Origin of the sequence: Pseudoflavonifractor phocaeensis, assembly GCF_038439875.1 — a bacterium.
Taxonomy (GTDB): domain Bacteria; phylum Bacillota; class Clostridia; order Oscillospirales; family Oscillospiraceae; genus Vermiculatibacterium.
In genome coordinates this window covers 275,703-506,388 of the sequence record NZ_JBCDMT010000003.1, presented here as the reverse complement: position 1 = coordinate 506,388, position 230,686 = coordinate 275,703, and the positions used below count along the sequence as shown (strand labels likewise).

Below are 230,686 nucleotides of genomic sequence, written 5' to 3'. Positions count from 1 at the left end.
CTGTCCCTCTATCTGCCCACCGTCACCGCCGACAACGCCGGGGTCTCCCTGGTGGCGTCGGTCATCATGCTCGTCCCCGCCCTCCTCATTTTCCTCTTCGGGCAGAAATATTTGGAGGCGGGCATCAGCGCCGCGGGCATGAAGGATTAGTCCGCCTAATTTTCAGAGCCAGCCGGCAAGGAGGTCCCCCCTATGGAAGAGAGCGTCAGCCTGAGCGTGGAAAAGGCCAATAAGTGGTACCCCGGCGGCGTCCACGCCGTGGTGGACATGGACCTGGAGGTGGACCGGGGGGAATTCATGGTGTTCGTGGGCTCCTCGGGCTGCGGCAAGTCCACCCTCCTGCGGATGATCGCCGGGCTGGAACGGGTGGACGGCGGGACCATCCGCATGGGGGAGCGGGTGGTGAACAAGGTCCCCCCAAAGGAGCGGGACATCGCCATGGTATTCCAGAACTACGCCCTCTACCCCACTATGAAGGTCTACGACAACATGGCCTTCCCCCTGAAAATGCGCCGCTGGAAGAAGGCGGACATCCGGGCCCGGGTCACGGAGGTGGCCGCCTCCCTGGGCCTGACGGAATACCTGGACCGCTACCCCGGCGCCCTCTCCGGGGGCCAGCGCCAGCGGGTGGCCCTGGGCCGGGCCATGGTCCGCAGCCCCCGGCTCTTCCTCATGGACGAGCCCCTCTCCAACCTGGACGCCAAGCTCCGGGTGGATATGCGCCGGGAGATCGTCTCCCTCCAGCGCTCCCTGGGCACCACCACCGTCTACGTCACCCACGACCAGACCGAGGCCATGACCATGGGCACCCGTATCGCCGTCATGAAGGACGGCGTCCTCCAGCAGGCCGACACCCCCCAGAAGGTCTATAACGAGCCCGCCAACCTCTTCGTGGCCCGGTTCATCGGCTCCCCGCCCATGAACGTGTGGGAGGAGACGGTGCTGGACGCCCCCTGCGTGGCGGGCATCCGGCCCGAACACGTCCACCCCGGCGGGGAGGGGTACCGGGCAAGGGTGGAAAACGTGGAGCGCACCGGCCGGGAGGCACTGGTGTTCCTGGAGGCCGAGGGGATCGGCCCCCTCACCATGGCCGCCGGGGCGGATTTCTCCGCCCGGCCGGGGGAGGGCATCTCCATCACCCTGGACCGGAGCAGGATGCACTATTTCCATCGGGAAACCGGCCTGCGCATCCGCTGAGAAAAGCAAAAAAGACGCGCCGGAGGATTTTCCCCCGGCGCGTCTTTTCTTTGTTCCTACTTCATGGACAGCAGTTCTTCCGTGATACGGCCGGCCTCCTGGTAGACACCCTCAAAGTCCACGTGGGGGTTATAGAGGGCCTCCAGCTGATCGTGGACCGCCTTGGCGTGGGCCAGGGCGTCCACACCCTCCTCCATGAGGGCGGCGGTGACCTTCCGGGAGAATTTGAGCCGGGCCTTGTACTTGTGCAGGAGCTCGGCGTCCGCCATGGCGTCCAGCCGGATGCGGCGGTAGGGCCGCTGGGGATAGGGCAGGGCGGGGGTGCTGGTGACGAAGGCCAGGGAGAGCTCGGGGACCAGCAGATGCTCCGCCCGCTCCGGGAACAGGGGGGAGGGGCAGAGGATCACGTCGTATCCCGCCGACATGCACCCCGCCGCCAGGGCGGTGAGCATCCCCGAGGCCAGGCCGTAGCTGTCGGACAGCTCGTAGACCCGGCGGCACAGGGCGTCCACCGTCTCAAAATTGCAGGAGACCCCCTGGCAGGAGACGGCCCCCAGGAAACGCTGGACTGCCCGCCCCGGCTGGCGGCCCGTCTTTTTCACCTCCCGGGAGAGGATGCCCCTGGCCCGCTTCAGGGCCTTGGCCTCCAGGGCGGGGGTGGACAGCAGGGCCCGGTTGTCCTCCATGAGCTGGGCGGCGGCGGTGAGGCAGTGGTAGGCCCGCTTGTAGTGGCTCTTGTAGCCGCTGGTGGCGCTGGCGATCTCCCCCCGCAGGGGAAGGAGCTCCTCCCGGCGGTAGAAACGGCTCAGATCCACGTAGCAGTCCACCACCCCGGCCAGTTTGGGCTCCATGACGTGGGGTGCGGTAGCGTCTACGATGGCGGCGCCCAGGCGGGGAAAGACCACGGCGTCCAGGGAGCCCGGGTCCCCCGAGCACTGTATGTATTCCGCCGCCTCCCCCGCCTCCTCCAGGGCCGCCGCAACCCGGCGCATGAGGGAGGACTTGCCGCAGCCCGGCCCGCCCTTGAGCAGGTAGACCCGGCGGGCTTCGTCGGGGTCGATGAGTTGATCGTACAGGGAATAAAAACCCGAGGGCGTGTTGGCTCCCAGGAAAAATGAGACCTTTGGTTCCATAAAAATGACCCTCCGTTCAGAAAGTTGACCCAATTCAGAGTATGCCCGGCGGAGAAAAGGGGTGCCAGCCGTTGCGAAAGCCGCCAAAAAAGGATACAATAGGGTCAGCTGAAGGGAAGGGAGGTGGCGGCCATGTCGGCGCTGGAACGGGTGAAACTGACCCAGATGACCTCGGCCGGTGGGTGAGGGGCCAAGCTGGGGCCGGGTGCCCTGGAAAACTTGCTCAAAGACCTGCCCGCGGGGTCCGATGACCGTCTGCTGGTAGGCCACAGCGGCAGTGACGACGCCGCCGTGTACGCCCTTGACGGGGGCCAGGCCCTCATCCAGACGGTGGATTTCTTCCCTCCCGTGGTGGACGCCCCCTACGATTTCGGCCGGGTGGCCGCCGCCAACGCCCTGTCCGATGTGTGGGCCATGGGGGGCGCGCCCCGGCTTGCCATGAACCTGCTGGCGGTGCCCGCCTGCCTCCCCGCCGAGGCCGTCCGGGCCATTCTGGCCGGAGGGGCGGACAAGGTGGCCGAGGCCGGAGCCGTGCTGGCGGGGGGCCACTCCATCCAGGATGACGAGCCCAAGTACGGCCTGTGCGTCACCGGCTTCGCCCCGGTGGAGGCCGTCCTGCGCAACAGCACGGCCCGGGAGGGGGACCTGCTGGTCCTCACCAAGCCCCTGGGCACGGGGGTCCTCACCACCGCCGCCAAGGCGGAGCTGTTGAGTGAGGCCGCCGCCGGAGAACTGGTGGAGACCATGGCGCTGCTCAACCGTTGGGCCTGGGAGGCCATGATGCCCCTCCGGCCCAACGCCTGCACCGACATCACCGGCTTCGGCCTGGTAGGGCACACCCTGGAAATGGCCCGTGGGAGCGGCCTGACCGCCCAGCTGTGGTCGGGGGAGGTCCCCCTGCTGCCGGGGGCGCTGGACTTGGCCCGGGAGGGGCTGCTCCCCGCCGGGTGCCACCGCAACCGGGCGGACACCGGGGACGAGGTGGCCCTTGCCGGCGGTATTTCCCGGGAAAGGGCGGACCTCCTCTTCGATCCCCAGACCTCCGGCGGGCTGCTGGTGGCGCTGCCGGAAGGGGGGGCGGAGGAGCTGATCCGCCGCCTCCGGGACCGGGGGCTCACCGCTGCGGTCATCGGTCGAATGGCGGCGAAAGGGGAAACATCCGTCGTGATCCAGTCATAAAAAGAGGAGGGCGTAAGCCCTCCTCTTTTTGCCGGTTTAGAAGTTTTGAACCACACGCACCCGCACGTTGTGGGAGCGGTTCCAGTTGCCCATGAGGTAGATGGTCACCATGGCGCCCGGCCGGGCGTCCAGGAAGAAGGAGGCCAGCGGCTCCACCGCCCCGTAGCCGGGGAGGAAGTAGTCGGGGATCACCACGGGCATATCCTCCACCGTCTCGATGTCGGTATAGTCCAGGGGGAGGACGTAGGGGGTCTGGGCGATGTACATGTCGTACTGCCCGGCCCTGGCCCTGCGGAAGGTGGTGACCTCCTTGAAGCGCACGTCGCTGAAGACCACCCGGCCGTCGGTGAGGATCACGTCCAGCCCGGGGCTGTTGTACATCAGGTTCGCCGTCCGCACGCAGGCCCGGTTGGTGCCCCGGCTGAAGCAGGGCCGGTCGTCCACCCGCACCAGATCCACCCCGGCCCCGGAGCGGACCACCGCCAGGGTGACGATCTCCCGGTTGGAGAAGGGCACGGCGGAGCGGAAGAGGACAGTCCAGGGGAAGCGGGCGTCGGCCAGAACCAGATTGCGGAACCCGGCGGAGACGGTGTAGTAGCCGGTGAGGCTGCCGGGGGCCAGATTGGTGGCCAGCAGCCGGTTGCCCAGGCTGACCCGCAGGGGGACGCCGTCGGTGACCGCGTTGAGGAAGCGGACGTAGGCAAAGGAGGGGCTGGGGCTGGGGTTGGCCACGGGGCCGCCCTCGCCGAAGTCGGGGAGCATGTTGCCGGGGGTCTGGCTGCCGTCGGCCACGGGCCCGCCCTCGCCGAAATCGGGGAGCATGCCGCCGGGAGTCTGGCTGCCGCCGCCCACGGGGCCGCCCTCACCGAAGTCGGGGAGCATGCCGCCGGGGGTCTGGCTGCCGCCGCCCACGGGGCCGCCCTCGCCGAAATCGGGGAGCATGCCGCCGGGGGTCTGGCCGCCGCCCACAGGGCCGCCCTCGCCCACGTCGGGCAGGGGGACGACGGGGGTGGCGCCGCTGTCGACGGCCCCGCCCTCACCGGGCATGGGCAGGGGAGCAACGGGCACGTCCCGTCCGGCCACCCGGCCGAGAGGGGCGCTGAAGTTGGTTTCCATGTTGAAAACTCCTTTCATTGGAGAAGGATGGTGTGCCCCCAACCAAGGCAGGGGGTCACACCATCCTATGCGGGAAAGGAAAAAAGGGGCCGGGAGGGATCACCCTCCCGGCCCTTTCTGGCGAAAGCGGATGGGAATCGAACCCACCGGGGCGGGTCTGCCGCCCCCAACGGTTTTGAAGACCGCGCGGCCCACCAGGACCGCTCCGCTTCCATATCAATGCCGGCATTTTCCCGGCACGGCCATGCGGGAAAAATCTTTGCACCGTACCCCGAAAGCCCTCCCTGGCGCGGGCTTTCGGGGCCTTGGATCTCTCACAAAGCATCTGCCCTCCTCTCCTGAGAGGGGGGCGGCATTTTTTTAATGCTCTAGCAGGACCCGGCCGTCCCCCAACCGGCGGGTGAGGCCCAGCCCATCCCAGTATTCCAGCAGCAGGAGGGCGGCGTCCCGGTTTACTCCGGCGGCGTCCCGGAACTGGGCCAGGGTGACCCGTTCGCACTGGGAGAAGAGCCTTCGCAAAATGGCCAGGGCCCTGTCATAAGAGGATTTTCCCATGCGCCGCCGGTGGGCGTAGGGGATGAGGAGCCCCTCCTCCTCCAGCCTGCGGCCCGCCTGCCGGGCCAGGGCGGCGTCCCGGCCGAAGAGGGCCTCCACACGGGCATTTTCCGGCGGGGCCAGACCGAAGGCCTCATAGCGCGCCAGCAGGGCGTCCCGCACGGGAAGGAGCTGGGGGGGCCAGGCGGGGACAAAGCCGGGCAGGGACGCCGTGGGACCCTCCAGCCGGATGGATCCTTCCTGGGCCAGGGCCTCCGCCGCGGCGTCGGGGAGGAGGGCGCGCAGCTCCTCCCGGCCCATGCCGGGGGAGAGGGGGTGGGCGGCGTGGTATTCCCACAGCCCCTTCTCCGCTTTTTGGCGAAACAGGGAGAGGGCCTCCCGGCTGATCCATTCTCCCCCCAGGGGCAGGGCGTCGTCCAGCCCCGCCAGCAGCTCCGCCGCCTCCCCCTCCGACAGGCCCAGCTGCCGGGCCAAAGTGCCGGTGGACAGGGGGGCCCCCGCCCGCCGGAGAAGCAGGCGGGCCAGAGCGGGGCGGCCCTGGGCCCGGATCGCCTCCAGGCCGGGCAGGACGGCCTCCCGCCGCCTGTGCCTGGGGGCCAGGGGATCAAGCACCCTCCCGCCTCCCAGGGTGGCGGCGGGGGAGAGGGCGCGCAGGACGAACCGGTCCAGGGGCCGGAGGGCGGCGGGAGCATCCAGCCGGAGCTGGACGAAGCCGGCCCCGCCGGGGGCCAAAGCCTGCCCCCCCAGGGGGAAGGCCCGCCCCGTCACCCAGCCGGAGCCATGGTAAAACCGAAGGGGGGTCCCAGAGGAGAGGGGGAGGGGACTTTTTTCCCACACCGTGACGAAGGCATCCAGCTGGTCGGTTAGGAGAAGGGAGCCGGGGGCGGCGGCGGTCATGCCCCGGGACAGCGCCCCCGCCTCCACCCCCGCCAGGTTGAGGGCGGCCCGGCTCCCGGCGGAGAGGGCGTCTTTCGCCTCTCCGTGGCGCTGGAGCCCCCGGACCCGGACCAGGGTGTCACCGGGGAAAAGCTGAAGGGTGTCCCCCGTTTGAACCCTCCCGTCCCAGATGGTGCCGGTGATGACGGCCCCGAAGCCGTCCACGGAAAAGGCCCGGTCCACCGGCAGGCGGAAGGGCCGCCCCTCCTCCCGGGGAGGACAGGCGGCGGCCAGAGCCGACAGGGCGGCTTTCAGCTCCCCCAGCCCCTCCCCCGTCCGGGCGGAGACGGGCAGGATGGGAGCCCCCTCCAGAATGGTGCCTCGGAGGGCCAGGGCCAGGGCGTCCCGCCGCGCCTCCCGCTCCGCCGGGGAGAGGAGGTCGGCCTTGGTGAGGGCCGCTGCGCCCCGCTCCACCCCCAGCAGGGTGAGCAGCTCCAGATGTTCCCAGGTCTGGGGCATGGGTCCCTCCCGGCCGTCCACCGCCAGGAGGAGGGCGTCCACCCCCCCGCTGGCGGAGAGCAGGTTGTGGATGAATTTTTCGTGTCCGGGGCCATCCACCAGGCTGATGAGAGCCCCCTCCAGCCGGAGGGGGGCAAAGCCCGGCTCGATGGTGAGGCCCCGGCGCTTTTCCTCGGCCAGGGCGTCGGTGTCCACCCCGGTGAGGGCGCGGGTCAGGGCGGTCTTGCCGTGGTCCACGTGTCCGGCCACGGCGAAGGTGAGGGCCCTCACAGGGCCGCCGCCACCGCCCGGCAGACGGCCTCCTCGTCTCCGGGGCGCAGGGTGCGCACGTCCAGGGCCACCTTTCCCCGGCGGAGAAGCCCCACCACCGGCGTGGGCCCGGCCCGGAGGGCGGCCTCCAGCTTCTCCGGGGTGAGGGCGGCGGGGGCCAGGGTCACCAGGGCGGTGGGCAGGCTGACGCCGGGCAGGGCTCCGCCCCCGGCCTCGCTCTCGCCGGGCTCCACCGCCAGGGCGCACCCGGCCCCGCAGACCGGCTCCAGGGCTTGGGCCAGGGCTTTGGCCCGGCCCTCCAATTCCTCCAGGGGGGCGGAGAGCATGGCCAGGGTGGGGATGTCCCGTCTGGCCTGGGCCGGGTCCTGGTAGAGCTGAAGGGTGGCCTCCAGGGCGGCCAGGGTCTCCTTTCCCGGCCGGAGGGCCCGGACCATGGGGTGGGCCTTGAGGAGGTCCACGGCCCACTTCCGCCCCACCAGGATGCCGGCCTGGGGCCCACCCAGCAGCTTGTCCCCGGAAAAGCACACCAGGTCGGCCCCCGCCCGGACGGCCTCGGCCACCGAGGGGGTGCCCTCGGAGAGCCCCAGGAGCCTGGGGGGCAGGAGAAGCCCGCCGCCCAGGTCGTAAAGGACGCTCAGCCCGTAGGCCCGGCCCAGCCCCACCAGCTCGGAGAGGGAGGTCTCCTGGGTGTAGCCCACCAGCTTGTAATTGGAGGTGTGGACCTTGAGCAGGTATTGAACCTTCCCGGCCTCCACGGCGGCCCGGTAGTCGGCCTGCCGGGTGCGGTTGGTGGTGCCCACCTCCACCAGCTCCGCCCCGCTCTGGGCCATGATGTCGGGCATGCGGAAGCTGCCGCCGATCTCCACCAGCTCCCCCCGGGACAGGGCCACCCCCTTGCCCTGGGCCAGGGCGGTGAGGGCCAGGAGGACGGCGGCGGCGTTGTTGCCCACCACCAGGGCCCCCTCGGCCCCGGTCAGGTCCCGGAGGAGGGCCTCGATCCGGCCGCCCCGGTCCCCCCGGCGGCCGGTGTCAAGGTCGTATTCCAGGGCGCAGTACCCCCCGGCCCCGGCCATGGCCTCCAGGGCGGCGTTAGCCAGGGGGGCCCGGCCCAGGTTGGTGTGGAGCACCACCCCGGTGGCGTTCACCACCCGGCCCAGGCCGGGGGTCATGGCGCGGAGGGCCCGGCGCAGGACGGCGGCGGAGAGGGCGTCCGGGTCCGGCAGGGGCCCCTCCCCGGCCCGCAGGGCCTCCAGCTCGGCCCGGGCGGCCTGGAGCAGGACGGCGTGGGGCAGGCCGGAGTCCGCCAGGGCGGGCAGGGCCAGCAGGGCGTCCATCTTGGGCAGGTTCCGAAGCTGGGAAGGGTCCATGTCGAGCGCCTCCTTCGTATTCCGTCGGGAAAGGTGTTTTGGGATGCCGCGGGCGGTACGGGCCGCCGTGGTACCGGCGTGAGACCGGCTCCCGCAAATCTCTTACGGCTATTATACCCCGGAGGGGCGGCGGAGGGCAAGCCCCGCCCGCGGGGACTTGGTCAACCTTCACAAAAGCGGCCCTTCGAAGTAGAAAATATTGTCGTTGACAGTCCGCCGCGGGAGAGAGTAAAATGAATTGCATTGTGAAAAAGACGACAAGATCCTCTCAAAAAGGAGAACATTTTATGCGTGAATTTGAGACATCGGTACAAGAGCTGAAGGATCAGGTGCTCAAGGCTGTGGCCGAGTTGGCCTGGGAGGACCGCCTGGCCACCGGCGTCCTGGACGTGCCCGAGCAGATCGTGCCCGGCCCCGAGGCCAAGATGCGCTGCTGTATCTATAAAGAGCGGGCGGTGGTCTCCAACCGCATCAAAATGGCCATCGGGGGGGACAGCTCCAACCCGGCCATGGTGGAGGTCATGGAGGTGGCCTGCGACGAGTGCCCCGTGACCCAGATCGAAGTGGGCCCCGCCTGCCGGGGCTGTATCGCCACCCGGTGCATGCACTCCTGCCCCAAGGACGCCATCACCATCATCAACCACAAGGCCGTCATTGACCACTCCAAGTGCATCACCTGCGGCAAGTGCGTCTCCGCCTGCCCCTACGGCGCCATTGAAAAGCACCAGCGCCCCTGCGAGCGGGGCTGTGCCCCCGGCGCCATCACCATGGGCGAGGACAAGAAGGCGGCCATCGACGTCAATAAGTGCATCGCCTGCGGCAGCTGTGTCTACCAGTGCCCCTTCGGCGCCATCATGGACAAATCTTACATCGTGGACGTGATCCAGATGCTCCGGGGCGCCGCCCGGTGGGACTTCCGGGTCTACGCCGTGCTGGCCCCCTCCATCGCCGGGCAGTTCGCCCCCGCCAAGCTGGGCCAGGTGGTCACGGGATTGAAGATGCTGGGCTTCTACGACGTGGCCGAGGTGGCCCTGGGTGCCGATATGACCGCCAAGGCCGAGAGCGAGGAGCTGGTGGAGAAGGGCAAGCTCCTCTCCTCCTGCTGCCCCGCCTTCGTGGACTACGTGGAGAAGAACTTCCCCGACCTGGCCCCCCTGATCTCCCACACCCCCTCTCCCATGGTGATGATCGGCAAGCGCATCAAGGAGAAGGACCCCCGGGCCCGGGTGGTCTTTGTGGGCCCCTGCGTGGCCAAGAAGCGGGAGTTCCAGCTGGGCAAGACCATGGGCACCATCGACTGCGCCATCACCTTTGAGGAGCTCTACCCCCTCTTCGAGTCCAAGGGTATCGACATCGAGAGCCTGGAGGAGACCCCTCTGGACGAGGCCAGCGGCTTCGGCCGCTCCTTCGCCCACTCCGGCGGCGTGGCCGCCGCCGTGGCCGAGGGGTTGAAGGAGCACGAGGTCACCGAGGAGCAGTTCAAGCTCAACGCCGTTTCCTGCAGCGGTATCGCCGCCTGTAAGGCCGAGCTGATGAAGATGGCCAAGGGCATCGGCGACGTGAACTTCATCGAGGGCATGGCCTGCGAGGGCGGCTGCGTCCAGGGGGCGGGCATCCTCATCCGCAGCCCCCGCAACCAGGTGGACGTGCAAAAGCACGCCAAGGAGGCCCAGGACCGCACCATCCTGGGTGCCCTGGAGGCCGACGGGCTGGAGGCAGCGAAGCAATAACAAAAAGGAACGGGCCGGGAGCAAACGCTCCCGGCCCGATTTTTTTGATTTGCCGTCAATCCAAACGGAAATCTTCGTCCTTCAACCGGCTGGTGTCCAGGGTGGCCGGCTTGGGCGGGGTCCGCTTCAGGGGATCGTAGCGAAAGCCGGAACAGCTCCCGCCGGCGGCCACCACGCCCCTCCGGGCGCAGAGGATCTGTCCGTCCGTCAGAGGGGCGCCCTTGGCGCAGTAGGTGCAGCGGGGCTCGATCTTCTTCTGGAACAGCATGGGCTCTCCTCCTCGGCGGGGTTCTCTCGTCAATTTTGACCGCTGTGAAATTTGGCATAACTGCCGTAATTATAATTATTATATCATGTTCCGACGGCCTTTACCACAGGTTTTTCGACCCTTTTTGAGGCCCATGGCCGCCGCCAGGAAAAACAGAAGAAAAACCACCCAGGCCGCCGCGGTGGAGATGGTAAGGGCGGTGTAAAAATCCGTCCCTGCGATCCCCGCCACCTGCTGAACCAGGTAGGCCGACACCGGCTCCTCCAGGGGGAAAAGGCGGAACAGCAGGGCGGTGAGACCGGCGGAGAGGACCCCGTGGAGCAGCTTGCCGCCGATGTAGGTGCGGATATTCAGCCCGCTGGAGCCCAGGAAGGAGAGGACCTGGCAGTGGACCGACACCCCGGCCCAGCCCAGCATGAAGGCCGCCATGGACAGCTTGCCCGCCAGAGAGCCGTCCCCGCTGAGGGTGGAGACCCCGGAGGAGAGCTCCAGCGCTCCGGTGAGGAGCCGCTCGGCCCAGGCCTGGGTGAAGCCCAGGGGGGCCAGGAGCCGCCCCAGCAGCTCCGCCAGGGCGGGGAGGATGCCGGAGCGGAAGCAAAGCTGGATGATGACGGTGAAGCACACCACGAAGGCGCAGATGTTGAGCACCGAGGCGAGGGAGTCCTTTACGGCCCCAGTGAAGGCGGAGGTGAAGCGCTGGGCGGCGATGGGGGGACTGGGCCGGGGCTCCCGGCTGTCCCGGTCCCGCCAGTGGTAGAATCGGAAGAGAAGGCCCACGCAGACCGAGGCGGCGGCGTGGGTGACGCACAGGAGGATGCCCACCCGGCTGTCGGCGAAGATGCCCGCCCCCACTACCCCCAGGATGAAGGCGGGGCCGGAATTGTTGCAGAAGGCCAGCAGCCGCTCGGCCTCGGTCTTGGTGCACTGGCCGCTCTCATAGAGGGTGAGGGCCGACCGGGCCCCCACGGGATAGCCCCCGATGAACCCCAGGGCCAGGGCGGCGGCGCAGGAGCCGCTGACGTGGAAAAGGGGGCGCATGACGGGCTCCAGGAGCCGCCCCAAATAACCCGCCAGCCCCAGGGAGATGACCAGGGAGGAGAGGATAAAGAAGGGGAAGAGGGAGGGGATGATCACGTTGTAGCAAAGCCCCAGGCCGCTGCGGACGGCGGCGCTGATCTCCTTGGGCCAGCAGATGAGGGCCAGGGCGCAGCACAGAAGGGCCACCCCCGCGCAGATCTCCCGAAACCCCTCCCTGGACAGCAGCCGTCCCATTCCCATCACCTCCGCCAAAGCTCAGATATACCCTAAACCCTATGCGGCGGAGGAGAGGGCTATGCCTGGAATGCCCCCTCAAAAAGCTGATAATCCTGGGCCAGTTTGGGCCATAATGGATAGGAGCCCCGGTGGAGGACCCAGTCCACCACCACCCCCCGGAAGTGGCGGAAGAAAAACTCCGCCGTCCACTCCGGCGTGAAGGAGGGGGAGAGGACCCCCTCCCGGTCCAGGGCGGTGAGGCAGTCCAGCATGGCCCGGAGGGTGAAGCGCTGGGGGGACATGGAGGCGGCGGCGGGGTCGGCCAGCCGTCGGCCGTAGTAGAGGGCCACCGTCTCCCACCCCTGGTCCTCCATGTACTGGGCGTAGAGCCGCAGCAGGGCCTCCAGCCGCTCCATGGGGGGGCGGTCCAGATAGGGGGCCAGGGCCTCCTCCATGTAGGCGTCCAGGGAGGAAAAGCCCTGGTTCAAAAGATCCTCCTTGCAGGAGAAGTGGTGGTAAAAGGCCCCGGTGGTCACCCCGGCGGCGGAACAGACGTCCCGGATGGTCACCTTGTCGAAGCCCCGCTCCCGGGTGAGGCGGACCGCCGAGTCCAGGATGGCCCGGCGGGTTTCCTGGGCCCGGGCCTGCCTGCGTGCCTGATAATCCATGCCGTGCCCTCCTTGACAGAAGTTTTAGAAACCCTTATAATACTCACATAACACTGTTATCCCAATTATACGGTGACGGCGGCGGGCTGTCAACCGATGGAGGAATATTGCTTTGAATCCTGAAAAGATCGCCTTCCTGGTGGATTCCTGCGCCGACCTTTTGGAGCGGCACCGGCAGGATAAGCCCATCTACACGGTGCCTCTGCGCATCTCCTGCACCGACGGGGAGTTCAGCGATGGGGAGGACATCTCCGCCGAGGAGGTGTACCGCCGTCTGGAGATGGGCCAGCTGCCCCGCACCTCCCTGCCCGACATGCTGCGGGTGGCCGAGACCCTGGACCGGATCAAGGCCGACGGCTACGAGCGGGTCATCGCCCTGCCCCTGTCCTCCGGCCTCTCCGGGACCTACAATATGGTGCGGCTCCAGTGCATGGCCCGCAGGGACCTGGAGGCGGTGGCCTTCGATACCCTCAGCGGGTCCCTGGGCATCGGCATCGTGGTCCTCCAGCTGTGGGAGGACATCCAGGCGGGCATGGGCTGGGACGCCCTGATCGGCCGGCGGGTGCCCTATCTGCTGAAAAACACCTTCCCCTACTTCTCGGTGGACACCCTGGAATACCTCCAGAAGGGCGGGCGCATCGGGAAGGTCACCGCCCTGGCGGGGACCCTGCTGAGCATCAAGCCCCTCATCACCTTCGCCTCCGACGGACAGCTCCAGTCCATCGCCAAGGTCCGGGGCCGCAGGCAGGTCCAGGGCAAGCTCATCGAGCTGGTGAAGGCCCATCTGGGGGACCACAAGCAGTTCAACCTGGCGGTGGCCAACGGCGGCGCGGCGGAGGAGATGGAGGAGCTGAAGGCCGGCCTTCTGGCCGCCCTGCCCGGCTGCCGGCACATCTGGGACTCCCAGCTGGACGCCACCCTCAGCGTCTACATCGGCAAGGGCGTTCTGGGGGCGGGCATCCAGCTCTTGGACGAGACAGTATAAAAAAACGGGGGCCTCTCCTATGGAGAGGCCCCCGTTTTTTCAATGGTTCAGCCACTCCTCGGCCTGCTTGGCGGCCATGGCCCCGTCGGCGGCGGCGGTGACCAGCTGCCGCAGGTCCCGGGTGCGGCAGTCCCCGGCGGCAAACAGGCCAGGGACGTTGGTGCGGCAATCCTCCCCCGCCTTGATATAACCCCACTGGTCCAGCTCCACGGGGGGCGAGAAGGGCAGGTTGTCCGGCTCCAGCCCCACGGCCACAAAGACCCCCTGGACGGGCAGGTCCAGCTCCCCCTCGGGGCCGTCGATCCGCAGGCCTTGGACCTGGTGGTCCCCCAGGATGGCCCGGACGGTGCTGTTCATGCGGCGCTGGATGCTGCCCGTCTTCTCCACCTGCCGGATGAGCCGGGCCTCTCCCCGGAAGGCCTCCCTCCGGTGGACCAGCCACACCCGGGGGCACAGCCGGGCCAGGAAGAGGGCGTCCTCCAGGGCGGTGCTGCCGCCCCCCACCACGGCCACGTCCTTCCCCTGAAAAAAGGCCCCGTCGCAGACGGCGCACCAGCTGACGCCCTTGCCCGCGAGGCTCTCCTCCCCGGGCACGCCCAGCTTCCGCCGTTTGGCCCCGGGGGCCAGGATGACGGTGCGGGCCTCCAGGAGCCCGTTGGCCGCCTTGATTTGAAAGCCGCCCTCCTGGACCGACAGGGCCTCGGCCCGGCTGAACAGGAGCCCGGCCCCCAGGGTCTCGGCCTGCTTCCACAGGGCCTGGGCGAAGTCGGCCCCCGCCATCCGCAGGCTCCCCGGCCAGTTCTCAATGTCCGCCGTCACGGCGGCCTGGCCGCCGATGAGGGTGCCCTCCAGGATCAGCGTGGACAGCCCCGCCCGCCGGGCGTAGACGGCGGCGGTAAGCCCCGCCGGGCCCGCACCGATGATAATGACGTCATAAACCATAAAAACATCCCCTCCTACCGGGCAGTTTGCCGGAGGAGGGGATGTTTTATACGGGGGGATTTCCTTTAGACGGGCGTTTTGGGAAGAATGAGGTTCCCCTCATCCACCCCTTCGGGGCGCCTGGAGGTGAATTGCCCCGGAGGGGCAAGACAAGGTGAGACGCCAAAGGCGGCGAGAGGGGCCCCTGGGGGCGAGGCCACCCTGGGGTGTCCCTCAGGGGGAAGGCTAAGAGGCGCTATTTGATCTCGGGGAAGCTGACCACGGCCTTGAAGAGGTCCCCGTCCACGTCCAGCCGGAACAGCCCGCCCTGGAGCTCGGTGAGGCTCCGGGCGATGGAGAGGCCCAGGCCGGAGCCCTCGGTGGTGCGGCTCTCGTCCCCCCGGACGAAGCGCTCCATGAGCTGCTCGGCGGGGACGTTCAGCTGGCTGGCGGAGATGTTTTTCAGGGAGAGGGTCACGTAGCCGTCCCAGGATACCAGGTCCAGATAGACCCGGGTGCCGGGCATGGCGTACTTGACGCAGTTGCCCATGAGATTGTCCAGGATGCGCCAGAAGTGGCGGCCGTCGGCGCTGACGTAGACCTCCTCCTCGGTGAGGCTCACCACGGGGGTGAGCCCGGCGTCGGCGAACTTCTCGGCGTACTCCCCAAGGGCCTGGGTCACCAGCTGGGTCACCCCCAGCCGCTCGGGGCTCACCGTCAGGGCCCCCGTGGAGGCCTTGGAGGCCTCCACCAGGTCCTCCGTCAGCTTTTTCAGCCGCTGGCTCTTCCGGTCCAGCACCTCGATATACTCCTTGGCCTTCTCGTCCTGGATGTCCTCCTTCTTCAGCAGGTCCACGTAGTTGATGATGGAGGTGAGGGGGGTCTTCAGGTCGTGGGAGACGTTGGTGATGAGCTCGGCCTTCATCCGCTCCGACTTCATCCGCTCCTCCACCGCAGAGTTGATGGCGGAGCCCAGGTCGTTGAGTTGCCCGGCGTGCTCCAGCAGGTCGGGGAAGCGCCGCATGCCGGAGACGTCGATGACGGTGTCGGGGGCGCCGCCCACGATGGCCTGGGTGCCCGTGCGGATGTTCTTCCACTCCTTGACCCACCGGCACAGCAGCCACAGCACGAAGCCCTGGTAGAAGGGGATGAGGATGATGGTGGCCGTGGTGATAAGGGTGCCCAGCAGATAGAGGGCGAAGAGGATGACGGCCCGCTTGGTGACGTCCCAATTCCCGAAGGTGGCCCGCCACCAGCTCCCGATATAGCCGCAGCCCCGGCCGATCCAGGCGCAGAGGCGCCAAATGAGGGTGTTGCGGAGAAGCGTGTGGGTCTTGCACCGGGTGGCGGTGGTCATGAGGAGGGCGGCGTAGAGGCCGAACCCGGCGGCCAGGGCAGTCCCGGACACCCCGTAGAGGGCGTCGGCGTAGGGTTCGCCCCCATAGTAGAAAATGACGCTCTCAAGGCCCTGGATGGCGATGGCCGTACAGCCGGCGATGGCGGTAATGGACAGGCAGAGATAGAGATCGTAGGGGATCTTGTCCTGCCAGTTGCGGACGAAGGTGCCGTATCCCTTCCGCCGCCCGGCGCAGCACAGGAGGAACACCGAGAAGGCGAGGAAGGACAGGGTGGAGATGCAGGTGAGGTAGAGGTAATCCATGTCCCCCTTGGTAAAGGAGTCCCGGGCCTCGGTGAAGGCGTCCTGTACCGGCAGGGTGCTGTCCACGCCGTACTCGATGGCCAGCTCCAAGCGGTCCTCCGAATTGCCGCTGTCGGGCGGGTAGGGGGTGGTGTACTCGCGGCCGATGTCGTCATAGTAGGTGTACATCCCCGTGTCGTCGTCATAGTCCGTGCTGTAGTAGGAGGGAGACCAGTTTCGCACGGAGGTCCTCACGTCGCTCACGCCCGCCAGGCTGTCCTCTCCCTTGGAGCTGAACAGGATCTCGCCGGTGGCGTTGTCCCGAACGATGTAGCGGAAGTTGGTGGAAGAGGGGCTCAGGACTTCTTCCCAGTACGCGTAGTCCCTCTGCTCCGTGTAGGTCAAGGTGCCGCCGTAGGTCAATTTTTTTTCGTAGTCCAGTAGGGCCATGAGCTGGGAATACCTGTCGTTCATGGCCTGGCCGTAGGCGGCGGAGGAGGTGTAGTCCCCAATGTCGAACAGGGTGTCCCAGTGGACGCCGCAGTAGACCCAGCCGAAGAAGGAGGCCACGCCCAGCGAGATGGTGATGAGGATGGCGAGGGCTTTCACCCAGGCGTTGGAACGCAGATCGTGTTTCATCATGATTTCTCCATTTTATACCCCAGGCCCCACACCACCTTGATGTAGCGGGGGTTGGCGGGGTCAATCTCAATTTTTTCCCGCAGGTGGCGGATGTGCACGGCCACGGTGTTTTCCGAGCCGTAAGCCGGGTCGTTCCACACCTGCTCATAGATCTGGGCGGTGGAAAAGACCTGGCCGGGGCGCTGGAGGAGGAGGCGCAGGATGTTGAACTCCAGGGGGGTGAGGTTCACCTGCTCCCCGTCCACCGTGACGGTCTTGGCGGCGTCGTCCAGGGCGATGCCGCCGTTCTTCAGGAGGTTGGCCTCCTCCTCGGGGAGGGCGCCGCCCCGGCCGCCCAGGGTGGTGTACCGCCGCAGCTGGCTCTTCACCCGGGCCATCACCTCCATGGGATTGAAGGGCTTGGTGACGTAGTCGTCCGCCCCGATGTTCAGCCCCAGCACCTTGTCGGCGTCCTCGCTCTTGGCGGTGAGGAGGATGATGGGCACGTTGCACTTCTCCCGCAGCTTGGCGGTGGCCCGGATGCCGTCCAGGTTGGGCATCATCACATCCATGAGGATGAGATGGATGTCCTGCTCCTCCACCACTTTCAAGGCCTGCCGGCCGTCGTAGGCGGAAAAGGTCTGGTAGCCCTCGGCCGTGAGATAGATGTCCAGGGCGGAGACGATGTCCTTGTCGTCGTCGCAGATCAGGATGTTATACATGCGATCACCTCATGCTCCCCAGTATAGGGAGAATATTTTAAAACGAAAGGGGGGAAAGTTTTAAGAACCATTTAAAATAGAGTATAACACAAAAAAGGGCGGATTTCTCTTCTGTAAAAGGAATCTTGCGGTACGGACCGGTTTGCCGCCGTCAAAAAAGAGGCGATACGCCGACGGGCGTATCGCCTCTTCCTTACTTGGAGAGATATTCGACTGTACCATACTGCGCTTTCAGCAAGTCAAACTTCTGATCTATAAATTGTTTTGCGTTTCCCGACAACCTGATATGCGCCTTTTGATAGTGCTTTCTGGCAACTGCTGGAATATCCTCCTGCCTGCCGAAGGAAGCCACATAGGTGTCGGAGCCCAGAGCGTCCCAAACCACATCCATAGGGACACCGTTTTTTACAGCGGTATCGAGCACTTCACAATCTTTTATGATGCAGAACCAAGGAAACCGATCCATCCAATCATATTTTTGAAGCATGGGCTCCGTGGCATAGTGCTCGGAGGAAAATTCCGCCAGATGCCCTCTGCCTATAATGACTGGCTGTTTTTTACCGCGCCGGTCGGAGGTCAAAGCGGCGATGTAAATTTCATCATTTTCCTTGACGGACCCGGCCCTGAAAGGATAATTGGAGAGATAGGCCGTATTGCCGTTTAACGGGAAGGAGGTCAAGGTATACGTCTCATCGGGAAGAAATCGGTCGTCGCCCTCCCCGACAAATTTCAGCCAGATGGTGTATGGATACCGGATTTGTTCCGTGTGCTCCATTTCCTGAAACAATTCGCATACCAGGTCATGGTCCGCCTGACAGGCGTCCAATTCCTTCAGTTTTTCATCAACGGTCAATTCCTTTTTGCGCTTATCCAGGGAGGCACCATACATTTGAATGCTGCGAACCGTGCTCTTCCCCTCATTCTTTTTTGATTGGTAGAGCGCCGCGTACTTTTCCCTCGCGTCTTTGAGCATTCCGGGTGTAACGATTCCGCCCTCGGAGGAGCTCAGCTCCCGCGCCATATTGTCAAAATACGCCCCAAGCTCTTCCAAAACCTGTGCCTCGTCAGAAAGCAGCAGCGACAATTCCACGTTGCTTTTAAACCCGCCGCTGGTGAAGTTCGCGGAGCCCAGGATGGCATTCCTGCCATCGAAGAGATACAGCTTTGTGTGCAGCTTCTGGACGGCGTAAACGGTGATGCCATTATGCAGCATCAGTTCCAAAGCGTCCAGGCTGTTTGCTTTTGCAATCAAATCCTCCAAATATAAACGAGTGATGAAGGTACAGGAAATGTGCCGCCTGGCCGCAGCCGCGCATAAGAGCTCTGCCATGGATACCGTTAAGAAAGGACTGATTATTTTGATTTCCGCTTGGGACTCTTCAAAGAGGTCTAAAATCGTCTCCAAATGATTGGTCGTCAACAATTCAATCACAGGGCCGCCTCCTGACGTCTGCCGCGTCCATATCCATTTTTTTGTTCAGACTTTTCTGCTCAAGCAACCCTTTGGCCGATTCCTGCTCAGTGTCCGATGAGGAAATCCAGGATGTCCCAGCCGTCGCTGCCCTGCTGTTTGTAGAGCTCGGTATACCCGCAGCGGGTGCAGGAGATGGTGAGGAATTTCTTGTTCTGCACGTCGAAGACCTTGGCGAAGTTGCCGCCGGTGGCCTGGAACTGGTCGTGTTCATAGGTGGTGCACCCGCACTTGGGACAGACGTACTGCTGCTGCTCCATGGAAAAGCCTCCTTTTATTTCAATAATCGTATTTTAACGCAAAACCCTTGCCTTGGGAAGGGAACAAATGCTAAAATCTTTTCAGGGTGTATCTGAGAATTGGCGGAATGGGCAGGAGCGAGGGATTTTTTCGCTCGGCGAGCCATTTTGCCGCGGGAATCCTGACGGATTTCAAGGAAAAATGGCGATGTCCGAGCGGGAAAAGACCCGCCACTGGGCATTTCGCCGGTTTTCAGATGCACCCTAAAGAAGGGGGTGGGGGCATGGTCTGGACGGTGGAGATGGGGGATGCCCACGCCCTTTTGGCCCGGCTGGCGGAGGAGGTCTGGGGGCTGGACCCCCTGCCGGAACCGGCCCGCCTGCCGGGGGGGAAGCCCTGGTTCCCCGGCCGGCCGGAGCGGTGCTTCAGCCTCAGCCACTCCGGGCCGCTGTCCCTGTGCGTTTTGTCGGACCGGCCGGTGGGGGGGGACGTGGAGCGCCTCCGCCCCAGGCGGGAGGGCCTGCCCCGGTACGTGTTCAGCGACGGGGAACTGGAGTGGTTCCGCGCCCGTGGGGCGCGCTGGGAGGACTTCTACACCCTGTGGACCATGAAGGAGGCCCGGGTGAAATGCACCGGTGAGGGCCTGCGCCGTCCGGCCCGGGAGATCGCCGTGCCCCTGCTGGACCCCGGGGGGACAGAGGAGCGGGACGGCTTCCGGTTCACCGCCCTGGCCGGGGAGGGCTGGCGGGGGGCGGTGTGCGAGGCGCTGGAGTGACCGCGGGAAAGGGACTTCTCCGCCGCCCTCCCGGTACAAAATCCATCCAATTATTGCGAAACCATTAAAAATCCGCCCCCTGACTGTTCAGGCGGGCGGATTTGGATTATAATAACGCTGTTATCTTTTCAGGCCGTCCGGCCGCTTTCAACGGAGGGAACACTATGTATTACATCGGAATCGACCTGGGCGGCACCAACGTGGCCGCCGGCATCGTGGACGGCGGCGGCCGTCTGCTGGGCCAGTTCAGCCACCCCACGCCCAAGGGAGCCCAGGCGGTGGCGGAGGCTGTGGCCCACGCCGCCCAAGAGGCGGCCCGCCGCGCCGGGGTGGACCCCGCCGGGGCCCAGTCTGTGGGATTGGCCTCCCCCGGCTCCATCGACCCCGCCGGGGGCATCGTGGAGCACGCCTTCAACCTGGGCCTGGACCACGTGCCCCTGGCCGGCATGGTGTCCGATCTGCTGGGTCTGCCCGCCGTGCTGGAAAACGACGCCAACGCCGCCGCCCTGGGAGAGTTCGTGGCGGGGGCGGGGAAGGAAGCCCGCTCCCTGGTGGCGGTGACTCTGGGCACCGGCGTGGGGGCCGGGGCGGTGCTGGACGGAAAGCTCTATACCGGCTTCAATTACGCCGGAATGGAGGCCGGGCACATGGTCATCCACCGGGGCGGGCGCCCCTGTACCTGCGGCCGCCTGGGCTGCTGGGAGGCCTACGCCTCGGCCACCGGCCTCATTTCCTCTACCCGGGCCGCCATGGCCGCCCACCCGGACAGCGCCCTGTGGACCTTCGCCCCCACCCCGGAGGCGGTAGACGGCAAGACCGCCTTCGACGCCGCCCGGACGGGGGACCCCGCGGCCCGGGCCGTGGTGGAGGACTACGTGGGGGACCTGGCCTGCGGCATCGTCAACCTGGTGAATCTCTTCCAGCCCGAGGTGCTGTGCGTGGGGGGCGGCGTCTCCAAGCAGGGGGAGGCCCTGCTCGCCCCCATCCGGGCCATCCTGGACCGGGAGGAATTCACCCGGGACGGGGCGCGCCGGACCCGGCTGTGCCCGGCCCGGCTGGGCAATGACGCCGGCATCATCGGCGCGGCCCTGGTCCCGGTGTACCGCTGAGGCTCAGCAGGGGGAAAAGCCGTCCTCCTCCTCCGGCGGCGGGGCAAAAGGCTGCCCCCCCTCGGGGAAGAAGGCCAGAGAGGCGCCGTAGAGCACCGCCGCGGCCACGGCGATGGCCTGGACCTTGTTGTCCATGAGCCAGGGGCCGTATTTTTCCCACAGGGGGTATCCCTTCCCGGCACAGAGTTTTTCCGCGGCGTATACCACCGCGATGGCGATCACCACGCACACCGCCAGCCGGGTCATCAGTTCGCCTTTGTTTGGTTCCAGTTTCAAAGCCACCGCCTCCTTATCCCTATGTATGCGGGGGACGAGGCATGATAGAAGGATGATTTGCCGCAATGAAAGAAAGAAAAGCGCCGCAATCGAAGATCCCCGTCCAGCGGGCGGCCATCCCGGTGGAGGACCCGGCCCCGGAGTCGGGCCTGAGCCGGGAGCAGGTGACCCTCCGCCAGAAGGGCGGCTGGTCCAACGTGGCGGTGGAGAGCCCCACCAAGACGGAAAAAGAGATCGTGAAGGAGAATGTATTCACCTTTTTCAACCTCATCTTTCTGGTGCTGGCCGTGGCCCTGCTGGCGGTGGGGTCCTATAAGGACGCCACCTTCATCTTCATCGCCGTGGCCAACACCGCCATCGGCATCTTCCAGGAGATCCGCTCCAAGCGGACCATCGACAAGCTGAAGCTGCTGGCCGCCCCCCGGGGCACCGTGGTGCGGGAGGGGGCGGAGATGAGCGTACCCACCGACCACATGGTCCGGGACGACATCGCCGTCTTTTCCGCCGGGGACCAGATCACCGCCGACGCCGTGGTCCGCTCCGGCGTGGTCCAGGTCAACGAGGCCATGATCACCGGCGAGGCCGACCCCCTGGAGAAGGGTCCGGGGGGCAAGCTGCGCTCCGGCTCCTTCGTGGTCTCCGGCTCCTGCCGGGCCCAGCTCACCCAGGTGGGGGCGGACTCCTACGCCGCCCGGCTGACCCTGGAGGCCAAGAAGGACGTGAACGCGGGCCGGTCGGAGATGATGGCCTCCCTGGACAAGCTCATCCGGGTCATCGGCGTGGCTCTGGTCCCCATGGGGGCCATCCTCTTCTGGAAGCAGTATTTCGTGCTGGAACTGGGGCTGAAGCAGGCGGTCACCGCCACGGTGGCCGCCCTCATCGGCATGATCCCCGAGGGGCTCTACCTCCTCACCAGCGTGGCCCTGGCGGTGAGCATGATCCGCCTGGCCCAGAAAAAGACCCTGGCCCAGGACATGAACTGCATCGAGACCCTGGCCCGGGTGGACGTCCTCTGCGTGGACAAGACCGGCACCATCACCGAGCAGAAGATGACCGTGCGGGAGGTGGTGCCCCTGGACGAGGAGCGCTATCCCATGGAGCGGGTGGAGGAGGCGGTGAGCGCCCTCTACCAGGCCTTGGGGGCGGACAACGACACGGGGCGGGCCATGGCCGAGCGCTTCCAAAAGAAGGTGGGATGGAAGCCCTCCGCCACGGTCCCCTTCACCTCCGCCAACAAGTATTCCGCCGCCGTCTTTCCCGGCCAGGGGGCCTTCGTGGCCGGAGCCCCGGAATTCGTGATGGGAGAGCGCTACGAGGACTTGAAGGAGATGGTGGAGCCATACTCCGCCAAGGGCTACCGGGTCCTCCTCCTGGCCGAGTACGACGGCGTCCCCGACGGCAAAGGTCCTCTGGACGGCCGCCGGGTGCGCCCCATGGCCCTGGCCCTCATCTCCAACCGCATCCGCCCCGAAGCCCCCGAGACCTTTGCCTACTTCGCCCAGCAGGGGGTGGCGGTGAAGGTCATCTCCGGGGACAACCCCCTCACCGTGGCCGAGGTGGCTCGGAAGGCGGGGGTGGAGAACGCCGAGAAGTGGGTGGACGCCGCCACCCTCCAGACCGACGAGGCCATCTTTAAGGCGGCGGAGGAGTACACCGTCTTCGGCCGGGTGACCCCCGGCCAGAAGCGCAAGCTGGTGAAGGCCCTCCAGAAGCAGGGCCACACCGTGGCCATGACCGGCGACGGCGTCAACGACGTGCTGGCCCTCAAAGACGCCGACTGCGGCATCGCCATGGCCTCGGGGAGCGACGCGGCCTGCCACGCCGCCCAGCTGGTGCTGCTGGAGTCCAATTTCGCCTGTCTGCCCCAGGTGGTGGCTGAGGGGCGGCGGGTCATCAACAATATCCAGCGCTCTGCCTCCCTGTTCCTGGTGAAGAACATCTTCTCCTTCTGCCTGTCCCTCCTGACCATTTTGGTGGACATGCCCTATCCCCTGGTGCCCATCCAGCTCTCTCTGGTCAGCGCCCTCACCATCGGCTTCCCCTCCTTCGTCCTGGCCCTGGAGCCCAACAAGAGCCGGGTCAGCGGGAAATTCATGGTCAACGTCCTGCGGGAGGCCTTTCCCGGCGGCCTTACCGATCTCATCATCATCCTGGGCATCCAGGCCTTCGCCTTTGCCTTCCACTTTTCCACCCAGTCCCTCTCCACCCTGGCCGCCCTGTGTATGGCCTTCATCGGCCTGCTCATCCTTTTCCAGGTCTGCAAGCCCTTCGACGGCAAGCGCCGGGCCCTCTGGGGCGGCGTGGCGGCGGCCATGGTCTTTTGCGTGCTCTTCCTTCAGGATTTCTTCTCCCTCAGCCCCCTGGGCCTCCAGGAGGGGCTGGTGCTGGCGGTGTTCCTGGCCCTGTCCTATCCGGTGATGCGGGCCATCCTGTGGTGTTTCCGCCGGCTGGGCCGCCTGGTGTGGTCGGTTTGGAACAAAACCGGTATCAAAAAAAGGAAGAAAAGCTGAAATTTTCTTGCAGACAGCGGACTGAAATGTTACAATGTGCGTATGATGAAACAAAGAGAGGTGTTCTGAATGGAAGAAAACTTTTATGCGCAGGAAAAAATGCAGGAGCAGGGCGTGACGGGGGAGAGCATCGGCAGATACACCGCCAAGACCTTTCTGACCATGTTCCTGGGTCTGCTGGTGACCTTCGGCGTGGCCTTCTTCGGCTACGCCACCGGAGCGATCATCTACGTCTTTTATATCCCCATGTTCCACGTGGTGCTGCTGGTGGCCGAGCTGGCGGTGGTGCTGGGCATGACGGCCTTCCTCCACAAGATCTCCACCGGGACGGCCACCGTGTTCTTTTTCCTCTACTCCATCCTCAACGGCATCGTCTTTTCCGCCTACTTCCTGATTTTTGAGATCCCCAGCCTCATTCTGGTCTTTGCCGCCACCTCCCTCTATTTCGGCGGCATGGCGGTGTTCGGCTACGTCACCCACATCGACCTGTCCCGGATCCGCACCGTCCTGCTGGGCGGGCTCATCTTCCTCATCGTGATGAACCTGCTGATGATGTTCATTCCCGGCCTGCAGGTCATGGATCAGGTGATCTGCACCGTGGGCCTCATCCTCTTCCTGGCCTATACCGCCTATGACACCCAGAAGATCAAGGCCTTCTACCAGGCGTACAGCGGCGACCCGGTGATGCTGAAAAAGGCCTCCATCTACTCCGCTTTGCAGCTCTATCTGGACTTTGTGAACATGTTCCTCTACGTGCTGCGCATCTTCGGCAAGCGGAAGAACTGAGCGGTCAAACAAAAGAGAGCCCGCGCCCAACGGCGCGGACTCTCTTTTTGCTTTCACGGCCCCCCAAGCCTCCGGAGGAAAACCGGCCCCCACGGCCGTTTTTCCTATTCGGGAAGGTTCCAGTTCAGATCGGTGAAATAGGGGGCCTGCTTACGCATACGGAATTCCGCCACGTCCTTTTTCGACCAGTCGTAGAGCCCCTGCCCGGCGGCCACGCCGGTCTTTCCGCTCTCCAGCCCGGCCGTCACGATGCCCTGGATGTCCTTGGTGTCACACAGGGAGGGGTAGACGTTGGCGGCGATGTCTCGCTCCAGCTGGAAGCCCACCTCGTCGAAGTACTCCAGCAGGCCGATGGAGGCGTACCGCTTGCCCACCGCCCATTTCACCGCCTTGTCGATGTCCTCCGCCGTGGCCACCCCCTGCTCGATAAGGTAGAGGGACTCCCGGAACATGGCCTGGGCCAGCCGGTTCACCAGCAGGCCGGGCACGTCCCGCCGCAGCAGCACCACCTGCCGGTCCAGGCGGCCCTCCAGCAGGGTCTTAGCCCGGTCCAGGACCGCCGGTTCGGTCCGCTCGCTGGGCACCAGCTCCACCAGGGGGAGCATATGGGCGGGCTGGAAGGGGTGGGCGATGACCAGCCGCTCCGGCCGCTCCACCAGCGCCGCCAGGGCGGCGGCGGTGAGGGAGGAGGTGCAGGAGGCGAGAATGGTGTCCGCCCCGCACACGGCCTCCACGGCGGCGTAGACCGACTGCTTCACCGTCAGATCCTCGGCCACCGCCTCAAAAATAAAGGTGCGCCCGGCCAGGGCCGCCGGGTCGTCCGTCAGGGTGAGGAGCTCCATGGCGGCCTCTTTGTTCCGCTGGGTGGCCAGGCCTTGGGCGATGAGATCGTCCCAGTTTTTCCCGATGGCCGCCCGGCACCGCTCCAGCCCGGGGGCGGAGTGCCCCACCACCACGGTCTCGAAGCCGTTGCCGATGCACAGGGTGGCCTCGCAGGCGCCGATGACGCCGCTTCCGTAAACGCCGATCTTTTCCATCCTTGTCCCTCCTGTATGCTTTTCATTTATGAAAAGCATACAGGAGGGGAAGGGTAAAGTCAAGCTCAGCAGGGGAGGGTGACCCAGCTCCAGACGCCGGAGAGGTCAAAAAAGAGGATGTTGTCCGGCGGGAAAAAGGTAAAGACGATCAGCGCGGCGCCCAGCAGGGCCGTCAAAAGGGCCAGCGGGAAAAAGCGGCCGGAGCCCAGGGGCGTATTTCCATAACAGGGGAGAAAAAAGCACACCGCCGCCAGCACCACGTAGAGGGCGATGTCAAAAAACAGGGATTCCCCCCGCAGCAGGACGTGATAGGCCCAGCCCACGGCCAGCATGGCGGCGCAGGAGAGGAGCAGGGCGGCCATCCGGGGGGCCAACTCCTCCCGGCGGCCCCGGGCCAAGAGGGCCCCGGCAATCAGGCAGGGCCAGTACAGGATCTTCAAATGCTCCCACAGGCTCTCGTTCACCGGGCTCAAAAGGGCGGTGAGGAGGGCGGGGCGCAGGTCGTACAGGAAATGGAGGCAGGCCCCGGCCACCGTGGTGGCCGCGAAGGCCAGCCAGATTTTTTTCGAACAATTTTTCATGGTCGCCGCCTCCCTTTTTTTCCGTATAATCTATGGACAAGGGAGAAAAAATATGCGGGGAGGTTCCGCCCTCTTTCAGCGATGTTAAAAAATGGATAACTGGCCCCATTTGCCGGGATAGAATCCGTCCGCCCTGCCGCCCCGCGCCCGGCAAAAACCACCAAGCCAAAGCCGCTGTTCATTTCCAGTGTGCCCGTTCCCCCATCGGCTCATATTAAAACCGGGTCCCAAAATACCGGCGGCAGTTTTGCGGCAGCGGCCGCTTGCCCTGCCGCCCCTGTTTTCGGACCCGGCGGGAGACGGCGCCCTTGGGCGCTGTTTTCAAATTTTGATGGGGGTGGTCGATTGAAAGAGGAACATCGGGAGCGGCCCGGGGCGGGATACGCCCTGCCTCTGCTCCGGGCGGCTGCGGTGGCCCTGGTGCTGCTGGGGCTCATGGGGCAGGGCGGAGCCTTTGCCCGGGCGGCGGAGGTCCGGCCGGTGAGCGGGGCGGCATCGGTGCGGACCGTGGTCCCGGTAGGACGGGCGGTAGGCATCAAGTTATTTTCTGACGGCGTGATGGTGGTGGGCTTTTCACAGATCCCGGCGGCGGGGGGAAACGCCACCCCGGCCAAGTCCTGCGGCTTAAAAGAGGGTGACATCATCACCCATATCAACGCCGCCGAGGTGGACACCATCGAGGAGGTCCAGGAGCAGCTGGCCCAGGTGGGCGGGCAGGCCATGAGCATCCGGGCCCTGCGGAACGGGCACGCGCTCCAGGTCACCGCCCAGGCGGTCCAGTGCTCCACCGACGGCAGCTATAAGCTGGGGGCCTGGCTGCGGGATTCCATGGCGGGCATCGGCACCGTCACCTATTACGACCCCGCCACCGGGGACTTCGGCGCCCTGGGCCACGGGATCAACGACGTGGATACCGCCCAGCTCATGCCCATGGAGAGCGGCAACGTGTTGGGGGCAACCGTCTCCGACGTGAAAAAAGGCCGCCGGGGCGAGCCGGGGGAACTCCACGGGGCCTTTGACCTGACCGAGGACCTGGGGGAACTGAGGGCCAACACGGCCCACGGCATCTTCGGCACCCTCTCCAACGACAGCCTGGCCTCGGGCCTGGAGCCGGTGGAGGTGGCCGCCCGGAACCAGGTGGAGACCGGAAAGGCCGTCATCTATTCCAATATCTCTGGGGACGAGGTAAAGGCCTATGAGGTGGAGATCACCAAGCTCTTCCCCAACGCCTCCGACGGCCGGGACATGATGGTGAAGGTCACCGACCCCGCCCTCCTGGCCGCCACCGGGGGCATCGTCCAGGGGATGTCCGGCTCTCCCATCCTGCAAAACGGGCGGCTGGTGGGGGCCGTGACCCACGTGCTGGTGGGCGATCCCACCCAGGGCTACGGCATCCAGGCGGAAAACATGCTCCAGGCGGGAGCGGAAGCGGTCTGACAAACCAAATAGGGGAAGGGCCCGCCATCCGGCGGGCCCTTCCCCTGCGAAAATGGAAATAGAACATGCGGGAACTGGGAGAAATGGGGATAACAGGAAAATGGAGGCCTTAAATATTCCGTTTTCTTCCAGAAATAGGACAAAAATAAGGCACAAAGAACCACAATTTTTCATTTTTCGAGGTTCTTTCTCCAACATCCAGTCGAATCAAGTCGATTTATTCTTATCCAAAAATTGGCAAAACCCCATTGCGTTCGCTGTCTATTTATGGTAAATTATTGAAGACCGGTAATCAGCCATGGCCAGGCGAACATAGAAGCGGAAAGGGAGTCCGATTGAATGGATAAGAAGAAAGTTTTGGTGGCGGACGCGGGAGAGGAATTCCGCCGCCTTTTGGTGGAGACCATTGACGCGGAGAACGACCTCACTGTGGTGGGGGACACCGGAGACGGTGAAGAGGCCCTGTCCCTGTGCGACAAGCGCCAGCCCGACGTGGTCGTCATGGATATGATCCTGGCCAAGGTAGACGGCGTGGAGCTCCTCTCCGCGCTGGAAAGCAGGAACCCCAGGCCCAAGGTGCTGGTCATCTCCAGCTTTGCCAGCGGCAGTGTGGCCGACCTGGCCGCCGCCAAGGGGGCCGACTATTTCATGATGAAGCCCTGCAAGACGGGCTCCGTGGTGGAGCGGATCCGCCAGGTGACCAGCATGGCCCGGGCGGACACCGCCGAGACCGAGCGCCGGGGCCAGAGCCTTGAGGGCACCGTCACCGGCATCATCCACGAGATCGGCGTGCCCGCCCACATCAAGGGCTACCAGTACCTCCGGGAGGCCATCATGATCGCCGTGGAGGACATGGACGTCATCAACGCCGTCACCAAGGTCCTCTATCCAGAGGTGGCCAAACGCTTCGGTACCACCGCCAGCCGGGTGGAGCGGGCCATCCGCCACGCCATCGAGGTGGCCTGGGACCGGGGCGACCTGGAAACGCTGCAAAAGTACTTCGGCTACACAGTCTCCAACGCCAAGGGCAAGCCCACCAATTCCGAATTCATCGCCATGATCGCAGACCGGCTCCAGCTCCAGCGGAAGGAAAAGTAAAGGGGGCAAAATTTCTAGTGTCCTGACAGGCTGCGCTTTCTTCAAAAATAGGCAGCGGCGATCATTATCGTGTCAATCGCCGATTGATTGTTTGCGGCAACAAACACGCTCGCTCGATTTCTTGGTTCCCGGAACCGGCGGACTTGGGGTCTTTCACATTCAAAGGAAAAAAGACTTTTCTGTCCCGGCCGGAGGCTGCGATATTGGCGGTAAGGGTCCAACAACTGTGGGGACCCGCGGCGGAGGGTTTGTTTGCTGAAATTCCAATGAGAGATTCCATCAGCGGCGGGATACCCCCGAGGCGCGGCCTCGGGAAGGTCCCGAATAGAAAGAAGGGGCCCATGCCGCCGGCATGGGCCTCTTTCTTTTATTTCCTGGGCTTCTTCTCCTGAAGCGTATCGTGGTCGTCCAGCAGCATTTGAGAGGCCAGGTCGAAGTCCTGCCGGTCCTCGTAGCGGTTGACCAGCTCGCTCTCCTCCAGATCGGAGTAGTCCTTCTCCTTGCTCTTGTAGACCAGCTTCAAAAGGATGGGGGTGATGACAGTGGTGACGATGACCACCAGCACCACCGGGCCGAAGAAGGCGTCGTTCATCAGCCCGGAGGCGATGCCCTTGTTGGCCACGATGAGGGCCACCTCGCCCCGGGAGATCATGCCTACACCGATCCGGAGGGCGTCCTTGCCGGTGTAGCCGCAAAACCTGGCCCCCAGCCCGCAGCCCACCACCTTGCTGGCCACCGCCGCCAGGATGAGGAGCACCGAGAAGAGCACCACGGCGCCGGACATCTGGGGCAGCACCACCTTCAGGCCGATGCTGGCAAAAAAGACGGGGGAGAGGAGCATGCAGGAGAGGGTGTCGAACCGGTTCTCCAGATAGGCCACCTTGGGCGTCCCGGCGAAGATGACCCCCATGATATAGGCCCCCGTGATGTCGGCCACCCCGAAGATGTCCTCGGCCACGTAGGCGTAGAGGAGGCACAGGGCGAAGGCCACCACCAGAAACCGCCGCTTATCGTTGGCGGTGGTCTCAAACCACTTCTGCACCAGCTTGTGGAGCACCACGCCCACCACCAGGCTGAGGGCGAAGAAGAGGACAATTTTTAAAAGCACGATGCCGATGCCGGCCCCCTGGCCCGCCATGGAGGTGACGATGGTCAGGGCCACGATGCCCAGCACGTCGTCGATGAGGGCGGCCCCCAAAATGGCGTTGCCCGACCGGGTGGAGAGCTTGCCCAGCTCTTTGAGGGTCTCCACCGTGATGCTCACCGAGGTGGCGGTGAGGATCACGCCGATAAAGACGTTTTGCAGAAATTCCCCCCGGTTGAAGAAGCAGGCCACGGCGAAGCCCGCCGCGAGAGGGACGATGACGCCGATCAGGGCGATGACGAAGGCCGCCTTGCCCGAGCGCTTGAGCCCGTCCAGGTCGGTCTCCAGCCCCGCGGTGAACATGAGGACGATGACCCCCAGCTCGGCGATCTGATCCAGAAAGGTGGTCTCGCCGATAAGGCCGAAGCAGGCCGGACCCAGCAGGACCCCCGCGATGAGGGCGCCCACCACCTGGGGCAGGGAGACCCGCTTGGTGAGGATGCCCAGCAGCTTGGTGCACAGCAGGATCACCGCCAGCCGCAGCAGAAATTGATAGTCCATGGTTTGCCTCCTTTGCAGGATATTTATTCTAGGCGTATCGGCGGTCCGGCGCAAGGGTGAAAACGACCAAAAAGCGGCGGGTCCGGCCCCCACACTTTGGAGGGGGGCCAAAATTCTCCGGCATTGCCTTTTTTTCTCGCCTATGATATCATGTAGTAGCTTAATCAAAGATAAAGGGGAGATTCCAATGACCATCGATTTTAAACCCAGGGGAGTCTGTTCCCAGCGGATGATCATCGAGGTGGAGGACGGCGTGGTCCAGTCCCTTCAGGTGCGGGGCGGCTGCAACGGAAACCTCCAGGGCATCAGCAAGCTGGTGGAGGGCATGCCGGTGGCCGAGGTGATCGGCCGCCTGGAGGGGATCCGGTGCGGCTTCAAGCCCACCTCCTGCCCCGATCAGCTGGCCCAGGCCCTCAAACAGGCCATGTGACAGCCAAAAGGCGGCGCCGTGAAAACGGCGCCGCCTCTTTTTTCAAAAAGGGCTTGTAGTATAAAACCCCTCTGCTATACTGGCCTCAACGGCGCCGTAAAAATCAAAAAGCGAAGGAGATTTTTATGGAACAACAGTATATCGTCAGGCCCATCGGCGTGATCCGTGCCGGCAGTGAGGGCTTCCGCCTTGAGCTGGAGCCGGAGTACTGCCCTGCCCTGGAGGGCCTGGAGGGGTACAGCCACCTCCAGGTTTTGTGGTGGTTCGACCGCTGTGACAACGCCCCTTCCCGGGCCAAGCGGTGGGAGAGTAAGCCCTATACCAACGCCCCCGACCGGCTGGGGACCTTCGCCACCCGGGCCCCGGAGCGGCCCAATCCCTTGGCCTTGTCCTGCGCGGGCATCCTGGGACTGGATCGGAAGCGGGGCGTGGTCGCGCTGGATTACCTGGATGCCGGGGACGGTAGTCCCGTGCTGGATTTGAAGCCTTACGTTCCCAGCCTGGACCGGGTGGAGCGGCCCGCCGTGCCGGATTGGTGCGCCCACTGGCCCGAATGTGTGGAGAAGAGCGGGGACTTCGATTGGGCGCGGGAATTTCTCTTCTAATAGGGAAAGGCTTTTGGTGCCCCCCTCCCCGCTTCACGACACGTTACCCCAACGCCTTTCCCAATAAGGCTGAAAAAACCCCGCGGCCGCTGTCAGGCGGCCGCGGGGTTCGTTATTACCGTCTCTTCCCCCGGTAGCTGGAGCGGTACACCTTCGGCGCGCTCCCGCCCCGGCGGTTGCGGCGGGAGGAGCCGAACACCAGGTGCCTTACCACCAGGATGAGGATGAGGACCACCAGCGCCAGCAGGGCGATCTTCACCCACAGGTGGCCGAAGAACCGCTGGACTTGGTCCAGCACGTAGAGGAACTGGGAGCGCTCCAGGGCGGTGGTGGCCACCAGGTCCACGGTGCCGTAGTCCTTCCCCTCGTAGGATAGGGCGATAGAGCCAAGCACCTGCCCCTTGGCGATGGGGGCCTCCAGGGTCTCGGGCAGGGTCACCTGCCGGTCAAAGACGGCGGGGTCCAGGTCGTTGGGGAGGGTGGCCTCCAGCCCCAGGGCGGGCTGGACGGTCACGTAGTCCTGCTCGGCGCACAGGGAGACGGGGATGGTGCCCACGGGGTCGATGGGGGAGAGGACCTCCTTCCGGGAGAAGGAGTTGAAGCCGTATTCCAGCAGGCGCTTGCTTTCGGTGAAGTAGTTGTTTTCCACGTCCACGCCCTTGACCCGCCAGTTTTCGCCCCCCAGGACCACGGCGATCATGGTGCGGCCGTTTTTCTCGGCGGCGGAGGCCAGGCAGTAGCCCGCCTCGGGGGTGGAGCCGGTCTTGATGCCGATGGCGTACCGGTAGAGCAGGCCGGTGGAGCCGGTCCGGAAGTTGGACACCAGGGCGTTGGTGTCGTGGAGCTCCCGCTGGGCGTGGAGGTTGGTGGCGGGGACGGTGTAGCTCACCGAGGAGACGATCTCCCGGAAGTCCGGGTGCTTCATGGCCTCCAGGCACATGCGGGAGATGTCCCGGGCGGTGGTGTAGTGGCTGTCGTCGTGGTAGCCGTGGGTGTTGACGAAGTGGGTGTTGTCCATCCCCAGCTCCGCCGCCCGCTGGTTCATGAGATCCACAAAGGCGGGGATGCTCCCGGCCACCACCACGGCCAGGGCGTTGCAGGCCTCGTTGGCCGAGGGGATGAGGGCGCAGTTGAGCAGGTCCCGCACGGTGAGGATCTCCCCGGGCTTCAAGTCCTGGGTGGAGCCCCCCTCCCCGATGCCGGTGTAGAGGGTGTCCCCCAGGGTCACCTGGGCGTCCAGGGACAGCTCTCCCCGGTCCACCGCCTCCACGGTCAAAAGGCCGGTCATCACCTTGGTGATGCTGGCGGGGTAGCGCAGCTCGTCGGCCGCCTGCTCGTAGAGGACCTCGTCGTAATCGGCGTCGATGAGGATGGCGGAGGCGGCGTTGACCGGGGAGAACGCCTCTCCCGGGGAGGAGACCGCCAGGGCGGGGGTGAAGAGGCTCAAAGCCAGAACCAGGGCCAGGAAAAACGGTGGGAGGGAACGATATTTTTTCATAGGAAACTCCTGCTTCGTGTGATATAATCAATTCGTACGTCATTATAGCAGACCGGGCCGCCGGGCGCAACGGGGAAGGGGGAGAAAGGGTGAAACTTTCCAAGCTGGAGGGCGGGGTCATTCTGGCCGCCGCCGTGTTCCTGGCCTTCACCGCCGGCTGGTTCCTCCGGGGGAACACCTCCGCCCAGCCCCTCCGGGTGGAGACCGAGCGGCGGCTGGAGGCGGCGGTGACCGCCCTGCCCGCCCCCACCCAGACGGCTCAGCCCGGGCCGGTCAATATCAATACCGCCGACGCCGCGGCCCTCATGACCCTGCCCGGCATCGGGGAGAAGCGGGCCGCCGACATCATCGCCGACCGGGAGGCCAACGGCCCTTACCGCTACCCGGAAGATCTGACCAGGGTCAGCGGCATCGGGGAAGAGACGCTGGCGGGGCTGATCGACGAGATCACAACAGGGGAGGAGACCCAATGAAAATACTGGTCGTGGACGACGAAAAAGTGCTGGTGAAGGGTATCAAGTTCAACCTGGAGAGCGAGGGCTACCAGGTGGAGGTGGGCTACGACGGCCAGGCCGCCGTGGACCTGGCCCGGGGCGGGGCCTTCGACCTCATCATCCTGGATTTGATGATGCCCAAGATCGACGGGCTCCAGGCCTGCATGCGCATCCGGGAGTTTTCCAACGTGCCCGTCATCATCCTCACCGCCAAGGGGGAGGACGCCGACAAGCTCATGGGCTTCGAGTGCGGGGCGGACGACTATATCACCAAGCCCTTCAACATCCTGGAGCTGAAGGCCCGCATCCGGGCTCTCCTGCGCCGGGCAGGCATGGCCCAGCAGAAGGAGGGGGGCGGACGGCTGGCCGCCGGCCACATCCTTCTGGACGCCGACGAGCGGGCCGCCTGGAAGGAGGGCAAGAGCGTGGAGCTCACCGCCAAGGAGTTCGACCTCATGGAGCTGCTCATGCGCAACCCCGGCCGGGTGTACAGCCGGGAGAACCTGCTGAACGTGGTCTGGGGCTACGAGTACGCCGGGGACTACCGGACGGTGGACGTCCACGTGCGGCGGCTGCGGGAAAAGCTGGAGCTGGACCCGGCCAACCCCGAGTATATCCTCACCAAGTGGGGCGTGGGCTACTATCTGAAAAGCGGGGGCTGACCGCCCCTGTGATCCCCTGCGGGAGATAGGTGTACGAAAAGCCGATGTTTCATGTGAAACATTTGTTCTATAAAACATGGGAAGGGAGGGGCCGCCGTGGCCGAGGAACAATCGAAAAAGATCCCCCTGTGGCGCTCCCTCCAGACCAAGTACGCCATGACCTACATCGTGGTCATCGCCGCCGTGCTGATCCTCCTCAACACCTACCCCATCCTGGTCTCCCAGGACTTGGTGTTCAAGTCCAAGCAGAACTCCCTGCAAAGCCAGGCCGCCGTCATCGCCTCCACCCTGGCCGGCCCCGAGGGGCTGAGCCAGGAGGGGGTGGGCCGGGTCATGGAGGTGCTGGGGGACACGGGGCTGAGCCGGGTCCTGGTCACCGACCCCGCCGGGGTGGTGCTCTACGACAGCTCTCCCGCCTCGGGGGCGGTGGGCCGCTACGCTCTTTTGGGGGAGATCACCTCCTCCCTCCGGGGGAACGACACCTTCCGCTCCGACTATACCGGGGGGGCCTTCCACAGCCGGGCGGCCACCCCCGTGGTCTACCGGGGCATGACGGTGGGGGCGGTCTACGTGGACGAATATGACGCCGACCAGGGCAAGCTGCTGGTGGGCATCCAGCAGACCCTGCGCACCATCTCCCTGGTCATCGCCGCCGTCACCCTGGCCCTGTCCTTCGTCTTTTCCAAGGCCCTCACCCGGCGGATCGCCGAGCTTCTCCGGGCCATCCGCATCGTCCGGGCGGGGGAGTACAGCCATCGGGTCCAGATGGGGGGCGGGGACGAGCTGAGCCAGATGGCGGAGGAGTTCAACGAGCTCACCGGCCGCCTCCAGACCACGGAGGAGGTCCGCCGCCGCTTCGTGTCCGACGCCTCCCACGAGCTCAAGACCCCCCTGGCCTCCATCCGGCTCCTCACCGACTCCATCCTCCAGAACGGGGACATCGACCCCGGCACCGTCCGGGAGTTCGTGGGGGACATCGGGGAGGAGTCCGAGCGGCTCCAGCGCATCACGGAAAAGCTCCTCACCCTCACCCGGCTGGACGCCGCCGCCCCCGTGAACACCGAGCCGGTGGACGTGGAGGAGGTGGCCCGGCGGGTGGAGCACATGCTGGAGCCCCTGGCCCGGGCGGTGGACGTGTCCATCACCCTGGACCTGGCCCCCGGGCTCTATATCCGGTGCACCCGGGACGACCTCTATCAGATCATTTTCAACCTGGTGGAAAACGCGGTGAAATACAACCTCCCCGGCGGCCGGGTCCTCATCACGGCCCGGCCCGAGCTGGACCGGGCCGTCCTCACGGTGGAGGACACCGGCGTGGGCATCCCCCAGGAGGATCTGGCCAAGATCTTCGACCGCTTCTACCGGGTGGACAAGGCCCGCTCCCGGGCCGCGGGCGGCACGGGCCTGGGTCTGTCCATCGTTCAGGACACCGCCCGCCGCCACGGCGGCACGGTGAAGGCCCAGCGGCGGGAGCCGGAGGGCACCTGCTTCACCGTCACGTTCCCGCTGTGCCGGGGGGAGGGGAGCGTATGAAAAAACGGATTTCCGCCCTGCTGCTGGCCCTCCTGCTCCTCTGCGCCGGATGTGCCCAGGGGGACGGGGGGAGCAGGGAGGGGGAGTACAGCGTCTATTTCCCCACCCACCAGGGCCGGGAGGACGGCGCCGCCCTGGACAGCGAGACACGGGCCCTCCCCGCCGGGCGGGGGGCGGTGGACGGCCTGCTGCGCCTGCTGCTCTCCGGCCCGGAGAGCCCGGAGCTGGCCTCCCCCTTCCCCAGAGGCACCACCCTCCGGGGCTGGCGGGTGGAGGAGGGGGTGGCCTTCGTGGACCTGTCCGAGGCCTACGGGGGGCTTTCCGGGGTGGACCTGTCCCTGGCGGACGGGTGCATCGTGCTGACCCTGTGCCAGCTGGAGAGCGTGGAGGCCGTCTACCTGACGGTGGAGGGCTGCCCCCGGCCCTTCCGGGACCAGATGCTCCGCGCCTCCGACCTGGTGCTGGACAACGGCGAGGGAGGACCCTCGGAGCTGGAGGCGGAGCTGTGGTTCCCCAGCGGACAAGTCCTGTCCCGGGAGAGCCGCACCCTCCGGCTGGAGGTGGGGGACGACCGCCTGGTGGCCGCTCTCCAGGCCCTCCTGGCCGGGCCGGAGACCGCCGGGCTCTCCCCCGTGTGCCCCGAGGGGACCCGCCTGCTCTCCCTGGAGCGGGAAAAGGGCCGCCTGGTGGTGGACCTCAGCGAGGAGTGGATGAAGGGGGAGCAGACCGCCCAGCGGCTCTACGCCGTGGTGGATACTCTGGCCGCCCTGGAGCCGGGAGTCCAGGTGTCCTTCCGGGTGGAGGGGCAGGATTTGGAGCAGTTTGGGGAGACCGACCTCTCCCTGCCCCTGACGGCTGACCCCGTGCCCGATCCGTCCCAAAGTCCTTGACAACCGCCCTCCCGCCGACTAAAATAAACCAAACGTTCCAAGAGAAAGGAAGAGCGCCCATGTCCGACCATCAGCGCGGCACAGACTGCATCCACGCCGGGTATACCCCCGCCAACGGGGAGCCCCGGAACATCCCCATCGTCCAGTCCACCACCTTCCGCTACGCCACCGGGGAGGCCATGGGGGCCCTCTTCGACCTGGAGGCGGAGGGGTATTTCTACACCCGGCTGCAAAACCCCACCAACGACCGGGTGGCCGCCAAGATCGCCGCCCTGGAGGGCGGCACCGCCGCCATGCTCACCTCCTCGGGCCAGGCGGCCAACTTCTACGCCATCTTCAACATCGCCTCCTGCGGCGACCACGTGGTGGCCTCCACCGCCATCTACGGCGGAACCTTCAACCTCTTCCACGTGACCATGAAGCGCATGGGCATCGAGTTCACCTTCGTGGACCCGGACTGCACCGAGGAGGAGCTGAACGCCGCCTTCCGGCCGAGCACCAAGGCGGTGTTCGGAGAGACCATCGCCAACCCGGCCCTGACGGTGCTGGACATTGAGAAGTTCGCCAGGGCCGCCCACGCCCACGGGGTGCCCCTCATCGTGGACAACACCTTCCCCACCCCGGTGAACTGCCGGCCCTTCGAGTGGGGGGCGGACATCGTGACCCACTCCACCACCAAGTACATGGACGGCCACGCCAACGCCGTGGGGGGCGCCATCGTGGACAGCGGGAAGTTTGACTGGACGAAGTACCCCGACAAGTTCCCCGGCCTGTGCACCCCCGACGAGAGCTACCACGGGGTGACCTACACCGAGCGGTTCGGGCTGGCGGGGGCCTTCATCACCAAGTGCACCGCCCAGCTCATGCGGGACTTCGGCTCCATCCCCTCCCCCCAGAACGCCTACTATCTGAACATCGGGCTGGAGACCCTGGCCCTGCGGATGCCCCGCCACTGCGAAAACGCCCTGGCGGTGGCCAAGTTCCTGAAAAACCACCCCAAGGTGAGCTGGGTCAAGTACCCCGGATTGGAGGGGGACGCCCACTACGACCTGGCCCGGAAGTATATGCCCCAGGGCACCTGCGGCGTGGTCTCCTTCGGGGTGAAGGGGGGACGGGAGGCGGCCTCCAGGTTCATGGCGGGACTCAAGCTGGCCTCCATCGCCACCCACGTGGCCGACGCCAAGACCTGCGTGCTCCACCCGGCCTCCACCACCCACCGGCAGATGACCGACGAGGAGCTGGCGGCGGCGGGGGTCTCCCCCGACCTGGTGCGGTTCTCCGTGGGCATCGAGGATATCCGGGACATCTTGGCCGACGTGGAGAAGGCGCTGGAACAGGCGTAAAACAGAATAAAAGAGCCGCGGGGAAAGTTTCCCCGCGGCTCTTTTTTTGGTTATCGAGTGGGCATCTGGAAGTCCCGAAGGGCCTCGTTGAGGAAGTCGTTGAGGGGCTTCATGGCCAGGAAGCGCTCCACGGCGTAGGGGACGAAGTCCCCCTCCAGGAGGAGGGCGTCGGGGACGGGGTCCTCGATGTACCAGCTTTTATACTTGAGGTACTCCGCCTGGGGGTGGGCCGGGTCGAAGCCCTTGGGCACGTTTTTGAGGGCGGAGCCGCCGACGGGGAAGGGCTGGGCGGTCAAAATGTCCCCCCACGCCGCCCCGTGGGCGGCGATGTGGTCCCGGACCAGGGCGGTGGCGTTGGAGAACATGTCGGCGAAGAGCCCGCCCCCCAGGAAGGAGCGGTCCCCGGGGCGGAATAGCCCACGGGGATGGGCAGCTTGCCCTGGGGACCGATGTGGGCCCGGAAGGAGGGGTTATAGGGGGATTTGCCCTTGCTGAACCGGGTGTCCCGGTTCAGCTTGAAGGTGAGGGCGGCGGGCTCCGTCAGGGGGATGGCGCCGTCCCGGGCGCTCAGCTCCAGGTTGAGCCGGCGCACCAGATCCTCGAAGTCCCCCTTGGCCCGCTGGTATTCGGCCTTGTGGCTGTGGAACCATTCGGGGTCGTTGTGCTGTTCCAGCTGGGAGAGGAAATCCAGCATAGCGCTCAGGCTCATACCGTCCCCTCCCCTCTCACTGCGGCGGAGAAGCTCTGGGAGGCCACCAGCTGCCTCAGCCAGGCGGAGACCCGCTCCGGGGAGCGGTAGGCGGGGAAGGCGGCAAAGATCTGGGACATCTGGTCCAGCTCCTCCATGGCGTCGGCGCACTGGACGATCTCCTCGTACCGGCACGGGGGGAGGGCCTGGAAGGACAGGCGGGCCGGGTCCAGCCGGTGGGTGGCGATGGCGTAGTTGGTCCGCCGGGCGCAGGAACATTTGCCGGTGCCGCTCAGGCCGCAGTACTCGGCCAGGAAGGCGGACATCTTGGCCCGGGCCCGGGAGAGCCGCTGGCGGTATGCCTCGGGGGTCAGGTCCAGCACTTGGGCGGCCGTCCGGCTGTCCAGGCGGAACATGGTGCCCAGGATATAGGCGCACCGGCTGTCCGGGTCCAGGCATTGGAGCATGACGTTGGCACAGGAGAGCTTCAGCTCCCGCTCCAGCAGAGATTGGTCCACCCCGCCGCTCAGGTCGGGGACGTCCCTTTCCCGGCCTGAGGCGATGTCCTCGCCGTAGGCCTCGAAGCTGAGGGGATGCTGGGCGAACATGCCCTTGCGGTAGTCCTTCAGGTGGTTGGCCGCCACCCGGAACACCCAGGTGGAGAAGGCGCTCTCCCCCCGGAAGGAGGACAGGCGGGTCATCACCTTGATGAGGATCTCCTGGGCGGCGTCCTCCGCGTCGGGGACGGTGCCCAGCATCCGCAGGGACAGGTTGAAAACCATGTCCTGCACGCCGGACAAAAGGGATTCCAGGGCGTTCTGGTCGCCGGAGACCGCCGCCTGGAGCAGGGCCGTTTCTTCGGTTCGATTCATATGTTTGCACCTCCTGTTTGATTGGACGGCCCGGGCGGCCCCTTTGTGACAGAAAAAGAGGAAAAATTCTTTTTTCATTATAAGGCATGGGGGAGAAAAGGGAAAGGGGCTCCGGCGGGGGAAGGGGGGCGGAGCGCTGGCCTCGATCCGGTGGGCCGGGGATAGGAAAACGGCATGGCTTTGAAAAGCCATGCCGTTTTCCGCGTGGGCCGGGGTGGGAGCGTTACCGCTTCCGCCAGGTGGGGCAGCCGTAGATGATGCAGCGCCGTCTCCAGCCCATTACGATGCAGAAGAGGGCCAGAAGGAGCAGGAAGGCCATGGCCAGCAGGACGAAGCGGTAGCTGCCCGTCAGGTCGTAGACGAAGCCGTAGGCGGGGATGAGAAGGATGGAGGCCAGGGGCGCGCCCATGGAGACCTTGGCGTAGATCTTCTCATAGTCCTGCTGCCCGTAAAATTTCAGGGTGAGGATGGGGGCGAGGACCATGATGCCGGAGCTGGTGAGGCCGTGGAGGAAGGTGGAGAGGGCGAAGAGGGGGAAGCGGCCGCCGCTGAGGAGAAAGCCCGCCACGGCGGCGAGCCCGGCGGCGAGGACGCCATAGCAGGTCTTTAAAACGCCGATCCGGTCGCTGATCATCCCGATGGCGATGGAGCCCACGGCGCTGCCCACGGAGGCGAAGGCCAGGGCGGCGCCGGTGCGCTGGAGGGAGTAGCCCAAAATGCCGCTGTAGGTGGGGATGTGCTGGGCAAACACCCCCACCCCCGTGAAGGAGATCATAAAGAGGAGAAGCAGGTAAAAGGAGGAGGAGCGCAGGGCGGTCTGCTCATCTACGTTTACCTGGTCCTCGGGGCAGCTGCGCCTGTCCGCCCCAGCGGGGGGCTGATCCGCCCCGTAGGGGGAGAGCCCCCGATCCTGGGGGCGGTTGCGGAGGAAGAGCAGGATGGACAGCGCTATGGCGGCCAGGGCGGCGCAGCCCAAGGTGAGGTAGGCCCTCCGCCACCCGCTTTGGGCGATGAGGCGGGAGGCGAGGGGCTGGAACACCGCGCCGAACACTCCCACGAAGGCCATCTGGAGCCCCAGCATCAGCCCCGTGTTCCTGGCGAACCAGCGGTTGATGAGGATGGGGCCCAGCAGGGTGGCCAGGATGGTGGCCCCCATGGCGTAGGGGATGCCCAGCAGGTACCAGCCGAACACGCTGTCCATCCATCCGAAACCGGCGAAGGAGAGGCATTGCAGCAGGGCGCCCGCCAGGGCCACGGCCCGGATGTCGTACCGGTTGATGAGCCTGCCCGCCGCGGGGAGCCAGACCACCGTGACGACGGAGGTGATGCTGAGGTAGATGGACAGGCTGCCGATCCCCACCTCCAGCTCGGCGGCCACGGGGGAGAGGAACAGGGCGGAGACGGTGTTGAGCCCGCCTCCGGCAAAGCCCCGGATGAGGATGACCCCCAGCAGAATGATCCACGCGCCATGCGGCTTTCTCTTTTTCATCCCGTGCCCCTTTCCTGGGTTTTCGCTTATTATGGGCCCCGCCGGGCCTGTTTATGTGCGGCCGCGGGGGGCACGGACGAATAGAACGCCCGGCGGAGTAGATACTGAAAGGAAAGGGAGGGATCAGCATGGCGAAAAAATTGGAGGGAAAGACGGCTCTGGTGACCTCGGCCACCCGTGGCATCGGCCTGGCCTGCGCCCTGGCGCTGGCGCGGGAGGGGGCGAAGGTGGCCATGGGGGTCCGGCGGCTGGAGGCGGCCCAGGAGATCTGCGACAGCCACCGGGCGGAGGGCTGGGAGCTCTTTCCCGTGTATTTCGACGCGCTCCGGAAGGAGAGCTATGCCGCCATGGTGGACGCCGCCGCGGAGCGGACAGGGGGGATCGACATCCTGGTGAACAACTTCGGCATGGGCCTGCCAGCCGAGGATCTGGACGTGGTCAGAGGTTCGGAGGAGGCCTTTTTCCGCATCCTGGAGCTGAACCTGGGGAGCGTCTACCGGGTCAGCAGGCTGGTGATCCCCCACATGCGGAAGCGCGGGGGCGGCAGCATCGTCAATATATCCTCCATCGGCGGGCTCATCCCCGATGTGACCCGGACCGGCTACGGGGTGTCCAAGGCCGCCATCAACAACCTGACCTGTCAGATCGCCCTGCAGTTCGCCCGGGACGGCATCCGCTGCAACGCCGTCCTGCCGGGCCTCACCGCCACCGACGCGGCCTTGGACAACATGCCGGAGGAGTTCATCCGCTCCTTTTTGTCCCACGTGCCGCTGAACCGGATGGGGAGGCCGGAGGACATCGCCGGCGCGGTGCTCTTTCTCGCCGGAGACGACGCCTCCTATATCACCGGCCACATCCTGGACGTGGCGGGGGGCTACGGCCTGGGCACGCCCCAATATGCCGACGTGATCCGGCGGCAGGGGAGCGGGACCTGACGGGACGGACCGGGCGAACCGCCGGGGAGGCGGCCCCGCTGTGGGGCCGCTTTTCTTTTGCCTTTTACGGCCTTTGCGGCGCCTGCGCCGGGCGACGGATTTCGACAATTCCTTGAGGCGGTAGGGGCGGTGGTCCTGGCGGAGCGTTCGCTTTCTTTCACTGGGGCTCTGAAATGAACGCAGATTCAGTAAAACTGAATCTGCGTTCATTTCATCGAAATTGCTTTTTTGGAATTCTGTCCTATAATGAGTAAATGTAAGGGGAAACAGGATAATAATTGGCTAAGTTTTACAATAAATAAAAATTAATTAGTTGGACTTAAAGGTTTTATTTCAGAAAAACTGATTATAGATGGGGGAACTGGAAATGCAGGATGTGTATATTGTAGCGGCCAACCGCACGGCTTTCGGCAAGATGGGGGGCGTCCTGCGGGAGGTCCGGCCCGACGCGCTGGCCTGCGCCGTGCTCCAGGATATCCTGCCCCGGGGCGGCGTTGCCGCGGAGCAGGTGGACGAGGTGATCCTGGGACAGACCCGCCAGAGCGCGGAGGCGGCCAATATCGCCCGGTACGCCGCCCTGCTGGCCGGCTATCCCGAGCGCGTCCCCGCCTATACGGTGATGCAGCAATGCTCCTCCGCCATGCAGGCCATCCAGAACGCCGCCAACGAGATCGCCCTGGGCCAGGCCGGCGTCATCGCAGCCGGCGGGGTGGAGAGCATGAGCATGGCCCCCTTCTATCTGAAGGGCGGCCGGTATGGGCTGGGGGTAGGTAACCGGATCTTCGCCGACCCGGTGACGGAGGGCTCGGTGAACTCCCAGCCGGTGCCAATCTACGGAGCCTTCGGCACGGGAGACACGGCGGAGAATGTGGCGGAGCAATACGGCATCTCCCGGGAGGATCAGGACGCCTTCGCCTTCCAGAGCCAGAGCCGGTATCAGGCGGCGCTGGAGGCGGGGAAGTTCCAGGCGGAGATCGTGGCCGTCCCGGTCCCCCAGAAAAAGGGGGAGCCCGTCCTTTTTGACAGGGACGAGTCCCCACGGCTGACCCCGCTGGAAAAGCTGGCCCAGCTGAAGCCGGTTTTCCGGGAGGGCGGGACGGTGACGGCCGCCAATTCCTGCCCCCGGAGCGACGGGGCGGCGGCGGTGCTGCTGGCGGGAGAGAAGGCCGTCAAAGAGCTGGGCCTCACGCCGATGGGCCGTATCGTGGGCCAGGCCTCGGCGGGGGTGGATCCCCGGATCATGGGGATCGGGCCGATCCCGGCCGCCGGGCTGGCCCTGAAGCGGACGGGGCTGTCCATGGAGGACATGGGCCTTGTGGAGCTCAACGAGGCCTTCGCCGCCCAAAGCCTGGCCTGCATCCGGGAGCTGGGGATGGACCCCCGGCGGGTGAACGTCAACGGCGGAGCCATCGCCATCGGCCACCCCAACGGGGCCACCGGGGCCCGGCTGGTGGGGACCCTGCTTTACGAGATGGCCCGGCGGGGCGTGCGCTACGGCCTGGCCACCCTGTGCGTGGGGGGCGGCATGGGCAGCGCGGTGATCGTGGAACGGGTATGAGAGAGAGGAAAGGGCGGAGCGGAGATGGGAATGACGAAACCGCTGGAAGGGATCAAGGTCGTTGAGCTGAGTACATACGTGGCGGTGCCCGCCTGCGGCAGGATGCTGGCGGACATGGGCGCGCGGGTGGTCAAGGTGGAGAGCCCCAAGGGGGACGTGTGGCGCATCCACGGAGCCAACAACGGCATCCGGTCCGACGAGGGGGAGAACCCCCTGTTCGACCTCTTCAACTCGGGCAAGGAGTGCATCGCCCTGGATCTGAAGAACCCATCCGGGATGGAGGCGTTCCACCGCCTGCTGGGGGAGGCCGACGTGTTCCTGAGCAACACCCGCATGAAGTCCCTGGTAAAGCTGGGGCTGGGGTGGGAGGAGATGCACAGGCGCTATCCCGGTCTTGTATACGCCACCCTCAGCGGCTTTGGGGAAAAGGGGCCGGAGGCCCAGTCCCCCGGCTTCGACAGCGTGGCCTTTTGGGCCAAGACCGGCTTCCTGGCGGATATGACGGTGCGGGGGGAGAACAGCGTCCCGGTGCAGCACCCCACCAGCGTGGGGGATACCGCCACGGGGGCCTTGCTCCTGGGCGGGATCCTGGCGGCCCTGCTCCAGCGGGAAAAGACGGGGCGGGGAGAGCGGATCAGCACTTCCCTGTACAGCGCGGCCATCTGGTATATGGGCTGCATGGTCATCATGGCCCAGGACAAGTACGGGCTGACCTACCCCAAGAGCCGGGAGGAGGGGGGCGCGTTCCGGGCCCAGTTCCGCTGCGCCGACGGGGAGTGGATCATGGTCATGATCCTGGACGAGGCCAAGTACGCACAGGCCTATTTCGAGGCGCTGGGCCGCGGCGACCTGCTGTCCGACCCCCGGTTTGCCACGGTGCAGGCCCGCAGAAGCTCCAAGCGGGAGCTGTTCCAGGTGGTGGAGCCCATCTTTGCCCGGCGGACCAGCGGAGAGTGGCTGGCGGAGCTGGAAAAGCGGGACATCCCCTGCACCCGGCTCAACCACTTCCGGGATATCGCCGGCAGTGAGCAGGCCTGGGTCAACCAATATATCGAATACGAGGATTTTCCCGACGGCGGCAGGGCCGTGGTCCCCTGCCCGCCCATCCGGTTCGGGGAGGAGGTCTGCCACACCGCCCCCGCCGGGCTGCTGGGGGAGGACACGGTGCGGGTGCTGGAGCGCCTCCACTATTCCGAGGCCGAGATCCGGGGCTTTTTGGACCAGGGGGCGGCCCTGGGGCATCTGAGAGGGGGCGGAGCATGAAAAACGCGGTGGGGAGAGAGCTCCCCTCATACATAGAGGGCTACGGCCCGGTGCGGCCCTTCGCGGGGGCCCATGCCCCGGCGGGGCGGCCGGAACGGGCGGCCAGGCCGGCGGGCGGGCGGCGGAGCGGCGGCAAGCTGCTGCCGTCCATCGAGGAGGCCATCAAGCGGACGGGCCTGCGGGACGGCATGACGGTCTCCTTCCACCACCATCTGCGCAACGGGGACCGGGTGACGGTCCTGGTGATGGAGGCCATCGCCCGGCTGGGGCTCAAGGATATCCGGGTGGCGGCCTCCGGCCTCTTTGCCTGCCACGATCCCCTGGCGGAGCTGATCGACCGGGGCGTGATCACCGGCATGACCTTCAGCACCATCTCCCGGGGAAAGGTGGCCCAGGCCATCAGCGGGGGGCGGCTGAAACAGCCGGCCGTCCTCATGACCCACGGGGGCCGGGCCCGGTCCATCGCGGCGGGGGAGCTCCACATCGACGTGGCCTTTATCGCGGCGCCCTCCTGCGACGAGGAGGGGAACGCCAGCGGCCGGACGGGGCCGTCGGCCTGCGGCATGCTCTCTTACGCCTGCGCGGACGCCCGGTATGCCGACCAGGTTGTGGTGGTGACCGACACCCTGGAGCCCTACCCCCTGCATCCCGCCCAGATCTGCCAGACGGACGTGGACTGGGTGGTGCGGGTGGACGCCATCGGGGACCCCGGCGGCATCGCCTACGGGCCCACCCGGGTCTCCGCGGACCCCGAAAGCCTGTCCGTGGCCCGGTCCGCGGCGGAGCTGCTGCGGGCGGCGGGGTACATCAAGCCGGGGATGTCCCTTCAGACCGGAGCGGGCGGCATCTCCCTGGCGGTGGCCGGGGAGGTGGGGCGGATCATGGAGGCGGAGGGGGTCACAGGCAGCTTTGCCCTGGGCGGGATCACGGCGCCGCTGGTGGACATGCTCCACCGGGGGCTGTTCCGGGCCCTGCTGGACACCCAGTGCTTTGACGCCGCCGCCATCCGCTCCGTGGCGGAGGACGGAGACCACGTGGTCATCAGCGCCGAACAATACGCCGACCCCGCCGCCAAGAGCTGCGCGGTGGAGCGGCTGGACATCATGATCCTGGGGGCCACGGAGCTGGATCTGGATTTCAACCTGAACGTCATCACGGGCTCGGACGGGGCCATCATGAGCGCCGCCGGGGGCAACAGCGATTGCGCCGCCGGGGCCAAGGTCGCCGTGGTGGTGTCCAAGCTGGTGAAGGGGGGCTACTGCCTGGTGCGGGACCGGGTCACTACGGTGACCACGCCGGGGGAGACCGTGGACGTGCTGGTGACGGATTTGGGCATCGCCGTCAACCCCAGACGGGGAGACCTATTGGAGAAGCTGCGCCGGGCGGACATCGAGACGGTGGATATCGCCCGGCTGAAGGAGCTGGGGGAGGAGCGGGCGGACCGGAAAGCCCGCCCCCGGCTGGGAGACCGGATCGTGGGCGTGGTAGAGTATAGGGATGGATCCGTGATCGATGTGGTCCGGCAGAAGCTGGACGGCACGGAAGCATAAGAGAGGAGGAACGCTGTGGAAATCGCTGTTTTGGGCGCGGGGTTCATGGGCGGCGGCATCGCCCAGGTCTGCGCGGGGGCGGGACACCGGGTCCGGCTCTGGGACCAGACCCAGGCCTTGGCGGAGCGCGGCCTGGAGGCCATAGCCAAGAGCCTGGACAAACGGGTGGCCAAGGGGAAGGAGACCCGGGCGCGCGCGGAGGAGGTCCTGGGCCGCGTCACGCCGGTGGACGACCTGGAGAGGGCGGCCCGGGGGACGGACTGGATCGTGGAGGTCATCCTGGAGGACCGGGACATCAAGAAAGGGCTCCTGAGTGAGGCGGAGCGCTGCTGCGGGGAGGGGACCCTGATCTCCAGCAACACCTCCTCCATCCCCATCACCCAGCTGGCCGAGGCCCTCCAAAGACCGGAACGGTTCCTGGGGACCCACTTTTTCAGCCCCGTGCCGGCCATGAGGCTGGTGGAGATCATCCGCGGGGAGCGCACCGCCCCCGAAGCGGCGGAGCGGGCCAGGGAGATCATCTCCGGCATCGGCAAGACCGGCGTGCTGGTGAAGGACAGCCCCGGGTTTCTGGTCAACCGGATCAACTACGCCCTGCGCATGGAGGCCTACCGCTGCCTGGAGGAGGGCATCGCCAGCGTGGAGGATATCGACACCGCTTTGAAGCTGGGGCTGAACCACCCCATGGGCCCCTTCGAGCTCAACGATATGACCGGCCTGGACGTGGGCCTGGCCGGCCTGGAGACCCTGTACCGGGCCACGGGGGAGGAGCGCTGGCGGCCCACCGGCCGGGTGCGGCGCCTGGTGGAGGCCGGGGAGCTGGGCCGCAAGAGCGGCAAGGGCTGGTACGACTACACGGACGGGGAGAAAAAAGCCCGGCGGGACCTGGCGTGAACAGGGTCCCTGCCGGGAGAGAAAGGGAGGATGGACGCCATGGATTACGCGATGGAATCCCTGCGGCTCCACGAGCGGTGGGGCGGAAAGATCGAGGTGGCCGTCAAGGCGCCGCTTCGGACCGAGGAGGACCTGTCCCTGGCCTACACGCCGGGGGTGGCCCAGCCCTGTCTGGAGATCCGGCGGGACCCGGACCGAAGCTATGACCTGACCCTGCGCCACAATCTCTGCGCGGTGATCACCGACGGCTCCGCCGTGCTGGGGCTGGGGAACATCGGCCCGGAGGCCGGCATGCCGGTCATGGAGGGGAAATGCGCCCTCTTCAAGACCTTCGGAGGGGTGGACGCCATCCCGCTGTGCGTCAGGACCCAGGACGTGGACGAGTTCGTGCGCACGGTGGAGCTCCTGGCCGGCAGCTTCGGGGGGATCAATCTGGAGGACATCTCCGCCCCCCGCTGTTTCGAGATCGAGCGGAAGCTGAAAGCGGTGTGCGACATCCCCATTTTCCACGACGATCAGCACGGCACGGCGGTGGTCACCCTGGCGGGGCTGCTGAACGCCCTGAAGGTGACGGGGAAGGACAAGAGCGTGCGCATCGTCACCTCGGGGGCGGGGGCCGCCGGCGTGGCCATCGTGAAGCTGCTCCTCTCCGCGGGCTTTTCCAATATCGTCATGTGCGACCGGGAAGGGGCCATCTGCAAGGGCTGCGGGGACATGAGCTGGATCAAAAAAGAGATGGCCGAGGTGACGAACCTCGACCATCGAAAGGGCTCCCTGGCGGACATGCTGGCGGGCGCCGACGTGTTCATCGGCATCTCCGCCCCCAATCTGGTGACGGCCGATATGGTGAGGACCATGAACAAAGACGCCATCCTGTTCGCCTGCGCCAACCCCACGCCGGAGATCTACCCGGAGGAGGCCAGGGCGGGCGGGGCCGCCGTGATCGCCACGGGGCGCAGCGACTTCCCCAACCAAATCAACAACGTGCTGGCCTTTCCTGGCATCTTCCGGGGGGCCTTCGACGTGAGGGCCGGAGATATCAACGAGGAGATGAAGATGGCGGCCGCCCTGGCTCTGGCGGACCTGGTCTCCGAAGAGGAGCTGGGGCCGGAGCATATCATCCCCAAGGCCTTCGACCCCCGGGTGGCCCCGGCGGTGGCGAAAGCGGTGGCCGAGGCGGCCCGGAGGAGCGGCGCCGCCCGGCTGTGACCGGCCGGGGGGTCACTCGGGGGTATACGGGGTGGTCTTATAATAGTCCCTGGCGATGGAGATGAGGAATTCCTCGGGAGTCGTCAGGCGGGCTTTGGGCCGGTAGACCGCCAGCAGGTCCCAGGAGACGGGCGGGTCCAGCTTGAAGTAGACGGCCTGGTCGGTGTAGGTGGCGTAAAACTGGGGGACGAAGGAGATGCCGAACCCCTGCCGGGACAGGCTGTTGATGGTCTGCATGCTGGAGGTCTCAAAGGAGACCTTGGGGGTAAAGCCCGCGTCGGCGAACATCTTGTCCTCGATGGTCCGCAGGGTGGAGCCGTGGCCCATGAGCATGAACTCATCGTCCTTGAATTGGGAGAGGCTGACAGTGGCATAGTCACCGTAAGGGTAGCTGTCGGCCAGGCCGGCCATGGGGTGGGAGCGGGGGATGACGATCAGGAACCGCTCGGTGACCATATGCCGGACCGCCACGGCGCTGTCGTCGAAGCCGGAGGTCAGGAAGCCCAGGTCCACCTTGCCCTGGACGATCTGGTCCACGATGGCACGGACGGAGTCCTCCACCAGGGAGATCTTGATGTTGGGGTATTTTGCGTTGAAGACCGGGAAGATCTGGGCAAACATGATGGTCCCCCGGCCGGGGGTGATGCCCACGGTAAGGGTGCTGCTGACCTGGTTGGCGATCATGCTGATCTCGGTGTAGGCCTTCCGGCGCAGGTCGATGACCTCTTTGGCCATGTCGAGGTAGATGTTGCCCGCCGGGGTGGGGTTCCAGCCGTTTTTCCCCCGGGTGAAGAGCTTGGTGCGCAAACTCTGCTCCAGCTTGGCGATGGACTGGCTCAGGGCGCTGGGGGAGACAAAGAGCCGCTCGGCGGCCCGGAACAGGCTGCGCTCCTCCGCCAGGGTCAAAACGTACTCCAGCTGACGTGTATCCACCGGACATCCCACCCATCCGATTTAGATTATGTGATACCATGATAGCAGAAACTTCAGGGAGAATCAACCGGCCGCCCGCCGGAGCGCGGGCGGGGCAATGACAGGAATGGACGGATCGAAAAAAGGAAAGGAAGTTATCACATGTTAAAGAAATGGACGTCTCTCCTTCTCGTGTCGGCAATGGCTCTGTCCCTCACCGCCTGCGGCGGCCCGAAGGAGCCGGAGGGGCCGGACGCCTCCGGCGCCGGGTCCGGCCAGGTCACGGCGGACCCCAAGTACCCCGCCAGCGGGGTGCTGACCTCGGTCATCGCCTACACCGCGGGCGGCACCTCCGACAACATCGTGCGCAAGCTCTCCGCCCTCATGGCGGAAGAGCTGAAATGCAGCTCCAACTGCGTCAACGTCACCGGCGGCTCGGCCTCCGTGGCGGGGATGAAGGTGCTGGAGGAGGGGAAGCAGGGGGACATGGCCCTGGGGTACCTTCTGCCCGCCGCAAGCTCCTGGGATGTTCTGGGCTATCTGGAGGGCAGCACATGGTCGGACTGGTACTCTTTCGCGGCGGTCCAGTCCCCCTTCTGCTTCAGCGTATCCAAGAATTCCGGCTATACCACCATCGAGGAGGTCTTTGACGCGGCCAAGGCGGCGCCGGGGCAGATGAAATGGGGGAACGCCGGCATCGGCAGCGCCATCCACCTCTCCGGGCAAATGCTGCTGGACGCCGTGGACGTGGACGCCATCGCCGTGCCTTACAGCGGCGGCAGAGAGGCGGCCACCAACGTGATGGCGGGGGAGATCGACTGGGTCTGGGCCAGCGTGGGAGACGTGAAGGACCTGCTGGAGAGCGGCGACCTGGTGTGCCTGGGCACGGTGAACACCCAGGAGATGGAGATCGACCGGGTGGACGGCACGTCCTACCAGGTGCCCTCCCTGTTTGACGCCTACCCCGAGGCCGCCGCAAACGCCGCCGCCCTGGGCTACTACGGCATGGCCCTGCCCAGGACCACGGAGGCCAGCCAGCTTCTGGCGTTCCAGGCGGCCTTTGACAAGGCGGTCAACTCCGACGAGTTCAAGGAGTACGCCGAGAGCCTGGGGATGATCCCCGTGTGCATCCACGGCGAGGAGATGGACAAAATGATGGCCCAGGCGGAATCCCTGTACGCCTGGACGCTGTATGACCAAAACCTGGCCGCCAAGGGGAAGAATCCGGCGGATATGGGGATCCCCTCCATTGCGGATTTCGATTACAGCAAGCTGGATCTGAGCAAGGTGAACCCCTGGCCCCAGGGCTGAGGAGACCGCCCGCGGAGCGCCGGAGCCTCCGGCGCTCTGCGGGCCCCTTGAACGAAAAACGCTGATCCACCTTGTGGGGAAGGGATGGCTGACGTGTCAAAATTAAATTGGAAAAACAGCATAGAGGGGCTGGTCATCACGGCCCTGGGCCTCATGATGCTCGCCCTGGCCCTGAGCATCGAGAACAACCCGGTGAGCCTGGACATCGGATGGGTCAATCTGTTCGCCCAGGCAAAGTTCACCCCCACCATCGCGGCGGCGGCGGTCCTCATCCTGGGGATCCTGCTCACCGTCAAACAGCTGAAGGGGACCCACGCCAGCGCCCATATCTCCAAGGAGGAGCTGAAACGGCTGGCGGTGATCCTGCCGCTGATCGCGGGATACCTGCTGGCGGTCTACTTCAGCAATTTCACGGTGCCCACCATCGTCTATACGGTGGCGATCCTGTTTTATCTGAACGTGAAAAAGAAGAGCCCCTGGAAGCTGGCCCTGATCTGCGGGATCTATGTGTTTGTGGCCCTTATCGTCCTGCCGAAGCTGATCGGGCTGCGTCTGCCCTGATGGAGGTGTTGAAATGTCTGGTTTGATGGCGGAGTGGTCCTACCTCGGCACCACGATTGGCAATATCCTGACCTCCGCGCCCACGCTCCTCTACCTGTGCGGAGGGGTGATTTTGGGCTATATCATCGGCGTCATCCCCGGCCTGGGGGCCACCATGGGCATGGCCCTGGTGCTGGGCGTGATCTTCCGCCTGCCCCAGGTGGAAGGGCTGGCGCTGCTGATCGGGATCCTGGTCTCCTCCATGAGCTCGGGGGGCATCACCGCCTCCCTGGCCAATATCCCTGGCACCTCCGCCGCGGCCGCCACGGTCATGGACGGATATCCCATGACCAAGAAGGGGCGGGGGCGGGAGGCCTGCGGCTACGCCTATGTCTCCTCCTGCATCGGCTCCATCCTGGCCATGATCCTGGTGTTCTTCATCCAGCCCTTCATCGCGGCGGTGGCGCTGAAATTCGGCAACTGGGAGACCTTCCTCTTCTGCCTGTTCGGGGTGATGCTCTGCGGCTCCCTGGTGGGGGGAGACCCCATCCGGGGCTGGGTCTCCGCCTTCGTGGGGATCTTTGTCTCCATGTGCGGGGCCGAGGCGGTCCAGTCGGTGGTCCGGTACAATTTCGGCACCACCAAGCTCCTGGGGGGCGTGAGCTCCGTGGTGGCCATCCTGGCCCTTTTCGGACTGGGGGAGGTCATCTACACGCTGAGCAGGCCCACGGAGATCCGGGTAAAGGCGGAGTCGGGCTTTCCCATTGTCCGCATCCCGGTTTTCCTGAAAAACATCCCCAATATCATCCGTTCCCTGCTGGCGGGGCTCTGGGTGGGCTTCATTCCCGGCATCGGGGAGTCGGCGGCCTGCTGGTTCTCCTATGATCTGGCCAGAAAGCAGGAGAAGAACGGCAAGGACTTCGGCACCGGCGTCCCCGAGGGCATCATCGCGGCGGAGGTGGCCAACAACGCCTCCAGCGTGGGGGCCCTCATCCCCAGCCTGGCCCTGGGCATCCCGGGAAGCGGCTCCACGGCGGTGTTCATCGCGGCCCTCTTCCTCATTGGCTACCGCCCCGGACCCACCCTGATGACGGACTCTCCCGGCGTGCTGTGCGCCATCACGGTGCTCTTCATCCTGGCGGCGCTGGTGATGATGGTGGCGGGGTACTTCCTCAGCCGCTTCGCCATCCGGTTCCTGACCCTGGAGGAATCCCTGCTGATGCCGCTGATCGCCATCTTCTGCGCCATCGGCGCCTTTGCCACCACCTACACCAAGTTCAGCCTGATCCTTTTGCTGGTATTCGGCGTCCTGGGCTATCTCATGAAGGTGTTCGGCTACCCCATTCCCCCGATGCTGCTGGGGCTGCTGGTGGGCAATACCATGGACACCGCCCTGCGCCGGGCCATGATCCAGTACAGCAACGACCCCCTGGCCATGGTCACCCGCCCCTTCGGCATCGCCATCTTCGTGTTCCTGCTCATCATGCTCTACTTCAGTGTGCGCACCACCAAATCCACGAAGTCTTCGTCCAAAATGGCGGAGAAAATGGAGGAGGAGCGTAAGGCGGAATTCACCTCAGAGGAGGACGGCGGAAAGCCCTGAGCGGAGCGGTCCGGCAATTCCATAAAAATGATAAAGAGGCCGGGAAATCTATGATTTCCCGGCCTCTTTATTGTGAAAAAACGGCTCAAAGCGCTCCCTGTTTTTCCCGGGCCTTGATGGCCTTCTTGTTCTGATACATGGCGTCGTCCGCCCGCTTGAACACGTTGGCAAAGACCAGGTCCACGCTGGGGTCGTAGACGGCGATGCCCCGGGCAATGGAGAGGCGGCTGTCCGGGCGGGCAGTCTCGTTGTGCTCCGCCATGTCCCGCTCGAAATGCTCCAGCAGCGCCGGATAGCTCTCCAGATCGCCGTTTTCCAGGATCACGGCGAACTCATCCCCGCCGATGCGGTAGACGGGGCTGCGCTTGAAGGTCTTGCAGATCAGGCGGCAGGCGTCCACGATCAGCATGTCGCCGAAGTCGTGGCCGTAGGTGTCGTTGACGTGCTTGAGGCCGTTGATGTCCAGCACCACCACTGCGAATTCCGGAAGGCCCGTGCGCATCCGGTCCTCCATCTGGCGCTCCGCCTCCTGGTAGGCGGTCTTGTTTTTGACCCCGGTCATGGGGTCCCGGTAGGCCAGGCCGTTGATGTAGCTGATGTACTGCTGCAAATGCTCCACCGTCTTCTGGAAGCTGTCCGCCAGGGCCCCCACCTCGTCCTTGGTCTGGGTGCTGATGGATACGGACAGGTCACCGTCGGCGATTTTTTTCGCCGCCTGGTTGAGCTCTTTCAGCGGGCGCACCAGTCGCCGGGTGAAAACCAGGGTCAGGGCCACGGAGAGGGCGCTGACCAGCAGGAGGGCCACGCAGCTTTGCAGGATCAGGCCGTTGCGTCCGGCGTCGATCTCCTTGACCGGGGCGGTGACGGCCAGGCGCATCCCGTTGCGCAGGGTGCGGAAGGCCAGCTCCCGCTTTTCCCCGTTCCGCTCATAGGCGAACAGGGCGCTGCCGGAGGTCCCGTTCTCCAGCTCGGCCACCACGGGCAGGAGGCTTTTGTCCGCGGCGGCCATGGGCGTGCCCAGGGAGATGTCCTTGTGGTACATCACGGTCCCCTGACCGTCGGCCAGGAAGGCGTATCCGCTGTCGTAGAGCCGGATGCTCCCTACCATATCCTCGATGACGCCGAAATCAATGTCCATGCCCACCACGCCCACGGTCTGGTTGTCCCGGTAGAGGGGGATCACGTAGGAGATCATCTGTACGTTCAGATTTTGGTTGAAATAGGGGGACATCCAGATGGCCTGCCCGTTTTTCACGGGGATGTAATACCAGCCCACGTGCTCCACGTCCGAGGGGCTGTACCCGGAAAAATCGGTGGGGGTAAGCTGCTGAAAGGTGCCGCTGCGCTCCGTTTTGCTCCACAGCAGGCCGGAGGTGGGCGGGGTGAGCTCCGGGTTGAAGCGGACATAGACCGCCAGGGCGCCCTCGGTGTTACCGGCGGCGTTTACCGCCACCGATTCCAGCTTCCGGGTGTATTCCTCCAGATAGTCGGGATCTGTTTTCAGCCGCTCCACGCTCTCCAGCCGGTCCAGCGTGTAGATGGACAGGGTCTTGACCGACTGCTCGATGCGGGTGAGAAGGCCGTTCAGCTCTGCGGATTTTTCCTCACACAGCAGGTTCATGATCTTGGCGGAATCCCCATCCACCACCTGCTGGGCGTTCAGGATGCCCGCCCCGCCGATGACCACCGAGGAGAGCAGGACGCAGCCCAGAATCAGCGCGATGAATTTGGTTTGGATCGACTTCATAAAGTGTACCTCACAATCGAGCGGCCGTGATGTGGGCCGCAGCCGGTACTTTTCCGGCAGCGGGGCTGTGTTCCGCGCTTCCCGCTCCAAACCCGCCTTCCGGGGAAGACGGGCTTGGAGCGGAAGGGGGCTTTTGCCCCCTCCGCGCGCTGTGGATTGAGGGTCAGGGCTCGCCGGTCAGCTCTGTCCAGGTCTCGTGGATCCCGTCTTTTTTGCGGTCGAAGCCGTGCCCATTGGTGGCCTCCTGGATGGGGAGGTAATACCACTTATCCGCCTCGGCGTTGTCCGGCCAGGTCTTCATGCCGGGCAGCAGGTCCTCCGCCGTCTCGGGCAGGCGGCCCAGGACACGGTTGATGATGGCGATGGCCTCGGCCCGGGTGATGGCCCGGTCGGGGGCGAAGGTCCCGTCCCCGACGCCGTTCACCCAGCCGTAGGAGGCCGCCCGGTTGATCTCCTCCCTGGCCCAGTGGCCGGCGGTGTCGGAGAACAGGTCGGTGCCCGTGTAGGGGAGGCTGGCGAACCGGGAGGCGATGGCGGCGAACTCCGCCCGGGTGATGGGCAGATCCGGCCCAAAGGTGCCGTCCCACCGGCCGGTGATGATGTCCGCACCGGCCAGGGTGGAGACGGCCCCGCTGTACCAGGCGGACGCCTCCACGTCGGGGAAGGGGCTGTCGGAAGTCTCATACCTGGCGCGGACGTCTTCCCGGAGCAGCCGGTAGAAGATCATGGCCACCTCCGCCCGGGTGATGTCGGCCTCCGGGTGGACCAGGCCGTCGGAGCGGCCGATGATGTAGGCCGTGTGGTCCTGGGTGTTGAGCCACTCGCTCACGCCCATCTTGTCCGGGGCGGGAACGGGCTTGGCGGCCTCCGGGGGCTTTTGATTCGTGCCGCCGCTGCTGGAGCTTCCGCCCGACGCCTTGTCGTAGTAGAGGGCGTAGGTGGAGAATTTGCTGGCGAAGACGTAGGCGTATGGCCCGCTGACATAGAAGCTCTCCTCCGTGGGCGCGGCGCCGGCGGCGATGGGCGTCAGACTGTTCACCTGTCCGTTGTGGAAACGAAGGAGCTGGTAGCCTGTTTGTCCCTGGGCCTCGCTGGGAAGGGGGATGGCGACGGTCAGCCGTTCCTTCGTGTCCCGGATGGACTTGACCGTTCCCTCTCCCGCCAGGGGCATGATGAGCATCTCCACGCTGAGGTCCACGAAGAGGCCGTTGATCTTGCCGTCCGCATGGGCTTCGATCTGTTCCTTCTCATACATGTTTTTCGCCGTGCCGGCGGTGAGGCGGATCTCCACCGTGCCGCCGTCGGCGACTGTCTGCGTCGCGCTGGTGTCCGCCAGGTAAAGATCCGTTTCAAAGAGGCCGGGCAGCCCGTCCACAGCCACCTCGGGCGCGTCCGGCTCCACCTTCACCACGCTCTGCGTGCTGCCCACGATGGTCACGGTGAGGGGATCGCTCCTGCCGTCCTTTATGGTCACCATCTGGGTGACCTTGTAGCCGCGGCTGTCCATGGCGACCAGGTTGTACTCGCCGTCGGCCAGGCCCTCGAAGTGGAATCTGTCTCCGGGGCTCAGGCTGTCCTGGCTGGCTACGAAGGTGCTGCCCTTTTCGATGGTGACCGTGATGGTGGTCCCGCCCGGCGCGCCTGGATCTTCGACCTTACCATCGATGACGCCGCTGGGCGGCGTCTCGGACTGGGTGCGGAAGCGCAGCGTGTCGACGGCCGTATTGCCCTGGCTATCGGTGGCCGTGAGCCGCACCTCATATTCCGTGTCCGGCGCCAGGCCCTCCGCAGCTACCGTGTAGGTTGTCGTGGCAGAGACGGGAGCGTCGTCACGGGCCAGTTCGACCCACTCTGCCTCCCCGTCCCCCGCTTTGTGGTATTCGCGGTATTCCAAGGCCTGGGCAGCGATGGGATAGCTCTTCTTGGTCACGGTTCCGCCCAGCGTCACCTTGCCCACATCGTCCCGGTCGAATATGGGCGGAGCCAGCTGGACGGCGGGGGCGGCTTTGACCTTCGCGATGACGGTATCCAGGGTCAGGTCTTCCCAGCCGTCCCGGGTGACTTTGACCCTGATCGGGGTTTCCCCTTCCGGGCCTACCTGGGGGATGTCTTGCGCGAATTCGGTCCAGGTGGTTCCGCCATCCGTGCTGTACTGGTAATAGATCTTGTCCCCGGGCCAGGTCCCGGTCACCGTCACGCCGTCGTGTTTCAGCCTGTCGTAGTTGCCCACGTAAGGCGTGGCCGTGACCCCCTCGATCTCGTAGCCCTTGACGGTGAGATGCCCGGTTTCATATTGGAAGGTATAGTTGTCGGCGCGGCCGCCCGCCACTAGGATGGGAACCGGGACGGACTGCTTTGTGGTGGGGATCTCGGTGACGATGGCGGGGGGCATGTAGCCCGCGGCGGTCTCGGCGGTCTCACTGTTGACAAAGCCTTCGACCTCGATCTCCAGCTTGGGCGGCACATCCTTTTCCGGATTTCCGACCCGGATGGTCTCGTCCTTGAATTTCGCCGTCAGATCCTTCGGGGTGATGGCGTAAGGATGGGTCGCGCTGCTGGGCAGGGCGTAGTTGGGATTGTCCACCCCGGCGGCCGAGGCGGTGTAGCTGCCCACGTTCTTCGCGCCGCCGCCGGCCACGGTGACCTCGCAGATGTCGCCGGGCACCAGACCGGTGGCATTGGCGGTGACGTTTTTCTCGGTTCCGCTGTAAACCAGGTCGCCGTCCATCCAGGTCAGGCCGATTTCCAGGGGCGTGACGGCGGCGCTGGTGGGAACGGAGGTCAGCGTATCGGTGGACAATTTATAATTGTCCTTCGCATCGCCGCCAAGGGTGATGCCGGTGATCTCGACCGTCTTGTTCAGGGCCACATCCTTGCCATTTACCGGGGGCTGTCCCTCTCCCCCGGTAAAGGTGAAGGTCCCCTCGGCGCTGACCTTGGTTTCGTCGCCCTCCACCAAGCCGGAGAGCAGAATGGTCCCTTGGGTGCCGGCATCACCGTCATAGGTTTTACTCTCCGCCGAGCCCAGGGACGGGAAGACCTCTTTCGGGGTGATGGTGATGGTGTTGCTGCCCGTCACGTCTATGTAATTGGGCAGGGTCACCTTATACCAGACGGTCTTGCCGGTGACCACGTTTGTGCTCATTTCATCTCCGGACGCCAGCTTGTGCTCGTCTGTACACGCGGCGTCCCTATAATAGGTGATCACCGCGCCCTGGGGGGCGCTGACCAGGATGCCGTGGGGCCTGCCGTCGTACACGCGGTTATACCCGACAGCGCTGACCCCCATGATGGCGGGATTGATGGTGAGTGTGACACCTTCCAGCTTGAAGGTGTAGTTGTCGGCCTTTCCGCCGGTCAGGGTAATCGGGTGTGTGCCGACATTTTCGGGGATGGTCCCGCTGACGGTGGGCGCCTCGTAACCCGCCGCGGTGACGGGGCTCTCGCCGTTTTCAAAGCCCTCGACAACGAGCTCCAGGTCCGGCTTATTGCCGTAGGTGATCGCCTGGGTTTTGAATTTGACCGTCAGTTCCTTTGGCGCGATGGTGTAGGTTTGGGTCACATCGGTGGGCAGCACATAGTTTTCGTCGGAGAGGGAGACGGCGGTGGCGGTATACTGTGTGCCGGGGGAGTTCACGTTGGCCTCGCCGCCGCCGGTGACGGTGATGGTGCAGGTGTCGTCCAGCGCCAGATCGGACGCCGGTACGACGGCGTATACATTGTGGGACCGGCCGGTGTAGGTCAGCCCCTCATGGTTTTTCCAGTCCAGCCCAACTACTTTTGGCGTGATGCCCACGCCCAGAGAGGCCCCTCCTTTGACGGTGGTGGTGGAGAGCACATAGTTTCCCTCGTCGGGTCCGGTGAGGAAAAGGCCGCTGGCGGTGACGGATTTGTTTTCCCCCGCGTTTTTGTCTGTAAAGGTGATGGAAGCCGCCGCAATATTGATGCTGTCGCCATTCACCACGCCGGCAAGTCCCAGCTTCGTCTGACCAATGGCGTTATTGGTGCCGTCATATTCCCGGGTGGGGGAGTTGCTGGCGGCGATGGTGGGCGTGACTGTTTTCGGAGTGATTTGAATGGTGACGGTGCCGGGTTTAGTTTCATATCCAGGGGCGGTTACTTCATAGTAAAGCGTCGTATTCGTTACGTCCCTAAAATTCAGGTTCGTAACTTCCTGTGTTTTGTCGATGTCCGTATAATATTTGATGCTGAGGCCCCCCGGTGTGGGGTCGCCGGGTCCGACGATGGTTGGTGTGTGAATTTCACCGTCATACTCACCGATGTAGTCCTGGATCAGCGCGGTGCCAAACGTTCGGTACAGCACCTTCAAAGTTCCGCTGACAGGAGCGGCGAATTCATAGTTTTTCGCGCTGCCGCCGCCGGGGGTAAGGGAGTAGTCTCCGGGCGTCAGGGTGTCCGTGTCAAAGTCGGGATCCAGCAGGTCGAAGGAAGTACCGTTCAGCGTTCCCGTCAGGGAGGTGGGCGCGGTATAGTCTAGCCCTAAGCCCGTCGGCGTCTCACCGCTGACAAAGCCCTGAACGGTAATGCTTTTTGCGGCGTCTGGGAATGTATCCATGTAGATAACCGCCCCACCCTCGTATTTCGCCGTCAGGGTGGCTTTTTGAATGGTATAGGCCTGGGAAACTGTGCCGTCTTCGGGCAGCTTGTAATTGGGGTTGGACAGGTTCGTGGCGGTGGCGGTGTGGATATCCGCGTTTTTTTCACCGCCGCCGGTGACGGTGACGGAGCACACGTCGCCCGGAACCAGGTCGGAAGGTTTGACAACGGCGTACACGTCGGAGGGCTGGCCGTCGTAAGTCCGGGAATCGGCCCCTTCCCACTTCAGCGTGACTGCCCTTGGGGTGATCTTCGCAGTGGTCTCCTGATCAAGCAGGGTCGTGTTGGTCAGGACGTAGTTCACCGCGCTCGCATCGTCCAGCTTGATCCCGGTGGCGCTGACATACTTGCCGTCCCCCGCGTTTTTGTCGGTAAACTGGATGGTTCCTGTGGCCGTGGCCAAGACCGTGCTGCCCGACGCGTCCTTCAGCGTGATGATGGGGGTGACGCCGCTGGGGAGAGCGGTGCTGCCGTCATATATCTTTTCCGTGCCGTCAAGGCCGGTGACGCCCGTGGCCGTGACCGGCTTTTTCGCGATCACGACCTGGGCGGAGCCCAGCACGTCGGTATAACCGTTCTTGGACACCTTGTAGTAAACGGTGTAGCTTTCCGCGTTCGTATAGACAAAAGGCGTTTCACCGTATGGGCCGTTCAAATCCGTGGAGTAGGTGACCGCTGCGCCCTCCGCCGCGCCCGTCCGGGTTACCGTGATGCTGTATCCATTGCCGTCGTAAATGACCGCGACGCCCCCGGCGGTCACGCCGGCCGCCATGCTGGCCGGGTTGATGATCAGATTGCCGGGCACATAGTTTGCAAATTGGTAGTTTGCCGTCGCGTTGGCGTCGGGATCGGCGTTGGAGGGCTTCAGCTCGTATGTGCCGACCGCCGTGAGCGTGGAGGGGTCGGCCAGAATGGCGGGCGCCTGATAACCGGACAAGCCCTCCGGCGTCTCCCCGTAGACAAAGCCTGTCACCGTTACCTTGAGCTGGGGGGTGTCCCCAAAGCTGATGGTCTCCCCCGCGTAGGTGACGGTGAGGGGGGCGGGCTTCACCGTGACGGTGGAGACCGCGCTGGCGGTGATGGCCGACACGCCGCCCCGGGTGGAGGTGACCTGGCAGTAATAGTAGTGCTCGCCCACTCCGAGCCCCTTGGGGACGTAATAGCTGGCGCCGGTGGCGCCGCCGATGAGCGTGCCGCCCTGGTTTGTCTTGCTGTCGCTCTGATACCACTGATAGCTCAGGGTTTCTCCCGCGCCGGCGGAAGCCCCCACCGCCAGCATACAGTCAAAGGCGCCGTAGCCGTAGACCAGGTTGGCCGTCTCCTCGGGGCCCGTGACCTCGGAGCCCTTGAGCCATTGGGCGGTCAGGGTCAGGGAGGCGGGGACGCCGAGCTCCTGTGCCGTGCCGCCGGCGGTGACCACCAGGTGGGGCGTTCCGCCATTGTCGACGGAATAGGAGATGATGTCGTCCGCGTGGAGGAAGAGGTCCGAATAGGGCGCGGACACCTGCCAGCCGACAAACTGATACCCGTGCCGGAAGGGCGCTCTCAGTACCAGCGCTCCGCCGGGGTCACCGCCCTCGCCCAGGGCGTAGGAGGCGTCGATCTCGTAGACCGTCTGCCATACCTCGGACACGGTCTCCGTATGTTCGACATTACCTTCGTCCGTCCATTTGAATTCCGTATCCTGGCCGTATGTGCCGCCGTTGGGTTCCAGGACCAGCGTGGTGGTGGGGAGGGGGATTTTCGTCTCCGTCCACTGGGCGATCAGGACCATGCCCTCCTCGGTGGGGAGGCTTACCTTGCCGCCGCTGTCCCGCAGGAAGGTGTCGCCGGTGGCGGGATCCGTCACGTAGCGGATCACGGCGCCGGTGGAGAGGACCGTCTCGGTCCCCGCCGCCAGCCAGCCCATGAAGGTATAGCCGTCCCGGAAGGGCGCCGCCAGAGAATAGGAGGTTTGGCTGCTCCCCACCGCCACTGCCGCCAGAGCGACCTCTTCCTTCTCGTATTCTCCGCCCTGGGGGTCGAAAACAAGGGTGCTGTCCTTGGCGAAGAGGATGGAGACGTCCCGGGGGCTGGCGGGGACGACGCTCTCGCCGTCACCGATGCGGAAGCTGAGGTTCGTGAAGGCCTCCAGAAGCCTGTCCTTGGTGTAATATACACCGTCCACGTAGCCGCCGTTGAAGGAGTACCCGGCTTTGGGGATAACGGTCAGCTTCACGCTGTCGCCCAGCGCCAGGCTTTTCTCGTAGGGATTGCCGGAGGTCACCTCGGGGAGCTTTCCGTCGACAAGCCCGTCCGGGTCGCTGACCTGGACCGTGCCGCCCACCGTGGCGGAGACGGCCAGGGGCCGCCGCTCCTTGGGCTTCACCATGGAGAAAAACACGTTGTCCAGCAGGTTGCCGCAGGAGTTGCTGGCCGGGCTGGAGATGCTGACGAAGGCGAACATGGTTTTGTCCTGTCCCGCCGGGACGGTATATTCGCCGTCCACGGGGTACCACGCGTTAAAATCGCACCTCAGGTATTGGCAGTTCATGTCGGGCGTCAGATAGGTGTAGCGCTGGAGCTTTCCCGCGTACCTCGCGAACACCGCCTGCGTATTTGTGCCCACCTTGTTTCCGTCCTTTTTATAGGCGGTGATGGCCTCGTTGACCTGGGTGATGGAGCCGATCCACACCTCCATGGTCTCCGTGCCGGTCTTGGCTCGGGCGCGGTGGTCCAGGCCCCAGTACAGCGTGTTGCCGGGGTCGGTGGCCACCTCCTGGTAGAGCGCCGCCACCATGTTGGCGTTCAGCTCCGCGAACTGCTTGCCCTCGGAGGCGGTCCGGGTGCCATAGGCGTTGTAGGAGTTGTTCAGGTTTTTGGAGGGGCGGCCCAGCTCAATCTTGTGGTCGCTGGCCGTGGTTTTCCACTCGATTTTCTTGTTTTTGCCGTCCGGTGTGGTGGCGTCGTTCCAGAACTGGCTGAAGCTGCTGCCATTGACCGGAGTCTCGAAGCTGCCGTTTTGCAGGGAGGTGTTCAGGCTGTTCGTCGCCTTCCACACCGCGTACAGGGTGATCTGGGCGGTGTCGATGGCGCTCAGCCCCGAGATGCTCCGGCCATTCTCAAAACCGCTGTCCGGCACGGTGGCGGTGGGGCTTTTCGACCAGCCCGTGAACAGGAACTGGGTCCCAGCCCCTCTTGTGGCCTCCGGGAGCGCGTAGAGTTCCGTATAGGCCAGATCCACCGAAAGCTCCGGCGATCCGCCCTCCACATGGCCGCCGTTGGGGTTGAGGATCAGCGTATACTGGATGTCGTCCCCTTCGGCGGAGATGGCGATATCCCCCGTGGGCCAGGGGACCCGGACCTCTCCTGTGACCGGGTTGTAGGTGAAGTCCTCTCCGGCCTGGGCGGCCGCGCTGCCGATGGTGACGGACACACTTTCCGGCAGCTTATAGCCCGCCACGGGCAGCAGGATGCCGGACCACACCTTGCCGTAGGCGGCGTTCCCGGGGCCAAAGTGCTGGCCGTCCGCCTGGATATGCTCGCCTGAGAGGGAGACATCCAGCGGGCCGGAAATGCGGACCTCGCCCGCCGCCGGATTCGTCACCAGCTCGCTTCCCGGGAGGGAGAATTTCACCGCGTTGACAAATTGTGTGCTCACGCCGGGCGCGGTCCCGATCACGACGGTTCCCGTGTCGGTGGAGAGTGGGTTTTGCAGCCGGATGCCGCCGGGGGCGCACTTTACCGCGTCCTTCACCAGGGCCCTGCCCCCGGTGAGGGAGCTCAGGTCGATGCCGTCGAGGATGACGGGCCTGCCCTTCACCTGGACGATTTTGTCCCCGGTGACGGCGGCGGAAGGCTCCTGCCCGCCGCCGTGGACCGACTTGACCCTGCCGCCCGCCAGGGTGACGAGGGTGCCGGAGACCGGGTAGACCTTGAAGCCGCCGTAGACCGTATAGGCGGAGAGGTCCGCGCCGTCCTGAGGGGCGCCGAGTGCGTCAGCTTCCGCCAGGGACAGCTCGCCGGGGTCCAGCGTGCCGTTTCTGTTTTCGTCGATGTAGATGGTGGTGCCGCCGTTGAGACCGTCTGTCACCAGCAGGGCGGAGCCGTTGGCGTAGATGATATGGTTCACCGTGTCCACCGTGGGGAGCATGACGGACGCCTTCCAGGCGGCGTAGAGCGTCAGCGTCCCGGAGCCCTCCGCCCCGGCCTTGTCCCACACCCGGGCGCCGGTCCCGTCCGCCTTGTAATACTGGTCTCCGCCGCCGTCGATCTCGGTGAAGTAGCCCTGGAAAACGTACTGTTCCGCCGGGGACATGACCGGGGGCGTGGGCATAGCGACGGCGGGCATGTCCTCGCCCAGAACCACGTCCACGGTCCCCGTGGGGCTGCCGTCCGGGCCCGTGCCGCCCCGGTAGTCCAGGGTGAGGGTGTATTTGACGCCTTCGGGGGTGGTGGGCGATTGGGAGGTATAGGAGGTGGCGGCACCGCCGCCGGCATTGCCGCCGCCGCCCGCGCCGCCGTACACATGGCGGCCGTTCCTATCACCTACTCTAGCTCCGCCTTCGCCGCCGCTGATCCCGCGGTTTCCGGAGTAATTGACTTCATTTGTGTCATTGCTGGCACTGCCGCCATAGCCGCCCGCGCCGTTTTGGTAACCGAGACCGCCGCCGCCGCCGCTGCCGCAAAAATAGGCGCGGCCCGGTTCCTCATATGAGGAATGATGGCCGGAGCCGCCGCCGCCACCGCCGCCGCCGCCACCGCCGCCGGTGCCGTAGCCCGCGCCCGGCCAGCCGCCGCCACCGCCGCCGCCACCGCCGCCGCTGGAAGAACAGCGGTCTCTTTTAGAGACATAGCGTCTTTCTCCCCGCGTACCGCCGCTGCCCGCGCCGCCGCCGTAACCACCGGCACCGCCCGTGTATGTAAGGGAGGCGGAGCCTTGGTACAGGGTTCCGGCGCTGCTGGCGCTGCTGCCTATGTTGCCATTATTACCACTTACGCCGTCTGTCTCATCGCCGGGCTTGGCATTGCTCAGACCACCGGTGCCACCGGAGGCACCAATGCCGCCGCCGGTTCCGATGCCGGCTCCCGCGCCGCCGCCGCCACCGCCGCCGCCACCGCCGTCGCCGGGATTATCCGCGTCAGAACTGGGATTGCCGCCGCTGCCGCCGCTGCCGCCGCTTCCAGCTGCACCTCCATAAGCGTTCACTGTGCCGCCCAAGGCGTACAGCGCAGCCCGGTCGGGTAGGTAGATACCCGCACCGCCGCCGCCGCCGTAACTGCCGCCTGAACCTGCATAGGCATAAGACGCCCCATCACCATTGCCGCCGTTTCCACCCGAGCCGCCGTAAGCGTTCAGCGTGCCGCCGCCGGTGACGATCAGGGTGGAGGTGCTGGGGATGGAGATACCCGCGCCGCCGGCGGTGGTGCCGCTGCCGTCGCCGCCCCTCACCGTCAGAATTACATCCGCGGGAATGTAGATCACTACGGTGGAGTTGCTGTTGACATTGAGGCCGTTGCTGCCCCTGCTGCTGTTCGTGATCGTTGTGCTGCTTGATACGGTGTATACGGTGTTGTCGGACAGCGCGGCGCCCGCGTTGGTGGGCAGTGCGGCGCTGTTGGGCAGACCGTAAGGCTCCATTCCGGTCTGGGCCAGGAAGATCTGGTAGAGGATGAAAAAGCTGCCGTAGGTCTGCAGATCCTCCTGCCCGCCCTCGTCCAGCTCCCCCGCGTCGGTCAGCAGGGCGTACAGGGCCTCGGAAAACTCGGCCTTATCCACCGTATCGGTGTCCGCCGCCCCTGCGTCCGCCCCCACCTGCCACCGGGCCAGCAGGGTGTCGGCCCGGGCCTGGAGGGCCTCCAGAGTGACCTCTGCCTGAGCCGGGGCTTCGCTGGGAAGCGCGTTGGCGTCCTCCGGCTCCACTGTCACGGTGATGGCGGGCAGGGTGACCCCCTCCGCCAGGGTATAACCCTCCTCCAGCGCGGCCGTAAAGACGTAGGTCCCGGCGGTTTCGGGGTCATAGGCGGGCTCCGCCGTCCAGCGCACCGCGACCTCCGCCGTCCGGGACGCCTGCTCCGGGGCCTCCTCCGATTCCGTGCCGGGCTCCGGGGCGGCTTCCGCCTCCGGTTCCGGCTCCGCCGCGGGAACCGGCTCCGAAAGGACCTGCGCCGTCAGGGTCTCAGGCAGGGCGAGAGCCTCCCGCGGCGTGCCCAGGGGCGCGCTTTGTGCCGCCTCCGCCTCCGCCAGCGGCTCAAACGACCGGATCTCTCCCCGGCGCTCCGCCGCCATGGCCGGAAGGGGCAGGCAGGTGATCAGCATCGTCAGGGCGACGCAAAAGGATGCCGCCCGTCTTGTCATGGAATTATTTGTCCTTTTTTTCATGTCCGTCCTCCAACTTCTCATTCCGCTTTTGCTCCCTCTTCCGGCCCTGCTTCCTCCGCTGTTCCGACCGCCCTTCGGATGGCGTCGGCCGTGACGGGGCAGGGCAGGAACCCGCTGATCTCCCTCTGCCTGAAAACGCTCTTGGGCGTTTTTTCATCGGTCACCAGAAAGACTTTCGCCTGGGGACAGTAAAACCGCACCCCCTGGGCCACCTGCAGCCCGCCCAGCCGCTTCATATCCACCCGCGTAAACACCAGGTTCACTTCGGCGCGGAAGCTGTGCTGTACGGCCAGGGCGGGAACGTTGAAATCCACGATCTCCTCTTCGGGAAACACCTCCCGCAGGTTGCCGACCAGTTCACTGAGTCCTTCGGGGTGTGTGTCCACCGCCAGGATCGTCATAACCCCTCAACATCTCCTCTCCGCGGCCGGTGCCGGAACAGATTTTCGTGATGGGATATCCCATCACGAAAGAATCCCCATGGGGATTCTTACAGCCTTTATTGATCCTGAGATTTTATCAAGAAAAGAATCCATTTTGGGGGTTTTGTGATGAGTGGTTTGATTTCTGTGACGAATGGATGGGGCGTCCAGAAAAAGCATTTTTTTGCCCCCGCGGCAAGTTGACAACCGCCGCGGCGCTATGCTTAAATAGGAACAAAGCGAGAGATGAGTGAGGTGGGCCGGAAATGAGCGTCAGGATCGCGGTGTGTGAGGATTGCGCAAGGGACGCGGAGGTCCTGCGGGGGCAGATGGAACGGTACTGCCGGGAATATGGCCTGCCCCCCTTCGCGGTGGACGTGTTTTCCACCGGGTCCGCCTTTTCCGAGCGGTGCGTGCCGGGGGTCTACGACCTGGTTTTTATGGATATCTATCTGGAACACGAGGATGGGATGCGGGTGGTCCGGGAGCTGCGGCGGCTGGACCAGGACTGCCCCATCGTCTTTTTTACCCGCAGCGCCGACCACATGCTGGAGGCATTCGAGGTAAACGCGGCCCACTACCTGACAAAGCCCCTGGCCTACCCCAAGCTGGCGCAGGCGTTGGACCGCTGCCTGCGGCTGTGCGAGAAGCGGTCCAAGTTCATTCTGCTGCGCACGGAGAGGGCCCTGCGGAGGGTGCTTTTGAGCGAGATCGTCTTCGCGGAGGTCTTTGGGAATATCAGCGTGGTCCATCTGAAGCGGGAGGACATCCATGTCAGGATGACCCTGAAGGACCTGGAGCGGGAGATCGAACAGGCGGGCGGCGGCGCCGGGTTTCTCCGCTGTCACCGGAGCGTTCTGGTGAATATGGACCATATCACCGCGCTGCGTGACTCCGTCTTTCTGATGGATACGGGGTTGCCTGTCCCCATCTCGAAGTACAGCCGCAAGCAGGTGATCCGGGCGTATGAGGCATTCGCGCTTCAAACGATGCGGGACACCCACGCCGTCGGAGCCGGGATATGAAGGCCCGGCGGTGGGCGGCGGCCCTGGCGCTGCTGCTGGTATGCGGCCTCCCGGCCCGGGCCGGGGAGGAGCCTCCCGCCGGTGGGGAGACCCCGCCCGGGGAGGAGACGTTTTTCCCCGGCGGCGGCCTCTGGCCCGGCGGCGGAGAAGCCGGGGATGGCGAGGAGGGCCCCGGTGGGTGGGAAGAGCTGCCTGGGGGTGGAATCATCTGGCCCGGGGAGTGGCCGCCTGAGCTGGGGGAGGGGGAGAACCCCGACCCCGATCCGGAAGGGCCGGTGGATCCGTCCGCCTGGGCCGACGGTACGGTGGAGACCGCCGGGGAGCTGTGCGCCTGGATGCGGAGCCTGGGCCCCGAGGGAGGCGAGATCACCTTGGGGGCCACCGTCACCCTCGACTGGGAGGACAGCCCCTTCTTTGGCGCGAACCTGGAAAAACCCGCCGTCATCCACACCGGGCCCCACAGCCTGGTCTATGACGGCAAGGGCATCCGCGTCGTTGGCCAGGAGATCGGAATATTCCAGATAGAGGGCGAGGGGGTGGACGCCCCCGTGCTGGAGCTGCGGGGGGACCAGTTCTTCGGCAGCGATTGGAACGAGGTATTGGCCTACCAGGAGGTCACCGCCACCGGCCGGGACGGTCGGGGGGGCGTGGCCGTCCAGGTCACGTCTGACAGCGTGGTCCGCAACAACCTGGAGTATTACGAGACCCGGGGGCGCATCCACGCCTACGGGGCGGGGGCCGTGGGCCTGAAGCTGGACGTGCCCGCCCGGGTGAACTGCCTGGACATCGACGTGGGCGGGGAGGGCGCTGTGGCCATCGACGGTCCCGAGGGGACGGAGGCCTTCCTCTGCGCCCTCACCGCCGAAGCGGGGGGCCGTCCGGCGGGGGACGGAGTGGACACCGACGGCTCCATCCTGGACCAGGAGGGGGAGGGACCCCGGATCGAATGCCGGGTGGGCATCGACCCCCAGATCCCCCTGGGGACACGCCGCCGGGACATCGAGCCCATTGTGAGGCTCGACGATGTTCAGCGTTACCGCCTGACGAACGGGAACTACATAGATGTGTATCTGATTTATGACGATAACTACGACAGACGGCTGGACACCAAGCTTCCCGGCCCCGTGGACATCCCCGTGGCCCTGCCGAAGGCGCTGCAAGGGCTGGGGCTGGAGGGGGAGGGGGGACTGACCTTCCGGGCGTGGATCCGGGACCCGGCCCTGCCCATTCTGACCGACGTGGAGCGGGCGGGGGACACCCTGACCTTTTCCACCTCCGACTACTTTGTGAAGGCGGGGGCTGTCTGGGACCCGGAGACCAAGCTCTGGCGCTCCAACGACGGCGGGGAGACCTGGTCCGACGCCACGGACGCCGTGACCTGGCTGATCCGCCCCGCCGCCGTGGAGCGGTTCGCCCTGGACACGGCGGGGCTGGACCACTCCATCTCCCTGGTTCTGGAAAACGGGGCGGGCTGGGGGAATGTGGTGACCCTCACCCCCGGCGAGGAGGGCGTGCTCACTCCCGGCACCGGCGGGGACCGGGACGGCGGCGACCGGGAGGAACAGCCCGGCGGGGACGGCGGCACCCACGGCGGCGGAACGGGGAGCGGCGGAAGCTCTGATGACAGAGAGCCCAAGCCCACCCCTACCCCCAAGCCTACACCTGCCCCCCGGCCCACCCCCGGCCCAGAGCACACCCCCGGCCCCACGGCGGCCCCGACGCCCCAGGCCGCTCCGGCGGCCACGGCGGAAGCGGTTCCCACCCATGCGCCGGGGACTGTTTCCACCCCGGAGGTGACGCCGATCCCGGAGGCTTCCCCCATTTCGGAGGAGACCCCGGCGGCGGAGCCCTCTCTGAGCGGCGCGCCGGAAGAGCCCCCGGCCTTGGAGCCTGGAACGGAAGACGCCCCGGCGGGAGCGCCGGAGGTTTCCCAGCCTCCGAAGGCTTCTCAAAATGCCGTTCCTTCTGACGGGACGGACAGCTCCGCCGTCCCCGTCATCGCCGGGGCGGCGTCCCCGGAGCCCCCGGCGGAGGACACACAGACGCCCGCCCCCGCACCCAGCGCCGCCGGGGAGCCCTCTCCTGATCCAGCCGGGGAAGGGGAGGGGCGGCCCCGCTCCGGGCGGGGACTGGTTCTGCCCGCCGCTCTTTTGGTCTCCGCGGGCGGCGTGACTTCGCTGGTCACCCTCCGAAAGAAACGGGGTGGCCGCTGATGCAGAAATTAGAGGCCCAGCCCGCCAAGGCTCGGCGGGGCCGGGAAAAGCTGGGACTTCCCCTGCTGCTGCTGGCCCTGTGCCTGCTGACGGCGGTGTTTTGCGGGCTGTTATACCGGTATGACAACAAATACACCGCGCCCGGACCGGGCGCGGCGTATGGCAATATGGACCTGCGGGGAGACGTGCTTGAGACCCGGGGCCTTGTCTGGCTGGTGGACGGCTGGGCATTTTATGGCGGTGAGCCCCTCACCCCCGGAGATTTTCAAAACGGCGCCCCCGTGCCCGACCGCTATGTGTTCGCGGGGCAGCTGGGCGGCTTCGAAAGCGTGGACGGCGCGCCCCACGGCAGCGCCAGCTACCGGCTCACCCTCGCCCTGCCGGAGGAGGCGCGGACCTACGCCCTCTACCTGCCGGAGGTTTTTTCCGCCTACCGGCTGTACGTGGACGGCGTGGAGCTGCTGGCTCTGGGACGGACCGGCCCGGAGGGCTATCGGGCGGAGACGGCGGAGAAGGTGGTTTATTTCCAGGGGGCGGGACAGGCGGAGCTGCTCCTTGCCGTGTCCGACTATTCCAATACATACAGCGGGCTGGTGTACCCTCCGGCCTTTGGGCTGCCCGACGCCGTGGACGGTATGGCGGCCCTCCGGCTCAATCTGCGGACCGGGCTTCTGACCCTTACGACACTGGTCGGCGTGATCGCCCTGCTGCTCTTCGCGGCGGACCGGAAAAACCCTTTGCCCGGCCTCTACGCCCTGGTGTGCCTGTCCTTTCTGGGCTACACCTGCCACCCGGTGGTAAAGACCCTGTTCCCCGGCCTGCCCGGGCTCCACTTTGTGGAGAACCTGTCCTTCTGCGCCATGATCCTGCTGGTGTTTCTCCTGCAGCGGAAGCTCTTCGACCTGGACCACCCGGTCAATCTCTTCGGCGTCTGCTTCGGGGCGTTGGTCTGTCTGGCGTGCGTGATCTACCACCTGCTCCTGCCCGGGGCGGGGCTGGGGCTGATCCTCGCCTACTCCAAGCTCATGGGCCTTTACAAGTGGTTGGCCGCCGTCCTGCTGACGGCGGGGGCCTGCTTGAGCCTTCGGCAGGGGGACGAGGCGGCGCCCCGGGCCAGGGTCCTCCTGTGCGGGATGGCAATCTTTGACGCCGCGCTGGTGATGGACCGGCTGCTGCCCCTCTACGAGCCCATCTGCTCGGGGTGGTTTCTGGAGCTGGGCAGCCTGTGCCTTGTCCTGCTGATCGGCGGAGTCCTCCTGGGGGAGATTTACAGCCGGACCGTCACGAGCCTGGCGCTGGAGGAGAACGTCCGGCTGACCCGGCAAAACGTGGCCATGCAGAAGGAGCAGCACCGGGCCATGATGGAGGCCCTTTCCTGTGAGCGGGCCTTCCGCCATGATCTGCGGCAGCATCTCTCCGTCCTGCGGGAATTTGTGGGAGCGGAGGACACGGACGCCCTCAGGCGGTATTTCGACCAGCTGGAGGGGGAGCTGCCACCCCGGTATGAGGGCGTGTTTTGTGAGAACACGGCGGTGGACGCCGTGATCCGCCACTACGCGGCCCGGGCCAAGTCGGCGGGCGTGGCGTTCACCGCGGCGGTGCAGGCGGCGGAGGAGCTGCCCTTCGGCGACGTGGACCTGTGCGTCATGTTCGGAAATCTGTTGGAAAACGCCGTGGAGGCCTGCGGGCGCCAGTCCTCGGGCGAAAGGTACATCCGCCTGTGGGCGGGCCCTTCCCTGGGGACCTATTCCATCACCGTTGAGAACAGTTTCGAAGGCGACCCCCGGCGGGAGGGGAGTGGGTTCCTCTCCAGCAAGGGGCCGCGGATGGGCGTGGGGGTGTCCTCCGTGCGGGCCACCGCCAAAAAGTATGGCGGCAGGGCCGTCTTTGAGGCGGAGGCCGGCCTTTTCCGGGCCAGTGTGATCCTGCATGGGTAGATAGGCGCAGTCAGCCGCTATCACGATATCAGAGGTGTATGGGATGTCTTTTTTCACCTTTTTAAAAAACAGCCTTTCAGACGAGCGGCAGATTCTGCGTCAAAGCGAGGCCGATCAGCTCCAGCTCCCCGCGGAGATGCTGGAGCGGCTGGACACCGAAAACGCCGTGGTCAATGTGCGGAGGCTGGTGCCCTTTTCCGCGCTGATCTTCCTGATCGAGATATTGAACCAGGCCGTCATCTTCACGGCGGATATCTCCCCCGCCGCCCACGGGGCGTATCTGGCGGCGGGCGCTTCCATGCTGGCGCTGATGGTTACCGCCGCCGCTCTGGCCTACCGGTTCCTCACGGCCCCCGTGGTGGAGCGCCGGCGCTGCAAGTCCCTCTACCGGGCCTTCTGGTGGCTCTTCAGCATCAATATGCTGGTATTCGTCGCTTTGGAGATCATCACCCGGAGACTGACCAACAACTATTTCTATCTGCTTATTCTCACCGCCGCGTTTCCCCTGCTGTCCCGGAAGGAGGCGTTTTGGCTCTTCGGACTGGATGCGGCGGTCGCCATCCACGTGGCGGTGGTGTTCGGCTTTACCGCGCAGCAGCTGCTTCAGCTGCCGCTGATCGCCGTATTTGCCCTGATCCTCTCCCGGGTGCTCTACAACGCGCACCGGAGCAACGACATCACCCTGGCGCGGCTGGAGGTCTCCAACCAAAAGCTGGCGGCGCTGGCCCGTACCGATCCGCTCACCGGTCTTTTGAACCGGCGCGGCGTCCAGGAGACGCTGGACGAGACGCTCTCCCAGAATGGCGGGGGCCTTGGCGTGGTTTTCCTGATGGTGGACATCGACCTGTTCAAGTCCTATAATGACCGCTTTGGCCACAATCAGGGCGACGTGTGCCTGCAAAAGGTGGCCGATACGCTCCGGCGCTGTGTCCGCGGCCCCGCCGACCTTGCCGCCCGGATCGGCGGGGAGGAGTTTTTGGTGGTGCTCATTGACTGTCCGGCCATGGAGGTGCTCCCCGCGGCCCAGCGGCTTCGCCAGAAAGTGCTGGATCTCGGCCTGGAGGCCGCAACCGACGCGGTGAACCGCTGTGTCACGGTGAGTGTGGGCACGGCCTCCGCCAGGGCTCCCATTGACTTTACCACCCTCTACAACCAGGCCGACAAGGCGCTGTACCAGGCCAAGAACGCGGGCCGGAACTGTGTTGTGCTGGGCAGCAGGATCGACTGCGGGACAAAATAGGTCGGGATGGTTCCAAACGGTCTTTATCTACCGAAGCCGCCGTTTTTTGGCCCGCCGCGCTCGGATGTTCACATTCATAATAGGTGTGGAGGATACGAAAAGGCCGGGAAATCACAGATTTCCCGGCCTTTTTGCCTCCACATGGAAAAACTAATCGGAAAAGGATGATCCTGCTCAGCGGGGCAGCGCAAAAAAGAAGGGATTTTGCCATCTGACAAAATCCCTTCTTTTTTGGAGCTACTGGCCGGACTTGAACCGGCGACCTGCTGATTACGAATCAGCTGCTCTACCAACTGAGCCACAGTAGCGGGGATGAGAAAGCGGGGCCGCCGCTTCCTGTTTTGGGTGTGGGCCCGCAGTGGCGCTGAGGGCTTTCACAAGTAAAAAGTTTATCATATTTTCCCTGTGCAGTCAATCCCAAAAATCGCCTCAGCCCTCCAGGCGGGGGAAGGCCAGAGCCAGCCCCGGCAGGGCCAGGCCGATGACGCAGGTGAGGGGGACGGTGACGGGGAAGAAGAGGACCTGGGGGAGGAGAAAGGCCAGGGCGGCCAGGATGGAGAGGGCGGTCCGGCGGAAGGTGGACAGAGCGGCCAGGGCGGCCGCCTTGAGGGGATGGGGCGGCGGGACGGCGTCGGAGAGGGAGGGGAAGAGGTGGAGAGCCACCCCCCACAGGCAGAGAAGCCCCGCCAGGGACAGTCCCGCCAGGGGCAGGAACATCCCGCCCAGGCTGCCGTAAAACCAAAGGGCGGAGCCCAAGACCCCCGCCGCGGCCAGCAGGGCCAGGCCCCAGCCCAGCTTGAGGAGAAAGCGGGAGCGGAAAGCGTCCCAGAATTCCCGCACGGGCTCGGTGGGCTGGTCGTCGGCCATCCGGCCCAGCACGCGGCCGAAGGCCGACAGGGCGGGCCCCAGGGTGACCACGGGCAGGCAGGCGAGGACGAAGATCAGGTTGAGCCCCGCCAGACGGCTGAACTCCCGGGACAGGACGCTGAAATACCATTTGTGGCCCCGCTTCACCGGCGGGGCGGGGGCGGGCTCAAAGGCCATGGGACGTCACCGCGATTCATGAAAAACTTCCCCCTGGGGAATTGGGACCGGAATAGAAAGGGGGCGCAGCTTTATTGTAACGTTTCCAATCAAAAATGGCAAGACTGAATGAAAAGAGGCTTCTGGTGAAATGCTACAATTTGCAAGGGATAGCTTTTGCGACTTTCCACAAAATTGTGCACTTTGCGCAAAAACTGCTTGCTTTCGCGACCGAGAAAGGCTATGATGAAACCATAGAAGTCTGGAAACGTTTCCAGACCCGGCGCGCCGCCGATCCGGCGCGAATCGAAAAGGAGGAACAATGATGAAAAAAAGATGGCTTGCCTTGGGGCTGTCCGCCGCCATGACCGTCGGCCTGCTCAGCGGATGCGGGGGAGACAGCAAAGAGAGCGCCGCCCCCGGCAACAGCACCGCCCCCGTGGAGAGCGCGGCCGCCGCGGGCGGATCCGTCTACTTCCTGAACTTTAAGCCCGAGCAGGATGAGCAGTGGAAGGAGATCGCCAAGACCTACACCCAGGCCACCGGCGTGCCCGTCACCGTGGTTACCGCCGCCTCCGGCCAGTATGAGACCCAGCTCATGGCCGAGATGGGCAAAACCGAGGCGCCCACGCTGTTCCAGGTCAACGGCCCCGTGGGCCTGAACAACTGGAAGGACTACTGCTACGACCTGTCCGGCTCCGATATTTACAAGAACCTGACCAGTGAGGACTTCGCCCTGAAGAACGGGGACGAGGTGGCCGCCGTGGCCTACGTCATCGAGACCTACGGCATCATCTACAACAAGGCCCTGCTGGAGAAGGCCGGGTACACCCAGGACGACATCCAGAGCTTTGACGACCTCAAGCGGGTGGCCGACGACATCCAGGCCCGCAAGGACGAGCTGGGGGTCAAGGGAGCCTTCACCTCCGCCGGTATGGACGGCTCCTCCGACTGGCGGTTCAAGACCCATCTGGCCAACCTGCCCATCTACTATGAGTACAAGGCCGACGGCATCTCCTCCACCGACGCCATCAAGGGCACCTTCCTGGACGACTACCGCCAGATCTGGGACCTCTATATCACCGACGCCACCTGCCCGGGGAGCGAGCTCTCCGCCAAGACCGGAGACGACGCCGTGGCCGAGTTCGCGGGCGGCGAGGCCGTTTTCTACCAGAACGGCACCTGGGCCTATGACGACGTGAAGGGTCTGGGCGACGACAACCTGGGCATGCTGCCCATCTATATCGGCGCCGACGGCGAGGCCAATCAAGGCCTTTGCACCGGCTCCGAGAACTACTGGTGCGTCAACAAGAACGCCTCTCCCGAGGACATCCAGGCCACCCTGGACTTCATCAACTGGTGCGTGACCTCCGAGGAGGGGACCACCGCCATGGCCGAGTCCCTGGGCTTCGTCATCCCCTTCCAGAGCGCCAAGGAGACCACCAACCATCTGGTGGCCATCTCCAACGAGTACGTGGCCAGCGGCAAAACCTCTGTGGACTGGTGCTTCTCCACCATGCCCTCCGAGGAGTGGAAGAACGGCCTGGGCACCGCCCTGACCATCTACGCCGCCGACCCCACCGACGCCAACTGGCAGGGCGTGGTCACCGCCTTTGTGGACGGCTGGGCCGCCGAGTACAAGCTGGCCAACGGCTGAGGGACACATCCATCGTAAGCGGAAAGGGGCGGGCCCAGCCCGCCCCTTTTTTCAACACAAACCGAGATCACGAAACGGAGGTGGATCCATGTCATGGAACGGGCCTTGAAACGCTACGCCCCCCTGTTCGTCCTTCCCACGGTGCTGGCCTTTGCCATCGGTTTTTTATTCCCCTTTCTCCAGGGGATCTATCTGTCCTTCTGCCAGTTCACCACGGTGAGCGACGCCACCTGGACGGGGATCGGCAACTACCAGCGGGCCTTTGCCGACGCCCAATTTTTGAAATCCTTCTGGTTCACCGTGGCCTTTGCCGTGGTGTCCATCGTCCTCATCAACGTCATCGCCTTCGCCCTGGCCCTGCTGCTGACCCGGAAGCTGAAGGGCACCAACCTGTTCCGCACGGTGTTTTTCATGCCCAACCTCATCGGGGGCATCGTCCTGGGCTATATCTGGCAGATCCTCATCAACTGCCTGCTCTCCCTGGCGGGCCGGCCCCTGCTGGCGCTGAACTCCGCGGCGGGGTACTGGGGGCTGATCGTCCTCATGTGCTGGCAGCAGGTGGGGTATATGATGATCATCTATATTGCCGGGCTCCAGGCGGTGCCCGACGATTTGACGGAGGCCGCCCAGATCGACGGGGCCACCTCCTGGCAGACCCTCTGGCGGGTGAAGCTGCCCATGGTGATGCCCTCCATCACCATCTGCATGTTCCTCACCCTCACCAACTCCTTCAAGCTCTTTGACCAGAACCTGGCCCTCACCGCCGGGGAGCCCGCCCACGCCACCGAGATGCTGGCCCTCAACATCTACAACACCTTCTACGCCCGGGCTGGGGCCCAGTGGAAGGGGCTGGGACAGGCCAAGGCCGTCCTCTTCTGTATCCTGGTGGTGGCCATCTCCATGTTCCAGCTCCGGGCCACCCGGTCCAGGGAGGTGCAGCAGTGATGAAAAAACAGCGCAAGGCCTCCAACGTGGTCATCACCGTCTTTCTCTCCCTGCTGAGCCTGGTGTATCTCTACCCCATCTTCATGATACTGATGAACTCCCTGAAGACCGAGCGGGCCATCACCACCTCGGCGGCCTTCCAGCTCCCCACGGCCGAGACCTTCGCGGGGCTGGAGAACTATGTCAGCGCCATCATCTCCCAGGGCTTCCTCCAGTCCTTGGGCTACTCCCTGTTCATCACCATCTCCTCGGTGGCCCTGATCCTGGTGTGCTGCTCCATGTGCGCGTGGTATATCACCCGGGTGAAGGGGCGGCTGAGCCGGGGGCTCTATTTCCTCTTCGTGCTGTCCATGGTGGTGCCCTTCCAGATGGTGATGTTCACCCTGTCCCAGACGGCGGACCGGTTCCGCATCAGCTTCTTCGGCCTCTTTGACCTGCGGCTCAACACCCCCTGGACCATCTGCATCATCTATCTGGGCTTCGGCGCGGGGCTGGCCGTGTTCATGTTCTGCGGCTTTGTCCGCTCCGTGCCGGTGGAGGTGGAGGAGGCCTCCATGATCGACGGCTGTAACCCCTTGCAGACCTTCTTCCTCATCGTCATGCCCATGCTCAAGCCCACCCTGGTGTCCGTCGGCATCCTGGAGGCCATGTGGGTCTGGAACGACTACCTGCTGCCCACCCTGGTACTGGACATCAAGAAATATATGACCATCCCCATGCTGATCCAGCATTTCCGTGGCAGCTTCGGCCGGGTGGAGATGGGACCCATGATGGCCTGCATCATGCTCACCATCATCCCCATCATCATCGTCTACCTGGCGGGGCAGAAGTATATCATCAAGGGCGTGGCCGCCGGCGCGGTGAAGGGGTGAGGGCCATGACCATCAAAGACATCGCCCAGCGGGCGGGGTACGCCGTGGGCACGGTGTCCCGGGTCCTCAACGGCCACCCCGACGTCAGCGACGAGGCCAGGGCCAAGATCCTGGCGGTGGTGGCCGAGACCGGCTTCCAGCCCAACGACAACGCCCGCCACCTCAAGCAGCGGGAGAGCAGCAGCATCGCCGTCATCGTCAAGGGCGCCCGCAACCTGCTCTTCGCCGGCATCCTGGAGGAGGTCCAGAGCCGGGTGCGCGCCGCGGGCCGGGCCGCCGCCGTCTACTATCTGGACGAGGACGACGACGAGGTGGAGCAGGCGGTCCGGGTCTGCCGGGAGCTCAAGCCCCTGGGCATCCTCTTCCTGGGCGGCAACCAAAACAACTTCGCCGACCGCTTCGAGCGGGTCACCTGCCCCTGCGTCCTGGTGACCACCCGGGCGGACACCATGGGCTTTCAAAATCTCTCCAGCGTCTCCACCGACGACGCCGAGGGGGCGGCCCAGGCCATCCGCCGCCTGATCGAGGCGGGGCACCGGCGCATCGGCGTCATCGGGGGCCACTTCTGCGCCGGCTGCGGCCGGGGGGGCGCCAACACCAGCCAGACCCGGTTCTTCGGTTGCCGGAGGGGCTTTCTGGAGGCGGGGGTCCCCTTTGACGAGGAGCTCCAGTTTCAGGCCGCCCGCTTTTCCATGCCGGGGGGCTACGAGGCGGCCAACGCTCTGCTGGAGCGGTGCCCCGACCTGACGGCCCTCTTTGCCATGTCCGACGTCATGGCCATCGGCGCCCTCCGGGCTATCCGGGACCGGGGCCTGCGGGTGCCCGAGGACATCTCCCTCATCGGCTACGACGGCATCGAGCAGGCGGGCTACTGCGTCCCCCGGCTGGCCACGGTGCGCCAGCGGTCGGGGCGGCTGGCCCGGCGGAGCGTGGAGATCCTGCTCCGGCAGGCCGCGGGGGGCGGCGGCGCCGTCCACGAGATCGTGCCCTTTCAACTGCTGCCCGGCGAGAGCATCCGGGATCTGAACGAATAGGAGGTGATGCCCTGTGGCGGGGATCACACTGAAAAACATCGTCAAGACCTATGACAACAACGTCACCGTCATCCCCGGGATGGACCTGGAGATCCGGGACAAGGAGTTCATCATCCTGGTGGGGCCCTCGGGCTGCGGCAAATCCACCACCCTGCGGATGATCGCGGGGCTGGAGGAGGTGACCTCAGGGGACCTGTTCATCGGGGACAGGCGGGTCAACGACGTGCCCCCCAAGGACCGGAACATCGCCATGGTGTTCCAGTCCTACGCCCTCTATCCCCACATGACGGTCTACAAGAATATGGCCTTCGCCCTCCAGCTCAAGAAGGCGCCCAAGGAGGAGATCGACCGGAAGGTGCGCCAGGTGGCCAAGGTGCTGGAGCTGGAGCCCTACCTGAACCGCAAGCCCAAGGCCCTCTCAGGCGGCCAGCGGCAGCGGGTGGCCCTGGGCCGGGCCATGGTCCGGGACCCGGCGGTCTTTCTGCTGGATGAGCCGCTGTCCAACCTGGACGCCAAGCTGCGCACCGAGATGCGCAGCCAGATCTCCCAGCTCCACCAAAAGCTCCAGACCACCTTCGTCTACGTCACCCACGACCAGACCGAGGCCATGACCATGGCCGACCGCATCGTGGTGCTGAAGGACGGCGTCATCCAGCAGGTGGACAGCCCCCAGGAGCTCTACGACCATCCGGTGAACCGCTTCGTGGCCGGCTTCATCGGCACCCCGCCCATGAACTTTTTCCAGGCCGGGGTGGAGCGGGCCCAGGGGGGCCACGTCCTGGTCTTTGGGGACTGCCGCGTCCCCACCCCGGCGGCGGGGCTGGAGCCCTACGAGGGGCGGGAGGTCACCGTGGGGGTCCGGCCCGAGGACATCCACGGGGAGGAGGCATTCCTGGCCCTGTCCACCTCGGGCCAGCTGGAGGCCCACGTGGACCTGGCGGAGATGATGGGGGCGGAGATCTACCTCTACATCACCGTGAACGGACAAAAGCTGATCTCCCGGGTGCCCTCCCGCATGGCCATCCGGGGGGGCGATACCGTCCGGCTGGCGGTGGACGGCAACAAGGTACACCTCTTTGACCCCGAGACGGAACAACGCATTTGAGAGGAGAGAGCGTATGACGCTGACGATCACCCTGGACACCATTGATAAGGTGAAGAATTTTGTGAACATCATTTTCCGCTTTTCCGGCGAGGCCGACCTGCGCTCCGGCCGGTACACGGTGGACGCCAAGTCCATCATGGGCATTTTCAGCCTGGACCTGTCCAAGCCCCTGGACCTGGAGCTCCACGGCAAGCCCGAGGAGGGGCTTTTGGAAGAACTGAAACGATTTTGCGTGTGATGGGATGGATGTAACGTGAGGACAAGCGGCGTGCTCATGCACCTGACGAGCCTGCCCTCCCCCTGGGGCATCGGCACCATGGGGCAGGCGGCTCGGGACTTCGCCGATTTTCTGGCCGCGGCGGGGCAGAGCTACTGGCAGATTCTGCCCATCGGCCCCACCAGCTATGGGGATTCCCCCTACCAGAGCTTCTCTACCTTCGCGGGCAACCCCTACCTCATCGACCTGGACGACCTGGCGGCGGAGAGATTGCTGGAACGGGGGGAGTACGAGGAGATCGGCTGGGGGGAGGACCCTGAGGGGGTGGACTACGGCCTGCTCTATGAAAAGCGCTGGCCGGTGCTGGCCCGGGCGGTGGAGCGGCTGCTGGCCCACCCCCCGGAGGACTACCCCCTCTTCCTGGCGGAGAACGCCACCTGGCTACCCGACTACGCCCTCTTTATGGCCCTCAAGGACGCCAACGGCGGCCGGCCCTGGCAGGAGTGGGCGGAGCCCCTCCGCCGCCGGGAGGGCCCGGCCCTGGCCCAGGCCAGGGAGGATCACAGGGAGGCCGTGGCCTTCTGGCGGGGGGTGCAGTACCTCTTTTTCCGCCAGTGGAACGCCCTGAAGGCCTACGCCAAAGGGAAGGGGGTCTCCTTCATCGGGGATCTGCCCATCTACGTGGCGGGGGACAGCGCCGACGTCTGGGCCCGGCCTGACCAATTCCAGCTGGACGGGGACTTAAACCCGGTGGAGGTGGCGGGATGCCCCCCCGACGGCTTTTCCGCCGACGGACAGCTCTGGGGCAACCCTCTCTTCGACTGGGACCGGATGGAGGCCGACGGCTTCTCCTGGTGGGTGGAGCGGATCCGCCGCCAGCGGGGGTTCTACGACGTGCTGCGCATCGACCACTTCCGGGGGCTGGAGGCGTACTACGCCATCCCCTACGGGGAGCCCACGGCCCGGAACGGCCGCTGGCGCCCCGGTCCGGGCATGAAGCTCCTCCGGGCGGTGGAGGCCGCCCTGGGGAAGCAGGATATCATCGCCGAGGACCTGGGCTTCCTCACCGACGGGGTGCGGGAGCTGCTGCGGGAGTCCGGCTTCCCCGGCATGAAGGTGCTCCAGTTTGCCTTCGACAGCCGAGAGGAGAGCGACTATCTGCCCCACAACTATGAAAAGCACTGCGTGTGCTACGTGGGCACCCACGACAACGACACCGCCCTGGGCTGGCTGGCCTCCGCCGCCCCGGAGGACCGGGCCTTCGCCGTGGACTACCTGAAGCTGACCGAAGCGGAGGGGGCCCACTGGGGCCTCATGCGGGGGGCTCTGGCCTCGGTGGCCGACCTGGCGGTGGTCACCGCCCAGGACTTGCTGGGGCTGGGAGCGGGGGCGCGGATGAATGTCCCCGCCACCCTGGGGGGCAACTGGAAATGGCGGGCCCTCCCCGGTACGTTTACCCCCGAGCTGGCCCGGCGGCTCTGTCACGAGACGGCCACCTACCGCAGGACCCGGATCAGGTAGGGACAAAAAGAGGCTCCATCCCAAGGGATGGAGCCTCTTTTTTTGCGCGGGGGAGGACCTCACCGGCCCAGGGTGGACAGAAAGCCGCATCCGCTGCCTGTGCAGCCGCCCGTGGCCCCCTGGCTTGGGAGGAGGGAGCCGTCCTGGCCGGGCAGGCCCATGCCGGACTGCCCGGGGAACGCGCCCATCCCCAGGCCGCCCTGGCCGGTAAAATAGGGGTTGTTCATCTGCCAGGGCCGGCGGCCGGGGAGGTAGAAGGTGACGAATTTCACCGAGAAAATGTCACAGGTGACGAAGGTCTGGTTGACCTCGTCATAGAGAGTCAGCACGCTGGTGCCCACGGCGTAGAGGATGCCCGCCTTCTGCACCATGGTCTGGGTGCCGATGAGAAATTCCACCACCACGAACTCGCCCAGGTTATCGGACAAAAACTGCTGCACGGACCCCCGCATGGCGGGGGTGTTGAAGTCTTGGGGGGGCGGGGTGTTGATGGAGCCGCTTTCGTTAGCGGAGTTGAGCGCGATGTCCTGCATCGCGTCGGGATAGAGTCTGGCCATAATGTCGTTTGCCTCCGTTTCAAGTCAGAGCGTAAGCATCGGTGGGGTTGTAGAAGCAGTGGTCACCGATGCGGATCACAAACTCCCCCACCTGAGTGGGGAAGTTGGGGCGGCAGTTGGGGCTGTATGGATTGAAAAACCAGAGGGCGGTGCCCAGGTTGGTCAGCCGGTTCCCGGCCATCGCCCACTCCGCGATGTCCCAGTGCACCTGCTCCAGGGCCATGTTGTAGATGTTCTGGGCGTTATACTCGCCGCCCACGGTCTCCATGGCGCAGACGAACTGCCGGGGCTGGAACACTACCTGGCGGACGGTCTTGTACCGGGAATATTCCCCGTAGGTCACGTTCACCCGGTTCATCACCACGCTGGCCACCGCCTGCATCCCGTTGTCGCCCTCGCCGCCTGCCTCGCAGGCCACGATGCGGGCCAGCAGTTCCAGGTCGGAATAAGCCATTTCCTCACTCCTTTTCGCCCGCGGGTCAGTCCGGCAGGGTGTCCTCTTCCAGCAGCGCGCTCTGACGGGACCGCTCCACGAAGGTCAGATCGTCCAGCCGCAGCAGGGCGGCGGCCAGCACCAGGATGGAGGCCAACAGGTTGACCCGGGCGGACCGGCAGGCCGCCGGATCGCTCCCGGCCTGGGCCTGGCGGTCGGCGGACAGGGCCAGACAGAGGAAAAAGGACAGCGACCCTACCACGATGGCCGCCGCGGCGTGTTTGATGGGATAGACGGAGGGGAAGCCCGACACGTCCTTCCCCTGGATGGTCCGGCACAGCTGGTCGCGCTGGATGCCCACCGACCAGTAGGACAGCAGGACTGAGAAAAGGATCAGCACCAGGAAAACAAGAGAGGTGTCCACCTGCCTGAGGGACCGGCAGAGGGTGTCTTTTTCCTCCATAGATATCCGCCTCCCTTCCGTTTCGGGTCATTCTATGCGCCGGAGGTGGCGCGGGTGCGAAAAGGAAGGAGGACGCCGGCCTCTTAAAAGAGACCGGCGTCCTCCTTGGTGGGGTCAGACCTGATAGCCGTTGAACCAGGCCCGGTCCTCAAAGGGGGCCTTGGGCGCCGCCTTGAAGGGCTTGGCGGGGATGCCGATGGGCAGGCATACCACCACCTCAACCTCCCGGGGCACGCCCAGGATGGCCGCCATCCGTGCGGCGGGCTCCCCCCGGATGACCCCCTGGAGCCACACCGAGGCGTAGCCCTTGTCGTGGATGGCCAGGAGCATGTTCTCCGTGGCGGCGGCAAAGTCCTCCACGTGGTAGAAGGCCCCATCTACACACTGGATCTTCTTGGCCAGCACCACCACCATGGCCCCGGCGGTGGTCATCCCCGAGTGGGGGAAGCAATCGGCCAGCCGCTTCAAAAGCTCCGGGTCGTCCACCCCGATGAGCTGGGTGGTCTGGAGGTTGTGGCCCGAGGGGGCGGCCAGTCCGGCCTCCATGATCTCTCTCAGGTCCTCCCGGGGCACGGGGGCGCCGGTGAACCCGCCGCGGTAGCTTTTTCGTCCAAAAACAGCCTGCATGGTCTCCATTGGGAAGCACTTCCTTTGATTTGGGATTGGGATGATGATACCACTCCCGCCCAGGGAGCGCAAGGGGCAAAAAACATTCCGGGGATCAAAAAACAGCCGGGGATTTGCCCTTGTCCGGGGGCGGGAAAGGTGATATAATATTTCGACATTTAAACACTGGAACACAAATTTCAGGGGAGGGCTACTCAATGTCCTATCAGGAGGAATTCATCACCTTCATGGTGCGCTCCGGCGTACTCACCTTCGGGGACTTCACCACCAAATCCGGGCGAAAGACCCCCTACTTCATCAACACCGGCAACTACAAGACCGGCGCCCAGGCCTCCAAGCTGGGGGACTACTACGCTGCCTGCATCCAGCAAAACCTGCCCCAGGGGGTGGACTGCCTCTTCGGCCCCGCCTATAAGGGGATCCCCATCACCGTGGCCGCCGCCTCCAGCCTCTACCGGGACTACGGCCGGGACCTGCCCTACTGCTTCAACCGCAAGGAGGCCAAGGACCACGGCGAGGGCGGCACCATGGTGGGCTACCAGCCCAAGGCCGGGGACCGGGTGGTCATCGTGGAGGACGTGGTCACCGCCGGCACCGCCGTGCGGGAGACCATCGAGCTCTTCCAGCACGTGGCCGACGTGGAGCTTACCGCCCTCATCGTCTCGGTGGACCGGATGGAGCGGGGCACAGGGGAGAAGACCACCATCAACGAGCTGCGGGAGCAGTACGGCATCCAGGTGTTCCCCATCGTCACCGTCCGGGAGGTCATCGCCTTCCTCCACAACCGGGAGATCGACGGGAAGGTGTACATCGACGACGCCATGAAGGACAGGATGGAAGGATACCTGGCCCAGTACGGCGGGAAATAAGGAATCCAAACGCCCCCTCTGAGAGAGGAGAGGGGCGGTTTCCTAGACAAGCGCATCCAACTGCTGGAGAGGGGGAAGACTATGGCGATGCACGACGGCCACCGGATCCGGATGAAGAGGGAGTTCCTGGCCCGCCCCGACTCCTTCCCCAACCACAAACTGCTGGAGCTGCTGCTCTTTTACGCCAATCCCAGAGGGGACACAAACCCCACCGCCCACCTCCTCATGGAGCGCTTCGGCTCCCTGGCCGGGGTGCTGGACGCCCTGCCCGAGGATCTTATGAAGGTGCCGGGCGTGGGGGAGCACGCCGTCGCCCTGCTGAAGGCGGTCAAGGAGACAGGGGGCCGGTATCTCACCGCCCGGACCGATACGGAGGAGACGGTGAACGCCACCGCCGACGCCTACCGGATCCTCCGGCCCTATTTCTTCGGTGCCCGCACCGAGCGGGTGTATCTGCTCTGCATGGACGGGAAAGGGAAGAGCCTGGGCGTCCGCCAAATCGCCGAGGGGAGCGTCAACGCCGCCGAGGTCACCACCCGGGGTGTGGTGGAGGCCGCCCTCTCCCTCAACGCCACCCAGGTCATCCTGGGGCACAACCATGTCTCCGGCCTGGCCTTCCCCTCCCCCGAGGACAAGGCCACAACCCGCTATCTCACCGGCGTTTTGTCCTCTGTGGGCGTGACGCTGGCCGACCACATGATTTTTGTGGACGACGACATGGTGTCCCTGCGGGACAGCGGCTTCCAGTTCCAGGAGTAGCGCGGGGGCTTCCCGCGGGGAGCCGGGCCGCGAAGGCCGGGCGGACGATCTTCCTCAGAAGAGAGAGCTCCCACAATTTCCTGTTGCAATAGAACAAATGTTTTGATACAATGGTCCTATCTGATTTGGAGGAGAGGAGGTCCGTCCATGCCGGAACTGAAAGTGGTCAGTCCCTTTGAGCCCAGCGGCGACCAGCCCCAGGCCATTGAGGCCCTGGCGGCAGGGGTGGAAAACGGCCTGAGCGAGCAGACCCTCCTGGGCGTCACCGGCTCGGGCAAGACCTTCACCATGGCCAAGGTCATCGAGAAGGTCCAGAAGCCCACCCTGGTGCTGGCCCACAACAAGACCCTGGCCGCCCAGCTCTGCGCCGAGTTCAAGGAGTTCTTTCCCAACAACGCCGTGGAGTACTTCGTCAGCTACTACGACTACTACCAGCCCGAGGCCTATATCCCCCACACCGACACCTTCATCGAGAAGGACTCGGCGGTGAACGACGAGATCGACCGCCTGCGCCTGTCCGCCACCGCCTCCCTCATCGAGCGGCGGGACGTCATCGTGGTCTCCTCGGTCTCCTGCATCTACGGCCTGGGCGAGCCGGACGACTACGCCCACATGATGATCACCCTCCGGGTGGGGGAGACCATGAAGCGGGAGGAGCTGATGCGCCGTCTGGTGGAGGACCGGTACGAGCGCAACGACATCGCTTTCGAGCGCAACATGTTCCGGGTCCGGGGGGACACCATTGAGGTCTTCCCGGCCTACTGGCGGGACACCGCCATCCGGGTGGAGTTCTTCGGGGACGAGATTGACCGCCTGAGCGAAATCAACGTGGTCACCGGCAGCCCCATACGCCGCCTGGAGCACATCCCCATCTACCCGGCCAGCCACTATATCACCCCCAAGGAGAAAATGGCGGGTGCCATCCAGGAAATTTATAAGGAGCTGGAGGAGCGGGTGGCCTTCTTTGAGGCCAACAACATGCTGGTGGAGGCCCAGCGCATCAAGCAGCGCACCATGTACGACATCGAGATGCTCCAGGAGCTTGGCCACTGCTCCGGCATCGAGAACTACTCCCGGGTCATCGCGGGCCGGCCCGTGGGCTCCGCCCCCATGACCCTGCTGGACTATTTCCCCGACGACTTCCTCATGTTCATCGACGAGTCCCACGTGACCCTTCCCCAGGTCCGGGCCATGTACAACGGGGACAAGGCCCGAAAGACCACCCTGGTGGACTACGGCTTCCGCCTGCCCTGCGCCTTCGACAACCGCCCCCTCAAGTTCGAGGAGTTCGAGCAGCGGGTGAACCAGGTGGTCTACGTCTCCGCCACCCCGGGAGAGTACGAGCGCACCCGCTCCGGCCAGATCGTGGAGCAGGTCATCCGCCCCACGGGCCTCTTGGACCCCAAAATCGACGTGCGGCCCGTGGAGGGCCAGATCGACGACCTCATCGGGGAGGTCAACGCCCGGGTGGAGCGGGGGGAGCGGGTGCTGGTCACCACCCTGACCAAAAAGATGGCGGAGGATTTGACCGCCTACCTGAAAAACGTGGGCATCAAGGTCCAGTATATGCACCACGACATCGACACCATCGAGCGCCAGGAGATCATCCGGGACCTGCGCCTCGGCACCTACGACGTGCTGGTGGGCATCAACCTCCTGCGGGAGGGCCTCGATTTGCCCGAGGTGTCCCTGGTGGCCATCCTGGACGCGGACAAGGAGGGCTTCCTCCGCAGCGAGACCTCCCTCATCCAGACCATCGGCCGGGCCGCCCGGAACGCCGACGGCCTCGTCATCATGTACGCCGACAAGATGACCCCCTCCATGATGGCGGCCATCGGGGAGACCGAGCGCCGCCGGAAGAAGCAGGACGAGTTCAACCAGGCCCACGGCATCACGCCAAAGACCATCATCAAATCGGTCCGGGACGTGGTGAACCTGGCCGAGGGGGAGGAGGAGGCCGACCGGGCCGTCCGGGAAAAGACCAAGATGACCCGCACCGAGATCGAAAAGGCGGTGGCCAAGCTGGAGAAGGAGATGAAGGAGGCGTCCAAGCGCCTGGAGTTCGAGTACGCCGCCGTCCTTCGGGACCGCATCATCGAACTCAGGGGCAAGTGAGGGCCGCCGTGGAAAAATGGAAGAGCCTGGGCCTGCTGCAAAAGGCCCTCCTGGTGCTCCTGGCCTTGTCCACCCTTGTGTTCAGCGTTCTCTACGCCCTGATCGGGCGGCAGACCGGCATCCAGTATGGGGACGGCTTTCTGCGTTTTTCCCAGACGGAGAATGGGAAGACCTACTCCGGCCGGGCGAAGGGCCAGGACCTCGTCTTTACCGTGGCCCCGGACCAAAGCGTGACCTGCCGGTGGGGAGACGTGACTCACGGCCCCTATACCGTGATCTATGACGACACGGCGGTCCCCCGGGACAGCCAGCTGGCCGGCGTCCTCACCGGCGTGGAGGTGTGGGAGGGGAACACCCGCCTCTTCCGGGGCGGCTGGGCCGGGGAGCGGTTTTCCGCCCTGGTCGCCGAGGACGGCGGCCCGGTGCACGATTCTTCTCACGCGTCCGCCGGGGCGGCCCCCTCGGTGGGAATCATCCTCCGCCTGTCCGCGGGCCCGGCGCTGGTCAGCCGTGGAGCAGTGGAGTTTTATCTCGTGGGCCTCTTCGTGACGGCCGCGGCTGTGGTGAGCATCCTGTTTGCAGACGCTCTGTTCCGATGGGACCTGCGCTTTCGGATCCGGGACCCGGAGGGGGCGGAGCCCTCGGAATGGGAGCTGCTGGGCCGCTCCTTCGGCCAGATCGCTTTGACCGTTCTCGCCATCGTCTGCTACGCCTTGAGTCTGTCCGGGCTGTCTTGACGGGGCGCATGAAGAAGAATAAGGAGGAACACCCATGGAAACACCCCGCTGGCACGAGTGCTACCCGTCCGACCATCAGCCCGCACTGGAGGAGGTCTCCGCCTGGATCGCTGCCCCGCTTTTTGATGAGATCCTTGGCTGGGGGACGGAAAACGGTCTGACGGCATCGCTGGAGTATAGCCGCTGCGGCATGGACCCCGGCTGGAACGTGAAATTGAAGAAAAAGAGCAAGGCCGTCTGCGCGCTCTATCCCCGGCGGGGCTTTTACGCCGCTATGGTGGTACTGGGCCCCAAGCTGGTCCCCCTGGCGGAGGGCCTGATGGAACAGTGTTCCCCGGAGACCCGGGACCGCTTCGCCCAGGCCGGAGGCATAAACGGAAGCCGCTGGCTGGTGCTGGACGTAAGGTCCCGCCCCGTTTTGGAGGACGTGGAACGGCTGTCCGAACTGAAAATGCTCGCGAAATAAATATACTGAAATACATAATAAAGAGGGAATTGAAACATGAAGTACGCGGAACTTGGTAAAACTGGTCTTAAATGCGCGGTCGTCTCCTTTGGGGGTATCCCCATTCAGCGTTCCGACGCCGCCAACACCATGGCGGTGGTGGACGCCCTGGAAAAGCACGGCATGAATTTCATCGACACCGCCCGGGGCTACACCGTCTCCGAGGAATATCTGGGCGCCGCCCTGAAGGGCCGCCGGGAAAAGTTCCTCCTGGCCACCAAGTCCATGTCCCGGAATTATGAGAACATGAAGAAGGACATCGAGACCAGCCTCCATAACCTCCAGACCGACTATATCGACCTCTACCAGCTCCACAACCTGCCCGTGAAGGATTTCGAGCTGGTATTCGGTCCCGACGGCGCCTACAAGGCCCTGGAGGAGGCCAGAGCGGCGGGGAAGATCGGCCACATCGGCGCCACCGCCCACAGCCTGGACGCCCTGAGAATGATGATCGAGGACTACTCCGACAAGATCGAGACCGTCATGTTCCCGTACAACATCGTGGAGGCCCAGGGTGAGGAGCTTCTCCGGGCCGCCCGGGCCAAGGGCGTGGGCACCATCGCCATGAAGCCCATGGCCGGCGGCAACCTGGACGACTGGAAGCTGGCCCTGCGGTATATCGACGCCTCCGGCGTCATCGACGTGTCGATCCCCGGCATGGGCAGCGTGGAGGAGGTGGAGCGCAACGCCGCCGCGGCGGAGGAACTCTCCCCCCTGACGGCGGAGGAGCTGGCGGAGTGCGAGAAGATCCGCCGGGACCTGGGCACCCACTTCTGCCGCCGGTGCGGCTACTGCGCCCCCTGCACCGTGGGCATCGACATCCCCTCCAACTTCCTCATGGTGAACTACCTGCGCAAGTACGACCTGGCCGACTGGGCCAAGGCCCGCTACGGCTCCTTTGCCGTCCACGCCGGCGACTGCATCGAGTGCGGCGTCTGCGAGACCCGCTGCCCCTATGATCTGCCCATCCGTGAGATGCTCAAGGACGTGGCGAAGGAGTTCGGGCAGTAAAATGGGGGAGGATATCCCCCGGCGGAAGTCCCTGCGCTTGAAAGGGTATGATTACGGGGCGTCAGGGTATTATTTTGTTACGCTCTGCACCAAAGGCAGGGAGTGTCTGTTCTGGCAGACCCCCGTAGGGGCGGATAGCATCCGCCCGTCCCCGCCCCTATTGACCCCCCTGGGCCAAATCGTGGACACAGCCATCCAAGAGATTTCGAACCACTACCCAGGTGTCAAAGTGGACAAATATGTTATCATGCCCAACCACATCCACGTGATCCTGGCACTGGGGCCAGGCGGCGGGCGGATGCTATCCGCCCCTACAAAGCCCCTGTCCACGGTGGTTGGACAGATGAAGCGGGCAAGCAGCCGCGCGGCGGGTGCGCCCCTCTGGCAAAGAAGCTTCCACGACCACGTCATCCGAAGCCAGGCGGATTATCTGCTCATCTGGAAGTATGTGGACGACAACCCCGCCAGGTGGCGGGAGGACCGCTATTTTCCCCAAAGTCCGTCCCAGTAAAAAAGGAGAACCAAGCCTATGCATGACCATATCACCGTCAAGGGCGCCCGTGCCAACAACCTGAAAAACGTGGACGTGTCCATCCCCCGGGACAAGCTGGTGGTCCTCACCGGCGTGTCCGGCTCGGGCAAGTCCTCCCTGGCCTTCGACACCATCTACGCCGAGGGCCAGCGCCGGTACGTGGAGAGCCTCTCCTCCTACGCCCGGATGTTTCTGGGCCAGATGGAAAAGCCCGACGTGGACTCCATCGACGGGCTGTCCCCCGCCATCTCCATCGACCAGAAGACCACCTCCAAAAATCCCCGCTCCACCGTGGGCACCGTGACGGAGATCTATGACTACCTGCGCCTTCTCTGGGCCCGGGTGGGCACCCCCCACTGCCCCATCTGCGGCAAGGAGATCATGCAGCAGACCATCGACCAGATCATCGACCAGGTCATGCGCCTGCCCGAGGCCACCCGCATCCAGGTCATGGCCCCCGTCATCCGGGGGAAGAAGGGCGAGCACGCCAAGATTTTCGAGGACGCCCGGAAATCGGGCTACGTCCGGGTGAGGGCCGACGGCTCCCTCTACGACCTCAGCGAGGAAATCAAGCTGGACAAAAACAAGAAGCACAACATCGAGGTGGTGGTGGACCGCCTGGTCATCCAGGAGGACATCGCCCAGCGCCTCACCGACTCCGTGGAGATCGCCTCCGGCCTGGCCGGGGGGTTGGTGGTCATCAACATCGTGGGGGAGGACCGGGACATCACCTTCTCCCAGAACTACGCCTGCGAGGACTGCGGCATCTCCATCGAAGAGCTGACCCCCCGGATGTTCTCCTTTAACAACCCCTTTGGCGCCTGCCCCACCTGCACCGGCCTGGGGGTCCAGCTCAAGGTGGACCCGGAGCTCATCATCCCCAATAAAGGTCTCTCCATCCTGGACGGGGCCATCACCGCCTCGGGCTGGAACAATATCAAGGGGGACTCCATCTCCCGGATGTACTTCGAGGCCCTCTCCAAAAAGTACAAGTTCAAGCTCACCACCCCCGTGGCAGAGCTGCCCGAGGAGGTCATCGACGTCATCCTCTACGGCACCAAGGGGGAGAAGCTGAAGCTCACCTACGACCGGGCCAACGGTCAGGGCACTCTCATGCAGCCCTTCGAGGGCATCTGCAACAACCTGGAGCGCCGCTACCGGGAGACCCAGTCCGACTCGGTGCGCCGGGAGCTGGAGGAGTGTATGTCGGAGAAGCCCTGCCCCGACTGCCACGGCAAGCGGCTGCGCCGGGAGTCCCTGGCGGTCACCGTGGGGGATCTGGACATCGACGCCTACTGCCACAAACCGGTGAACGACGCCCTCTCCTTCATGGAGGAGCTGGAGCTAACTCCCCAAAAGCAGCTTATTGCCGGGCAGATCGTGAAAGAGATCAAGTCCCGCCTGGGCTTCCTCCAGTCAGTGGGTCTGGAGTATCTCACCCTCTCCCGCTCCGCCGGCACCCTCTCCGGCGGCGAGAGCCAGCGCATCCGCCTGGCCACCCAGATCGGCTCGTCGCTGATGGGGGTCCTCTATATCCTGGACGAGCCCTCCATCGGCCTCCACCAGCGGGACAACGACAAGCTGCTGGAGACCTTAAAGCACCTCCGGGACCTGGGCAACACCCTCCTGGTGGTGGAGCACGACGAGGACACTATGCGGGCGGCGGACTATATCGTGGACGTGGGCCCCGGCGCCGGAGTCCACGGGGGCAGGGTGGTGGCCGAGGGCACGGCGGAGGAGATCATGGCCAACCCCGAGTCCATCACCGGCGCCTACCTCTCCGGGGCCCGCAAGATCCCCGTCCCCGCCAAGCGGCGGAAGGGGAACGGCCAGTTCCTCACTGTCCGGGGGGCGGCGGAAAACAACCTCCGGGGGGTGGACGTGTCCATCCCCCTGGGCACCTTCACCTGCGTCACCGGCGTGTCCGGCTCGGGCAAGTCGTCTCTGGTCAACGAGGTGCTCTACAAAAAGCTGGCCGCGGACCTCAACCGGGCCAAGACCCGCCCCGGGAAGCACAAGGCCATCGAGGGGGAGGAGTTCCTGGACAAGGTCATCGACATCGACCAGTCCCCCATCGGCCGCACGCCCCGAAGCAATCCGGCCACCTACACCGGATTGTTCAACGACATCCGGGACCTCTTCGCCTCCACCCCCGACGCCAAGGCCCGGGGCTACGGCCCCGGCCGGTTCTCCTTCAACGTCCGGGGGGGGCGGTGCGAGGCCTGCTCCGGCGACGGCCTTCTGAAGATCGAGATGCACTTTCTGCCCGACATCTATGTCCCCTGCGAGGTCTGTAAGGGCAAGCGCTACAACCGGGAGACCCTGGAGGTGCGCTACAAGGGCAAGAACATCTACGAGGTCCTGGAGATGACGGTGGATGAGGCCCTGCCCTTCTTCGAGAACCTTCCGAAAATCTACAACAAGCTCCTCACCCTCAGCGAGGTGGGCCTGTCCTACGTGAAGCTGGGCCAGCCCTCCACCGAGCTGTCCGGCGGCGAGGCCCAGCGGGTGAAGCTGGCCACCGAGCTGGCCCGCCACGCTACGGGCCGCACCATCTATATCCTGGATGAGCCCACCACCGGACTGCACTCCTACGACGTCCACAAGCTCATCGAGGTCCTGCAAAAGCTGGTGGAGCTGGGCAACACGGTGGTGGTCATCGAGCACAACCTGGACGTGGTCAAAACAGCGGACTATCTCATCGACCTGGGTCCCGAGGGGGGCAACGGCGGCGGCGGTATCGTCTGCACCGGCACCCCCGAGGAGGTGGCCAAGTGCGAAAAGAGCTACACCGGCCAATACCTCAAGCGGATGCTTTAATGAAGCCTTCCCCTGAGGTTGGCTGTCCGTTAGCGGCTTCGCCGCTTACGGGCAGCTCATGCCCTGCGGGTAGAAGGTGGCCCGCAGGGCCGGATGAGTGGAACCTTTCCCCACCCCCCGCCCTTCATAAATTCTTCATTTGCCTGCCCCCCCGACCTATGCTACAATGAGTATCATCACAAAAGTACCGGGAGGAAGCGCTTTGGACCTTCTTCAATGGCTCAACGAAACCATGGCGGGGGAGTTCGTCTTTACCGTGCTGGTCTCCATGATCCCCGTCATCGAGCTGCGGGGCGGCCTGCCCTTTGGGGTGGCCCTGGGGCTCCACCCCATCGTGGCTCTGGTGGCCAGCATCCTGGGCAACCTGATCCCGCTGCCCTTCATTGTGGTCTATATCCGCCGGGTCTTTCAGTGGATGCGCCGCCGGATGCCCCGGCTGGACGGCATGGTGGACGCCCTGGAGCGCAAGGCTCACCTGAAGGGCCGGAAGGTGAACAAGTATAAATACCTGGGCCTGATGATCTTCGTGGCCATCCCCCTGCCGGGCACCGGCGGGTGGACGGGAGCTCTGGCGGCGGCCTTCCTGGACATGCCCCTTCGGAAGGCCCTGCCCTCCATCTTCGCCGGCGTCTGCATCGCCGGGGTCATCGTCTCCTGCATCACCTACGGCGTCACCGCCATGTTTTGACCAAAGGCCGCCCTCCGGCATAGAATGGCCCGAGGTGAGGCATCATGCGGGCAATTTTGGAGATCGTGCTGTCCCTGCTGGCGGTGATGGGGCTGCTGAGTCTGGGCTGGATCCTGTTCGGCCATATCCTGACCCCCGCGGGGGGCGGCCGGGCCTGCTGTGTGGTCCCCGGCACCGGGGACGGCGGCGATCTGGAGCAGGCGGTGACCGGGGTCCTCTGGCTCCGGGGCGGCGGGCTCATCAAGGGTACGGTGGTCATCGCCGACTGCGGGCTCAACGCCGCGGGGAAGGCCGTGGCCGCGGCCCTGACCCTGCGGGAGCCGGGCATCGACGTGTGTCCGGCGGCCGACCTGCCGGACTACATACGGGAAAAAGCGAGAGGCGGGCATTGACACAATGCCCGTCTCTTTTTGGAGGGCGGGGCCGCCGGGCCGGCCCTCCCTCATCTGAACGGGAGGTGACCCCCATGGACGAAATCATGAACTGCATCGAAGGCACCGTGGAGACGGTCATCTATCAAAATGAGGAGAACGGCTACACTGTCCTCAAACTGGACACGGGGGAGGAGGAGGCCGTCACCGTGGTGGGCTGCATCCCCGGCGCGGCCCCCGGCGAGAGCCTCTGGGTCCAGGGGGCCTGGACCCGCCACGCCTCCTATGGGGAGCAGTTCAAGGCCGAGGTGGCCCGCCGGGGGATGCCCACGGGGGAGAAGGCCATCTTTGACTATCTGGCCTCCGGCGCCGTCAAGGGCATCGGCATGGCCACCGCCCGCCGGATGGTGGAGGAGTTCGGAGAGAACGCCCTGGAGGTGCTGGAGAACGAGCCGGAACGGCTCACCGCCATCAAGGGGGTCACCCGGAAGCGGGCCTTGTCCATGGGGGAGGCCTTCCGCCTCCAGATGGGAATGCGCCGCCTGCTGGATTTCCTCACCGGCCACGGCCTGCCCCCCCAGCTTGGGATGCCCCTCTACCGCCGCTTCGGCGACCGGGCCCTGGAGGCGGTGCGGGCCGACCCCTACCTTCTCACCGAGGGGGAGTTGGCGGTGGCCTTCGGCGTGGCCGACGACCTGGCCCTGGAGCTGGGCTTCGGCTCCGACCATCCCCGGCGGCTGGAGGCGGGGCTCACCTTTGAGCTCCAGCACAATCTGGACAACGGCCACACCTTTCTGCCCCGGGGGAAGCTGCTCTACGCCACCCAGGCCCTCATCGGCGTGGCCGACGCCGAGGCCCTGGATTCCGCCCTGGATGCCCTGACGGCCCGGGGGGCGGTCACCGAGGAGGCGGTGGCGGGGGAGGAGGCCTGTTATCTCGCCCCGCTCTATGACGCCGAGGTGGAGGTGGCCCGGCGGATCACCGCCATGAGCCGGAACGAGCTGTATCCTCCCGACGGGCTGGAGGGGCTGATTTCCTGCATCGAGAAGGCCCAGGGCATCACCTATGCCCCCCAGCAGCGGTTGGCGGTGGAGCTGGCCGCCCAGCGGCAGGTCATGCTCCTTACCGGCGGCCCCGGCACCGGCAAGACCACCTCCCTCCGGGGAGTCCTGGCCCTCTTCGAGGCTCTGGGGCTGGAGACCGCCCTGGCCGCCCCCACGGGCCGGGCGGCCAAGCGGCTGGGGGAACTGTGCTCCGCCGAGGCCGCCACCATCCACCGGCTGCTGGAGACCCGCTTCGACCCCAGGACCGGCCAGCTCACCTTCGCCCACAACGAAAGCGACCCGCTGAAGGCCGACGCCGTCATCGTGGACGAGACCTCCATGGTGGACATCTCCCTCATGTCCGCCCTCCTCTCCGCCCTGCGGGAGGACTGCCGCCTGGTGCTGGTGGGGGACCCGGACCAGCTCCCCTCCGTGGGGGCGGGGAACCTCCTGTCCGACCTCATCCGCTCGGGCCGGGTGCCCACGGTGCGCCTCACCGAGGTGTTCCGCCAGGCCGCAGAGAGCGCCATCATCCGCTCTGCCCACCAGGTGAACCGGGGGGAGGTCCCCGAGCTGAAAAACGACAGCCGCCGGGACTTCTTCTTCCTCCGCCGCCCCGATCCGGTCCACGCCGAGGAGACCATCGTGGAGCTCATCCAGAAGCGGCTGCCGGAGAATATGGGTATCCCCTCCCACCAGATCCAGGTCCTCTCCCCCACCCGGAAGTACGCCGGGGGCACCGCCAGCCTGAACCGGGCTATCCAGGCCGCCGTGAACCCGCCCGGGGAGGACAAGGGGGAGCGGAAGTTCGGCCCGTATATCTTCCGCCAGGGGGACCGGGTCATGCAGGTGAAAAACAACTACGACATCCTCTGGAAAACCCAGGACGGGCTGGAGATGGGCATGGGGGTATTCAACGGCGACATCGGCCATATCCTGGAGGTGGACAACCGCCGGGAGCTCATCACCGTGGACTTCGACGGACACCTGGTGGAGTACGCCCCCGACATGCTGGGGGAGCTGGAGCCCGCCTACGCCGTCACCGTTCATAAGTCCCAGGGCAGCGAGTACCGGGCGGTGATCCTGACGGCCCTGGACACTGCCCCCCGGCTCCTGACCCGGGGGGTGCTCTACACCGCCATCACCCGGGCCAGGGAGCTGCTGGTCATCGTGGGGGACGAGGGGGTGGTGGCCCGGATGACCGCCAACAACCGACAATCCAAACGCTATTCCGGGCTCCGGGCCCGTTTGGCGGAGGAAGAAAATTCCTCTTTTTGACAAAAACCGGCCCAAGGTGTAGAATGACCCTAATAAAAGATAAAGGAGCCTGACGATGAATAAACGACTGCTGGCCCTGCTGATGGCCCTAGGCCTGACCCTCTCCCTGCCCGCCCTCGCGGCGGAGGACGTGCCCGCCACCCCCGGCGAACCCATGGAACAGCCCGCCCAGGGCGACGTGATGCCTATCAGCGAGACGCCCGCCCCCCAGGAGATCGCCCCCTGGGCCTGGGACGCCATGAGCGAGGTGAACGCCCTGGGGATGTGGGACGACAGCTTCTACTACTGCATCCTGGACGAGGTCACCGACGAGCAGATGGACCGCCTCACCGCGGCGGCGGCGGACAAGCTGGCCCTGCTGGGCCTGCCCGCCTACGTCCCCGCCGGGGAGCCCGCGCCCCTGGTGGTGGACCACACCCGGGGCGGCGTTTTGAACGCCCTCTATCAGCAGGTCTCCGCCTGGGAGGTCCCCGCCGTGGCGGAGGGGCCCGTGGCCTGCATGGAGGCGCTTGGCGTGGTGAAGGGCCGGGAGGGCGGCGACCTGGCCCTGGACGGCGTGTGCACCCTCCAGGAGGCCCTGGTGATGGCCCAGCGGTTGGTGCTGAATGTCTACGACCTTCAGGACGCCGGCTCCAAGGGCCTTTTGTGGAAGGCCGAGGGCAACGGCAACACCCTGTACTTACTGGGCACCATCCACGTGGACCGGGACAACGTCTACCCCCTCCACAAGTCTGTGCGGGACGCCATCACCTCCAGCTCCCTGGCCGCCTTTGAGGTGGACTTCACCCAGGAGGCGGACATGGAGGCCTTCGTCCAGCTCCAGATGTATGACGACGGCACCACCCTGGCCGACCATATCTCCCCGGAGCTCTACGAGGCGGTCTCCGATATTTTCCTGAGCCTGGGCCTGACCCAGGAGGAGATCGACGCCTACCGGCCCTGGGTGTTGGCCGGGTCCCTGACCCAGCTGGGCATCAGCGACGATAGCACCGGCGACGCGGCCTGGGCGGTGGACCTGTACGTCCAGAGCAAGGCCCTCAACAACAGCATCACGGTGAACGGGGTGGAGAGCGCCGTCTACCAGTCCGAAATTTTCAACAGCCTGTCCGACGCCTACCAGGAGGAATATCTGGCCGCCGGCCTCGCTACCTACGAGGCGGGCTCGGCCGGGGCGGAGGCCGGGGACGGGGCCGATGAATCCCTGGACGTGATCTCCGCCATGCTGACGGCCTGGAAGGACCGGGACCTGGAGGCCTTCGAGGGCGTCTTCGACAAGGAGGCTGTTTTGGCCAGCGGCGACGAGCTCAACGTGAAGCTGTTCACCGAGCGGGACCCCAACATGATCCGCTACGCCGCGGACTATCTGAGCCAGGGCACCGGGAACACCGGCATCCTGGTGGTGGGCGCGGGCCACATGATCGGCGAGACCGGCGTGGTACAGGGCTTGATTGACCTGGGCTACACCGTGGAGCTGGTTAGCGCGGACTGAGCATACCGAAAAGAGGACCGCGCGCCAATGGCGCGCGGTCCTCTTCATAAAATTTTTATATACTTAAAACAAGTACAAATAAAGTATATAAGTACAAAATCGCCTTAAAATGGACTTGAGGTGATTTTGTGGAAAAGAAAGAGGCCCATCTGGGACTGCGGATGGAGCGATCCGCCCATGACAAGCTGAAGTATATCGCGGCCTATGAGGGCCGGTCCATCAATAAACAGGTCTTGCATCTTATCACGACCTGTATCCGGGAGTTTGAGCGCGCCAACGGTCCCATCGACCCGGACGAGAACGGCCATGGGCAGGCTTGATCCTCTGTGGGACCTGCTGTTCCCGCCCAAGTGCCCCTTCTGCGGCGGGCTGCTGGAGAAGGGGGCTTTGCTGTGCCCGGACTGTCAGAAAGACCTGCCGTGGCTCACCGGGGCGTCGGGGGAGAAGGCGGTGGAGCTCACCGGCGGGTGCGTGGCGCCCCTGCGGTACGAGGGGAGGGTGGCGGAGGCGATCCACGCCTATAAGTTCGGCGGGAAGAGCGCCCGGAGCCGCGCCTTTGGGGTGCTCATCGCCCAGTGCCTTGCCGACCGGGGGACGGCGTTCGACCTCGTCTCCTGGCCACCGCTGTCCCCAAAGCGCCGCAGAAGCCGGGGCTATGACCAGGCGGAGCTGCTGGCCCGGGAGGTGGGGAAGGCCCTGGACAGGCCCGTAGTCCCGACCCTGGCAAAGCGGGAAGTGCCCGCCCAGTCGGGCCTGACCGGGGAGGCCGCCCGCCGGGCCAACGTGCTGGGGGCCTATGCTGTTTTGGACCCGGAGGCCGTCCGTGGGAAAACCGTCTTACTGGTGGACGACGTGGTGACTACCGGCGCGACCCTCTCCGAGTGCGCGCGGGTACTGCGCTTGGCGGGGGCGGAGGGGGTGGTGTGCGCCGCCCTGGCCCGGGCCAGATAAGGCTGGGCGCGCGCTCGGAGCCCGGCGGGAGCCGGGCCGCGCCGTTTGGCGCGTACAAGCCGAAGGCTTGCCGGAGAGGCAATTCATTTGCCTCGAGGATTGAAATCAAAGGGGCCCCCGCGGAATGGGACATTCCGTGGGGTGTGCGCGAAGGTACTGCGCTTGGCGGGGGCGGAGGGGGTGGTTTGTGCCGCCCTGGCCCGGGCCAGGTGAAGGAAATTTCCTCTTTTTTGCCGTTTGACGTTGAAAAGTGCGGAAAAAGCGGATATAATAATACACTGAATCATACCCCGGACTAAAAGAAACGGCTCCGGGCTACAATAGCCTGGAAGAAGATATATGAGGTGCAGCTATGTTCAGTAAAGATATTGGAATCGACCTCGGCACCGCCTCCATCCTGGTCTACGTCAAGGGCAAGGGCGTCGTCCTGCGGGAGCCCTCCGTGGTGGCCATCGACAAAAACACCGGCAAGCTGTTGAAGGTGGGCACCGACGCCCAGCAGATGTTGGGCCGTACCCCCGGCAACATCGTGGCCATCCGCCCGTTGCGGGAGGGCGTCATCTCCGACTACGACATGACCGAGCGGATGCTCAAGGAGTTCATCCGCAAGGTGACCTCCTTCCGCCTCTTTAAGCCCCGCATCATCATCTGCGTCCCCTCCGGCATCACCGAGGTGGAGGAGCGGGCCGTCATCGACGCGGGCATCCAGGCCGGCGCCCGGCGGGTCTACCTCATCGAGGAACCGGTGGCCGCCGCCATCGGCGCGGGCATCGACATCGCCAAGCCCGACGGCCACATGGTGGTGGATATTGGCGGCGGCACCTCCGATATCGCCGTCATCTCCCTCAGCGGCATCGTGGAGTCCACCTCCATCAAAATCGCCGGCGACCAGTTCGACGAGGCCATCATCAAGTACATCCGCCGCAAGCACAACGTGCTCATCGGCGAGCGGACGGCCGAGGAATTGAAGATGAAAATCGGCTGCGTGTTCCCCCCGGAGGAGGAGCAGAGCGTGGAAATCAAGGGCCGGTGCCTGATGACCGGCCTGCCGCGGGTGTTCACCGTCACCTCCGGCGAGATGATCGAGGCCTTCGAGGAGCCCTCCGCCCGCATCCTGGAGGCCATCCACGGCGTGCTGGAGCGCACGCCCCCCGAGCTGGTGGCCGACATTTCCAACAACGGCATTGTCATGACCGGCGGCGGCTCCCTGGTCCAGGGCTTTGACAAGCTTATCGAGTCCCACACCGGCATCGAGACCCACATCGCCGACGACGCCATCTCCTGCGTGGCCTACGGCACGGGCAAGAGCCTGGAGTCCCTGGACGGGATGCAGGACGGCACCATCAACCTGTCCCGGCGCAAGCAGCTCAACGGCTGAGAAATGACATGAAAGCCCCGCCCGCGCAGTGCGGGCGGGGCTTTTTGGAGGGTTTTTCATGAAAGAGAAGGAAGAAAAGCGGCCCCTGTTTACCGCCGCCAACCTGGTCTCCGCCATCGTCAGCTTCGCGGCCTTCCTGGCTATCGGGTTGACGGGGTACTACCTGTCGGCGGGGGAGTTCGTCTCCGCCCAGCTGGCGGTGGTGTACGCCGCCCTGGCCCTGGCCGGGGCTTTGGCCGTGTTCCTGCGGCTGTACCGGTTCACCCTGCTCTACTACGCGGGCTGTGCTCTGGGGTGGGGCGCGGGGTGGTTCATCGCCGGGCTGAAGGGGGACTTTGCCCCCACGGCGGGGACCATCTGCACCTTTTTTATCATTGCCGTGTTCGCCGTCTTTGGGATGCTGGCCCAGTTCAAGAGCCTGAAAAAGCGGCGGGCGCGCCGGAAGGAGGCCGAGGCCCAGGCGGCGGCCCGGGCCGAGGAGGAGCGCAGGCAGGCCGAGCTGGAGGCCGCCCGCCGGGAGCGGGAGGAAGCCGAGGCGGCGCTGACGGCCGCGGTCCAGGGGGAGACGGCGGAGGAAGAGAAAGCGCCCGCCCCGGTGGGGGCGGACGCCGAAGAGTAGGACGTTCTGGATTGGGTGGGGCGGATGGGGGGAGGCTCCCCTCATCCGCCCCTTCGGGGCACCTTCCCCCGGGGGGAAGGCTTTTTTGGGGGCGTCTTGTCGTGGGGGAGGGGGTTAGGGCTCCGAGACCAGGGCCTCGCCTACGGTGTAGATGTCCCCGGCCCCTACCGTGAGGATGAGGTCGCCGGGCTGGGCCAGCGCCCGGAGCCGGGTGGTGAGGGCCTTCAGGGTGGGGTAATACTCACTGCCGGGGACCCGGTCGGCCAGGTCCTTGGAGGAGATGCCCAGGTCGTTGTCCTCCCGGGCGGCGAAAATCTCCGCCAGGAGGGTCACGTCCGGCTCGGAGAGGACCTGCACGAACTCGTCGAAGAGGGCGTGGGTCCGGGAGTAGGTGTGGGGCTGGAAGGCACAGATGACCCTTTTGTAGCCAAGGCCCATGGCCATGGTGAGAAGGGCCTGGACCTCGCTGGGGTGGTGGGCGTAGTCGTCGTAGACGTCGGCCCCGTGGAAGACCCCCTTCTTCTCAAAGCGGCGCCCCGCACCTTTGAAGCCGGCAAGCCCCTGGGCGACAGCCTCCGGCGGCACCGCCAGAGTGATGCAGGCGGCGGCGGCGGCCAGGGCGTCCCGGACGTTGTGCTCGCCGGGGACCTGGAGCTCCACGTGGGTGTAGGTTTCGCCCCGGTACACCACGTCGAAGGCGGGCAGGCCGTTTTTCCAGGTGAGGCGCTCGGCGTGGACGTCGCCGGCGTTCAGCCCGAAGGTGAGGATGGGGCGCTTCTCCCCGGCCAGGGTGGCCATGGTGTTGGCGTCGTCGGCGTTGGCCACGATGATCCCGGTATCCTCGGGCACCAGATCTGCGAAGGCCCGGAAGGACTTCTCCACGTCCGCTAAATCCTTGAAAAAGTCCAGGTGGTCGGCGTCCACGTTCAAAATGACGGCGATGGTGGGGAAGAAGGAGAGGAAGGAGTTGCAGTACTCGCAGCTCTCCAGCACGATGGTGTCCCCCTGGCCCACCCGGTGGCCAGCCCCCAGCAGGGGCAGGGTACCGCCGATCATCACCGTGGGGTCCAGCCCCGCGGCCATGATGATGTGGGTGCACATGCTGGTGGTGGTGGTCTTGCCGTGGGTGCCCGAGACGCACAGGGCGTTCTTGTACCGCTTCATGATGGCCCCCCAGGCCTGGGCCCGCTCAAAGACGGGGATGCCCCGGGCCCGGGCCCCGGAAATCTCCGGGTTGTCGTCGTGGGCGGCGGCGGTGCGGATCACGAGCTCCGCGTCCCCCAGATGCTCGGCGCTCTGGCCGATGGCAATCTCGATGCCCAGGCCCCGCAGGTGCTCCACCGTGGCGCTCTCCCGCATATCGGAGCCGGTGATGACCATGCCCATGCCGTGGAGGACCTCCGCCAGGGGGGCCATGGACACCCCGCCGATGCCCACCAGGTGGGCCCGCCGTCCGGGGAGCAAATATTCCGTAATATCCGTGTTAGTCATGAGGACACAACCTTTTTTCTACATTTGACATATTATTATATGACAGGGCGGAAAAATTGGCAAGGTAATTCTATACAAAAGAAACCGGGGTTATACCGGAAGGGAGGTGGGGACATGACCTGGAAGGACCTGCCCGCGGGGGCGCGGGACTGCCTGGAGCGGCTGACGGCGGCGGGCTTCGCCGCCTACCCGGTGGGGGGCTGCGTCCGGGACCTGCTGCTGGGGCGGGCGCCGGGGGACGTGGACGTATGCACCGCCGCACGGCCCGAGCGGGTGATGGAACTCTTTCCAAACGCTGTCCCCACCGGCATCCAATACGGCACCGTCACCGTGCCCACCCCCGACGGGCCGGTGGAGGTCACCACCTTCCGCCGGGAGGGGGGGTACGCCGACGGGCGGCACCCCGACGCCGTGACCTTCGACGCGGGGCTTACCGAGGACCTCTCCCGGCGGGACTTTACCGTCAACGCCATGGCCCTGGCCCCCGACGGGGCCGTGGTGGACCCCTTCGGGGGGCAGAGGGATTTGGAAGGGCAGGTTATCCGCTGCGTGGGGGACCCGGACAGGCGGTTTTCCGAGGACGCCCTGCGGATGCTCCGGGGGGTGCGCTTCGCCGCCCAACTGGGCTTCTCCATCGAGCCGGAGACCTGGGCGGCTATGGGGCGGAACGCCCCGCTGACGGCGAAGGTGTCCCGGGAGCGGATCAAGGCCGAGATGGAAAAGACCCTCCTCTCCCCCCGGCCCCAGCGCATCGCCGCCATGGTCCAAGCGGGGCTGCTGGACCACCTCCACCCCATGCCCAAGGGCCCGGAGCTGGACGCTCTGGCGGAACTGGCGGGGCTTCCCCCCACCAAGGAGGCCCGGTGGCGGGGGTTCTGCGCCCTGACGGGCTTCCCCATCACCGCCCTGCCGGTGGAGCGGGCCCTCCGCCGGGGGGTGGAGCGCCCGGAACTGGCGGTCATCCCCGCCCTGGCCCTCTCGGGCCGGGACCTGATGGCCCTGGGGCTCCGGGGCCCCGCCATCAGCGCCGCCCAGAAACGGCTGGCCCTCCACGTACTGGAGCATCCGGAGGACAACACGGCCCCCCGCCTGCGGGAATTGCTGGGAAAGTCCTCCGAGGGCTGACCGCCGCCCGGCAGGAAAAAGCAAGCCCCTCCGCCGGCGCCGGAACTCATGCCGCCCTCCCCGCCCGCATATACATAGCGGGACGGGGAGGGCGTTTTCCGAGTATGGGGAAAGACCGTCAGGTCGCCCACAGCGGCCCGAAGCTCCCCGGAGCTGACTTCATATTCTGACGGGGCGCCAAAGGGCGCATGGAGGGTGCCTATGGAGCGGAAAGGGAAAAAAGAGGGCCTGCTGGAAAAGACCGCCGAGGTCTTTGACCTGCCCGGCGACCTGGTGGGCCTGCCCCGGGTGGAGATCACCGGGCGGCAGGAGCTGCGGATGGAAAACCACAAGGGGATTCTGGCCTACGGGCCGGAGGAAATTTTGGTCAGCGGGGGCAAGCTGATCGTCAAGGTCCGGGGCGTGGGCCTGGAGCTGAAGGCCATGAACGCCAGCGAGCTTTTGATCACCGGCACGCTCCTGGCCGTAGAGCTGGAATAGGGGGGCGGCATGGCGGCGCGGAAAATCGTGAACCTGCTGCGGGGGAGTGTGCGGCTGGAGGTATCCGGCGCCTTTCCCGAGCGCTTTTTGAACCTGTGCGCCCAGAAGGCGGTGGCCTTTTGGGCCGTGGAGTGGCCCGAGGACCATGTCCTGCGGCTCACGGTGGCCTGGCAGGACCGGAAGGGCCTGGATGAGCTGGCCCAGCGGGCGGGCTGCACCGTGGCCGAGGCGGAGCGGAAGGGGGTGCCCCCCTTCCTGATCCGCTTTCGAAAGCGGTACGCCCTCCTGGCCGGGCTGGCCCTGGCCCTGGCGGCGGTGTGCTTCCTCTCCCGGTTCGTGCTGGTGGTGGAGGTGGAGGGCAACGAGACGGTGCCCACCCAGGTCATCCTCACCGAGCTGAGGCGGGCGGGGCTGCGGCCGGGGGCCTACGGCCCGGGGCTGGCCACCCGGGAGATCTCCAACGAGGCCCTCCTCCGCCTGGAGGACTTGTCCTGGATGGCCGTGAACCTCCACGGCATCCGGGCCCAGGTGGTGGTGCGGGAGAAGGTGGCCAAGCCGGAGATCGTGGACAGGAGCCAGCTGGGGGACATCGTGGCCGAGGCCCCCGGCATCGTCACCCAGATGGAGGTCTGGTCCGGGGACCCGGCGGTGGCCGAGGGGGCCACCGTGCTCCCCGGGGACGTCCTCATCCGGGGCTCCATCCGGATGGACCCGCCCCAGTACAGCGAAAATCCCACCCTGTGGATGCCCGTGCGGGCTATGGGGCGGGTGGAGGGCCGCACCTGGCGGACCCTCACCGCCGTCATCCCACTGGAGGCGGGGGTGAAGGAATACACCGGCGACGAAAAAAGCCGTCTGTCCCTGTCGGTTTTGGGGCAAAGGGTGAATTTTGCTCAAAATAGTGGAATTCCCTTTGACAGATATGATAAAATAAGCGAGACATGGAATCTGACCCTCCCCGGCGGCCTGGTCCTCCCCTTCACCCTGCGGCGGGAGGTGTACCGGGCCTATGAGGTGGTCTCCCTCCCCGTGGACGGGAAGGCCGCCCAGGCCATGCTGGAGGAGCGGCTGGACAGGGAGCTGCGGGAACTGCTGGGGGAGACCGGCCAGGTGGTGAGCCAGACCTACTCTGCCGTCCAGCGCTCCGGCGCGCTGCGGGTCACCCTTACCGCCGAGTGCCGGGAGGAGCTGGGCCGGTTCGTGCCCGCGGGATAGGAACGACGAATACGAAGGAGAGACCCTGATTTGACTGAACAGACCATCAGTGTGGAGCGCATGGAGGAGGCCGTCAGCCTCTTCGGCTCTTTGGACGAGAATATCAAGCTCATCGAGAAGGACCTGGACGTGACCGTGGTCAGCCGGGACGGGGAACTGAAGGTGGCGGGAGAGGACGCCGAGAGGGTCATCTACGCCGTGAAGGCGGTGGAGGGGCTTTTGAAGCTCATCAGCCGGGGGGAGGCCATCAGCGAGCAGAACGTGCGGTATATCCTCAACCTGGTGAAGGCGGGCCACGAGGACAAGATCGGACAGCTCTCCGCCGACGTGCTGTGCGTCACGGCCAAGGGCAAGCCCATCAAGGCCAAGACACTGGGCCAGAAGCGGTATGTGGACGCCATCAAGAAAAACCTGGTGACGCTGGGCATCGGCCCGGCGGGCACCGGCAAGACCTACCTGGCGGTGGCCGCCGCCGTGGCCGCCTTCCGGGCGGGGGAGGTCAACCGCATCATCCTCACCCGGCCCGCCGTGGAGGCGGGGGAGCGGCTGGGCTTCCTGCCCGGCGACCTGCAGTCCAAGGTGGACCCCTACCTGCGGCCGCTGTACGACGCCCTCTTCGAGATGCTGGGGCCGGAGACCTACCAGAAGTACCTGGAGCGGGGGAATATCGAGGTGGCCCCCCTGGCCTATATGCGGGGGCGGACCCTGGACGACAGCTTCATCATCCTGGACGAGGCCCAGAACACCTCCCGGGAGCAGATGAAGATGTTCCTGACCCGGATGGGATTCGGCTCCAAGATCGTCATCACCGGCGACGTGACCCAGATCGACCTGCCCACCGACAAGGTCAGCGGGCTGAAGGAGGCCACAAGGGTTTTGAAGGGCGTGGAGGACATCGCCATCTGCCAGCTCACCGGGGCCGACGTGGTGCGGCATGTCATCGTCCAGCGCATCATCAAGGCGTATGAGGAGGACGAGAACCGGAGGAGCCGGAAGAAGTGAGGACGGCGCTTGCGAAAGAGGAGGGAGCCTGAGATGCGGAAGGTCTTTATCGGCCTGCTGTTCGTGTTTATCAATTTCAGCATCAATGATCTGAACCTGACGCCTGCCTTTGTGGGGTATATCCTGATTTACCTGGGCCTGGGGGAGGTGGAGGAGTGCCCCTCCACCCAGACCAGCCGTATGATCGCCGCGGTGGGCGCGGTGGTGGACGGCGTATTATGGGTGCTGGGGGCCTTTGGCGCCGGCCTGCCCATCCCCCTGGGGGCGGTATTCCAGCTTTTGGTCACCTACCGGCTGGTGGTGTGGGCGGAGGAGCTGGCCTCCCTGCGCAGCTGGGAGACCGGGCGGGTGAAAAAATTCCGCACCACCTGGTATGTGCTGGCCATCAGCGTTGTCCTCTCCCTGGTACTGGCGCTGCTGGGGACCGACCTGGCCTTTGCGGCGCTGCTGGCCTTTGCCGTCAGCGCGGTCTATTACACCTATACCTATTACCACATCTGGAAGGATGCCGCGCTGGTCGGGGGGATGATGGAGTGAACCACAATATTATCATCAGCTCCGACCTGGAGGAGGACACCCGGGAGGTGGAGGCCCTTCTCCAAACCGTTATCCCGGCGGCCCTGGAGGCCGAGGGAGTGGCCGTCCCCTGTGAGGTGGATGTGCTGCTGACCGACGACGCCGGCATCCACGCCATCAACCTGGATCAGCGGGAGGTGGACGCCCCCACCGACGTCCTCAGCTTCCCCATGTTCCAGTATGCGCCTGGGCGCCCCCCTGTGGACGCCTCCGACGCCGACCCCGCCACCGGCCTGACTCCCCTGGGGGATATGGTCATCTCCCTGGAGCGGGCACGTGCCCAGGGGGAGGAGTACGGCCACGGGACCCGCCGGGAGGCGGCCTATCTGGCCGTCCACTCGGTGCTGCACCTGCTGGGCTATGACCACATGGACGAGGGCCCGGAGAAGGCCCGGATGCGGGCGCGGGAAGAGGCCATCCTGGGAGAGCTGGGTATTACCCGGGAGGACCCGGTATGATTTGGGCCGTTGTTGGGATGGCGCTTCTCTCCCTTTTGGCATTTTACCTGCTGTCCGCCCTGCTGGGCGAGGCGGTGGTGCTCCTGATCCTCTTTACCCTGCCCGGCCTGATCGTGGGCTGTACCTGGGCCGTCTGCGAAAAGCTGGGCGAGACACGGGACGGGCCGGACAAGCCCGGGGATAAAGAGGCATAGGGGAGCGAAGCGGAAAAGAAAGTGGGTGAGGCGCGTGTTCCGGCGGGAGAGCAAAAAAATGATTCTGGCTCTGCTGATTTTGGAGGCTGTCGCCTGCGGGCTTTTGTGCATCGGCCCTTTTCTGGTGGTGGGTGGGATGGTCACCTTGCTTTTGAGCCTGTTTACCGCCGGACTGTCCCCCTTCTATCTGGGCACCGGGTTCGTCATTGCCGGGGCCTGCTTCGCGCCGCTGTCCGTGTTCAGCCTGATTTTCGCCATCGGCCAACAGCGGAAATTCAAGACCCCGCTGGGTATCCCCACCGCCATCACGGCAGGGGCCCACCTGATTTTGGCCGCCCTCACGCTGTGCTACATTTGGAGCCTGTGACCCGGGAAGCCGGGGGCACAGGCCCCGATCCAGATAAAACGCTCAAAGAAAGTTGAGGATCACCTATGAAGAAAAGCAAAGCCGGCATGATCGCCATTGTGGGACGGCCCAACGTGGGCAAGTCCACCCTCACCAACGCCCTGGTGGGCGAGAAGATCGCCATTGTCTCCAACAAGCCCCAGACCACCCGCAACCGCATCTGCGCCGTGGTGGACCGGGGGGAGAGCCAGTTTGTGTTCCTGGACACCCCTGGCCTCCACAAGGCCAGGACCCGGCTGGGGGACTACATGGTGGGGGTGGTGCGCCAGAGCGTGGCCGACGTAGACGCCGCCTTACTGCTGGTGGAGCCCATCCCCCACGTGGGGGAGCCGGAAAAGGAGCTGATGGCGCGGCTGGCGGCGGTAAAGGCCCCCACGGTGCTGGTCATCAATAAGATCGACACGGTGAGGAAGGAGGACCTGCTGGCCGTCATCGCCGCCTATTCCCAGGACCACCAGTTTGCCGCGGTGATGCCCATTTCCGCCCGGCAGGGAGACGGGGTGGGGGACCTTCTGGACCTGCTGGAGGGCTATCTGCCCGAGGGGCCCCACCTCTTTCCCGAGGGGATGGTCACCGACCAGCCCGAGCGGCAGGTCTGCGGGGAGATCCTGCGGGAAAAGCTGCTGCTGTGCCTGGATAAGGAGGTCCCCCACGGCACCGCCGTGGAGCTGACCAAATTCTCCGAGCGGGACGACGAGGTCATCGAGGCCGACGCCACCATCTACTGTGAGAAGGAGAGCCACAAGGGCATCATCATCGGCAAGAAGGGGGCCATGCTGAAAAAGATCTCCACCATGGCCCGGGAGGATATGGAGGCTTTTATGGGGACTAAGGTTTTCCTTCAGACCTGGGTCAAGGTGAAGGAGAACTGGCGGGACAACCTGAACCTGGTCCACAACTTCGGCTACCGGGACGACTGAGGAAGCGCTGGAATGGCAGGCGCGGAACCAAAGGGCGGCGGACGGCTGGAAAAACGTATCCCGGCTTTGTTTTTGGCGCTCAAGGACAAGGAGACGCCGCTGGCGGCAAAGGTGATGGCCGGCATTACGGTGGGGTACGCGCTTTCTCCCATTGATTTGATCCCTGATTTTATCCCGGTCCTGGGGTATTTGGACGACTTGATTCTCCTTCCAGCATTTGCCGCTCTGGCGATAAAGTTGATCCCCGCCGGCGTATGGGAGCGCAGCTGTGAGCGGGCGGAGCATCTGTGGGAAAATGGAAGGCCGAAGAAATGGTACTACGCGCTCCCCATTGTTCTTATTTGGCTGCTGGCGGCCTGGCTGATCGTCAAAAAAATCTGGTTTTAAGCCGCGGACGGGCCGCGGGACGGCGTCGGCGTGGGATAAATTTAACGCTGATAATTCCCCGCGAATACGGCAAGCTAACCCCAGAGAGAAAATCGAAGGGGGCGCCGTCATGACCGTCGCACTTGCCTGGGAGCTTTTTGTTCAGACCGGACTTCCGGAGGCGTACAGCCTCTATTGCTGCTTGAGGGAGGAGGAGCGTCAGGCCGCGGAGCGATCCGCCTGACGCCCGTACATAGGATATGCACGTGGTGACGAGGGGCCTGGTGCTCCGGGAGGTCAACTACAAAGAGACCGACAAGATCCTGACCGTCCTGGCCGAGGGCCAGGGGAAGCGGACGGTGAAGGCCCGGGGCTGCCGGCGGAAAAACAGCCCCCTGGCCGCCCCCGCCCAGCTTTTGGTGTGGTCGGACATGACGTTGTTCGACTATCAGGACCTCTGGTCGCTGAATGAGGCCAGCACCCTGGAGGAGTTCCGGGGGGTGCGCTCCGACCTGGAGAAGCTGGCCCTGGGTTCTTACTTCGCCGAGACGGCGGAGGCGGTGGCCGAGGAGGGGGTGGAGACGCCGGGACTGCTGTCCCTGGTCCTCAACTCCCTCTACGCTCTGGACAAATTGGGCAAACCCCCCGCCCTGGTGAAGGGGGCCTTTGAGATGAAGCTGGCCTGCCTGGTGGGGTACGAACCCCTGCTGGACGCCTGCGCCGTCTGCGGCCTGCCCCAGCCCGAGGCGCCCCGGCTGAACCTCTCCGCCGGGGTGCTCCACTGCCAGCGGTGCCGGGGCGAGGTGGGGGAGGAGGGCATTTCCATGCCCCTGGACGGCCCCTCGCTGGCGGCCCTCCGGCATGTGGTGTACGGCCCGCCCAAGCGGCTGTTCTCCTTCCAGCTGGAGGCCGGGAGCCTGGAGCGGTTCGCGGGGGCCTGCGAGAGCTTTTTGCTCACCCAGCTGGAGCGGGGCTTCCGCACCCTGGATTTTTACAAGAGCTTACAGATATCGCCATAGGCTTCCCTGAGGGGGAAGCTGGCTGGCCATGGGCCGGACCGGCGGGGGGACGCCGGAAGGGCACCTCTCATCCGCCCTGTTGGGGCACCCTTCCCACAGAGGGGAGGGCTTTAAGGAGGCAGGTACATATGACGTTAGATTCCGGCGAAGTGGGACAGAGTTATACGGTGTCCCGCATGGAGCTGCCCGAGCAGGTGGAGCACCGGCTGGAGGCCCTGGGCATGACCCTGGGGACCCGGGTGTCCATCCTGGGCAGCAAAGGCGGCGGGACCCTGATTTTAAAGGTGCGGGGCACCCGGTTCGCCATTGGGCGGGGCATCACCCGAAGGATTGAGGTGGCTTGACATGGCCAGAGAATTGACGGTGGCCTTCATCGGCAACCCCAACTGCGGCAAGACCACCCTCTTCAACGCCTACACCGGGGCCAACCTGAAGGTGGCCAACTGGCCCGGCGTCACCGTGGAGCGGGTGGAGGGGACCGTGAAGGATCACGACCTGAACATCAAGCTGGTGGACCTGCCGGGGACCTACTCCCTCACCTCCTATACCATGGAGGAGCAGGTGTCCCGCCGGTTCATCCTCTCCGACGAGGTGGACGTCATCATCGACGTGGTGGACGCCTCCTCCCTGGAGCGCAACCTCTACCTGACCCTTCAGCTCTTAGAGCTGGGAAAGCCGGTGGTGGTGGCCCTCAACATGATGGACATCATCGCCAAGCGGGGCATGGAGATCGACCTCCACCGCCTGCCCGAGATGCTGGGGGTGCCCGTCATCCCCGTGTCCGCCCGGAAGCGGACGGGGCTGGAGGTGCTGATCCACGCCGCCGCCCACCACGCCGGGACAGAGCACAGGGACCCCATCATCCACGAGCACGAGTGGCACAGCCGCCGCCGGACGGGCCCGGCGGAAAAGCACGAGCGGTACGTCATGGTGTACGACGAGCTGATGGAGTTCCGCATCGACGCCGTTTCCACCGCCCTGGAGCGGAAGTATCCCGCCATCAAAAACACCCGCTGGCACGCCATCAAGCTGCTGGAGGGGGACGGGGCGGTGACCGCCCAATACCCGGTGGACCTGCCCGACATCCTGGACCGCAGCTACGAGACCGACATCATCAACCAGAAGTACGACTTCATCGAGGAGGTGATGGGGGAGGTCCTGGTCCACAGGGAGGAAAAGGCGGCCCTGACCGAGCGGGTGGACCAGGTGCTTACCCACCCGGTGTGGGGCCTGCCCATCTTTTTGGGCATCATGGCGCTGGTGTTCTTCCTCACCTTTACGGTGGGGGATTTTCTCAAGGGCTTTTTCGAGCTGGGGGTGGAGTGGCTCACCCTGGCGGCGGCCGACCTCCTGGCGGGCTGGGGGGTGGGGGAGCTCCTCACCGCTCTCATCACCGACGGCATCATCGCCGGTGTGGGGGGCATCCTGACCTTCCTGCCCAACATCTTTATCCTCTTCCTGGCCCTGGCCTTCCTGGAGGATACGGGGTATATGGCCCGTGTGGCCTATATCATGGACGGCATCATGGGGAAGATGGGGCTGTCCGGCCGGGCCTTCCTGCCCATGGTGCTGGGCTTCGGCTGCTCGGTGCCCGCCATCATGGCCTCCCGGGCCCTGGAGAACCGTCGGGACCGGTTCAAGACCATGCTGGTGACCCCCTTCATGTCATGCTCCGCCCGCCTGCCCATCTACATCCTGTTTTCCGGGCTGTTTTTTGACCGGTACGCTATGCTGGCGGCCTACTCCATGTATCTCATCGGCATCCTGGTGGCCCTGCTGGTGGCCTTCGTCCTCCACACGCTGGAGAAGGGGAAGGGCATCCAGACCAACGACCTCCTCATCGAGCTGCCCGAGTACAAGATGCCCTCGGCCCGGACGGTGGCGGTCTATGTGTGGGAGAAGGTGAAGGACTACCTGACCAAGGCGGGCACCGTCATCTTCGTGGCCTCCATTTTGCTCTGGTTCCTCCTGAACTTCGGGCCGGGTGGGTATACTGACCTTATGGAGGAGAGCTTCGGGGCCATCCTGGGCAAGGCCATCGTGCCCTTCCTGGCCCCGGCGGGGCTGGGCTTCTGGCCCATCGCCGTGGCCCTCATCGCCGGCATCTCCGCCAAGGAGGTGGTGGTGTCCTCCACCGCCATCCTCTTCGGGGTGAACAACATCAATTCCGCCGCCGGGATGGCAGCGGTGGCGGGGGGGCTGTCCGCCATGGGCTTTGGGCCGCTGAACGCTTACTGCGTCATGGTGTTCTGCCTCCTCTACGTGCCCTGCGCGGCCACCATCGGCGTCATCCGGCGGGAGTCGGGGAGCTGGAAGTGGACGGCGTTTTCCGTGGCTTTCCAGGTGGCCACCGCCTGGGTGGTGAGCTTCCTGATTTACCAGGTGGGGAATTTGTTCCTTCGCTGATGGTCACGCGCGGACCGTACGTGGGAGACTATTCTTTCTGGAAAGAATAGCCCCTGCCCTGCTTCTTTTGAAAGAGAGACCCACCCGGCGTAGCCGGGCGGCCTACGCTCGTGCCGTTGAGGAACTTTGCCATGTTATCCCGCTTGCGCAAGAGAGCCCCGGGTGGCACAGCCACCCGGCCTACGCTACAAATGCGCCACTGGCGCATTTGCTTCACGCTGCGGTGCCACCGGCAAGTTTTCTTAACGCTGCGGGGCCTCGGCCCCCTTGTTTGGATTCATCCCCCGGGGCTGTTCACAAGAGGGTGGGATGACCCCGGCCCCTTACTCCGTAACGGGTCCGGGGTTCAGCAGCTCTTAGGCTTCCCCTGGGGGAAGCTGTCGAGCGACGCGAGACGGATGAGGGGAACTTATCGTTTGGCAGAGCCTTTCCCATGTCCCCAGTTCCCCTCATCCGTCAGCCCTTCGGGCTGCCACCTTCCCCCGAGGGGAAGGCTGAAGACCAACCTTCTGTCAAGCGCACATCAGCGGCCCCCTCTCAGTCAGCTTCGCTGACAGCTCCCCCAAAGGGGGAGCCCCTGGCAATGCAACGCCTTCAGTCAAGAATACGTCAGCGGCCGAGCGGCGCTAGGGGGACCACGTGTCGCACAGACGCACCCGTGCTTTTCCCCCTAACAATGAGCAGTAGACCTTCTACTGGGAAGGAAAACTGCGCTCAAGGCTGCACCAAAAGACTTTTCTTTGGGGGTCTGGGGGACATTTCTTTTCCTCGGGAAAAGAAATGTCCCCCAGAAGAGCGCACCTCCGAGGTGCAATCAGCGAACATGAAAACGAACTGCCGATACCAACCGAAACAAACCCACATCGAGGTTAACTATGCGAGACGAATTATTTGAAAAATCCATCGAGACCCTGGAACTGCCCAAGGTCCTGGAACTCCTGGCCGCCGAGGCGGTGACCGAGGAGGGGAAGGAGCGGGCCCTGGCCCTGCGCCCCCTCACCGACGCCGACGACGTGGAGCGGGCCCTGGCCGAGACCTCCGCCGCCGTGGACCTGGTGAGCCTGCGGGGCTCCCCCTCCTTTTCGGGGGTGCGGCCCGTGGCGGCCTCCCTCCAGCGGGCGGACATGGGCGGCTCCCTCAACACCCGGGAGCTGCTGGACATCGCAGCCGTGCTCCGCTGCGCCCGGGGGGCCATGGAGTACGCCGCGGGGAGCGACAAAAAGACCCCCATCGACCCGCTGTTCCACGGCCTCACCGCCAACCGGTTCCTGGAGGAGAAGATCACCGGCTCCATCCTGGCCGAGGACGAGATCGCCGACGCCGCCAGCCCCGAGCTGGCCGACATCCGCCGCCACAAGCGGGCCACCGCCGGAAAGGTGCGGGACATCCTCCAGCGCCTCATCTCCTCCAACCAGTCCAAGTACCTCCAGGAGCCCATCATCACCCAGCGAAACGGCCGGTACGTGGTGCCGGTGAAGTCGGAGTGCAAGAACGAGGTGCCCGGCCTGGTCCACGACGTGTCCGCCAGCGGGGGGAGCTTCTTCATCGAGCCCATGGGGGTGGTGAAGGCCAACAACGAGCTTCGGGAGCTGGAGGCCAAGGAGAAGAAGGAAATCGAGTGCATCCTGGCCGAGCTGTCGGCGGAGTGCGCCGGCCACCGGGAGGACATCCGGCAGGACTACGATTTCCTCATCCTGCTGGACGGCATCTTTGCCCGGGCGGGGCTGTCCCTGCGGATGCGGGGCATGGCCCCCAAGATCGTGAATAGGGGCATCTCCTTCCAGCGGGCCCGCCACCCCCTCCTGGACCGGGATACCGCCGTGGCCAACGACCTGCGGCTGGGGGAGGACTTCGACACCCTGGTGGTCACCGGCCCCAACACCGGCGGCAAGACCGTGACCCTCAAGACCCTGGGGCTCCTGGTGCTTATGGCCCAGTGCGGGCTCCACATCCCCGCCTCCGGGGAGAGCCGGATGCCCGTTTTCGACCGGGTGCTGGCCGACATCGGGGACGAGCAGTCCATCGCCCAAAGCCTGTCCACCTTCTCCTCCCACATGGTGAACATCGTGGGCATCCTGGGGGAGGCGGGGGAGCGGAGCCTGGTGCTCTTCGACGAGCTGGGGGCGGGCACCGACCCGGTGGAGGGAGCAGCCCTGGCCGCCGCCATCATCGAGGAGACCCGGTCCCTGGGGGCCCTGGTGGCCGCCACCACCCACTACGCCGAGCTGAAGGTCTACGCCATGACCACCCCGGGGGTGGAGAACGCCTCCTGCGAGTTCAACGTGGAGACCCTGGCCCCCACCTATAAGCTGCTCATCGGCATCCCCGGAAAGAGCAACGCCTTCGCCATCTCCCAGCGTTTGGGCCTGCCCGGCCATGTCATCGACGCGGCGGCGGGGCGGGTCAGCGCCGAGAACGTGCGCTTCGAGGATGTGCTGACCCAGCTGGACCGCCAGCGCCAGGAGATGGAGCGGGAGAAGGAGGCGGCGGAAAAACTCCGGCGGGAGACCGAGGAGTACCAGCGCCAGGCCCGGGAGTACCGGGACGGGCTGGAGAAGGAGCGGGCCAGGGCCGTGGAAAAGGCCCAGGCGGAGGCCCGGGCCATCCTGGCAGAGGCCCGGCAGGCCGCCGACGACACCTTCCGGGAGCTGGACGAGATGAAGAAGCGCCGGAAACAGGAGGAGGACTGGCAGCGGGTGAACGAGGCCCGGGCCGGGCTCCGGGGCAAGCTGAACGCCGCCGAGGGCAAGCTGGGCCGGGCCCCCGAGGCCCCCGTGCCGCCCCCCACCCGCCCCGCGGTAAAGGGGGACACGGTGGAGCTCATCAAGATGAACGGCACCCGGGCCACGGTGCTGGACGTGAAGAAGGACGGTACCCTCCAACTCCAGGCGGGCATTTTGAAGCTCACCGCCGCCCAGGACGAGGTCCGGGTCACCGAGGGGGAGACCCAGCAGTCGGTAAAAAAGATCGTGGAGCGGGCCTCCCACCAGCTCAGAAGCCTGGGGGCTTCCCCCGAGGTGGACCTGCGGGGCCTCACCGGGGACGAGGCCATCGTGGAGCTGGACCGGTTCCTGGATAACGCCGTCATGGGCAAGCTCCAGGAGGTGCGCATCATCCACGGCAAGGGCACCGGCGCGGTGCGCTCCGCCGTGCGCACCCACCTCAAGCGCAGCCCCTACGTCAAGGCCTTCCGCCCCGGCCGCTTCGGCGAGGGTGAGGACGGCGTGACGGTGGCGGAGCTGAAATAGAAATCCCTATGGAACAACACCTTCCCCTTGGGGTTGGCTGTCCGTCAGCGGATGTGCCACATACGGACAGATCATGCCCTGTGGGCAGAAGGTGCCCCCGAAGGGGGCGGATGAGGGGAACGGCACGAAAAGGAGCCGGTCTATAGAGGCTAAGTTCCCCTCATCCGTCACCGCCCCTTGGGCGGTGCCACCTTCCCCCAGGGGGAAGGCTGGACTGAACGGCACTGGTAATGGGGAGAAACAGGGTATGGGGCCAAGGTTGGCGCTTGTATTTTGTGTAAAATGCCATTGACGGGAAAGCTTAAATTTGATATTCTATAGGAACAGTACCGCAATGTATTTTGGGGGGAAAACTGCTATGTACATGAAAGAGGCTACCGTGAACAATCAGGTGGGCCTGCACGCCCGCCCGGCGACGTTCTTTATTCAGAAGGCCAACGAGTTCAAGAGCTCTATTTGGGTGGAGAAGGACGAGCGGCGCGTGAACGCCAAGAGCCTGCTGGGCGTCCTGTCTCTGGGTATCGTCAAGGGCACCGCCATCAACCTCATCGCCGATGGCGCCGATGAGAAGGAGGCCGTGGAGGCCCTCATCGAGCTGATCTCCGGCAACTTTGGGGATTGAGCTTCACTGATACGCACGAAAAAAGCGCCGCTTTTGCGGCGCTTTTTTTGACGGCTGGGGAGAGAACGTTATGATTTGTGCACAGTGCCCCCGCACCTGCGGCGCGGAGCGGGGGGAGGGCCGCCCCGGCGGGGTGTGCGCCATGCCCGCCGAGGCGGTGGTGGCCCGGGCCGCCCTCCATTTCTGGGAGGAGCCCCCCATCTCCGGCACCCGGGGGTCGGGGACGGTGTTTTTCTCCGGGTGCAACCTCCGGTGTGTATTCTGCCAGAACAGCGTCATCAGCCAGGAGGGCTTCGGGAAGGCTGTGACGGTGGAGCGGCTGCGGGAGATCTTTTGGTCCCTCATCGGCCAGGGGGCCCACAACATCAACCTGGTGACCCCCACCCACTTTGCCCACGCCGTGGCCCGGGCTCTGGAAGAGCCCCTGCCGGTGCCGGTGGTTTGGAACACGGGGGGCTATGAGTCGGTGGAGACTCTGCGAGGGCTGGAGGGGAAGGTGCAGGTCTACCTGCCCGACTTGAAGTATCTGGACCCGGCCCGGGCGGAGCGGTACTCCGCCGCCCCGGACTACCCGGAGCGGGCCAAGGCGGCCATCCTGGAGATGTTCCGCCAGACGGGTCCCTGCGTGTTCGACGGGGAGGGGCTTTTAAAGCGGGGGCTGGTCATCCGGCACCTGCTTCTGCCCGGTGGCCTGCCCGAGGCCAAGGCGGTGATGGACTGGGTGGCCGGGACCTTTCCGCCGGGGGAGGTCCGTTTTTCCCTCATGAGCCAATATGTGCCCCTGGGCCGGGCGGGGGAGTATCCTGAGATCGACCGGAAGCTCCGCCCCAGTGAGCGGCGGAGCGCGGAGGAATATATGGCCGCTCTGGAGCTGGCGGGTTACGCCCAGGACCCGGAGGCGGCCAGCGGGGACTATGTGCCGGATTTTGATTTGACGGGGGTGTGAGGCCGTGACGCTCACAGAAGGACAAAATATGACCCGCCTCCAGGTGCTTTGGCGGCTCTCCTGGCCGGCCATCATCGAGCAGGTGCTTGGGACCATGGTCAGCTACGTGGACACCGCCATGGTGGGCGTCATGGGCGCGGCGGGCACCGCCGCCGTCTCGGTGAACGCCGCCCCCATCTGGCTGGTCCAGGGCATCCTGGTGGGCGTGGGCGTGGGCTACTCGGTCCAGGTATCCAACGCCGTGGGGGCGGGGGACAGGGAGCGGGTCAAGCGGGTGATCCGGCAGGGGTTCCTGGCGGCCCTGGTCTGCGGTCTGCTGGTGTGCGCCATCTACGAGGCGCTGGGGGGTTACATCCCCCGGTGGCTGGGGGCCAAGCCGGATGTGCTGCCCCACGCCGTCAGCTACATGCGCATCTACTGCGCCGCCCTGCCCCTGGGCTCCATGCTGGCGGTATTTTCCGCCATCCTGCGGTGTATGGGCAACACCAAGACACCGCTCATCTTCAACACGGCGGCAAACCTGCTGAATATCGTGCTGAACTTTTTCCTCATCTACCCCACGGGGGAATTCCTGGGCATTACCATCCCCCGGGCGGGGATGGGGGTGGAGGGGGCCGCCCTGGCCTCGGCCATCGCCCTGGCCGCCGCCGGAGCGGGCACCGCCTGGGCCGCCTTCCGGCAGGTGGGCTATGAGACCTCCTTCCGGGATGGGCTGGCTCCGGACGCGGGCATCATCAGCCGGGCCGCCCGGCTGGCCCTGCCCTCCGCCGCCGAGCGGGCCACCGTCAACCTGGGACAGATCGCCATGACCGCCCTGGTGGCCCGGCTGAGCACCGTGGCCCTGGCGGCCCACCAGATCGCCAACACCGCCGAGGGGCTGTGCTACCTGCCCGCCTACGGCATCGGCTACGCCGCCATCGCCCTGGTGGGGCAGTCGGTGGGGGCCAGGGAGAAGGCCGACGCCAAGGCCTACGGGAACCTGACGGGAGGCATCGGCTTCCTGCTGTGCCTGGTGACGGGCACGGCCCTGTTCCTCTTTGCCCCGCCCCTGGCCTCCCTCTTCAACTCGGACGCCGGGGTGGTGGCCCAGGCGGCGATGGCCCTGCGGATCGTGGCCTTCTCCGAGCCCCTCTTCGCCGTGTCCATCATCCTCACCAACGCCCTCCGGGGGGCGGACGACGTGCGCTTCCCCATGATTGTGGGGCTGGTGTGCATGTGGCTGGTGCGGGTGCCCCTGGCCTGCCTGCTGGTGCTGAAGCTGGACTGGGGGCTGGCCGGCATTTGGACCGCCATGGCCATCGACCTGACCCTGCGAGGCGTTTTGTGCACCGTGCGCTGGAAGCGGGGGAAATGGCTGCGCCTGAGCGGATTGGAAGAATAACCAGGAAGCCGCCCTCCCACTGGGGAGGGCGGCGTTTTTATAGATTGCCAGCGGCAATCTATAAAAACGGCACGGGGCCGTCCCGGCCCCGGCCTGTGATCCAAGGCATGGCCCCGGAGGGGCCATATGCCGTAAAAAATAGCGCAAGGAGCTTTTTTATCAGGAGGGGATCAGCCGGGCCATGTCCTCCGGCAGGTCCGAGCGGAAGGAGAGGGCCGCCCCGGTGAAGGGCTGCCGCAGCTCCAGCCGGGCGGAGTGGAGGGCGGGGCGGGAGATGCGCTCCGGGAGCTCGGTGCCGTAGAGGAAATCCCCCGCCAGGGGGTGGCCCAGATGGGCCATGTGGACCCGGATCTGGTGGGTGCGGCCGGTCTCCAGCACCAGGCGGACCAGAGAGAAGAGCCCGCCTGGGCAAATCACCTCATAGTGGGTGCGGGCCGGCTTCCCGTCGGGGCGGACCTCCTGGCGGATGTAGGAATCGTCACTGCGGCCCAGGGGGGCGTCCACCACCCCGGCGGCGGGGAAGGGGAGGCCCTCGCACACCGCCAGATACTCCCGGTGGAAGGCCCCCGAGTGGAGGGCGGCGGTGAGGGAATGCTGGGCGGCGGGGTGCTTGGCCACCACCATCAGCCCGGAGGTGCCCTTGTCCAGCCGGTGGACGGGGTGGAAGCCGGCGGGGAGGCCGATCGTTTGGTAGTAGGCCACCAGCCGGGCCCCTAGGGAGTCCTCCCAGTTCCCGGCGCAGGGGTGGACGGTGAGCCCGGCGGGCTTGTCCACCACCAGAAGATCGTCGTCCTCGTAGCGGATGTCCACCGGGCCGTCAAAGGGGACGATGCCGGAGGGGGCCCTGTCGTCGGCCAGGATGGCCACCGTCTGCCCGGGGTGGACCAGGTAGCTGGTGTAGATGTCCTCCCCGTCCACTAAGAGGCCCCGGGGGCGGTGCTTGGCCCGGCGGATGGCGGAGGTGGACAGGCCCCGGCTGCGGAGGACGGCGTCCACCCGGCGGCCCGCCTCGTCCTCCGGGACGGAAAATTCCAGATAGCGCAAGGGGGCGCCTCCCTTCTCGGAAATGAAAGCGGTTTGAATTGATTCTACCACAATTTTTGGAAAACCGCACCCGCTCTCTTTCCAAACAGTGAAAAAAGTAGTATAATAATAAAATTCAAACCCCTGTCGGAGCGAGGTGCAACCTATGGGTGAAAAACTGGGCGTCTATCTCCATATTCCTTTTTGCCGGGCCAAGTGCGATTACTGTGACTTTTATTCCCTGCCGGAGCGGGACGGGGTCATGGACGAATACTGCAAGGCGCTGACCGCCCACATCAAGGAGGCGGCGCCCCTGGCCAAGGGCTGGCAGGTGGACACGGTGTATATCGGCGGCGGCACCCCCAGCGTCCTGGGGGGCAAGCGTCTGGCCGGGCTGTTGGGCGAGGTGAAGCGCCGCTTCGACGTGGCCCGGGACGCCGAGATCACCTGCGAGGCCAACCCGGAGAGCGCCGACCGGCACTTTTTGACGGCCATGCGCCGGGCGGGGGTGAACCGGCTGTCCCTGGGGATGCAGTCGGCCTGCGACGGGGAGCTCCACGCCGTCCACCGCCTTCACAATTTCAGTCAGGTCACCGAGGCGGTGGCCCTGGCCCGGAAGGCCAAGATTAAAAACCTCTCCCTGGACCTGATCTACGGCCTGCCCGGCCAGAGCATGGAAAGCTGGAAAAAAAGCGTGGAGGCCGCCCTGTCCCTGTCGCCGGAGCACCTGTCCTGCTACGGGCTGAAGGTGGAGCCGGGCACCCCCCTGGACGGGCGGGTCACCCGGGGGGAGGTCCTCCCGGATGACGACGCCCAGGCCGACATGTACCTGTGGACGGTGGAGCGGCTGGCCCAGGCGGGGTATCCCCAGTATGAGATCTCCAATTTCGCCCGGCCCGGCTTCCAGTCCCGGCACAACCTGAAATACTGGATGGGCAAGCCCTATATCGGCTTCGGCCCCGGCGCCCACTCCGACTTCGGCGGGCGGCGCTACTCCTTCGTCCGGGATCTGGACCGGTATATCACGGGTATCCTGGGCGGCGGGGCGGTCATCGACGATTCCGAGCTGATCCCCCACCGGGAGCGGGGCAGCGAGTACCTCATGCTCCGCCTGCGGACCGTCCGGGGGATCGAGGAGTGGGAGTACCGGCGGGAATTCTCCCTCAATTTCGACCCTCTGGAGCAGAAATTGGAGGAGTACGAGCGCCAGGGCTGGGCGGTGAAGAAGGACCGCCGGTGGCACCTGACCCCCAAGGGGTTCCTGGTGTCCAACCAGCTCATCGGGGACCTGCTGACCATCCAGGAGGCCGCCACCCTCAAGACCACCCTGCCCCGCCTGCGGGCGGAGGGAAAGTTTTTGAAGGAAAAATGACATTTGGTTCCAATATTGCCGGGGCGGTTTACACCGCTCCCCGGCTGTGATAAGATGATGCGTACCGGGCTTGTCCCGGTACGCATCGTTTGTTGACCGGAACAGGAGGAAGCATGAAGCACTGGATGAAACAGATCACCGCGGCGGGGCTGTCCCTGTCGCTTTTGCTGGGGCAGGCCGCCCTGGCCTCCGACGCCCTGGGCCACGACCTCCACGCCGGACATACGGCGCTGTCCGAGGGCGCCGGGTTGACAAGGGCCTATTTTTGGAGCGATACATACAAGGACCTGCGTACCGAGCGCTACGTGTCCTACACCCCCAACGAGGATGTGAAGCCCACCGTGGCCTACGGGGACACGGTCCTCAAGCGGGCCACCCTCTCCACCATGGCCCGGGGCCTGGAGGCCCAGGGCAAGCGGGTGGTGGGGGGCACCAACGGGGACTTCTACGTGTTCGCCACCGGCCAGCCCCTTGGCCTGGTGGTGACGGACGGCATCCTGCGCTCCTCCGCCTCCTACCATTCCGCCGTGGGCTTCCGCGCCGACGGCACCGCCTTCGTGGGCACCCCCAACCTGCTCATCACCGCCACCATGCTGGGGGAGCGGATCACCGTGTTCGGCGGGGTGAACAAGATCCGCCAGGTCCGCTCGGTGGACGGCGGGGGACTGACCCTGCTCACCCGGGACTTCGGGGCCACCACCCAGAACACCTCCGCCGGGGTGGACGTGATCCTGCGGCCGGTGGCGGAGGACCTGGGCGAGGTGATCTCCGCCGAGGACAGCGGGGCGGGCTTCGAGCTCACCTTGTCGGACATGCCCAGGATCGGGGGCCGGGTGCGCTGTACCGTAGACCAGGTCATCGAGGCCGCTGGGGACAACCCCATCCCGGAGGGCTGCTTCGTCCTCACCATGAACGGCAAGGACGACGAGGGGACTTTGAATATGCTCCGCTCCCTCCAGCCGGGGGACGAGGTGAACATCGACATCACCAGCGAGGACACCCGCTGGGCCGAGGCCACCGAGGCCCTGGGCGCCATGTACCGCCTGCTGGACAACGGGCAGGTGGGGGCCAACCTGAACGCCGAGCGCACCGCCCGCACCGCCATCGGAGTGAAGGAGGACGGCACCGTCATCTTCTACACCGTGGACGGCAAGCAGGCCGGGGTCAGCGTGGGGGCCACCTGCGCCCAGGTGGCCATGCGGCTCCAGGAGCTTGGCTGTGTGGAGGCCGTGGGCCTGGACGGCGGCGGCTCCACCACCATCGGGGTCACCTATCCCGACAAGAACTATATGGAGGTGGTCAACAGCCCCTCCGACGGGGCGGAACGCTCCAACTCCACCGCCATCTTTCTGACCACCGAGCTGAAGGCCACCGGGGAGCCGGGCTCCCTGGCGCTCTCGCCCGGGGACGCCCTGCTGCTGGCGGGGGCCCAGCTCTCTTTGAGCGCCGGGGTCTTAGACACCGCCTATTACAGCATGGGGAACGCCTCGGGGGTGACTTATACCGCCGAGGGGGCCGGTGAGGTGACGCCGGAGGGGGTCTTTACGGCGGGCGCCTCCTCCGGGAGCGCCGTGGTGACGGGCACCGGCTCCGGCGGCGTCACCGGCTGGGCGGACATCACGGTGGTGGACACCCCCGACCAGATCGTGGTGAAGAACGAGGCCACCGGGGGCACCATTTCGGCACTGTCCCTGGACCCGGGGGAGACCGTCTCCCTCACCGCCTCCAGCGGTTGGCGGAACCTGCTGCTCCAGTCCCAGGACGGCTGCTATACCTGGAAGTGCGACGAGGCCGTGGGCTCCATCACGGAGGACGGCACCTTCACTGCCGGGACCAAGAGCGCCTCGGGGAACCTGACCGTCACCGCCGGGGGCAAGACGGTGGCCATCCCCGTGAACGTGGCCGGCCATGTGAAGAGCCTGGAGGACATGGAGGGCACCGAGACCGGCTTCACCTCCACCGACACCGCCACGGCCGAGATCGAAAAGACCCTGAACAATGTCCGCACCGGGCTCCAGAGCTTGAAGGTGGACTACGACACCGGCGAGGAGGGCACCGCCCAGCTGGACGCCAGGATCGCCATCCCCGGCGGGGAGCACTACCTGGGCCTGTGGGTCCTCTCCGACGGCTCGGGCAACAACCTGACCGCCGTGTTTGAAAACGCCGGCGGCGAGGAGCTGCTGGCGCCGGTGGCCGGCCTGAGCTTCACCGGCTGGAAACACGTGCTGGTGGCCATCCCCGAGGGGGCCACGGCCCTGACCGGCCTGCGCTTCATCTACGGCGGCGGGGAGAACCGGACCGGCACGGTTTGGCTGGACCAGCTCACCAGTTCCAATGAGGACCTGGAGGACACCACCCCGCCCACCATCGACATCCGGGTGAAGGGCATCCAGCTCACCGCCACCGTCAACGACAACGTGGACCGCTCCCTCTCCGCCGGGGCGGTGGTGCTCCAGTACGACGGGGCCACCCTGACCGGGAGCTGGAACGAGCAGACCGGCACCCTCACCGCCACCCTGCCCGCCCCCGGGGCCATCCGCCACCGGGTGACGGTGACGGCGGTGGACGCCAGCGGCAACCTGGGCCGGGCCTCCCTGGACGTGGGAGAGGGGGCCACCCTCATCTTCGACGACATGGAGGACCACTGGGCCGCCAGCTACGCCAACTACCTCTACGAGCAGGGGGTGACCAAGGGGGCCACCTCCGGTGACGTGCTGAACTACCTGCCCGACACGGACATCACCCGGGCGGAGTTCTTCACCATGGTGGCCCGGTGGATGGGCCTGGACCTGAGCCGGTATGAGGGGGTGTCCCTGCCCTTTGCCGACACCAAGGATATCCCCTCCTGGGCCCTGTCCGCGGTGAAGGCCATGTATGACCGGGGCATCGTCCAGGGCAGCCAGGAGTTCGACGGGCTTTACGCCCACCCCAACGACAGCATCAACCGGGCCGAGGCCATGACCATCCTGGGCCGGACCCAGATGCGGGGGTACCCCGAGGCGGAGATCACGGGCTTTACCGACTACGCTCAGGTGCCCGCATGGTCCGAGGCCTACGTCCGCAGCCTGGTGGGCCAGGGTGTGGTCAACGGATACGAGGACAACACCCTGCGGCCTCTGGCGCCCATGAGCCGGGGCCAGGTGGCCAAGGTGCTGTACACCCTGCGCTAACCGAAAAAGAGAACCCCCGCCCGCGTCCCTTGGGACGCGGGCGGGGGTTTCGTTTTGTGCAGGCTGGGAAGGGGCCGCGCCTTTCTCAGGCCAGAAGCCCGGGGTCCACGGTGATGTCCTGGCGGGGCACTTTTTCCCAGGAAAAGTCCTCCGCCAGCTGGGCGGCGGCAACAGGGGAGGGATCGGCCTGCTGGCCGGCCAGATGGGCCAGGAGCCCCAGGAGCTGCTGGGGGGTGTACCGGCGGCGGAGGGCCCCCATGTCCAGGTCGGCGTCCCGCTTGGCCAGACGGCGGCCGCCGGGGGCCAGGAGGAGGGGGACGTGGTAAAAGGAGGGGGCCTTCAGCCCCAGGGCCTCATAGAGCCAGAGCTGGCGGGGGGTGGAGGAGAGGAGGTCCCGGCCCCGGACCACCTGGGTGATCCCCATCTCGGCGTCGTCCACCACCACCGCCAGCTGGTAGGCCCAGGCCCCGTCCCACCGGCGGACGGGGAAGTCGCCGCACTCCCGGGCCAAATCCTGGGTGTAGGGGCCCTGGCAGCCGTCGGTGAAGGAGACGCTTTTCCGGGGCACCCGCACCCGCCAGCTAGGCGGACGCTCCTGGGCGCGGCGGGCCACCTCCTCCGGGGTGAGGGCGGCGCAGGGGCAGGCGGGGGAGACGTCGTGGACGTGGGGGGCCTCGTTGAGCCGCTGGAGGCGGGTGCAGAAACAGGGGTAGACCAAGCCTTGCTCCTCCAGCCTGGCGAAGGCGGCGGCGTACCGGGCCCCCCGGCTGCTCTGCCAGTAGGAGGGCACGTCGCCCCCCTCGTCCCAGTCCAGACCCAGCCACTCCAGGTCCTCCATGAGCTGCCAGGCGTGGGCGGGCTGGCAGCGCACCGGGTCCAGATCCTCCACCCGAAGCACCAGCCGCCCTCCGGCGGAGCGGACGGAGAGCCAGGCCAGCAGGGCGGAGAAGAGATTGCCCAGGTGCATCCGCCCGCTGGGGCTGGGGGCGAAGCGGCCTTTGACGGTGGTCGGTTCCATAGGCGGTATCTCCTTTCCCCTCGACGGGATTCGTTCCCGTTCACCGATGGGATATCATATACTGTGGGGAGTACATAATGATAGAACATAGGAGGGATGAAATTGCAGGACGGGTTCGGGGGCCTGGGATGGCCCCTGGGGCCCCGGCAGATGCTTCGGCTGGCCGGCGCCCTTGTGTTTGTCTGGGGGCGGGACGGCCTGCGGGTCATGGGGCCGGAGGGCCCCCTCTCCCCGGGGGAGACTGGGACCCTGGCCCGGGCGCTGGAGCCGGTCCTGCGGGAAGAGACCCGGGGAAAGTCCTCTGTGGAGGCCCAGGTGCGGCTGGAAAAGCCGGTCCGGGGAGGCACGTGGTATCAGTGCGCCGGTCTGCGCCGGAGCGACGGGCGGCTGGCGGGGCTGCTGCGGGATACCACGGCCGAGCAGATGGAGCGCCAGCGCCTTCTGGAGCAGTCCCACCGGGACTGGCTCACCGGCCTGTGGAACCGGCAGGGCATGTCCCAGCGGGTGGAGGACACCCTGGCGGAGGAGGGGCGGGCCGCCCTGCTGATGGTGGATATGGACAACTTCAAGGAGGTCAACGACAGCCGGGGCCACCTGGAAGGGGACCGGGTGCTCACCTTCACCGCCCAGCTTTTGCGGGAGCTGTTCCCCTGTCCCGCCCACGTGGGCCGGGCGGGGGGCGATGAGTTTTTGATCCTCCTGCCGGGGGCGGGGGCCTCCGACGCCTGCCGGGCGGGGCGGACCTTCTGCCGGGCCCTGCGGGAGCGGGCCCCCGCCAGGGGGCTGGGCCGGGTGTCGTGCAGTGTGGGGATCGCCGTGGCCCCCGAGGAGGGGGAGGACTTCGAAGGGCTTTTCCACGTGGCCGATCAGGCCATGTACCGGGCCAAGGAGCGGGGAAAGGACATCTGCTGCCGGTGATATCAATATAATACGTAAGGAAGAGAGGGCGGATCACTCCGCCCTCTCTTTTTGGGTCAATCAAAGACCATGGTGGAGAAGTAATCCTCCGGCGTCTCGGCCCGACGGATGAGCCGTGTGGAGCCGTCCTCCTCCAAAAGCACCTCCGCCGAGCGCAGCTTGCCGTTGTAGTTGTAGCCCATGGAGAAGCCGTGGGCCCCGGCGTCGTGGATAACCAGCAGGTCGCCCAACTCGATCTCGGGGAGTGGCCGGTCCACGGCGAACTTGTCGTTGTTCTCGCACAGGGACCCCACCACGTCGTAGACGTGGTCCAGGGGCCTGTCCTCCTTGCCCATGACGGTGATGTGGTGGTAGGCCCCGTACATGGCCGGGCGCATCAGGTTGGCGGCGCAGGCGTCCACCCCCACGTACTCCTTGTAGGTGTGCTTGAAGTGGACGGCCTTGGTGACGAGGCAGCCGTAGGGCCCCAGCATGAAGCGGCCCAGCTCGGTGAAGATGGACACGTCCCCCATGCCCGCGGGGACCAGGATCTCCTCGAACTGCCTGCGCACCCCCTCGCCGATGACAGCGATGTCGTTTTCCGGCTGGTCGGGGCGGTAGGGGATGCCCACGCCGCCGGAGAGGTTGATGAAGGCCACCTTGCAGCCGGTCTCCTTCTGGAGGTCGGCGGCCAGCTGGAAGAGGATGCCCGCCAGGGCGGGGTAGTAGTCGTTGGAGATGGTGTTGGAGGCCAGGAAGGCGTGGATGCCGAAGCGCTTGGCCCCCAATTCCTTCAGCTTTTTAAAGCCCTCGAAGAGCTGGGGGCGGGTAAAGCCGTACTTGGAGTCCCCCGGGGTGTCCATGACCTGGAAGCCCTCTTTACTCTCACCGAGCTGGAAGACCCCGCCGGGGTTGAAGCGGCAGGAGATGGTCTCGGGGATATACCCCAGGGTCTCCCGCAAAAAGTCGATGTGGGTGAAGTCGTCCAGGTTGATGGTGGCCCCCAGCCTGGCGGCCAGCTCAAACTCCTCCGCCGGGGTCTCGTTAGAGGAGAACATAATCTCACTGCCGGAGAAGCCGCATCGGTCGGAGAGCATCAGCTCGGTAAGGGAGGAGCAGTCCACGCCGCAGCCCTCCTCGTGGAGGAGCTTCAAAATGGCGGGGGTGGGGGTGGCCTTGACGGCGAAATACTCCTTGAAGCCGGGATTCCAGGCGAAGGCGGCCTTGAGCCGCCGGGCGTTTTCCCGGATGCCCTTCTCGTCGTAGAGGTGGAAGGGGGTTGGGTACTGCTGGGTGATGGCCTGGAGCCGTTCCAGGGACACAAAGGGCTTTTTCATAGCCGCACCTGCTTTCTGTGGCAGACTTTTGTACGCTAACACGTCGAATTATATCCCATCCCGGGGGACGGTGTCAAGATTGTCTCCCGCCCGGCCCGCCAGCAGCCGGGGGATGAAGCGCAGGAAGAGGAAGGAGGAGACGCAGGCGGCGACCACGTCGCAGATGGGCTCGGCCCAGAAGGCGGCGGAGGCGGTGAGGAGCATGGGCAGGGCCACCGTGGCGACGAGGAAGACCGCCTTGCGGAAGAGGGAGCAGAAGAGGGCCAGCCGGACCTGCCCCAGGGCGGTGGACTGGTCAACGATGACGTACTGCACCGCCAGGGGGATGACGGCGGCGGTGTAGATCTTGATAAAGGTGACGCTCCGGGCGGCCAGGTCGGCGTTCTGGGTGAAGAGGCGGACGAAGAGGGGGGCGCACAGCCAGGTAGCGGCCAGCATCACCGCCGTGAAGCCCACGCACAGGGCCAGGATGTGCTTGAGGGCCTTCTCCACCCGCCGGGGCCGGCCCGCGCCGTAGTTGAAGCTGACGATGCTCTGACAGCCCAGGGTGATGCCCCCCATGGGCATGGTGATGAGGAGCATGTAGCTCTGGACGATGGCGGTGCAGGTGAGGAGGGCGTCCCCCTCCCCGGGGCCGCCGAAGCGCTGGAGGACGGTGTTGAGGACGATGAGGAGCACGCTGTCCGAGCAGATGGTGAGGAAGGGGGAGACCCCGAAGGTGAGCACCTTCTTGCAGGCTCCCCAGTCGAACCGGCCCCAATGGAGGGGCACCGGCATGGATTTGCGGCGCAGGCACAAAAGGGCGAAGATACAGCTCGCCGCCTGGGACAAAAGGGTGGCCCAGGCCGCCCCGGCCACGCCCAAATCAAGAACGAAGATGAAAATGGGGTCGAGGACGATGTTCAGCCCCGCCCCCAGCACCACCGTGCCCATGCCCAGGCCCGAGCGGCCCTGGCAGATGAGGAAGCTGTTGAGGCCGGTGGCCATGAGGGCGAAGGCGGTGCCGGCGATATAGATGGTGAGGTAGGTCAGGGCGTAGGGGAAGGTGTCGGCGCTGGCGCCGAACCACAAAAGGAGCTGGCGGCGCAGGAGGAAAAAGACGGCGGACAGGGCCAGGGCCAAAACGAGCAGCAGCCGCAGGCAGTTGGAGAGGATGCCGGACGCCCCGTCGTGGTCCCCCTCCCCCATCTTCATGGCCATCAGGGGCGCTCCCCCCTGGCAAACGAGATAGGCGAAGGAGGACAGCAGGGTCACGATGGGGCCGCAGACCCCCACCCCCGCCAGGGCCAGGTCCCCGATGACGGGGATGTGGCCGATGAACATCCGGTCCACGATGGAGTAGAGCACGTTGATGAACTGGGCCAGCAGGGTGGGGATGGCCAGGCGCAGGACCAGCCGGCCCACGCTGTCATTGCCCAGGTCGATTTTTCGCCGCATGGAGGTATCCTCTCCTTTGAGAAACAAATCATACACACAAGGTCACATTATACATGATTTCAAAGGAAAGTAAAGAGTTCCCGGCGGCTGGCCCTGTTGTAGATAAGCGTTGCTTTTCGGCATAGCAAACTGATCTTCATTTTAATAGCCAAAAAATCCCTACACTTTTTCCATGTAGGGATTTTCGGATTTGTGCCGCCTTATACCAATAAGACGCATTACACAATGTTTTCACCCAATAAAATTTTAGGCATTGTGGTTAGGCAACGATTCCATCTCTTATAAAACCGTTCCAATCCAAGTTTTGAAACACGGGCATGAGTTTCTTCGTCCTCAAGTGTCCAGTGCAAAATATATGTGACTTTGCCTACCCATTTAGTCAATCGAATGGGTGGTTTTCCTTCCTTGACAGCATTGAAATCCTCTTGCCGGTGTGTGCGTTTGACATACTTCACATCAATAACTCCGGGTTGCGAAAGATAGAACTCGGCAACCTCTTTCATTAAAGTTTCAATTTCATCTTGTTTATCAATCTTTGCTTCATAAATACAAATTTCATTAAACACCCCAGCACCCCATTTACTTCGCCTTATCCGCCTAATGCGAACTACTTGTTTATATTCTGACATATGAAACTGTTCCTCTCAAGGTTGTTTGGTGAAGCTGACGGAGTTTATACCAGCAACACTTATCTACAACAGGGCTTGTCCCCCGGGCGGCTTGTCCCCCGGGCGGCTTGTCCCCCGGGGGCGGCTATGGTATACTGGTTCCAATCATGCTTTGGGAGGCCGCGTATGAACCGTTTGCTGATTGTGGAGGACGACCGGGCCCTGGGCGAGGGGGTCCGCATGGCCCTGCGGGGGCCGGAGCTGGAGGCGGAGCTGTGCCACACACTGGCCGGCGCCCGCGCCCTGCTGGCGGGTAGGGAATTCGACCTGCTGCTGCTGGACGTGAACCTGCCCGACGGCAGCGGCCTGGACCTCCTGCGGGAGCTGCGCGGGGGCGGCGGGCCGGGGGTCATCCTCCTCACCGCCAACGACCTGGAGACCGACATCGTGGCGGGGCTGGAGTTGGGGGCGGACGACTACATCTCCAAGCCCTTTTCCCTGGCGGTGCTGCGGGCCAGGGTGAACGCGCAGTTGCGCAAGGCCGCCCCCACCGCCCGGTTCGAGGTGGGGGGATTCCTCTTCGACTTTGACCGCATGGAGTTTCGCCGGGGGGCCGCCCCGGTGGAATTGAGCAAGACCGAACAGAAGCTGCTGCGGGTGCTGGTCCAGAACCGGGGGATGACCCTGAGCCGGGCCGAGCTGGTGGATCGGGTGTGGACCGACGGGGCGGAGTACGTGGACGAGAACGCCCTGTCCGTGACAGTGAAGCGCCTGCGGGACAAGCTGGAGGAGACCCCCTCCAAGCCCCGGTTCCTCAAGACGGTGTACGGCATCGGCTACACCTGGGCGGTGAAGTGATGGGCCCGCTGGAATGGCTGGCCCTGGGGGCCGTTTTGGCCGCGGCGGCGGTGGTGGTCTGGGACCGGCGGCGGCTCCGGCGGACCCTGCGGCGGATGGACGGGATGCTGGACGCCGCCCTCCGGGGGGACTTCACCGAGGACGCCTTTGACGAGACCATGCTCTCCGCCGTGGAGACCAAGCTGGCCCACTACCTGTCCGCCGCGGCGGTGTCCGGGCGGGACTTCCAGGCGGAGCGGGACGCCATCAAGACCCTCATCGCCGACATCTCCCACCAGACCAAAACCCCGGTGGCCAATCTCCTCTTATATACCCAACTCCTGTCGGAGCAGGATTTGCCCAAGGAGAGCCGGAGCTGTACGGCGGCGCTGGAGCGCCAGGCCGAGAAGCTGCGCTTCCTCATCGAGTCCCTCATCAAGACCTCCCGGCTGGAGACCGGCATCCTGGCCCTGCGCCCCGTGCCCGCCCCCCTGGCGCCCACCCTGGAGAGCGCCGCAGCCCAGGTCCGCCCCAAGGCGGAGGCCAAGGGGGTCGCGCTGGCGGTGGAACCCACGCAGGAGACCGCCTTTTTCGACCCCAGGTGGACGGCGGAGGCCCTCTACAATCTGCTGGACAACGCGGTGAAGTACACCCCCGCCGGCGGCACGGTGACGGTCCGGGCCACGGCCTACAGCTTCTTCTGCCGGGTGGACGTGGCCGATACCGGCATGGGCATCCCGGAAGAGGATCAGGCCAGGGTCTTCCAGCGGTTTTACCGCGCCGACGCCGCCCGGGAGGCGGAGGGGGTGGGCATCGGCCTCTATTTGAGCCGCCAGATCGCCGCCGGGCAGGGGGGCTACCTCAAGGTATCCTCCGCAGTGGGGGTTGGGTCCACCTTCTCGCTGTTCCTGCCCAAAAAGTGAAATCTTTCAGAAGTGTTAGATTTCAGAAAGAACGTGGAAAGATTGCCGTGGTAAAGTCTGTGTTGTGGAACGCAATACAGACTTTATCTTTTTGGAGGGTATGGACCATGACGATATTAGAGACAAAGGATTTGAAAAAGATTTACGGCGCCGGCGAGGCGGAAGTCCGGGCGCTGGACGGCGTGGATATTACGGTGGAGAAGGGGGAATTTGTGGCCGTGGTGGGCACCTCCGGCTCCGGCAAGTCCACCCTCCTACACATGCTGGGCGGGCTGGACCGGCCCACCGGCGGGACCGTCACCGTGGACGGCAGGGAGCTGTCCTCTTTAAAGGACGAGGAGCTCACCATCTTCCGCCGCCGGAAGATCGGCTTCGTGTTTCAAAACTACAATCTGGTGCCGGTGCTCAACGTCTACGAGAACATCGTTCTGCCTATCCAACTGGACGGGGACGCGCCCGACGGGGACTACGTGGGCCGTATCATTGAGACCCTGGGCCTGGAGGGCAAGCTCCAGAACCTGCCCAACAACCTCTCCGGCGGCCAGCAGCAGCGGGTGGCCATCGCCCGGGCCCTGGCGGCCAAGCCCGCCATCCTCCTGGCTGACGAGCCCACCGGCAACCTGGACAGCCGTACCAGCCAGGACGTGATGGGGCTTTTGAAGGTCACCAGCCAGACCTTCCGCCAGACCATGGTCATGATCACCCACAACGAGGAGATCGCCCAGCTGGCCGACCGGATCATCCGCATCGAGGACGGCCGCGTCGCGGCCCGGGGGTGAGGGTTATGGTCAACGTATCCAACCGCAAGTGCGTCCGCCGCCTGAGCTTCCGAAGCATGAAGGCCGCCTGGTCCCGCAACCTCGTGGCCGTGCTGGCCATCGCCCTCACCACGGTGCTCTTCACCTCCCTCTTCACCATTGCCATGTCCATCAACGACGGCTTCCAGCAAAGCAACTTCCGCCAGGTGGGGGGCTACTCCCATGGCGGGTTCAAGTACCTGAGCCAGAGCCAGTTCGAGGAGCTGCGGGAGGACCCGCTCATCCGGGAGTGGGGCCTGCGGCGCTTCCTCGCCATGCCTTCGGAGGCGCCCTTCCACAAGTCCCACGTGGAGGTGGGCTACGCCGACGCCAACTACGCCCGCTGGACCTACTGCGACCCGGTGGAGGGCCGCCTGCCCCAGGAGGGCACCGACGAGGCCGCCACCGACACCCGCGTGCTGGAGCTGCTGGGGGTGACGCCGGAGCTGGGGGCTCAATTCACCCTCTCCTTCGACGTGGACGGCCGCCCCACCACCCAGACCTTCACCCTCTCCGGCTGGTGGGCGTACGACGAGGCCGTGGTGGCCAACCAAATCCTCCTCCCCGAGAGCCGGGTGGACGCCATCCTGGCCGAGACCGGGGTGGACCCGGCAAAAACTGCCGACGGCATGACCGGCTCCTGGAACCTGGACGTGATGCTCCAAAGCAGCCTGCACATCGACGAGGACATGAAGCAGGTGCTGGCCAACCACGGCTACCAAAGCGAAAGCCGGCTCGCCGGGGACAACTTCATCCGCACCGGCGTCAACTGGGGCTACACCGGCGCCCAGCTGGCCGAGAAAATGGACCCCATGGTGGTCATCGCCATCGCCGCCGTGCTGCTGCTCATCATCTTCACCGGGTATCTCATCATCTACAACGTGTTTCAGATCTCCGTCACCAACGATATCCGCTTTTACGGGCTTTTGAAGACCATCGGCACCACCCCCCGGCAGCTGCGGCGGGTCATCCGGCAGCAGGCCCTGCTGCTCAGCGCCGTGGGCATCCCCCTGGGCCTGCTGGGGGGATGGTTCGTGGGCGGGGCGCTCACGCCGGTGGTCATCGGGCAGCTTAACGGCATTGCAAATGTGGTCTCGGTCAACCCCGTCATCTTCGTGGGGGCGGCCCTCTTCGCCCTCCTCACCGTGGTTCTCTCCTGCCGCAAGCCGGGGCGGATGGCGGGTAAGGTCTCCCCGGTGGAGGCGGTGCGGTACACCGAGGGGGGCGGCGGCCGGAAGAAAACCCGAAAGAGAACCAAGGGAGCCGGCCTCTTCGCCATGGCCCGGGCCAACCTGGGCCGCAGCCGGGGCAAGACCGCCGTCACCATCCTCTCCCTCTCCCTGGCGGTGGTCCTCCTCAACCTGACCGTAATGGTCACAAATGGCTTTGACATGGACAAATACCTGGCGGGCAATGTGGTCTCCGACTTCATCCTGGCGGACGCCAACTACTTCCAGGTGGGCGGCGACAACTTCAGCGCCGACACCGCCCTCCCCCAGGAGGCCATCGCCGCGGCGGAGGCCCAGGGCGGCATCGCCGCCGGGGGGCGCATCTACGGCCGCGCCTCCTGGGTGGAGGAGACCATCTCGGAGGAGTACTACCGGAGCCTGTGGGGCAGCTGGTACTCGGCGGAGCAGATGGAGCAGGCGGTGGCGCGCCTGGACCCGGACGGGGACGGGCGGCTGAACGACGACGCCCAGCTCTTCGGCATGGAGCCCTTCGCCCTGGATAAGCTCACCGTCCTGGAGGGGGACCTCTCCAGCCTCTACGAGCCCGGCGGGCGGTATATCGCCGCCGTGTACGGCGAGGACGACTACGGCAGGGCGCGGATGGACTCCCACTGGGCGAGATTGGGAGACACCGTCACCCTGCGGTATATCGAGGAGAAGGAGTACTACTACCTGGACAGCGGAGAGGTCATCGAGGACCTGGAGGCCACCGAGCTGGACGGGGACCGGGCCTACGCCTCCCGGCCGGTCAAATACCGGGACGTGGACTACACCGTGGCCGCCCTGGTGTCCGTCCCCCACGCCATCAGCTACCGCTACTACGGCAGCGACGAATTCATCCTCAACGACCAGACCTTCATACAGGACACCGGCACGGACAAAGTGATGCTCTACACCTTCGACATGGAGGACACCGCCGCCAACGACGCCATGGAGGCCTTTTTGGCGGACTACACGCAGCAGGTGGCCCCCCAGTTCGACTATCAGAGCCGGGCCTCCTACGTGGCGGAGTTCGAGTCCATGCGGGCTATGTACCTGATGATGGGCGGGGCCATGAGCTTCATCGTGGGGCTGGTGGGCATCCTCAATTTCTTCAACGCCATCCTCACCGGCATCCTCTCCCGGAAGCGGGAGTTCGCCGTGCTCCAGTCCATCGGCATGACGGGCCGGCAGCTCAAGACCATGCTGGTGTATGAGGGCCTCCTCTACGCCCTGGGGGCCGTCCTGGCCGCCCTGGCCCTCTCCCTGGTGCTGGGTCCCCTGGGGGCGGCGGCGGTGGAGAGCCTGTTCTGGTTCTTCACCTACCGCTTCACGGTCGCTCCCATCCTCATCCTGGCCCCGCTGTTCGCCCTGCTGGGGGCGCTGGTGCCCCTGGCGGTGTACCACTTCGTGGCCAAGCGCACCATCGTGGAGCGGCTGCGGGAGGCCGAATAGAAAACGGAAATGTTAGCACTCTGCCTAGCAGAGTGCTAACGTTTACAATTTGGACATATTTTTTGCTATCTTTGTTCACAGGCCGCGGCTATACTAAGCATTGAAAAAAGGAACGGGAGGCCGGGACGAAAAGGGCCGGGTCTCCAAAGAAAGGAGTTCATTTCTATGTTTGGTATGCTTCCGTTTGAGCGCAGTGACAGCAACGTGTTCGACACCTTCGACAACTTCGCCCGTGATTTCTTCCGCAAGTCCAACGCCGACCTGCCCGCCTTCCGCACCGATATCCGGGACGCCGGGGACAGCTTCCTGCTGGAGGCCGATCTGCCTGGGTTTAACAAGGAGGACATCTCTCTGGATCTGAAGGACGGAATACTCACCATCTCCGCTGTCCACCAGGACAGCAGCGAGGAGAAGGACGACAAGGGCAGCTACATCCGCCGGGAGCGGCGGTACGGATCCTTCCAGCGCAGCTTCGACGTCACCGGCATCGACGAGAGCGGCATCACCGCCGCCTATCAGAACGGCGTGCTGACGCTGACCCTGCCCAAGGCCAGGCCCGTGGAGCCCGAGACTCACAAGATTGCCATCCAGTAAGCAAAATAGAGAGGAGCCGGTCAGCTTTCGCTGACCGGCTCTTCTTCGTCCCTGGTGGTCCAGTTGGGGCAGGTGTCATCCGGCATCCGGGATTTGAGACGGGGCGTGGTGCAGTGTCCGCACCAGACGGAGGTGAAGCTGGAACGCCTCAAGACGTAATGCTGGTAGAAGTGGGCGCAGGTGCCGCAGAGTTTGCGTTCGGATAGGTCTTTTTTGAATGTACCCATGGGTTTGCCTCCTTCTGACGGGGCAATAGGTGCCCCTTGTGCTTACTATAAGTGTTAATTGGAAAAAGTGTTTGATTTACACCTAATTAAGTGTAAAAAGTTTTATATTCTAAAATTGTGAAGATTTATGGGTGGCCTGCCTGTGGGCCACCCGCAGGCGCCCCTCCTTTGGAAACCACCCCGGGATGTCCGCAAGAGCGCAGGATGACCCCAGCCCCTTACTTCGTAACGGAGCCGGGGTTCGACAGGCCTTAGGCTTCCCCCTGGGGGAAGCTGTCGAGCGCAGCGAGACTGATGGGGGGAACTTATCGGATTGGCAGGGCTTTTTCCATATCCGCAGTTCCCCTCATCCGTCAGCCCTTCGGGCTGCCACCTTCCCCCAAGGGGAAGGCTAAAAGACCAGGCTGTGTCAAGAACACGTCAGCGGCCGAGCGGCGCAAGGGGGGGCCACGGGTCGCACAGACGCTCCCGTGCTTTTCACCCTACCTTCGGGCACTAAACCTTCTACCAAAAAGGGAATCTGCGAGCAGGTCAGCACCAGAGACTTTTCTTTGGGGGTCTGGGGGACATTTCTTTTCCTCGGGAAAAGAAATGTCCCCCAGATTTACGCACGTCCCGACATGCAATCAGGTACCAATCAGAACAAATTAGCACTCACATAAGAAGAGTGCTAATTGTTTACACGCCGTTCATGATTTTTCCCGGAAAACCGCCTATACTAAGTTCAAATAAAGGTATTTTCCCGGAAAGGAGTTGTTTGCATGAACACTCAAAACTACACCCAGAAGACCCTGGAGGCCGTCCAGGCCGCCCAGTCCCTCGCCACCGAATACGGCAACCAGCAGATTGAGCAGAGCCACCTCCTGCTGGCCCTGCTCACCGCCGAAAACGGCCTGGTGCCCCAACTTCTGGCCAGCATGGGCCTCACCGTGCCCAGCTTCGCTGCCGCCGTGAAGGCCCAGGTGGAGAAGCTCCCCAAGGTCTCCGGCCCGGGGCGGGAGATGGGGAAAATCTATGTCTCCCAGGGCGTAGACCGGGCCCTGAACACCGCCGAGGAGACCGCCCGGCAGATGAAGGACGAGTACGTCTCGGTGGAGCATCTTCTGCTGGCCCTCGTCAAGACCGCCGACCGGGAGCTGGCCGAGCTCTACAAGACCTACAACGTCACCTACGAGGGGATTCTGCAGGCCCTCACCGCCGTGCGGGGGAACCAGCGGGTGACCTCCGACAACCCGGAGGAGACCTACGACGCCCTCAAGAAGTACGGCACCGACCTGGTGGAGGCGGCCCGAAAGAATAAGCTGGACCCGGTCATCGGCCGGGACGAGGAGATTCGGAACGTCATCCGCATCCTCTCCCGCAAATCCAAAAACAACCCCGTGCTCATCGGCGAGCCCGGCGTGGGCAAGACCGCCATCGCCGAGGGGCTGGCCCAGCGCATCGTCAAAGGGGACGTGCCCGGCTCCTTGAAGGACAAGACCATCTTCAACCTGGACATGGGCGCCCTCATCGCCGGGGCCAAGTACCGGGGCGAGTTCGAGGAACGGCTGAAGGCCGTGCTGAACGAGGTGAAAAAGTCCGAGGGCCGCATCATCCTCTTCATCGACGAGCTCCACACCATCGTGGGGGCGGGCAAGACCGAGGGGAGCATGGACGCGGGCAACCTCTTAAAGCCCATGCTGGCCCGGGGGGAGCTCCACTGCATCGGGGCCACCACCCTCAACGAGTACCGCCAGTATATCGAGAAGGACGCCGCCCTGGAGCGGCGGTTCCAGCCCGTCATGGTGCGGGAGCCCTCCGTGGAGGACACCGTGGCCATCCTCCGGGGCCTCAAGGAGCGCTACCAGGTGTTCCACGGGGTGAAAATCACCGACGGGGCCATCATCGCCGCCGCCACCCTCTCCAACCGTTATATCACCGACCGGTTCCTCCCCGACAAGGCCATCGACCTCGTGGACGAGGCCTGCGCCACGGTGCGCACCGAGATCGACTCCATGCCCACCGAGCTGGACGTTTTGCAGGGCAAGATGACCCAGCTGGAAATAGAGGAAGCGGCCCTGGTGAAGGAGACCGACAAGCTCTCCCAGGAGCATCTGGCCGACATCCGCAAGGAACTGTCCGATTTGAAGGAGGACTTCAACGCCAAGAAGGCCCAGTGGGAGAACGAGAAGAACGCCATCGGCGCGGTGCAGAAGCTCCGGGAGGAGCTGGAGGACGCCAACGGGGAGCTGGAGAAGGCCCAGCGGGAGTACGACCTGAACCGGGCCGCCGAGCTGCAGTACGGAAAAATCCCCGAGCTCCAGAAGCGGCTGGAGGCCCAGGAGCTGGTGGCAAACCAGGGGAAGGAGGCCAGCCTCCTGCGGGACAAGGTGACCGAGGAGGAGGTGGCCAAAATCGTGGAGCGGTGGACCGGCATCCCGGTGGCCCGCCTCATGGAGGGGGAGCGGGAAAAGCTCCTCCACCTGGAGGACATCCTCCATGAGCGGGTGGTGGGCCAGGACGAGGCCGTGCGCCTGGTGAGCGAGTCCATTCTGAGAAGCCGGGCGGGCATCGCCGACGAGAGCCGCCCCATCGGCTCCTTCCTCTTCCTGGGGCCCACCGGCGTGGGCAAGACCGAGCTGGCCAAGACCCTGGCGGCCACCCTCTTTGACAGCGAGAAGAATTTGGTGCGCATCGACATGAGCGAGTATATGGAGAAGTACTCCGTCTCCCGGCTCATCGGTGCGCCTCCCGGATATGTGGGCTACGAGGAGGGGGGCCAGCTCACCGAGGCGGTGCGCCGCCAGCCCTACTCCGTCATCCTCTTCGACGAGGTGGAGAAGGCCCACCCGGACGTGTTCAACGTGCTTTTGCAGGTGTTGGACGACGGGCGCGTCACCGACGGCCAGGGCCGGACGGTGGACTTCAAGAATACCGTCATCATCCTCACCTCCAACCTGGGCAGCCAGTATTTGCTGGACGGCATCGGCCCCGACGGGGACATCACCCCGGAGGCCCGGGGCGAGGTGGAGCAGCTTTTGAAGCGGTCCTTCCGGCCGGAGTTCCTGAACCGCCTGGACGAGATCGTGTTCTACAAGCCCCTGACGAAAGAGAACGTCTCCCACATCGTGGATCTGATGGTGGACAGCCTCAACCAGCGGCTGGCGGGCAAGGAGCTCAAATGCGTCCTCACCCCGGCGGCCAAGGATTTCGTCATCGAGGAGGCCTACGACCCCCTCTACGGCGCCCGGCCCCTGCGCCGATATCTCCAGCACACGGTGGAGACTCTCATCAGCCGGGAGATCATCGCCGGCAGCGTGGCCCCCGGCGACACCCTGACGGTGGACGTGAGGGACGGGGCGCTGACCCTGTCGGCCCAAGAAGTGCTCCGCGGCGACGTGGTGGAAGAATAAGGAGAGAGGCGCGGACCAATTCGGTCCGCGCCTTTTTTTTGCTTTTTTTGAAACCCTTCCGCTTTTTTGGTGTATTCTTAGATAGAAACATGTTTCTTCGAAAGGAGGTGGGCGGGTGGACGACGAAAAGCTGCTCCGGCGGCTGCAGAAGGGCGATACCGGGGCGCTGGAAGCCCTCATCCGCCGCTACACCCCCTACGTGAGCGCCGCCGCCTACCGGGTGCTGGGCTCCCTGCCCCGGGAGGAGCTGGAGGAGGTGGTGGCGGACACCTTCGTGGCCCTGTGGTCCCACGCCGGGACGCTGGAGCCGGAGCGGGGGACCCTCCGGGCCTGGCTGGGGGCCGTGGCCGCCAACAAGGCCAAGAACCGCCTGCGCTCCTATGCCCCCACCCTGCCGCTGGACGACGCCTCCCCGGCCCCGGACGCCCCCGAGCGGGCGGTGGAGGAGCGGGAGACCGGCGAGGCCCTGTGGCGGGCGGTGGACGGCCTGGACGAGCCGGAGCGCACGCTGTTTTTCCGGTACTACTACGAGGGGGAACGGCTCAAGACCATCGCCGAGGCGCTGGGCCTGAACCTCTCCACCGCCAAGACCAAGCTGGCCCGGGGGCGGAAGCGCCTGCGGGAGCAATTACGCGAGACAGGAGGCGAGGAACATGCCTGACCGGCTCAAAGGACTGGAGCGGGAGCTGGGCCTTCCCGCCGCGCCGGCGCCCTTTCCCATGGACGCCAAAGCCATCAGCCGCCGGGTGGAGGCGACGCTCTCCGCCCGGCCCAAAGAGAGGAAGCTGTATATGAGACATAAAGTAAGACTGGCCGCCGTGCTCACCGCCGCGGCCGTGGCCCTCACCGGCACCGCCCTGGCGGTGGCCCCCGCCCTCAGCGAGGCATTGCAGAAGGCCCTGGGGGAGTTCGCCCCCTACGCCCAGGCCATGGAGGGGACGGCGGTGGACCAGGGCATCCAGGTCAAGGTGGTGTCCGCCCTGGCCGACGGCACCAGCGTGCGGGTGTACGCCGAGCTCACCGACCTCACAGGGGACCGGCTGGAGCACGCCGTCATCCAGAGTATGGACAGCTATCTGAAGCTGGACATTACCGGCGGCAGCGAGGGCAGCGGCTGGGCCTTCGGCAGCGAGAAGCTGGGCTACGACCCGGAGACGAAAACCCTGCTCTACGCCTTCGACCGCTACAACGGCGCCCTGATGGCGGACGGCACCGCTGGGACGCTGTATATCGATACCATCCGGGGCGGCTACACGGACTTTGAGACGGAGGAGGCCCTGCCCCAAAACCTGCTCACCAACCAGCTGTTAAAGACCAGGGTCCTGCCTTCCGGGGAGACGGTGCTGACGCCGGGACAGACCCCAGCGGAGCTGGCGGGGGCGGAGGGCGTGCGCCTGTCCTCCATGGGCTTCGCCGCCGACGGGCGTCTGCACATCCTCTTCCGGCTCCCCAAGGGGGCCGACCCGGAGAAGAGCTCCTTCCTCACCAACGTGTACAGCAAGTCCTGGCGGGAGGGGGACGGCGGGGATCAAACCTACAACCGGGATTGGAAAAGAGTCGGCTTTACCGAGAACGGGACGGCCTATTACGAGTTCTCCGTCCCGGCGGGGCCCGAAAACCTGGACGACATCATCCTGACGCCCATTTACGGCTCTATGGAGTATACCGGCACCCGTATCGAGGGGGACTGGCAGGTGCCCGTCACCATCCGCAAGGCGGAGGAGCGGACCATTCCCCTCAACGGGACCATCGACCACAGCACGCTCCAAAGCATGGTGCTCTCGCCCCTGGGGGTCACTCTGGTCACCACTTCCCCGGACTTCACGGGGGTCGGCGGCTACCCGCTGGCGGTGTATCTGGCGGACGGCACGGTGCTCCACCCCCAGCGGGGCTTCACAGGCCCCTCCGGCGTCGACGGGCCCGATCTGGCCCGGTGGGACTTCCGGGAGCCCGTGGATCTGGACCAGATCACCGGAGTGTCCCTGGGGTATTGGATGATTCCCCTGGCGAACGGCGGGGCGGGGGAGGGGTACTGGCTCTCCCGGCTGCCGGAATAACGAGGAGTTGGGGAATCAACAGCGCTTTGCGGGCGCATGATATGCGCCCCTACAAGGGAAAACGGAAGGACCGCCGCCCGGCTGGCCGGGCGGCGGTCCTTGATTTGTGAGAGAACGAAGGCGGTATTGGCCTTGCGGGGGGGCACGAGGGGACGGCGGCCCGCCTCGTGTGAAATCCGGTTGCCTTTTGAGCGCCCGCGGGCGCTCAAAAGGCCGAAATGGGCGTTCCGCCGGACAGGTCCATGGAGATGATCTTGCTCCTCTGAAGCCCCTCCCGCACCACGGCGTCGTAGACCTCCTTCATGTGCCAGTAGTCCGACGTGGCGCTGAGGATGGCCATGAGCCGTTTGTCCCGGTTCAGGATGGGGAAGGACAGACAGGTGGTGTCGTCCAGGTACTCTCGCTCATCCTGGGCGTAGCCCCGGCGGGCGACCTCCGCCACGTCCCGCTCCAGGGCCTCCCGGTCGGTGATGGTATAGGCGGTGAAACGCTCCATGCCGCAGGCGGCGATGCGGGCGTGGGATTCCTCCCGGGGCAGGTAGGCCAGCAGGACCTTTCCCGTGCTGGTGGCGTGGAGGGCCAGCTCGCCCCCCTGTGGGGCCACGTTGGAGACGTGGAAGGCGGGCTCGGAGGAGGCCACCGTTACCACCCGCCCCTCGTCGGTGCAGATGGACAGCCGCATGGCCACGTGGTAGCGCTGGGCCATCTCGGTGATATGGCGGTTGCCCCGGTGGACGATGGGCAGGCGCGCGGGGTACATGGAGCTGAGCTCATAGAGCTTGCTGGAGATGGTGAGCCGCCCGTCCTCCCCCCGGAGGACATAGCCTCCGGCAATCAGGGTGTTGATGAGGGCGTAGAGGGTGGTGCGCTGGACTCCCACCGCCTCGCAGATGTCGATGACGCTGAGGGGGCGGGCGGCCTGGGCCAGGGTCTCCAGGATGGCCAGGGCACGCTCCACCGACTGGATGGTCAGCGGACCGCCTTTCTGTTCTTTCAAACCCACATCCCCCTTCATCCCGGTCTTCTTACCTCTTATTATAGCGGGCCAGGCCGGGAGAAGCAAGCACAATGTTGAGATGGTGGAAGGAATGTTGATATGGTAAACGTGAGACTGAAATAAAAAAGCGCCCTTTCCCATAAGAAAGGACGCTTTTTCCACAATTTATGAAACGGAAAAAGTTAGGCGAAAAAGGCGTGGGCGCCGATGGTGGCCACATAGGAGCGGTTCCGGGCGGCCCAGCTGTTGGGTGCGGAGCGGGGGTTGATGAAGTAAAGGGCGTTGCCGATGGTGTTGGCCCCGTCCAGGCACAGCTTGGCGGCGGCCACGCTCTCGGCGTTGGGGGTCAGGTTGATGGAGCCGTTGGTGACGGGGGTGAACTGGTTGCGCTGATGGATGACCTCATAGACCGTGTCGGGGAAGAGGGAGCTGGCCACCCGGTTCAAAACCACGTTGCCCACGGCGATCTTACCGGCCAAAGGCTGGTTGCCGCTCTCGGCGTTGATGATATGGCTGAGCCAGTACACCACATCGGACTGGTAGGCCAGATCGCCGGAGGTGATGGGGCCGCTGCCGGCGGTGATGACCACGGCGTTGCCGGTGGGGTCCCAGGCCACGTTGGCGCCCAGGGCGGCGGCCAGGGTGCGGGCGGGGACCAGGATGACGTTGCCGGAGATCTTGACGCCCTGGGGCAGGTACAGGTACCGGCCGTTGGCCACCATGTAGTCGCGGCCCGGCTGGATGGTCATGGTGAGCCCGGGGGCGGTGACCACCGCCTGGTCGTTCTCCCAGACCGCCGCGGCGTCGGGGTAGAGGGCCCGTACCACGGGAAAGTAGGAGACGTAGGTCACCTGGTCGAAAACCTGGACGGGGACGTCCAGCTCGATGACAGCGTCGTTGACGATGACGCTGATGCCGTCGCTCTCGACGGCGGTGGCGGGCACACCCAGTCCGAGGACCAGGCAGAAAGCCAGCGCCAGAGTGAGAAGATGCTTCTTCATCAAAATAAAATTCCTCCTGAAAACAATTAAGTGTTTCCGTTTCTTCACCAAATTGTTACCACATTGTAACCTATTCAAAATCAAAAATCAAGAAAAATTTTTAAGAACAGGCTAAAACGAGGGTTTTTGCCACCTTTCGACCCGAAAAAATGACGTGAAACAGTTACAAATGAAAACGGCGGAATCCCTTGGGGCCCAAAAGAAACAGCGGTTGTAAAAATATTACAGATCGTATTATACCCGAAAACGAAAAAAATAATAAAAAAAGCTGCCTCACCGGGGGTGGTGAGGCAGCTTTTTAGGCCAAAAACAGCCGTTTATTGATAGAACCAATGACAGCCGATGGTGGTGACATAGGTGCGGTTTTCCATGGTCCAGTGGTTGTCGGTAAGGTGGGGGGCGAGAAAGTAGAGGCTGTCTCCCGCGGTGTTGACCCCCTCCAGGCACAGCCGGGCGGCCTCCACGCTTTCGGCGGTGGGCTCGTCATAGACGGTGCCGTTGCGGACGGGCTCAAACTGGCCGCCCCAGCGGTCGTCGAAGATGACGCCGTAGATGGTGTCGGGAAAATCGGGGCTTTTGACCCGGTTCAAAACCACGTTGCCCACGGCGATCTTGCCCTCCAGGGGCTCGCCCCGGCTCTCCGCCGAAATGATGCGGGAGAGCCAGAAGAGAGCGTCGGGAGCGTCCTGAGAGGGTTGGCGGGTGGTGAGGGCCACCGTGCCGGTGGCGGCGTCCCAGTCCACTCCGGCCCCCAGAGCGGCGGCCAGCGCCCGCACGGGGACCAGAGTGCGCCCGGACTCCAGCCGCACGGGACCGGAACAGTCGATCCGGGTTTCGTTATATGTAAGGTAGTGATCTCCCGGCCGGGCGGAGAGGAGAAAATCGTCCCACTGGACCAGGGCATGGTCGCCCGACCAGATCACGGCGGCGTCGGGTATCAGGGCTTGCGCCACGGCGCGGAGGGGAACGTAGGTGGTCCAGTCGTACACCGGGGCGGCCTCCACCGCCAGAGGGGCGCCGTCCAGGGTGAGAAAGGCGCCCCGGGCGGCGGGGGTGAGAAGAAGGGTCCCCAGGGCCAGGGCGGCAAGCTGTCGTTTCATGGTCCATCGCTCCTTATTGATTACAAGTTGTAACCAAATTGTAACCAATGGAAGGAGCTGTTTCAAGGGACAATGTTTTCCAGTGGGAAAAGACGGTATGTACCGCCGCGGACGGCGGCGGGGAGGTGAATTTACATGATATGCTCCTGGCAGCAGTCATCCAGGACCCGAAAGCCCATCCGATCCCGACTTGCCACAGGGAACAGAGCAATGCTCGTGCTGTCAAATAGGGGACACAGGCGCGCTTCCGGATCCAGCCGCAGACAGTTCTTCGGCCGGGCGGTCGTTTCTTTCTCTATGACGATTCCGGTGGTCATGACCTCACCTCCACCAGAAAGTGTGCCCACCGGGGGGAAAATCATCAGCGGAAGATGCTGGGCCGGGCGGCGCCGCCCGGCCTCCGTGCCGCGGTCAGAGATACCGGCCCACCCGGTCCATGTACCGGCGGTACTCGCCGCCGAATTTTTGTAAGCACCACCGCTCCTCCGACAGGATGATCCAGTGGGCCGCAGCCTGAAAGACCAGCAGGGCCGCGAGGAGGACCGGCGACCGGGTCAGAAGGACACAGCCGAGAAAAAACACAAAATAGGCCACGTACATGGGGTTGCGGGAGAACCTGTAAAGTCCGCCCAGGCTGACCCCGCTCTCCGCCGGGGCGGCAAAGCTGGCCACGGCGGCGGCCAGCAGGATAAGCCCGGCCAGATAGACGCCCGCCCCCGTGAAAAAGAGCCATCTGGGGGTGGACTTGACCCGGAGAAAAAATGGGGCGATCAAAAGCACGGCATTGGAGAGCTGGTAGAGCCAGTAGGCCCCTTTCTCCCGCTCCGACAGCGGCGCGAAATGGGCGGCGCGCCGGACCGCTTCCTTATTGAATAAGGACAACAGCCCGAAGCGGACGAGAAAAAAGGGGAGCAGCAGGAAAAAGGCCATAGGCGAAACCCTCATATCCTTCTATTTTGATTCATCCGGACTGATTCTATCATATCCTTGCGGCGGGAGACAACAAAGAAGCGATCTCTTTTCACGTTCCAGATAGGCTGGAAAGGGTAGGGCGGGAAAGGAGCCGTTTGACTTTTCCCCACTTCGACATTAAAATGAAAAAAGAAAAGCCGTATTCGACGGCCTTTGGCGGCGAACACGGACTGGGCGACCGGGATCTATCAGCGGTCAGAAAGCGGAGGTATCATATTATGGCGCTTGACCTTGTAGGGTGGAATACAGTCCTGGATTCCGACCATGCGGATGAGCTGTCCGCGTTTTACGAAAAGCTGCTGGGCTGGACACGGTTCCAGGGCGAGGAGTACACTGTCCTGGTCAACTTGGAGCAAGAGGGGCTTCCCACTTGGATCACCTTTCAGCAGGTGGATGATTACACCCCGCCCGTCTGGCCCGCGACGCTGGACGAGCAGCAGCAGATGGCCCATTTGGACTTCCATGTGGCGGACGTGGAAGCGGGCGTGAGGCATGCTCTGGCCTGCGGCGCGACCCTGTCAGATGTTCAATTCGACGAACGCTGGCGTGTGATGATCGACCCCGCGGGGCATCCCTTTTGTATCCTGCCGCCGGTCATGCCCTGGCTGTAAGCGGGCGGCGCGTGACGCCTGGACCGTTTCCGGGCAATAAAAAAACCGACATCCTGTTTTGGATGTCGGTTTCTCATGTGTGGCACAAAATCACACGGCGCGGGTGACCTTACCCGAACGGAGGCATCTGGTGCAGACATACACGTGCTTGGGCGTACCGTCCACGATCGCCTTGACCCGCTTCACGTTGGGCTTCCAGGGGCGGTTGGAGCGGCGGTGAGAGTGGGAAACCTGATTGCCGAACACAACGCCCTTGTCGCAAAATTCACATTTGGCCATTCGCTATTACCTCCTCGCTCGTCAGTATCACGCTGTAAAAAGCATCGGCTACCATATTAGCAGAGATATGCGAAAAAAGCAAGTATTTTTTTCAAACTGGGTCCGTCTTTAGGAGAAACGCGGGGAAGCCCTCTAGGTCGGGGGCGATGGAGCGGACAGGATAAAAGACCACCGGTCCCTCCGGGGTGAGGTAAAACCGGTCGGAGGAAAAGCGCTGGGAGCAGAGCTTGAGCCAGTCCTCGAAAAAAATGGCCTCCCCGGCGCTGACCCGCTGGCCCACCTGCCGCCGCACCTCCTCTACCACGGGGCCCCGCCACCAGCGCCGGGGCGGGAGAAGCTCGGGCAGGGTGACGGGCACCCCCGAGGGGACGCGCCAGGTGTCCCCCTGGCGCACCCGGTCGGGGTAGCGGCCGCCGGTATCCTCGGCGGCGTCCACATAGAGGCTGAGCGTGCCCTCCTGGAAGAGGGTGACGGTGAAGTCCAGACTGGCCGACCAGGGGGGCGTGTCCGGCCCCGCCGCGGCCCTGGCCTGGGTCAGGAGAGGCCCCTCCCACCGCCTGCGCCAGCGGTCGGCCAGGGCGTCGTAGTAGCGGTTGATCCGCTTGAGGCCCGGGCTGTCCTCCTCCAGACGGGGCCAGCGCATGCTGACGGTGAGGAGCACGGCCTCCCCGTCCTTGAATACCTGCTGATATTCCCCGGGCCGGGCCAGCCTGGGCGCTACCGGCTTTTTTTGCATAGAAACTCCCCCTTTCTCGCTGTTCCAGCCTATGCGGAGAAAAATTTTTGGTTCAGGGGGTTTACTTTCACACTTCACTTTGATAAAATACCCTCAGAATAAAAATAGGAGGCATATGCCCTATGACGAAAAGCGGAAAACAGGGGGAGAGCAAGCTGCTGTATGAGGCCATCCTTTCCCTGAAAGACCTGGACGAGTGTAAAAAGTTTTTCCAGGATCTATGTACCGTGGCGGAGCTGCGGGCCATGGAGCAGCGTTTCGAGGTGGCCCTCCTTCTGAGCGAAGGCATGATCTACAACGATATCCTGGACCGGACGGGGGCCTCCAGCGCCACCATCAGCCGGGTGAACCGGTCCCTCCACTATGGGGCGGACGGCTACCAGGCGGTGCTCCCCCGGGTGAAGGACAAGCTGGGCGATGGGGAGCTATGATTTCCTGGCGGGCAGCTACGACGCCCTGACCACCGACGTGGACTATCCCACCTGGGCCGATTATATCGAGCGGCACTTCGCCCGGCTGGGCCGGCCGGTCCGCACCGTGCTGGACCTGGCCTGCGGCACCGGGAGCCTGACCTGTGAGCTGGCGCGCCGGGGGTATGAGGTGACGGGAGTGGACAAGTCCCCCGAGATGCTCTCGCTGGCCGAGGAAAAATGCCGGGACCTGGACAACAGGCCCCGGTTCTTCTGTGAGGGGATGGAGGCGCTGCGCCTGCCCGGCCGGGTGGACGCCTGTGTGTGCTGCCTGGACAGCGTCAACTACGTCCTCCATCCCAGGAAGCTGGAGCGGGCCTTCCGGCGGGTGTACGACTGCCTGGAGCCGGGGGGGCTGTTCCTCTTCGACGCCGATACGCCGGAAAAGCTGGCCGCCATGGACGGCCAGGTCTTTCTGGACGAGACGGAGGACGAGTACTGCGTCTGGCGGGGGGAGTACAGCTCCCGCCGGCGGGTGTGCTCCTTCTGGATGGATATTTTCCGCCGGGAGGGGGAACTTTGGCGTCGTGGGGAGGAGCTCCATGAGGAGTACGCCTACACGATGGAAGAGCTGGAGGGCTATCTCCGCCAGGCGGGATTCGCCGCCGTCAAGCAATACGGCAAGCTGAAATTCCGCGCCCCCCGCCCGGGGGAGCAGAGGATCTTTTTCGCGGCGCGGAAAGCGGCGTGAGGGTACAGACAGCGTGAAAGGAAGATAAGACCATGGCCGACGAGATCGTCCGAATGTTAGCGAAAAACGCCCCGGTGAAGGCCTCCGCCATCACCGGCCGGGGGCTGGTGGAGCGGGCCCGCCAGATCCACAAGACCCTTCCGGTGGCCACCGCCGCCCTGGGCCGCTCCCTGATGGCCTGCTCCATGATGGGGGACCAGCTCAAGGGGGAGGGGAGCTCCGTGACCCTCCGGTTCAAGGGGGGCGGGCCCATCGGCTCCATCACCGCCGTGGCCGATCCCGGGGGAAACGTCCGGGGCTATGTCCAGGAGCCCGCTGTGGTCCTGCCCCCCCGCGCCGACGGCAAGCTGGACGTGGGGGGCGCCGTGGGACGGGAGGGGAGCCTCACCGTCATCAAGGACCTGGATATGAAGGAGCCCTACGTGGGCATGGTGCCCCTGGTCTCGGGGGAGATCGCCGAGGACGTGACGGAGTATTTCGCCGTCAGCGAGCAGATCCCCACCGCCTGCGCCCTGGGGGTGCTGGTGGACACCGACCAGTCGGTCCTCCGGGCGGGGGGCTATCTCATCCAGCTGCTCCCCGGCGCGGGCGAGGATGTCATCGAGAAGGTGGAGGCGGGGGTGGCCCGCCTGGGCGCCGCCACCACCGCCCTCATGGAGGAGGGCATGGACGCCGAGGGGATGCTCCGCCGGGCCCTGGGCAGCTTTGAGCTGGAGGTGGTGGACCGCCACAGCGTGACCTACGAGTGCTACTGCAGCCGGGACCGGGTGACCCAGGCCCTTGTGAGCATGGGCCGGGACGAGCTGCGGGACCTCATCGAGGAACAGGGGTACGCGGAGCTCACCTGCCAGTTCTGCGACGCGGTGTACCGTTTTGACCGGGAGGAGCTGGAGGAGCTTTTGGAGAAGGCCACCCATTGAGGGGCGGCCTTCTCCGGGGCCGGGAAACAAAAATTTTCCGAATTTTGATTTTTCGGTTGACAGGATGGGGAGGTTTTAGTATAATAACAGTCGCCGCTTGAAGCAACGGGCGGCGGCAGGGGAGCATAGCTCAGCTGGTAGAGCGCACGCCTTACACGCGTGATGTCACAGGTTCGAGCCCTGTTGTTCCCACCAGACCCGATTCCCTTGGCGACCAAGCTGGCGCGGTAGTTCAGTTGGTTAGAACGCCGGCCTGTCACGCCGGAGGTCGTGGGTTCAAGTCCCATCCGCGTCGCCACTCAGAAGAAATCAGCTCCGTTCCATTTCCGGCCGCGGAGCGGCCGAAAATTGCACATCCGCTGATTCCTTCTTCGTTATCCCCAAAAAGCCGCAAGCGGCTTTTCAGGGGCCCGTTAAGACCATTCCCCCAATTTGCCTCTGTAGCTCAGTCGGTAGAGCAGAGGACTGAAAATCCTCGTGTCACTGGTTCGATTCCGGTCGGAGGCACCAAAACATTCTCCCGGGATATTTTTTATATCCCGGGAGAATACCCCTCGGGGAAGCCGCATAAGATGCGGGTGTAGCTCATCTGGTAGAGCGCCACCTTGCCAAGGTGGAGGTAGCGAGTTCGAGCCTCGTCACCCGCTCCAAATCGTCGGAAGAAACCTGCTCCATTCCACTTTCGCCGGAAGGCGAAAGTTCCATATCCGCAGGTTCCTTCCTCCTCTCCCCACAAAAGCCTTCGCTTTTGCAGGGACCCCGTTTGACAAGTCCAGGGACGGACACGTCGGCGACGTAGCCAAGTGGTAAGGCAGAGGTCTGCAAAATCTCCACCCCCAGTTCGAGTCTGGGCGTCGCCTCCAAAAAAGAAAGACATTCCTTTTGGAATGTCTTTCTTTTTTGTTTCCGCCGGCTCTGCTGGGGGGGCAGTATTTTTATGCCTGCGTGAAAAAAGAGATCCCTTTTCCCCGGCGGGCAGTCGGGGGAAAGGGATCTCTTTTTCATATACCTATATATTAAGGAAGCTGGGGGCGGAGAAGGGAGGTGCCGGACTGAAGGTTCTCCAGAGCGGGGCGGTTCGTGACGGCGTAGCTCCCCTTGGCCCGTTTTTGCAGGAGCCCCATGTCGCAGAAGGCCCGCAGGGTGCGCAGCAGGTGGCGGTAGCTGCACTCCAGAAGGTCGGCGCACAGGGTCAGGTTGTAGCGGAAGACCCCGTCCTGCTCCATCTCCAGGATGAAGCCGGCCAGCCGGGTCTCCAGGGGCTCGAAGTGGGCGGCGCTTTTGCGGATGTGGGCGGCCAGCCACTCCACCGCCGTACGCAGGAACTTCACGTCGTTGAGCAGCGCCTCCCGGTAGGGCTCGGCGGGGATGGACAGGCAGACGCAGGGAGTGATGGTCCGGATGCTGTTGATGGAGGGCTGCCGCCAAAGCACGGACACCATCCCCATGATGTTGACGCCCCGGTAGTGGCACTCGCAGTGGATCTTGTCCGCACCGGTGACCACGTAGGCCATGCACTCCCCCTCCAACAGGATAATGAAGCTCTCTTCAATGGCGCCCATCTGCCCGATGAGCTCGCCGGCGTCATAGTGGACCAGATTGGCGGCAGAACACAGATCCAGGGAGAACATGTCCTGGAGCTTATTTTTGTCGATGGCGCGCTTCAGCGCGGCCGGATCTTTGATCTGTTTCATGGTATGCTCCATTTCCGGCGCCCCGGAGGCCGCCGCCGCAGAGGAGCCCCGGCCTTGCGGGGCAGGATCGGTTGATAAAATTATCATAGCAGGGCGGAGGGTGGATGTAAATCCTCATTTCGACAAAATGCAGAGGAAAAAAACGGGCTTAGACGGTTAAAAACATTATTTCGGGCCCGCTGGGAGGAAGCAGAAAAAATAATGGCATTGTGACTTGTGTCATTTACAACCTTACAGCGGACGATGTATGCTAAATGCAACATTTTTCCGGGTTCCCAAACAGGCAGACGGCAAGGGCGCTGGCCTCCCTTTGGAGCAGCGCTTTTTTTGAAAGATACTACTTTAGCCCTTTACAGCGCTAACAGTCTGCCCGTCCGGGCGGCGGAGATGGGAGAGAGAGGCAATGGCGACCATCGTAGAATTCAAAGATTACAGCATGGGCTTCAAGGACGACGACGGCAAGGTGTTCAATCTGCTGGACAAACTGAGCCTGAAGGTGGAGGAAGGAAAAGCTCTGGGCGTGGTGGGGGAATCCGGATGCGGCAAGAGCATGACGAGCCTGTCCATGATGCGGTTGCTGCCCGACGCGGCGGTGGTGCAGGGGGGCGAGATCCTGCTGGAGGGCAAAAACATATTGGAGATGTCCGAGGAGGAGATGCGCCATGTCCGGGGGGCCAAGCTGGCCATGATCTTCCAGGAGCCCATGACGGCCCTGAATCCGGTCCTCACCGTGGGCCGGCAGATCGGGGAGAGCCTTACCCTCCACCACCCGGAGATGAAGCCGGAGGAGGTGCGCCGGCAGGTGATCCAGGCCCTCTCCGACGTGGGGATCGCCGCGCCGGAGACCCGGATCGACCAGTATCCCCACGAGTTTTCCGGCGGGATGCGGCAGAGGGTGATGATCGCCATGGCCATCATCAACCACCCCGCCCTCCTCATCGCCGACGAGCCCACCACGGCGCTGGACGTGACCATCCAGGCCCAGATCCTGGACATCATGCGGCGGCTCAAGGGTGCCTCGGGCAGCCTGATGGTCATCACCCACAACCTGGGCGTGGTGGCCGAGATCTGCGACGAGGTGGCCGTCATGTACGCCGGGCGGGCGGTGGAGCGGGGGACCCTGAAGGCCATCTTCGACCATCCCCTGCATCCCTATACCAGAGGGCTCATGGCCTCGGTGCCCACCATGCGCAGCGAGAAAAAGCCCCTGCACACCATCCCCGGCACGGTGCCCACGGTCTATGATTACGGCCCGGGCTGCCGCTTTGCCGACCGGTGCGAATTCTGCATGGAGCGGTGCGGCAGGGAGGCTCCGCCCACCCGGCTGGTGGGGGAGGACCACCTGATCCAGTGCTGGCTGAACTTTGAGGGGGAGGCTGAGAGCGATGGCTGAACAGACGCCCATCCTTCAGGTGGAACACCTGACAAAATTTTTCCCGGTGAAGAAGCGCAAGCTCATCGAGCCCAAGCGCTACGTCCACGCCGTGGAGGACGTGAGCTTTGAGCTCTACCCGGGGGAGACGCTGGGGATCGTGGGGGAGTCCGGCTCGGGCAAATCCACCCTGGCCCGGGCCACCCTGGCCCGGGCCATCCTGGCCCTTACGCCGGTGACGGCGGGGAACGTGTTTTACGAGGGGCAGAAGGTCACCAACTTCCGGGTCTCCTCCGCCGACAAGCGGCGGCTGCGGGGGGACCTGCAGATGATCTTTCAGGACCCCTACGCCAGCCTGAACCCCAAGATCAAGATCGGGGAGGCCATCGCCGAGCCCATGCTCAATAACGGGCAGGCCTCCGGCCATAAAGAGGCCGAGGAGAAGGTGCGCCATCTGCTGGAGACGGTGGGGCTGAGAAGCGAGGTCTACGACCGCTTCCCCCACGAGTTTTCCGGCGGGCAGCGCCAGCGCATCGGCATCGTCCGGGCCCTGGCGGTGAACCCCAAGGTGCTCTTCTGCGACGAGTCCGTGTCCGCCCTGGACGTCTCGGTCCAGGCCCAAATCCTGAACCTCTTCAACGAGCTGAAGGAGCAGTTCCACCTGACCTACGTCTTTATCGGCCACGATCTGGCGGTGATCCGCTATATCAGCGACCGGATCCTGGTGATGTACCTGGGCAAGGTGATGGAGATCGCCCCCTACGACCAGCTTTTCGGGGAACACACCCACCCCTATACCCAAGCCCTGGTCTCCGCCATCCCGGAGCCCAGCACCGCCCCCCGGACCCAGCGCATCCTGCTGGAGGGGGACATCCCCAGCGTGGTGGACCCGCCCAAGGGGTGCCGGTTCTGCCAGAGATGCTTCCGCTCCCAGCCCCAGTGCTTTGAAGAGGAGCCGGAGCTGGTCAGGGTGGGAGAGGGACACTTTGTCCGCTGTCACTTCGCAAAGGAGGAAGGCTGATGCTTCGCTATCTCATCCGCCGCCTGGGCCGCGGCATCCTCACGATCTTCGTGTCGGTCACCCTGGTGTTCTTCATCGTCCGGGCCATGCCCTCCGACCCGGTGGCGCTGATGATCAGCCCCCAGATGAGCCAGGAGGCCCAGCAGGCCCTCATAGAGTCCTACGGCCTGGACCAGCCCAAGGGGACCCAGTATGTCCTCTATATGCGGGAGCTCCTCCACGGGAACCTGGGCACCAGCTTTGCCAAACGGGTGCCGGTGACCCAGTATTTGGCGGAAAAGCTGCCCTGGACCCTCCTGCTGCTGGCTGCCGTCATGGTCATCGTCATTCTCATCGGCATCAGCGTGGGGCTTTTTGCCGCCGCCCATAAGGGAAAGCTGGCGGACAGGCTGATCAGCATCGTGGTGACTATGGGCATCTCGGTATTTATCCCATTCATGGCCTTTTTGCTGCTGTACATATTCGCCTTCCGGCTGAAGGTCCTGCCCACGGGCGGCGCCTATACGCCCCCCAAGGGGGTGGGCATGTCCTTCTATCTGGACGTGGCCCGGCACCTCATCCTGCCGGCGGTGGCTTTGTCCATCACCAATCTGGCCAACGCGGTGCTCTACACCCGCAACAGCATGATCGACGTGCTGCGGGAGGATTATATCCGCACCGCCTACTCCAAGGGCAACAGCAGCGGCCGGGTCCTCCGGGTCCACGCCCTGAAGAACGCCCTCATCCCCACCGTCACCATTATCGGCATGCAGATCGGCCTCATGGTGGGGGGCGCCACCGTCACCGAGACCGTATTCTCCTGGCCGGGCATCGGCAGGCTGGTCTATGACTCGGTGAACGCGCTGGACTACCCGGTCCTCCAGGGGGCCTTCCTCCTGATGGCGGTGGCCGTGGTCATCATGAGCTTCCTGACGGACCTGGTGGTGGCCTGGTTGGATCCGAGAATCAAGCTGGGGGGTTGAACATGAAAGAGCGCAAGAGTTTCTTCTATTACTTTGTCCGGAACCGGAACGGCATGATCGGGCTCATCGGGGTGCTCCTCATCGTCCTTATCGGCATCTTCGGGCCCGTCGTGGTGCCCAAGCCGGACGGCTATACCACCGATATTCTGATGGCCCCCAGCGTCCAGCACTGGCTGGGCACGGACAATCTGGGGCTGGATATCTTCGCGGAGCTGGCCTGGGGGGCCCGCACCTCGCTGTACGTCTCCCTGCTGGCCATGCTCATCTCCGGGGTTATCGGCATCCCCCTGGGCCTGCTGTGCGGCTACACCAAGGGCTTTTTCAGCGAGGTGATCGACGCCTTCATCGACATTTTCATGACACTGCCCATGCTGCCCCTCATGATTATTGTGGCCGCCGTCATGGGCACCTCCATCACCAACGTCGCGCTGATCCTGGGGATCTTTTCCTGGCCCCAGCTGGCCAGGGTCACCAAGAACAGCACCCTGAAGATCCGGGAGATGCAGTACATCGAGGCGGCCAAGTGCCTGGGCCTGCCCCGGCGGCGCATCCTCTTCAAGCACGTGTTGCTCAACGCCTCCGGCCCGGTGTTCGTCAACATGACCCTGGTCATGGCCTCCGCCGTGCTCACCGAGGCCAGCCTCAGCTTCCTGGGCCTGGGGGATCCCACCACCTGGAGCTGGGGCACCGTCCTCAAGCGGGCCTGGAGCCAGAACGCCGTCATCAGCAGTCCCAACCCCTGGTGGTGGTGGCTGGTGCCCAGCCTGTGCATCGCCGTTTACGTCATCTGCTTCAACCTGTTGGGCACCGCCCTCAACGACTGTCTCAACCCCAAGGGGCGGGAGTGAATCAAACCGAACTGTATGAAAGGAGCTGAAGGGTCCATGTATGATTTCCTGATCCGAAACGGCCTGGTGGTGGACGGCACGGGCCGGCCCGCCTTCCCGGCGGACGTGGCCGTGAAGGGGGACCGGATCGTCAAGATCGCCCCCAACATCGAGGGGGAGGCCGCCCAGACCTACGACGCGGCGGGGAAGTACGTCATTCCCGGCCTCATCGACCCCCACGTCCACGAGGAGTGGTACTGCTTTGACGACGGGGCTTACGAGTCCTATATCCGCCAGGGCGTCACCACTCTGGTCAACGGCAACTGCAGCCACTCCATCGTCCCCGGCCACAAAAAGGAGATTCTGGATTACTACCTGGGCAACGGCCTGGTGGGCATCAAGCAGTACCAGCGCTACCTGGAGTCCTGGCCCGACTGGCACGACTTCGCCGGCTACTGCGACGCGGTGGCCCAGGTGGGCACCAACTGCAACTTCGTCACCCTTCTGGGCCACGGCAGCATCCGCCAGTACGTGATGCACGGGGCCTGGGACCGGGCCCCCGACGAGCTGGAGCAGGCCCAGATCGAGAACATCATCCGCCACAACATGGAGCAGGGGGCCTGGGGCATCTCCTTCGGGCTGGACTACGTGCCCAGCCGGTACGCCACCATAGATGAGCTGTGCCAGGTGGTGAGCCTCATCAAGCGCTACGACGCCGTCTCCGCCGCCCACCTGCGCCACCGCATCGGCATTCCCGAGTCCACCGCGGAATTCTGCGAGGTGGGCTGCCGCACCGGGGCCAAGATCCAGATCTCCCACCTGGCCTCCGCCGTGCCCGAGGCCTACGACGTGGCCCTGAAGGCCATCCAGGAGGGGGTGCGGGCCCACATCGACGTGATCCCCAGCAGCGTGGGCCACTGCACCGGCAAGGAGCGGATGCTCCTGTTTACCATGGCCCTCAGCGACGAGCTGTTCAGCCAGGGCATCGAGGGGGTCAAGCGGGCCCTCAAGACCCCCGAGGGCCGGGAGCTGATCAAGCGGGAGAACTACACCATGGCCGGGCCCAAGGACAAGATCTACATCGTCCACTCCGAGGATCCCCACCTGGAGAACCGCTCGGTGCGGGACATTGCCCAGGAGCGGGGCATCGACGAGGACGAGTGCATGCTGGACCTGATGGCCGACGACCTCAACTACGTCTTCTGGCTCAACGCCCCCGCCGCCCACGTGCCCAGCAACTTTATCGACCACTGCGACTCCATCGTGGCCAACCCCTACGTCTCCGTGGGCAGCGACACCATCATGGGCGACCCGGAGGACCCCTTCGACTGGTATGAGATCCGGCGCCGGGGCGGCTTCGCTGTCTTTGCCCAGATGTACCTGGAAAAGGGCGTGCCCTACGAGGAGATCGTCCGCCGCAACACCACCCTGGTGGCCGAGCACTTCGGCATCCACAAGCGTGGCCGGCTGATGGAGGGCTGCTACGCCGACGTGGCGGTCATCGACCTGCCCAACTACCGCTACCCCGAGATGGACCAGATGCAGTACAAGACCCCCCAGCTCAACGCCGAGGGCTGCGATCTGGTGCTGTGCAATGGCCAGGTGGAGCTGCGGGACGGCGAGCTCTTCCGCACCTATGCCGGGCGGGTGCTGAAAAAGAACGAGCAGGGCCTCTAAGCCCCTGGAAAAACAGAATGATAGCGGGGATGACCCGCAGTCAGATCATATGGATGAAATAGGAGGAAAAGACATGAAAAAAGCAGTATCCCTCTTGCTGGCGGGCTGCCTGACCCTCTCCCTGGCGGCCTGCGGCGGCAACACCAGCGAGACCCCCGCCCCTTCCCAGGCCGCGTCCGCCGGGACGGAGACCGGGGAGGCCAAGACCGGCGGCTCCATCAACGTGGGGCTCAACTCCGCCCCTGTCAGTGAGAACATCTGGTATCAGAACGACCTGAACTCCGCCACCATCATGAACCTGGTCTGCCCCAACCTGGTGGCCATGGACGAGACCGGCACCAAGTATAACCACCTGGCCGAGTCCTCCGTCTCCAACGAGGCCTGCGACGAGTGGACCATCACCCTCAAGGAGGGGCTGTGCTGGAACGACGGCACCCCCGTCACCGCCGCCGACCTGCTCTTCACCGGCAAATACGGCACCGAGCACCACATCGGCTTCTTCGACAGCTACTTCGGCCTGGTGGATTTTGACGCCTCCGAGGTCGTGGACGACCGCACGGTGGTATTCCGCCTCACCTCCGCCAACGTGAACTTCTGGAACGGCGCCGGCTTCTGGATCCCCATCATGCGCCAGAGCGAGTGGGAGAGCGTGGAGGACCCGACCACCTACAAGTACAGCGGCGCCGGCTACGGCCCCTACTACATCAGCGAGTGGGTGGACGGCGAGTACGTGGTGCTGGAGCGCAACCCCTACTTCACCCTGGCCAACGACGGGCAGGGCGCCTACCTGGACCAGGTGGTGTTCCGGGTCTTCACCGATGAGAACGCCATGGTCCTGGCCCTCCAGAACGGCGAGGTGGACGTGTGCGCCAACTTCCTCAGCGCCGCCTCCGTCACCCAGCTGAAGACCAACCCCTCCTACGTGATCGACAGTGTGGCCTCCCTGGGCTATGCCTTTATCAGCTTCTCCCAGACCAACGCCCTCCTCACCGACGGGAACGTCCGCAAGGCCATCGCCATGTGCTGCGACCGGGACGCCCTGGTGAACGTGGCCTACGCCGGGGCCGCCACGGCCATGAACACCCCCATCAGCCCGGTGTACAAGGAGTTCACCGCCTCCGACATCCGCCAGCCCGCCTTTGACACCGCCGGGGCCGCCGAATTGCTGGAGCAGGCCGGCTACAAGGACGCCAACGGCGACGGGGTCCGCGAGAGCGCCGATGGGAAGCCCCTCAGCTTCACCATCACCTACAAGAGCACCCTGGCCAACGTGGACGGGATCATGACCATCCTGAAGTCCGGCTGCGCCGAGGCCGGCATCGAGCTGGTGCTCCAGCCCGTGGACGCCGCCACCTTCTCCGCCAACGTGACCCAGGGCCACACCTACGACATCAGTTACAGCAGTTGGGGCACCATCGACGACGTGGACACCACCCTGCTCACCTGCTTCGGCATCGGCCAAACCCTGAACTTCATGGAGTTCAACGACCAGACCCAGGAGGACCTGCTCCAGAAGATGCAGGGGGAGACCGACTACGCCACCCGGGTGGCCATGGTGGACCAGTGGCAGGAGTGGTTCGTGGAAAACCTGCCCGCCTGCCATCTGCTGGTGCCCAACAATACCTACGCGGCCAGCACGGAGAAGTTTGACGGCTGGGAGCTGGTGCCCGGCAACTCCGCCTTCCTGGCCTGCGCTCAGTTCGTGAACGTCCACGCCAAATAAGGACCCCTCCTCCGGCTCGGGAGGGCAAGCCGGCAGCGGCCTTGCCCTCCCGATTTAATCAGCGGCCCCCGGCGTCCGTCCGGGGCAAATTTGATGAAAAAGAGGGAACGCGATGGAATTCAAGCAGAAGCCGGCCTACAAGGGCTATCGGGCCTATGAGTATCTGGAGCCGGGCAAGGACTTTAAGGATTTTGACTGGGCGGACTGGGACTGGGCGGGCCGCCATGTGGTGGAGCTGAACGGCGAACAGGAGGCCATGGCCCGGGAGATCTTCGCCAAGCATCCCTACATCAGCCTCCACGACCACCCCACCTTCTACCCCCGGGACATGTCCAGCGTGGACCACATCTTCGACTCCATGCGCCAGGGCCGGGCCGTGTGCGGCTACGAGGCCCTGTCCTGGTCCAACCTGGACTGTGTCTTTGACAACATGCTGGACGGGGTGAACATCATCTCCAGCCCCGGGGGCTGGAAGTGGATCGATATCATCCACGATCTGGGGATGCGCCTGTGCGACATCGCCCACCAGGACTTCCTGGTCCACTGCAAGACGGTGGACGACATCTTCGCGGCCAAGAAGGCGGGGAAGATCGCCTGGGTGGCCTGCATCGAGGGGGCCGCCTGCATTGAAAACGAGGTGGACCGCATCGATATCCTCTACGGCCTGGGAGTCCGCCAGCTGGGCGTGACCTACTCCGAGAGCAACGCCCTCGGAAACGGCATGAAGGAGGACAGCGACGGCGGGCTGACCAAGTTCGGCCAGGCCTGCGTGGAGCGGATGAACAAGGTGGGCATGCTCCTGGACGTGTCCCACTGCGGCCAGAAGACCGCCTACGACGCGGTGATGTACTCCAAGAAGCCCATCATCATGAGCCACGTGGGGGCCAAGGGGGTCTGGGACATCAAGCGGATGGCCAGCGACGAGGTGCTGAAGGCCGTGGGGGCCAAGGGTGGCGTGGTCGGCATCGAATCCGCCCCCCACACCACCATGTCCAAGACCAAGATGACCCACGACCTGGACAGCGTCATGGAGCACTTCGAGTACGTGAAGAACCTGGTGGGCATCGACCACGTGGGCTTCGGGGTGGACTGCCTCTACGGCGACCACGTGGGAGTCCACCACGCCTTTGCCGCCGCCCTCTCCACCGCCGAGAGCGCCAGCGGGCCCCAGTATGAGGAGGTCCCCTACGTCTGGGGGCTGGAGAATCCCACCGAGTCCAGCTGGAACATCGTCCGGTGGCTGGTGAAGCACGGCTACTCCGAGGAGGACATCGCCAAGGTCATCGGCGGCAACGCCATCCGGGTCCTGAAGGAAGTCTGGGCCTGACATGGAATTCAAACAGAAAAAGGGCTACCGCCCCTACGAGGCCTACGAATACCTGGAGCCGGGAAAGGATTTTCCCGTCATCGACTGGGCGGACTGGGACTGGGCGGGCCGCCACGTGCTGGAATTGAGTGCCGGGGAGGAGGACCGGGTGGCCGAGCTGCTGGAGCGTTTTCCCTGCATCAGCCTCCACGACCACCCCGACTTCACCACCCGGGACATGTCCACCTGCGAGCCTTTGTTCGACGCCATGCGCTCCGGCCGGGACCGCTGCGGCTACGAGGCCCTGTCCTGGTCCAACCTGGACTGCATCTTCGACAATATGATGGACGGCACCAATATCATCTCCAGCCCCCAGGGGTGGAAGTGGATCGATATCATCCACGATTTGGGGATGCGTCTGTGCGACATCGCCCACCAGGATTTCCTGGTCCACTGTAAGACGGTGGAGGACATCTTCGCGGCCAAGCGGGCGGGGAAGATCGCCTGCGTTTTCGTCATCGAGGGGGCGGCCCCCATTGAAAACGAGGTGGACCGCATCGACATCCTCTATGGCCTGGGCATCCGGCAGCTGGGGGTGACCTACTCCGAGAGCAACGCCCTGGGCAGCGGATGCCGGGAGGACCACGACGGCGGCCTGACCCAGTTCGGCCGGGCCTGCGTGGAGCGGATGAACAAGGTGGGCATGCTCCTGGACGTGTCCCACTGCGGGCCACAGACCGCCTACGACGCCGTCACCCACTCGAAAAAGCCGGTCATCGTGAGCCACGTGGGGGCCAAAGGGGTCTGGAACACCAAGCGGATGGCCGACGACGAGCTCATCCGGGCGGTGGGGGCCAAAGGCGGTGTCATCGGCATCGAGGCCGCCCCCCACACCACCATGTCCAAGACTAAGATGACCCACGACCTGGACAGCTACATGGAGCACTTTGAGTACGTCAAAAACCTGGTGGGCATCGACCACGTGGGCTTTGGCGTGGACTGCATGTACGGGGACCACGTGGGGCTCCACCACGCCTTTGCCGCCGCCCTCTCCACCGGGGAGACCGGCAAGAGCCAGAGCGAGTATACCGAGGTGCCCTTCGTCAAATATCTGGAGAATCCCACGGAGGCCAGCTGGAATATCATCCGGTGGCTGGTGAAGCACGGCTACTCCGACGAGGACATCGGCAAGGTCATCGGCGGCAACGCCATCCGGGTCCTGAGGGAAGTCTGGGCCTGAGACAACGGAAAGAAGGAACAGAAGATGGAATTTCAGAAAAAACCGGCCTACAAGGGCTATCGGGCCTATGAATATCTGGAGGAGGGGCTGGACTACCCCAAGTTCGACTGGACCGACTGGGACTGGGCGGGCCGCCACGTGGTGGAGCTCTCCGCCGAGGAGGAGGCCCGGGTGGCCGAGCTGCAGGCCAAATATCCCTACGTCAGCGTCCATGACCACCCCACCCTGTTCCCCAAGAAGGTGGACAGCGCCGACGATATTTACAGCGCCATGAGAAACGGCCGGGAGATGACCGCCTACGAGGCCCTGGCCTACTCCAACCTGGACTGCGTCTTTGACAACCAGCTGGACGGGGTGAACATCATCTCCAGCCCTGGGGGCTGGAAGTGGATCGATATCATCCACGACCTGGGGATGCGCCTGTGCGACATCGCCCACCAGGACTTCCTGATCCACTGCAAGACGGTGGAGGACATCTTTGCGGCCAAGAAGGCGGGCAAGATCGCCTGGGTCGCGGTGGTGGAGGGGGCGGCCCCCATCGAGAACGAGGTGGACCGCATCGACATCCTTTACGGCCTGGGCATCCGCCAGCTGGGTGTGACCTACTCCGAGAGCAACGCCCTGGGAAGCGGCTGCAAGGAGGACCATGACGGCGGCCTCACCAAGTTCGGCCAGGCCTGCGTGGAGCGGATGAACAAGGTGGGCATGCTCCTGGACGTGTCCCACTGCGGGCCCCAGACCGCCTACGACGCGGTGATGTACTCCAAGAAGCCCATCATCGCCTCTCACGTGGGGGCCAAGGGGGTCTGGAACACCAAGCGGATGGCCAGCGACGAACTCATCCAGGCGGTGGGGGCCAAGGGCGGCGTGGTCGGGATCGAGGCCGCCCCCCACACCACCATGTCCAAGACCAAGATGACCCACGACCTGGACAGCTTTATGGAGCACTTTGAGTATGTGAAGAACATGGTCGGCATCGACCACGTGGGCTTCGGGGTGGACTGCCTCTACGGCGACCACGTGGGGGTCCACCACGCCTTTGCCAAGGCCCTGTCCCTGGCAGCCACATCCAAGGCCGGCGTGGCGCCCTATGAGGAGGTGCCCTTCGTCAAGTACCTGGAGAATCCCACCGAGTCCAGCTGGAACATCATCCGGTGGCTGGTGAAGCACGGCTATTCCGACGAGGACATCGGCAAGGTCATCGGCGGCAATGCCATCCGGGTTCTGAAGGAAGTCTGGGCCTGATTTCAATTAAAAAAGAAGCGCCGGCTGTCAGGCCGGCGCTTCTCTTTTTATCGGGTTTCCATCAGATATTTTTCCAGGCACACCAGCCCCACGCCAGAGATGCCGTTGAAGGTGCAGGGCAGGATAGCGGCTTCCCGGTAGCCCAGGCGGCGGTAGAGCGCCCGGGCGCCGGTATTGCGCTCATTGGTGTCGATGCGCAGGTAGGGGCAGTCCTGGGCGCGGGCGTACTCCTCGTAGAATTGGAGGAACTGGGAGCCGTAGCCCTGCCCCGCGGCGGCCGGGTCCACCACCAGGGTGTGGAATACCATCACCCGTTCCGGCGGGGCCTCATACGCCCAGGGGCACTGGGCGTACACGTCCACCTGTTCCTGGTTGATGCGCCCGGCGGCCACCACAACGCCACCGTCCTCCAGCACGAAGAGGTCGCCCTTGTCCAGGGCTTGGCGGGCCGTGTCCAGGGTGGGGTAGACCCCCCTCTGCCAGCCGGTGCGCTCCTCGCCCCGGTCCAGGATGCGCTCGTATATTTCCGCCACCCGGGGCAGGTCCGCCTCAGTCGCTTTGCGTATCATTTCAACCACCTCAAAACAGTTTTCAAGCAGCTTCATTATAGCCCCTGTCCCACCCTTTGGCAAGAAAAAGGACCGGCCCCCTTCTTTTTGGCCGGCCCGCCGCATACCCCTGGGAGGAAAGGGGTGTTGTCCATGCTGGAGCGGTTGGCGGATCTGATTTGGCAGCCCTGGCTGCTGGGGCTGTTTTTGCTGGTGGGGCTGTGGTGCTCCCTGCGCACCGGCTTTTTCCAGGTCTTCGGGCTGGGGACCTGGCTCAAGGCCACGGTGGGGAACCTGTTCCGGGCCAAAAAGAAAACAAGCGCCGGGGGGCTGACCCAGTTCCAGGCCCTCTCCACCGCCCTGGCCTCCACCATCGGCACCGGCTCCATCGCCGGGGTGGCCACCGCCATCTTCTTCGGCGGGCCGGGGGCGGTGTTCTGGATGTGGGTCTCCGCCCTTCTGGGGCTGATGACCAGCTTCGTGGAAAAGACCTTGGCGGTGAAGTACCGCCGCAAGGCCCCCGGCGGCGGCTGGGAGGGCGGGCCCATGGAGTACATGGGCCGGGGCCTCCGCTGGAAGGGGGCGGCCAAGTGGTTTTCCCTGTGGTGCGTGCTGGCCTCCCTCACCGGCGGGGCCCTGGTGCAGTCCAACTCCATCGCCTCCGCCCTCCACGCCGCCCTGGGCTGGAACGAGCTGGCGGTGGGACTTATCACCGCCCTGGCCACCGGCGCGGTCATCCTGGGGGGCATCGGCCGGGTGGGGAAGGTCAGCGAAACGCTGGTGCCAGCTATGGCGGTTTTGTTCCTCGGCTCGGGCCTCCTGGTGATCTGGGCCCACCGGACGATGGTGTGGCCCGCCCTTCAGGAGATTGTGGTCTGCGCGGTCACCCCCAAGGCCGCCCTGGGGGGCGCCGCCGGGTATACCGTCTCCGGGGCCCTGCGCTACGGGGTGGCCCGGGGGGTGTTCACCAACGAGGCGGGGGTGGGCTCCTCCGCCATGGCCCACGCCGCCGCCGATACCGACGCCCCGGCGGAGGAGGGCTTCTGGGGGATGTTCGAGGTCTTTTTCGCCACGCTGGTGGTGTGCACCGTCACCGCCCTCACCATCCTTACCTCCGGGGTCTATGACCCCGCCGCCGCCCTCTCCGCCCTGGAAAGCGGCACGGTGACGGGGGCCATGACCGGTTCCCCCCTCTCCGCCGCCGCCTTCGCCACCGTGTTCGGCCCCCGGGGGCCTATTCTGGTGGCGGTGTGCCTGCTCCTCTTCGCCTTTACCTCTCTGCTGGGGTGGAGCTATTACGGCGAGCGGGGCCTGGCCTGCCTCACCGGGGACAACGGCCTGCGGCGGCCCTTCCGGCTCATCTTCCTGGCCACGGTGGCCCTGGGGAGCGTGGGGGAGGTGGGGGTAGTCTGGGCCCTCTCCGACATCTGCAACGGCCTCATGGCCCTGCCTAACCTGCTGGCGGTGGCCCTCCTGGCTCCCGAGGCGTGGCTGGAGCTGAAAAAGTTCACAAAATAAATACAATTTTGACTGGAATTCCGCCGGGGATGTGATAGGATAGCCCCAGATACAAAGGAGGAAGAACCATGAACAATTTGGGAGAATTTGTGGGATTGCTGGCGGGGAAATTTGACAATTCGGAACAAATGAAGACGGTGGAGGCGGAGGGGGTCAAGGGCTTCCCCTTCTCCGAGCACGTGAACACCATCTGCAACGGAAAAATCGACGGCCTGCCCCAGGGCTTCGCCGGGGTGTTCCTGGTGGAGGAGAGCTACTACACCGTGGAGGACAAGACCCGGGCCGTGGCCCATCTGTTCCTCTTCACCCAGGAGGGGGAGGACGTCCTTTTGACGTCCTACGACCTCCCCGAGGGCTGCGATGGGGCCCGCTTCACCTATGAGAACATGCCCCGAACGCCCTACGGGGCGCTGAAGCCCTCGGCCAAGTTCACCCCGGCCCGGTACAGCCGGAAGGACGGGGCCTGGGAGGGGGGGAGCGTGAGCATGTTCTCCCCGGCGCTGAAGTTCACCCTCTGGGAGCGGTTCTCCCCCGAGGTCCTGGAGGTTTCCGAGACCATGGAGGTCAACGGGAAGAAAACCATGGGCTATGACAGGCCCATCCTCTACAAGCGCAAATAAGGCGGCGAGGAAAGCCGGCCCCCAAGGGGCCGGCTTTCCTCTGCCCCGGATGGACAGCCCCCGCCGCCTGTGTTAAGATAGGGACAAATGAGCCGGGAGTGTGAGCCATGCGGAAAATCATGATTATCGAGGACGACGCCGCCATCCGGGAGGAGCTGGAGCTGCTGCTGAACAACGAGGGCTACCGGGCCCTTCCCGTGACCGACTTCACCGGGGTGCCGGGACAGGTGTCCGCCGCCGCCCCGGACCTCATCCTCCTGGACCTGGGCCTGCCGGGCCGGGACGGCTTCTCCCTGTGCGCCGACATCCGCAGGGTGTCCGCCGCCCCGGTGATTTTCGTCACCAGCCGGGACTCCGCCATGGACGAGCTGCGGGCCTTGAGCCTGGGGGGCGACGACTACATCACCAAGCCCTACAACATCCCCGTGCTGCTGGCGCGGGTGAAGGCGGTGCTCCGCCGGGGCGGGGCGGCGGAGGAGGCTGACACCCTGGAGGCGGGCGGGCTGCGCCTGTGCCTGTCGAAGGGCGTCGTCTCCGCCGGGGAGCGGACGGCGGAGCTGACCCGGAACGAGCTGAAAATACTGGCCTATCTGATGGCCCGGCCCGGGGAGATTGTCTCCCGGGCCGACCTCATCGACGCGCTGTGGGACAGCCAAATCTACATCGACGACAACACCCTCAGCGTCAACATGACCCGCCTGCGGGACAAGCTGGCGGGGCTGGGAGCCGCCGGGTGCGTCAAGACCCGCCGGGGCATGGGGTACCAGCTGTGACGGCCCGGGCGTTTTTCTCCGACCGGCTGGGCCGTCTGTTGCTGTGGCCGGCGGCCATGGCGGTGACGGCGGCATTCCTGGCAGCCACCGGCACCCAGGGCGGCGTGCTGGTCATCGTCCTGGCGGCGTGGTGCCTCGCCTTTCTGGCGGCGCAGGGGGTCGATTTCCTGAAGACCCGCGCCCACCTGAAGGAGCTCCAGGCCGTCATGGACGGCCTGGACGAAAAGTACCTCTTCGCTGCGTGCGCGCCCAAGCCCAAGGACGCCTACGAGCGGGAGCTTTTCGACCTGGCCCGCCGGTCGGGGAAGGCCATGCTGGAGGCGGTGTCCGACGCCCAGGCCGCCCAGCGGGAGTACCGGGAGTACGTGGAGGACTGGGTCCACGAAATCAAGACCCCCATCACGGCGGCCCGGCTCATCAGCCGGGGGGCCGACGGGGACACCCGCCGCAAGCTGGACCGGGAGCTGGGCCAAATCGAGGACCACGTGGAGCGGGCCCTCTTCTACGCCCGGGCGGAGAGCCCGGAAAAGGACTTCCTGATCCGCCGGGTCAAGCTGGCGGACCTGGCCGCCCAGGCCGTGGAGCGCAACCGGGCCCTCCTCATCCAAAGCGGGGTGCGGGTGGAGACCGAGGGGCTGGACCGGGAGGTCTACACCGACGAGAAGTGGGCGTGCTTCCTGCTGGGCCAGCTGCTCCAAAACGCGGTGCGCTACCGGGGGGAGGAACCCGTCGTCACCCTCTCCGCCAAGCCCCTGGGCCGGCAGGTTCGGCTCACCGTGGCGGACAACGGCATCGGCATCCCCGCCCACGAGCTGCCCCGGGTCTGCGAGCGGGGCTTCACGGGCAGCAACGGCCGGGCCCGGGGCGGCTCCACCGGGATGGGGCTCTATATCTGCCGCCGCCTGGCGGGCTTTTTGGACCTGGATATGCGGATTGAGTCGGAGGAGGGGCAGGGCACCCAGGTTCTCCTGACCTTCCCGGCCAAGGAGAACCTTACAAAAGTGTAAGATAAGTCCATGCCAGAGCGATACCATCGGCCCCCCGTTCGGTGTATCCTGAAGGTACAAGCGAGGAGGCAGTGATATGCTGGAAGTACGGAACATCGAGAAATACTACGGGAGCAAAAACAACGTCACCAAGGCCCTGGACCGGGTGAGCTTTTCGGTGGCGAAGGGCGAGTTCATCGCCATCATGGGGGCCTCGGGCAGCGGCAAGACGACGCTTCTCAACTGCATCTCCACCATCGACACGGTGAGCGCGGGCAGCATCCTGCTGGACGGGGAGAACATCGCGGAGCTGCCGGAACGGGAGCTGGCCCGGTTCCGCCGGGAGCGGCTGGGCTTCGTGTTCCAGGACTTCAACCTGCTGGACACCCTCACCCTGGAGGAGAACATCGGCCTGGCCCTCACCATCAACCACGCCGACCCCCAGGAGGTCCAGAAGCGGGTGCGGGAGGCGGCGGGGCGGCTGGGCATCGAAAACGAGCTGGCCAAGTTCCCCTACCAGGTCTCCGGCGGCCAGAAGCAGCGGGCGGCCTGCGCCCGGGCCATGGTGGCGGGGCAGTCGCTGATTTTGGCCGACGAGCCCACCGGGGCCCTGGACTCCAAGGCGTCCAAGAATCTGCTGGAAATCATGTCCAAAATGAACCGGGCCATGTCCGCCACCATCCTCATGGTCACCCACGACGCGTACAGCGCCAGCTACGCCTCCCGGGTGCTCTTTTTGAAGGACGGGCGGCTCTTCAACGAGCTGATCCGGGCCGAGCGGACCCGGCAGGTCTTCTACCACGAGATTTTGGATGTGCTGGCCCTGCTGGGGGGTGACGTCAGTGACGTTATCTGAGCTCTCCCTCCGCAACGCCAGGCGGCAGGCCAGGGACTATCTGGTCTACTTCGTCACCATCGTCATGGCCGCCGCCCTGATGTACGCCTTCAACGGCCTCGTCTTCTCCCAAGAGCTGCAAAGCCTGTCCGACATGATGGACGCCATGCCCCTGGTGCTGACGCTGGCCAGCGCCGTGGTGGTGTGCGTCATCGGCTGGCTGGTGCAGTACACCATGGCCTTCATGCTCGCCCGCCGCAGCCGGGAGCTGGGAACATATATCCTCATCGGCCTGGAGAGCCGGCAGGTGGCCCGGCTCTTCTTCCTGGAAAACCTGGCCGTGGGCGGCATCGCCCTGGCCCTGGGGGTCCTGCTGGGAAACCTCCTCTTCCAGGCCCTGCGGGCCGTCACCCTGGCCCTCTTCGGCGCGCCCTACGCCTTCAGCTTTGCCTTTTCCCTCCCGGCGGTGGGGCTGACCCTGTTTTACTTCGCCCTCATTTACTTCTTCGCCCTGGGGAAGAGCCGCAAGCGCATCCGGCGCATGAAAATCAGCGAGCTCATGGACTTCGACCGGCGCAACGAGGAGGAGGTCATCCAGAAGAGCCGCAGCCGGAAGCGGATTTTCGTGGTGTCCATCCTGCTGGGCGTTATCGGCACGGTGCTCATCATGACCCGGACCCTGGCCCTGGGCATTTTGGGGGCGGCGCTCATCATCGCCTTCCTCTACGGGTTCTTTATCAGCTTTTCCTCCGGCGTCCCCGCCTGGTTCGACGAGAGGGCGGAGCGCAAGTACACAGGGGAGCGGCTGCTGATTTTCCGCACCCTGTCGGCCAAGCTGGCCACCATGGGGGTGGTCATGGCCACCATCGCCCTGCTGTTCACGGCCACCCTCATCTCAGAGGGCTCCGGCCTCGTCTTCCACGCCCTCTTCCAAAGCAGGAACGAGCAGACCACCTGCTTCGATTTGTATATCGGCTCCACGGACCGGGACGAGCACGATTTCGACGACTACCTGGCCTACGTGGACGAGAACATCCCCGTCCGGGCGGACTGGCGGTACCGCGTCTACCGGGGGAACGACGCCCAGGTCACCTCCTATCTTGACGCCAACGCCGACTACTGGTCCACCTTTGAGTACGATACCGTGATGGCCTTCAGCGACTACGTCGCCCTGCGGGCCATGCTGGACTACCCGGAGGCCGAGCTGGCGCCGGGGACCTACCTCATCCACTGCATGTCCTACCTGGGCCCCCTCATGGAGGGGTACGACCGGAGCGTGACGGTGGGGGATCAGACCTTCGCCCCCGGCGGGGTGTACACCGAGCACTTCACCCAAGCCCTCTGGGACGGCAACGGCCGGGGCTTCATCCTGGTGGTGCCCGACGAGGCGGCGAAGGCCCGCCCGGTGAGCCACAGCATCTACGCCGCCATGACCGACGAGCCGGTGAAGGGGGCCGTCATGAGGGGCCTGACCCAGATGAGGGACGACAAGGATGATTCCATCGACGGCTACGACACCCTCTTCTCCAAGGGGGCCGTGGAGGCGGAGAACGCCGCCTCCTACGCCATGCTCGTCTTCCCCCTCTACTACCTGGCCCTGGTGCTCACCATGGTGGCGGCCACCATCCTGACCATCCAGCAGCTCAGCGAGGCGGGCCGCTACCGCCGCCAGTTCGAGCTGCTGCGGAAGCTGGGCATGGACCGCCGGGAGATGAAACGGGCCCTGGGCCGTCAGTTCGCGATCTATTACGCCCTGCCCGCCGTCCCGCCCCTGCTCATCGGCGTGCCCTTCATCGCGGGGCTGGGCGGGCTTCTGGACCCCGGCGTCCTGGCCGGTCCCGCCCAGGTGGCGGCCATCGTGGGGGTGGCCCTGGGGCTGTTCCTGCTCATCTATCTGACCTATATCCTGATGGCCTATACCAGCATGAAGCGGACCGTACTGCCCGCGTGAGAACAAAAGAGACGAGGCGGAGCCCTGCATGGGCTCCGCCTCGTTTTTCTGATGTCACACCAGATCCAGAAGCTCGGCGGGGGTGTCGGCCAAAGCCGCGGCGCCGTGGGCCCGGAGGAACCCGGCGTCCCGGAAGCCCCAGGTCACGCTGATACAGGGCAGCCCGGCGTTCCGGGCGGTGGCGAGGTCCACGTCGGAGTCCCCCACGTAGACCGCCTTGGCCCCGTTCTCCCCCAGTGTCCGAAGCGCCTGGAACACCATGGCCGGGTCGGGCTTCTTGGGGGCGGCGGGGGACTCCCCGGCGGTGGCGTGGAACAGGCCGGGGAAATAGTCCGCCACCAGCCCCTTCACGGCGGCGTCAAACTTGTTGGACACCACCGCCAGCTTGTACCCATTCTCCCGCAGGGCTTTGAGAAGCTCAATGACGCCGGGATAGGGGGCGGTCTTGTCCATCATGTGGGCGGCGTAACAGTCCCGAAAAAGGGACAGGCACTTGGCCTCGTCCTCTTCGGTCGTCCCGGCGGGGACGGCCCTGGCCATGAGGTTTCCCACCCCGTTGCCCACGAACTGCCGCACCTCCTCCAAGGACCGGGCGGGCCAGCCCATCGCCCCCAGGGCGAAGTTGACGGCGTCCGCCAAATCCTCCAGGGTATTCAGCAAAGTGCCGTCCAAATCAAAAATGACCGTATCATATCGGTTCACAAAAATACCTCCGTCTCACAAAAAAGGCTCCCCCTCTGGGGGAGCTGTCGGCCTAGAGGCCGACTGAGAGGGCGTCCCCGCGCCTCCCCAAATCAGACGAAACTATTTTACCACACCACAAGGCATTTGACGAGGAAAAACGCGATGCCGCCGCAGGCGGGAAAGGTGAGGAGCCACGCCAGCCCCAAAGACCCGGCTACCTTTCCGTCGGGGGAGGCCCCCGCCCCCAGGATGGCGGCAGTTTTCACGTGTGTGGTGGACACGGGCAGACCCAGGGCGGTGCACAGCGCCAGGGCGGCGGCGCAGCCCAGGTCGGCGGCGAAGCCGGAGCGGGGGGTGAGCAGCACCATCCTCCGGCCCACGGTGTCGATGATGCGCCTGCCCCCCAGCAGGGTCCCCAGGGCCATGCACCCGGCACACCAGAAGGCCGCCCAGGGCGGCACGGCGTAGCCCCCGGCGCCCAGGGTGATGGCCAGGGCCAGCACCCCCAGGAATTTCTGGCCGTCCTGGGCCCCGTGGAGGAAGGCGGTGAGGGCGGCCCCCGCCACCTGACCCTTTCGGTAGAGCCCGGGCCTGCCCTTGGGGAGGCGCCGCCCTGCCAGCCGCCCCAGGGCGGCGCCCAGGGCCAGAGAGAGGACCAGCCCCAGCCCCACCAGGGCCAGCGGGGCCAGCCGGAGCCGCCCCGCGCCCAAAGCCAAGGCCGCCCCGGTGAGGCCCGCCACCAGGGCGTGGCTCTCACTGGTGGGAATGCCGAACCGCCACGCGGCGACGCCCCAGAGGACGGCGGAAGCCAGCGCAGCGGTGAGGGCCGTGAGGGCGTGGGGGCCGAAATCCGCGATGGAGTAGAGGGTGCGGGCCACCGAATCGTTGACCGCGGCGGAGCACACCACGCCCAGAAGGTTGCACCCCGCCGCCATGGCCGCGGCGGCGGGGAAGGGGAGCACCCCCGAGGCCACCGGGGTGGCGATGGCATTGGGGGCGTCGGTCCAGCCATTGACGAAGATGACGGCTGTGAGCAGGAGCAGAACGGGCAGAAGCGGCATAATGAAAACACCCCCTGCCCAATGATATGGCAGGGGGTGGCGGTATATGAAGACGGGTCAATCCAGAGGAATGACGATGCCGTTTTCTCCAACGAGAAGCATGCTGATGCCGGTTCGCTTTTTAGCCAAGACGGGAAGACGCTCCCACAGCCCGCGGAAGGTCTTATGGTCGGGGAACGCGATGCTGTATTTGGCGTCAGGGTCCTCCATGCGCTGTAAGGTCTCTCCCAGGATACTGAGAAAATAGTTGTGACGCATTGCCTCCCGGGAACCGGGCCCTTTTACCTCGATCAACCAGCGTTCCGTTCCCCGGACAGCCTCGATATCGACGCCGTGGCGTTTCCCCCAGGCGACCGTGACGGACCAGCCGTCGGTTTCCAGCCAGCGGGAGAGGATGGCTTTGATATCGTCCTCCTCCAGCGCGGCAGAAGAGCCGGGCCGCCCGCTGCCCCCTTTTTCAACAATGGGGCCTGCTTGCCGCTGGGGCCGCTCTTTCATCGTCCGGAAGTTGACGGGGTAATTGCCAAGATGGTTGTTTTTGTCTGGGTTGGGCACTCTGGTCAGGAGACCGGCCCCGGCCAGTTGACGGCATGCCTGATTGACCTGCTGGTGAGGGCGGCCGCAGCGCTTTTCCAGATCTGTGTCCGTGAGTCCGGGGAAAAGAAATACCGCCTCCATGATCTCGTCTTTGAGGGACATAAAAGAGTGCCTCCCATGGTGTAAAAAGTCAGAACATCCCGATGCTCTCCAAGATCCGGTTGACCTCCCTGGCCCGCTCACTCCAGGCGGCGGCCTGGCCGTAGGCCCTGCGGCGGTCGAAGGCCCAGCGGCCCGCCTCCTCTAGGGCGCTGGAGCACATCAGGGAGAACTCCGCCGGGGAGTGGGCCCCGTAGACCACGTCGGGGAAGTCCTCCACCTGCCCGGGGCGGAGCATGGCCACCACGGGCCGTCCGGTGGAGAGGTATTCGAACATCCGGGAGTGGATCACGTCGTCATAGAGGTGGGTGCGGCGGAGCAGGTAGAGGCAGACGTCGAAATTGCAGATGTAGTCAGGCAGATCCACCGGCGCCGCCGGGCCCAGCCAGCGGACGTTGGGCTCGTCCAGCAGCTCGGGGAGGAGCCGGTTGCCCCGGTCGGGGCCGATGAGGACCAGGGTGCAGTCGGGATGGGAGCGGATGGCCTTCAGGGCGGGGGAGAGGTCCAAATCCTCCCAGAGGGTGCCCACAAAGCCCAGGATGGGGCCCTTGATGTCCCGCAGGGCCTCTGGCTTGGGCAGGCCGTCCTTGGCGAACATGGGGTAGTTGACCCCGTAGGGGAGAAGGGCCACGTTGGCGTTGCAGGGGGCGATGTGGCTCACCAGGTCGGGGGAGGCGGCGAAGACCACGTCGGAGGCCACGGCCAGGTCGCTCTCCCACTGCTCGGGCAGGCCGGGCCAGTCCTGGTAGCAGTCGTACACCAGCCCCCGGTAGGCGATGGCGTCCAGGTACTCCGCCCCGGCGGGGCTGGCGCACCAGAGGACGGGCTCTTTAAAACGATGGCGCTCCAGCTTGGACTGGAGGAACCGGGTGACCCGGGAGCGGCTGTACCGGTAGAGGAGCCCCTTGGCCGGATCGTCGGTGAGGATGGGAGGCAGGGTGTAGACGATGACGCCGGGGCGGACCTTCCGGCCCGGCTGTTTCCAGCTTTTGTCCCCCCTGGGCGCGGGGGGCTCGAAGAAGAGGACCTCGGTGTCCCGCATCCGGCTCATGAGCTGCTGGGTCCGGGTGGGCACCTGAGCCCAGGGCTCCCCGGAGAGGCAGACCAGCTGTCTCATATGGCGTCTCCTCCTTTCAAACCCAGGAGCCGCCCGGCGGTGTCCCGGTTGCGCCGCTCCACTTCCCGCAGCCGCTCCACGCCGCCCGCCAGGAAGGCCTCATCCCCGATGCGGGCCACGGCGGCGTCCAGATGGGCCTTGAGGCCGTCCAGGGTGAGCTGGTCCAGGTCGGTGTAGAGGTCCTGGCCGATGTAGGACAGGAAGGAGCTGATCTTGGGGTCATAGACCACCCCCACCAGGGGCACTCCCTGGCCGGCGGAGAACACCAGGGCGTGGAGCCGCATGGACACCACCACCTTCATCCGGGCGAATAGGCCGATGGTGTGGGCGGAGGCGCCGGTTTCCTCCAGAATGTGGTAGGGCGCCTTCATGTGCCTGGCGGCCAGCTTGGCCGCCCCCACGTCCAGCCGCCGCTCGATGGGCAGAAAGACGGGGGTGAGGCCGTATTTCTCGTAGACATAGTCGGCGGCCCGGCCGAAGATTTCGGCCTTGGCCTCAAAGCCCGGCCAGGGGCGGAGGGTGAAGCCGATATACCGCCCCGCCGGGTCCAGCCCGGCGCTCTCCAGGATGCCGTCCACCGTGGCGGGGTCGGCGGCGGGGAGGATAACGGTAGGGTCGGCGGAGAGAATGATCTCGGGGGCGGTGACCCCCATCCGCTCCAGCTCGGTCTTGGAGTGGGTGTCCCGCAGGGTGATGGCGTCTACCCGCTTCTGGAGCACCCCGGCGGCCAGGCGGCGGTTGGAGGGGTACTGGATGGGGCCGATGCCGCAGCCGTACATCATGACCTTGTTGCCCAAAACCTTGGCCGCCGAGATGGTGAAGAGATAGAACCACAGGCTCCGGCGGGAGGTGGCGTCCTGCATGAGGGAACCGCCGCCGTTGATGTAGAGCCGGGTCTTTCCCATCCGCCAGAGGAACCGGGGAATGTTGAAGGTGTAGATGGAGTTGACCCGGTAGGACAGCCGGGTGTCGGTGGGGTTGCGGGAGAGGACCCAGACGGGGAGATCGGGGTCGATCTGCCGCAACTCCCGGACGATGGCCTCCAAAATGGCGTCGTCCCCGGCGTTGCCCCGGCCGTAGGCCCCGCAGACCAATGCCCCGTCCCGCTTCCCCGTCTTGCGCCCCTTGCGGCGGATGATGGAGCGGTAGATCTCCAGCTGCCGCTCCAGGGTGCTCTCCAGGGAGAACTGGGTCCGGCCCTTCTCGTAGAGCCGCCGGCCCATATGTTCCCGGAGGGACTTGTCCCGGGCCAGGGCGACCAGATGACGGGAGAGGGTCTGGGCGTCCCCGGCGGGGAAGAGGAAGCCGTTGACCCCGTGGTCGATGAGGTAGGGCACGCCCCCCACCCGGCTGGCCACGGTGGGCAGGCCCGCCCGGGCCCCCTCGGTGAGGGAGTAGGGGAAGGTCTCGGAGATGGAGGTGAGGGTGCTCACGTCCAGGGCGTTATAAAAGCTGTCGGTGTCGGTGACCCACCCGGCGAAGCACACCACGTGGGCGACGCCCAGGTCGGCGGCCAGCTTTTTGAGGCGGTCCATCTCCTCGCCGTCGCCGCCGATGAGGAGGCGCAGGTTGGGGCACTCCTGGTAAGCCAGGGCAAAGCCCCGGACCAGGGTGGCGATGTCCTTGACAGGGTTCAGACGGGCGGCGATGCCCACCACCACGGAGCTTTCGTCGGCCTGGAGGCCCACGGAGCGCCAGTATTCCGCCCGGGACAGCTTGGGCTGGCGGGGGGTAAAGTCCAGGCCGTTATAGATGGTGAAGAGCTTGTCCGGGTCGAAGCCACGGGAGATGAGCAGGTCGGTCATGGCGTCGGAGACCCCGATGCGGTAGTCCAGCCTGCGCAGGGCCAGGGTGTTGATGGTGCCGTAGGTGAGCTTGGAGAAGGGCCGCCCCAGATAGTCCAGACGGTAGTCGGAGTGGACGGTGGACACCACAGGCAGGCCGGTGGCCCGGCGCAGGAGGGCGCCCATCATGTTGCCCCGGGCGCCGTGGCAGTGGATGAGGTCGTACTGCCCCTCCAGGACCAGCTTTTTGAGCTGGCGGAAGGCGCGGAAGACGTTCTGGCCGGGGAGGACCACCGTGGGGATGCCCAGCTCCCGGGCCTCCTGGGAGAAGGGGCCCTCCATAAAGCACACCATGGTCACGTCGATGGTGCGGCTCAAATTTTGCAGCAGCATGTGCACGTGGGTCTTGGCGCCCCCGGAGTCGCCGCCGCTGATGAGGTGGATGACTTTCATGGGTTCCTCCAAAAAAGACTTGAGAAGTATACGTAAGATATGATACAATACCTTTGTTATTTTACCACAGCAGGGAAAATATACAACAGGAATCGACGGGGAATTTCCCCGCTTCGTAAGGAGAACGTGGAATGGACAAGAACGGAAAGCTCTTTGGAAAGATCAACATCATCGACCTGCTGGTCATCATCATCGCCGTGGCGGTGGTGGCCGCCGTGGCCCTCAAGATGACCGGCCGCATGGGCGCCACCCGGCCCGAGGTGGGGGCCAATATCGTCTATACCGTCCGGGTGGAGGGAGTGGACAAGGAGGTCTATGCCTCCATTCAGGAGTTCCAGGCCGCCGCCAAGGCCAACGGCTTCGTGGGCGACCAGCTCATGTCCAACGGCGAACTGCTGAACGCCTACATCACCGACGTGGCCTCCAAGCCCCACGAGGCCAAGGCCAAAATCAGCTCCATGGACGGGGACGTCATCATCCCGGTGCTGGAGGACACGGTGGACCTGACCTTCACCGTGGAGGCCTACGTGCTCAACAACATCAAGACCGAGCTGGGCAGCCAGGAGGTCCGGGTGGGCAAGACCCACATCGTCAAGACCACCCACTACGAGCTCAACGGCGGGGTCATTCTCACCTGCCAGTGGAAAGAGGGCACCGGCGCGGACAACGCCGCCTGAGCCTGAGGAAGGTCCCTGAGACGGGGCGGGGGCATCCCCGCCCCGTCTTTTTGTATACTGCGAAAAGGAGTGTTTTTAGATGAAAAAGCGGTTTTCAGCCCTGGTTTTGGCGGCGGCGCTCACGTTGGCCCTGGCGGTGCCCGCCGGGGCGGCGGAGGTCCCCGCCCTTCAGGTGGACGGGGTGACGCTGGACTGTGTCCCGGAGCTTGTGGACGGCGTGTCCTATCTTCCCGCCGGGGAGCTGGCGGCGGCCCTGGGCGCCTCGGCTGAGGCGGAGGGGGATTGGGTGACCCTCACCAAAAATGGGGAGAGCGCCGTGTTGAACGCGGCCTTCCGGCGGGAGGGGACGGCCTACCTGCCCATCCGGGCGGCGGGGAATGCCCTGGGCTTCAGCGTGGGCTGGGACCGGGCACAGCGCACGGTGCTGCTGGCGGATGTCCGGGCTCTGGCGGAGACGGCTGCCCAGGCCGGGAGTCCGCAGACGTGGCGCTTGGCCGGGACCGGGGTGGAGGCCGGGCCCTTCTCCCAGCGTTTGGCGGGCGCCGCCGCCCGGATGGCGGCGGGGGTAGACCCCGGCCGTCCCGTGGCCGCGCTTCTCTCCGCCATCCCCCTGACGGACGCCGGGAGCTCCTGGAGTCTGGTCTCCCAGGCCGCGGCGGCCCTGGCGGAGGGGGAGGAACGGGTCTCCCTGAGCCAGGGCGAGACTGTGCTCACCCTGATCCGGACGCCGGAGGGGGGCAGCCTGGACGTGGAACTCCCGTCCTCCGCCCTGGCCCCGGCGGAGCTGCTGCGGTGGGCCGGCCTGGCCGGGAAGCGGGCCGAGGTGCGCCTCACCATCTCTCAGGAGGAGGCCGGCGCCGTGGTGTCCGCGGGGGGCTGGCGGGCCCAGGCCAGGTGGACCGTTTGCTGACCGCCCTTTCCCAGGCCGAGGGACCCTTCCTGCTGTGGGTGCAGGAGACGGTGCGAAACGCCGTTTTGGACCCTGTCATGGCTCTTTATACCCAGCTGGGCAACGCGGGGCTTTTGTGGATCGTCCTGTGTGGGCTGATGCTCCTCTTTCCCAAGACCCGGAAGGCGGGGATCGCCGGAGCGGTGGGGCTGGTGTTCAGCCTGCTGTTTACCAATATCCTGATCAAGCACCTGGTGAATCGGACCCGGCCCTGGCTGGTGCTGGAGGGCCTGGTCCCCCTGGTGGTGGAGCGGGACCCTAACTCCTTCCCCTCGGGCCACACCAGCGCCGCCTTCGCCGCCGCCGCGGCCTGGTACCACACCCTACCCCGGAAGTGGATGGGGGCGGCGGGGCTGGCCCTGGCGGCCCTGATGGGCCTGTCCCGGCTCTACGTGGGGGTCCATTTCCCCAGTGACGTGCTCTGCGGGTTCCTGGTGGGCACCCTCTGCGGGGAGCTGGCCTGGTGGCTCTGCCGGAAGTGGGAGGAGCGGCGGGAAGCCCTGCGCTCCTGAAATCAAAAAACGGACTGCCGGTTTTCCGGCAGTCCGTTTTTGGTTACGCGGCGGCGGCTTCCCGCCGGATCTGGAGCAGCAGGAGGATGAGGCCGGCGGAGAGGAGGATGTGGCCCACCCCGGCCGCACCGGAGAGGGAGGCGTCCAGCCCCCGGCTCAATTCGGCGCCCCACACCTGGGCCAGGCCCCGCAGGAGGAGGCCCAGACCCGTGATATTCAGGCCAACCTGGTAGAGGATCAGGGCCCGCCCGGTGGACCTCCCGCCGGGGAGCAGGCCGTTTTTGGCCAGGAGCAGCAGGGCCAGAAAGAAGAACATGCCAAGGAGAAAGTAGTGGGTATGTAAAACGGCCAGGGTGGTTTTCCCGGTGAACGCGCTGAACTTGGTGAACTCCCGGTAGAACACGCCGCACACCATGGCGGTCACGGCGTAAATGAGGGCGGTATTCGCATAGCGTTTGGTCATTTTCCATTCTCCTTCTGATAGAGCTTCCAGAGCATGAGGACGATCCAGACATAGGCCAGGGTCTTGGGAATCATGAGCATACCAACGGCGGGGGCCACCCCGCTGAAGAGGACCACGGGGAGGTAAAAGCCGAAGGAGAGGGCCACCGCCGCGGGCATGAAGCGGAAGGCGCCGTCCCCGGTCCGTTTGTTCTCCTGGGCAAAGAGGAGGATGATGAGGATGCCGATGACGGCGAAGGGGATGTTGCGCAGCACGCCGTAGAAGAGAGGCTGGCGGTACACCAGCCATTGGTTCTGGGGCAGAAGGCACAGGGCCGCCCGCAGAAGGGCCAGGACCCACATGGTCAGGGTGAGGCCCCTCCGCCCATGGATGCGGTAATGGTCCCGCCAGATGTAGTAGAGGATGAGATAGAAGATGGTCATGGTGATGGAGGTGACGAATTTGCCCACGCCCAGGGCGGCGGCATTGGCCTCCAGGCCGGTGGTCCAAAGGGCGAAGGACCGGGGGACCAGGTGGAAGGCGTCCCCCGCCCCCAGCAGGGCCGCCATGGCCCCTGCCTTTTTGACCAGGGGGCTCTTTCCCCGGAAGAGCATGGTGAGTCCCGCCAGCAGGGCGAAGCCCAGGTAGAGGACGTCGAAAATCGTTTCAGCGATCGCTTGTGCCATGATGTGTGCTCCTTTCAATCAGTAGAGAATGCGGCGGACCAGGGCCAGGAAAAAGCCCACGTCCGGCTCCGGCGCCCGCAGCAGCAGGGTGAGATGGGCCACGAGGAACCGGGCGAACCGCTCCCGGGAAAAATCCCCGTCCCAAATGTCCCGGCGGATGGCCGGGTCCTGATCCATTCGGCGCAGAAGGGCCTGCCCCAAGGTCTCCTGCATGGCGGCCATACGGGCCTGCCCCTCGGGGTCCACGCTCCCCAGGCTGCGCATGAGGGCCCCGGCGGAGGCGTCGATGCGGGCGCGCAGGAAGGTAAAGAGCTGCTCCAGCTGGCCGTCGAAGGAGGGGGCGGTGAGGCGGCCCCGCAGCTCCTCCAGGGTCCGCGCCCAATCCTCCTCCGTAAGGGAGAGGAGGATCTCGTCCTTGCTGGAAAAGTAGTTGTACACCGTGCCTGTGGCCACCCCTGCCCGCCGGGCCAGGGAGCGGATGTTCACCGCCCCGATGCCCTCGGCATCCGCCAGGTCCCGGGCGTGGGAGAGCAGGACGGCGCGGAGAGTGTCGTCTTTTTTTCGCATGGTGACGCCTCCTTGGCAAACTAAAATGAACAAGTTCATTTATGTTATAGCAGAGCAAAAGACAAATGTCAAGCATAAATGAACGTGTTCATAAATATGCCAAAAAAACAAGCGCCTGATTGGTTCAGGCGCTTGTCCCGTTAAAAGTCCGAGGGGTCCAGGGGGGTGTAACGCAGCCGCTCCCCCTCCCGGTGGGAGTGGAAAAGCCGGGGGCCGGGGGAGTGGGCGGCAATGGGCTTTTCCAGGGGCCCGGCGGGGTCGGATCCATCCGGCAGTACCAGCTTGCGTCCCAAAGTCAGGTGGGGGACGTAGGGGCGGTCCTCCAGCGGGAAGCCGGCGGCCCGGAGGGCGGCCTCCAGCCCGGCCTGGCCCCCGGACAGGGCGGCGCTGGGCATCGGGTCCAGGTGCCAAATCCCCCCGTCAAAGCGGTCCAGCCGGTCAAAGGTGAGCGCGAGGGGCGGGAAGGAGGCGGTTCGGAGGAGGGAGAACAGCTCCGGGAGACGGGCGGGCTCCACCTCCCCCAGAAAGGCCAGAGTGAGGTGGAAATTTTCCGGGGCGGTGAAGTTCCCACGTTCCGCCATCCGGCGGAGCCGCGCCTGGACGTCGGCGAAGGCGGCCCGGGCCGGGGGATCGAAGGAAAGGCCGAAGAAGAGGCGCACGTCAACCGCCGCCCCCTTCGATGAGGGCCAGCTTTTCCGCCCGGGTGAGCTTTTTCACGGCGATCTCCCGGCGGAGGGCGGCGGACTTGTCGGCGCAGGCCTCCTGGTAGGCCAGGGTCAGCGGGCCTCGGCCCCGGGTGTATTTGGCCCCCTTGCCGCTTTGGTGGACGGCCAGGCGGCGGGCCACGTCGTCCGTGGTGCCGGTATAGAGAGTGCCGTCGCCGCACCGGAGGATATAAAGCCAGTAGGCCATGGAACACCGTCCTTTATATGTAGGGGCCCGGCGGGGCCCCTGGCTCCGAATCAGTGGCAGCCGCAGTTGGTGCCGTGGTCGCCCAGCTTGAAGGAGGCGCACTCGGTGGAGGTGCAGTTGGACACGTCCTGGCAGGAACAGCCCACCTTGATCTCGTTGAGTGTGCACAGCCCGTCGCTGGCGGCGTGGTAGGCACAGGAGTTGACAGAGCACTTGATGCTGGGATTACCGTTATTGCGCTGCATATTAAATTCCTCCCTTATTCACAATCCGTCCGGGGACAAGATTAGTATGGACGTGGAGAGAGGAAATATGTATGGCATTTATGGGTCCCCGGCCTTTGTCCCGGCCTCTCCCCGTTCCGGCTGCCCGGCCTCTTCCGGCGCCGGTATCCCGGTGTCCTCGGGGGCCTGGGTCATGAGCTTGGGGATGAAGCGGCGGGCGAAGCGGCCGCTGCCCCGCTGCTTGACGTAAAAATAGCCGATGATGGAAAAGACCACGGCCCCGATGAAGTTGACGAAAAGGTCCTTCATGGTGTCCAGCAGGCCGATGTCCAGGTAACCGCCCAGGCCAAGGGCCTGCTGGGTCCCGTCGGAGTGGACGATGATGACGTCGGCGATGTCCCTGATGACCTGGGGGTGATTGCTGCCGTCGGGGGCCAGCATCACCGAGCCGATGGTGTTGACAATGGTGTCCTTCTGCATGTCCAGCAGGAGGAAATGGTCGATGGTGGCCTCAAAGAATTCCCACAGCACGCCCACCGTCATGGAAAAGCAGAAGGCCACGAAGGCCATGTAGGCGGGGGAGAGGGAGAAGGTGGTGATCTTGGTGTTGCGGTTGAGGATGTCCACCAGGGAGAAGCCGATGGCGGCGCAGAGGAAGCCGTTGATGGTGTGGAGCATGGTGTCCCAGTAGGGGAAGGTGATGTAGTAGGCCCGGATCTCCCCCAGGATCTCGGCGGAGTAGATGAACAGGAGGATGATGATCTCCAGCGTATCCGGCACGTCGATGTGGAGCCGCCGCTCGATGAAGTTGGGGGCGAGGAACAGGATGAGGGTGAGCACGCACAGGAAGGCGCTTTCGAAGTCCCGGTTAAAGATCTGGGCGATGAGGACGCCCACCACGGAGAAGCGGAGGATGAAGTAGACGAAGGCGAGGATCTTTTTCTCCGTGGGTTTGGAGAGCCGCTGCTTTTTCACAAGGGGTCTCCTTCCTCCACCAGGGGCAGGGACTCCGCCGCCAGGGCGGCGTAGTCGGCGGCGGACAGGGCGTTCTCCGCCAGCTCCTCCTCCGTCAGGGGGCGGAGGACCTTGGCGGGGGAGCCCACCACCAGGGAGCCGGGCGGCACGACCTTGTTCTGGGTCACCAGGGCCCCGGCGGCCACCAGGGAGCCGGCGCCGATGACGCAGCCGTTGAGCAGGATGGCCCCCATGCCGATCAGGCAGCCCTGTTCCACCGTGCAGCCGTGGACGATGGCCCCGTGGCCCACCGTCACGTCGTCGCCGATCACGGTGGGGTGCTCGTCGTCCGTGTGGACCACGGCGTTATCCTGAATGTTGGAGCGCTTTCCCACCCGGATGGACCGGTGGTCCCCCCGGAGGACGGCGCCGTGCCAGAGGTTCACATCCTCGCCCAGGATCACGTCGCCCGCCGCCACGGCGGTCTCCGCCGCCCGGACACCGGGGGCGAGCTTGGGGGTCTTGCCCCGGTATACATATTGAAACATCGGCAAAATCACTTCCTTTTCCCCTCATTATAGCCTGTGGAGGGAAGGCTGACAAGTCAAAATCCCTGGGCAGGCGCATAGAATGGCTGGGAGGTGATACCAGGAATGGATCTGAAAAACAATAAAGTTACGGTGGGCGAGCTGCTGGACTACGCCCCGGCCCGGGCGGTGTTCCAAAAGCGGTTCCCCATGGTGATGCGCCACCCCATGCTGGGGGCGGCCCGGACGGTGACGCTGGAGCAGCTCATCGCCTTCGCCGGAAATTACATCCCCAGGAACATGGTGAACGAGACGCTGAACGAATTGAAAAAGGTGTGAAACAAAGGCCGGGCGGGCGTCATCACGACGCCGCCCGGCCTTTTCGTCCCCTGGGGCGGGCGTACCACCGCAGGGCCCCGGTGCCGCCCCGGCGGAGGAGCAAGAGGGAGGTGGCGGCGTCCCCCAGGTAGAACAGGGCGGCGGGGATGGTGACGGCAGCGGGCACCCCGGCGGCCCAGGCCTCCAGCCAGGGCTGGACGGCGTAGACCAGCGGCAGGGAGAGCAGGCCCCAAAAGCCGCTGAAAAGGAGGCACACCCGCCCGCCCAGGTTCCAGGGGAGCCGGCGGTAGTTCCAAAAGGCCACCCCGGCGGCCTTTTCATAAAACCAGGACAGGCCCCACTCCGCCGCCGTACATACAAGGGCGCCGCCCAGAAAAAGAAGGAGAGGGGACCCTTTCACCCAGCCGGGCAGCAGCAGGATGCCCAGGGCGCCCACGCCGTAGACCGGGCAGACCGGGAGGAGAAGGTGGCACTTCCGGTCCGGCTTGGGGCTGTGGGTGAGCCGGGCGAAGGCCACCTCCAGCAAGAAACCGCAAAAGCTGTAAAACAAAAATTGCCAAAAAAGCGCCGCCAAACGCCTCACCGTCCTTTGTGGTTTCAGTTTGGACCGGCGGCGGAAAAAGCATACGGAACACTTTTTGTAAAAAAGCCCCGCCGCAGAAATGCGGCGGGGCCTGGAATAAAAAACAATCATTTTTTTCGGATGGGATGGCGGATAACGGTCTGAAAGCGGGACGGAGGGACCCTGTGGGCATCGGAGAGGTAGATCTCGTGGTGGAGCCTGGCGGGGGAGAAGTCGTTCTCGTAGCCCTGCTCGGCCAGGTAGGCGTCCATGAGGGCTACGGAGGCGGGCTCGTCGTCAAAGGGGCCCAGGTGCATGATCTGGACGCAGAGGCCCTCCTTCACGGTAAGGAATTCCGCCTTGGAGCAGTCCAGCTTTTTCTTGCGGGCAGCCTCACCGGCCGCCCACTCCAGGTGGGCGGGAGTGATAAAGCCGGGAAGGCGGATGGCCGAGATCCATCGAAAGCCGGCCTTGTCCCGGTAATCGATGCCGTCGGCCCCCTCCTGCCACCAGAAGCCCTCCAGAGGCGGGACCACGTATTGGAAAAAGCCGTCAATGGAGTGGCCGCTCTTCTCGCTCATTTTCAGGGTGTAGGACAGGGTGTACAGGACGCTGATGGCCTGCTGGTAGGCGCCGCCCGGCTCGTTGGGGTCCCCGGCGCCCCGGACCGCCACGTAGTTCATGGCGGGGACCAGGACGAGCTCCGGTTTGTTTTTGGGCAGATAGAATGCCCGGTATTCCTTTTTGAAGTCAAAAGCCATGCGGCCCAGCCCCTTTTCTTTATGATGGGTCCATCATACCACAAAAAAGCTGACAGGGCATGTCAGCTTTTTTGGCCATTTTGAGGGGGGCGAAATTGACTGCTCCACCTTGTGGAGGGGCTTAAATTATGGTATCATGGCGAAAACGGAGGAAGGGGCGAGCGGGATGCGGCATCTGATCGATTTTGGGGACGTGAGCAGAGAAGAGTGGGAGGTCCTCTATCAGCGTGCCAGCGATATCATGGACGCCCCGGAGCGGTTCCTGGATGCGTGCAGGGGCAAGGTGATGGCCAGCCTTTTCTACGAGCCCTCCACCCGCACCAACTTCTCCTTCCAGACCGCCATGCTGCGGGTGGGGGGCACGGTCTTTGGCTTTGCCGACCCCAAGTCCTCCTCGGTGTCCAAGGGGGAGACCTTGAAGGACACCATTACCATGGTCTCGGGCTATGCCGACGTGGTGGTGATGCGCAATCCCCGGGAGGGGGCGGCCAAGGCCGCCAGCCTCTACTCCGCCGTGCCCGTCATCAACGCCGGGGACGGCGGCCACATGCACCCCACCCAGACCACCGCCGACCTGACCACCATTACCCGCCTGCGGGGGAAGGTGGACGGGCTCAGCGTGGGGCTCTGCGGGGATTTGAAGAACGGGCGCACCGTCCACTCCCTCATCAAGGCCATGGCCAAGTTCCAGGGTATCAAGTTTTTCCTCATCGCGCCCCGGGAGCTGGCGGTGCCCGAGTATATGCGGGCCTTCATGCGGGAAAACAATATGTGGTTCACCGAGGTCACGGGTCTGGAGTCGGTCATCCCCCAGCTGGACGTGCTGTATATGACCCGCATCCAGCGGGAGCGGTTCGTGGACCCGCTGGAGTACGAGCGCAACAAGGGAGTCTATGTCCTCACCCGCCGGAAGCTGGCCCGGGCCAAACAGGACCTGCTGGTGATGCACCCCCTGCCCCGGGTGGACGAGATCTCCATCGACGTGGACGACGATCCCCGGGCGGTCTATTTTGAGCAGGCCCGGTACGGCATGTTCGCCCGGATGGCCCTGCTCACCGACCTGGCCAACCAGCCCCGCCGGAAGCCGGAGCCGGTGGAGATCGGCCGCGGCCCGGTATGCTCCAACCCCAACTGCGTCACCCAGACGGAGCTCTATCTGCCTCCCCTCACCAAGCAAAACGGCGGTGTGGAGTGCTGTGCCTTCTGCGACGCTCCTCTGCGGTGAGAAAATGCAAAAAAAGGATTGACAAATAAAAGAGGGATATGCTATCATACTAAGGCTGACGTTGAGACCGTCAGACCTATGCGGGTGTAGTTCAATGGTAGAATCCCAGCCTTCCAAGCTGGTCGCGTGGGTTCGATTCCCATCACCCGCTCCAAGGCGAAAGCCTTTTCTTGCGGGCGCGCCCTGCGGCGGCGGGTGTTTCGATACGCGCCTGTAGCTCAGGTGGATAGAGCAACTGCCTTCTAAGCAGTGGGCCGGGGGTTCGAGTCCCTCCAGGCGTACCAACTTTTTGGTTGGTGAGCGCGCGTGGGGCGCTGGAAGTTCTTCACGGCCGGCTCCAGACGCGGCGTTCTTTTCTTGTTTTTTCCTTTGCTTTTATATGGTGGGCGTAGTTCAGTTGGTAGAGCACTGGATTGTGGTTCCAGGTGTCGTGGGTTCGAGTCCCATCGCCCACCCCAGAAAAGAAGGCGGCAGGGCCGGAGCCTCGGCTCCGGCCCTGCGCTTTTTATCCCGATAGTGGGGTGTAGCCAAGCGGTTAAGGCACGGGACTTTGACTCCCGCATCGCTGGTTCGAGTCCAGCCATCCCAGCCACGTCGAAGCAAGCTGCGGATCCTGCGCCTCCGCGCGCAAGTGCGGGCCCATTCCCTCCGCCGCTTCTCCTCTCCCACAAAAGCGGCCGCCCGCTTTTGTGGGTCCATATCAAAGATGACCCGGTAGCTCAGTTGGTAGAGCACCTGCCTTTTAAGCCGGTTGTCCGGGGTTCGAGCCCCCGCCGGGTCACCAGAAGAAAACCTCTGTATCTGTTGTGTTTCAACGGATACGGAGGTTTTTTCTTTTTGCGGCGCGACAGTAAAAGCGGGTAAAAGGGGGTGAAAAGTTGGATAGAGGTTCGTCAGAGGTTCGTCAAAAATAAACAACGGTGGGAATTAAATAATGCCTGTCCACGGGTTTCCCGTACATTTGTGTTGACAGGGGGATAATTCTATGATATAAAAAACTTGAATGAAATAATTATTTCTTTCAAAAATGATAGACGAATATTAAAATGAAAATAATAGCATCAATTACGATTGCGTTATATTCCTGGCGCCGGGAATATTGGCAATAGAGACCCACCGGACACAATGTCATAAGGGAGGCTATTATGAAAAAGATCGGTAAAAGAATTGTCGCTCTGCTCCTGGTTTTGTCCCTTGCGGCGATCGCCTGCGGCTGCAGCGGGACGACGCCCACGGAAAACAGCCCCTCGGCCCAGCAGTCCCAAGAGCCGGCCGGTACGAATACCGCCGCGCCGGGAGAACAGCCCGCGCCTATGACGCTGACGTTCGCCACGCACCTGCCTGAGACCGCCATTGACGGCGCCTCCTTGAAATACTTTTTCGAGGAGGTCTCCAAGGAGACGGGGGGCCTGCTCACCTTCGACTACTATTTCGCGGGGTCCCTGGTGAACGCCACCGATTCCCTCACCTCCGTGACCAACGGGCTGGTGGATATCGCCTTTGTGCCCGAGGGCTTCTTCGAAACCCAGTTCTATCCCACTTTTGTGGCTACCATCCCATACACCACGACCTCGGAGTGGGTGACCAACAAGGCTATGTATGAGATGTTCCAGACCTATGAGCCCTTCCAGAAAATGTGCCAGGATCAGAACGTGGTGAATCTGGGCGTGGTGGCGCCCAGTGAGCTGTCCATGTGCTCCAACCTCAAGATCGAGTCTCTGAATGATCTGGCCGGGCTGAAGATCCGCGCCATGGGCGCGGTCAACGCCGATATGAGCAGGCTGGGGGCCACCCCGGTGGCTCTGGGCGCCAATGAGATCTATGAGGCGCTGGAACGCAAGACCGTGGACGCCGCCACCGGCATCCCCGTCACCCTGGCGGTCTCCTATAAGCTCCAGGAGATCAGCGATTACTTCATCTTCACCGGCTACGGCATGTACACCACCTCCAGCATTTACATGAACAAGGACGTTTATGACAAGCTGCCCGACGCCTATAAGCAGGCGTTCCAGACGGTCTATGACCGCTTTGTGGACGAATACTCCAGCGAAGAGTGGATGGGCGGCGCCCTGAAGGAGTCTGTCCAGGCCATCGAGGACGCCGGCGGGGAAGTGATCGTTCTCCCCAAGGAAGAGCGGGACAGATGGGCGGAGAAGCTGGAAGTGAACGCCCAGGAGTTCGTGGATACCGCCAATTCCTATGGATATGACGGCCAGGAGATCCTGGACACCTACCGGGCTCTGGTCGAGAAATACACGCCGGACGACATCGCCTACCAGATCTACGAATAACCGCATCGGCCAGCATGAATAGGGCAGGGGACTCGCCTGCGAGTCCCCTGCCCTTTCAAAGGGGAAAGGAATGTGTGTATGAAACTTTTGCGCAAGATACCCAACTTGTTCGGCCTGCTGTCGGCTGTACTGATCGCGGTGATCTGGGTGCTGATGACGGCGGAAGTCGTGGCCCGGAACGTCTTTTCTTCGCCCATTCTGGGCGTGAGCGAGATCGCCATTTACCTCTATGTGACGGCGGCCTACTTTGGCTTCTCCTATACGCAGAAGGAGAAGGGGCATATCAGCGTGGAGCTTCTGTACGACAAATTGGGGGAGCGGGCCAAGCGGATCGTAAACGTGATCGCTTACCTGCTGTGCGACGCGCTGTTTGTCTGCTTCACCGGCTGCATCTGGAAGGCCTTCTTCCAATCCTGGGCCATCAAGGAGATCCAGCTCTCGGCCATGAAAATGCCGGTCTATGTCCTGAAATTTACCATTGCCCTGGGGGTCACGGTCATGCTGCTGCAAATGATCATAGATACCGTGGACGCGGTGAGGACGGCCCGGGGCCATGGCGGCGCCGTGGCGGCAGAGGAGGGAAAAGTATGAGTCCGTTGATGATTGGAGCGCTGGCGTTCATCGCGCTGATCGTGCTTTTATTGCTGCGGGTCCCCATCGGCGTCTCCATGCTCATTGTGGGCGCGGGCGGGCTCCTGCTGACCAAGGGGACCGTGCTGGCGGAGTATGCCCTGTCCACCACGCCGTACAGCGCCATCTCCTCCTTCACGCTGGTCGCCATCCCCATGTTCATCCTGATGGGCAATCTGGCCAACGCCGCTGGCGTCACCACGGAGCTGTACGACACCGGCTATAAGCTGCTGGGCCGCCTGCCCGGCGGGCTTGGGATGGCCACGGTGTTTGCCTGCGCGGGCTTCGCCGCCACCACCGGCTCCTCCGTGGGCATGGTGGCCGCCATGACCCGTATCGCCCTGCCCGAGATGGACCGCTACGGCTATGACCGGAGCCTCAGCCTGGGCACCATCGCCGGCGCGGGGACCCTGGGGATCCTCATCCCGCCCTCCATCCCGGCGGTCATGTACGCCATTACCACCGAACAGTCCGTGGGCCGCATCCTGCTGGGCGGCGTGCTCCCCGGTGTGATCATGGCGGTGGCCATGCTGCTGTATCTGGGCCTGCGCTGCGCGTTCAACCCCAAGCTGGCCCCCGTGGCCTCTGAAAAAGTCCCTCTGAAAGAAAAGCTGCGGTCGCTCAAGGGCATCTGGGCCATCGTGGTGCTGTTCGGCGGCGTCATCGGCTCCATTTATCTGGGCTGGGCCACCGCCACCGAGGCCGCCGCCGTGGGCTGCCTGGGCGCCATTGTGATCGCGGCCATCAAGGGGAACCTGACGTGGAAGGCCCTCAAATCCGCTCTGGTGGATACGGTGAAGATGACCTGCATGATCATGCTGATCTCCGTGGGCGCGGCGGTGTTCCAGCTCTTTTTGACCCGCTGCGGGTTCGCCACCGCCTTCTCCAGCCTGTTCATCAGCTCCAATCTGTCGGTGATGGCGACGGTGATCCTGATGCTGGTGGTCTACATCCCCCTGGGCATGTTCTTCGACACCATGGGCATGATCCTGCTGACCATCCCCATTTTCTATCCCATCATGACCAATCTGGGCGTGGACCCCATCTGGTTCGGCGTCATGGTCATCATCATGATCCAGGTGAGCCTGCTCTCTCCCCCCGTGGGCCTGAACGTGTATGTGCTCAAGGGCTGTGTGCCTGAGGCGTCTTTGGGGCAGATCTTCCGGGCGTCCATGCCCTGGATGATCATCCAGATCGCGGTGGTGGCCCTGCTGCTGTTCTTCCCTGGGCTGGTGACCTGGCTGCCCAACATGATGAAATAGGGGCGGGCACGTTCAGAAGGGAGGAAGCAATATGGAACGTTTTGCGATCGTCGGCTTTGGCTGCGCGGGCTGTCACGCGCTGAAGGCCATCCGCGGGGCGGGCTGCGCCGCTGCGGTGGACGTGTACAGCGACACCGGCCTTCCGCCGTACAACCCGATGCTAACGACTTACTACGTAAAGGGGACGCTGCCCTATGAGGGCATGTTTCCCTTCGGGACCATGGAGACGCTGCTCGGGGAGCTGGACTTTACCTGGTACGATCAGTGCGCGGTGTCCCAAATAGATGCCGCCGCGCGGACCGTCCGCCTGTCCGACGGCCGGGAGAGGGCCTACGACAAGATCCTTCTGTCCAGCGGGGCACGGGCCTTCGTGCCCCCTGTGGGGGACCTGCCGCAGAGTCGGATCTTTGCCATGCGCAATGTGGAAGACGCGGTGCGGCTCAAGGAGGCCCTGGCCTCCGGCGGGATCAGGCGGATGCTGGTGGTGGGCGCCTCCATGGTGGGGATCAAGCTGGTGGAGCTGCTGCTGGCGCAGGGGGTGGAGGTGGTGTTCTCCGACCTGGCGGAACACATTTTCCCCACCGCCGCCTTTGAGGAGACCAGCCGGAGGATCGAGGGCCGGCTCCGGGAGCGGGGCGTGGAGCTGCGCTTCGGCGTCAAGACGACCCATGCCGCCCAGCGGGACGGCCGGGCGGAGGTGTGTTTCTCCGACGGCGCCGCCGTGACGGTGGATGCGGTGGCGATGTGCATCGGCACACGGGCCGCGGTTGGCTATGTCTCTCCGGAGGAGATCTTGATTGACCGGGGCATTGTGGTGGATGAACACATGCGCACCAGCGCGGTGGGGATCTTTGCCGCCGGGGACTGCTGCCAGGGGAGGGACCTGTCCACCGGCGGCACCCGGATCATCGGTCTGTGGGCCAGCGCGGTGCTCCAGGGAGAGACGGCCGGAAAAAACATGGCCGGCCTGGACGCCTCCTATCCCGGCAATATCCTTCACAACATCACCCACTTTATGGGCATGGATTTTGTCTCCTTCGGGGACAAGAGCCTGCCGGGAGAGCGCCGGGTCTTTCAGGACCGGGACGGCCGGTATATAGAGGCCACCGTGGCGGATGGGCGGGTCAACTGCGTCAACCTGCTGGACCTGTATAAAAACAGCGGCGCGGTGAAGGACCATATGCTGCGGGGCCTGTATCCCCACGACGCTCCCCCGGACCCCCAGGAGCGGGCCGTGCTGCTGAAAAGCGGCCTGCCCCGGGAATTGATCGATCTGTTGGGAGGGCGTGGGCAATGACGAAACTGGAACACCTGCGGCAGGCCAAGATACCGGGGCCCGAGACGGGCATCGAGATCAAACACACCTTCTGCTCCGTATGTGAGCCCCTGTTCCACTGCGGCATCGACGCCTATGTGCAGGACGGGAAGCTGGTGAAGATCGAGGGCACCCCGGGCTACCCGGTCAGCAACGGCAACCTGTGCCCCAAGGGGCACGCCAACCGCCAGTATATCTACCGGGCCGACCGCATCAAGACGCCCCTGCGCCGGACGGGCCCCCGCGGCAGCGGCCAATTTGAGGAGATCACCTGGGAGGAGGCCTACCGGGAGATCGCCCGGCGGCTGAACGGGATCAAGGCGGAATACGGGCCCCAGTCCGTGCTGTTTTACTCAGGCTACGCCAAGTGGTACCGCTCTTTCCTGCAACGGCTGGCCCACTCCTTTGGCTCGCCCAACTTCGGCTCTGAATCCTCCACCTGCCATATGGCCGTGGTGGAGGCCTGGCGGGACATGGCGGGGACTTTTTCCGGCTACGATGTGCAGAACGCCGCCACCTTTCTGGCCTGGGCGGTGAACCCCTACTACTCCAAGCCCACCCAGCTCAAGCAGCTCTATGAGGTGAAGGAGCGGGGGCAGAAGATCGTAGTCATCGACCCCCGTGTGACGCCCACGACCACCAAGCTGGCGGACCTGCACCTGCGCATCCGCCCGGGGACGGATGGGGCGCTGGCCCTGGGCATGGGCAAGTTCATCATCGACAACGGCTGGGTGGACTGGGACTACGTGGAAAAGCACGTACACGGCTTTGAGGAATACGCCGACTATGTCAGGCAGTTCGACCTGAAGCGGGTCTGCGGCATCACAGGCCTGAAGGCGCGGGACATCGAGCAGGCGACCGAGTGGTACGCGACCAACAAGCCCTCCTGCATCAGCCAGAGCGGCGCGCCCATCGTCCACCACAAAAACGGCTATCAGGCATTTCGGGCCATCATGAGCCTGAGCGCCATTACCGGCAACTACGACGTGCTGGGCGGAAACTTTCCCGTCGGGGAGACCTACTCCCACCAGTGGGCGGGCTTTGAGACCAGAGAGCACGAATTCACCCATGCTACGAAGCCCAAAGGCGCGCCGCCCCGCATCGGGGACGGGGCCTTCCCCCTGTGGGCCCACTTTATGGATGAGTGCCAGATGACCGACCTGGTGCGCCAGATCGGGGAGGGGACGCCATACCCGGTCAAGGCGGTCATGGCCTTCGGCCTGAACCACCGCATGTTCCCGGAACCCCACAAGGTGCTGGAGGCGGTGGACCGGCTGGATTTTGTCACGAGCGCGGAGCTGTTCATGACCGAGACCTGCCGCCATTCCGACATCGTGCTGCCGGCCTGCACCTCCTTCGAGCGGGAGGAGTTCAAGGTCTATCCCGGCGGCTTCGCCACCTATATCAAGCCGGTCATTGCCCCCCTGCACTCTGCCCGTCCGGACTCCACCATCATCAGGGAGCTGGCCGACGCGCTGGATCTGGACGATCCGCTGCTGCGTTCCGGCTATGAGAACTGTGTGCGCTGGATGCTCTCCGACTGCGAGTTGGACCTGGACGACTGCATCCGGGAGGATATGCCCGTTAAGGTGCCCGACGCCAAGCCCTTTGTCCCGGGCGCTTACACCGCCAGGGGATACGCCACACCCACGGGAAAGTTCGAGATCTATTCCACCAGCATCGAGCGGTACGCCCCCGGGCTGGACCCGCTGCCCACCTACACGCCCCCGTGGGATGGGGCGGACCGGCAGGCATATCCTATGGTGCTCTCCGTGGGCGCCCGGCTGCCCTTCGCCCTGCACAGCCGGATGCACGATGTGCCGTGGACCCGCTCGCTCCGCCCGGACCCCATGGTGGACATGAATGCCGGTGACGCCGCCGCCCTGGGGATCGGGGCCGGGGACTGGGTGACGGTGGAAAGCCCCTCGGGGACCGTCTCTCTGCGCGCCAATCCCACCGATCGGATCATGCCGGGATATTTGCAGATCTATCACGGCTACAAAGAGGCGGACGCAAACGAGCTGGTGGGCGGCGTCCATCTGGACCCGTATTCCGGATACCCCGGTTATAACTGTGTCTGCTGCCGGATTCGGAAGGGAGGCGAAAAGGGTTGAAGCTGCGTTTGGAGCTGGATATCAGGAAATGCTCCGCCTGCGGGGCCTGCGCCGTCGCCTGTATGGACCAGCACGACATCGACGTGGAGGCCGGCGTGTGCCCCCTGCGGCATATTTACGATGTGGAGGAGCTGGGCAAGGACTGTTATATGTCGGTGTCCTGCATGCACTGCGATGACGCGCCCTGTATCGCGGGCTGTCCCTCCGGCTGCCTGAGAAAGGACCCGGAAACCAACCTGACCGTGTATGACAACACCAACTGCATCGGCTGCCACAGCTGTGCCATGGCCTGCCCCTATGGCGCGCCCTCCTTCGGGGTGGACGGCAAGATGATGAAATGCGACGGCTGCATCGAACGCTGGCGGCATGGGATGGAGCCGGCCTGCGTGCGCACCTGTCCCACCGGCGCGATCACGCTCCGGGACCTGGACGCCGAATAGACCGTTGCCCGGACGTTTGCCACAAGAGGCGGAGGAAACTCCGCCTCTTGCAATTTGAGCGGGCTCTATGGTACAATAAGTCCTAAAAATAGAAGAGGAGGGAGTATATGGCAGCTTCCGGTGAAAGCACGATGCAGAGGACGTTCTCCGTCATTGAATATATGAGCGGGCAGAGGCGCAAGGTCTCTCTTCAGGAAATCGCCGAGGCCCTCTCCCTCTCCGGCGCGGCGGTCCAACGGCTGTTAAAGGGCCTGATGGACCTGGGCTATGCGGAGCAGGACGAGAACAAGCGCTACTATCTGAGTTATAAGATTTACAAGGTGGCGGGCAAGGCGCTCAACCGGGACGGGCTCCTGCGGGAGCTGATCCCCTATATGAATTACTTTGCCCTGCGCTATGGTTTTGAGGTGGGCCTCACCGCGTTCAATGACGGCGCTATTGTCCACATCCTGAACGTGGGACAAAACATCAATTTCGGCAAAGCCTTTCTTCGGCCGGGGCAGATCTTTCCCGCCTATTGCTCCGCGCCGGGCAAGATATACCTGGCACAGCTGGAGGATGGGGCGCTCAAAAGCTGGATCGCGGATCAGGTCCTTCTCCCGCATACCCTTCGGACCATCGTCGACAAGGAGCGGCTCTATGAGGAGATCCTGCGGACGCGCGAGCGGGGTTACAGCGTGAGCGAGGGAGAGCTGTACGACGTGGTGTACGCGGTGGCTTTCCCCGTCCATGATCAGGACGGCTGTGTGCTCGGCACCTTCAATTTCCGGATGCTGCCGGAGGTCTATGAGGAGAATATGCGCAACAGCTTCACTGAGGACGTGCGCAAGGCAATGATAAATTTTGGGTTGTAGGAACGGCGGTGGCGCATGAAAAGCAATGAGGACTCCATGAAGAAAATCTTTTCTGTCATCGAGTATATGAGCACGATGGAGCGCAAGCTCTCCATCCAGGAGATTTCGGCGGCGCTGGACCTGTCCACCGCGACGGTCTATCGGATCTTGACCGGGCTGAAGTCCATGGGCTACGTGGAGCAGCACGCCAACAAGCAGTATTATCTGACCTATAAGCTCTACCAGCTCTCCGGCGACGTGATCAATCGGGATGACGCCATAGACAAGATCATCCCCATCATGAATTACTTATCCATGCGGTACGGCTGTGAGGTGGGTTTGGCCGCCTTCCATGAGATGTCGATCATCCACATCATCAGCGTGGGGGAGAACATCAGCTTCGGAACCCTGTACCCCATGCCGGGGCAGACCTTTTCCTCCTACTGCACCGCGGCGGGCAAGCTCTTCCTGGCCCAGATGGAGCCCGACGCGCTGGTGGAGTGGCTCGCCAGGGAGCGCATCGTGCCCCATACCCGCAACACCATTATCGACCGGGACGAGCTGCTGCGGGAGATCGACCGGACCAGAGCCCAGGGCTACGGCGTGGTGGTGGGGGAGCTCTACGACCTGATCGCCTGCGTCGCGTTCCCTGTCCACGACGGTTCAGGGGCGATCACCGGCACGCTCAATCTGAGCTTTACCGTGGAGGACTTTAAACGACACATGGGTGAGGACTTCGTGAAGGAAGTGGAGGATACCCTTAAAAGCTTTGGAATATGAAAAAACAAAGGCTTGGAAGCGGCGCTCCCAAGCCTTTGTTTTAAAGGCTCCGCTTTTGGGAATCAAAAAGAGCCGAGCCGATCTAAGACGCGCAATAACTGGCATACTATCGGTACGAAGCCATCACCGCGGGAGGAGCCTGAATATGTTGAAGCCTTTGGTAAGGGCGGGGCTGGGGGCCGGGCTGAAAAGCTGGCCTGCCGTGCTGCTCTTTGAGATCACCTATAAAATCGCCGGCTATTTCCTGTTCCTGAACCTTTGGGAGCTGCTCCGGTCGGCCATGCTGCGGGCGCTGGGCGTTTCGGTGATCGGACAGCAGAATATCGGCCTGGTATTCCGGGACCCCATGTGCGTGCTCCTGCTCCTGTGCGCCTTTCTGCTCCTTGCGTTCTACGTCTATCTGGAGGTCACGGCGCTGGTCCTCTACTGCGAGGAGGGCTGGCAGGGCCGGTCCATTTCTGTCTGGCGTCTCTGGCGGCGCGCTTTTTCCCGGTCGCTGGCGCTTTTCCATCTGCGGAACCTGCCGGTGGTGCTGGCGCTGGTGCCGGTGATCGGGCTGTCCGCCCTGCCGCTGGCCAACGGCTTTGTGGGGAAAGTGCAAATTCCAGAGTTTATCTTCGACTATATCAAGGGCGCGCCCGCCCTGTTCGCCGTCTTCCTGGCCGTCATGGCGGGGCTGAACGTGCTGCTTTTTTTCTATCTCTTCGCTTTCCCCGGCGTTATTTTGGAGGGGGGCCGCTACCGCGGCGCGCTGCGGGAGAGCGGGCGGCTTTTGAAGGGCAGGAAGATCAAGACGGCGCTTGCCCTTTTGGTCTGCATGCTGGCCTTCCTCCTGGTTGCCCTCCTGCTGTCGGCCTGCATGATCCTGCTGCTCTGGCTCTGGAGCAAATGGGGGGCGGCGCCCGACGGCGGCAGGGGGCTGTTTACCTTCCACTACCTCAAGCTGAGCGCCATGGGAGGGGTCCTGCTGGGGGTCCTGGGCCCGGTGTCGCTGTTCTCCGCGGTCCTCTCCCTGTACCACCACTACCGCGGCGACGTCCGGCCGGAGCCCGTTCCCGCCAAGCGCTCGCTCAAATTTGGTCTCCCTGGGGTCCTCTCTGTGGCCGCCGCGCTGATCCTCCTGGGCATCTTCAGCGAGACCGAGCTGGGCGGGAGCCCCTATGCCGTGCCCCAGGCCGGGACGGTGGTGGTGTCCCACCGGGCGGGGGCTGCCTTCGCGCCGGAAAACACCCTGGCGGCACTGGAGTGGTCCATCCGGGAGGGGGTGGGCATGGCGGAGATCGACGTACAGCAGACCCGTGACGGTCGGCTTATCGTTCTGCACGACACGGACTTCCAGCGAGTGGCGGGGCTCAATCAGAAGGTCTGGGAGACGGATTACGCCACAGTGCGGACCCTGGACGCGGGGTCCCATTTCTCCGCCGAGTTCGCGGGGGAGAGAATCCCCACCCTGGACGAGATGCTGGAGGCGGCCAAGGGCAAAATCGAGCTGATGATCGAACTGAAGGCCACCGGACACGAAACCGATTTGGTACCGCGGACGATCGAGCGGATCCAGGCGGCGGGGATGGAGGAGCAGTGCGTCATCGCCTCCATGGACCCTGACCTGCTCCGCCAAAGCAAGGAGCTGGCTCCCCGGATCAACACCGTCTATATCACTGTCATGGCCTTTTCCGAACGATATGACCTCCCCTACGTGGATGGATACAGCGTGGAGACCGGATTTTTGACCGCCGAGCTGGTGGCGACGCTTCAAACAGATGGGAAAAAGGTCTACGCCTGGACCGCGAACTCCGACGCCAGCATGCTGAAGATCATTCGCATGGGCACCGACGGCCTGGTGACGGACAATCCGCCCCTGGCGGAATTTTTCCTGAACGTGACGGATCGAAACTATTTTCTGGACTCTCTGACCGACCTGCTCTACCCCGCGGCCGACAGAAAGTGACCGCCGAATGGTGGGCGGACGCCTCGCCGGAACCCAAGGCCGTGTAAAGAAAGACCCCGGAGCCTTATGGCTCCGGGGTCTTTTTCCCTTCGTCCGGCCAGGCGTATAGATTCTCCGTCTGCCGTTTAATAGTTTTCCAGCTTCGAGATGTCGTACTTTTTTGCGAAGCTGAGGAATCTGTGGAAGGCGCTGGAGTGGGGAAGGGCTTTGTTCCAAATGATGTGGACACTGCTGATCAAGGGTGTTTCCAGCGGGACACAGGCGATGTCGTCCCAGCCTTTTGTAAAGTCGGTGGGCAGGACGGTGATGGCCAGCCCGCTGGCGACGATGTTGTGGATCAGGTCGAGGGAGTTTACCCGCATGGTGATATTGACCGGGTAGGGGAGCGGGTTGGGGGTCGCTGGAGTCACAAATGTCCTTTTGGCGATTTGGGCCTTGGTGAGGAAGGGCTCTTTGCTGAGGGGGTCATTTTTGCTCATATAGATGATGGAGCTCAGCTTGTGCAGGAAGAGCTTGTCAATGTCAAAGTAGTCGTCGCTCAAGGGCACCGGCGTAACGGCGAAGTCGATGACGCCCTCCTGAATGCTCTCTATGGTGTCATAAGCGGACATTTCACTGATGGTATAGGTGATGTCCGGGCACTGTTCCCCGAAGAGGGTGAAGAACTCCGGGAAGAGCCGCAGGCCCGTCGTGGTCGTAACGGCAATGTTCAGCCGGGCCTGGGGCATCTTGCAGGTCAGCGCGTCGATCTTGTCCTTGGCGATGGTATAGGAGGCTTTCATCTGGCGGCAGCTCTCCCGGAGGATCTCGCCGGCCTCCGTGAGCTTGATCCCGGTCCTCGTGCGGGTGAAGAGCGGCGCGTCGAATTCGTTTTCCAAGTCGCGGAGGCAGTGGGAGATGACGGTCCGCGATACGTAAAGCTCCGCGGCGGCGGCAGTGATGCTTCCCGTTTTACAGATGGCCTCCAAATATTGCGCTTGCTTCAGGTTCATATAACCACCCCTTATGCGAAATGCGGCAGGAATCGTCCATTCTGAGGTGCGGGACCGCCCGGCGTTTTACCGCTCACAGCGGCCGCAGTGGTCGCAGTGCCCCGTTGACTTGCACGCGGGCAGGTGAAGCAGCTGGATGAAGAAATCGTTGGGCAGGGACGGGGGCTCCTTGGGACAGTCCGAAGGATCTGTTTCAGGCTTGGGTTCATCTTGCTCATATTCTTCCATAAGATACCCTCCATTCCTCAAGCGGAGCCGCATAGGGTTCAACCCCTTTTTCCTTTGGGAGAGGCGGGGACAGAAGCAAGCATAAGCCGGATTCCTCCGGCTTATGCTTGCTTCCCGTTTACCCTTTGAAGCTGTGGCTGTCCGTGTCCTTGACCTCTCCCTGGTTCGCGCCGAACTGGCGGACGCTGTTGAGGTAGTCCGCCTGCTGCCGGGCCTTCTTGGCCAGGTCCGTGTAGAGGCCGTGTTCGTGGTCGATCACGTTCTGCATGTAGGAGGGATCGGTGTACTGGTTCCGGGGCAGAGGCACGTCCTGGTCCCGGGCCAGAATGTCCTGCACCTTTTTGATATCGACGGTGCGGGCGGTGGCGCCGTCAGCCACGGCCACCGCGGCCGCCACGCCGGCCGCCTGTCCCGTGCCCACGCACTGGGGGATCAGGTTCACATAGTCGATGCCCAGCTCGTCGGCGGAGATGTGGCGGCCCGGGCAGAGGAGGTTGTCGATCTTCTTGGGGAGCATGGCGCGGTAGGGGATCTCCACCGGGCAGTTGTCGTTGATGAAGCAGATGGTGGAGTGCCACGCGATGACATCCTCCTGCTCCTTGGGGAAGGCGAAGTCGTTGGAGGTGATCATGTACTCGCCGTCGAGGCGGTAGGAGCAGCGGGTGCCCAGCTGGGGGGCGATGTCGTAGAGGAAGGCGTTGCGGAAGCCCACGGGGCAGGCCTCCCGCAGATAGTCCAGGGCGGCGCGCATGGTGTCCCTGGTCTCCATCTCGGTTTCGGTGGCGTCTTTGATGGTGGCGCAGTCCCGCTCCGGGTGCCAGTTGTTGATCCAGCACACGTCGTTGGTGGGGCCGGGAAGGGGGAGGGCCCGGAAGCCGGAGACCTTGGAGAAGTTCTCCCGAAGGGCCTGGGCCGCCTCCGGGTTGACCTTTTTCCACTCACAGTACGCGTCCCAGTTGCAGCCGCCAACGCGCCACACCAGGGCGGTGGTGGCGCAGCGGGTGAGCTTGTCGGCCAGGCCGAAGTAGGGACAGCCGGTCTGGCGGAAGATGTCGCCGTCGCCGGTGGCGTCGATGACGATCTTGGCCAAAACGGCTTTGCGGCCCTCTTTGCTCTCGAAGATCACGCCCCGGACGGTGTCCCCGTCCATGATGGGCCGGGTCCCCCAGGAGTGGCACATGACCTGGATGGAGTCCTTGTGCTCCAGGAGCATCTTATCCATCTCGATCTTCAGCTGGTTGGGCTCGAAGTAGACCGAGCGGACCAGCCGCACCGGGAGCTTGGCGTCGGTGCTGAAGCAGTCGTGGACGTTCTTCCAGGCGTTGACCAGGGCGGGGTCCTCACAGCCGATCTCCTCCTGGGAGGGGCCCAAAACAGCCCCGGGGATATGGGCCATGCGGGTGAACCACTCCTCCTGGAGGCCGCGGACGTACTGCTTGCTGAAGAAGGAGAGCCTTGGGACCATGATGACGTAGCCCCCGGTCACGTCCCCTCCCATGTAGCCGTAGCGCTCCATGAGGACCACGTGCTTACAGCCCGCCCGGGCGGCGGCGATGGCCGCGGAGTGCCCGGCGGCGCCGCCGCCCACGACCAGGACCTCACATTCGGCATAGACAGGGATCTGCCGCTCCCCTTCCAAAATTGTCTTACTCATAAAACGTCTCCTTTCAAATGCGCGGATGGCCTGTTTCACAGGATGTAGGTGAAGAGCATGCCCATCACGTAGGCCACGACCATAAATACGCCGGTCACCTGGACGCCCTTGGTCCAGACGAACTTCTGGGTGATCTCCGGGCGGGAGAGGATAAATGCCGCGTTGGTGGAGGCGGCGACGGTCCAGAAGGCATAGCCCGAGCACAGGTTGGAAATGATCAGGATGACGTCCGGGTTGATGCCGGTGGTCACAGCCAGCTCACAGACAAAGGGCGTGACGATGGGGCAGACCGCCATAGTGAGGACCAGGCCGTTGGCGATCTGGGTGACCAGGGTGGAGAAAAGGACCACGATGGCCATCAGGATCCAGATGTTGGTGCCGCCAAAGACGGGGTTGAGGATCTCCACCAGCCAGGGGCGGATCCCCAGCTCGGCGTCCGAGGTGATCTTGCCCAGCATGACCAGGGCGCCGATCAGGGCGATCATGGGCCACATGGAGGACTGGGAGAGCAGCCTGGAGATGGGGATATAGTTCTCCTTGGTGCCCTTGCGGCGGATGACCGCGCAGATGGCCGCGCCGAGGACCCAAATCCAGGAGTTGCCCAGGCAGGTAAGAGCGGCGTAGGCGGGGGCGTCCTTCGGATAAATGGTAGTGAAGAGGATGTAGGCGATACAGCCGACGATCAGGCCGATGGACGCCAGCTGGCTGCGGTTGAAGTGGTCCGGGGTGTCGCGCATGGTTTCGATCTTATTGAAGTCCAGCTCCTTCAAAGGCTCCAAATTGGTCTTATAGACCGTCTTCATCATAATGACATAGATGATCATGTAGACGATGGTGGTTGTGAACATGACCAGCATCCAGGTCCCCTCGTTAAAGGTGCGGCCGTAGGGCTCCATCGCCGAATTGATCATGGCGATGGTCATGACCTGGGGAGACTTGAACGCGAAGAAGAAAATGCCGGTGGCGGCAATATAGGCGCCCAGCAGGGTGAATTTGACAAAGGGGTCGTCCTTATCGTAGCCGCACACGTCACGGATGGACTCGATCAGGCCGAAGAACAGGATGTAGGTGGGGGGGCCGCTGACAAAGGCGGCGACGATATAAGTGGCGACAAAGAGCATGACCATGGTCATCACCGGCCGGCCCTTGCACAGCTTGTTGGTCAGCAGCTTTTTCGCCAGCACGTTCATGGCGCCGGATTCCTTCAGCGCCAGACACAGCGCGCCGCAGAAGACCAGCTGAACGGTGGAGGTGGAGCCGAGCCATTCCTTGAGGAGGTCTCCTCCCGTATAGTAGCCGTGGAATACGGTGGCCAGCAGGGCCATGAGGGAGCCGCCCAGCATGTCGCCGTTGAAGCAGGTGATGATGATCAGCCCCAGCAGGACCCCCAGCATCTTCACCCCCGTCACGGTGACGGTGTTGAACGGTTGGACGATAAAGCCAAACACAAACATAAAGAACGCGCCGATGATCATAACCAGGGCATACGAGCTGAATTTTTTCTTTTCTGCCATTCCGAAATCCCTCCCTAAATATGACTAAGGCATATGGACCGAGAACGAGAAAGAGCCTCCTTTCCAAATAAAATTTTTCCTCTCTTCTATTGACAGCATAACACAAAATTCGACAAAATAAGCGTTCTATTTTTACACATTTCCGTGCAAAAATAACAACAAAAGAGAGCGGGAGGGACGGCCGCTCCTATCTGAACGTTTATGCGTCAGAATGGGAAAAGGCCGAGAGCTACAAAATTCCGTGCGGGAGCCTGTGGTGGGGGCGCTGCGGGGACGGGGTGCCATGAAAAAATCGGCCTTGTTTCCAGTTTGCAAGGGCCGCGGGCCAATGAAGCGCGACGGGGCAGGACTGAGTCAAGCTTTTCTAAAATAGTTTAGCTGTTAAACTCTTTTAAATCATTCCATTTAACTTGGTTTAATTGACTTTTTCTTGGAAGTATTTTATACTACAACAGAAAATGCGTGTGCCGCTATTGCGGGACCGGCATCCAGCCGCGAGTTATGACCGCCGGTCACAAGGTGGTTTGAGCGGACCCTTATGGGGCCGTTTCGGCAGGTTCCTCAGGGGATGCTGGATCTTTTTATCAGCCCAACAGCTTGTAAACGGACGGGAGACTCTCTGTCTGATAATCTTTCGTAACTGCAAGATCGTGTCCATGGTTGCTGTGCCCGGCGCTTGTTTTTACGGGACGTCTCTATGGTAGAGCCGATGGTTTTCTTGGCAAGGACGAAACAGCCCTTCCGCTTTGGCGGGAGGGCTGTTCTTTTATTTGGTCACTTTTTCTATTTTTTGAAAGAAAATGGAATGAAAAAAGTTGAATTATGTCATCTCACGTGAAATTTCGATGCGATGGGTGGCACGGCGCCGTTTGTACAGGCGCAGACCGGCCTTCCGCTTCAGGTGGAGGAGCGCGGCTTTTTCAGGGGTGGCCCCCCAAAAAGCCGCACCGATGAAATGGGTGATGGAGGAGGAGCGCCCGTGGGAGGGGCCGAAACAGGAACGCCCACCGCTTACCCAGTCGATTTAATGATATTTGCAGGCCTGTCTTGGGCACAATAACGGTGTCCGGCAGAATATGGAGGTTAAAGGATATGATGAAACAAAGATATTTTCTGAAGAAAGACAACACAAAAATATTCACGGAGTACGAGACCTACCTGCGCTGTGAGGACCGCAGCGAGAACACGATCCGCAAATATATGCGGGACCTGCGGGCCTTTTACACCTTTTTGGGCAGAGCGTCTTTGACCAAAGAGGCGGTGCTCGCCTGGAAGAGGCAGCTCTCGGAAAGCCATGCGCTGTCGAGCGCGAATTCGATGCTTGCCGCCGTCAACAGCTTTCTGGACTGGATCGGCGCGCCGCAGTGCAAGGTGAAGCCCTTTCGGATCCAGCGGGAGATCTTCTGCAAGACGGAAAAGGAGCTGACCCAGGAAGAATACCGCCGCCTGGTCGCGGCGGCGGAGGACCACAAGAACCGGCGCCTCGCCCTGCTTTTGCAGACGATCTGCGCCACCGGCATCCGTGTCTCCGAACTGTGCTTCATCACCGCGGAGGCCCTGGAACTGGGGCGGGCGACCGTCAACTGCAAGGGAAAGCAGCGCGTCGTGTTTCTGCCTACGGAGCTGCGCCGGCTCCTGCGCCGCTACTGCCGGGACCGCCGGATCGACTCCGGCCCGATCTTCTGCACCAAAACCGGACAGCCGTTAGACCGCTCAAATATCTGGAAGGACATGAAAGCGCTGTGCGCAACCGCCCAGGTGGATCCCCGCAAGGTATTCCCCCACAATCTCCGCCACCTGTTTGCCAGGACCTACTACCGCCTGGAAAAGGACCTGTCCCGCCTGGCCGATCTCCTGGGCCACACCAATATAACCACCACCCGCATCTATACTGCGGAGAGCGGTGAGACACATTTTCAACAGATGGATCGAATGGGCCTTGTCCTGTCCCAGACATAAAAATAACCACATAATGTTAATTATGTGGTAATCAATACAAATACAATTCATTTTTCTTTGATACATAGTATAGCATATTTCTTTTGTATATGGCAAGAAAAGATTCAGAACAGCTTCCAGCGGCGAAGGGGTCGTTTACTTGTGGCCATTATACAATGGTTTTTCGGAAAAAGGAAGCCCCCATGTTGTAAAAGACTGTTTTCATGTTGTGAATCATTAAAAAGACCATGTAAGCCGGCTTGATCCACAGGTGCCCGGCCTGATTTTCTGCCCCCTGGATAGATCGCTCGTATTTATGTGTATATTTTTGAAAAGCTGTGCGGCCTTCTGTGCAGCACAAATAGACCAAACGGCCGATAAAACGTCCGTTTGGTCTATTTTTATCCATTTAAACACATTTTAAGGTGATTTATTGACAAAATTATGCATATTGCACATTTTGCAAAATCACACGAAAGCATGTGATTACCACATAATTAACATTATGTGGTGACCACATGCTTTTACATTTCTTTGGTGTATTTTCGCTGGATATGGGATGTGTGAGCGAGATGAAGGTTTTAATCTGCAGTTCCAGCCGTGAAAACCTGGAACTCTGCGCGGGGCGGGTCGACGCGCTGGCAAAGCGGCACGGTATATTGGTCCGCGTGGAGGAATGGAGCAGCGGCCGCCCGCTGGTGGATTCCTACTCCAAGGAGCCCTTTGACCTGCTGTATTTGGACACGGCCCTGAAAGACATGGATGGGATGGAGGTGGCCCGCCGGCTGCGGCTGGCGGGGCTGATGGGGGACATCGTGTTTTTCACCGAGGAGCGGGAGCCGGTGTTTCAGGCCTTCGATGTGGATGCCCTCCATTACCTGGTCAAAGGCGGGGCGGCGGATGAAAAATTTGAATCAGTGTTTCTGAAGGCCGTGGCCCGGATGAAGCGGCGGACGGAGGAGACCCTCCTGCTCTCCTGCGCCGGGGTACATAGACGGGTCCCCATAGACGACATCCTCTACTTCGAGGTGACCAACCGGATCATCACGGTGCATTACGGCGCACAGACCTTTGAGTTCTATTCCACCCTGTCGAAAATCGAGGAATTGCTGTACGGCCGGGGCTTTTGGCGGCCCCACAGGGCCTACCTGGTCTCGGAGCGCCATATCCGGGAGACCCGGGAAAAGGAGATCCTGCTGACGGACGGAACACTGCTGCCCATGAGCCAGAGATACGCCGGCAGGCGGAGAGGGTGACATGAATGATGGAAGGGTGGGACACAGATGAAAGGAAACCCGCGCAAACTGGCCGCCCTGTGCCTGACGGCGGCGGTCCTGCTCCCCGGATTGTCTGGGGCGGCCCATGGGGCCGACCGGCTGCCCAACGACAACCACTGTGACACCCGGGACTACTGCATGATGGCCCACGACGTGTCGATGCCGCTGTCCGAGTATGGAAGCTACGGCACGGAGGAAGAGCTGGAGGGGGCCGTCCTGGAGGCGGCATCCCCCTGGCTGCGGCTGAGAGTGGAGGACGAGACCCCATGGGAGGATTGGCCCCTGGCGGATGAGTACGAAGTGGACCTCTCCGGGCTGGGTGACGGCCCCTCCGACGGGGGCTATCCGGTGACGATCAACCTTCCGCCCCGCCGGGAGAGGGGGGAGCCCTCCTCCATCACCTTTCTTGTGTATGTGGTGGAGGACCTGCCCCACGAGGGGCCGCCCGGCTATGACCACCATGTGGACACGGAGGATATCTGCCTCTCCTATAACGACTGCGCCGCCCAGGCCGGCCAGGTGGCCGCCTGGCTGGACGAGGAGAGGGTGGAGGCGGAGCTGAAACAGGCCGTGACCTTCCGGGTCTCCGCTCTGCAAAGCGGCGACGACCTGTCCGGCGAGGCTTCACTGGAGCGGGCGGAGGCCGAGGGGCTCCGGGCGGAGCCCGGCGCGTATCCCATCTCCCTGCGGTTTCAGATCCGGGGCCAGCCGGTGGAGGGACCCGCCCTCCTCACGGTGACGGCGGACCCGAAGCCTGAGCCGCCGCCCGGTCCCGCTGCCGACCCGGAACCATCCGATTCCTATTATCGCGTGGTGGTGCGGTACGTGGAGGAAAGTAGCGGGACGAAGCTGGCCCCCGATTATCGCAGCGACCGGATACGGGAGGGGAAAAAGTATGATGTTTCCGCCCAGACCGGGCTGAGGATAGAGGGCTACCGGCAAATCAGCGTGGAGGGGGCCGTTTCCGGGTACCTGGGGCGGGATGTCACGGTGACGGTCTATTTTGAAGCGGTGCCCAGACCGGTCCCGGTACCGGCGGCCACCCCCGCGCCGGAGACACCGCCGCCCACGATTGCCCCGGAACCGTCCCAAACGTCGGAGCCGGAGCCTGCGGGAACGCCGGAACCAACGCCCGCGCCGGAGTCCACGGCGCCGGTGGAACCGGAGCGGTCCTTGCCGCCGTCCCGGCAGCCGGTATCCCCGCCGTCCCAGGCGGCCCCAACCGTGCCTAAGCCCAGCCCGGCGCCGGCCACACCGCCGGATACCGCGTCCATCCCCGTGCCAACCACGCCGGAGCCGGAGGAGTCGTCCGCGCCGGTCGTGGGCTTTGGCGGGCAGGGAGGTGACCGGCCCCCTCCCACAGGGGGAGCCGGAGGGTATGACAGGGGGGGTTCCATGCTGACCGCCGCGATCGTCACCGCGGATCTCCTGCTGGGCGGGGCCCTGCTGGCGGGGATCGTCTCCGATCTGCGGGTGCTGAATTGGTATGCCAAGAAAAAAAGGAGTGGTTCGTCATGCCGCCTGCCGCAATAGCGGCCATCCTCGTTCTGGCGGTTTTGGCCGTCGCGGGGGCCCTGGTGAAATGGGTCCTCCGCCGGAAGCTGAAGGATATCGACGGCCTTGGGAAGATCCAGAGCGGGGACCGGGACGATCCCGTGATCGGCCTGGGGGACGATGATCCGAAGTGATCCCCGAAGCGGGGAACAGAAGGGGGGAGCGGTCAAATGGAAGGCAGGGGGAGACGGCGGGGTTGGGACCTGGCTTTATTGGGCGAGCTGCCCGAGGGGTTTGCCCGAACTGCTTTGGACTGCGGCCTGGCCCGCTCCCTGCTTCGGTGCGAAGGCCGGGAGCAGGCCCTTGCCCTGTTAAGACGGGACGGAGACGCAATCTTTGCCCTCCCCACCGCCTGGGGCGGGGAGAGGATTTTGGACCTGGCCCGGAGCCTCGGCCCCACCTGGCGGCGGGGCCTTTTGGTGGGGGCGCGGGACAATCTCCTGGGGATCAAGGCGCTCAACTCCGACGCCTTTGCCTACTACCTGACCCTTCCGCTGCGCCGGGAGAGCCTGGAGGCCGCGGCGGAATGTCTCGACTATTGGTACTGCCGGCCCTCGTTTGTGTAAACAGGCCTTATTTCAACAGAGAAAAGCGGTGAGAGAAGATGGTTTTTGATCTGGCTGAACGGCGGGCACTTGACTCCAGCTAAAGGTACAGGTGCGCGGGAATATGAAAAATGATATGGAGGGAACTTAAAACATGGTAAAGCAAACTCTTACCAAACGCAGTCTGGCTTTGCTGGTCATGCTGGCGATGCTGATGGGGATGGTCCCGTCGGCCTTCGCCTACGGCTCGACCACGTTTACCAACCCGACTGTGGACGCGGCACTGACCGCGATGGGGCCGTCCGCCGGCGCGGCGGGCCTGGATTTCACCGGCCAGGACGTGGCCGGCGCTGTGGATCTGGGAGAGCTGACAAGCGAATTCCCGGGCCTGGCCTATGTCAATCTGACGGGGACCAACGTCACGGAAGTGACCGGCTCCGCCCCGGTCCTGGTGGACACGGGGAACACCTTTATCGACGGGAGCAAGACCATCGCCGTCAGGACCGGCGAGGATAATACCGTGGTCTTTGACAAAGAGGCCCCCGCCGCCGTCACCATCAGCGACCTGACGGACAAACTGGCGATCCAGGACGCCGCCACCGGCGGTGAGCTGAGCGCCACGGTGCCCGGCTCGCTCCTGGACGTGGTGACGTACAGCTTGGACGGGGGTGCCCCGGTGTCCAGCCCCACCATCCCTGCCGCGACGCTGGACGGACTGTCCCAGGGGGCCCACACGCTGGACCTCAACCTCACCGCCGTGGGGGGCACCGGGGTCTATGCCACGGTGAGATTCAACCTCCAGGTCAGGGATGTGAGCTACACCCTGACCACCGCCTCCGCCACGCCGATGATCTATGCCGGCGGCAATGAGAACTTCACTTTGAAAAAGTTTGACAACGACGGCGCGCAGATGGCCGCCGGAGCTCCGTCGGACTTTACATACGAGGTGTTTGACAGCATGGGGATTCTGCTGCTGACGGTTCCCGCCGCCAGCGTGACCGCCAGCGGTCAAGAGCTGGAGATCAATGTGGAGATCCCCCTGGGCACTCCGGCGGACACCTACACCCTGCGGGTCACGGAGAACGCCGCCACGGGCAGGCGGGTGGAGATGGCCTTCGCGGTCAACGTGCTGACCCTCCCCACCGACATCGCCCTTGAGGTGGTCAACGGCACGACGGCTGAGACGCCCTACCTGGCGGCCACCAGCGGCGCCTCCAACGTCCTCCTGGTCGACGGCGGCACAGGGGTGGCCTCCCAGACCATGGCCGGGCTGAGCGGCTATACCGACACCACCTACCTGCGCCTGGTGGACGAGACCACCCACACGCCACTGGGCGCCGAATACCTGACCCTGATCACCGCCTCCTGCACCAGCGCCAACTTCCGGGTGGAGCGGGTGAGGACGGCCAGCGGCGACGCCGCGCTGACGGTTACCTCCCTGGTGCCCGCCGAGCACGGCGCCACCCATACCGTCACGGTGAACGTGACCGGCGCGGCCGCGCCGCTGACCTTCAGCGTGGCCAACGTCCAGGCCCAGGCCGAGGAATATCTGGTCTACCAGCTGGACGGCGCCTACGCCGGCTCCGACCTGGAGGCCGATATCAACGACGGCGCCGTGGGTACGCTGGTCTCCCGGTACACCTGGGACGGCGCGGATTACGACAGGGACGCCGCGGCGGGCCCCGCCCTCATGGAGGAGAACACCACGGCCGTGTTCGTGCTGGCGGCGAAGTATCCCTCCAGCGGCCGGGTGTATCTGGTGGCCGGAGGGCCCCTGTCCCACTGGTATGACTTCGACAATCCTGGGAGCACCTTCCCCTCCGCGCCCTTGGTGGATGACTTTGTGGCCAGCGACAAGCTCCACGCCGGGGTGCGGATGAACTGGAAAGGCACCCGGGCCCTGGAGGTGACGGCGGACAGCGGCAGCGGCGGCGTCACCGGCGCCCAGGCGGTGGCCAGCGTCAACGACGGCTCGGCCACCCGGGCCATCGGCCTTGCCATCGACGTGGCCGGCCGCACGCTGAAGGAATATGTGTTCCTTCCGGGAGACGCCGCCATCGTCGGGACCGTGAAGCGGACCGCCTGGCTGGCCTCCGGGGGCACAGAGCTGACCGCCGCCACCGTGGACATCGGCACCACCGAGCGGTTCAAGGTGGGCGCGGTGTACAGCAACGACGATTTGGAGCTGGTGAGCGACGTGAGCGCCCTCACCCCCGCCGGGAGCGACGGGAGCCTGCTCAGTGCCGTGACCGGGTCGGGCTATATCCTGAGCGTGACGGCCACCGACCGGGGCGGCGTCAACGACGCGAAGGCGGGCAGCGCCGCCACGGTCACCGTCAGCGGCGGCGGCAAGAGCGCCGCCCTGCCCGTCACCCTGGGCAATTCCCGCATCAACGGCATGACCTATTACTATGAGACCCCGGACGGGGCCGGAACGGGCGTGTTCGGGAGCATCGATACCACCACCGTGTGGAAGGATGACCCGGCCAACGCCTCCGGCGGCGTCCCCGTGCTGGAGATCCCCCGGGGCCTGTCCGCCAAGGTCTGGCCCGTGTTCACCTTCACCAACACGGAGATCATGAGCCAGGACCCCCTCACCGGCGACTGGCAGGACTATATGGTCCCCACCGGCGTGACGGTGGACGCCGGCCAGCTGGACTCGGGCAGCGGTAGCGCGCCCTACGCGGTCAGCGCCAAGAACTCCATGGCCGACGCGCCTGAGACCAACGCGGACATCACCTTCGGGATGCGCTACACCGTCACCGGCACCATCCTGCCGGTCAACGGGAAAAACCACGGCTTTACCACCGCCGTCACCGGCACCACCATGACCCTGTCCGTGCCCGTCCGGGTGGTGGAGCCCCTGGTGGAGTCCGTCCGGGTGGAGCTCTACCACGACGGCGCGGGCGATTACGTGGGCGGCATCACTCCCCAGGGAGGCGGCGTGCACCTGGTGGACCAGGCCTACGTGGGCGAGGAGCTGAAGCTGCGCGTCAAGGTCAAGTACACCGACGGAAAGGACCTGGACGCCATCCTGGGCGACACCACGGGCCTGGACGACTACTTCAAAAACGGCGTGTACTTCATGCCGGAGGATACCTGCGACACCTATGACCCCACCGTGGGCCCCACCACCACCCCGGCCGACATCGCCGCCGCCGTGGGGACGGACGCCTACGACGTCCTGCGGGCCTACCTGCTGGGGCGGCAGCCCTCGGTCTACGGCAACCTGCTCATGACCGCCCCCATCGCGGCGGCCGGCTGGAACGGGTCCATGACGGCCGACCAGATCGTGCAGAAGCTCAAGGAGCTGACCACCCGCATCTCCATCACCTCCGACGCCGCCGGCGGCACGGAGCTGGACGCCACCTATCTCAACGCCTCTGACGGCACCATCATGCCCGGCCACTACTCGGTCAAGCTCCAGAAGGATCGGGGCAGCGCCTATGAGCTGAGATTTGAGAGCAAATACACCGCCAACGGCTTTCACCAGACCTACGCGCTGAAGGACCTTGACAGCTCCAGCGACGAGCTGGTGCTGAAGGTGGACCCCGACGCCGCCAAGCTGGAGGCGGTCCGCCTGGTGGGCGGCAACACCCTGTCCTATGACGCCGTCAACGACCAGTACAACTTCGACAATACCCCGACGGTGGGCGGCGGCTACCGCTCCTTCTGGCTCTACCCCGTTCTGGTGGATACCCGCTGGTACATGGACGAGGGGGCGGCCACCCCCATCAAGACCCACTTTGAGGACAGCGAGGTGGGGGCGAAGCGGAGCCTCAACTACCTGCCCGACGGCTTTACGGGGGCGGCCTCCCTGTCGCTGGTCTCCGCCGATCCGGCGAAGCTGAGCGTGGGCGCCCTGGCCATCGGCCCCAACGGAAAGCTGGGGTATGAGGTGACCGTATTGAGCGACGCGGTCACCCCGGTGGCGCTGAGCTTCACCGCCAATCTGCCCCTGCCCCTGGCCGGCTACACCACCGATCCCGCGAAGGTGCCCTCTCCCGTGCAGGACAGCGTGCGGGTGGTGGCCGTCTCGGAGGGCCTGGTGGAGGACATCGTGGCCCAGAACCTGACGGTGGGCCCCATCTATGGGGGGGACCCTGTCAGCTACAAGATCCAGTACCGGGAGCAGGGGAACCCCTCGCCCAAGGACCTGACCTCCTATGAGAACGGGACGGCGGCCTACCTGCCCGGCATGAGCGGGTACGCCCCCAGCGGGACGAACCCCCACTACCTGCGGGTAGAGGGCAGCCCGGCCAACCCGGCCTTCTGCACCTTTACTTACGGCCCCAGCTCCACGCTGGTGTTCACCCCCACCCTGCCGGGGAACTATACCTTCACCCTGTATACCTACAATAAGGCGGGGGTGGTCATCCCCGGCGACCCGGGCACCGGCCTGGCCCGGACGATCACTTTCACCGTGGACGCGGCCACCGTGAATACCGACCTCTATTACGCCCAGGTGGAGCCCCTGCCCGGGTTTATCTCCGGCTACACCGTGACCGAGACCTCCGGCAGCGCCCTGGACGCCGGACTGCTCAGCGGCGGCGTGATGAAGATGACCGGCAACGCCCCCGGCACCGCTACGGTGGAGCTGCGCAACGGCGGCGATCTGATGCAGGTCGTGCAGGTGACCCTCCACGACCGCACCCCCGCCGTTACCCTGACCCCCGCCGGCAGCGCCGCCGCCCCTTACATGATCAGCGAGGGCGGCAGCGTCAATATGCAGTGGCGGCTGGATTACCCCGCCGTGGGCGCCGTGCCCGCCGCGGTGGAATATCAGCCCGCCGCCCTGACCTATGTGACCGGTACCGCCGGTTCCTTCCTGACCGCCTCGGGCAGCAACGGCCTCTACACCGCCGCCGCCCCCGCGGGGGCGCCCGCCGGCGTGCTGACCGGCGTCTATCAGGCCATTGACCCGGCCTCCGGCGCCGCCGTCACCTTCTTTGCCCGCCTGGATACCGCCGCCGTCACCGTCCACACCTATGAGGTGCGGGAGGGCGCTACCCCGGTGACCAGCCTGAGCATGACCGCCGGTGACCCGGCGGCGGCCCTCACTCTGTGGCAGGACGGAGCCGTCCAGCAGAGCGCCTATACGGCGGTCTCCTCCAGCGCCGCCGTCACCCTTCTCCAGACGGGGATGGACACCGAGGTCTACCCCGTCTCCAACGGCACCGCCGTGATCACCTTCACGGCCACGGACGGCGGGACGGCCGCCGTGACGGTCTCCGTCTCCGGCGGCTCCGTGACCGCCCCCGTGTCCATCACGACCCAGCCCGCCAGCCAGACCGTGGCCGAGGGCGCCTCCGCCCTGTTCACCGTGGCGGCCGGCGGCGGCGACGGGACCTATACCTACCAGTGGGAGCGTTCCAACGACAGCGGCGCCACCTGGAACGTGATCGCCGGGGCCAACGACGCCAGTTACACCACCCCCGCCGCCACGGCGGCGGACAGCGGCAGCCAGTACCGCTGTGTGGTCTCCTCCAGCGGTGCCACTGCCATTTCCAACGGGGCCACCCTCACCGTGACGGCGGTCCCCACGGTTTTGACCATCACCACCCAGCCGGTGGGCGTCACGGCCCTGGCCGGTGATCCCGTCGCCTTCACCGTGGCGGCGGCGGGCGGAACGGCCCCCTATGCCTATCAGTGGGAGTTCCAGCCTGCGGGCGGCGGCGCCTGGACCGCAGTCCCCGGTGCCACGGCCGCCAGTTACAGCTTTACGGCCAGCCCTGCCGACGCGGGGCAGTACCGCTGCGTGGTGACGGACAGCGCCGCCCCGGCGGCCGCCGTCACCTCCAGCGGGGCGTCCCTGCTGATCAACGCCCCCGCCACCACCCTGAGCATCACCACCCAGCCCGCTGACCAGACCGCCTCCGTGGGCGGCTCCGCCGCCTTTACCGTGGCGGCGGCCACCACCGCCCTGCCGCCCGCGGCCGTGAGCTATCAGTGGTACCGGTGGAACACGGGCACCAACAGCTGGGATATCCTCCCCGGCGCCACCAGCGGCAGCTATACCGTCTCCGCCGTGGCCGCCGCCGACGACGGCGCCCAGTTCTACTGTGAGGTCACGGACGGCACGGACACCCTGAACAGCCGTGTGGCGAGCCTCCATGTGAGCGCCCTGGCCATTTCCGCCCAGCCCGCCAACCAGACCGTGACGGCGGGCGGCAGCGCCACCTTTACCGTGGCCGCCGCCGGCGGCAGCGGCGTGTATACCTACCAGTGGGAGAGCAAGACCGCCAGCGGCGCCTGGACCGCCATTTCCGGCGCCACCGGGGCCAGCTGCGTCGTCTCCGGCACCACCACCGCCATGAGCGGCAACCAGTACCGCTGTGTGGTCTCCGACGGCGGCGCGACGGTCACCTCCAACGCGGCCCTTCTCACCGTGAACGCCTCCGGCGGCACCGGCGGTGGCGGCGGCGGTGGTGGCGGTGGCGGCGGCTCCAGCAGCACCGCCCTCGCCATTTCCAAGCAGCCCGCCAGCCTGAGCGTCGAATCCGGCGCTTCCGCCAGCTTTGCCGTGACCGCCTCCGGCGGCAGCGGAACCCTGACCTACCAGTGGCAGAGCAAGACCGGCTCCGGGGCCTGGGCCGATGTGTCCGGCGCCACCGCCGCCAGTTATACCATCTCCGCCGTGACGGAGGAGATGGACGGCGTCCAGTACCGCTGTGTGGTCAAGGACAGCAAGACCAGCGTCACCTCCTCCGCCGCGACCCTGACGGTGAAGGCGGCCGCTGTGACCCCCGGCGCAGGCTTTACCGACGTGCCCGAGGACCACTGGGCCTATGAGGAGATCATGGACCTGGTGAACAAGGGTGTCACCAGCGGCAAGGGCGGCGGCCTCTTCGATCCCGACGGCCTGCTGACCCGGGACGAGTTCGCGGCCTTCATCGCCAAGGGCATGGGCTGGGAGCAGGGCGTCACCGACGCCGAGCGCTCCGCCGCCGCGGATCACTTTGCCGACTGGTCCTCCGTTCCCGACTGGGCCAGGAACAGCTGGGCCGCCGTGTACGGCCGCGGCGTGATGCTGGGTACCCTCAACGCCGGCAGCTACGCCGCCGACGGCGCCCGCAGCGTGAGCCGCCAGGAGGTGTGCGTCACCCTGGCCCGGCTGCTGTCCAACGCCGGAAGGGTGGAGTTGACCTTCGACGACGCCGGGGAGATCGCCGCCTGGGCCCTGCCCGGGGTGGAGAACTGCTTCGCCGAGGGGCTTGTGACCGGCTTTACGGACAACACCTTCCGGCCGGAGAACAACATCAGCCGTGCCGAGTGCGCGGTGCTCCTGTCCCGGTTCCTGGCCAAATGACCTGATGGATTCCCGCGCTCCCTATCAGGGGACTCTCCCGGAGGCGTTGCCATGGGCCTCCGGGAGAGCGGCCCCACTGAAACCGCGAGAGAAAAGGAGTTTGATTCTATGATCGTATGCGATAAGACGCGGGTCCGCGTCCGGCGCAGACTGCTGTCGCTGACCCTGGCGGCGGCCCTGATGGCGGGGATGGTCCCCGCCGCCCTCGCCGCCGGCCCGGAGGGGGACACGGGCGGCAGCCCGCAGATCCAGGCGGTCCCACAGCCCTACGCCGACAGCGGCGTCCCCCAGACCCCCGTGACCCCGGCCAACACCAATATCGATCTGAGGTCGGACGTGCTGACCTTTCAGTCCCCCGCGACCCTGAGCTCCATCGGAATGTACCAGCAGGCCACCGTCAGTACCATGCGCAGCGTGGACCTGCTGCCCCTGCCGGCGGCCCCCACCAGCAGCAAGAGCCTGACGGTAAGCGGCATCCCCACGGATGGCGGCTACACGGTCTACTGCAACGGGGCCACCGCGACCAGCACGGCGGGCTCTTCCACCGTGACCTTCAACGTGGACTACTACGCCGGGCAGACCAACTACGTCGTGGCCTACAAGGCGGGGGCCTCCACATGGGCGTATGCCCAGCTGGGGGCGTCCAATACCTCAGTGGGCCTGAGCAAATATACAAAGACCACGGGCAACCTGCGGCCCGTGACGGGCACCGTGACCCTGAACACCGCCCCCGGCGACGGGGTGACGGTGCTGGACTTCGGCGGTATGGAGGCGGCCACCGCGGACGCCTCCGGCGTCTACAACTATACCGCCCCCATGAGAGTCAACTATGACTACAAGCCTGTATTCTTCCTCAAGGACGGCTACTACACCCAATTCATCAACGGGAATGTAGCCGATGTGGGGGTATTGAACAGTGGTAATGGCTATAAATACCAGTTCAGCACCTCCAACCGGATGCTGAGCGTCACCGGCACGGCCGAGGTGGCCGACGCCGGGGCGGATATCAGCGATCCGGCCCACTGGAAAACGCCCAAGCTGTCTGTGACAGACAGCGGAAGCTACACCAGGTACAACACGCTCGAAAACGCCACTGGAGCCAATTCAAACAACCCGATTTTCGCCAACGTCACCAGCGCCTACACCGAGGACCGGATCAACAACAGCACCGGAGATCCGCTGCCCGACGGCAAGCCGGACGTCTGGGGCGTAATCGGCCCGGCTAGAGGCAACTCCAACCTGGAGCTGGAGGCCCGGGTCTACCTGACGCTGAACACGGTGACGGGCACGGTGGACATGGTGCGCATGACCATCGCGGCCACCAACAAGAGCGCCGACACCGCCCAGGTCTACGGCCTGGCCTGGGGCGTGGACCTGTGGTCGGGCACCTCCGACGCCGCCACCTTCCAGGGTCAGGGCATCAAGGAGTTCAGCACGGGGGACGTGGCCCCCCAGTTCCCCATGAACTACGGGCCGGCCAACGCCACGAACGCCATGACCTTCAACAAGGCCGCCTATGGCTCCCGTGTGCTCAGCGACCCCGCCAGCACGGCCTATGACGAGGCTCTGCCCGGCTATCTCTACGGGAAAGACCCCTACACGAATTTCGTCTCCACCATTTATCCTCAGATCGGCAGCGACATCTATTACCCCGGCGAGCGCTTTGAAAAAGCGGATTACTGGGGGATGTCCTCCTACTCCAACCCGGCGGGCCAATACGGCCACACCAGCCGGGGCGACTACACCAGCGTGGACAGCGGCTTCCAGGTCCGCCACGACCCCAAGCTGATCCTGCCCGGCGAGACCCGCTTCTACGGCTTTGACTACGGCCAGGGCGTGGTGGGCCAGGCCTACACGGGCCGGCCCTACCTCCAGGTGAACATGGCGGCCACCGACCTGACGGCCAACGCCGCCAACGTGGCCTACGACAACCAGGTCACCATGGACGCCCTCTACGCCAACGACACCCAGACGGCCTTCCCCGGGGCCTATCTGACCCTGGAGCTGGACAGCCAATACCTGGAGCCCGACGCCTCCATGACCACCGCCTCCGGCGCCCACTGGGTCCTGGATTCCACCGATCCCAGCGGCATCCAGACCTGGAAGCTGGACATCGGCACCCTGGAAGTGGACGCGGCGGGGCGCTCCGTCATCCCCCCGGTGGCCCTGGAGGGCAAGCCGGTCTACGCCGACGTGGACCCCAGCGACGGCTTCGACGGGGCCAAGACCGACATCACCCTGCGCCTCCACGTCCCGGGCTACGCCCCCTATGACGCGGACCCGGAGCTGGGCTACCTGAAGGATGTCCAGACCGTCACCCTGCCTAAGCTGACCGCCCTGGGCCTCAACGGCAAGGTGTGGCGGGACATCAACGGCAACGGGGTCATGGACGCCGCCGAGGGTGTGCGCGGCCAGACCGTCCACATCGGCACCACTAACGGCGTCGCCGCCGACTCCGCCCAGTCTGTGGGCGGCGGCGTGGTCATCGGCCCCACCCCCAGCGGCGGGCTCCAGGACAATACGGACTACTATGTCTGGCTGGACGAGACCGCGGCCAACGGCTACGTGGGCCAGTTCGACTCCGTCAACGTCACCGACATCACCGGCACCACCACCGCCGTCATCCTGGGCGCCGCCCAGCCCTCCTCCTCTCCGCTGGAAGTGGCGGAAGTGGTGGACGGGGCCTTCCACTTCAAGCTGAAGCCCGGCGCGGCGGCCCTGATCGACTACACGATCCAGATGGTCAGACAGGCCATCGTCAAGCTGGAGCCCCACGTGAGCGGCAGCACCGCCACCGTCTACGGCGGCTCCGCCACCCTGAGTTATTCCGGCACCACCCTGGCCGTGGGGACCAACCCAGGCGAAACCATGCAGGCCGCCGTCCCCGCGGGCGCCAACGTGACCGTGACCTACAACGTCCCCGACGGCTACCGGGGCCTGTCCGGCGAGGCGGTCCTCACCGCCACGCGCAGCAACGTGGCCGCCTACCAGCCGGGCAGCGTGGTCAACACCATCGACCTGCCCCTGCTGGCGGGGGACGTGCGCCTCACCGGCATCACCGGCGGCGGCGCCACGGAGAACTCCTCCGGCCCGGCCAATGAGGTCACCGTCCCAAGCGCCTGGAGCGGCCGGACCGCCCGGCTGGACTTCAAAGCCTGGGACGTGTCCGGAGAGATCACCTCCCCGGTCCGCACCAACTATACCTGGAGCGTGGCGGACAACACCGACGGCATCCTCACCGGCGGCGTGGACGCCCAGGGCAGCGTGACCTTCCAGACTGGGGTCTACGGCTCGGCTGTGGTCAAGGTTGCCCTGACCGCCCATCCCCAGATATCCCACACCATGACCATCACCATCGACGCGCCCTCCGTGGGCCCTGTGGTGGGCGGCATCTATCTGGCGCGGGCCGGGGACACCGCCCTGACCGCCCTGGACTATGAGACCCTGGCCCTGGGCGACGACCTGGACGTGGTGGTGGTGAACAGCGGCAGCGGCACGCCGGAGAAGGTACCCAGCACCCTGTCCGCCGTGGCCGCCTCCACCGCCAGCGTGACCGTGGCCCCGAAGGCGGGGGACCTCTACGCCTTCACGGTGCACGGCGCGGCCGCGGGTATCGCCGAGCTGACCCCCAGCGTGGGCGGTTCCACCGGTACGGTGGCCCAGATATTGGTCACCAACCTGCCGGTGGACGCCAGCACCACCCTGGAGATCACCCCCGACCCCATCCGCCTGGAGATCGGCGACACCATGACCCCCACCTATGTACTCCACTTTGGAAGCTATACCGCCTTTGACCAGATCATCCCCGGGGCGGCCCTGAACTTGTCCCTGGACGATCCGTCGGTGGCCTCTTTCAGCGCCGCTGACCCTGAGGCGGTGGAGGGTGTCGCCATGGGCACGACCACCCTGAACGCCGCGCTGCGGGCGGACGCCGCTGTGGCCGCCGGCGCCGAGGTGGACGTCTCTCCCGCGACGTCCGGCGGAGCCCAACTGCTGCTGCGGGAGACCACCGCCACCGGCGGCTTCCTCAGCGTCACCAACGGCGCGGATACCGCCACCTATGAGATTTGGCTGGACACCAACAACAACGGCACGATCGACCCCGGCGACACCCAGGTGCCCTACGCCAGCGCCGTCTGCACCCCCGACAACGGCCGTGTGGCCCAGGCCGCGGGGACAGCCGCCCACGAGGTGACCGTGACCGCCGTCTCCGGCGGCGTCAGCGGCCTGACGGTGGCCTACACCACCGGTGGCACCACCTATCGGGCCCACGTGGACCTTCTGGTGGCCGACAACGGCGCGGGGGGCCGTCTGGAGCTGTCCCCGGCGTACTCCGTCATGTCCGGCGGGGAGACCCGGGTCTTTACCGTGAAGGCCGTCTACGCCAACGAGGCCTATGACATCCCCAACAGCATGTTCACCATGACCACCACCGGCGCGGACCTGGAGATCAGCGCCGCCAACCAGCGCTCGGTCCGGGCCTATCCGCCCAACGGGATGGGCTCCCATCAGACCCGGGTGAACGATTTGACCGCCACCGCCCTCATCGGCACGGACACGGTCAACGTGCTGGTGCTCTACAATAACGCGGCCCTCAACGTGACCCCCTCCAGGATGTGGCTGCAAAGCGGCGGCGCCGCGGGGGCGGTGACCGTCTCCCTGGACAATCCCGGGCTTTTCACAGGGGATCTGCGCCCCTATCTGACCGCCGCGTCGGCATCCGCCACCACGGCCAACCTCACCGAGGGGGCCGCCGCCAACACCTACACCGTGACCGGCTCCCGGGTGGGGGCCACCAACCTGGTGTTCACCCTGCTGGGAACCAGCAACAGCAAGCAGGTGAAGGTGTATGTGGTGGGGGCCAACGGCATCGCCTTCGACCCCGATACCCTCAACCTGCCCTCCGGCGGCAGCGGCAGCGCCCAGCTGCGGCTGAAGGACGACAACGGGAACCTGGGGGCCGTCATCGACCCCGCGGACGGCATCGTCTTTGACGAGACCGCCTTCCCCTCCGCCACCGCCAGCAAGAGCGTGGCGGGCACTCAGATCCAGGTGACGGGGGCCAACGTGGTGACCGCCGCCACTGGCACCCTGACCGCCGTGACCCCGCTCCTGGCGGGGGGCGTGGCGGGGGCCACGGCCGACCTTGCCGTCACCGTTACCGGCGCGGGCTCCAGCCTGGGGGCCATCGAGGCCCGCCCCGGCGTGGTGGAGCTGTGGCCGGGGGAGACGGTCAACGTGGCCGTCTACGACACCGCCACCAACCAGGCCTTAAGCATGGCCCAGCTCCACGCCCTGACCCAGCGGTGGGCCAGCAGCGGATCGGCCGCCAGCGCCAGCAACGAATACGGCTTCGCCGCCGTGGCGGGCCGGGACTATCTGGCCCTGACCCAGAAGGCGGGCGCGGCTGCGGGGCTGGAGACCCTCACCCTGGCGCTGGGCGGCGGCAACACCACCAGCGTCACCATCGTCAACCACACCCATGACCCCCACGACACGGGCTATACCCGCGCCCTTGTGGCGGCCGTTGACCCGGTCCTCCTCCAGAAGGCGGCCTCCGCCGCCGACGCCACCAAGGACGTGGGCGTGGAGGTGTCCCTGGAGCTGCGGGATATCACAGGGGCGGTCATCGACACCATCCCCATGATCCCCAGCCTGGTGAGCGGGCGTTACAACACGGTGCCCAGTTACAGCGGCCGGGTGGGGGCGGGGGACCTGTCCGCCGTCCTCGCCGCCAGCCCCGACGCCGACCTGGCCCTGCGGGGCCTGAACTCCGGCGCGGCGGGCTATGAGGTGCGCTACCTGCCCGACAACACCGTCTCCGGCCTGGCCACCGCCCTGGTCACCGACCAGGACCCCACCACCATCGTGGGCTTCGACCTGAAGCCCGATTTGACCCTTGCGGTGGGGGAGTACGGCGTGCTGGAGGGGGAGATCCAGTTCGGCACCATTGCCGGAGGGGTTCCCACCGTCACCGCCCGGCAGACCATCCCCGGCGCCGACCTGTACGCCGCCGCCCCAGACCTGGCCAGTGATGACACCGGCGTGGCCTCGGTCAACCGCATGGGGGTGGTCCGGGGCGTCAGCAACGGCACCGCCCACGCCACCGGCACCTTCCAGGGCCACATGGGCAGCGCCGGTATCACGGTGGCGCCGCCCAACACCACGGTGTACAGCCTGGCCGCCGATAAGCCCTTCTACATGACGGACGTCAGCGCCGCCGGGGTCCTGGGGACAAGCCGGGCCCATATCTACCTGGACAGCAGCGACAGCAGCGGTGTGACCACCCGGACCGAGCTGACCGCCGCCCAGCTGACCGCCGACTATACCATTACCGCCATGGATACCGGCATCCTCACCGCCGATGTCCAGGCCAACGCCGGCGGAAACCTGCGCCTGCAGCCCGCCACCGCCGCCAGCGAGGGGCTGACCACCGTCACCATCGCCTCTCAGGCCGATCCGACCCTCACCATCACCGTTACGGTGCTGGTGCGCAACCTGGCGTCGTACAGTTATGACCTGTGGGTCCGCCCGGTGGTGTTCACGGTGGGCTCCACCGCCTACCTCACCGACGGGGACCCATCTAACGACGGCAAGAACAGTATGCAGCCCACGGCGGAGCTGCGGGTGACAGACCTGGCCACCTCCGCGGTGACCTACATCAATGTCCCCAGTATGTGGCTGGACATCAAGTTTGAGGGCTATTCAGGGGACACCTTTACCGACGCGGCGGGCAACGACATCAGCGCCACGGCGGACCGCCCCACCTGGGACGCCTTTACCGGGACCGTCATCGGCGGCGACACCGTGGGCTACCTGAACAATACCTATATCAGACTTGGCAGCCTGTCCCCGGCCAACCACAACCAGGGCCGCAGGACCATCGTCTACGGCAACGACGCCATCGACGTGACCGTGCGCCCGGTGGACCCCTACAACGGCGCCGCCCTCCTGACCGACGGGGACGCGCTGATGGGCGGGAAGAAAAACACCATCCCCTTCGTGGACGACCACCACGGCTCCACCGGGTGGAACAGGCCCATGATGCGGGTCCTCACCGGACTGGACGGGGCCGACGCCGGAAGCGGCGCCTATCACGCCGTGATCTGGGTGGATTACTGGTCCTTCCTGGTCCAGGACGAGGAGCTTACCCCGGGGTCCAGCGGCGTTGAGGTCTGCTTCCTGCCCCTCACCGCCCACTATCTAAACCAGACCACCCTTCCCGACGGCAGCAGCCAGTATTACCTGAGCAACAACGTGGGCGAGTATTCCAACTTCCACACAGATCAGATCTTGACCTACACCGTGCTGATCCTGGAGAACGGCTCCATGGAGACCGTGCGAATGCCCAAGCGGGACTGGACCATCACCTCGATGACGATGACTCCCCACGAGGTGTCCATCCTGAAGGGGGACACCAGGAAGCTGGAGGAGCTGGGGGCCTTCTCCTCCACTGTGGAGATCATCAATGAGAGCGGCGCCCCCGACACCATTTATCCGCCCCTGAGCGATTTCTTTATCGCCAGCGTGGACGATCCGGGCAAGGTGAACGGGTTTGCCTCTGGCGACTGGGCCACCACCCCCATCCACGGCGCGGCCGAGGGCAGCACCTCCCTGTGGCTGGAGTACGCCAACGCCGCCAACGGCGCGGACTTCCGGCAGGAGATCGTGGTATACGTCCGGGCGGCGGCTCCGGTGGGGATCGTCTATGAGGACGATATGGGCAATCTGCTCACCAGTCTGAGCGTGGCCGACGGCCAGACCCTCACCGTGACCCCCAAGTACCAGATCAGCGACGACGCCACGGCCCTGCACAACATTCCGTACAGCGATTATCAGGATACCGCCAACTTTACCATGACCACCGCGGGCAATATCACCGTGACGGCCATCAACGACGGCGGCGTGCTCAAGCTGCGGGTGACCGGCATCGGCTCGGGCAGCGGCAGCATCTACATCAGGAAAATGACCCACTATACCGCCCCCGGGCCCGCCCTGGACGTGGAGGCCACCGGGATGCTGGGCGTGGACGTCACCGGGACGGCCAACTCCTTCGACATCACCGGCCGTGTGACCGACGCCGCCACCGGCGCCGTGATCGCCGGGGCCACGGTGACCAGCAGCAACGGCGGCACGGCCACTACAAACGCCGCCGGGGAGTATACCTTCACCAGTGTGCCCAACGGCAGCTACACCATCAGCGCCGCCGCCAGCGGGTACACCGGCGGCAGCGTCACCGTGACGGTGGCGGGGGGCAACACCATCGCCAACGTGGCGCTGACGCCCACCGGCGCCACGCCCCCTGTGGGCACCTACACCGTCAGCGGCCAGGTGACCGACGCGGCGACCCACGCCGCCATCCCCGGCGCCGCCGTGACCCTGGGCGGGCAGAGCGCCACTACCGACGTCGGCGGCCACTACGCCTTCACCGGCGTGAGCGACGGCACCTACACCCTCACCGCCTCCGCCGCCGGTTATACCACCGGCACCATGAGCGTCACGGTGAACGGCGCCGGCACCACGGCCGACATGGCCCTGGTGTCCACGGGGACGGCCCTCTACACCGTCACCTATAACGCAAACGGCGGCACCGGGACCATGACCGATCCCAACTCGCCCTATGCCGCGGGCGCCACGGTCACCGTTCTGAACAACACCTTCAGCCGCAGCAATTACACCTTTACCGGCTGGAACACCGCCGCCAACGGCAGCGGCACCGCCTACGCCAACGAAGCCACCTTTGCCATCAGCGGCAGCGTCATCCTGTACGCCCAGTGGAGCTATTCCGGCGGCTCCGGCGGTGGGGGCGGGGGAGGCGGCGGTTCCTCCGGCGGCTCTTCCACCAAGTACACCCTGACCTTTGAGACCAACGGCGGCTCCAAGATCGACAGCGTCACCAAAGCCAGCGGCACCACCATCCAGCTGGGCACTTACGTGCCCCAGCGGGCCGGGTACAGCCTGCTGGGCTGGTACACTGACAAGGAGCTGAAAAACAAGGTCACCCAGGTGACCCTGACCAAGGACATGACCGTCTATGCCGGCTGGGAGGCCGTCATCGAAGTGAACCGGGCCGACCACTTCGCCTACATGGTGGGCAACGACGAGGGGCTGTTCGATCCGGACGGCAACATCACCCGGGCCTCCACCGCCATGATGCTCTACCGCCTGCTGACCGACACCAGCACGGCCAAGCGCACCTTCTCCGACATCGAGGAGGGCGCCTGGTACGCCGAGGCGGTGCAGGTCCTTGCGGGCAAGGGGATCATCAAGGGTTACGTGGACGGCACCTTTAAGCCGGACCAGGCCATCACCCGCAGTGAGTTCACCGCCATGATCGCCCGGTTCAGCGAGGTCTCCGGCGGGGACAAGACCTTCAGCGACGTGCCCGTGGAGAACTGGGCCTATATGTACATCACCTCCGCGGCGGCCAAGGGCTGGATCACCGGCTACACCGACGGTACCTTCCGCCCCCTCAACCCCATCAGCCGCGCCGAGGCGGCGGTGATCACCAACCGTATGCTGGAGCGGGTGGCGGACGAGGACTACATCGACGCCTCCGAGGATGTGAAGGCCTTCCCCGACCTGGCAAAGACCTACTGGGCATACTATGACGTCATCGAGGCCACCAATGCCCATGACTTCACCAAAGAAAGCGGCGCTGAGAAGTGGACCGCCCTGCGGGAGAAGTAAGAAAGGAAACCGTAGGGGGTAGGCGAGCCGCCTGCCCCCTACGGCTTTCACACAAGCGAAAGGACCTGACGGGCCGGGATCCGGCCCCCACAGGCGGCAGGACTGCGGCGCGGGGCCGGACGCCCTGGAAAAATGCCTGACCGCCCGTTTCGTCCTGCGCTTCCGGAATGAATTTGAAACAGAGGAGAGAGCGATATGAAGAAGCGCGTGAGAGCGGCGGCCGCCATCCTGGCCATGGCCCTCTGCACCACGGCGGGGGCCTACGCCGCCTCCAACAACAAGACCATCTCCGCCCTGCTCAACCGGGACATCACCATCACTTACAACGGCCAGCCCCAGACCTTCCAGGACGTGAACGGCAACGCCGTCTACCCCATCACCTACAACGGCTCCACCTACCTGCCTGTCCGGGGCGTCAGCGACCTATTGGGGGTGGCCGTGAACTGGGACCAGGCCAGCAACACCGTGCGGCTGGGCAGTGACAGCCAGCAGCCCACCTATCTGGTGACCCGCCCCAACTCCGGCGGGACGCGGTACAGCTGGATCATTTCGGACACCGACCAGCTCAAGTTCTCCGGGGATACCGGGATTCAGGAATTCCAGAACGGGGTCGCCTACCAGCTCTGGAACGACACCGCGTCCAGCGGGATGCCCTCCCAACTGCTCTTTGACGTGGCGGGCTATCAGCAGTTGACCTTCCAATTCGCCTGCCAGAGGGCGGCCGTCATCAAGATCTACGACCAGGACGGCAGGGTGCTCTCCTCCTCCGACTATACCGGCGGGATCGTGACCAAGACCATCAAACTGAACGGGGCGGCCAAGATCTCGCTGGAGGCGGACGCCGCCCAGTACGGGGGAGAGAAGGTCTCCACCTTTTTCTACGAACCCACCCTGTCGTGACCGGGGGCTCCATTGGAACAGCCGGCCCCTCCTCCGAGGAGGGCCGGTAACGGGCAGGAGGGACACATGAAAATATGGATCGTGGAAAGCGAACAAACCCTGCGTGCCCTCTTGGCCCCGGATGGGGCGGGCGGGGCCAAGGCCGGCGACGTGCTGGTCATTGACAAGCAGATCCGGCTGACCGGGGACCTCACGGCTGCCGTGCCGGTCACGCTGCTCTTTTCCGGCGTAAGCGCCGGGCTGAAGACCGGGGGGTTCACGCTGAAAGCGGGGTTCCCGTCTGCCGGCGCGGGGCAGGGGCCCGCCTTGAAAATCATGCGGCTGTGACCGGGCGCGGACAGAGAGATAGAAAAGCGGGAGGAGTGGGCGATGAATACGCTCTTGGTCGGACTGACGCAAGAAGAGGAAAAGAAGCTGCTGGAGGCATTGGGGGAATTTCCGGATTTCAAGGTGGTTTTCCGGTGCGATTCCTACCGGCAGGCGTTGGAAATTTGTTTGAACCATGATGTGGACTTCATGTTTATCAGCGTGCGCGTCAACGACATGAGTTACCGGCAGTTTGCGCAGAAACGGAAGGACACGGGGTGGACCGCCTTCCTCGTGGGGCGGGGCGCCAGCCAGAGCAATTTGAACCTGCTGGCCGCCGAGGGGTACAGCGCGGGACGCATGGCGGGCTTCGTCTCGATCAATCTTTTGGACCGGGATATCCCTTATCTGCTGAACAATATCCGGGTTTGAAGCAGGGGGCACACAGCCGGGAGGCGTCCTCCACGGGAGGGAAACGCCAGCTGCCCCGGCGCCCGGTTCCACACACGACATTCCGCCGCTGGGACCCAGAGCGGAGAAGGAGATAGGAGGGCCAACAGTGAACAACGCGATCGTAAATTGCAGCAACCGGGCCGTACTCATGGTGAAACTATCCGTCCCCCCGGAGGGAGACGTGTCCGGCGCCTTCCTGACCCCCTGCCTGAGGGAAGCGGTTTCCTTTGTCGGGCTTGACCAGTTCCTCCTGCTCGCGAACCGGCTGTTCGACCAGCAAAACTTCCCCCAGCGCGGGCTGGCCAAACGGTCCTTTTTCAAGCAGTCAAAGGGCGGGGAGGAAGCCTTCCCCCTGCGGGAAACCCCGCTTCCCCAGGACCAGCTCCTGCAGGCGTTCAGCCGCATGGCAGGTCAGCTCGCGCTTACGGTCCATGTGTATTACCGCCAAAACGCCAGCTGGCAGGGGGGCATCCGCTGGATGGGAACGGACCGGGAGCAGCATTTCCGCAGCGCCCTTGAGCTGATAGAGCTGATGGGCGAGGCGGTGGGGCTGTGCCGCTCCAAGGCGCGCCGCGCTTTGGAGGCCTGCGCGCGATGAAGCTCGGACCACCACGGCGGAAAAGACGGATGGATCGCGGCAAGGGCATTGCGGTGTGCCGTATGGAGGGAATGATATGGGGATGAATCGGGAATATGTACAGCCCGCGGTCAGCGGTTGGTTTGTTTCTCTGGGCGCGGCGGTTCGGGAGGCGCTTGAGGACCAGGCGGATTTGTATGTCCGGCGGGATGGGCGGGTGCTGGCCCTCGTCAACTGCCGGGAGGGAGAGTTGAGCGTCACGGATGTCCCCGCCAACAACGGGACGAGACGGGTGGTGTGTTCCAGGATTCTGGTAAGCTGCCTGCGCCCTTTTCAGCGGGGGCCCCACCGTCACGTGCCCGCCCGATGTGACCTTGGGGCCAACGCCCTTCTGATGGGAGACGTGGACCCGGACACGGTGTTTTCTCCCGAAGGCTACATCCGGATTGAGACCAAAAAAATCCGCTGCCTGACCTGCCAGATATCAGGGGAGGCCCTTCGGATCAAGCGGGTCCTGCGGCGGCGCTCTGAAGTGCGGCGGAAGGACGGTATGCTGGCCTTTTTTGAGCAGGGCAACGGCTCCATCGTGCTGGAGAAGGACGGGGACATGCATGTCATCCGAAAGCCGGAGGTAGTGTCCTTTGCCAGGGAGCACTGGTTTGAAAAGGACATCTACTGCCGCAGGGTGGACGGCGCCCTGGTGGTGTCCGCCGATATCTGCGCCCTCTCCACGCTGGAAAATCTGGAGGGCTTCCACAAGCTGACCATCGAGACGCCGCTGACCTTGGAGATGGGCCGCTACTTCCAGATGTGGGTCTCGGCGCCGGCGGTGCGGATCCTGGGCGAACGGCTGGCGGCCTATGCCTGCGGAGACTGTTTCGCACTGGCGGCTGAAGAGGGGGGAGACATCGACCTCCAAAACCACGATGGGACAGGCTATATGAACCTGCGGCCGTTGTACCAGCAGATATTGACGCGTTATCCGGGGGCGGAGCGGCTGTTCCTCATCCCCCACGGGTGCCTGCTTGTCCTCTCCCCGGAGCGGGAGCCGGACACCGGGAACTGGCCGCCTCCGGATTATTTTTGCCGCCTGCTGATGAAGCAGATCCAGGGGCCGCCCCTGATGAGATCCGGGGCATACAGCGTGTCCGCCGCCGAGTAAACAATGCAAACAACAGCTCTGGCCGATCCGATGGGTTCTGCGAACCTGCCGGATCGGCCAGAGCTGTTGTTTAAGATAAGTGCGCGGCGGGGATTACAGGCCCGGGCCGTTATCACTGGAGTCAGGGGCGGAACCGGCCAGATCAACCTGAAAAAGGTGGAAGCCTGAGGACAAACTCCGTCCCCAGCCCCGGCGTGGAGGCTGCCGTGACGCTGCCGCCGGCAGACTCCACGGTAGACTTGACGATGGCCAGGCCAAGGCCCTGTCCACCGTCCCCGGCGCGGGTGGTGAAGCCGGGCTCGAAGATGTGGGGAAGGACATCTGCGGGGATGCCGGCGCCGGTGTCCGAAACCCGGAGGACCGGGCGGCCCTCCGCCGTGTCCAGGGACAGGAGAATCCGCCCGCCGGGGGGCGTGAAGGAGACGGCGTTGTAGACCAGGTTTTCCAACACCTGCTCCAGGGCGGCGGGGTCTGCCTGGAGGATGCACCGCTCCCCCGGCAGGCGGAGGAGGAAATCCACGTCCCCCACCTCGATATCGGGCTTGTTGCGCCGGTAGAAGCGCTCCAGCAGAGCGGCCAGGTCCACCGGCTCGGGCCGGAGGGCGGCGGGGCGGCTGGCGTTGACGGTCTGGATGGCCTTCATCCGTCCGCCCAGGTCCCGGCATTTGCTGTCGATCAGGGCCAGCTTGTCCCTGGTGTCCTCGTCCAAAAGCACGCCGTTTTCCCGGATCAGGGCGGCGTAGTTCTGGATGGCGGACAGGGGGGATTTGAGGTCGTGGAGCATCCCGGCCAGCAGCCGGGCCCGCTCCTGGGTCATGGCGGTGAGGGAGGCGGTCTTCAGGGCCACCTCCTCCTGGAGGCAGTCGGTGAGGCGCTCGTTCTCCGCGGCCATGGAGCGGCTGCGCTCCACCATGAGCCAGGCGAAGCACAGCACCAGGACGAAGCCGCCGTACTCCTCCGGCCAGGCCCCCCGGAGGGGCTCGAAGGGGCCGTTCCACACCACGGAGAAAAACTCCGTCACGGCAAAGACCCCCAGGCCGCACAGGGGGGCGGCGCTCTTGCCGGAGGCCCCCCGGAGGGCAAGGGCCAGCAGCAGGACCGCCGTAATAAGCTGGTACCAGCTCACCAGAAGGCCGTAAACCAGGGAGAAGGCGGGCAGGGCGGGGAGGAGCAGGCCGGGGCCCAGCGCCCCCGCCGCGCACATGGCCAGGGAGACGGGGAACAGCCCGTACCGGGCCCATGGCCTGTCCTCCCAGCCCCCCAGGCGGCAGACGATCCGCCCGGCGCAGTAGAGCAGGGCGAAGGCCCCCAAGTCCTCCAGGGCGTAGAGGGGCCACACTAGGGGGACCCCCGCGGCCCGGACGAAGGGATAACACACCCGCAGGGCAAAGGCCAGGCACAGCCCCCCGAACCAGAGGTGCAGGGAGTCCCGCCGCCCCTTTCGCCCCAGCCAGACCGCCCCGGAAAAGAGGGCGACGGCCAGGGAGGAGAAGCAGAGAAAGGCGTAGAGGACCAGCCGCAGGGCCATATACCGCCCCACGGCGCCGGGGGAGCCCATCACCGGCGGGAAGGTGAGGCCGGAATAGTAGTGGGAGTAGTTGGCGGTCTGGACCACCACCTCGGTGGGCCCGTCCAGGGAAAAGGAGTAGAGCCCGTCGGCCACCAGGGGGGTGTAGGGCTCCACAGAGCCGGTGCCGCCCAGATAAGCGCCGCCGGCCCACACTGCGCTGGCGCAGTATACCTCCGGGATGAGCATGCTCACGGTGACGGGCCGGTCCGACGTGAGCCGCAGCCGCCAGGTGGCCACGCCGTAAGGGGAGCCGTCGGCGTGGTAGGGCCGCAGGGTGAGGGCCTGGCCGATGTAGGTCTCCACCGGCGGCCCGCCGGAGGTCTCCAGCTCCCCGGGGGCCAGAAGCCGGTCGGGCCAGAGCTGCCAGCCGTCCACGGCGGGGAACAGCACCCCCCGGTCCACGGCCCCGGCGGAGAGCGCCACCGCTCCGTCTTGCGTCAAAGCCGCCCTTGCGGTATACTTATTGTCGAATCGGTAGAGCAGGCACAGCGCCGCCGCCAAAAGGCAGCAGGCCAGGGCGGGCCCGGCGCGCTTCCAGCTTCGTTTCATAACCATCACCTCAAGGGGGAGAATCGAATGACCATCTGCCCGCGACGGGCCGCAGCGGCGCTGGCGCTGCTGCTGTCCCTGTGTTTGGCCCTGCCGCCGGCGATGGCGGAGGAGGCCCCGCCCCCCGGCCCGGCGCCGGAGGCGTCCGGCGCGCTGCCGTCCGACGTCCCGACCGACTTGCACCTGCCGCCGTCAGAAACCCCGCCTGGCGGGGGTGTCCCGGAGGACGGGGTGGGCGGCGCCCCGGCTGAGGAGGACACCGTCTCCGATTGGGGGGAGCTGCGGGCCTGGCTGCTGGACAACCGGCTGGTGGGCGGTACGGTCCGGCTGACAAACGACATCACCATGGATGGAATGTTCGGCTATCTGGCGAATCTGGGCCCCAACACCGGGAAGCTCCGGCCGGTGACGGTGGACTGCGGGGAACACACCATCTATGTCCAGGGCGTGCTGGAGCTCGACTGTATCAATGAGAGCTTGACCCATCTCCTGACCTTCACCGGCGATGGGACGGAGGAGGGGCTGCTGCGGGTCCTGCCCGGCGGGACCCTGAACGCCTATTATATCACCCTGGACGCCGGGAGCGAGGACGGCGTGGCGCTGAGCCAGGAAGAGGGCGGCGTTTTGAACACCGACCCGGCAAGGCTGGCGCTGACGGGAACCATCGTGTACGGGGCGCGGCCCACCATTTTCTGTGAGGTGCCGCCCCTCTTCGTCCCCGCTTTGGCGGTGCCCGACGGGGAGGCCCCTGATTTGGCGGCGCTGCCCGCCTCAGTGGAGGTCCAGGTGAAGTTTCAAGGAGTCACCGAGACCCAGGAGGTGGCCGTCCTTTGGGACACCGCCCCGGCGGCGGAGGCCTTCGCCCAGCGCCGGCGGGTCACCCTTCAGGGGCGCTTCACCGGGGAGGTCACGGTGGACGGAATGACCTTTGCCGCCGAGGACTGCGCCGCCGCGGTGACGCCGGAGTGCGTGGTGGCCTTCCGGGAGGGGGGCGCGGCCCTGCTCAACCTGGAGTTTCAGGTGGGCACCTCCACCTCGGGCATGACCAGCATGGTGGGGTACGTCTACTATGTCGCGGACCCAGGCGCCACCGCCGTGCGGGCCCTGTACTCCGAGGACGAGGGAAAGACCTGGCGGGTGGAGCAGACGTTTGAGGATTCGGAGTACCAATACCTCTCGGTGGCGGCAATCCCCTTCCAGCCGGGGAGCTGGTTCCTGCTGGAGCTGGTCTATCCCGACCCGGCCAGCCCCGGCGGGGAGCGGCTGGTCCACACCGACACGGTACGGATCGACGAGGAGAACACCTCGCCCATGTCCTGGTACGACGGCCACCGGGGCGGCGGAGAACCCATTCTCCCGCCGCCGGGACCGTCCGGCGGCCACGATGACGATGATCACGAGGATGACGACAGGCCGGTGTCCACGCCAAAGCCGACGGCCTCGCCGCGTCCCAGCCCGACGCCAAAGCCGACGCCGGGCCCCACACCGACGCCCGCCCCGGTCCCGTCGCCCTCGCCGGAGCCCTCCGTGTCCCCAACCCCGGAGCCGGTCCCCACTCCGGAACCCAGCCCGAGCCAGGCACCGCCGGAGGCCGCCGTTACGCCGGAGCCTTACGTGCCAGCGGCGGCGGTGTCCCCGGCGCCGTCAAAGCCGGTGGAGCCTGTGGATACCCCCATTGTAACCCAAACCGCGGAGCCCGTCCAGCCCACGCCTGGACCCACGGCGGAGCCGCCCCCTTCCCCCAGCCCGCCCCCGGCGGAAGAGACGGAGGCCCCGGTCCCCACCCCGCCTCCCCAGACGGCGGAAGGGGCCCCGGTTCTGCCCCCGGCGGCCCAGATCGCCCTGGGGATCGCCGCCATCGCGGCGGTGACGGGCGGCGCCGCGGCGCTGCTGAACCCCGGAGCGGCCAGGGCGCTGTGGAGGAAACTCCGGCGCGGAAGCAAGTGAGCCCGGGCCCGTTCCCCCCTAGAGGAAAAGCCTCCCCCTCCGGGGGAGGTGTCAGCGAAGCTGACGGAGAGGGGGCGTGACCGCAGATCCCCATAGCCTGCCCAAAACGCACGGAGGCCAAGACCTGGCCTCCGTGCGTTTTTATAGCTCTGCCGTACAGCGCTGTAAAAACGTCCAGCCAGGCCGCCCCGGTCCACGGCCTGAAACCGTAAGCGTCCGCCCACTGGAGTGGGCGGACGCGGATAAAAACAGCTCGGAGAGCTGCTTTTTTATCCCTCCGGATCGAACAGGTATCCCTTGCCCCGCACCGTTCGGATATAGTTCCGGCCGGGCGCCAGCCCGGAGAGCTTTTGCCGCACCTTGGCGATGTTCACCTGCAGGTTGTGAAGCCCCGCCTGTATGGGCTCGTCCCACACACCGGCGTAAAGCTCCCCGTAAGAAAAGGTCCGGCCCGGATGGAGGCACAGATAGGACAGCACGTCGAATTCCAGGCGGGAAAACTCCAGCTCCCTGCCCTCATAGGACACGGCGCGGCGGCTCAGGTCGATGGACAACGGCCCGAAGTCCAGAACGGTCAGGGGTTGGGCGGTCTGGTGGCGCTGGATGCGCAGGCGCACCCGCAGCTCCAGCTCCGTGACGGAGAAAGGCTTGGTCACGTAGTCGTCCCCGCCGATGGTCAGCCCCCGCACCCGGCTCTCCTCCTCCGTGTAGCCGGAGAGAAAGACGATGGGGATGCTGGAATATTTCCGGGCCTGGAGGCAGACCTGGAAGCCGTCCTGGTCGGGCAGGTCCACGTCCAGCACCACACAGTCCAGCTTGGCCCCCCGCAGGATGGCCAGGGCGTCCCGGGCCGTCTCCGCCCGGTGGACCAGATAGCCGTGGTCGGCGAAATAGGCCTCGTTGGCGTCCAGCAGCGCCCGGTCGTCGTCCACCAGCAGTACACGGTACATGGCCGTTTCCCTCCCTGTTCGCGGTCTTTTTCTCCATTATAGCATAGATCCCGGAGAATCCATCCGCCCAAATCCTCAATTTTTCGTCAATATCCGGCGGGCCCCGGCTTGCCCTGGGGACCACCCCGCTGTGAAAAATTGACGAAAGATTGAAAATTGCCGGTGAGGTTCTTTGGTATAATCGAAGCTAGGAAGAAACTTTTGTGACCATAGACCATCAAGGGAGGGACGCGGAATGAGAAAGAGACTATTGAGTATTTTGCTGACGGCGTGCATGGTGTGGAGCCTGCTGCCGGCGTCGGCGTGGGCGGCGGGGGACCCGGCGGAGGCTCCCGGCGGGGAAATCGGCGCTGACGCCAGCGCCGAGGACATTGCAGCCCTCTTTGGGGAGGGCTGCAACGTGGTGGACTACACCATCACCCTCGATCAGAATGTCACCCTCACCGGCAAAATCACCTTTACCGGCGGCGAGTGGACCTTGGACCTGGACGGCCATACCCTAGCCGGGCCGGTCAGGGACAGCGTTCTGGTGATTGGGGCGGACGCCACCCTCACCCTCACCTCCACCGAGGGCGGTAAGGTGCTGGGTGGCGAAGGAGAAACAAACGAGGGCGCTGTGTACGTATCCGGAACCCTCACCCTGGAGGGCTCTGTCGCCCTCACCGGCGGAAGCGGGGGCGGCCATGGCGTTTATGTTAACGGGTCTGGCGCCGCTCTCATCCTCGGCGAGGAGGCGAAACCGAAGCTGACCGGCGTCGGAAACGGGGTGGGGCTTTTCTGCGATTACGGCGTCACGCTGACCATCGGCGACGGCGCGGCCCCCGTGTGTACTGGCAATTCAGGTCTGGTGTTGCCCGAAAACGCTGCCGTGAATGGGTACCTCACCGGCGGTACATTTGCCCACGAAGGCGGCGGGAGCGGTCCGGCAATCTACAATCCCGGAAACAAATCCCTCCTGGCCCCCGGCTACGGCTACTTCGCGGTGGAGGGCGGCGCATGGACGGCCGTCAGCGACAGCGGATACATCAAACCCTCCGTGACCGTCAAGCCCCTGGGCGGCGGTGTCTCAAACGACACCGATGCCGTCACCGTGGAAAGT

The 230,686-nt window shown here is 64.9% G+C and carries 197 protein-coding genes and 12 tRNA genes (2 of these 209 only partly in view); 140 read left to right on the top strand and 69 right to left on the bottom strand.

The annotated features are described in order from the left end of the window. Together AAEU42_RS07070 and AAEU42_RS07065 are read left to right on the top strand one after the other, a co-directional pair. Window positions 1–150 carry the end of a carbohydrate ABC transporter permease gene (locus AAEU42_RS07070; RefSeq protein ID WP_342232829.1) on the top strand. 690 nt of this gene lie to the left of the window's left edge, so 150 of the gene's 840 nt are visible here — the last part of the coding sequence; its start codon lies beyond the left edge, outside the window; its stop codon occupies window positions 148–150. 42 nt (window positions 151–192) lie between these two features. Next, window positions 193–1,197 carry an ABC transporter ATP-binding protein gene (locus tag AAEU42_RS07065; RefSeq protein WP_342232828.1) on the top strand — a complete coding sequence of 335 codons (1,005 nt, stop codon included), beginning with the start codon at window positions 193–195 and terminating at the stop codon, window positions 1,195–1,197. Window positions 1,198–1,253: 56 nt separating this feature from the next. On the opposite strand, the gene AAEU42_RS07060 is transcribed toward AAEU42_RS07065, so the two are convergent. Further along, window positions 1,254–2,330: a hypothetical protein gene (locus AAEU42_RS07060; protein ID WP_342232827.1), complete on the bottom strand. Its 1,077-nt coding sequence runs from the start codon at window positions 2,328–2,330 to the stop codon at window positions 1,254–1,256. Window positions 2,331–2,462: 132 nt separating this feature from the next. Between AAEU42_RS07060 and selD the strand changes: the two genes are divergently transcribed. Beyond that, the gene (gene selD, locus AAEU42_RS07055) at window positions 2,463–3,509 is read left to right on the top strand and encodes a selenide, water dikinase SelD (protein WP_425288200.1); all 1,047 of its coding nucleotides are present in this window, start codon (window positions 2,463–2,465) and stop codon (window positions 3,507–3,509) included. A gap of 36 nt (window positions 3,510–3,545) precedes the next feature. On the opposite strand, the gene AAEU42_RS07050 is transcribed toward selD, so the two are convergent. The 4 genes from AAEU42_RS07050 to selA all read right to left on the bottom strand — a co-directional run bounded on the left by AAEU42_RS07050 (window position 3,546) and on the right by selA (window position 8,212). Further along, window positions 3,546–4,625, bottom strand: a complete 1,080-nt coding sequence (locus tag AAEU42_RS07050; RefSeq protein WP_342232826.1) for a DUF4397 domain-containing protein — start codon at window positions 4,623–4,625, stop codon at window positions 3,546–3,548. A 118-nt stretch (window positions 4,626–4,743) separates the two neighbouring features. Further along, window positions 4,744–4,838 (bottom strand) — tRNA-Sec (locus AAEU42_RS07045). 147 nt (window positions 4,839–4,985) lie between these two features. After that, on the bottom strand, window positions 4,986–6,845 hold the full coding sequence (gene selB / locus AAEU42_RS07040; RefSeq protein ID WP_342232825.1) for a selenocysteine-specific translation elongation factor: 1,860 nt from the start codon (window positions 6,843–6,845) through the stop codon (window positions 4,986–4,988). Next, complete coding sequence (gene selA / locus AAEU42_RS07035) at window positions 6,842–8,212, bottom strand: L-seryl-tRNA(Sec) selenium transferase (protein WP_342232824.1); 1,371 nt, start codon at window positions 8,210–8,212, stop codon at window positions 6,842–6,844. The genes selB and selA overlap by 4 nt, the downstream gene beginning before the upstream one ends. A 287-nt stretch (window positions 8,213–8,499) precedes the next feature. On the opposite strand from selA, the gene AAEU42_RS07030 reads away from it, so the two are divergent. Continuing rightward, window positions 8,500–9,942: a 4Fe-4S dicluster domain-containing protein gene (locus tag AAEU42_RS07030; protein ID WP_342232823.1), complete on the top strand. Its 1,443-nt coding sequence runs from the start codon at window positions 8,500–8,502 to the stop codon at window positions 9,940–9,942. Between the two features lie 55 nt (window positions 9,943–9,997). Here the strand turns inward: AAEU42_RS07030 and AAEU42_RS07025 are convergent, their stop codons facing one another. The 3 genes from AAEU42_RS07025 to AAEU42_RS07015 all read right to left on the bottom strand — a co-directional run bounded on the left by AAEU42_RS07025 (window position 9,998) and on the right by AAEU42_RS07015 (window position 12,132). After that, window positions 9,998–10,210 carry a hypothetical protein gene (locus AAEU42_RS07025; protein ID WP_342232822.1) on the bottom strand — a complete coding sequence of 71 codons (213 nt, stop codon included), beginning with the start codon at window positions 10,208–10,210 and terminating at the stop codon, window positions 9,998–10,000. 78 nt (window positions 10,211–10,288) lie between these two features. Beyond that, window positions 10,289–11,482: a nucleoside recognition domain-containing protein gene (locus tag AAEU42_RS07020; protein ID WP_342232821.1), complete on the bottom strand. Its 1,194-nt coding sequence runs from the start codon at window positions 11,480–11,482 to the stop codon at window positions 10,289–10,291. Window positions 11,483–11,541: 59 nt separating this feature from the next. After that, window positions 11,542–12,132 (bottom strand): TetR/AcrR family transcriptional regulator, encoded by a 591-nt coding sequence (locus AAEU42_RS07015; RefSeq protein ID WP_342232820.1) that lies wholly within the window; start codon window positions 12,130–12,132, stop codon window positions 11,542–11,544. 112 nt (window positions 12,133–12,244) lie between these two features. On the opposite strand from AAEU42_RS07015, the gene AAEU42_RS07010 reads away from it, so the two are divergent. Then, window positions 12,245–13,117, top strand: coding sequence for a DegV family protein (locus AAEU42_RS07010; protein WP_342232819.1), 873 nt, complete (start codon window positions 12,245–12,247; stop codon window positions 13,115–13,117). 39 nt (window positions 13,118–13,156) lie between these two features. On the opposite strand, the gene AAEU42_RS07005 is transcribed toward AAEU42_RS07010, so the two are convergent. The 5 genes from AAEU42_RS07005 to AAEU42_RS06985 all read right to left on the bottom strand — a co-directional run bounded on the left by AAEU42_RS07005 (window position 13,157) and on the right by AAEU42_RS06985 (window position 18,751). After that, window positions 13,157–14,059, bottom strand: coding sequence for an NAD(P)/FAD-dependent oxidoreductase (locus AAEU42_RS07005; RefSeq protein ID WP_342232818.1), 903 nt, complete (start codon window positions 14,057–14,059; stop codon window positions 13,157–13,159). 235 nt (window positions 14,060–14,294) lie between these two features. Next, complete coding sequence (locus AAEU42_RS07000) at window positions 14,295–16,319, bottom strand: sensor histidine kinase (protein WP_342232817.1); 2,025 nt, start codon at window positions 16,317–16,319, stop codon at window positions 14,295–14,297. Then, complete coding sequence (locus tag AAEU42_RS06995; RefSeq protein WP_342232816.1) at window positions 16,316–17,020, bottom strand: response regulator transcription factor; 705 nt, start codon at window positions 17,018–17,020, stop codon at window positions 16,316–16,318. The genes AAEU42_RS07000 and AAEU42_RS06995 overlap by 4 nt, the downstream gene beginning before the upstream one ends. Window positions 17,021–17,213: 193 nt before the next feature. Beyond that, window positions 17,214–18,452 carry a phospholipase D family protein gene (locus AAEU42_RS06990; RefSeq protein ID WP_342232815.1) on the bottom strand — a complete coding sequence of 413 codons (1,239 nt, stop codon included), beginning with the start codon at window positions 18,450–18,452 and terminating at the stop codon, window positions 17,214–17,216. 86 nt (window positions 18,453–18,538) lie between these two features. After that, window positions 18,539–18,751, bottom strand: coding sequence for a zinc ribbon domain-containing protein (locus AAEU42_RS06985; RefSeq protein WP_342232814.1), 213 nt, complete (start codon window positions 18,749–18,751; stop codon window positions 18,539–18,541). Window positions 18,752–19,014: 263 nt separating this feature from the next. Between AAEU42_RS06985 and AAEU42_RS06980 the strand changes: the two genes are divergently transcribed. Both AAEU42_RS06980 and AAEU42_RS06975 read left to right on the top strand, forming a co-directional pair. Next, entirely contained in the window at window positions 19,015–19,506 is a 492-nt protein-coding gene (locus AAEU42_RS06980) for a 4'-phosphopantetheinyl transferase family protein (RefSeq protein WP_342232813.1), read from the top strand. Window positions 19,507–19,670: 164 nt separating this feature from the next. After that, entirely contained in the window at window positions 19,671–20,615 is a 945-nt protein-coding gene (locus AAEU42_RS06975) for an ROK family protein (RefSeq protein ID WP_342232812.1), read from the top strand. A 3-nt stretch (window positions 20,616–20,618) separates the two neighbouring features. Here AAEU42_RS06975 and AAEU42_RS06970 read toward each other — a convergent pair whose 3' ends face one another. Next, a complete protein-coding gene (locus AAEU42_RS06970; RefSeq protein ID WP_342232811.1) occupies window positions 20,619–20,891 on the bottom strand; it encodes a hypothetical protein in 273 nt (90 codons plus the stop codon). Between the two features lie 65 nt (window positions 20,892–20,956). Here AAEU42_RS06970 and AAEU42_RS06965 point away from each other — a divergent pair, with 65 nt between their 5' ends. Together AAEU42_RS06965 and AAEU42_RS06960 are read left to right on the top strand one after the other, a co-directional pair. Further along, entirely contained in the window at window positions 20,957–23,401 is a 2,445-nt protein-coding gene (locus AAEU42_RS06965; protein WP_342232810.1) for a cation-translocating P-type ATPase, read from the top strand. Window positions 23,402–23,500: 99 nt separating this feature from the next. Next, window positions 23,501–24,187, top strand: a complete 687-nt coding sequence (locus AAEU42_RS06960) for a Bax inhibitor-1/YccA family protein (RefSeq protein ID WP_342232809.1) — start codon at window positions 23,501–23,503, stop codon at window positions 24,185–24,187. 104 nt (window positions 24,188–24,291) lie between these two features. Here the strand turns inward: AAEU42_RS06960 and AAEU42_RS06955 are convergent, their stop codons facing one another. Then, window positions 24,292–25,224: a 3-hydroxyacyl-CoA dehydrogenase family protein gene (locus AAEU42_RS06955; protein ID WP_342232808.1), complete on the bottom strand. Its 933-nt coding sequence runs from the start codon at window positions 25,222–25,224 to the stop codon at window positions 24,292–24,294. 65 nt (window positions 25,225–25,289) lie between these two features. Then, the gene (locus AAEU42_RS06950; protein ID WP_342232807.1) at window positions 25,290–25,805 is read right to left on the bottom strand and encodes a DUF6512 family protein; all 516 of its coding nucleotides are present in this window, start codon (window positions 25,803–25,805) and stop codon (window positions 25,290–25,292) included. Window positions 25,806–26,150: 345 nt separating this feature from the next. Here AAEU42_RS06950 and spoIVB point away from each other — a divergent pair, with 345 nt between their 5' ends. Both spoIVB and spo0A read left to right on the top strand, forming a co-directional pair. Then, window positions 26,151–27,242, top strand: a complete 1,092-nt coding sequence (gene spoIVB, locus AAEU42_RS06945; RefSeq protein WP_342232806.1) for a SpoIVB peptidase — start codon at window positions 26,151–26,153, stop codon at window positions 27,240–27,242. A 339-nt stretch (window positions 27,243–27,581) separates the two neighbouring features. Then, window positions 27,582–28,340: a sporulation transcription factor Spo0A gene (spo0A, locus tag AAEU42_RS06940; RefSeq protein ID WP_342232805.1), complete on the top strand. Its 759-nt coding sequence runs from the start codon at window positions 27,582–27,584 to the stop codon at window positions 28,338–28,340. A gap of 367 nt (window positions 28,341–28,707) precedes the next feature. On the opposite strand, the gene AAEU42_RS06935 is transcribed toward spo0A, so the two are convergent. After that, window positions 28,708–29,985, bottom strand: a complete 1,278-nt coding sequence (locus AAEU42_RS06935; protein WP_342232804.1) for a cation:proton antiporter — start codon at window positions 29,983–29,985, stop codon at window positions 28,708–28,710. A 187-nt stretch (window positions 29,986–30,172) separates the two neighbouring features. On the opposite strand from AAEU42_RS06935, the gene AAEU42_RS06930 reads away from it, so the two are divergent. Continuing rightward, complete coding sequence (locus AAEU42_RS06930) at window positions 30,173–30,415, top strand: TIGR03905 family TSCPD domain-containing protein (protein WP_342232803.1); 243 nt, start codon at window positions 30,173–30,175, stop codon at window positions 30,413–30,415. 125 nt (window positions 30,416–30,540) lie between these two features. After that, window positions 30,541–31,020: a TrmO family methyltransferase domain-containing protein gene (locus AAEU42_RS06925; RefSeq protein WP_342232802.1), complete on the top strand. Its 480-nt coding sequence runs from the start codon at window positions 30,541–30,543 to the stop codon at window positions 31,018–31,020. Between the two features lie 115 nt (window positions 31,021–31,135). On the opposite strand, the gene AAEU42_RS06920 is transcribed toward AAEU42_RS06925, so the two are convergent. Beyond that, window positions 31,136–32,518, bottom strand: coding sequence for a D-alanyl-D-alanine carboxypeptidase family protein (locus AAEU42_RS06920; protein ID WP_342232801.1), 1,383 nt, complete (start codon window positions 32,516–32,518; stop codon window positions 31,136–31,138). Between the two features lie 89 nt (window positions 32,519–32,607). On the opposite strand from AAEU42_RS06920, the gene AAEU42_RS06915 reads away from it, so the two are divergent. The 5 genes from AAEU42_RS06915 to AAEU42_RS06895 all read left to right on the top strand — a co-directional run bounded on the left by AAEU42_RS06915 (window position 32,608) and on the right by AAEU42_RS06895 (window position 37,440). After that, the gene (locus tag AAEU42_RS06915) at window positions 32,608–32,991 is read left to right on the top strand and encodes a ComEA family DNA-binding protein (protein WP_342232800.1); all 384 of its coding nucleotides are present in this window, start codon (window positions 32,608–32,610) and stop codon (window positions 32,989–32,991) included. Beyond that, window positions 32,988–33,674, top strand: a complete 687-nt coding sequence (locus tag AAEU42_RS06910; RefSeq protein WP_342232799.1) for a response regulator transcription factor — start codon at window positions 32,988–32,990, stop codon at window positions 33,672–33,674. The genes AAEU42_RS06915 and AAEU42_RS06910 overlap by 4 nt, the downstream gene beginning before the upstream one ends. A gap of 96 nt (window positions 33,675–33,770) precedes the next feature. Then, window positions 33,771–35,207: a sensor histidine kinase gene (locus tag AAEU42_RS06905; RefSeq protein WP_342232798.1), complete on the top strand. Its 1,437-nt coding sequence runs from the start codon at window positions 33,771–33,773 to the stop codon at window positions 35,205–35,207. After that, the gene (locus tag AAEU42_RS06900) at window positions 35,204–36,097 is read left to right on the top strand and encodes a GerMN domain-containing protein (RefSeq protein ID WP_342232797.1); all 894 of its coding nucleotides are present in this window, start codon (window positions 35,204–35,206) and stop codon (window positions 36,095–36,097) included. The genes AAEU42_RS06905 and AAEU42_RS06900 overlap by 4 nt, the downstream gene beginning before the upstream one ends. A 59-nt stretch (window positions 36,098–36,156) precedes the next feature. Then, window positions 36,157–37,440, top strand: a complete 1,284-nt coding sequence (locus AAEU42_RS06895) for an O-acetylhomoserine aminocarboxypropyltransferase/cysteine synthase family protein (protein ID WP_342232796.1) — start codon at window positions 36,157–36,159, stop codon at window positions 37,438–37,440. Window positions 37,441–37,490: 50 nt separating this feature from the next. Here the strand turns inward: AAEU42_RS06895 and AAEU42_RS06890 are convergent, their stop codons facing one another. The 4 genes from AAEU42_RS06890 to AAEU42_RS06875 all read right to left on the bottom strand — a co-directional run bounded on the left by AAEU42_RS06890 (window position 37,491) and on the right by AAEU42_RS06875 (window position 40,489). Further along, on the bottom strand, window positions 37,491–37,805 hold the full coding sequence (locus tag AAEU42_RS06890) for a DUF2461 family protein (protein WP_342232795.1): 315 nt from the start codon (window positions 37,803–37,805) through the stop codon (window positions 37,491–37,493). Then, window positions 37,733–38,149: a DUF2461 family protein gene (locus AAEU42_RS06885; protein WP_342232794.1), complete on the bottom strand. Its 417-nt coding sequence runs from the start codon at window positions 38,147–38,149 to the stop codon at window positions 37,733–37,735. Before AAEU42_RS06885 ends, AAEU42_RS06890 begins: the two co-directional genes overlap by 73 nt. Next, on the bottom strand, window positions 38,146–39,000 hold the full coding sequence (locus AAEU42_RS06880) for an RNA polymerase sigma factor (RefSeq protein ID WP_342232793.1): 855 nt from the start codon (window positions 38,998–39,000) through the stop codon (window positions 38,146–38,148). The genes AAEU42_RS06885 and AAEU42_RS06880 overlap by 4 nt, the downstream gene beginning before the upstream one ends. Before the next feature lie 223 nt (window positions 39,001–39,223). After that, on the bottom strand, window positions 39,224–40,489 hold the full coding sequence (locus AAEU42_RS06875; protein ID WP_342232792.1) for an MFS transporter: 1,266 nt from the start codon (window positions 40,487–40,489) through the stop codon (window positions 39,224–39,226). 128 nt (window positions 40,490–40,617) lie between these two features. Between AAEU42_RS06875 and hdhA the strand changes: the two genes are divergently transcribed. The 6 genes from hdhA to AAEU42_RS06845 all read left to right on the top strand — a co-directional run bounded on the left by hdhA (window position 40,618) and on the right by AAEU42_RS06845 (window position 47,898). Beyond that, window positions 40,618–41,424 (top strand): 7alpha-hydroxysteroid dehydrogenase, encoded by an 807-nt coding sequence (gene hdhA, locus AAEU42_RS06870; protein ID WP_342232791.1) that lies wholly within the window; start codon window positions 40,618–40,620, stop codon window positions 41,422–41,424. A gap of 352 nt (window positions 41,425–41,776) precedes the next feature. Beyond that, window positions 41,777–42,982, top strand: a complete 1,206-nt coding sequence (locus tag AAEU42_RS06865; protein WP_342232790.1) for a thiolase family protein — start codon at window positions 41,777–41,779, stop codon at window positions 42,980–42,982. Window positions 42,983–43,012: 30 nt separating this feature from the next. Further along, complete coding sequence (locus tag AAEU42_RS06860; protein WP_342232789.1) at window positions 43,013–44,245, top strand: CaiB/BaiF CoA transferase family protein; 1,233 nt, start codon at window positions 43,013–43,015, stop codon at window positions 44,243–44,245. Further along, complete coding sequence (gene citF / locus AAEU42_RS06855; RefSeq protein WP_342232788.1) at window positions 44,242–45,795, top strand: citrate lyase subunit alpha; 1,554 nt, start codon at window positions 44,242–44,244, stop codon at window positions 45,793–45,795. The genes AAEU42_RS06860 and citF overlap by 4 nt, the downstream gene beginning before the upstream one ends. Before the next feature lie 15 nt (window positions 45,796–45,810). After that, on the top strand, window positions 45,811–46,689 hold the full coding sequence (locus AAEU42_RS06850) for a 3-hydroxyacyl-CoA dehydrogenase family protein (RefSeq protein ID WP_342232787.1): 879 nt from the start codon (window positions 45,811–45,813) through the stop codon (window positions 46,687–46,689). Window positions 46,690–46,728: 39 nt separating this feature from the next. Continuing rightward, a complete protein-coding gene (locus tag AAEU42_RS06845) occupies window positions 46,729–47,898 on the top strand; it encodes an NAD(P)-dependent malic enzyme (RefSeq protein WP_342232786.1) in 1,170 nt (389 codons plus the stop codon). A 12-nt stretch (window positions 47,899–47,910) separates the two neighbouring features. Here the strand turns inward: AAEU42_RS06845 and AAEU42_RS06840 are convergent, their stop codons facing one another. Continuing rightward, complete coding sequence (locus AAEU42_RS06840) at window positions 47,911–48,831, bottom strand: LysR family transcriptional regulator (protein ID WP_342232785.1); 921 nt, start codon at window positions 48,829–48,831, stop codon at window positions 47,911–47,913. A 141-nt stretch (window positions 48,832–48,972) separates the two neighbouring features. On the opposite strand from AAEU42_RS06840, the gene AAEU42_RS06835 reads away from it, so the two are divergent. From AAEU42_RS06835 to AAEU42_RS06825, 3 genes are all read left to right on the top strand, one after another. Next, window positions 48,973–50,121: a tripartite tricarboxylate transporter substrate-binding protein gene (locus tag AAEU42_RS06835; RefSeq protein ID WP_342232784.1), complete on the top strand. Its 1,149-nt coding sequence runs from the start codon at window positions 48,973–48,975 to the stop codon at window positions 50,119–50,121. Between the two features lie 93 nt (window positions 50,122–50,214). Continuing rightward, window positions 50,215–50,682, top strand: a complete 468-nt coding sequence (locus AAEU42_RS06830) for a tripartite tricarboxylate transporter TctB family protein (protein ID WP_342232783.1) — start codon at window positions 50,215–50,217, stop codon at window positions 50,680–50,682. A gap of 13 nt (window positions 50,683–50,695) precedes the next feature. Beyond that, window positions 50,696–52,264, top strand: a complete 1,569-nt coding sequence (locus tag AAEU42_RS06825) for a tripartite tricarboxylate transporter permease (protein WP_342232782.1) — start codon at window positions 50,696–50,698, stop codon at window positions 52,262–52,264. An 85-nt stretch (window positions 52,265–52,349) separates the two neighbouring features. Here AAEU42_RS06825 and AAEU42_RS06820 read toward each other — a convergent pair whose 3' ends face one another. The 3 genes from AAEU42_RS06820 to AAEU42_RS06810 all read right to left on the bottom strand — a co-directional run bounded on the left by AAEU42_RS06820 (window position 52,350) and on the right by AAEU42_RS06810 (window position 65,390). Then, a complete protein-coding gene (locus AAEU42_RS06820; protein WP_342232781.1) occupies window positions 52,350–54,011 on the bottom strand; it encodes a sensor domain-containing diguanylate cyclase in 1,662 nt (553 codons plus the stop codon). Window positions 54,012–54,174: 163 nt separating this feature from the next. Continuing rightward, window positions 54,175–64,965: a YDG domain-containing protein gene (locus AAEU42_RS06815; RefSeq protein ID WP_342232780.1), complete on the bottom strand. Its 10,791-nt coding sequence runs from the start codon at window positions 64,963–64,965 to the stop codon at window positions 54,175–54,177. Between the two features lie 41 nt (window positions 64,966–65,006). Next, entirely contained in the window at window positions 65,007–65,390 is a 384-nt protein-coding gene (locus tag AAEU42_RS06810) for a response regulator (RefSeq protein ID WP_342232779.1), read from the bottom strand. Between the two features lie 287 nt (window positions 65,391–65,677). Here AAEU42_RS06810 and AAEU42_RS06805 point away from each other — a divergent pair, with 287 nt between their 5' ends. Genes AAEU42_RS06805 through AAEU42_RS06790 form a run of 4 tightly spaced genes read left to right on the top strand, consistent with a single transcriptional unit; the run spans window position 65,678 to window position 71,826 of the window. Beyond that, complete coding sequence (locus tag AAEU42_RS06805; protein WP_342232778.1) at window positions 65,678–66,436, top strand: LytR/AlgR family response regulator transcription factor; 759 nt, start codon at window positions 65,678–65,680, stop codon at window positions 66,434–66,436. After that, the gene (locus AAEU42_RS06800; RefSeq protein ID WP_342232777.1) at window positions 66,433–68,649 is read left to right on the top strand and encodes a hypothetical protein; all 2,217 of its coding nucleotides are present in this window, start codon (window positions 66,433–66,435) and stop codon (window positions 68,647–68,649) included. The genes AAEU42_RS06805 and AAEU42_RS06800 overlap by 4 nt, the downstream gene beginning before the upstream one ends. Further along, complete coding sequence (locus tag AAEU42_RS06795) at window positions 68,649–70,586, top strand: ATP-binding protein (protein ID WP_342232776.1); 1,938 nt, start codon at window positions 68,649–68,651, stop codon at window positions 70,584–70,586. Before AAEU42_RS06800 ends, AAEU42_RS06795 begins: the two co-directional genes overlap by 1 nt. Before the next feature lie 43 nt (window positions 70,587–70,629). Then, window positions 70,630–71,826 (top strand): GGDEF domain-containing protein, encoded by a 1,197-nt coding sequence (locus tag AAEU42_RS06790; protein WP_342232775.1) that lies wholly within the window; start codon window positions 70,630–70,632, stop codon window positions 71,824–71,826. A 232-nt stretch (window positions 71,827–72,058) separates the two neighbouring features. On the opposite strand, the gene AAEU42_RS06785 is transcribed toward AAEU42_RS06790, so the two are convergent. Together AAEU42_RS06785 and AAEU42_RS06780 are read right to left on the bottom strand one after the other, a co-directional pair. Next, window positions 72,059–72,134: transfer RNA gene (locus AAEU42_RS06785), tRNA-Thr, on the bottom strand. 121 nt (window positions 72,135–72,255) lie between these two features. Continuing rightward, a complete protein-coding gene (locus tag AAEU42_RS06780) occupies window positions 72,256–72,870 on the bottom strand; it encodes a DUF624 domain-containing protein (RefSeq protein ID WP_342232774.1) in 615 nt (204 codons plus the stop codon). A 125-nt stretch (window positions 72,871–72,995) separates the two neighbouring features. Here AAEU42_RS06780 and AAEU42_RS06775 point away from each other — a divergent pair, with 125 nt between their 5' ends. From AAEU42_RS06775 to malQ, 8 genes are all read left to right on the top strand, one after another. After that, window positions 72,996–73,175: a hypothetical protein gene (locus AAEU42_RS06775; protein ID WP_342232773.1), complete on the top strand. Its 180-nt coding sequence runs from the start codon at window positions 72,996–72,998 to the stop codon at window positions 73,173–73,175. Beyond that, window positions 73,175–74,506, top strand: coding sequence for an ABC transporter substrate-binding protein (locus AAEU42_RS06770; protein WP_425288199.1), 1,332 nt, complete (start codon window positions 73,175–73,177; stop codon window positions 74,504–74,506). The genes AAEU42_RS06775 and AAEU42_RS06770 overlap by 1 nt, the downstream gene beginning before the upstream one ends. 93 nt (window positions 74,507–74,599) lie before the next feature. Next, entirely contained in the window at window positions 74,600–75,451 is an 852-nt protein-coding gene (locus AAEU42_RS06765) for a carbohydrate ABC transporter permease (protein ID WP_342232771.1), read from the top strand. After that, the gene (locus tag AAEU42_RS06760; RefSeq protein ID WP_342232770.1) at window positions 75,451–76,323 is read left to right on the top strand and encodes a carbohydrate ABC transporter permease; all 873 of its coding nucleotides are present in this window, start codon (window positions 75,451–75,453) and stop codon (window positions 76,321–76,323) included. The genes AAEU42_RS06765 and AAEU42_RS06760 overlap by 1 nt, the downstream gene beginning before the upstream one ends. A 5-nt stretch (window positions 76,324–76,328) precedes the next feature. Then, window positions 76,329–77,357 carry a LacI family DNA-binding transcriptional regulator gene (locus tag AAEU42_RS06755; RefSeq protein WP_342232769.1) on the top strand — a complete coding sequence of 343 codons (1,029 nt, stop codon included), beginning with the start codon at window positions 76,329–76,331 and terminating at the stop codon, window positions 77,355–77,357. A gap of 13 nt (window positions 77,358–77,370) precedes the next feature. Beyond that, window positions 77,371–78,462 (top strand): ABC transporter ATP-binding protein, encoded by a 1,092-nt coding sequence (locus tag AAEU42_RS06750; protein WP_425288198.1) that lies wholly within the window; start codon window positions 77,371–77,373, stop codon window positions 78,460–78,462. Window positions 78,463–78,475: 13 nt separating this feature from the next. Further along, window positions 78,476–78,700, top strand: coding sequence for an HPr family phosphocarrier protein (locus tag AAEU42_RS06745; protein WP_342232768.1), 225 nt, complete (start codon window positions 78,476–78,478; stop codon window positions 78,698–78,700). A gap of 15 nt (window positions 78,701–78,715) precedes the next feature. Beyond that, entirely contained in the window at window positions 78,716–80,200 is a 1,485-nt protein-coding gene (gene malQ / locus AAEU42_RS06740) for a 4-alpha-glucanotransferase (protein ID WP_342232767.1), read from the top strand. Window positions 80,201–80,259: 59 nt separating this feature from the next. Here the strand turns inward: malQ and AAEU42_RS06735 are convergent, their stop codons facing one another. The 4 genes from AAEU42_RS06735 to AAEU42_RS06720 form a co-directional block, all read right to left on the bottom strand. After that, window positions 80,260–80,757 carry a hypothetical protein gene (locus AAEU42_RS06735; RefSeq protein ID WP_342232766.1) on the bottom strand — a complete coding sequence of 166 codons (498 nt, stop codon included), beginning with the start codon at window positions 80,755–80,757 and terminating at the stop codon, window positions 80,260–80,262. Window positions 80,758–80,776: 19 nt separating this feature from the next. Beyond that, on the bottom strand, window positions 80,777–81,211 hold the full coding sequence (locus tag AAEU42_RS06730; RefSeq protein WP_342232765.1) for a cell wall hydrolase: 435 nt from the start codon (window positions 81,209–81,211) through the stop codon (window positions 80,777–80,779). A gap of 25 nt (window positions 81,212–81,236) precedes the next feature. Beyond that, entirely contained in the window at window positions 81,237–81,653 is a 417-nt protein-coding gene (locus AAEU42_RS06725; protein ID WP_342232764.1) for a hypothetical protein, read from the bottom strand. A 114-nt stretch (window positions 81,654–81,767) separates the two neighbouring features. After that, a complete protein-coding gene (locus AAEU42_RS06720; RefSeq protein WP_342232763.1) occupies window positions 81,768–82,289 on the bottom strand; it encodes a nitroreductase family protein in 522 nt (173 codons plus the stop codon). A 188-nt stretch (window positions 82,290–82,477) separates the two neighbouring features. Between AAEU42_RS06720 and pyrE the strand changes: the two genes are divergently transcribed. The 16 genes from pyrE to AAEU42_RS06640 all read left to right on the top strand — a co-directional run bounded on the left by pyrE (window position 82,478) and on the right by AAEU42_RS06640 (window position 99,445). Next, complete coding sequence (gene pyrE, locus AAEU42_RS06715) at window positions 82,478–83,149, top strand: orotate phosphoribosyltransferase (RefSeq protein WP_342232762.1); 672 nt, start codon at window positions 82,478–82,480, stop codon at window positions 83,147–83,149. A gap of 81 nt (window positions 83,150–83,230) precedes the next feature. Further along, complete coding sequence (locus AAEU42_RS06710) at window positions 83,231–83,908, top strand: JAB domain-containing protein (RefSeq protein WP_342232761.1); 678 nt, start codon at window positions 83,231–83,233, stop codon at window positions 83,906–83,908. Between the two features lie 147 nt (window positions 83,909–84,055). Further along, window positions 84,056–86,023, top strand: coding sequence for an excinuclease ABC subunit UvrB (uvrB, locus tag AAEU42_RS06705; RefSeq protein ID WP_342232760.1), 1,968 nt, complete (start codon window positions 84,056–84,058; stop codon window positions 86,021–86,023). Window positions 86,024–86,031: 8 nt separating this feature from the next. Further along, window positions 86,032–86,760 (top strand): hypothetical protein, encoded by a 729-nt coding sequence (locus AAEU42_RS06700; RefSeq protein ID WP_342232759.1) that lies wholly within the window; start codon window positions 86,032–86,034, stop codon window positions 86,758–86,760. Between the two features lie 34 nt (window positions 86,761–86,794). Beyond that, window positions 86,795–87,226 carry a DUF3788 domain-containing protein gene (locus AAEU42_RS06695; protein ID WP_342232758.1) on the top strand — a complete coding sequence of 144 codons (432 nt, stop codon included), beginning with the start codon at window positions 86,795–86,797 and terminating at the stop codon, window positions 87,224–87,226. A 36-nt stretch (window positions 87,227–87,262) separates the two neighbouring features. After that, complete coding sequence (locus tag AAEU42_RS06690) at window positions 87,263–88,276, top strand: aldo/keto reductase (RefSeq protein WP_342232757.1); 1,014 nt, start codon at window positions 87,263–87,265, stop codon at window positions 88,274–88,276. Window positions 88,277–88,505: 229 nt separating this feature from the next. After that, window positions 88,506–88,787 (top strand): transposase, encoded by a 282-nt coding sequence (locus AAEU42_RS14565; protein WP_425288197.1) that lies wholly within the window; start codon window positions 88,506–88,508, stop codon window positions 88,785–88,787. Window positions 88,788–88,805: 18 nt separating this feature from the next. After that, window positions 88,806–91,628: an excinuclease ABC subunit UvrA gene (gene uvrA / locus AAEU42_RS06680; RefSeq protein WP_342232755.1), complete on the top strand. Its 2,823-nt coding sequence runs from the start codon at window positions 88,806–88,808 to the stop codon at window positions 91,626–91,628. 202 nt (window positions 91,629–91,830) lie between these two features. Beyond that, entirely contained in the window at window positions 91,831–92,316 is a 486-nt protein-coding gene (locus AAEU42_RS06675; protein WP_342232754.1) for a COG2426 family protein, read from the top strand. Window positions 92,317–92,360: 44 nt separating this feature from the next. Further along, window positions 92,361–92,708 carry a hypothetical protein gene (locus AAEU42_RS06670; RefSeq protein WP_342232753.1) on the top strand — a complete coding sequence of 116 codons (348 nt, stop codon included), beginning with the start codon at window positions 92,361–92,363 and terminating at the stop codon, window positions 92,706–92,708. Window positions 92,709–92,782: 74 nt separating this feature from the next. Further along, entirely contained in the window at window positions 92,783–95,008 is a 2,226-nt protein-coding gene (recD2, locus tag AAEU42_RS06665) for an SF1B family DNA helicase RecD2 (RefSeq protein WP_342232752.1), read from the top strand. A gap of 55 nt (window positions 95,009–95,063) precedes the next feature. Beyond that, window positions 95,064–96,497, top strand: coding sequence for a TraB/GumN family protein (locus tag AAEU42_RS06660; protein WP_342232751.1), 1,434 nt, complete (start codon window positions 95,064–95,066; stop codon window positions 96,495–96,497). 128 nt (window positions 96,498–96,625) lie between these two features. Further along, window positions 96,626–96,817, top strand: coding sequence for a hypothetical protein (locus AAEU42_RS06655; RefSeq protein ID WP_342232750.1), 192 nt, complete (start codon window positions 96,626–96,628; stop codon window positions 96,815–96,817). Next, window positions 96,804–97,448, top strand: coding sequence for a ComF family protein (locus tag AAEU42_RS06650; RefSeq protein ID WP_342232749.1), 645 nt, complete (start codon window positions 96,804–96,806; stop codon window positions 97,446–97,448). The genes AAEU42_RS06655 and AAEU42_RS06650 overlap by 14 nt, the downstream gene beginning before the upstream one ends. Window positions 97,449–97,800: 352 nt before the next feature. Next, on the top strand, window positions 97,801–98,826 hold the full coding sequence (gene mreB, locus AAEU42_RS06645) for a rod shape-determining protein (protein ID WP_342232748.1): 1,026 nt from the start codon (window positions 97,801–97,803) through the stop codon (window positions 98,824–98,826). Between the two features lie 58 nt (window positions 98,827–98,884). Further along, the gene (locus AAEU42_RS06640; RefSeq protein ID WP_342232747.1) at window positions 98,885–99,445 is read left to right on the top strand and encodes a hypothetical protein; all 561 of its coding nucleotides are present in this window, start codon (window positions 98,885–98,887) and stop codon (window positions 99,443–99,445) included. Between the two features lie 114 nt (window positions 99,446–99,559). Here the strand turns inward: AAEU42_RS06640 and murC are convergent, their stop codons facing one another. Next, window positions 99,560–100,936 (bottom strand): UDP-N-acetylmuramate--L-alanine ligase, encoded by a 1,377-nt coding sequence (murC, locus tag AAEU42_RS06635; RefSeq protein ID WP_342232746.1) that lies wholly within the window; start codon window positions 100,934–100,936, stop codon window positions 99,560–99,562. A 114-nt stretch (window positions 100,937–101,050) separates the two neighbouring features. Here murC and AAEU42_RS06630 point away from each other — a divergent pair, with 114 nt between their 5' ends. From AAEU42_RS06630 to AAEU42_RS06550, 17 genes are all read left to right on the top strand, one after another. After that, a complete protein-coding gene (locus tag AAEU42_RS06630; protein WP_342232745.1) occupies window positions 101,051–102,061 on the top strand; it encodes a tRNA nucleotidyltransferase/poly(A) polymerase-related protein in 1,011 nt (336 codons plus the stop codon). A gap of 201 nt (window positions 102,062–102,262) precedes the next feature. Beyond that, window positions 102,263–102,541: a YabP/YqfC family sporulation protein gene (locus AAEU42_RS06625; protein ID WP_342232744.1), complete on the top strand. Its 279-nt coding sequence runs from the start codon at window positions 102,263–102,265 to the stop codon at window positions 102,539–102,541. A gap of 9 nt (window positions 102,542–102,550) precedes the next feature. Further along, entirely contained in the window at window positions 102,551–103,756 is a 1,206-nt protein-coding gene (locus AAEU42_RS06620) for a sporulation protein YqfD (RefSeq protein ID WP_342232743.1), read from the top strand. A 30-nt stretch (window positions 103,757–103,786) separates the two neighbouring features. Next, complete coding sequence (locus tag AAEU42_RS06615) at window positions 103,787–104,758, top strand: PhoH family protein (RefSeq protein WP_342232742.1); 972 nt, start codon at window positions 103,787–103,789, stop codon at window positions 104,756–104,758. 33 nt (window positions 104,759–104,791) lie between these two features. Continuing rightward, the gene (locus AAEU42_RS06610) at window positions 104,792–105,295 is read left to right on the top strand and encodes a hypothetical protein (protein ID WP_342232741.1); all 504 of its coding nucleotides are present in this window, start codon (window positions 104,792–104,794) and stop codon (window positions 105,293–105,295) included. After that, the gene (gene ybeY / locus AAEU42_RS06605) at window positions 105,292–105,792 is read left to right on the top strand and encodes an rRNA maturation RNase YbeY (protein ID WP_342232740.1); all 501 of its coding nucleotides are present in this window, start codon (window positions 105,292–105,294) and stop codon (window positions 105,790–105,792) included. The genes AAEU42_RS06610 and ybeY overlap by 4 nt, the downstream gene beginning before the upstream one ends. After that, window positions 105,789–105,986, top strand: a complete 198-nt coding sequence (locus AAEU42_RS06600) for a hypothetical protein (RefSeq protein WP_342232739.1) — start codon at window positions 105,789–105,791, stop codon at window positions 105,984–105,986. Before ybeY ends, AAEU42_RS06600 begins: the two co-directional genes overlap by 4 nt. A 58-nt stretch (window positions 105,987–106,044) precedes the next feature. Beyond that, window positions 106,045–106,353: a hypothetical protein gene (locus AAEU42_RS06595; RefSeq protein ID WP_342232738.1), complete on the top strand. Its 309-nt coding sequence runs from the start codon at window positions 106,045–106,047 to the stop codon at window positions 106,351–106,353. A 65-nt stretch (window positions 106,354–106,418) separates the two neighbouring features. After that, on the top strand, window positions 106,419–107,312 hold the full coding sequence (gene era / locus AAEU42_RS06590; protein ID WP_342232737.1) for a GTPase Era: 894 nt from the start codon (window positions 106,419–106,421) through the stop codon (window positions 107,310–107,312). A 12-nt stretch (window positions 107,313–107,324) separates the two neighbouring features. After that, window positions 107,325–107,699, top strand: coding sequence for a YkvA family protein (locus AAEU42_RS06585; protein WP_342232736.1), 375 nt, complete (start codon window positions 107,325–107,327; stop codon window positions 107,697–107,699). Between the two features lie 239 nt (window positions 107,700–107,938). Further along, on the top strand, window positions 107,939–108,697 hold the full coding sequence (gene recO / locus AAEU42_RS06580; protein ID WP_342232735.1) for a DNA repair protein RecO: 759 nt from the start codon (window positions 107,939–107,941) through the stop codon (window positions 108,695–108,697). 128 nt (window positions 108,698–108,825) lie between these two features. Continuing rightward, window positions 108,826–109,041, top strand: coding sequence for a FeoA family protein (locus AAEU42_RS06575; protein WP_342232734.1), 216 nt, complete (start codon window positions 108,826–108,828; stop codon window positions 109,039–109,041). A 1-nt stretch (window position 109,042) separates the two neighbouring features. Then, a complete protein-coding gene (feoB, locus tag AAEU42_RS06570) occupies window positions 109,043–111,103 on the top strand; it encodes a ferrous iron transport protein B (protein ID WP_342232733.1) in 2,061 nt (686 codons plus the stop codon). Between the two features lie 875 nt (window positions 111,104–111,978). After that, window positions 111,979–114,351, top strand: a complete 2,373-nt coding sequence (locus tag AAEU42_RS06565; RefSeq protein ID WP_342232732.1) for an endonuclease MutS2 — start codon at window positions 111,979–111,981, stop codon at window positions 114,349–114,351. A 358-nt stretch (window positions 114,352–114,709) separates the two neighbouring features. Continuing rightward, complete coding sequence (locus AAEU42_RS06560; RefSeq protein WP_342232731.1) at window positions 114,710–114,973, top strand: HPr family phosphocarrier protein; 264 nt, start codon at window positions 114,710–114,712, stop codon at window positions 114,971–114,973. Window positions 114,974–115,043: 70 nt separating this feature from the next. Next, on the top strand, window positions 115,044–115,919 hold the full coding sequence (locus tag AAEU42_RS06555) for a radical SAM protein (protein ID WP_342232730.1): 876 nt from the start codon (window positions 115,044–115,046) through the stop codon (window positions 115,917–115,919). A 28-nt stretch (window positions 115,920–115,947) separates the two neighbouring features. Further along, window positions 115,948–117,300, top strand: a complete 1,353-nt coding sequence (locus tag AAEU42_RS06550; RefSeq protein ID WP_342232729.1) for an MATE family efflux transporter — start codon at window positions 115,948–115,950, stop codon at window positions 117,298–117,300. Window positions 117,301–117,459: 159 nt separating this feature from the next. Here the strand turns inward: AAEU42_RS06550 and AAEU42_RS06545 are convergent, their stop codons facing one another. Next, on the bottom strand, window positions 117,460–118,344 hold the full coding sequence (locus tag AAEU42_RS06545; RefSeq protein ID WP_342232728.1) for an RluA family pseudouridine synthase: 885 nt from the start codon (window positions 118,342–118,344) through the stop codon (window positions 117,460–117,462). 145 nt (window positions 118,345–118,489) lie between these two features. Here AAEU42_RS06545 and hemW point away from each other — a divergent pair, with 145 nt between their 5' ends. Both hemW and AAEU42_RS06535 read left to right on the top strand, forming a co-directional pair. Next, entirely contained in the window at window positions 118,490–119,695 is a 1,206-nt protein-coding gene (gene hemW / locus AAEU42_RS06540; protein ID WP_342232727.1) for a radical SAM family heme chaperone HemW, read from the top strand. 113 nt (window positions 119,696–119,808) lie between these two features. After that, on the top strand, window positions 119,809–122,865 hold the full coding sequence (locus tag AAEU42_RS06535) for a phosphodiester glycosidase family protein (RefSeq protein WP_342232726.1): 3,057 nt from the start codon (window positions 119,809–119,811) through the stop codon (window positions 122,863–122,865). Window positions 122,866–122,950: 85 nt separating this feature from the next. Here AAEU42_RS06535 and gluQRS read toward each other — a convergent pair whose 3' ends face one another. Then, on the bottom strand, window positions 122,951–123,883 hold the full coding sequence (gene gluQRS / locus AAEU42_RS06530) for a tRNA glutamyl-Q(34) synthetase GluQRS (protein WP_342232725.1): 933 nt from the start codon (window positions 123,881–123,883) through the stop codon (window positions 122,951–122,953). 96 nt (window positions 123,884–123,979) lie between these two features. Here gluQRS and AAEU42_RS06525 point away from each other — a divergent pair, with 96 nt between their 5' ends. Further along, entirely contained in the window at window positions 123,980–124,801 is an 822-nt protein-coding gene (locus AAEU42_RS06525) for a GGDEF domain-containing protein (protein WP_342232724.1), read from the top strand. A 56-nt stretch (window positions 124,802–124,857) separates the two neighbouring features. Here AAEU42_RS06525 and AAEU42_RS06520 read toward each other — a convergent pair whose 3' ends face one another. The 3 genes from AAEU42_RS06520 to AAEU42_RS06510 all read right to left on the bottom strand — a co-directional run bounded on the left by AAEU42_RS06520 (window position 124,858) and on the right by AAEU42_RS06510 (window position 128,183). Further along, entirely contained in the window at window positions 124,858–126,117 is a 1,260-nt protein-coding gene (locus AAEU42_RS06520; protein WP_342232723.1) for a diaminopimelate decarboxylase, read from the bottom strand. Between the two features lie 48 nt (window positions 126,118–126,165). Beyond that, a complete protein-coding gene (locus AAEU42_RS06515) occupies window positions 126,166–127,554 on the bottom strand; it encodes an MATE family efflux transporter (RefSeq protein ID WP_342232722.1) in 1,389 nt (462 codons plus the stop codon). A gap of 218 nt (window positions 127,555–127,772) precedes the next feature. Then, the gene (locus AAEU42_RS06510) at window positions 127,773–128,183 is read right to left on the bottom strand and encodes a hypothetical protein (protein WP_425288196.1); all 411 of its coding nucleotides are present in this window, start codon (window positions 128,181–128,183) and stop codon (window positions 127,773–127,775) included. A 165-nt stretch (window positions 128,184–128,348) separates the two neighbouring features. On the opposite strand from AAEU42_RS06510, the gene AAEU42_RS06505 reads away from it, so the two are divergent. The 5 genes from AAEU42_RS06505 (at window position 128,349) to AAEU42_RS06485 (ending at window position 133,976) form a co-directional block, all read left to right on the top strand. Then, the gene (locus AAEU42_RS06505; RefSeq protein ID WP_342232721.1) at window positions 128,349–129,020 is read left to right on the top strand and encodes a response regulator transcription factor; all 672 of its coding nucleotides are present in this window, start codon (window positions 128,349–128,351) and stop codon (window positions 129,018–129,020) included. Continuing rightward, window positions 129,020–129,922, top strand: coding sequence for a sensor histidine kinase (locus AAEU42_RS06500; protein ID WP_342232720.1), 903 nt, complete (start codon window positions 129,020–129,022; stop codon window positions 129,920–129,922). The genes AAEU42_RS06505 and AAEU42_RS06500 overlap by 1 nt, the downstream gene beginning before the upstream one ends. Window positions 129,923–130,029: 107 nt before the next feature. After that, the gene (locus tag AAEU42_RS06495) at window positions 130,030–130,701 is read left to right on the top strand and encodes an ABC transporter ATP-binding protein (RefSeq protein ID WP_342232719.1); all 672 of its coding nucleotides are present in this window, start codon (window positions 130,030–130,032) and stop codon (window positions 130,699–130,701) included. Between the two features lie 5 nt (window positions 130,702–130,706). Beyond that, window positions 130,707–133,382 carry an ABC transporter permease gene (locus AAEU42_RS06490; RefSeq protein ID WP_342232718.1) on the top strand — a complete coding sequence of 892 codons (2,676 nt, stop codon included), beginning with the start codon at window positions 130,707–130,709 and terminating at the stop codon, window positions 133,380–133,382. Between the two features lie 174 nt (window positions 133,383–133,556). Next, complete coding sequence (locus tag AAEU42_RS06485) at window positions 133,557–133,976, top strand: Hsp20/alpha crystallin family protein (protein ID WP_342232717.1); 420 nt, start codon at window positions 133,557–133,559, stop codon at window positions 133,974–133,976. 20 nt (window positions 133,977–133,996) lie between these two features. Here the strand turns inward: AAEU42_RS06485 and AAEU42_RS06480 are convergent, their stop codons facing one another. Continuing rightward, entirely contained in the window at window positions 133,997–134,203 is a 207-nt protein-coding gene (locus tag AAEU42_RS06480) for a hypothetical protein (RefSeq protein ID WP_342232716.1), read from the bottom strand. Window positions 134,204–134,964: 761 nt separating this feature from the next. Between AAEU42_RS06480 and clpB the strand changes: the two genes are divergently transcribed. The 3 genes from clpB (at window position 134,965) to AAEU42_RS06465 (ending at window position 139,652) form a co-directional block, all read left to right on the top strand. Continuing rightward, window positions 134,965–137,595 carry an ATP-dependent chaperone ClpB gene (clpB, locus tag AAEU42_RS06475; RefSeq protein WP_342232715.1) on the top strand — a complete coding sequence of 877 codons (2,631 nt, stop codon included), beginning with the start codon at window positions 134,965–134,967 and terminating at the stop codon, window positions 137,593–137,595. A 115-nt stretch (window positions 137,596–137,710) separates the two neighbouring features. Continuing rightward, on the top strand, window positions 137,711–138,256 hold the full coding sequence (locus tag AAEU42_RS06470) for an RNA polymerase sigma factor (protein WP_342232714.1): 546 nt from the start codon (window positions 137,711–137,713) through the stop codon (window positions 138,254–138,256). Then, window positions 138,249–139,652 carry a hypothetical protein gene (locus AAEU42_RS06465; RefSeq protein ID WP_342232713.1) on the top strand — a complete coding sequence of 468 codons (1,404 nt, stop codon included), beginning with the start codon at window positions 138,249–138,251 and terminating at the stop codon, window positions 139,650–139,652. The genes AAEU42_RS06470 and AAEU42_RS06465 overlap by 8 nt, the downstream gene beginning before the upstream one ends. 205 nt (window positions 139,653–139,857) lie before the next feature. Here the strand turns inward: AAEU42_RS06465 and AAEU42_RS06460 are convergent, their stop codons facing one another. The 5 genes from AAEU42_RS06460 to AAEU42_RS06440 all read right to left on the bottom strand — a co-directional run bounded on the left by AAEU42_RS06460 (window position 139,858) and on the right by AAEU42_RS06440 (window position 143,680). After that, entirely contained in the window at window positions 139,858–140,649 is a 792-nt protein-coding gene (locus AAEU42_RS06460; protein ID WP_342232712.1) for an IclR family transcriptional regulator, read from the bottom strand. Window positions 140,650–140,831: 182 nt separating this feature from the next. Then, window positions 140,832–141,650 (bottom strand): cell wall hydrolase, encoded by an 819-nt coding sequence (locus AAEU42_RS06455; protein ID WP_342232851.1) that lies wholly within the window; start codon window positions 141,648–141,650, stop codon window positions 140,832–140,834. Between the two features lie 317 nt (window positions 141,651–141,967). Then, window positions 141,968–142,750 (bottom strand): cell wall hydrolase, encoded by a 783-nt coding sequence (locus AAEU42_RS06450; protein WP_342232711.1) that lies wholly within the window; start codon window positions 142,748–142,750, stop codon window positions 141,968–141,970. Window positions 142,751–142,881: 131 nt separating this feature from the next. Beyond that, entirely contained in the window at window positions 142,882–143,067 is a 186-nt protein-coding gene (locus AAEU42_RS06445; RefSeq protein WP_342232710.1) for a hypothetical protein, read from the bottom strand. Window positions 143,068–143,161: 94 nt separating this feature from the next. Continuing rightward, complete coding sequence (locus tag AAEU42_RS06440) at window positions 143,162–143,680, bottom strand: methyltransferase family protein (protein WP_342232709.1); 519 nt, start codon at window positions 143,678–143,680, stop codon at window positions 143,162–143,164. 260 nt (window positions 143,681–143,940) lie between these two features. Between AAEU42_RS06440 and AAEU42_RS06435 the strand changes: the two genes are divergently transcribed. Next, entirely contained in the window at window positions 143,941–144,333 is a 393-nt protein-coding gene (locus AAEU42_RS06435) for a VOC family protein (RefSeq protein WP_342232708.1), read from the top strand. Between the two features lie 90 nt (window positions 144,334–144,423). Here AAEU42_RS06435 and rpmB read toward each other — a convergent pair whose 3' ends face one another. Together rpmB and AAEU42_RS06425 are read right to left on the bottom strand one after the other, a co-directional pair. Continuing rightward, window positions 144,424–144,612, bottom strand: a complete 189-nt coding sequence (gene rpmB, locus AAEU42_RS06430) for a 50S ribosomal protein L28 (protein ID WP_342232707.1) — start codon at window positions 144,610–144,612, stop codon at window positions 144,424–144,426. A gap of 91 nt (window positions 144,613–144,703) precedes the next feature. Continuing rightward, window positions 144,704–145,348 carry a polysaccharide deacetylase family protein gene (locus AAEU42_RS06425; RefSeq protein ID WP_342232706.1) on the bottom strand — a complete coding sequence of 215 codons (645 nt, stop codon included), beginning with the start codon at window positions 145,346–145,348 and terminating at the stop codon, window positions 144,704–144,706. A gap of 122 nt (window positions 145,349–145,470) precedes the next feature. Here AAEU42_RS06425 and AAEU42_RS06420 point away from each other — a divergent pair, with 122 nt between their 5' ends. The 8 genes from AAEU42_RS06420 (at window position 145,471) to AAEU42_RS06385 (ending at window position 148,292) form a co-directional block, all read left to right on the top strand. Continuing rightward, window positions 145,471–145,779, top strand: a complete 309-nt coding sequence (locus AAEU42_RS06420; protein WP_342232705.1) for a YerC/YecD family TrpR-related protein — start codon at window positions 145,471–145,473, stop codon at window positions 145,777–145,779. Further along, window positions 145,766–146,509 carry a class I SAM-dependent DNA methyltransferase gene (locus AAEU42_RS06415; protein WP_342232704.1) on the top strand — a complete coding sequence of 248 codons (744 nt, stop codon included), beginning with the start codon at window positions 145,766–145,768 and terminating at the stop codon, window positions 146,507–146,509. The genes AAEU42_RS06420 and AAEU42_RS06415 overlap by 14 nt, the downstream gene beginning before the upstream one ends. 32 nt (window positions 146,510–146,541) lie before the next feature. After that, a complete protein-coding gene (gene hslO, locus AAEU42_RS06410) occupies window positions 146,542–147,429 on the top strand; it encodes an Hsp33 family molecular chaperone HslO (protein ID WP_342232703.1) in 888 nt (295 codons plus the stop codon). A gap of 119 nt (window positions 147,430–147,548) precedes the next feature. Further along, window positions 147,549–147,624: transfer RNA gene (locus AAEU42_RS06405), tRNA-Val, on the top strand. 26 nt (window positions 147,625–147,650) lie between these two features. Then, a tRNA-Asp gene (locus AAEU42_RS06400) sits at window positions 147,651–147,727 on the top strand. 136 nt (window positions 147,728–147,863) lie between these two features. After that, window positions 147,864–147,939, top strand: a tRNA-Phe gene (locus AAEU42_RS06395). A gap of 64 nt (window positions 147,940–148,003) precedes the next feature. Beyond that, a tRNA-Gly gene (locus AAEU42_RS06390) sits at window positions 148,004–148,079 on the top strand. 139 nt (window positions 148,080–148,218) lie between these two features. After that, a tRNA-Cys gene (locus tag AAEU42_RS06385) sits at window positions 148,219–148,292 on the top strand. Window positions 148,293–148,445: 153 nt separating this feature from the next. Here the strand turns inward: AAEU42_RS06385 and AAEU42_RS06380 are convergent. Continuing rightward, window positions 148,446–149,123 (bottom strand): cyclic nucleotide-binding domain-containing protein, encoded by a 678-nt coding sequence (locus tag AAEU42_RS06380; protein ID WP_342232702.1) that lies wholly within the window; start codon window positions 149,121–149,123, stop codon window positions 148,446–148,448. A gap of 403 nt (window positions 149,124–149,526) precedes the next feature. Between AAEU42_RS06380 and AAEU42_RS06375 the strand changes: the two genes are divergently transcribed. The 9 genes from AAEU42_RS06375 (at window position 149,527) to AAEU42_RS06335 (ending at window position 160,496) form a co-directional block, all read left to right on the top strand. After that, window positions 149,527–150,516: an ABC transporter ATP-binding protein gene (locus tag AAEU42_RS06375; protein ID WP_342232701.1), complete on the top strand. Its 990-nt coding sequence runs from the start codon at window positions 149,527–149,529 to the stop codon at window positions 150,514–150,516. Beyond that, window positions 150,509–151,516: an ABC transporter ATP-binding protein gene (locus tag AAEU42_RS06370; RefSeq protein ID WP_342232700.1), complete on the top strand. Its 1,008-nt coding sequence runs from the start codon at window positions 150,509–150,511 to the stop codon at window positions 151,514–151,516. Before AAEU42_RS06375 ends, AAEU42_RS06370 begins: the two co-directional genes overlap by 8 nt. Beyond that, a complete protein-coding gene (locus AAEU42_RS06365) occupies window positions 151,516–152,478 on the top strand; it encodes an ABC transporter permease (protein WP_342232699.1) in 963 nt (320 codons plus the stop codon). Before AAEU42_RS06370 ends, AAEU42_RS06365 begins: the two co-directional genes overlap by 1 nt. Window positions 152,479–152,480: 2 nt before the next feature. After that, window positions 152,481–153,326, top strand: a complete 846-nt coding sequence (locus AAEU42_RS06360; protein WP_342232698.1) for an ABC transporter permease — start codon at window positions 152,481–152,483, stop codon at window positions 153,324–153,326. Window positions 153,327–153,341: 15 nt separating this feature from the next. After that, on the top strand, window positions 153,342–154,982 hold the full coding sequence (locus AAEU42_RS06355; protein WP_342232697.1) for an N-acyl-D-amino-acid deacylase family protein: 1,641 nt from the start codon (window positions 153,342–153,344) through the stop codon (window positions 154,980–154,982). Between the two features lie 73 nt (window positions 154,983–155,055). After that, window positions 155,056–156,705 (top strand): ABC transporter substrate-binding protein, encoded by a 1,650-nt coding sequence (locus tag AAEU42_RS06350; RefSeq protein WP_342232696.1) that lies wholly within the window; start codon window positions 155,056–155,058, stop codon window positions 156,703–156,705. Window positions 156,706–156,817: 112 nt separating this feature from the next. Next, window positions 156,818–158,032, top strand: coding sequence for a dipeptidase (locus AAEU42_RS06345; RefSeq protein WP_342232695.1), 1,215 nt, complete (start codon window positions 156,818–156,820; stop codon window positions 158,030–158,032). Between the two features lies 1 nt (window position 158,033). Next, window positions 158,034–159,251 carry a dipeptidase gene (locus tag AAEU42_RS06340; RefSeq protein ID WP_342232694.1) on the top strand — a complete coding sequence of 406 codons (1,218 nt, stop codon included), beginning with the start codon at window positions 158,034–158,036 and terminating at the stop codon, window positions 159,249–159,251. A gap of 24 nt (window positions 159,252–159,275) precedes the next feature. Next, window positions 159,276–160,496 (top strand): dipeptidase, encoded by a 1,221-nt coding sequence (locus AAEU42_RS06335; protein WP_342232693.1) that lies wholly within the window; start codon window positions 159,276–159,278, stop codon window positions 160,494–160,496. Between the two features lie 47 nt (window positions 160,497–160,543). Here AAEU42_RS06335 and AAEU42_RS06330 read toward each other — a convergent pair whose 3' ends face one another. After that, window positions 160,544–161,065: a GNAT family N-acetyltransferase gene (locus AAEU42_RS06330; protein ID WP_342232692.1), complete on the bottom strand. Its 522-nt coding sequence runs from the start codon at window positions 161,063–161,065 to the stop codon at window positions 160,544–160,546. A 132-nt stretch (window positions 161,066–161,197) separates the two neighbouring features. Here AAEU42_RS06330 and AAEU42_RS06325 point away from each other — a divergent pair, with 132 nt between their 5' ends. The 6 genes from AAEU42_RS06325 to AAEU42_RS06300 all read left to right on the top strand — a co-directional run bounded on the left by AAEU42_RS06325 (window position 161,198) and on the right by AAEU42_RS06300 (window position 167,727). Beyond that, window positions 161,198–162,562 (top strand): alanine/glycine:cation symporter family protein, encoded by a 1,365-nt coding sequence (locus tag AAEU42_RS06325; protein ID WP_342232691.1) that lies wholly within the window; start codon window positions 161,198–161,200, stop codon window positions 162,560–162,562. A 68-nt stretch (window positions 162,563–162,630) separates the two neighbouring features. Continuing rightward, window positions 162,631–163,182: a hypothetical protein gene (locus tag AAEU42_RS06320; RefSeq protein ID WP_342232690.1), complete on the top strand. Its 552-nt coding sequence runs from the start codon at window positions 162,631–162,633 to the stop codon at window positions 163,180–163,182. A 107-nt stretch (window positions 163,183–163,289) separates the two neighbouring features. Beyond that, window positions 163,290–163,955, top strand: coding sequence for a response regulator transcription factor (locus tag AAEU42_RS06315; RefSeq protein ID WP_342232689.1), 666 nt, complete (start codon window positions 163,290–163,292; stop codon window positions 163,953–163,955). Then, window positions 163,952–164,962: a sensor histidine kinase gene (locus AAEU42_RS06310; protein ID WP_342232688.1), complete on the top strand. Its 1,011-nt coding sequence runs from the start codon at window positions 163,952–163,954 to the stop codon at window positions 164,960–164,962. The genes AAEU42_RS06315 and AAEU42_RS06310 overlap by 4 nt, the downstream gene beginning before the upstream one ends. Window positions 164,963–165,038: 76 nt before the next feature. Then, window positions 165,039–165,797, top strand: a complete 759-nt coding sequence (locus AAEU42_RS06305; protein ID WP_342232687.1) for an ABC transporter ATP-binding protein — start codon at window positions 165,039–165,041, stop codon at window positions 165,795–165,797. After that, the gene (locus AAEU42_RS06300) at window positions 165,784–167,727 is read left to right on the top strand and encodes an FtsX-like permease family protein (RefSeq protein WP_342232686.1); all 1,944 of its coding nucleotides are present in this window, start codon (window positions 165,784–165,786) and stop codon (window positions 167,725–167,727) included. Before AAEU42_RS06305 ends, AAEU42_RS06300 begins: the two co-directional genes overlap by 14 nt. Window positions 167,728–167,781: 54 nt before the next feature. Here the strand turns inward: AAEU42_RS06300 and AAEU42_RS06295 are convergent, their stop codons facing one another. From AAEU42_RS06295 to csaB, 5 genes are all read right to left on the bottom strand, one after another. Further along, window positions 167,782–168,429, bottom strand: coding sequence for an HAD family hydrolase (locus tag AAEU42_RS06295; RefSeq protein WP_342232685.1), 648 nt, complete (start codon window positions 168,427–168,429; stop codon window positions 167,782–167,784). A 107-nt stretch (window positions 168,430–168,536) separates the two neighbouring features. After that, complete coding sequence (locus AAEU42_RS06290; protein ID WP_342232684.1) at window positions 168,537–169,472, bottom strand: inorganic phosphate transporter; 936 nt, start codon at window positions 169,470–169,472, stop codon at window positions 168,537–168,539. Between the two features lie 57 nt (window positions 169,473–169,529). After that, entirely contained in the window at window positions 169,530–170,171 is a 642-nt protein-coding gene (locus AAEU42_RS06285; RefSeq protein WP_342232683.1) for a MarR family transcriptional regulator, read from the bottom strand. A 28-nt stretch (window positions 170,172–170,199) separates the two neighbouring features. Then, complete coding sequence (locus AAEU42_RS06280) at window positions 170,200–171,285, bottom strand: glycosyltransferase (RefSeq protein ID WP_342232682.1); 1,086 nt, start codon at window positions 171,283–171,285, stop codon at window positions 170,200–170,202. Beyond that, window positions 171,282–173,522: a polysaccharide pyruvyl transferase CsaB gene (gene csaB / locus AAEU42_RS06275; RefSeq protein WP_342232681.1), complete on the bottom strand. Its 2,241-nt coding sequence runs from the start codon at window positions 173,520–173,522 to the stop codon at window positions 171,282–171,284. The genes AAEU42_RS06280 and csaB overlap by 4 nt, the downstream gene beginning before the upstream one ends. A gap of 131 nt (window positions 173,523–173,653) precedes the next feature. On the opposite strand from csaB, the gene AAEU42_RS06270 reads away from it, so the two are divergent. The 3 genes from AAEU42_RS06270 to AAEU42_RS06260 all read left to right on the top strand — a co-directional run bounded on the left by AAEU42_RS06270 (window position 173,654) and on the right by AAEU42_RS06260 (window position 175,660). Beyond that, window positions 173,654–174,199, top strand: a complete 546-nt coding sequence (locus AAEU42_RS06270; protein WP_342232680.1) for a DUF4330 domain-containing protein — start codon at window positions 173,654–173,656, stop codon at window positions 174,197–174,199. Window positions 174,200–174,278: 79 nt separating this feature from the next. Continuing rightward, on the top strand, window positions 174,279–175,109 hold the full coding sequence (locus AAEU42_RS06265) for a stalk domain-containing protein (RefSeq protein WP_342232679.1): 831 nt from the start codon (window positions 174,279–174,281) through the stop codon (window positions 175,107–175,109). After that, window positions 175,103–175,660, top strand: a complete 558-nt coding sequence (locus tag AAEU42_RS06260) for a phosphatase PAP2 family protein (protein ID WP_342232678.1) — start codon at window positions 175,103–175,105, stop codon at window positions 175,658–175,660. The genes AAEU42_RS06265 and AAEU42_RS06260 overlap by 7 nt, the downstream gene beginning before the upstream one ends. 43 nt (window positions 175,661–175,703) lie before the next feature. Here AAEU42_RS06260 and AAEU42_RS06255 read toward each other — a convergent pair whose 3' ends face one another. From AAEU42_RS06255 to AAEU42_RS06220, 8 genes are all read right to left on the bottom strand, one after another. Further along, entirely contained in the window at window positions 175,704–176,123 is a 420-nt protein-coding gene (locus tag AAEU42_RS06255; RefSeq protein WP_342232677.1) for a DUF2871 family protein, read from the bottom strand. Beyond that, a complete protein-coding gene (locus AAEU42_RS06250) occupies window positions 176,120–176,788 on the bottom strand; it encodes a hypothetical protein (protein ID WP_342232676.1) in 669 nt (222 codons plus the stop codon). The genes AAEU42_RS06255 and AAEU42_RS06250 overlap by 4 nt, the downstream gene beginning before the upstream one ends. An 18-nt stretch (window positions 176,789–176,806) precedes the next feature. Continuing rightward, window positions 176,807–177,355: a TetR/AcrR family transcriptional regulator gene (locus AAEU42_RS06245; protein ID WP_342232675.1), complete on the bottom strand. Its 549-nt coding sequence runs from the start codon at window positions 177,353–177,355 to the stop codon at window positions 176,807–176,809. Window positions 177,356–177,495: 140 nt separating this feature from the next. After that, window positions 177,496–178,014 carry an RNA 2',3'-cyclic phosphodiesterase gene (gene thpR, locus AAEU42_RS06240; RefSeq protein WP_342232674.1) on the bottom strand — a complete coding sequence of 173 codons (519 nt, stop codon included), beginning with the start codon at window positions 178,012–178,014 and terminating at the stop codon, window positions 177,496–177,498. A 1-nt stretch (window position 178,015) separates the two neighbouring features. Beyond that, window positions 178,016–178,267, bottom strand: a complete 252-nt coding sequence (locus tag AAEU42_RS06235; RefSeq protein ID WP_342232673.1) for a GIY-YIG nuclease family protein — start codon at window positions 178,265–178,267, stop codon at window positions 178,016–178,018. A 50-nt stretch (window positions 178,268–178,317) separates the two neighbouring features. After that, entirely contained in the window at window positions 178,318–178,512 is a 195-nt protein-coding gene (locus AAEU42_RS06230; RefSeq protein WP_342232672.1) for a DUF1540 domain-containing protein, read from the bottom strand. Between the two features lie 78 nt (window positions 178,513–178,590). Continuing rightward, window positions 178,591–179,466 carry a DUF2238 domain-containing protein gene (locus AAEU42_RS06225; protein ID WP_342232671.1) on the bottom strand — a complete coding sequence of 292 codons (876 nt, stop codon included), beginning with the start codon at window positions 179,464–179,466 and terminating at the stop codon, window positions 178,591–178,593. Then, entirely contained in the window at window positions 179,463–179,993 is a 531-nt protein-coding gene (locus AAEU42_RS06220; protein WP_342232670.1) for a gamma carbonic anhydrase family protein, read from the bottom strand. Before AAEU42_RS06220 ends, AAEU42_RS06225 begins: the two co-directional genes overlap by 4 nt. 105 nt (window positions 179,994–180,098) lie before the next feature. On the opposite strand from AAEU42_RS06220, the gene AAEU42_RS06215 reads away from it, so the two are divergent. Then, window positions 180,099–180,311, top strand: a complete 213-nt coding sequence (locus AAEU42_RS06215; RefSeq protein WP_342232669.1) for a hypothetical protein — start codon at window positions 180,099–180,101, stop codon at window positions 180,309–180,311. A 22-nt stretch (window positions 180,312–180,333) separates the two neighbouring features. Here the strand turns inward: AAEU42_RS06215 and AAEU42_RS06210 are convergent, their stop codons facing one another. Both AAEU42_RS06210 and AAEU42_RS06205 read right to left on the bottom strand, forming a co-directional pair. Then, a complete protein-coding gene (locus AAEU42_RS06210) occupies window positions 180,334–180,861 on the bottom strand; it encodes a putative ABC transporter permease (protein ID WP_342232668.1) in 528 nt (175 codons plus the stop codon). Window positions 180,862–181,001: 140 nt separating this feature from the next. Beyond that, a complete protein-coding gene (locus tag AAEU42_RS06205) occupies window positions 181,002–181,634 on the bottom strand; it encodes a GyrI-like domain-containing protein (RefSeq protein WP_342232667.1) in 633 nt (210 codons plus the stop codon). A gap of 166 nt (window positions 181,635–181,800) precedes the next feature. Between AAEU42_RS06205 and pyrB the strand changes: the two genes are divergently transcribed. The 15 genes from pyrB (at window position 181,801) to AAEU42_RS06130 (ending at window position 194,472) form a co-directional block, all read left to right on the top strand. Next, window positions 181,801–182,859 (top strand): aspartate carbamoyltransferase, encoded by a 1,059-nt coding sequence (gene pyrB / locus AAEU42_RS06200; RefSeq protein WP_342232666.1) that lies wholly within the window; start codon window positions 181,801–181,803, stop codon window positions 182,857–182,859. Window positions 182,860–182,939: 80 nt separating this feature from the next. Further along, window positions 182,940–183,013: transfer RNA gene (locus tag AAEU42_RS06195), tRNA-Gly, on the top strand. Between the two features lie 53 nt (window positions 183,014–183,066). Next, window positions 183,067–183,143, top strand: a tRNA-Arg gene (locus tag AAEU42_RS06190). Between the two features lie 98 nt (window positions 183,144–183,241). Continuing rightward, window positions 183,242–183,317 (top strand) — tRNA-His (locus tag AAEU42_RS06185). Between the two features lie 59 nt (window positions 183,318–183,376). Next, window positions 183,377–183,451 (top strand) — tRNA-Gln (locus tag AAEU42_RS06180). A 116-nt stretch (window positions 183,452–183,567) separates the two neighbouring features. Next, a tRNA-Lys gene (locus AAEU42_RS06175) sits at window positions 183,568–183,643 on the top strand. A gap of 361 nt (window positions 183,644–184,004) precedes the next feature. Continuing rightward, the gene (gene dctP / locus AAEU42_RS06170; protein ID WP_342232665.1) at window positions 184,005–185,150 is read left to right on the top strand and encodes a TRAP transporter substrate-binding protein DctP; all 1,146 of its coding nucleotides are present in this window, start codon (window positions 184,005–184,007) and stop codon (window positions 185,148–185,150) included. Window positions 185,151–185,228: 78 nt separating this feature from the next. Then, the gene (locus AAEU42_RS06165) at window positions 185,229–185,741 is read left to right on the top strand and encodes a TRAP transporter small permease subunit (protein ID WP_342232664.1); all 513 of its coding nucleotides are present in this window, start codon (window positions 185,229–185,231) and stop codon (window positions 185,739–185,741) included. Then, window positions 185,738–187,042: a TRAP transporter large permease gene (locus AAEU42_RS06160; RefSeq protein WP_342232663.1), complete on the top strand. Its 1,305-nt coding sequence runs from the start codon at window positions 185,738–185,740 to the stop codon at window positions 187,040–187,042. Before AAEU42_RS06165 ends, AAEU42_RS06160 begins: the two co-directional genes overlap by 4 nt. 31 nt (window positions 187,043–187,073) lie before the next feature. After that, on the top strand, window positions 187,074–188,339 hold the full coding sequence (locus AAEU42_RS06155; RefSeq protein WP_342232662.1) for an NAD(P)/FAD-dependent oxidoreductase: 1,266 nt from the start codon (window positions 187,074–187,076) through the stop codon (window positions 188,337–188,339). Next, the gene (locus AAEU42_RS06150) at window positions 188,336–190,471 is read left to right on the top strand and encodes a molybdopterin-containing oxidoreductase family protein (protein WP_342232661.1); all 2,136 of its coding nucleotides are present in this window, start codon (window positions 188,336–188,338) and stop codon (window positions 190,469–190,471) included. Before AAEU42_RS06155 ends, AAEU42_RS06150 begins: the two co-directional genes overlap by 4 nt. Continuing rightward, entirely contained in the window at window positions 190,468–190,911 is a 444-nt protein-coding gene (locus AAEU42_RS06145; protein WP_342232660.1) for a 4Fe-4S dicluster domain-containing protein, read from the top strand. Before AAEU42_RS06150 ends, AAEU42_RS06145 begins: the two co-directional genes overlap by 4 nt. A gap of 107 nt (window positions 190,912–191,018) precedes the next feature. Further along, a complete protein-coding gene (locus AAEU42_RS06140) occupies window positions 191,019–191,765 on the top strand; it encodes an IclR family transcriptional regulator (protein ID WP_342232659.1) in 747 nt (248 codons plus the stop codon). 36 nt (window positions 191,766–191,801) lie between these two features. Next, complete coding sequence (locus AAEU42_RS06135; protein ID WP_342232658.1) at window positions 191,802–192,524, top strand: IclR family transcriptional regulator; 723 nt, start codon at window positions 191,802–191,804, stop codon at window positions 192,522–192,524. Window positions 192,525–192,669: 145 nt separating this feature from the next. Beyond that, window positions 192,670–194,472, top strand: coding sequence for a glycerophosphodiester phosphodiesterase family protein (locus AAEU42_RS06130; RefSeq protein ID WP_342232657.1), 1,803 nt, complete (start codon window positions 192,670–192,672; stop codon window positions 194,470–194,472). A 125-nt stretch (window positions 194,473–194,597) separates the two neighbouring features. On the opposite strand, the gene AAEU42_RS06125 is transcribed toward AAEU42_RS06130, so the two are convergent. From AAEU42_RS06125 to AAEU42_RS06110, 4 genes are all read right to left on the bottom strand, one after another. Continuing rightward, window positions 194,598–195,464 (bottom strand): LysR family transcriptional regulator, encoded by an 867-nt coding sequence (locus tag AAEU42_RS06125; protein WP_342232656.1) that lies wholly within the window; start codon window positions 195,462–195,464, stop codon window positions 194,598–194,600. Window positions 195,465–195,530: 66 nt separating this feature from the next. Next, window positions 195,531–195,692 carry a hypothetical protein gene (locus AAEU42_RS06120; RefSeq protein WP_342232655.1) on the bottom strand — a complete coding sequence of 54 codons (162 nt, stop codon included), beginning with the start codon at window positions 195,690–195,692 and terminating at the stop codon, window positions 195,531–195,533. A gap of 118 nt (window positions 195,693–195,810) precedes the next feature. Beyond that, entirely contained in the window at window positions 195,811–197,346 is a 1,536-nt protein-coding gene (locus AAEU42_RS06115) for an FAD-dependent oxidoreductase (RefSeq protein WP_342232654.1), read from the bottom strand. Between the two features lie 35 nt (window positions 197,347–197,381). Further along, entirely contained in the window at window positions 197,382–198,860 is a 1,479-nt protein-coding gene (locus tag AAEU42_RS06110) for an SLC13 family permease (protein WP_342232653.1), read from the bottom strand. A gap of 1,092 nt (window positions 198,861–199,952) precedes the next feature. Between AAEU42_RS06110 and AAEU42_RS06105 the strand changes: the two genes are divergently transcribed. The 12 genes from AAEU42_RS06105 to AAEU42_RS06050 all read left to right on the top strand — a co-directional run bounded on the left by AAEU42_RS06105 (window position 199,953) and on the right by AAEU42_RS06050 (window position 224,571). Beyond that, window positions 199,953–200,819 (top strand): tyrosine-type recombinase/integrase, encoded by an 867-nt coding sequence (locus AAEU42_RS06105; protein WP_342232652.1) that lies wholly within the window; start codon window positions 199,953–199,955, stop codon window positions 200,817–200,819. Window positions 200,820–201,370: 551 nt separating this feature from the next. Further along, on the top strand, window positions 201,371–202,054 hold the full coding sequence (locus AAEU42_RS06100; RefSeq protein ID WP_342232651.1) for a LytR/AlgR family response regulator transcription factor: 684 nt from the start codon (window positions 201,371–201,373) through the stop codon (window positions 202,052–202,054). A gap of 27 nt (window positions 202,055–202,081) precedes the next feature. Continuing rightward, on the top strand, window positions 202,082–203,608 hold the full coding sequence (locus tag AAEU42_RS06095) for a hypothetical protein (RefSeq protein ID WP_342232650.1): 1,527 nt from the start codon (window positions 202,082–202,084) through the stop codon (window positions 203,606–203,608). Next, a complete protein-coding gene (locus AAEU42_RS06090; RefSeq protein WP_342232649.1) occupies window positions 203,590–203,763 on the top strand; it encodes a hypothetical protein in 174 nt (57 codons plus the stop codon). The genes AAEU42_RS06095 and AAEU42_RS06090 overlap by 19 nt, the downstream gene beginning before the upstream one ends. A 36-nt stretch (window positions 203,764–203,799) precedes the next feature. Beyond that, entirely contained in the window at window positions 203,800–204,195 is a 396-nt protein-coding gene (locus AAEU42_RS06085) for a hypothetical protein (RefSeq protein WP_342232648.1), read from the top strand. Between the two features lie 133 nt (window positions 204,196–204,328). After that, window positions 204,329–211,483: an S-layer homology domain-containing protein gene (locus AAEU42_RS06080; protein WP_342232647.1), complete on the top strand. Its 7,155-nt coding sequence runs from the start codon at window positions 204,329–204,331 to the stop codon at window positions 211,481–211,483. 108 nt (window positions 211,484–211,591) lie between these two features. Beyond that, on the top strand, window positions 211,592–221,173 hold the full coding sequence (locus AAEU42_RS06075; RefSeq protein ID WP_342232646.1) for an S-layer homology domain-containing protein: 9,582 nt from the start codon (window positions 211,592–211,594) through the stop codon (window positions 221,171–221,173). A gap of 195 nt (window positions 221,174–221,368) precedes the next feature. Next, window positions 221,369–222,073, top strand: a complete 705-nt coding sequence (locus tag AAEU42_RS06070) for a stalk domain-containing protein (RefSeq protein ID WP_342232645.1) — start codon at window positions 221,369–221,371, stop codon at window positions 222,071–222,073. A 66-nt stretch (window positions 222,074–222,139) separates the two neighbouring features. Beyond that, a complete protein-coding gene (locus AAEU42_RS06065) occupies window positions 222,140–222,400 on the top strand; it encodes a hypothetical protein (protein ID WP_342232644.1) in 261 nt (86 codons plus the stop codon). Window positions 222,401–222,442: 42 nt separating this feature from the next. Then, window positions 222,443–222,811, top strand: a complete 369-nt coding sequence (locus AAEU42_RS06060; protein WP_342232643.1) for a hypothetical protein — start codon at window positions 222,443–222,445, stop codon at window positions 222,809–222,811. Between the two features lie 127 nt (window positions 222,812–222,938). Next, window positions 222,939–223,430 (top strand): hypothetical protein, encoded by a 492-nt coding sequence (locus AAEU42_RS06055; RefSeq protein ID WP_342232642.1) that lies wholly within the window; start codon window positions 222,939–222,941, stop codon window positions 223,428–223,430. A gap of 76 nt (window positions 223,431–223,506) precedes the next feature. Further along, window positions 223,507–224,571, top strand: coding sequence for a hypothetical protein (locus tag AAEU42_RS06050; RefSeq protein ID WP_342232641.1), 1,065 nt, complete (start codon window positions 223,507–223,509; stop codon window positions 224,569–224,571). Window positions 224,572–224,713: 142 nt separating this feature from the next. Here the strand turns inward: AAEU42_RS06050 and AAEU42_RS06045 are convergent, their stop codons facing one another. Beyond that, window positions 224,714–226,690, bottom strand: a complete 1,977-nt coding sequence (locus AAEU42_RS06045) for a sensor histidine kinase (RefSeq protein WP_342232640.1) — start codon at window positions 226,688–226,690, stop codon at window positions 224,714–224,716. A gap of 27 nt (window positions 226,691–226,717) precedes the next feature. On the opposite strand from AAEU42_RS06045, the gene AAEU42_RS06040 reads away from it, so the two are divergent. After that, a complete protein-coding gene (locus tag AAEU42_RS06040; RefSeq protein WP_342232639.1) occupies window positions 226,718–228,637 on the top strand; it encodes a hypothetical protein in 1,920 nt (639 codons plus the stop codon). Window positions 228,638–228,906: 269 nt separating this feature from the next. Here AAEU42_RS06040 and AAEU42_RS06035 read toward each other — a convergent pair whose 3' ends face one another. Further along, window positions 228,907–229,587 carry a response regulator transcription factor gene (locus AAEU42_RS06035; RefSeq protein ID WP_342232638.1) on the bottom strand — a complete coding sequence of 227 codons (681 nt, stop codon included), beginning with the start codon at window positions 229,585–229,587 and terminating at the stop codon, window positions 228,907–228,909. A 235-nt stretch (window positions 229,588–229,822) separates the two neighbouring features. Between AAEU42_RS06035 and AAEU42_RS06030 the strand changes: the two genes are divergently transcribed. Then, window positions 229,823–230,686, top strand: partial view of a hypothetical protein gene (locus AAEU42_RS06030; RefSeq protein ID WP_342232637.1) — the 5' portion only. The gene runs 5,373 nt beyond the window's last position; the window shows 864 of its 6,237 coding nt (coding positions 1–864); its start codon is at window positions 229,823–229,825; its stop codon lies off the right edge, out of view.

Coding starts and splice junctions, on each gene's coding strand:
- AAEU42_RS06555 (WP_342232730.1), top strand. CDS start 115,044: ATGATTTGTGCACAGTGCCCCCGCACCTGCGGCGCGGAGCGGGGGGAG.
- AAEU42_RS06445 (WP_342232710.1), bottom strand. CDS start 143,067: ATGACCACCGGAATCGTCATAGAGAAAGAAACGACCGCCCGGCCGAAG.
- AAEU42_RS06360 (WP_342232698.1), top strand. CDS start 152,481: ATGAAAGAGCGCAAGAGTTTCTTCTATTACTTTGTCCGGAACCGGAAC.
- AAEU42_RS06305 (WP_342232687.1), top strand. CDS start 165,039: ATGCTGGAAGTACGGAACATCGAGAAATACTACGGGAGCAAAAACAAC.
- uvrA (WP_342232755.1), top strand. CDS start 88,806: ATGCATGACCATATCACCGTCAAGGGCGCCCGTGCCAACAACCTGAAA.
- AAEU42_RS06490 (WP_342232718.1), top strand. CDS start 130,707: ATGGTCAACGTATCCAACCGCAAGTGCGTCCGCCGCCTGAGCTTCCGA.
- AAEU42_RS06365 (WP_342232699.1), top strand. CDS start 151,516: ATGCTTCGCTATCTCATCCGCCGCCTGGGCCGCGGCATCCTCACGATC.
- AAEU42_RS06495 (WP_342232719.1), top strand. CDS start 130,030: ATGACGATATTAGAGACAAAGGATTTGAAAAAGATTTACGGCGCCGGC.
- AAEU42_RS07050 (WP_342232826.1), bottom strand. CDS start 4,625: ATGGAAACCAACTTCAGCGCCCCTCTCGGCCGGGTGGCCGGACGGGAC.
- AAEU42_RS06575 (WP_342232734.1), top strand. CDS start 108,826: ATGACGTTAGATTCCGGCGAAGTGGGACAGAGTTATACGGTGTCCCGC.
- AAEU42_RS07000 (WP_342232817.1), bottom strand. CDS start 16,319: ATGATGAAACACGATCTGCGTTCCAACGCCTGGGTGAAAGCCCTCGCC.
- AAEU42_RS06565 (WP_342232732.1), top strand. CDS start 111,979: ATGCGAGACGAATTATTTGAAAAATCCATCGAGACCCTGGAACTGCCC.
- AAEU42_RS06230 (WP_342232672.1), bottom strand. CDS start 178,512: ATGCAGCGCAATAACGGTAATCCCAGCATCAAGTGCTCTGTCAACTCC.
- AAEU42_RS06525 (WP_342232724.1), top strand. CDS start 123,980: ATGAAATTGCAGGACGGGTTCGGGGGCCTGGGATGGCCCCTGGGGCCC.
- AAEU42_RS06050 (WP_342232641.1), top strand. CDS start 223,507: ATGGGGATGAATCGGGAATATGTACAGCCCGCGGTCAGCGGTTGGTTT.
- dctP (WP_342232665.1), top strand. CDS start 184,005: ATGAAAAAGATCGGTAAAAGAATTGTCGCTCTGCTCCTGGTTTTGTCC.
- AAEU42_RS07020 (WP_342232821.1), bottom strand. CDS start 11,482: ATGGGACGGCTGCTGTCCAGGGAGGGGTTTCGGGAGATCTGCGCGGGG.
- csaB (WP_342232681.1), bottom strand. CDS start 173,522: ATGAAAGTCATCCACCTCATCAGCGGCGGCGACTCCGGGGGCGCCAAG.
- AAEU42_RS06985 (WP_342232814.1), bottom strand. CDS start 18,751: ATGGAGCAGCAGCAGTACGTCTGTCCCAAGTGCGGGTGCACCACCTAT.
- AAEU42_RS06780 (WP_342232774.1), bottom strand. CDS start 72,870: ATGGCCTTTGAGCCCGCCCCCGCCCCGCCGGTGAAGCGGGGCCACAAA.
- AAEU42_RS06440 (WP_342232709.1), bottom strand. CDS start 143,680: ATGGCCTTTTTCCTGCTGCTCCCCTTTTTTCTCGTCCGCTTCGGGCTG.
- AAEU42_RS06420 (WP_342232705.1), top strand. CDS start 145,471: ATGACGAAAAGCGGAAAACAGGGGGAGAGCAAGCTGCTGTATGAGGCC.
- AAEU42_RS06760 (WP_342232770.1), top strand. CDS start 75,451: ATGAAAAAACAGCGCAAGGCCTCCAACGTGGTCATCACCGTCTTTCTC.
- AAEU42_RS06815 (WP_342232780.1), bottom strand. CDS start 64,965: ATGACAAGACGGGCGGCATCCTTTTGCGTCGCCCTGACGATGCTGATC.
- AAEU42_RS06960 (WP_342232809.1), top strand. CDS start 23,501: ATGCAGGAGCAGGGCGTGACGGGGGAGAGCATCGGCAGATACACCGCC.
- era (WP_342232737.1), top strand. CDS start 106,419: ATGAAGAAAAGCAAAGCCGGCATGATCGCCATTGTGGGACGGCCCAAC.
- AAEU42_RS06080 (WP_342232647.1), top strand. CDS start 204,329: ATGGTAAAGCAAACTCTTACCAAACGCAGTCTGGCTTTGCTGGTCATG.
- AAEU42_RS06710 (WP_342232761.1), top strand. CDS start 83,231: ATGGCGATGCACGACGGCCACCGGATCCGGATGAAGAGGGAGTTCCTG.
- AAEU42_RS06560 (WP_342232731.1), top strand. CDS start 114,710: ATGTACATGAAAGAGGCTACCGTGAACAATCAGGTGGGCCTGCACGCC.
- AAEU42_RS06900 (WP_342232797.1), top strand. CDS start 35,204: ATGAAAAAACGGATTTCCGCCCTGCTGCTGGCCCTCCTGCTCCTCTGC.
- AAEU42_RS06340 (WP_342232694.1), top strand. CDS start 158,034: ATGGAATTCAAACAGAAAAAGGGCTACCGCCCCTACGAGGCCTACGAA.
- AAEU42_RS07025 (WP_342232822.1), bottom strand. CDS start 10,210: ATGCTGTTCCAGAAGAAGATCGAGCCCCGCTGCACCTACTGCGCCAAG.
- AAEU42_RS06890 (WP_342232795.1), bottom strand. CDS start 37,805: ATGTTCTCCAACGCCACCGCCCTGGTCCGGGACCACATCGCCGCCCAC.
- AAEU42_RS06135 (WP_342232658.1), top strand. CDS start 191,802: ATGAAGAAAATCTTTTCTGTCATCGAGTATATGAGCACGATGGAGCGC.
- AAEU42_RS06755 (WP_342232769.1), top strand. CDS start 76,329: ATGACCATCAAAGACATCGCCCAGCGGGCGGGGTACGCCGTGGGCACG.
- AAEU42_RS06315 (WP_342232689.1), top strand. CDS start 163,290: ATGCGGAAAATCATGATTATCGAGGACGACGCCGCCATCCGGGAGGAG.
- AAEU42_RS06125 (WP_342232656.1), bottom strand. CDS start 195,464: ATGAACCTGAAGCAAGCGCAATATTTGGAGGCCATCTGTAAAACGGGA.
- AAEU42_RS06500 (WP_342232720.1), top strand. CDS start 129,020: ATGGGCCCGCTGGAATGGCTGGCCCTGGGGGCCGTTTTGGCCGCGGCG.
- AAEU42_RS06150 (WP_342232661.1), top strand. CDS start 188,336: ATGACGAAACTGGAACACCTGCGGCAGGCCAAGATACCGGGGCCCGAG.
- AAEU42_RS06515 (WP_342232722.1), bottom strand. CDS start 127,554: ATGCGGCGAAAAATCGACCTGGGCAATGACAGCGTGGGCCGGCTGGTC.
- AAEU42_RS06160 (WP_342232663.1), top strand. CDS start 185,738: ATGAGTCCGTTGATGATTGGAGCGCTGGCGTTCATCGCGCTGATCGTG.
- AAEU42_RS06895 (WP_342232796.1), top strand. CDS start 36,157: ATGTCCGACCATCAGCGCGGCACAGACTGCATCCACGCCGGGTATACC.
- AAEU42_RS06845 (WP_342232786.1), top strand. CDS start 46,729: ATGGATTACGCGATGGAATCCCTGCGGCTCCACGAGCGGTGGGGCGGA.
- AAEU42_RS06235 (WP_342232673.1), bottom strand. CDS start 178,267: ATGGCCTACTGGCTTTATATCCTCCGGTGCGGCGACGGCACTCTCTAT.
- hdhA (WP_342232791.1), top strand. CDS start 40,618: ATGGCGAAAAAATTGGAGGGAAAGACGGCTCTGGTGACCTCGGCCACC.
- AAEU42_RS06950 (WP_342232807.1), bottom strand. CDS start 25,805: ATGAAAAATTGTTCGAAAAAAATCTGGCTGGCCTTCGCGGCCACCACG.
- pyrE (WP_342232762.1), top strand. CDS start 82,478: ATGTCCTATCAGGAGGAATTCATCACCTTCATGGTGCGCTCCGGCGTA.
- AAEU42_RS06595 (WP_342232738.1), top strand. CDS start 106,045: ATGATTCTGGCTCTGCTGATTTTGGAGGCTGTCGCCTGCGGGCTTTTG.
- AAEU42_RS06625 (WP_342232744.1), top strand. CDS start 102,263: ATGGAGCGGAAAGGGAAAAAAGAGGGCCTGCTGGAAAAGACCGCCGAG.
- selA (WP_342232824.1), bottom strand. CDS start 8,212: ATGGACCCTTCCCAGCTTCGGAACCTGCCCAAGATGGACGCCCTGCTG.
- AAEU42_RS06325 (WP_342232691.1), top strand. CDS start 161,198: ATGCTGGAGCGGTTGGCGGATCTGATTTGGCAGCCCTGGCTGCTGGGG.
- AAEU42_RS06535 (WP_342232726.1), top strand. CDS start 119,809: ATGAAGCACTGGATGAAACAGATCACCGCGGCGGGGCTGTCCCTGTCG.
- AAEU42_RS06255 (WP_342232677.1), bottom strand. CDS start 176,123: ATGACCAAACGCTATGCGAATACCGCCCTCATTTACGCCGTGACCGCC.
- AAEU42_RS06795 (WP_342232776.1), top strand. CDS start 68,649: ATGCAGAAATTAGAGGCCCAGCCCGCCAAGGCTCGGCGGGGCCGGGAA.
- AAEU42_RS06350 (WP_342232696.1), top strand. CDS start 155,056: ATGAAAAAAGCAGTATCCCTCTTGCTGGCGGGCTGCCTGACCCTCTCC.
- AAEU42_RS06695 (WP_342232758.1), top strand. CDS start 86,795: ATGGAAACACCCCGCTGGCACGAGTGCTACCCGTCCGACCATCAGCCC.
- AAEU42_RS06980 (WP_342232813.1), top strand. CDS start 19,015: ATGGTCTGGACGGTGGAGATGGGGGATGCCCACGCCCTTTTGGCCCGG.
- AAEU42_RS06355 (WP_342232697.1), top strand. CDS start 153,342: ATGAAAGGAGCTGAAGGGTCCATGTATGATTTCCTGATCCGAAACGGC.
- AAEU42_RS06485 (WP_342232717.1), top strand. CDS start 133,557: ATGCTTCCGTTTGAGCGCAGTGACAGCAACGTGTTCGACACCTTCGAC.
- AAEU42_RS06220 (WP_342232670.1), bottom strand. CDS start 179,993: ATGTTTCAATATGTATACCGGGGCAAGACCCCCAAGCTCGCCCCCGGT.
- AAEU42_RS06090 (WP_342232649.1), top strand. CDS start 203,590: ATGCCGCCTGCCGCAATAGCGGCCATCCTCGTTCTGGCGGTTTTGGCC.
- citF (WP_342232788.1), top strand. CDS start 44,242: ATGAAAAACGCGGTGGGGAGAGAGCTCCCCTCATACATAGAGGGCTAC.
- uvrB (WP_342232760.1), top strand. CDS start 84,056: ATGCCGGAACTGAAAGTGGTCAGTCCCTTTGAGCCCAGCGGCGACCAG.
- recO (WP_342232735.1), top strand. CDS start 107,939: ATGCACGTGGTGACGAGGGGCCTGGTGCTCCGGGAGGTCAACTACAAA.
- AAEU42_RS06820 (WP_342232781.1), bottom strand. CDS start 54,011: ATGAAGTCGATCCAAACCAAATTCATCGCGCTGATTCTGGGCTGCGTC.
- AAEU42_RS06720 (WP_342232763.1), bottom strand. CDS start 82,289: ATGGAGACCATGCAGGCTGTTTTTGGACGAAAAAGCTACCGCGGCGGG.
- AAEU42_RS06380 (WP_342232702.1), bottom strand. CDS start 149,123: ATGAAACAGATCAAAGATCCGGCCGCGCTGAAGCGCGCCATCGACAAA.
- AAEU42_RS06345 (WP_342232695.1), top strand. CDS start 156,818: ATGGAATTCAAGCAGAAGCCGGCCTACAAGGGCTATCGGGCCTATGAG.
- AAEU42_RS06735 (WP_342232766.1), bottom strand. CDS start 80,757: ATGGCCAGACTCTATCCCGACGCGATGCAGGACATCGCGCTCAACTCC.
- pyrB (WP_342232666.1), top strand. CDS start 181,801: ATGCGGCATCTGATCGATTTTGGGGACGTGAGCAGAGAAGAGTGGGAG.
- AAEU42_RS06875 (WP_342232792.1), bottom strand. CDS start 40,489: ATGAAAAAGAGAAAGCCGCATGGCGCGTGGATCATTCTGCTGGGGGTC.
- AAEU42_RS06060 (WP_342232643.1), top strand. CDS start 222,443: ATGAATACGCTCTTGGTCGGACTGACGCAAGAAGAGGAAAAGAAGCTG.
- AAEU42_RS06095 (WP_342232650.1), top strand. CDS start 202,082: ATGAAAGGAAACCCGCGCAAACTGGCCGCCCTGTGCCTGACGGCGGCG.
- AAEU42_RS06155 (WP_342232662.1), top strand. CDS start 187,074: ATGGAACGTTTTGCGATCGTCGGCTTTGGCTGCGCGGGCTGTCACGCG.
- AAEU42_RS06725 (WP_342232764.1), bottom strand. CDS start 81,653: ATGGAGGAAAAAGACACCCTCTGCCGGTCCCTCAGGCAGGTGGACACC.
- AAEU42_RS06550 (WP_342232729.1), top strand. CDS start 115,948: ATGACCCGCCTCCAGGTGCTTTGGCGGCTCTCCTGGCCGGCCATCATC.
- AAEU42_RS06110 (WP_342232653.1), bottom strand. CDS start 198,860: ATGGCAGAAAAGAAAAAATTCAGCTCGTATGCCCTGGTTATGATCATC.
- AAEU42_RS06425 (WP_342232706.1), bottom strand. CDS start 145,348: ATGCAAAAAAAGCCGGTAGCGCCCAGGCTGGCCCGGCCCGGGGAATAT.
- AAEU42_RS06660 (WP_342232751.1), top strand. CDS start 95,064: ATGAATAAACGACTGCTGGCCCTGCTGATGGCCCTAGGCCTGACCCTC.
- AAEU42_RS07065 (WP_342232828.1), top strand. CDS start 193: ATGGAAGAGAGCGTCAGCCTGAGCGTGGAAAAGGCCAATAAGTGGTAC.
- AAEU42_RS06860 (WP_342232789.1), top strand. CDS start 43,013: ATGACGAAACCGCTGGAAGGGATCAAGGTCGTTGAGCTGAGTACATAC.
- AAEU42_RS06100 (WP_342232651.1), top strand. CDS start 201,371: ATGAAGGTTTTAATCTGCAGTTCCAGCCGTGAAAACCTGGAACTCTGC.
- AAEU42_RS06035 (WP_342232638.1), bottom strand. CDS start 229,587: ATGTACCGTGTACTGCTGGTGGACGACGACCGGGCGCTGCTGGACGCC.
- AAEU42_RS06955 (WP_342232808.1), bottom strand. CDS start 25,224: ATGGAAAAGATCGGCGTTTACGGAAGCGGCGTCATCGGCGCCTGCGAG.
- clpB (WP_342232715.1), top strand. CDS start 134,965: ATGAACACTCAAAACTACACCCAGAAGACCCTGGAGGCCGTCCAGGCC.
- AAEU42_RS06270 (WP_342232680.1), top strand. CDS start 173,654: ATGGACAAGAACGGAAAGCTCTTTGGAAAGATCAACATCATCGACCTG.
- AAEU42_RS06765 (WP_342232771.1), top strand. CDS start 74,600: ATGGAACGGGCCTTGAAACGCTACGCCCCCCTGTTCGTCCTTCCCACG.
- AAEU42_RS06800 (WP_342232777.1), top strand. CDS start 66,433: ATGAAGGCCCGGCGGTGGGCGGCGGCCCTGGCGCTGCTGCTGGTATGC.
- AAEU42_RS06330 (WP_342232692.1), bottom strand. CDS start 161,065: ATGATACGCAAAGCGACTGAGGCGGACCTGCCCCGGGTGGCGGAAATA.
- AAEU42_RS06600 (WP_342232739.1), top strand. CDS start 105,789: ATGATTTGGGCCGTTGTTGGGATGGCGCTTCTCTCCCTTTTGGCATTT.
- AAEU42_RS06465 (WP_342232713.1), top strand. CDS start 138,249: ATGCCTGACCGGCTCAAAGGACTGGAGCGGGAGCTGGGCCTTCCCGCC.
- AAEU42_RS06205 (WP_342232667.1), bottom strand. CDS start 181,634: ATGGCTTTTGACTTCAAAAAGGAATACCGGGCATTCTATCTGCCCAAA.
- AAEU42_RS06670 (WP_342232753.1), top strand. CDS start 92,361: ATGCGGGCAATTTTGGAGATCGTGCTGTCCCTGCTGGCGGTGATGGGG.
- AAEU42_RS06865 (WP_342232790.1), top strand. CDS start 41,777: ATGGGGGAACTGGAAATGCAGGATGTGTATATTGTAGCGGCCAACCGC.
- AAEU42_RS06375 (WP_342232701.1), top strand. CDS start 149,527: ATGGCGACCATCGTAGAATTCAAAGATTACAGCATGGGCTTCAAGGAC.
- AAEU42_RS06480 (WP_342232716.1), bottom strand. CDS start 134,203: ATGGGTACATTCAAAAAAGACCTATCCGAACGCAAACTCTGCGGCACC.
- spo0A (WP_342232805.1), top strand. CDS start 27,582: ATGGATAAGAAGAAAGTTTTGGTGGCGGACGCGGGAGAGGAATTCCGC.
- AAEU42_RS06120 (WP_342232655.1), bottom strand. CDS start 195,692: ATGGAAGAATATGAGCAAGATGAACCCAAGCCTGAAACAGATCCTTCG.
- AAEU42_RS06995 (WP_342232816.1), bottom strand. CDS start 17,020: ATGTATAACATCCTGATCTGCGACGACGACAAGGACATCGTCTCCGCC.
- AAEU42_RS06825 (WP_342232782.1), top strand. CDS start 50,696: ATGTCTGGTTTGATGGCGGAGTGGTCCTACCTCGGCACCACGATTGGC.
- AAEU42_RS06505 (WP_342232721.1), top strand. CDS start 128,349: ATGAACCGTTTGCTGATTGTGGAGGACGACCGGGCCCTGGGCGAGGGG.
- AAEU42_RS06810 (WP_342232779.1), bottom strand. CDS start 65,390: ATGACGATCCTGGCGGTGGACACACACCCCGAAGGACTCAGTGAACTG.
- AAEU42_RS06975 (WP_342232812.1), top strand. CDS start 19,671: ATGTATTACATCGGAATCGACCTGGGCGGCACCAACGTGGCCGCCGGC.
- AAEU42_RS07030 (WP_342232823.1), top strand. CDS start 8,500: ATGCGTGAATTTGAGACATCGGTACAAGAGCTGAAGGATCAGGTGCTC.
- AAEU42_RS06910 (WP_342232799.1), top strand. CDS start 32,988: ATGAAAATACTGGTCGTGGACGACGAAAAAGTGCTGGTGAAGGGTATC.
- AAEU42_RS06640 (WP_342232747.1), top strand. CDS start 98,885: ATGAAAGAGAAGGAAGAAAAGCGGCCCCTGTTTACCGCCGCCAACCTG.
- AAEU42_RS06455 (WP_342232851.1), bottom strand. CDS start 141,650: ATGAAGAAGCATCTTCTCACTCTGGCGCTGGCTTTCTGCCTGGTCCTC.
- recD2 (WP_342232752.1), top strand. CDS start 92,783: ATGGACGAAATCATGAACTGCATCGAAGGCACCGTGGAGACGGTCATC.
- AAEU42_RS06620 (WP_342232743.1), top strand. CDS start 102,551: ATGGCGGCGCGGAAAATCGTGAACCTGCTGCGGGGGAGTGTGCGGCTG.
- AAEU42_RS06265 (WP_342232679.1), top strand. CDS start 174,279: ATGAAAAAGCGGTTTTCAGCCCTGGTTTTGGCGGCGGCGCTCACGTTG.
- AAEU42_RS06435 (WP_342232708.1), top strand. CDS start 143,941: ATGGCGCTTGACCTTGTAGGGTGGAATACAGTCCTGGATTCCGACCAT.
- AAEU42_RS06280 (WP_342232682.1), bottom strand. CDS start 171,285: ATGAGACAGCTGGTCTGCCTCTCCGGGGAGCCCTGGGCTCAGGTGCCC.
- AAEU42_RS06745 (WP_342232768.1), top strand. CDS start 78,476: ATGACGCTGACGATCACCCTGGACACCATTGATAAGGTGAAGAATTTT.
- feoB (WP_342232733.1), top strand. CDS start 109,043: ATGGCCAGAGAATTGACGGTGGCCTTCATCGGCAACCCCAACTGCGGC.
- AAEU42_RS07005 (WP_342232818.1), bottom strand. CDS start 14,059: ATGGTTTATGACGTCATTATCATCGGTGCGGGCCCGGCGGGGCTTACC.
- AAEU42_RS06790 (WP_342232775.1), top strand. CDS start 70,630: ATGTCTTTTTTCACCTTTTTAAAAAACAGCCTTTCAGACGAGCGGCAG.
- AAEU42_RS06770 (WP_425288199.1), top strand. CDS start 73,175: ATGAAAAAAAGATGGCTTGCCTTGGGGCTGTCCGCCGCCATGACCGTC.
- AAEU42_RS06835 (WP_342232784.1), top strand. CDS start 48,973: ATGTTAAAGAAATGGACGTCTCTCCTTCTCGTGTCGGCAATGGCTCTG.
- AAEU42_RS06075 (WP_342232646.1), top strand. CDS start 211,592: ATGATCGTATGCGATAAGACGCGGGTCCGCGTCCGGCGCAGACTGCTG.
- gluQRS (WP_342232725.1), bottom strand. CDS start 123,883: ATGGAACCGACCACCGTCAAAGGCCGCTTCGCCCCCAGCCCCAGCGGG.
- mreB (WP_342232748.1), top strand. CDS start 97,801: ATGTTCAGTAAAGATATTGGAATCGACCTCGGCACCGCCTCCATCCTG.
- AAEU42_RS06965 (WP_342232810.1), top strand. CDS start 20,957: ATGAAAGAAAGAAAAGCGCCGCAATCGAAGATCCCCGTCCAGCGGGCG.
- AAEU42_RS06065 (WP_342232644.1), top strand. CDS start 222,140: ATGAAAATATGGATCGTGGAAAGCGAACAAACCCTGCGTGCCCTCTTG.
- AAEU42_RS06140 (WP_342232659.1), top strand. CDS start 191,019: ATGGCAGCTTCCGGTGAAAGCACGATGCAGAGGACGTTCTCCGTCATT.
- AAEU42_RS06925 (WP_342232802.1), top strand. CDS start 30,541: ATGGAACAACAGTATATCGTCAGGCCCATCGGCGTGATCCGTGCCGGC.
- AAEU42_RS06690 (WP_342232757.1), top strand. CDS start 87,263: ATGAAGTACGCGGAACTTGGTAAAACTGGTCTTAAATGCGCGGTCGTC.
- AAEU42_RS06885 (WP_342232794.1), bottom strand. CDS start 38,149: ATGAGCCTGAGCGCTATGCTGGATTTCCTCTCCCAGCTGGAACAGCAC.
- rpmB (WP_342232707.1), bottom strand. CDS start 144,612: ATGGCCAAATGTGAATTTTGCGACAAGGGCGTTGTGTTCGGCAATCAG.
- AAEU42_RS06610 (WP_342232741.1), top strand. CDS start 104,792: ATGCGGAAGGTCTTTATCGGCCTGCTGTTCGTGTTTATCAATTTCAGC.
- AAEU42_RS06920 (WP_342232801.1), bottom strand. CDS start 32,518: ATGAAAAAATATCGTTCCCTCCCACCGTTTTTCCTGGCCCTGGTTCTG.
- AAEU42_RS06085 (WP_342232648.1), top strand. CDS start 203,800: ATGGAAGGCAGGGGGAGACGGCGGGGTTGGGACCTGGCTTTATTGGGC.
- AAEU42_RS06930 (WP_342232803.1), top strand. CDS start 30,173: ATGACCATCGATTTTAAACCCAGGGGAGTCTGTTCCCAGCGGATGATC.
- AAEU42_RS06290 (WP_342232684.1), bottom strand. CDS start 169,472: ATGCCGCTTCTGCCCGTTCTGCTCCTGCTCACAGCCGTCATCTTCGTC.
- AAEU42_RS06880 (WP_342232793.1), bottom strand. CDS start 39,000: ATGAATCGAACCGAAGAAACGGCCCTGCTCCAGGCGGCGGTCTCCGGC.
- AAEU42_RS06585 (WP_342232736.1), top strand. CDS start 107,325: ATGGCAGGCGCGGAACCAAAGGGCGGCGGACGGCTGGAAAAACGTATC.
- AAEU42_RS06370 (WP_342232700.1), top strand. CDS start 150,509: ATGGCTGAACAGACGCCCATCCTTCAGGTGGAACACCTGACAAAATTT.
- AAEU42_RS06105 (WP_342232652.1), top strand. CDS start 199,953: ATGATGAAACAAAGATATTTTCTGAAGAAAGACAACACAAAAATATTC.
- AAEU42_RS06045 (WP_342232640.1), bottom strand. CDS start 226,690: ATGAAACGAAGCTGGAAGCGCGCCGGGCCCGCCCTGGCCTGCTGCCTT.
- AAEU42_RS07060 (WP_342232827.1), bottom strand. CDS start 2,330: ATGGAACCAAAGGTCTCATTTTTCCTGGGAGCCAACACGCCCTCGGGT.
- AAEU42_RS06070 (WP_342232645.1), top strand. CDS start 221,369: ATGAAGAAGCGCGTGAGAGCGGCGGCCGCCATCCTGGCCATGGCCCTC.
- AAEU42_RS06245 (WP_342232675.1), bottom strand. CDS start 177,355: ATGCGAAAAAAAGACGACACTCTCCGCGCCGTCCTGCTCTCCCACGCC.
- AAEU42_RS06335 (WP_342232693.1), top strand. CDS start 159,276: ATGGAATTTCAGAAAAAACCGGCCTACAAGGGCTATCGGGCCTATGAA.
- AAEU42_RS06040 (WP_342232639.1), top strand. CDS start 226,718: ATGACCATCTGCCCGCGACGGGCCGCAGCGGCGCTGGCGCTGCTGCTG.
- AAEU42_RS06165 (WP_342232664.1), top strand. CDS start 185,229: ATGAAACTTTTGCGCAAGATACCCAACTTGTTCGGCCTGCTGTCGGCT.
- AAEU42_RS06250 (WP_342232676.1), bottom strand. CDS start 176,788: ATGGCACAAGCGATCGCTGAAACGATTTTCGACGTCCTCTACCTGGGC.
- AAEU42_RS06630 (WP_342232745.1), top strand. CDS start 101,051: ATGACCTGGAAGGACCTGCCCGCGGGGGCGCGGGACTGCCTGGAGCGG.
- murC (WP_342232746.1), bottom strand. CDS start 100,936: ATGACTAACACGGATATTACGGAATATTTGCTCCCCGGACGGCGGGCC.
- AAEU42_RS06115 (WP_342232654.1), bottom strand. CDS start 197,346: ATGAGTAAGACAATTTTGGAAGGGGAGCGGCAGATCCCTGTCTATGCC.
- AAEU42_RS06520 (WP_342232723.1), bottom strand. CDS start 126,117: ATGAAAAAGCCCTTTGTGTCCCTGGAACGGCTCCAGGCCATCACCCAG.
- AAEU42_RS06215 (WP_342232669.1), top strand. CDS start 180,099: ATGGATCTGAAAAACAATAAAGTTACGGTGGGCGAGCTGCTGGACTAC.
- AAEU42_RS06285 (WP_342232683.1), bottom strand. CDS start 170,171: ATGTCCCTCAAAGACGAGATCATGGAGGCGGTATTTCTTTTCCCCGGA.
- AAEU42_RS07015 (WP_342232820.1), bottom strand. CDS start 12,132: ATGGATTATCAGGCACGCAGGCAGGCCCGGGCCCAGGAAACCCGCCGG.
- hslO (WP_342232703.1), top strand. CDS start 146,542: ATGGCCGACGAGATCGTCCGAATGTTAGCGAAAAACGCCCCGGTGAAG.
- AAEU42_RS06130 (WP_342232657.1), top strand. CDS start 192,670: ATGTTGAAGCCTTTGGTAAGGGCGGGGCTGGGGGCCGGGCTGAAAAGC.
- AAEU42_RS06450 (WP_342232711.1), bottom strand. CDS start 142,750: ATGAAACGACAGCTTGCCGCCCTGGCCCTGGGGACCCTTCTTCTCACC.
- AAEU42_RS06935 (WP_342232804.1), bottom strand. CDS start 29,985: ATGGACTATCAATTTCTGCTGCGGCTGGCGGTGATCCTGCTGTGCACC.
- hemW (WP_342232727.1), top strand. CDS start 118,490: ATGGGTGAAAAACTGGGCGTCTATCTCCATATTCCTTTTTGCCGGGCC.
- AAEU42_RS06320 (WP_342232690.1), top strand. CDS start 162,631: ATGAACAATTTGGGAGAATTTGTGGGATTGCTGGCGGGGAAATTTGAC.
- AAEU42_RS06730 (WP_342232765.1), bottom strand. CDS start 81,211: ATGGCTTATTCCGACCTGGAACTGCTGGCCCGCATCGTGGCCTGCGAG.
- AAEU42_RS06650 (WP_342232749.1), top strand. CDS start 96,804: ATGGGCAGGCTTGATCCTCTGTGGGACCTGCTGTTCCCGCCCAAGTGC.
- AAEU42_RS06415 (WP_342232704.1), top strand. CDS start 145,766: ATGGGGAGCTATGATTTCCTGGCGGGCAGCTACGACGCCCTGACCACC.
- AAEU42_RS06805 (WP_342232778.1), top strand. CDS start 65,678: ATGAGCGTCAGGATCGCGGTGTGTGAGGATTGCGCAAGGGACGCGGAG.
- AAEU42_RS06510 (WP_425288196.1), bottom strand. CDS start 128,183: ATGTCAGAATATAAACAAGTAGTTCGCATTAGGCGGATAAGGCGAAGT.